This window comes from Piezobacter thermophilus, from assembly GCF_055386745.1.
In genome coordinates this window covers 111,829-333,616 of record NZ_AP042380.1, presented here as the reverse complement: position 1 = coordinate 333,616, position 221,788 = coordinate 111,829, and the positions used below count along the sequence as shown (strand labels likewise).

Annotated in this window: 217 protein-coding genes, 3 tRNA genes, 4 pseudogenes, 1 CRISPR repeat array and 1 riboswitch (2 of these 226 running past the window's edge); of the genes and pseudogenes, 104 read left to right on the top strand and 120 right to left on the bottom strand. The window is 66.1% G+C overall.

The window, feature by feature from the left end:
• Both ACZ5CM_RS01635 and ACZ5CM_RS01630 read right to left on the bottom strand, forming a co-directional pair.
• On the bottom strand, window positions 1-245 hold the 5' end (the start) of the coding sequence (locus ACZ5CM_RS01635; RefSeq protein WP_464640677.1) for a pyridoxal phosphate-dependent decarboxylase family protein. 1,180 nt of this gene lie to the left of the window's left edge; 245 of the gene's 1,425 nt are visible here — the first part of the coding sequence; it begins with the start codon at window positions 243-245; its stop codon lies beyond the left edge, outside the window.
• Entirely contained in the window at window positions 242-1,390 is a 1,149-nt protein-coding gene (locus ACZ5CM_RS01630; RefSeq protein ID WP_464640675.1) for a DUF819 family protein, read from the bottom strand. The genes ACZ5CM_RS01635 and ACZ5CM_RS01630 overlap by 4 nt, the downstream gene beginning before the upstream one ends.
• Before the next feature lie 148 nt (window positions 1,391-1,538).
• On the opposite strand from ACZ5CM_RS01630, the gene ACZ5CM_RS01625 reads away from it, so the two are divergent.
• Both ACZ5CM_RS01625 and ACZ5CM_RS01620 read left to right on the top strand, forming a co-directional pair.
• A complete protein-coding gene (locus ACZ5CM_RS01625; RefSeq protein ID WP_464640673.1) occupies window positions 1,539-2,696 on the top strand; it encodes a GNAT family N-acetyltransferase in 1,158 nt (385 codons plus the stop codon).
• Window positions 2,693-3,898 carry a polysaccharide biosynthesis/export family protein gene (locus ACZ5CM_RS01620; protein WP_464640671.1) on the top strand — a complete coding sequence of 402 codons (1,206 nt, stop codon included), beginning with the start codon at window positions 2,693-2,695 and terminating at the stop codon, window positions 3,896-3,898. Before ACZ5CM_RS01625 ends, ACZ5CM_RS01620 begins: the two co-directional genes overlap by 4 nt.
• An 8-nt stretch (window positions 3,899-3,906) precedes the next feature.
• Here the strand turns inward: ACZ5CM_RS01620 and ACZ5CM_RS01615 are convergent, their stop codons facing one another.
• On the bottom strand, window positions 3,907-5,043 hold the full coding sequence (locus ACZ5CM_RS01615; protein ID WP_464640670.1) for a glycosyltransferase: 1,137 nt from the start codon (window positions 5,041-5,043) through the stop codon (window positions 3,907-3,909).
• A gap of 65 nt (window positions 5,044-5,108) precedes the next feature.
• Here ACZ5CM_RS01615 and ACZ5CM_RS01610 point away from each other — a divergent pair, with 65 nt between their 5' ends.
• Window positions 5,109-5,882, top strand: coding sequence for a hypothetical protein (locus ACZ5CM_RS01610; RefSeq protein ID WP_464640669.1), 774 nt, complete (start codon window positions 5,109-5,111; stop codon window positions 5,880-5,882).
• Between the two features lie 25 nt (window positions 5,883-5,907).
• Here ACZ5CM_RS01610 and murJ read toward each other — a convergent pair whose 3' ends face one another.
• Window positions 5,908-7,617 carry a murein biosynthesis integral membrane protein MurJ gene (murJ, locus tag ACZ5CM_RS01605; RefSeq protein WP_464640668.1) on the bottom strand — a complete coding sequence of 570 codons (1,710 nt, stop codon included), beginning with the start codon at window positions 7,615-7,617 and terminating at the stop codon, window positions 5,908-5,910.
• Window positions 7,618-8,018: 401 nt separating this feature from the next.
• On the opposite strand from murJ, the gene ACZ5CM_RS01600 reads away from it, so the two are divergent.
• From ACZ5CM_RS01600 to ACZ5CM_RS01560, 9 genes are read left to right on the top strand one after another with little or no spacing between them, the layout of a single operon-like run.
• Complete coding sequence (locus ACZ5CM_RS01600; RefSeq protein WP_464640666.1) at window positions 8,019-8,975, top strand: sugar transferase; 957 nt, start codon at window positions 8,019-8,021, stop codon at window positions 8,973-8,975.
• Between the two features lie 58 nt (window positions 8,976-9,033).
• Entirely contained in the window at window positions 9,034-10,419 is a 1,386-nt protein-coding gene (locus ACZ5CM_RS01595) for a YveK family protein (RefSeq protein WP_464640665.1), read from the top strand.
• 6 nt (window positions 10,420-10,425) lie between these two features.
• Entirely contained in the window at window positions 10,426-11,712 is a 1,287-nt protein-coding gene (locus ACZ5CM_RS01590; RefSeq protein ID WP_464640664.1) for a polysaccharide deacetylase family protein, read from the top strand.
• Entirely contained in the window at window positions 11,709-13,094 is a 1,386-nt protein-coding gene (locus ACZ5CM_RS01585) for an O-antigen ligase family protein (protein WP_464640662.1), read from the top strand. The genes ACZ5CM_RS01590 and ACZ5CM_RS01585 overlap by 4 nt, the downstream gene beginning before the upstream one ends.
• A gap of 1 nt (window position 13,095) precedes the next feature.
• A complete protein-coding gene (locus ACZ5CM_RS01580; RefSeq protein ID WP_464640661.1) occupies window positions 13,096-14,316 on the top strand; it encodes a glycosyltransferase family 4 protein in 1,221 nt (406 codons plus the stop codon).
• Window positions 14,313-15,476 carry a glycosyltransferase gene (locus tag ACZ5CM_RS01575; protein WP_464640659.1) on the top strand — a complete coding sequence of 388 codons (1,164 nt, stop codon included), beginning with the start codon at window positions 14,313-14,315 and terminating at the stop codon, window positions 15,474-15,476. Before ACZ5CM_RS01580 ends, ACZ5CM_RS01575 begins: the two co-directional genes overlap by 4 nt.
• Window positions 15,473-16,588 (top strand): lipid II:glycine glycyltransferase FemX, encoded by a 1,116-nt coding sequence (locus tag ACZ5CM_RS01570; RefSeq protein WP_464640657.1) that lies wholly within the window; start codon window positions 15,473-15,475, stop codon window positions 16,586-16,588. Before ACZ5CM_RS01575 ends, ACZ5CM_RS01570 begins: the two co-directional genes overlap by 4 nt.
• Window positions 16,585-17,493: a sulfotransferase family protein gene (locus ACZ5CM_RS01565; protein ID WP_464640656.1), complete on the top strand. Its 909-nt coding sequence runs from the start codon at window positions 16,585-16,587 to the stop codon at window positions 17,491-17,493. Before ACZ5CM_RS01570 ends, ACZ5CM_RS01565 begins: the two co-directional genes overlap by 4 nt.
• Window positions 17,490-18,584, top strand: coding sequence for a GNAT family N-acetyltransferase (locus ACZ5CM_RS01560; protein ID WP_464640654.1), 1,095 nt, complete (start codon window positions 17,490-17,492; stop codon window positions 18,582-18,584). The genes ACZ5CM_RS01565 and ACZ5CM_RS01560 overlap by 4 nt, the downstream gene beginning before the upstream one ends.
• Here the strand turns inward: ACZ5CM_RS01560 and ACZ5CM_RS01555 are convergent.
• From ACZ5CM_RS01555 to thiC, 7 genes are all read right to left on the bottom strand, one after another.
• Entirely contained in the window at window positions 18,577-19,707 is a 1,131-nt protein-coding gene (locus tag ACZ5CM_RS01555; RefSeq protein WP_464640652.1) for a heparin lyase I family protein, read from the bottom strand. The genes ACZ5CM_RS01560 and ACZ5CM_RS01555 overlap by 8 nt on opposite strands.
• A gap of 199 nt (window positions 19,708-19,906) precedes the next feature.
• Window positions 19,907-20,743 carry a hydroxymethylpyrimidine/phosphomethylpyrimidine kinase gene (locus tag ACZ5CM_RS01550; protein WP_464640650.1) on the bottom strand — a complete coding sequence of 279 codons (837 nt, stop codon included), beginning with the start codon at window positions 20,741-20,743 and terminating at the stop codon, window positions 19,907-19,909.
• The gene (locus ACZ5CM_RS01545) at window positions 20,707-21,312 is read right to left on the bottom strand and encodes a thiamine phosphate synthase (RefSeq protein ID WP_464642456.1); all 606 of its coding nucleotides are present in this window, start codon (window positions 21,310-21,312) and stop codon (window positions 20,707-20,709) included. Before ACZ5CM_RS01545 ends, ACZ5CM_RS01550 begins: the two co-directional genes overlap by 37 nt.
• Before the next feature lie 2 nt (window positions 21,313-21,314).
• Window positions 21,315-22,076, bottom strand: coding sequence for a thiazole synthase (locus tag ACZ5CM_RS01540; RefSeq protein WP_464640648.1), 762 nt, complete (start codon window positions 22,074-22,076; stop codon window positions 21,315-21,317).
• Between the two features lies 1 nt (window position 22,077).
• Window positions 22,078-22,275, bottom strand: coding sequence for a sulfur carrier protein ThiS (gene thiS, locus ACZ5CM_RS01535; RefSeq protein ID WP_464640646.1), 198 nt, complete (start codon window positions 22,273-22,275; stop codon window positions 22,078-22,080).
• Window positions 22,272-23,249, bottom strand: coding sequence for a glycine oxidase ThiO (thiO, locus tag ACZ5CM_RS01530; protein ID WP_464640644.1), 978 nt, complete (start codon window positions 23,247-23,249; stop codon window positions 22,272-22,274). Before thiO ends, thiS begins: the two co-directional genes overlap by 4 nt.
• Window positions 23,246-25,048 carry a phosphomethylpyrimidine synthase ThiC gene (thiC, locus tag ACZ5CM_RS01525; RefSeq protein ID WP_464640643.1) on the bottom strand — a complete coding sequence of 601 codons (1,803 nt, stop codon included), beginning with the start codon at window positions 25,046-25,048 and terminating at the stop codon, window positions 23,246-23,248. Before thiC ends, thiO begins: the two co-directional genes overlap by 4 nt.
• 401 nt (window positions 25,049-25,449) lie before the next feature.
• Between thiC and ACZ5CM_RS01520 the strand changes: the two genes are divergently transcribed.
• The 3 genes from ACZ5CM_RS01520 (at window position 25,450) to ACZ5CM_RS01510 (ending at window position 28,057) form a co-directional block, all read left to right on the top strand.
• A complete protein-coding gene (locus tag ACZ5CM_RS01520) occupies window positions 25,450-26,100 on the top strand; it encodes an RNA polymerase sigma factor (protein WP_464640641.1) in 651 nt (216 codons plus the stop codon).
• 607 nt (window positions 26,101-26,707) lie between these two features.
• The gene (locus ACZ5CM_RS01515; RefSeq protein ID WP_464640639.1) at window positions 26,708-27,202 is read left to right on the top strand and encodes a hypothetical protein; all 495 of its coding nucleotides are present in this window, start codon (window positions 26,708-26,710) and stop codon (window positions 27,200-27,202) included.
• Between the two features lie 159 nt (window positions 27,203-27,361).
• Complete coding sequence (locus ACZ5CM_RS01510) at window positions 27,362-28,057, top strand: CBS domain-containing protein (protein ID WP_464640637.1); 696 nt, start codon at window positions 27,362-27,364, stop codon at window positions 28,055-28,057.
• Window positions 28,058-28,120: 63 nt separating this feature from the next.
• On the opposite strand, the gene ACZ5CM_RS01505 is transcribed toward ACZ5CM_RS01510, so the two are convergent.
• Window positions 28,121-28,196 (bottom strand) — tRNA-Lys (locus ACZ5CM_RS01505).
• A 162-nt stretch (window positions 28,197-28,358) separates the two neighbouring features.
• Here ACZ5CM_RS01505 and dapF point away from each other — a divergent pair.
• On the top strand, window positions 28,359-29,204 hold the full coding sequence (gene dapF / locus ACZ5CM_RS01500; protein ID WP_464642454.1) for a diaminopimelate epimerase: 846 nt from the start codon (window positions 28,359-28,361) through the stop codon (window positions 29,202-29,204).
• A complete protein-coding gene (gene mtaB / locus ACZ5CM_RS01495; protein WP_464640635.1) occupies window positions 29,201-30,457 on the top strand; it encodes a tRNA (N(6)-L-threonylcarbamoyladenosine(37)-C(2))-methylthiotransferase MtaB in 1,257 nt (418 codons plus the stop codon). Before dapF ends, mtaB begins: the two co-directional genes overlap by 4 nt.
• 149 nt (window positions 30,458-30,606) lie before the next feature.
• On the opposite strand, the gene ACZ5CM_RS01490 is transcribed toward mtaB, so the two are convergent.
• The 6 genes from ACZ5CM_RS01490 to hslV form a co-directional block, all read right to left on the bottom strand.
• Window positions 30,607-31,395: a cytochrome c1 gene (locus ACZ5CM_RS01490; RefSeq protein ID WP_464640633.1), complete on the bottom strand. Its 789-nt coding sequence runs from the start codon at window positions 31,393-31,395 to the stop codon at window positions 30,607-30,609.
• A gap of 20 nt (window positions 31,396-31,415) precedes the next feature.
• Window positions 31,416-32,735: a cytochrome b gene (petB, locus tag ACZ5CM_RS01485; RefSeq protein WP_464640631.1), complete on the bottom strand. Its 1,320-nt coding sequence runs from the start codon at window positions 32,733-32,735 to the stop codon at window positions 31,416-31,418.
• Window positions 32,736-32,747: 12 nt separating this feature from the next.
• Window positions 32,748-33,308 (bottom strand): ubiquinol-cytochrome c reductase iron-sulfur subunit, encoded by a 561-nt coding sequence (gene petA / locus ACZ5CM_RS01480; protein WP_464640629.1) that lies wholly within the window; start codon window positions 33,306-33,308, stop codon window positions 32,748-32,750.
• A gap of 210 nt (window positions 33,309-33,518) precedes the next feature.
• Window positions 33,519-34,127, bottom strand: a complete 609-nt coding sequence (locus ACZ5CM_RS01475; protein WP_464640627.1) for a glutathione S-transferase — start codon at window positions 34,125-34,127, stop codon at window positions 33,519-33,521.
• Between the two features lie 35 nt (window positions 34,128-34,162).
• A complete protein-coding gene (gene hslU / locus ACZ5CM_RS01470; RefSeq protein ID WP_464640625.1) occupies window positions 34,163-35,470 on the bottom strand; it encodes an ATP-dependent protease ATPase subunit HslU in 1,308 nt (435 codons plus the stop codon).
• Window positions 35,467-36,024, bottom strand: coding sequence for an ATP-dependent protease subunit HslV (gene hslV / locus ACZ5CM_RS01465; protein WP_464640623.1), 558 nt, complete (start codon window positions 36,022-36,024; stop codon window positions 35,467-35,469). The genes hslU and hslV overlap by 4 nt, the downstream gene beginning before the upstream one ends.
• Window positions 36,025-36,267: 243 nt before the next feature.
• Here hslV and ACZ5CM_RS01460 point away from each other — a divergent pair, with 243 nt between their 5' ends.
• The 10 genes from ACZ5CM_RS01460 to ACZ5CM_RS01415 all read left to right on the top strand — a co-directional run bounded on the left by ACZ5CM_RS01460 (window position 36,268) and on the right by ACZ5CM_RS01415 (window position 44,889).
• Window positions 36,268-38,070 (top strand): adenine deaminase, encoded by a 1,803-nt coding sequence (locus ACZ5CM_RS01460; protein WP_464640621.1) that lies wholly within the window; start codon window positions 36,268-36,270, stop codon window positions 38,068-38,070.
• Window positions 38,067-39,530, top strand: coding sequence for an AMP nucleosidase (locus ACZ5CM_RS01455; RefSeq protein WP_464640619.1), 1,464 nt, complete (start codon window positions 38,067-38,069; stop codon window positions 39,528-39,530). The genes ACZ5CM_RS01460 and ACZ5CM_RS01455 overlap by 4 nt, the downstream gene beginning before the upstream one ends.
• 131 nt (window positions 39,531-39,661) lie before the next feature.
• Complete coding sequence (locus ACZ5CM_RS01450; protein WP_464640618.1) at window positions 39,662-39,949, top strand: HU family DNA-binding protein; 288 nt, start codon at window positions 39,662-39,664, stop codon at window positions 39,947-39,949.
• Window positions 39,950-40,107: 158 nt separating this feature from the next.
• Window positions 40,108-40,722, top strand: coding sequence for a ribonuclease D (locus tag ACZ5CM_RS01445; protein WP_464640616.1), 615 nt, complete (start codon window positions 40,108-40,110; stop codon window positions 40,720-40,722).
• On the top strand, window positions 40,719-41,681 hold the full coding sequence (locus ACZ5CM_RS01440; protein WP_464640614.1) for a KpsF/GutQ family sugar-phosphate isomerase: 963 nt from the start codon (window positions 40,719-40,721) through the stop codon (window positions 41,679-41,681). Before ACZ5CM_RS01445 ends, ACZ5CM_RS01440 begins: the two co-directional genes overlap by 4 nt.
• Window positions 41,682-41,698: 17 nt before the next feature.
• Window positions 41,699-42,298 carry a hypothetical protein gene (locus ACZ5CM_RS01435; protein WP_464640612.1) on the top strand — a complete coding sequence of 200 codons (600 nt, stop codon included), beginning with the start codon at window positions 41,699-41,701 and terminating at the stop codon, window positions 42,296-42,298.
• A gap of 3 nt (window positions 42,299-42,301) precedes the next feature.
• Entirely contained in the window at window positions 42,302-42,793 is a 492-nt protein-coding gene (lptA, locus tag ACZ5CM_RS01430) for a lipopolysaccharide transport periplasmic protein LptA (RefSeq protein WP_464640610.1), read from the top strand.
• Window positions 42,793-43,554, top strand: coding sequence for an LPS export ABC transporter ATP-binding protein (lptB, locus tag ACZ5CM_RS01425; protein WP_464640608.1), 762 nt, complete (start codon window positions 42,793-42,795; stop codon window positions 43,552-43,554). The genes lptA and lptB overlap by 1 nt, the downstream gene beginning before the upstream one ends.
• 251 nt (window positions 43,555-43,805) lie before the next feature.
• Window positions 43,806-44,369: a ribosome hibernation-promoting factor, HPF/YfiA family gene (hpf, locus tag ACZ5CM_RS01420; RefSeq protein WP_464640606.1), complete on the top strand. Its 564-nt coding sequence runs from the start codon at window positions 43,806-43,808 to the stop codon at window positions 44,367-44,369.
• A gap of 55 nt (window positions 44,370-44,424) precedes the next feature.
• Window positions 44,425-44,889: a PTS sugar transporter subunit IIA gene (locus ACZ5CM_RS01415; protein ID WP_464640604.1), complete on the top strand. Its 465-nt coding sequence runs from the start codon at window positions 44,425-44,427 to the stop codon at window positions 44,887-44,889.
• A gap of 66 nt (window positions 44,890-44,955) precedes the next feature.
• Here the strand turns inward: ACZ5CM_RS01415 and ACZ5CM_RS01410 are convergent, their stop codons facing one another.
• The 9 genes from ACZ5CM_RS01410 to cysQ all read right to left on the bottom strand — a co-directional run bounded on the left by ACZ5CM_RS01410 (window position 44,956) and on the right by cysQ (window position 55,270).
• A complete protein-coding gene (locus tag ACZ5CM_RS01410; protein ID WP_464640598.1) occupies window positions 44,956-46,401 on the bottom strand; it encodes a sulfotransferase family 2 domain-containing protein in 1,446 nt (481 codons plus the stop codon).
• Between the two features lie 12 nt (window positions 46,402-46,413).
• Window positions 46,414-48,111, bottom strand: a complete 1,698-nt coding sequence (locus tag ACZ5CM_RS01405; protein ID WP_464642452.1) for a DUF5927 domain-containing protein — start codon at window positions 48,109-48,111, stop codon at window positions 46,414-46,416.
• Between the two features lie 20 nt (window positions 48,112-48,131).
• Entirely contained in the window at window positions 48,132-49,142 is a 1,011-nt protein-coding gene (locus tag ACZ5CM_RS01400; RefSeq protein ID WP_464640595.1) for a glycosyltransferase family 2 protein, read from the bottom strand.
• Between the two features lie 46 nt (window positions 49,143-49,188).
• Window positions 49,189-50,439 carry a glycosyltransferase family 4 protein gene (locus tag ACZ5CM_RS01395; protein ID WP_464640594.1) on the bottom strand — a complete coding sequence of 417 codons (1,251 nt, stop codon included), beginning with the start codon at window positions 50,437-50,439 and terminating at the stop codon, window positions 49,189-49,191.
• Window positions 50,399-51,382 (bottom strand): UDP-glucose 4-epimerase GalE, encoded by a 984-nt coding sequence (gene galE / locus ACZ5CM_RS01390; protein ID WP_464640592.1) that lies wholly within the window; start codon window positions 51,380-51,382, stop codon window positions 50,399-50,401. Before galE ends, ACZ5CM_RS01395 begins: the two co-directional genes overlap by 41 nt.
• A gap of 21 nt (window positions 51,383-51,403) precedes the next feature.
• Window positions 51,404-52,297, bottom strand: a complete 894-nt coding sequence (gene galU / locus ACZ5CM_RS01385) for a UTP--glucose-1-phosphate uridylyltransferase GalU (protein WP_464640590.1) — start codon at window positions 52,295-52,297, stop codon at window positions 51,404-51,406.
• 107 nt (window positions 52,298-52,404) lie between these two features.
• The gene (locus ACZ5CM_RS01380) at window positions 52,405-53,676 is read right to left on the bottom strand and encodes a glycosyltransferase family 2 protein (protein ID WP_464640588.1); all 1,272 of its coding nucleotides are present in this window, start codon (window positions 53,674-53,676) and stop codon (window positions 52,405-52,407) included.
• Window positions 53,673-54,473: a 3-deoxy-manno-octulosonate cytidylyltransferase gene (locus ACZ5CM_RS01375; protein WP_464640586.1), complete on the bottom strand. Its 801-nt coding sequence runs from the start codon at window positions 54,471-54,473 to the stop codon at window positions 53,673-53,675. Before ACZ5CM_RS01375 ends, ACZ5CM_RS01380 begins: the two co-directional genes overlap by 4 nt.
• Window positions 54,473-55,270 carry a 3'(2'),5'-bisphosphate nucleotidase CysQ gene (cysQ, locus tag ACZ5CM_RS01370; protein ID WP_464640585.1) on the bottom strand — a complete coding sequence of 266 codons (798 nt, stop codon included), beginning with the start codon at window positions 55,268-55,270 and terminating at the stop codon, window positions 54,473-54,475. Before cysQ ends, ACZ5CM_RS01375 begins: the two co-directional genes overlap by 1 nt.
• 117 nt (window positions 55,271-55,387) lie before the next feature.
• Between cysQ and ACZ5CM_RS01365 the strand changes: the two genes are divergently transcribed.
• Window positions 55,388-56,209 (top strand): ABC transporter permease, encoded by an 822-nt coding sequence (locus tag ACZ5CM_RS01365; protein ID WP_464640583.1) that lies wholly within the window; start codon window positions 55,388-55,390, stop codon window positions 56,207-56,209.
• Between the two features lie 4 nt (window positions 56,210-56,213).
• Here the strand turns inward: ACZ5CM_RS01365 and ACZ5CM_RS01360 are convergent, their stop codons facing one another.
• On the bottom strand, window positions 56,214-56,819 hold the full coding sequence (locus tag ACZ5CM_RS01360; RefSeq protein ID WP_464640581.1) for an alpha-ketoglutarate-dependent dioxygenase AlkB family protein: 606 nt from the start codon (window positions 56,817-56,819) through the stop codon (window positions 56,214-56,216).
• A gap of 211 nt (window positions 56,820-57,030) precedes the next feature.
• On the opposite strand from ACZ5CM_RS01360, the gene dnaK reads away from it, so the two are divergent.
• The 3 genes from dnaK to radC all read left to right on the top strand — a co-directional run bounded on the left by dnaK (window position 57,031) and on the right by radC (window position 61,047).
• Complete coding sequence (gene dnaK / locus ACZ5CM_RS01355; protein WP_464640579.1) at window positions 57,031-58,941, top strand: molecular chaperone DnaK; 1,911 nt, start codon at window positions 57,031-57,033, stop codon at window positions 58,939-58,941.
• A 76-nt stretch (window positions 58,942-59,017) separates the two neighbouring features.
• Window positions 59,018-60,160 carry a molecular chaperone DnaJ gene (gene dnaJ, locus ACZ5CM_RS01350; RefSeq protein ID WP_464640577.1) on the top strand — a complete coding sequence of 381 codons (1,143 nt, stop codon included), beginning with the start codon at window positions 59,018-59,020 and terminating at the stop codon, window positions 60,158-60,160.
• 125 nt (window positions 60,161-60,285) lie between these two features.
• Window positions 60,286-61,047, top strand: coding sequence for a RadC family protein (gene radC, locus ACZ5CM_RS01345; protein WP_464640576.1), 762 nt, complete (start codon window positions 60,286-60,288; stop codon window positions 61,045-61,047).
• A gap of 6 nt (window positions 61,048-61,053) precedes the next feature.
• Here the strand turns inward: radC and ACZ5CM_RS01340 are convergent, their stop codons facing one another.
• The 3 genes from ACZ5CM_RS01340 to secA form a co-directional block, all read right to left on the bottom strand.
• Entirely contained in the window at window positions 61,054-62,616 is a 1,563-nt protein-coding gene (locus tag ACZ5CM_RS01340) for a phosphate ABC transporter substrate-binding/OmpA family protein (RefSeq protein WP_464640574.1), read from the bottom strand.
• A gap of 25 nt (window positions 62,617-62,641) precedes the next feature.
• The gene (locus ACZ5CM_RS01335; protein WP_464640572.1) at window positions 62,642-63,613 is read right to left on the bottom strand and encodes a hypothetical protein; all 972 of its coding nucleotides are present in this window, start codon (window positions 63,611-63,613) and stop codon (window positions 62,642-62,644) included.
• 97 nt (window positions 63,614-63,710) lie between these two features.
• Window positions 63,711-66,473 carry a preprotein translocase subunit SecA gene (secA, locus tag ACZ5CM_RS01330; RefSeq protein WP_464640570.1) on the bottom strand — a complete coding sequence of 921 codons (2,763 nt, stop codon included), beginning with the start codon at window positions 66,471-66,473 and terminating at the stop codon, window positions 63,711-63,713.
• A 178-nt stretch (window positions 66,474-66,651) separates the two neighbouring features.
• On the opposite strand from secA, the gene ACZ5CM_RS01325 reads away from it, so the two are divergent.
• The 4 genes from ACZ5CM_RS01325 (at window position 66,652) to ACZ5CM_RS01310 (ending at window position 69,361) form a co-directional block, all read left to right on the top strand.
• Window positions 66,652-67,503, top strand: coding sequence for a peptidylprolyl isomerase (locus ACZ5CM_RS01325; protein WP_464640568.1), 852 nt, complete (start codon window positions 66,652-66,654; stop codon window positions 67,501-67,503).
• Between the two features lie 3 nt (window positions 67,504-67,506).
• A complete protein-coding gene (argJ, locus tag ACZ5CM_RS01320; protein ID WP_464640566.1) occupies window positions 67,507-68,733 on the top strand; it encodes a bifunctional glutamate N-acetyltransferase/amino-acid acetyltransferase ArgJ in 1,227 nt (408 codons plus the stop codon).
• A complete protein-coding gene (gene mutT / locus ACZ5CM_RS01315; protein WP_464640564.1) occupies window positions 68,730-69,128 on the top strand; it encodes an 8-oxo-dGTP diphosphatase MutT in 399 nt (132 codons plus the stop codon). Before argJ ends, mutT begins: the two co-directional genes overlap by 4 nt.
• A 98-nt stretch (window positions 69,129-69,226) precedes the next feature.
• The gene (locus ACZ5CM_RS01310) at window positions 69,227-69,361 is read left to right on the top strand and encodes a hypothetical protein (RefSeq protein WP_464640562.1); all 135 of its coding nucleotides are present in this window, start codon (window positions 69,227-69,229) and stop codon (window positions 69,359-69,361) included.
• Window positions 69,362-69,440: 79 nt separating this feature from the next.
• Here ACZ5CM_RS01310 and infB read toward each other — a convergent pair whose 3' ends face one another.
• The 9 genes from infB to ACZ5CM_RS01265 all read right to left on the bottom strand — a co-directional run bounded on the left by infB (window position 69,441) and on the right by ACZ5CM_RS01265 (window position 80,624).
• Window positions 69,441-71,936, bottom strand: a complete 2,496-nt coding sequence (infB, locus tag ACZ5CM_RS01305) for a translation initiation factor IF-2 (protein WP_464640560.1) — start codon at window positions 71,934-71,936, stop codon at window positions 69,441-69,443.
• Window positions 71,937-71,944: 8 nt separating this feature from the next.
• The gene (locus ACZ5CM_RS01300) at window positions 71,945-72,562 is read right to left on the bottom strand and encodes an RNA-binding protein (protein WP_464640558.1); all 618 of its coding nucleotides are present in this window, start codon (window positions 72,560-72,562) and stop codon (window positions 71,945-71,947) included.
• A gap of 23 nt (window positions 72,563-72,585) precedes the next feature.
• The gene (gene nusA / locus ACZ5CM_RS01295; RefSeq protein ID WP_464640556.1) at window positions 72,586-74,361 is read right to left on the bottom strand and encodes a transcription termination factor NusA; all 1,776 of its coding nucleotides are present in this window, start codon (window positions 74,359-74,361) and stop codon (window positions 72,586-72,588) included.
• Window positions 74,361-74,960, bottom strand: coding sequence for a ribosome maturation factor RimP (gene rimP, locus ACZ5CM_RS01290; RefSeq protein ID WP_464640554.1), 600 nt, complete (start codon window positions 74,958-74,960; stop codon window positions 74,361-74,363). The genes nusA and rimP overlap by 1 nt, the downstream gene beginning before the upstream one ends.
• Window positions 74,961-75,130: 170 nt before the next feature.
• Entirely contained in the window at window positions 75,131-76,726 is a 1,596-nt protein-coding gene (gene glpD, locus ACZ5CM_RS01285) for a glycerol-3-phosphate dehydrogenase (protein WP_464640552.1), read from the bottom strand.
• Complete coding sequence (locus tag ACZ5CM_RS01280) at window positions 76,719-77,495, bottom strand: DeoR/GlpR family DNA-binding transcription regulator (RefSeq protein WP_464640550.1); 777 nt, start codon at window positions 77,493-77,495, stop codon at window positions 76,719-76,721. Before ACZ5CM_RS01280 ends, glpD begins: the two co-directional genes overlap by 8 nt.
• Before the next feature lie 167 nt (window positions 77,496-77,662).
• The gene (gene tdh, locus ACZ5CM_RS01275) at window positions 77,663-78,688 is read right to left on the bottom strand and encodes an L-threonine 3-dehydrogenase (protein ID WP_464642450.1); all 1,026 of its coding nucleotides are present in this window, start codon (window positions 78,686-78,688) and stop codon (window positions 77,663-77,665) included.
• 8 nt (window positions 78,689-78,696) lie between these two features.
• The gene (locus tag ACZ5CM_RS01270; protein ID WP_464640548.1) at window positions 78,697-79,884 is read right to left on the bottom strand and encodes a glycine C-acetyltransferase; all 1,188 of its coding nucleotides are present in this window, start codon (window positions 79,882-79,884) and stop codon (window positions 78,697-78,699) included.
• Between the two features lie 173 nt (window positions 79,885-80,057).
• Window positions 80,058-80,624: a helix-turn-helix domain-containing protein gene (locus ACZ5CM_RS01265; RefSeq protein WP_464640546.1), complete on the bottom strand. Its 567-nt coding sequence runs from the start codon at window positions 80,622-80,624 to the stop codon at window positions 80,058-80,060.
• 144 nt (window positions 80,625-80,768) lie between these two features.
• On the opposite strand from ACZ5CM_RS01265, the gene ACZ5CM_RS01260 reads away from it, so the two are divergent.
• The 4 genes from ACZ5CM_RS01260 (at window position 80,769) to cas2 (ending at window position 86,854) form a co-directional block, all read left to right on the top strand.
• Window positions 80,769-82,070 (top strand): tyrosine-type recombinase/integrase, encoded by a 1,302-nt coding sequence (locus ACZ5CM_RS01260; protein WP_464640544.1) that lies wholly within the window; start codon window positions 80,769-80,771, stop codon window positions 82,068-82,070.
• 289 nt (window positions 82,071-82,359) lie between these two features.
• Window positions 82,360-85,563, top strand: coding sequence for a type II CRISPR RNA-guided endonuclease Cas9 (gene cas9 / locus ACZ5CM_RS01255; protein WP_464640542.1), 3,204 nt, complete (start codon window positions 82,360-82,362; stop codon window positions 85,561-85,563).
• Between the two features lie 45 nt (window positions 85,564-85,608).
• Window positions 85,609-86,514, top strand: a complete 906-nt coding sequence (gene cas1 / locus ACZ5CM_RS01250; RefSeq protein ID WP_464640541.1) for a type II CRISPR-associated endonuclease Cas1 — start codon at window positions 85,609-85,611, stop codon at window positions 86,512-86,514.
• Window positions 86,507-86,854, top strand: coding sequence for a CRISPR-associated endonuclease Cas2 (gene cas2 / locus ACZ5CM_RS01245; RefSeq protein WP_464640539.1), 348 nt, complete (start codon window positions 86,507-86,509; stop codon window positions 86,852-86,854). The genes cas1 and cas2 overlap by 8 nt, the downstream gene beginning before the upstream one ends.
• 73 nt (window positions 86,855-86,927) lie before the next feature.
• Window positions 86,928-87,690: a CRISPR direct-repeat array (repeat unit 36 nt; unit sequence ATCCTAGCAGAAGAAGCGGCGCGGCCAAACCCGGAC).
• A gap of 4 nt (window positions 87,691-87,694) precedes the next feature.
• Here cas2 and ACZ5CM_RS01240 read toward each other — a convergent pair.
• The 34 genes and pseudogenes from ACZ5CM_RS01240 to ACZ5CM_RS01075 form a co-directional block, all read right to left on the bottom strand.
• Window positions 87,695-88,291 carry an acyl-homoserine-lactone synthase gene (locus ACZ5CM_RS01240; protein ID WP_464640537.1) on the bottom strand — a complete coding sequence of 199 codons (597 nt, stop codon included), beginning with the start codon at window positions 88,289-88,291 and terminating at the stop codon, window positions 87,695-87,697.
• A gap of 4 nt (window positions 88,292-88,295) precedes the next feature.
• Window positions 88,296-88,427 (bottom strand): hypothetical protein, encoded by a 132-nt coding sequence (locus tag ACZ5CM_RS01235; protein ID WP_464640535.1) that lies wholly within the window; start codon window positions 88,425-88,427, stop codon window positions 88,296-88,298.
• A 25-nt stretch (window positions 88,428-88,452) separates the two neighbouring features.
• Window positions 88,453-88,710 (bottom strand): hypothetical protein, encoded by a 258-nt coding sequence (locus tag ACZ5CM_RS01230; protein ID WP_464640533.1) that lies wholly within the window; start codon window positions 88,708-88,710, stop codon window positions 88,453-88,455.
• Window positions 88,707-89,381, bottom strand: coding sequence for a YcbK family protein (locus ACZ5CM_RS01225; protein WP_464640531.1), 675 nt, complete (start codon window positions 89,379-89,381; stop codon window positions 88,707-88,709). The genes ACZ5CM_RS01230 and ACZ5CM_RS01225 overlap by 4 nt, the downstream gene beginning before the upstream one ends.
• 74 nt (window positions 89,382-89,455) lie before the next feature.
• Window positions 89,456-89,914: a DUF6127 family protein gene (locus ACZ5CM_RS01220; protein ID WP_464640529.1), complete on the bottom strand. Its 459-nt coding sequence runs from the start codon at window positions 89,912-89,914 to the stop codon at window positions 89,456-89,458.
• The gene (locus ACZ5CM_RS01215; RefSeq protein WP_464640527.1) at window positions 89,914-90,651 is read right to left on the bottom strand and encodes a DUF2793 domain-containing protein; all 738 of its coding nucleotides are present in this window, start codon (window positions 90,649-90,651) and stop codon (window positions 89,914-89,916) included. The genes ACZ5CM_RS01220 and ACZ5CM_RS01215 overlap by 1 nt, the downstream gene beginning before the upstream one ends.
• Window positions 90,651-92,675 (bottom strand): annotated as a pseudogene (locus tag ACZ5CM_RS01210) (phage tail protein); the annotation flags it as partial. The gene ACZ5CM_RS01215 and the pseudogene ACZ5CM_RS01210, both read right to left, overlap by 1 nt.
• 543 nt (window positions 92,676-93,218) lie before the next feature.
• A pseudogene (locus ACZ5CM_RS01205) lies at window positions 93,219-95,080 on the bottom strand (baseplate multidomain protein megatron); the annotation flags it as partial.
• Window positions 95,081-95,083: 3 nt separating this feature from the next.
• The gene (locus ACZ5CM_RS01200) at window positions 95,084-95,533 is read right to left on the bottom strand and encodes an NlpC/P60 family protein (RefSeq protein WP_464640525.1); all 450 of its coding nucleotides are present in this window, start codon (window positions 95,531-95,533) and stop codon (window positions 95,084-95,086) included.
• A gap of 20 nt (window positions 95,534-95,553) precedes the next feature.
• Window positions 95,554-96,438, bottom strand: a complete 885-nt coding sequence (locus ACZ5CM_RS01195) for a DUF2163 domain-containing protein (RefSeq protein WP_464640523.1) — start codon at window positions 96,436-96,438, stop codon at window positions 95,554-95,556.
• The gene (locus ACZ5CM_RS01190; protein ID WP_464640521.1) at window positions 96,435-97,061 is read right to left on the bottom strand and encodes a phage distal tail protein, Rcc01695 family; all 627 of its coding nucleotides are present in this window, start codon (window positions 97,059-97,061) and stop codon (window positions 96,435-96,437) included. Before ACZ5CM_RS01190 ends, ACZ5CM_RS01195 begins: the two co-directional genes overlap by 4 nt.
• Entirely contained in the window at window positions 97,061-99,022 is a 1,962-nt protein-coding gene (locus ACZ5CM_RS01185) for a phage tail tape measure C-terminal domain-containing protein (protein ID WP_464642448.1), read from the bottom strand. Before ACZ5CM_RS01185 ends, ACZ5CM_RS01190 begins: the two co-directional genes overlap by 1 nt.
• Window positions 98,944-99,228 (bottom strand): DUF7697 family protein, encoded by a 285-nt coding sequence (locus ACZ5CM_RS01180; protein ID WP_464642446.1) that lies wholly within the window; start codon window positions 99,226-99,228, stop codon window positions 98,944-98,946. Before ACZ5CM_RS01180 ends, ACZ5CM_RS01185 begins: the two co-directional genes overlap by 79 nt.
• Before the next feature lie 68 nt (window positions 99,229-99,296).
• Window positions 99,297-99,737, bottom strand: a complete 441-nt coding sequence (locus tag ACZ5CM_RS01175; protein WP_464640519.1) for a hypothetical protein — start codon at window positions 99,735-99,737, stop codon at window positions 99,297-99,299.
• Window positions 99,737-100,678 (bottom strand): phage tail tube protein, encoded by a 942-nt coding sequence (locus ACZ5CM_RS01170; RefSeq protein ID WP_464640517.1) that lies wholly within the window; start codon window positions 100,676-100,678, stop codon window positions 99,737-99,739. The genes ACZ5CM_RS01175 and ACZ5CM_RS01170 overlap by 1 nt, the downstream gene beginning before the upstream one ends.
• Before the next feature lie 24 nt (window positions 100,679-100,702).
• On the bottom strand, window positions 100,703-101,134 hold the full coding sequence (locus tag ACZ5CM_RS01165) for an acyl-CoA transferase (RefSeq protein ID WP_464640515.1): 432 nt from the start codon (window positions 101,132-101,134) through the stop codon (window positions 100,703-100,705).
• An 18-nt stretch (window positions 101,135-101,152) separates the two neighbouring features.
• The gene (locus ACZ5CM_RS01160; RefSeq protein ID WP_464640513.1) at window positions 101,153-102,520 is read right to left on the bottom strand and encodes a KAP family P-loop NTPase fold protein; all 1,368 of its coding nucleotides are present in this window, start codon (window positions 102,518-102,520) and stop codon (window positions 101,153-101,155) included.
• Window positions 102,521-102,656: 136 nt separating this feature from the next.
• On the bottom strand, window positions 102,657-103,301 hold the full coding sequence (locus tag ACZ5CM_RS01155) for a DUF6441 family protein (RefSeq protein WP_464640512.1): 645 nt from the start codon (window positions 103,299-103,301) through the stop codon (window positions 102,657-102,659).
• A complete protein-coding gene (locus ACZ5CM_RS01150; protein ID WP_464640510.1) occupies window positions 103,298-103,615 on the bottom strand; it encodes a head-tail joining protein in 318 nt (105 codons plus the stop codon). Before ACZ5CM_RS01150 ends, ACZ5CM_RS01155 begins: the two co-directional genes overlap by 4 nt.
• Window positions 103,615-103,956, bottom strand: coding sequence for a DUF2190 family protein (locus tag ACZ5CM_RS01145; protein ID WP_464640508.1), 342 nt, complete (start codon window positions 103,954-103,956; stop codon window positions 103,615-103,617). Before ACZ5CM_RS01145 ends, ACZ5CM_RS01150 begins: the two co-directional genes overlap by 1 nt.
• Window positions 103,957-104,084: 128 nt before the next feature.
• On the bottom strand, window positions 104,085-106,157 hold the full coding sequence (locus ACZ5CM_RS01140) for a prohead protease/major capsid protein fusion protein (protein WP_464640506.1): 2,073 nt from the start codon (window positions 106,155-106,157) through the stop codon (window positions 104,085-104,087).
• Window positions 106,158-106,166: 9 nt separating this feature from the next.
• The gene (locus ACZ5CM_RS01135) at window positions 106,167-107,705 is read right to left on the bottom strand and encodes a phage portal protein (RefSeq protein WP_464640504.1); all 1,539 of its coding nucleotides are present in this window, start codon (window positions 107,703-107,705) and stop codon (window positions 106,167-106,169) included.
• Window positions 107,702-107,908: a phage head-tail joining protein gene (locus tag ACZ5CM_RS01130; RefSeq protein WP_464640502.1), complete on the bottom strand. Its 207-nt coding sequence runs from the start codon at window positions 107,906-107,908 to the stop codon at window positions 107,702-107,704. The genes ACZ5CM_RS01135 and ACZ5CM_RS01130 overlap by 4 nt, the downstream gene beginning before the upstream one ends.
• Window positions 107,909-109,891 carry a phage terminase large subunit family protein gene (locus tag ACZ5CM_RS01125; protein ID WP_464640500.1) on the bottom strand — a complete coding sequence of 661 codons (1,983 nt, stop codon included), beginning with the start codon at window positions 109,889-109,891 and terminating at the stop codon, window positions 107,909-107,911.
• A gap of 206 nt (window positions 109,892-110,097) precedes the next feature.
• The gene (locus tag ACZ5CM_RS01120; RefSeq protein ID WP_464640499.1) at window positions 110,098-110,667 is read right to left on the bottom strand and encodes an elements of external origin; all 570 of its coding nucleotides are present in this window, start codon (window positions 110,665-110,667) and stop codon (window positions 110,098-110,100) included.
• Entirely contained in the window at window positions 110,667-110,888 is a 222-nt protein-coding gene (locus ACZ5CM_RS01115) for a DUF7220 family protein (RefSeq protein ID WP_464640497.1), read from the bottom strand. The genes ACZ5CM_RS01120 and ACZ5CM_RS01115 overlap by 1 nt, the downstream gene beginning before the upstream one ends.
• The gene (locus tag ACZ5CM_RS01110; protein ID WP_464640495.1) at window positions 110,885-112,156 is read right to left on the bottom strand and encodes a site-specific DNA-methyltransferase; all 1,272 of its coding nucleotides are present in this window, start codon (window positions 112,154-112,156) and stop codon (window positions 110,885-110,887) included. The genes ACZ5CM_RS01115 and ACZ5CM_RS01110 overlap by 4 nt, the downstream gene beginning before the upstream one ends.
• A 267-nt stretch (window positions 112,157-112,423) precedes the next feature.
• Entirely contained in the window at window positions 112,424-113,266 is an 843-nt protein-coding gene (locus tag ACZ5CM_RS01105) for a DUF6362 family protein (protein WP_464640493.1), read from the bottom strand.
• Window positions 113,251-113,697 carry a hypothetical protein gene (locus tag ACZ5CM_RS01100; protein WP_464640492.1) on the bottom strand — a complete coding sequence of 149 codons (447 nt, stop codon included), beginning with the start codon at window positions 113,695-113,697 and terminating at the stop codon, window positions 113,251-113,253. Before ACZ5CM_RS01100 ends, ACZ5CM_RS01105 begins: the two co-directional genes overlap by 16 nt.
• Complete coding sequence (locus ACZ5CM_RS01095) at window positions 113,694-114,041, bottom strand: DUF1064 domain-containing protein (protein ID WP_464640490.1); 348 nt, start codon at window positions 114,039-114,041, stop codon at window positions 113,694-113,696. Before ACZ5CM_RS01095 ends, ACZ5CM_RS01100 begins: the two co-directional genes overlap by 4 nt.
• Window positions 114,041-114,202 carry a hypothetical protein gene (locus ACZ5CM_RS01090; RefSeq protein ID WP_464640488.1) on the bottom strand — a complete coding sequence of 54 codons (162 nt, stop codon included), beginning with the start codon at window positions 114,200-114,202 and terminating at the stop codon, window positions 114,041-114,043. The genes ACZ5CM_RS01095 and ACZ5CM_RS01090 overlap by 1 nt, the downstream gene beginning before the upstream one ends.
• Before the next feature lie 17 nt (window positions 114,203-114,219).
• Window positions 114,220-114,399: a helix-turn-helix transcriptional regulator gene (locus ACZ5CM_RS01085; RefSeq protein WP_464640486.1), complete on the bottom strand. Its 180-nt coding sequence runs from the start codon at window positions 114,397-114,399 to the stop codon at window positions 114,220-114,222.
• Between the two features lie 260 nt (window positions 114,400-114,659).
• The gene (locus ACZ5CM_RS01080) at window positions 114,660-115,247 is read right to left on the bottom strand and encodes a hypothetical protein (protein ID WP_464640485.1); all 588 of its coding nucleotides are present in this window, start codon (window positions 115,245-115,247) and stop codon (window positions 114,660-114,662) included.
• A gap of 141 nt (window positions 115,248-115,388) precedes the next feature.
• Window positions 115,389-115,601, bottom strand: coding sequence for a hypothetical protein (locus tag ACZ5CM_RS01075; RefSeq protein ID WP_464640483.1), 213 nt, complete (start codon window positions 115,599-115,601; stop codon window positions 115,389-115,391).
• 88 nt (window positions 115,602-115,689) lie between these two features.
• On the opposite strand from ACZ5CM_RS01075, the gene ACZ5CM_RS01070 reads away from it, so the two are divergent.
• The 5 genes from ACZ5CM_RS01070 (at window position 115,690) to ACZ5CM_RS01050 (ending at window position 117,651) form a co-directional block, all read left to right on the top strand.
• Window positions 115,690-116,004 (top strand): helix-turn-helix domain-containing protein, encoded by a 315-nt coding sequence (locus tag ACZ5CM_RS01070; protein ID WP_464640481.1) that lies wholly within the window; start codon window positions 115,690-115,692, stop codon window positions 116,002-116,004.
• A 473-nt stretch (window positions 116,005-116,477) separates the two neighbouring features.
• A complete protein-coding gene (locus ACZ5CM_RS01065) occupies window positions 116,478-116,762 on the top strand; it encodes a hypothetical protein (RefSeq protein WP_464640479.1) in 285 nt (94 codons plus the stop codon).
• Between the two features lie 16 nt (window positions 116,763-116,778).
• Window positions 116,779-117,027 (top strand): hypothetical protein, encoded by a 249-nt coding sequence (locus tag ACZ5CM_RS01060; RefSeq protein WP_464640477.1) that lies wholly within the window; start codon window positions 116,779-116,781, stop codon window positions 117,025-117,027.
• Complete coding sequence (locus tag ACZ5CM_RS01055) at window positions 117,024-117,338, top strand: helix-turn-helix domain-containing protein (protein WP_464640475.1); 315 nt, start codon at window positions 117,024-117,026, stop codon at window positions 117,336-117,338. Before ACZ5CM_RS01060 ends, ACZ5CM_RS01055 begins: the two co-directional genes overlap by 4 nt.
• The gene (locus ACZ5CM_RS01050; RefSeq protein ID WP_464640474.1) at window positions 117,328-117,651 is read left to right on the top strand and encodes a hypothetical protein; all 324 of its coding nucleotides are present in this window, start codon (window positions 117,328-117,330) and stop codon (window positions 117,649-117,651) included. The genes ACZ5CM_RS01055 and ACZ5CM_RS01050 overlap by 11 nt, the downstream gene beginning before the upstream one ends.
• Window positions 117,652-117,700: 49 nt before the next feature.
• Here ACZ5CM_RS01050 and ACZ5CM_RS01045 read toward each other — a convergent pair whose 3' ends face one another.
• Entirely contained in the window at window positions 117,701-118,066 is a 366-nt protein-coding gene (locus ACZ5CM_RS01045) for a helix-turn-helix transcriptional regulator (protein ID WP_464640472.1), read from the bottom strand.
• A gap of 12 nt (window positions 118,067-118,078) precedes the next feature.
• Window positions 118,079-118,315, bottom strand: coding sequence for a type II toxin-antitoxin system RelE family toxin (locus ACZ5CM_RS01040; RefSeq protein ID WP_464640471.1), 237 nt, complete (start codon window positions 118,313-118,315; stop codon window positions 118,079-118,081).
• Between the two features lie 95 nt (window positions 118,316-118,410).
• Between ACZ5CM_RS01040 and ACZ5CM_RS01035 the strand changes: the two genes are divergently transcribed.
• Genes ACZ5CM_RS01035 through ACZ5CM_RS01025 form a run of 3 tightly spaced genes read left to right on the top strand, consistent with a single transcriptional unit; the run spans window position 118,411 to window position 119,227 of the window.
• The gene (locus ACZ5CM_RS01035) at window positions 118,411-118,704 is read left to right on the top strand and encodes a hypothetical protein (RefSeq protein ID WP_464640469.1); all 294 of its coding nucleotides are present in this window, start codon (window positions 118,411-118,413) and stop codon (window positions 118,702-118,704) included.
• On the top strand, window positions 118,701-119,000 hold the full coding sequence (locus ACZ5CM_RS01030) for a hypothetical protein (protein WP_464640467.1): 300 nt from the start codon (window positions 118,701-118,703) through the stop codon (window positions 118,998-119,000). The genes ACZ5CM_RS01035 and ACZ5CM_RS01030 overlap by 4 nt, the downstream gene beginning before the upstream one ends.
• Window positions 118,997-119,227: a helix-turn-helix domain-containing protein gene (locus ACZ5CM_RS01025; protein WP_464640465.1), complete on the top strand. Its 231-nt coding sequence runs from the start codon at window positions 118,997-118,999 to the stop codon at window positions 119,225-119,227. Before ACZ5CM_RS01030 ends, ACZ5CM_RS01025 begins: the two co-directional genes overlap by 4 nt.
• A 34-nt stretch (window positions 119,228-119,261) precedes the next feature.
• Here the strand turns inward: ACZ5CM_RS01025 and ACZ5CM_RS01020 are convergent.
• A tRNA-Leu gene (locus tag ACZ5CM_RS01020) sits at window positions 119,262-119,348 on the bottom strand.
• A 202-nt stretch (window positions 119,349-119,550) separates the two neighbouring features.
• On the opposite strand from ACZ5CM_RS01020, the gene ACZ5CM_RS01015 reads away from it, so the two are divergent.
• Entirely contained in the window at window positions 119,551-120,537 is a 987-nt protein-coding gene (locus ACZ5CM_RS01015; RefSeq protein WP_464640463.1) for a complex I NDUFA9 subunit family protein, read from the top strand.
• A 30-nt stretch (window positions 120,538-120,567) separates the two neighbouring features.
• Here ACZ5CM_RS01015 and ACZ5CM_RS01010 read toward each other — a convergent pair whose 3' ends face one another.
• The gene (locus ACZ5CM_RS01010; RefSeq protein ID WP_464640461.1) at window positions 120,568-121,383 is read right to left on the bottom strand and encodes an undecaprenyl-diphosphate phosphatase; all 816 of its coding nucleotides are present in this window, start codon (window positions 121,381-121,383) and stop codon (window positions 120,568-120,570) included.
• A 232-nt stretch (window positions 121,384-121,615) separates the two neighbouring features.
• On the opposite strand from ACZ5CM_RS01010, the gene ACZ5CM_RS01005 reads away from it, so the two are divergent.
• From ACZ5CM_RS01005 to queG, 5 genes are all read left to right on the top strand, one after another.
• Entirely contained in the window at window positions 121,616-123,052 is a 1,437-nt protein-coding gene (locus ACZ5CM_RS01005; RefSeq protein WP_464640459.1) for an NAD(P)-dependent oxidoreductase, read from the top strand.
• A gap of 114 nt (window positions 123,053-123,166) precedes the next feature.
• Window positions 123,167-127,699 (top strand): glutamate synthase large subunit, encoded by a 4,533-nt coding sequence (gene gltB / locus ACZ5CM_RS01000; protein WP_464640457.1) that lies wholly within the window; start codon window positions 123,167-123,169, stop codon window positions 127,697-127,699.
• A 144-nt stretch (window positions 127,700-127,843) separates the two neighbouring features.
• Window positions 127,844-128,503, top strand: coding sequence for a monofunctional biosynthetic peptidoglycan transglycosylase (gene mtgA / locus ACZ5CM_RS00995; protein WP_464640455.1), 660 nt, complete (start codon window positions 127,844-127,846; stop codon window positions 128,501-128,503).
• Window positions 128,504-128,560: 57 nt separating this feature from the next.
• Window positions 128,561-129,226 (top strand): FtsZ-binding protein FzlA, encoded by a 666-nt coding sequence (gene fzlA, locus ACZ5CM_RS00990; RefSeq protein ID WP_464642444.1) that lies wholly within the window; start codon window positions 128,561-128,563, stop codon window positions 129,224-129,226.
• 80 nt (window positions 129,227-129,306) lie between these two features.
• A complete protein-coding gene (gene queG / locus ACZ5CM_RS00985; protein ID WP_464640453.1) occupies window positions 129,307-130,350 on the top strand; it encodes a tRNA epoxyqueuosine(34) reductase QueG in 1,044 nt (347 codons plus the stop codon).
• Between the two features lie 31 nt (window positions 130,351-130,381).
• On the opposite strand, the gene msrA is transcribed toward queG, so the two are convergent.
• The 4 genes from msrA to aroC form a co-directional block, all read right to left on the bottom strand.
• Window positions 130,382-130,894 carry a peptide-methionine (S)-S-oxide reductase MsrA gene (msrA, locus tag ACZ5CM_RS00980; protein ID WP_464640451.1) on the bottom strand — a complete coding sequence of 171 codons (513 nt, stop codon included), beginning with the start codon at window positions 130,892-130,894 and terminating at the stop codon, window positions 130,382-130,384.
• Window positions 130,891-131,340: a peptide-methionine (R)-S-oxide reductase MsrB gene (msrB, locus tag ACZ5CM_RS00975; RefSeq protein ID WP_464640449.1), complete on the bottom strand. Its 450-nt coding sequence runs from the start codon at window positions 131,338-131,340 to the stop codon at window positions 130,891-130,893. The genes msrA and msrB overlap by 4 nt, the downstream gene beginning before the upstream one ends.
• An 86-nt stretch (window positions 131,341-131,426) precedes the next feature.
• Window positions 131,427-132,371, bottom strand: a complete 945-nt coding sequence (locus ACZ5CM_RS00970; protein ID WP_464640447.1) for an AEC family transporter — start codon at window positions 132,369-132,371, stop codon at window positions 131,427-131,429.
• A 6-nt stretch (window positions 132,372-132,377) separates the two neighbouring features.
• Entirely contained in the window at window positions 132,378-133,493 is a 1,116-nt protein-coding gene (aroC, locus tag ACZ5CM_RS00965; RefSeq protein WP_464640445.1) for a chorismate synthase, read from the bottom strand.
• 157 nt (window positions 133,494-133,650) lie between these two features.
• Window positions 133,651-133,755, top strand: a riboswitch (TPP riboswitch).
• Window positions 133,756-133,790: 35 nt separating this feature from the next.
• On the opposite strand from aroC, the gene thiB reads away from it, so the two are divergent.
• From thiB to ACZ5CM_RS00950, 3 genes are read left to right on the top strand one after another with little or no spacing between them, the layout of a single operon-like run.
• Window positions 133,791-134,771 (top strand): thiamine ABC transporter substrate binding subunit, encoded by a 981-nt coding sequence (gene thiB / locus ACZ5CM_RS00960; protein WP_464640444.1) that lies wholly within the window; start codon window positions 133,791-133,793, stop codon window positions 134,769-134,771.
• Complete coding sequence (locus ACZ5CM_RS00955; protein WP_464640443.1) at window positions 134,747-136,303, top strand: ABC transporter permease family protein; 1,557 nt, start codon at window positions 134,747-134,749, stop codon at window positions 136,301-136,303. The genes thiB and ACZ5CM_RS00955 overlap by 25 nt, the downstream gene beginning before the upstream one ends.
• A complete protein-coding gene (locus ACZ5CM_RS00950; RefSeq protein WP_464640441.1) occupies window positions 136,290-137,003 on the top strand; it encodes a thiamine ABC transporter ATP-binding protein in 714 nt (237 codons plus the stop codon). The genes ACZ5CM_RS00955 and ACZ5CM_RS00950 overlap by 14 nt, the downstream gene beginning before the upstream one ends.
• A gap of 102 nt (window positions 137,004-137,105) precedes the next feature.
• On the opposite strand, the gene ACZ5CM_RS00945 is transcribed toward ACZ5CM_RS00950, so the two are convergent.
• Together ACZ5CM_RS00945 and pip are read right to left on the bottom strand one after the other, a co-directional pair.
• Window positions 137,106-137,957, bottom strand: a complete 852-nt coding sequence (locus tag ACZ5CM_RS00945; RefSeq protein ID WP_464640439.1) for an ABC transporter substrate-binding protein — start codon at window positions 137,955-137,957, stop codon at window positions 137,106-137,108.
• Window position 137,958: 1 nt separating this feature from the next.
• Window positions 137,959-138,936, bottom strand: a complete 978-nt coding sequence (gene pip / locus ACZ5CM_RS00940; RefSeq protein WP_464640437.1) for a prolyl aminopeptidase — start codon at window positions 138,934-138,936, stop codon at window positions 137,959-137,961.
• 49 nt (window positions 138,937-138,985) lie between these two features.
• Here pip and ubiG point away from each other — a divergent pair, with 49 nt between their 5' ends.
• The 5 genes from ubiG (at window position 138,986) to ACZ5CM_RS00915 (ending at window position 142,926) form a co-directional block, all read left to right on the top strand.
• Window positions 138,986-139,729 carry a bifunctional 2-polyprenyl-6-hydroxyphenol methylase/3-demethylubiquinol 3-O-methyltransferase UbiG gene (gene ubiG, locus ACZ5CM_RS00935; protein ID WP_464640436.1) on the top strand — a complete coding sequence of 248 codons (744 nt, stop codon included), beginning with the start codon at window positions 138,986-138,988 and terminating at the stop codon, window positions 139,727-139,729.
• A gap of 135 nt (window positions 139,730-139,864) precedes the next feature.
• Entirely contained in the window at window positions 139,865-141,088 is a 1,224-nt protein-coding gene (locus ACZ5CM_RS00930; RefSeq protein ID WP_464640434.1) for a class I SAM-dependent RNA methyltransferase, read from the top strand.
• 52 nt (window positions 141,089-141,140) lie between these two features.
• Window positions 141,141-141,968, top strand: coding sequence for an ion transporter (locus ACZ5CM_RS00925; RefSeq protein WP_464640432.1), 828 nt, complete (start codon window positions 141,141-141,143; stop codon window positions 141,966-141,968).
• Window positions 141,969-142,047: 79 nt separating this feature from the next.
• Window positions 142,048-142,545, top strand: coding sequence for a L,D-transpeptidase family protein (locus tag ACZ5CM_RS00920; RefSeq protein ID WP_464642667.1), 498 nt, complete (start codon window positions 142,048-142,050; stop codon window positions 142,543-142,545).
• Between the two features lie 198 nt (window positions 142,546-142,743).
• The gene (locus ACZ5CM_RS00915) at window positions 142,744-142,926 is read left to right on the top strand and encodes a hypothetical protein (protein ID WP_464640430.1); all 183 of its coding nucleotides are present in this window, start codon (window positions 142,744-142,746) and stop codon (window positions 142,924-142,926) included.
• 339 nt (window positions 142,927-143,265) lie between these two features.
• Here the strand turns inward: ACZ5CM_RS00915 and hemH are convergent, their stop codons facing one another.
• Window positions 143,266-144,318 (bottom strand): ferrochelatase, encoded by a 1,053-nt coding sequence (hemH, locus tag ACZ5CM_RS00910; RefSeq protein WP_464640428.1) that lies wholly within the window; start codon window positions 144,316-144,318, stop codon window positions 143,266-143,268.
• Between the two features lie 58 nt (window positions 144,319-144,376).
• A complete protein-coding gene (locus ACZ5CM_RS00905; protein WP_464640427.1) occupies window positions 144,377-145,195 on the bottom strand; it encodes a methyltransferase domain-containing protein in 819 nt (272 codons plus the stop codon).
• 41 nt (window positions 145,196-145,236) lie between these two features.
• On the opposite strand from ACZ5CM_RS00905, the gene ACZ5CM_RS00900 reads away from it, so the two are divergent.
• Genes ACZ5CM_RS00900 through ACZ5CM_RS00885 form a run of 4 tightly spaced genes read left to right on the top strand, consistent with a single transcriptional unit; the run spans window position 145,237 to window position 147,516 of the window.
• Complete coding sequence (locus ACZ5CM_RS00900; RefSeq protein ID WP_464640425.1) at window positions 145,237-145,941, top strand: double zinc ribbon domain-containing protein; 705 nt, start codon at window positions 145,237-145,239, stop codon at window positions 145,939-145,941.
• A 37-nt stretch (window positions 145,942-145,978) separates the two neighbouring features.
• Window positions 145,979-146,236 (top strand): glutaredoxin 3, encoded by a 258-nt coding sequence (grxC, locus tag ACZ5CM_RS00895; RefSeq protein WP_464640424.1) that lies wholly within the window; start codon window positions 145,979-145,981, stop codon window positions 146,234-146,236.
• Complete coding sequence (locus ACZ5CM_RS00890; RefSeq protein ID WP_464640422.1) at window positions 146,236-147,069, top strand: carbon-nitrogen hydrolase family protein; 834 nt, start codon at window positions 146,236-146,238, stop codon at window positions 147,067-147,069. Before grxC ends, ACZ5CM_RS00890 begins: the two co-directional genes overlap by 1 nt.
• Before the next feature lie 3 nt (window positions 147,070-147,072).
• A complete protein-coding gene (locus ACZ5CM_RS00885; RefSeq protein ID WP_464640420.1) occupies window positions 147,073-147,516 on the top strand; it encodes a MarR family winged helix-turn-helix transcriptional regulator in 444 nt (147 codons plus the stop codon).
• 76 nt (window positions 147,517-147,592) lie between these two features.
• Here the strand turns inward: ACZ5CM_RS00885 and ACZ5CM_RS00880 are convergent, their stop codons facing one another.
• Genes ACZ5CM_RS00880 through hslO form a run of 3 tightly spaced genes read right to left on the bottom strand, consistent with a single transcriptional unit; the run spans window position 147,593 to window position 150,346 of the window.
• Window positions 147,593-148,759 carry a CCA tRNA nucleotidyltransferase gene (locus ACZ5CM_RS00880; protein ID WP_464640418.1) on the bottom strand — a complete coding sequence of 389 codons (1,167 nt, stop codon included), beginning with the start codon at window positions 148,757-148,759 and terminating at the stop codon, window positions 147,593-147,595.
• Window positions 148,756-149,370: a CoA pyrophosphatase gene (locus ACZ5CM_RS00875; RefSeq protein ID WP_464640417.1), complete on the bottom strand. Its 615-nt coding sequence runs from the start codon at window positions 149,368-149,370 to the stop codon at window positions 148,756-148,758. The genes ACZ5CM_RS00880 and ACZ5CM_RS00875 overlap by 4 nt, the downstream gene beginning before the upstream one ends.
• The gene (gene hslO / locus ACZ5CM_RS00870) at window positions 149,360-150,346 is read right to left on the bottom strand and encodes an Hsp33 family molecular chaperone HslO (RefSeq protein ID WP_464640416.1); all 987 of its coding nucleotides are present in this window, start codon (window positions 150,344-150,346) and stop codon (window positions 149,360-149,362) included. The genes ACZ5CM_RS00875 and hslO overlap by 11 nt, the downstream gene beginning before the upstream one ends.
• A gap of 77 nt (window positions 150,347-150,423) precedes the next feature.
• Here hslO and ACZ5CM_RS00865 point away from each other — a divergent pair, with 77 nt between their 5' ends.
• On the top strand, window positions 150,424-150,867 hold the full coding sequence (locus ACZ5CM_RS00865) for an NUDIX hydrolase (RefSeq protein WP_464640415.1): 444 nt from the start codon (window positions 150,424-150,426) through the stop codon (window positions 150,865-150,867).
• Between the two features lie 63 nt (window positions 150,868-150,930).
• Here the strand turns inward: ACZ5CM_RS00865 and ACZ5CM_RS00860 are convergent, their stop codons facing one another.
• On the bottom strand, window positions 150,931-152,193 hold the full coding sequence (locus ACZ5CM_RS00860) for a PP2C family protein-serine/threonine phosphatase (protein WP_464640413.1): 1,263 nt from the start codon (window positions 152,191-152,193) through the stop codon (window positions 150,931-150,933).
• Between the two features lie 212 nt (window positions 152,194-152,405).
• Here ACZ5CM_RS00860 and ACZ5CM_RS00855 point away from each other — a divergent pair, with 212 nt between their 5' ends.
• Entirely contained in the window at window positions 152,406-152,711 is a 306-nt protein-coding gene (locus tag ACZ5CM_RS00855; protein WP_464640411.1) for an Hpt domain-containing protein, read from the top strand.
• A 37-nt stretch (window positions 152,712-152,748) separates the two neighbouring features.
• Here the strand turns inward: ACZ5CM_RS00855 and ACZ5CM_RS00850 are convergent, their stop codons facing one another.
• The 3 genes and pseudogenes from ACZ5CM_RS00850 to ACZ5CM_RS00840 all read right to left on the bottom strand — a co-directional run bounded on the left by ACZ5CM_RS00850 (window position 152,749) and on the right by ACZ5CM_RS00840 (window position 154,192).
• Window positions 152,749-153,150 (bottom strand): hypothetical protein, encoded by a 402-nt coding sequence (locus ACZ5CM_RS00850; RefSeq protein WP_464642665.1) that lies wholly within the window; start codon window positions 153,148-153,150, stop codon window positions 152,749-152,751.
• Between the two features lie 3 nt (window positions 153,151-153,153).
• Window positions 153,154-153,207: pseudogene (locus ACZ5CM_RS00845) on the bottom strand (hypothetical protein); the annotation flags it as partial.
• Complete coding sequence (locus ACZ5CM_RS00840; protein ID WP_464640409.1) at window positions 153,182-154,192, bottom strand: calcium-binding protein; 1,011 nt, start codon at window positions 154,190-154,192, stop codon at window positions 153,182-153,184. The pseudogene ACZ5CM_RS00845 and the gene ACZ5CM_RS00840, both read right to left, overlap by 26 nt.
• Before the next feature lie 187 nt (window positions 154,193-154,379).
• Here ACZ5CM_RS00840 and ACZ5CM_RS00835 point away from each other — a divergent pair, with 187 nt between their 5' ends.
• The 3 genes and pseudogenes from ACZ5CM_RS00835 to ACZ5CM_RS00825 all read left to right on the top strand — a co-directional run bounded on the left by ACZ5CM_RS00835 (window position 154,380) and on the right by ACZ5CM_RS00825 (window position 156,038).
• On the top strand, window positions 154,380-155,606 hold the full coding sequence (locus ACZ5CM_RS00835; RefSeq protein WP_464640407.1) for an argininosuccinate synthase: 1,227 nt from the start codon (window positions 154,380-154,382) through the stop codon (window positions 155,604-155,606).
• Between the two features lie 5 nt (window positions 155,607-155,611).
• Window positions 155,612-155,776: pseudogene (locus ACZ5CM_RS00830) on the top strand (DUF1810 family protein); the annotation flags it as partial.
• 76 nt (window positions 155,777-155,852) lie between these two features.
• Window positions 155,853-156,038 (top strand): DUF1810 family protein, encoded by a 186-nt coding sequence (locus ACZ5CM_RS00825; RefSeq protein ID WP_464640405.1) that lies wholly within the window; start codon window positions 155,853-155,855, stop codon window positions 156,036-156,038.
• A 71-nt stretch (window positions 156,039-156,109) separates the two neighbouring features.
• On the opposite strand, the gene ACZ5CM_RS00820 is transcribed toward ACZ5CM_RS00825, so the two are convergent.
• Genes ACZ5CM_RS00820 through ACZ5CM_RS00805 form a run of 4 tightly spaced genes read right to left on the bottom strand, consistent with a single transcriptional unit; the run spans window position 156,110 to window position 160,916 of the window.
• Window positions 156,110-156,823, bottom strand: a complete 714-nt coding sequence (locus tag ACZ5CM_RS00820; protein ID WP_464640403.1) for a sulfotransferase-like domain-containing protein — start codon at window positions 156,821-156,823, stop codon at window positions 156,110-156,112.
• A complete protein-coding gene (locus tag ACZ5CM_RS00815) occupies window positions 156,820-157,731 on the bottom strand; it encodes a D-amino acid aminotransferase (RefSeq protein WP_464640401.1) in 912 nt (303 codons plus the stop codon). Before ACZ5CM_RS00815 ends, ACZ5CM_RS00820 begins: the two co-directional genes overlap by 4 nt.
• 41 nt (window positions 157,732-157,772) lie before the next feature.
• Complete coding sequence (locus ACZ5CM_RS00810; protein ID WP_464640400.1) at window positions 157,773-158,648, bottom strand: ribokinase; 876 nt, start codon at window positions 158,646-158,648, stop codon at window positions 157,773-157,775.
• A 12-nt stretch (window positions 158,649-158,660) separates the two neighbouring features.
• Window positions 158,661-160,916, bottom strand: a complete 2,256-nt coding sequence (locus ACZ5CM_RS00805) for an NADP-dependent malic enzyme (RefSeq protein WP_464640398.1) — start codon at window positions 160,914-160,916, stop codon at window positions 158,661-158,663.
• A gap of 104 nt (window positions 160,917-161,020) precedes the next feature.
• Here ACZ5CM_RS00805 and mutS point away from each other — a divergent pair, with 104 nt between their 5' ends.
• Window positions 161,021-163,690 carry a DNA mismatch repair protein MutS gene (gene mutS / locus ACZ5CM_RS00800; protein ID WP_464640396.1) on the top strand — a complete coding sequence of 890 codons (2,670 nt, stop codon included), beginning with the start codon at window positions 161,021-161,023 and terminating at the stop codon, window positions 163,688-163,690.
• Between the two features lie 72 nt (window positions 163,691-163,762).
• On the opposite strand, the gene ACZ5CM_RS00795 is transcribed toward mutS, so the two are convergent.
• Window positions 163,763-164,326 (bottom strand): nucleotide exchange factor GrpE, encoded by a 564-nt coding sequence (locus ACZ5CM_RS00795; protein ID WP_464640394.1) that lies wholly within the window; start codon window positions 164,324-164,326, stop codon window positions 163,763-163,765.
• Window positions 164,327-164,335: 9 nt separating this feature from the next.
• On the bottom strand, window positions 164,336-165,400 hold the full coding sequence (hrcA, locus tag ACZ5CM_RS00790; protein ID WP_464640393.1) for a heat-inducible transcriptional repressor HrcA: 1,065 nt from the start codon (window positions 165,398-165,400) through the stop codon (window positions 164,336-164,338).
• Between the two features lie 113 nt (window positions 165,401-165,513).
• Here hrcA and rph point away from each other — a divergent pair, with 113 nt between their 5' ends.
• From rph to ACZ5CM_RS00770, 4 genes are read left to right on the top strand one after another with little or no spacing between them, the layout of a single operon-like run.
• A complete protein-coding gene (gene rph, locus ACZ5CM_RS00785) occupies window positions 165,514-166,227 on the top strand; it encodes a ribonuclease PH (protein ID WP_464640392.1) in 714 nt (237 codons plus the stop codon).
• Entirely contained in the window at window positions 166,224-166,835 is a 612-nt protein-coding gene (gene rdgB, locus ACZ5CM_RS00780) for an RdgB/HAM1 family non-canonical purine NTP pyrophosphatase (RefSeq protein WP_464640390.1), read from the top strand. The genes rph and rdgB overlap by 4 nt, the downstream gene beginning before the upstream one ends.
• A complete protein-coding gene (gene hemW / locus ACZ5CM_RS00775) occupies window positions 166,819-167,985 on the top strand; it encodes a radical SAM family heme chaperone HemW (RefSeq protein ID WP_464640388.1) in 1,167 nt (388 codons plus the stop codon). The genes rdgB and hemW overlap by 17 nt, the downstream gene beginning before the upstream one ends.
• A gap of 4 nt (window positions 167,986-167,989) precedes the next feature.
• A complete protein-coding gene (locus ACZ5CM_RS00770) occupies window positions 167,990-168,343 on the top strand; it encodes a YbaN family protein (RefSeq protein ID WP_464640386.1) in 354 nt (117 codons plus the stop codon).
• Here the strand turns inward: ACZ5CM_RS00770 and ACZ5CM_RS00765 are convergent.
• The 7 genes from ACZ5CM_RS00765 to hemJ form a co-directional block, all read right to left on the bottom strand.
• The gene (locus tag ACZ5CM_RS00765) at window positions 168,333-169,223 is read right to left on the bottom strand and encodes a ParB/RepB/Spo0J family partition protein (RefSeq protein ID WP_464640385.1); all 891 of its coding nucleotides are present in this window, start codon (window positions 169,221-169,223) and stop codon (window positions 168,333-168,335) included. The genes ACZ5CM_RS00770 and ACZ5CM_RS00765 overlap by 11 nt on opposite strands.
• Window positions 169,224-169,246: 23 nt before the next feature.
• Window positions 169,247-170,056 (bottom strand): ParA family protein, encoded by an 810-nt coding sequence (locus tag ACZ5CM_RS00760; protein ID WP_464640383.1) that lies wholly within the window; start codon window positions 170,054-170,056, stop codon window positions 169,247-169,249.
• On the bottom strand, window positions 170,049-170,672 hold the full coding sequence (gene rsmG / locus ACZ5CM_RS00755; RefSeq protein WP_464640381.1) for a 16S rRNA (guanine(527)-N(7))-methyltransferase RsmG: 624 nt from the start codon (window positions 170,670-170,672) through the stop codon (window positions 170,049-170,051). Before rsmG ends, ACZ5CM_RS00760 begins: the two co-directional genes overlap by 8 nt.
• Window positions 170,669-172,537, bottom strand: a complete 1,869-nt coding sequence (gene mnmG / locus ACZ5CM_RS00750; RefSeq protein WP_464640379.1) for a tRNA uridine-5-carboxymethylaminomethyl(34) synthesis enzyme MnmG — start codon at window positions 172,535-172,537, stop codon at window positions 170,669-170,671. The genes rsmG and mnmG overlap by 4 nt, the downstream gene beginning before the upstream one ends.
• 12 nt (window positions 172,538-172,549) lie before the next feature.
• On the bottom strand, window positions 172,550-173,836 hold the full coding sequence (mnmE, locus tag ACZ5CM_RS00745; protein ID WP_464640377.1) for a tRNA uridine-5-carboxymethylaminomethyl(34) synthesis GTPase MnmE: 1,287 nt from the start codon (window positions 173,834-173,836) through the stop codon (window positions 172,550-172,552).
• A gap of 28 nt (window positions 173,837-173,864) precedes the next feature.
• A complete protein-coding gene (gene rho / locus ACZ5CM_RS00740) occupies window positions 173,865-175,136 on the bottom strand; it encodes a transcription termination factor Rho (protein ID WP_464640375.1) in 1,272 nt (423 codons plus the stop codon).
• A 148-nt stretch (window positions 175,137-175,284) separates the two neighbouring features.
• Window positions 175,285-175,734 (bottom strand): protoporphyrinogen oxidase HemJ, encoded by a 450-nt coding sequence (gene hemJ, locus ACZ5CM_RS00735; RefSeq protein ID WP_464642663.1) that lies wholly within the window; start codon window positions 175,732-175,734, stop codon window positions 175,285-175,287.
• A 396-nt stretch (window positions 175,735-176,130) separates the two neighbouring features.
• Between hemJ and ACZ5CM_RS00730 the strand changes: the two genes are divergently transcribed.
• Genes ACZ5CM_RS00730 through dnaQ form a run of 4 tightly spaced genes read left to right on the top strand, consistent with a single transcriptional unit; the run spans window position 176,131 to window position 178,829 of the window.
• Window positions 176,131-176,730 (top strand): Maf family protein, encoded by a 600-nt coding sequence (locus tag ACZ5CM_RS00730; RefSeq protein ID WP_464640373.1) that lies wholly within the window; start codon window positions 176,131-176,133, stop codon window positions 176,728-176,730.
• Window positions 176,727-177,560 carry a shikimate dehydrogenase gene (locus ACZ5CM_RS00725; RefSeq protein WP_464640371.1) on the top strand — a complete coding sequence of 278 codons (834 nt, stop codon included), beginning with the start codon at window positions 176,727-176,729 and terminating at the stop codon, window positions 177,558-177,560. Before ACZ5CM_RS00730 ends, ACZ5CM_RS00725 begins: the two co-directional genes overlap by 4 nt.
• Window positions 177,557-178,150, top strand: coding sequence for a dephospho-CoA kinase (gene coaE, locus ACZ5CM_RS00720; protein ID WP_464640369.1), 594 nt, complete (start codon window positions 177,557-177,559; stop codon window positions 178,148-178,150). The genes ACZ5CM_RS00725 and coaE overlap by 4 nt, the downstream gene beginning before the upstream one ends.
• On the top strand, window positions 178,143-178,829 hold the full coding sequence (gene dnaQ, locus ACZ5CM_RS00715; protein ID WP_464640367.1) for a DNA polymerase III subunit epsilon: 687 nt from the start codon (window positions 178,143-178,145) through the stop codon (window positions 178,827-178,829). Before coaE ends, dnaQ begins: the two co-directional genes overlap by 8 nt.
• A gap of 49 nt (window positions 178,830-178,878) precedes the next feature.
• On the opposite strand, the gene secB is transcribed toward dnaQ, so the two are convergent.
• A complete protein-coding gene (secB, locus tag ACZ5CM_RS00710; protein ID WP_464640365.1) occupies window positions 178,879-179,400 on the bottom strand; it encodes a protein-export chaperone SecB in 522 nt (173 codons plus the stop codon).
• Between the two features lie 55 nt (window positions 179,401-179,455).
• On the bottom strand, window positions 179,456-179,968 hold the full coding sequence (locus ACZ5CM_RS00705) for an FxsA family protein (RefSeq protein WP_464640363.1): 513 nt from the start codon (window positions 179,966-179,968) through the stop codon (window positions 179,456-179,458).
• Between the two features lie 106 nt (window positions 179,969-180,074).
• On the opposite strand from ACZ5CM_RS00705, the gene ACZ5CM_RS00700 reads away from it, so the two are divergent.
• From ACZ5CM_RS00700 to ACZ5CM_RS00675, 6 genes are all read left to right on the top strand, one after another.
• Window positions 180,075-180,734, top strand: a complete 660-nt coding sequence (locus ACZ5CM_RS00700) for a Tim44/TimA family putative adaptor protein (RefSeq protein ID WP_464640362.1) — start codon at window positions 180,075-180,077, stop codon at window positions 180,732-180,734.
• Window positions 180,731-181,780 carry a murein transglycosylase A gene (gene mltA / locus ACZ5CM_RS00695; RefSeq protein WP_464640361.1) on the top strand — a complete coding sequence of 350 codons (1,050 nt, stop codon included), beginning with the start codon at window positions 180,731-180,733 and terminating at the stop codon, window positions 181,778-181,780. Before ACZ5CM_RS00700 ends, mltA begins: the two co-directional genes overlap by 4 nt.
• A complete protein-coding gene (locus tag ACZ5CM_RS00690) occupies window positions 181,777-182,364 on the top strand; it encodes a Smr/MutS family protein (RefSeq protein ID WP_464640359.1) in 588 nt (195 codons plus the stop codon). Before mltA ends, ACZ5CM_RS00690 begins: the two co-directional genes overlap by 4 nt.
• Window positions 182,365-182,479: 115 nt before the next feature.
• Window positions 182,480-183,751 (top strand): NAD(P)/FAD-dependent oxidoreductase, encoded by a 1,272-nt coding sequence (locus ACZ5CM_RS00685; RefSeq protein ID WP_464640357.1) that lies wholly within the window; start codon window positions 182,480-182,482, stop codon window positions 183,749-183,751.
• A gap of 89 nt (window positions 183,752-183,840) precedes the next feature.
• A tRNA-Met gene (locus ACZ5CM_RS00680) sits at window positions 183,841-183,917 on the top strand.
• A gap of 439 nt (window positions 183,918-184,356) precedes the next feature.
• The gene (locus tag ACZ5CM_RS00675) at window positions 184,357-189,012 is read left to right on the top strand and encodes a DUF3320 domain-containing protein (protein ID WP_464640355.1); all 4,656 of its coding nucleotides are present in this window, start codon (window positions 184,357-184,359) and stop codon (window positions 189,010-189,012) included.
• A gap of 96 nt (window positions 189,013-189,108) precedes the next feature.
• Here ACZ5CM_RS00675 and ACZ5CM_RS00670 read toward each other — a convergent pair.
• A protein-coding gene (locus ACZ5CM_RS00670; RefSeq protein ID WP_464638555.1) for an IS5 family transposase occupies window positions 189,109-189,896 on the bottom strand; the annotation gives its coding sequence in 2 pieces (ribosomal slippage) (window positions 189,109-189,557 and window positions 189,557-189,896; 789 coding nt in all).
• A 484-nt stretch (window positions 189,897-190,380) separates the two neighbouring features.
• Between ACZ5CM_RS00670 and ACZ5CM_RS00665 the strand changes: the two genes are divergently transcribed.
• Genes ACZ5CM_RS00665 through ACZ5CM_RS00655 form a run of 3 tightly spaced genes read left to right on the top strand, consistent with a single transcriptional unit; the run spans window position 190,381 to window position 192,850 of the window.
• Entirely contained in the window at window positions 190,381-191,091 is a 711-nt protein-coding gene (locus ACZ5CM_RS00665) for a GntR family transcriptional regulator (protein WP_464640353.1), read from the top strand.
• The gene (locus ACZ5CM_RS00660; RefSeq protein WP_464640351.1) at window positions 191,088-191,909 is read left to right on the top strand and encodes an alpha/beta fold hydrolase; all 822 of its coding nucleotides are present in this window, start codon (window positions 191,088-191,090) and stop codon (window positions 191,907-191,909) included. The genes ACZ5CM_RS00665 and ACZ5CM_RS00660 overlap by 4 nt, the downstream gene beginning before the upstream one ends.
• Window positions 191,906-192,850 carry a DMT family transporter gene (locus ACZ5CM_RS00655; RefSeq protein ID WP_464640349.1) on the top strand — a complete coding sequence of 315 codons (945 nt, stop codon included), beginning with the start codon at window positions 191,906-191,908 and terminating at the stop codon, window positions 192,848-192,850. The genes ACZ5CM_RS00660 and ACZ5CM_RS00655 overlap by 4 nt, the downstream gene beginning before the upstream one ends.
• An 89-nt stretch (window positions 192,851-192,939) precedes the next feature.
• Here ACZ5CM_RS00655 and ACZ5CM_RS00650 read toward each other — a convergent pair whose 3' ends face one another.
• Together ACZ5CM_RS00650 and ACZ5CM_RS00645 are read right to left on the bottom strand one after the other, a co-directional pair.
• Window positions 192,940-194,304 (bottom strand): ATP-binding protein, encoded by a 1,365-nt coding sequence (locus ACZ5CM_RS00650; protein ID WP_464640347.1) that lies wholly within the window; start codon window positions 194,302-194,304, stop codon window positions 192,940-192,942.
• Complete coding sequence (locus tag ACZ5CM_RS00645) at window positions 194,301-194,960, bottom strand: response regulator transcription factor (protein WP_464640346.1); 660 nt, start codon at window positions 194,958-194,960, stop codon at window positions 194,301-194,303. The genes ACZ5CM_RS00650 and ACZ5CM_RS00645 overlap by 4 nt, the downstream gene beginning before the upstream one ends.
• Before the next feature lie 151 nt (window positions 194,961-195,111).
• Between ACZ5CM_RS00645 and ACZ5CM_RS00640 the strand changes: the two genes are divergently transcribed.
• The 5 genes from ACZ5CM_RS00640 (at window position 195,112) to ACZ5CM_RS00620 (ending at window position 199,948) form a co-directional block, all read left to right on the top strand.
• Window positions 195,112-195,516, top strand: a complete 405-nt coding sequence (locus tag ACZ5CM_RS00640) for a PepSY domain-containing protein (RefSeq protein WP_464640345.1) — start codon at window positions 195,112-195,114, stop codon at window positions 195,514-195,516.
• Window positions 195,513-196,112, top strand: a complete 600-nt coding sequence (locus tag ACZ5CM_RS00635) for a cytochrome b/b6 domain-containing protein (protein WP_464640344.1) — start codon at window positions 195,513-195,515, stop codon at window positions 196,110-196,112. Before ACZ5CM_RS00640 ends, ACZ5CM_RS00635 begins: the two co-directional genes overlap by 4 nt.
• Before the next feature lie 173 nt (window positions 196,113-196,285).
• Window positions 196,286-196,753 carry a DUF2271 domain-containing protein gene (locus ACZ5CM_RS00630; protein ID WP_464640342.1) on the top strand — a complete coding sequence of 156 codons (468 nt, stop codon included), beginning with the start codon at window positions 196,286-196,288 and terminating at the stop codon, window positions 196,751-196,753.
• Between the two features lie 23 nt (window positions 196,754-196,776).
• Window positions 196,777-198,984 carry a PepSY domain-containing protein gene (locus ACZ5CM_RS00625; protein WP_464640341.1) on the top strand — a complete coding sequence of 736 codons (2,208 nt, stop codon included), beginning with the start codon at window positions 196,777-196,779 and terminating at the stop codon, window positions 198,982-198,984.
• Window positions 198,974-199,948, top strand: coding sequence for an FAD:protein FMN transferase (locus ACZ5CM_RS00620; RefSeq protein WP_464642662.1), 975 nt, complete (start codon window positions 198,974-198,976; stop codon window positions 199,946-199,948). The genes ACZ5CM_RS00625 and ACZ5CM_RS00620 overlap by 11 nt, the downstream gene beginning before the upstream one ends.
• Before the next feature lie 108 nt (window positions 199,949-200,056).
• On the opposite strand, the gene ACZ5CM_RS00615 is transcribed toward ACZ5CM_RS00620, so the two are convergent.
• Window positions 200,057-201,031: a LysR family transcriptional regulator gene (locus ACZ5CM_RS00615; protein ID WP_464640339.1), complete on the bottom strand. Its 975-nt coding sequence runs from the start codon at window positions 201,029-201,031 to the stop codon at window positions 200,057-200,059.
• 141 nt (window positions 201,032-201,172) lie between these two features.
• Between ACZ5CM_RS00615 and ACZ5CM_RS00610 the strand changes: the two genes are divergently transcribed.
• The 4 genes from ACZ5CM_RS00610 to ACZ5CM_RS00595 all read left to right on the top strand — a co-directional run bounded on the left by ACZ5CM_RS00610 (window position 201,173) and on the right by ACZ5CM_RS00595 (window position 206,393).
• Complete coding sequence (locus ACZ5CM_RS00610; RefSeq protein WP_464642661.1) at window positions 201,173-202,594, top strand: form I ribulose bisphosphate carboxylase large subunit; 1,422 nt, start codon at window positions 201,173-201,175, stop codon at window positions 202,592-202,594.
• A 31-nt stretch (window positions 202,595-202,625) separates the two neighbouring features.
• Window positions 202,626-202,985, top strand: a complete 360-nt coding sequence (locus tag ACZ5CM_RS00605) for a ribulose bisphosphate carboxylase small subunit (RefSeq protein ID WP_464640337.1) — start codon at window positions 202,626-202,628, stop codon at window positions 202,983-202,985.
• 63 nt (window positions 202,986-203,048) lie between these two features.
• The gene (locus ACZ5CM_RS00600; RefSeq protein WP_464640336.1) at window positions 203,049-203,858 is read left to right on the top strand and encodes a CbbQ/NirQ/NorQ domain-containing protein; all 810 of its coding nucleotides are present in this window, start codon (window positions 203,049-203,051) and stop codon (window positions 203,856-203,858) included.
• A gap of 204 nt (window positions 203,859-204,062) precedes the next feature.
• A complete protein-coding gene (locus tag ACZ5CM_RS00595) occupies window positions 204,063-206,393 on the top strand; it encodes a nitric oxide reductase activation protein NorD (RefSeq protein ID WP_464640334.1) in 2,331 nt (776 codons plus the stop codon).
• A 178-nt stretch (window positions 206,394-206,571) separates the two neighbouring features.
• Here the strand turns inward: ACZ5CM_RS00595 and ACZ5CM_RS00590 are convergent, their stop codons facing one another.
• Entirely contained in the window at window positions 206,572-208,398 is a 1,827-nt protein-coding gene (locus tag ACZ5CM_RS00590) for a sigma-54-dependent Fis family transcriptional regulator (protein WP_464640333.1), read from the bottom strand.
• A gap of 257 nt (window positions 208,399-208,655) precedes the next feature.
• On the opposite strand from ACZ5CM_RS00590, the gene ACZ5CM_RS00585 reads away from it, so the two are divergent.
• The 6 genes from ACZ5CM_RS00585 (at window position 208,656) to ACZ5CM_RS00560 (ending at window position 215,298) form a co-directional block, all read left to right on the top strand.
• Window positions 208,656-209,708 carry an NAD(P)-dependent alcohol dehydrogenase gene (locus ACZ5CM_RS00585; RefSeq protein WP_464640331.1) on the top strand — a complete coding sequence of 351 codons (1,053 nt, stop codon included), beginning with the start codon at window positions 208,656-208,658 and terminating at the stop codon, window positions 209,706-209,708.
• A 33-nt stretch (window positions 209,709-209,741) separates the two neighbouring features.
• Window positions 209,742-211,274, top strand: a complete 1,533-nt coding sequence (locus ACZ5CM_RS00580; RefSeq protein WP_464640329.1) for an ABC transporter substrate-binding protein — start codon at window positions 209,742-209,744, stop codon at window positions 211,272-211,274.
• A gap of 142 nt (window positions 211,275-211,416) precedes the next feature.
• Complete coding sequence (locus tag ACZ5CM_RS00575; protein ID WP_464640327.1) at window positions 211,417-212,283, top strand: carbohydrate ABC transporter permease; 867 nt, start codon at window positions 211,417-211,419, stop codon at window positions 212,281-212,283.
• Between the two features lie 3 nt (window positions 212,284-212,286).
• Window positions 212,287-213,132 (top strand): carbohydrate ABC transporter permease, encoded by an 846-nt coding sequence (locus ACZ5CM_RS00570; RefSeq protein ID WP_464640325.1) that lies wholly within the window; start codon window positions 212,287-212,289, stop codon window positions 213,130-213,132.
• Between the two features lie 4 nt (window positions 213,133-213,136).
• On the top strand, window positions 213,137-214,204 hold the full coding sequence (locus ACZ5CM_RS00565) for an ABC transporter ATP-binding protein (RefSeq protein WP_464640323.1): 1,068 nt from the start codon (window positions 213,137-213,139) through the stop codon (window positions 214,202-214,204).
• The gene (locus ACZ5CM_RS00560) at window positions 214,204-215,298 is read left to right on the top strand and encodes an ABC transporter ATP-binding protein (RefSeq protein ID WP_464640321.1); all 1,095 of its coding nucleotides are present in this window, start codon (window positions 214,204-214,206) and stop codon (window positions 215,296-215,298) included. The genes ACZ5CM_RS00565 and ACZ5CM_RS00560 overlap by 1 nt, the downstream gene beginning before the upstream one ends.
• Before the next feature lie 62 nt (window positions 215,299-215,360).
• Here ACZ5CM_RS00560 and ACZ5CM_RS00555 read toward each other — a convergent pair whose 3' ends face one another.
• From ACZ5CM_RS00555 to ACZ5CM_RS00545, 3 genes are read right to left on the bottom strand one after another with little or no spacing between them, the layout of a single operon-like run.
• Window positions 215,361-215,714, bottom strand: a complete 354-nt coding sequence (locus ACZ5CM_RS00555; protein ID WP_464640319.1) for a DsrE/DsrF/TusD sulfur relay family protein — start codon at window positions 215,712-215,714, stop codon at window positions 215,361-215,363.
• Window positions 215,715-215,728: 14 nt separating this feature from the next.
• Entirely contained in the window at window positions 215,729-216,718 is a 990-nt protein-coding gene (locus tag ACZ5CM_RS00550) for a VTT domain-containing protein (protein WP_464640317.1), read from the bottom strand.
• The gene (locus ACZ5CM_RS00545; protein ID WP_464640316.1) at window positions 216,711-217,559 is read right to left on the bottom strand and encodes a sterol desaturase family protein; all 849 of its coding nucleotides are present in this window, start codon (window positions 217,557-217,559) and stop codon (window positions 216,711-216,713) included. The genes ACZ5CM_RS00550 and ACZ5CM_RS00545 overlap by 8 nt, the downstream gene beginning before the upstream one ends.
• 80 nt (window positions 217,560-217,639) lie before the next feature.
• Between ACZ5CM_RS00545 and ACZ5CM_RS00540 the strand changes: the two genes are divergently transcribed.
• A complete protein-coding gene (locus ACZ5CM_RS00540) occupies window positions 217,640-218,293 on the top strand; it encodes an ArsR/SmtB family transcription factor (protein WP_464640314.1) in 654 nt (217 codons plus the stop codon).
• Window positions 218,294-218,453: 160 nt separating this feature from the next.
• Here ACZ5CM_RS00540 and ACZ5CM_RS00535 read toward each other — a convergent pair whose 3' ends face one another.
• The 4 genes in view from ACZ5CM_RS00535 to ACZ5CM_RS00520 are tightly spaced (each overlapping or abutting the next) and all read right to left on the bottom strand, a layout consistent with a single transcriptional unit that may run on beyond the window.
• Window positions 218,454-219,257, bottom strand: coding sequence for an ATP-binding cassette domain-containing protein (locus ACZ5CM_RS00535; RefSeq protein ID WP_464640312.1), 804 nt, complete (start codon window positions 219,255-219,257; stop codon window positions 218,454-218,456).
• Window positions 219,254-220,123, bottom strand: coding sequence for an ABC transporter ATP-binding protein (locus ACZ5CM_RS00530; protein WP_464640310.1), 870 nt, complete (start codon window positions 220,121-220,123; stop codon window positions 219,254-219,256). Before ACZ5CM_RS00530 ends, ACZ5CM_RS00535 begins: the two co-directional genes overlap by 4 nt.
• A complete protein-coding gene (locus ACZ5CM_RS00525; RefSeq protein WP_464640308.1) occupies window positions 220,120-220,971 on the bottom strand; it encodes an ABC transporter permease in 852 nt (283 codons plus the stop codon). Before ACZ5CM_RS00525 ends, ACZ5CM_RS00530 begins: the two co-directional genes overlap by 4 nt.
• Window positions 220,964-221,788: the 3' portion of an ABC transporter permease gene (locus tag ACZ5CM_RS00520; RefSeq protein ID WP_464640306.1), read on the bottom strand. It continues 186 nt past the right edge of the window; the window shows 825 of its 1,011 coding nt (coding positions 187-1,011); its start codon lies off the right edge, out of view; it ends in the stop codon at window positions 220,964-220,966. Before ACZ5CM_RS00520 ends, ACZ5CM_RS00525 begins: the two co-directional genes overlap by 8 nt.

Below are 221,788 nucleotides of genomic sequence, written 5' to 3'. Positions count from 1 at the left end.
AGCATCGAGACGATCTCGCTTTCCATCCGCTTGAGGCTGGAAAACGCCGCCGGGTTCAACCCGTTGGCCGAGGAATACATCCGCCAGGCGGCGGCCGCGAAATCGTCATGGGCATCGTCGAGGTGATAGACCAGGCTCCAGGTCCGGCCCGCGCGGTAATCGGGATCGCGCGCGGCAAAGGCCTGCAGATCGGCCAGAACCTCGTCCTCGGGACGGCCGGTCTCGGGCAATGTGCGACGGGTCATTGCCCCCCTCCCGCGCGCAGCAGCACCGCCACCGAAATGCCGAGATAGTTGCCGATCGCAAAGCCCAGGATCCCCGTCGTCATGCCCGACATCAGCATGGCCGGATTGCGCAGGCTGCGCACCACCATCGGCACGAAGGCCGGCGACATGATCGCCGCCACCGAGGTGATGATGAAGGTGTCGGTATCGATCCGCGCCAGGCGGCACAGCAGCGCGTGAAGGCCCAGGCTGCCGAAGGTCGCCACGGCAACGAAGACGACGATCGCGGGATCCACCCCGGCCAGCGCCGACAGGTCCAGAGACGCCGCCACCGCCAGCGAGAACACATAGATGAAATACATGCCCAGAAGCGGTGCGGCCCGGTTGGCGCGAAGCCGGGGCACGAAAGAGGCCGCAAGGCCGAATGTGGTCAGCAGCACGATCACCATGATCTGTGGATTCGCCACCCCGACCATCGGCGCCAGCGCCACCGCCAGCCCGACGCAGACCGCCGCCGCCAGCAGCGCCACCGCGACCGAGGGCAGCGCCCCCCGCCGCAGCAGTCCGGCCCAGCTCCCGGTTTCCTCGGTATCGAACGCGTGCCCGCGCAGGCTTTCGGGAAAGGGCGGCAGGAATTTCGCGAACAGCCTCTGCGCCACGCTCAGCACGAACAGCAGATAGAGCGAACCCACCACCGTATCGACAGTTGCGAACACCAGGTAGCGGGCCTCTCCGATGCCCAGCGCCAGCTTGATCGCGCCCAGATTGGCAATGCCGCCGGTATACATGCCCACCGCCATCGCCGCCAGCTCTTCGGGCCGGTCGGTGCCGCGGGCCTGGAACAGGTAGAACAGCAGGCTGGCAAGGAACACCACCGCCACCACCGCAAGCAGCATCGACAGCATCGCCCGCCCGGCCACCCGCCGCCAGGCCGCCACATCCACCGAAAACAGCAGCAGCGGCAAGGCCAGGGCAAGGCTGGCCTCGGTGATCGTGCTCCGCACCGGCACGGCCGACGCCGGCAGCAGCCCCGACAGGCCGATCAGCAGCCCCGCCGCATAGCACAGCACGATCGGACCGACCGCCCGCGCCAGCGCGACCCGGCGGACCAGCACCAGCAGCACGGCCGGAAGGCCGACAAACAGCAATGCGGCAAGAACTGGCAAGTTTCAGCCCCCTCCCCGATCCGGGGCATTATGCGGCCCCCGCCGGCGCGTGCAAGGGCAGACAAACGCCGGCTGTGGACCGAAGGCAATGCGTCGGCTAGCATCGGGTCGGGTTTTCCGTTTGCCTTCGGGCGCTTCCGGTTGGGTCATGCGTATCGAGATCATCACCGATTATCAGGCTCTGGCCGCCCTGCGCCCGGCATGGCGGGAACTGCATGACGTGGCTGGTGGGGGGCCCTTCTCCTCCCACGAATGGATCGAGGCCTGGGCCGAAGCCTTCGGCGCGGGTGGCGATCGGCCCCGGATCGCCTGTGCCTGGCGCGACGGCCTGCTCGTTTCCGCACTTCCGATGGGCGCCGGGAAGCGGCCGGTGGTGCGCAACGGCCCCCGCGTCGCGGGGCTGGGGATGCTGTGCGCCGACCGCGCCGGGTTTCACGACTTCCTGGCCGCGCCGGGGCACGAGGACGCAGCAGGCACATTGTTCCGCGAGGTGCTCGGCGCCCGCGACTGGGCCCTGGCCGACCTGTCCCCGCTGCGCCCCTCACCCGCATGGAACATCGCCGTCAGGGCCGCGCGGGATGCCGGTTTCGTCTGCCGCGAACGCGACGAGATCCGCGCCGCCGTCTGCGACCACCCGGACGGGTGGGAGGCCTACCTCGCCGGGCGCAGCAAGCATTTCCGCAAGGCGCTGAAGGACGACGCCCGCCGCCTGCGCCGGCATGAACACGCGTTCCTCGTGGCAGACCGCCCCGGCGAGGACGCCGACAGGCTGCTGGAGCGGATCCTGGAACTGTCCGCAAGATCGTGGAAGGCTCATCTCGGCACCGATTTCAGGACCGACCCGCGCATGAGCCGGTTCATCCGCGCGTTATGGAAGCGGCTGGCGCCGCAGGGCAGGATGACCCTGCTGCTGCTCGAAATCGATGGATGCGATGCGGCAGGCGCCATTGGTCTCGATTCCGGCGATACCGCATATGGTTTCACGGTGGATTTCGACGAACGCTTCGCGCGGCTTTCCCCGGGCAGAACCGTCGTGATCGAGGCCATGCGCCAGGCCATCGGGCGTGGCAAGCTCCGCTCGAACGCGCTGCGGGCGACGGGGTTCCTGCCGCGTCTGGCCACCCGTTTCGAAACCTGCGCGCGGCTGCGCGTCTGTCGTCGCGCCAGCGCGGTGAACGCGGCACTGGCAGCCCAGGACCTGTTGCGGCCGATCGGCAAGCGGTTTCGCGAGCGGCGCAAACTGAAAACTCGCAAGAGGGGCGCCTTCGTGCGCCGATCCGGATCGCAGGGAGCCGAAACAGGATGACAGCCCGAGACAACCCACTCGTTCTTCTGGCCTTTGCCATTCTGGCCCTGCTGGCCAGCCCCGCTCTGGCGGGGGATCCGTATCGCCTTGCACCGGGAGATACCGTTTCGGTCTCTGTCCTCAATCGCGAGGATCTGACGACCGAACAGACGATTCGCCGCAACGGCACGATTTCCATGCACCTGCTGGGGCGGATCAAGGCCGCCGGCAAGACGACCGAAGAGCTGGAATCCGAGTTGAAAGACCGGATCAACGCCAAGACCGGACTGCCGGTGTCGGTCGTCGTGGACGTGACCGGCTGGCGGCCCGTCCATGTCCTGGGCGACGTGGCAACGCCCGGCGAACAGCGGTTCCGCCCCGGCCTGACGGTCGGCCGGCTGGTCGCCGCGGCGGGGGGGCTTTACCCGCGCGAAAACGACCAGCTCCCGAACGTGGCGATCGGCGCCCAGATCCTGCAGCTTGGCGCCGACATCGCGGTGCGCAAGGCCCGGCTTGCCGGGTTGCACGCGCGGCGGCTCAGACTCGAAGCGCAAGAGAAGGGGCTGGCAAGGATCGAGCCCGATGCCGAGTTCCTGAAGGTGGCCGGCCCCTCGGCCGCAACGCTCGTGGCCGAGGAGGACCGCATCCTTGCCAGCCAGCGCCTTCTGGACGAACAGGCGGCGGAATCGGCGCGGCGACGGGCCGATCTGTCGGCGAACGAGGCCGAGCTTCTGACCCGCCAGCAGGAAATCCTGCGCGAAAACATCGCCGATTCGGCGAAGGAACTGGCAAAGATGGAATCGCTGCTCGAACGCGGGCTGACCAGTTCCGACCGCGTGCGGCAGCTGCGCAGCACCCAGAACGACGACAAGATCGAACTCATGCAGGCCGGCAGCTTCAAGGCCCGCGCCCTCCAGACCCGGCAGGCACTTCTGGATTCGATCGAACAGCAGAAGGTCACGCGGCAGAACCAGACGGTGACAGCCCTCGAACAGGTCCTGTCCGACATCCGCGACGAAGAGGCCGAGATCGCCGCGGCCGAACAGACCATCGCAGAGCTGTCGCGCATCGCTTCGGGCGGGCCGATCCTGCTGCCGCCGGCGTTTCGCATCTTCCGTCCCTCCGGCGACGGGCAAAAGACGATCCCGGCCGATCTGCATACGCCCATCCAGCCCGGTGATCTGCTTGAGGTCCGGCGCGGCGGCTTTGACGAAGAGGAATGACCGCGCCTTTACCGGAAACCGGAGGCCGGGGCCGCCAGCTCCTCCAGCGCGACCTCGAACGCCGCCAGTGCCGCCCCGGTTTCATATGGTTCAACCGCCCGGGCCGCACGATCCAGAATGGCCGGATCGGGCGGCGTGCGCAGATGTCCGGCCAGAGCCGCGGCCAAGGCCTCGGGCTCTCCCGCCGGCACCAGCGTGCCCAGCCTTCCACCTTCCAGCAGGGCGCGCGGGCCGGCGCAGTCCGTTGCCACCACCGGCGTTCGCACGGCCATCGCCTCGGCCACAACATTGCCGAACCCCTCGCGGTGCGAGGCCAGGGCCAGGACCGCCGCCCCGGCAATCTCGTGCAGAAGGCGGTCGGTATGCCCGCGCAGGATCACGGCCCCGGACAGGCCGAGTGCGTCGATCAGCGCCTGCAGGCGGGACCGCTCGGGGCCATCGCCGAAAATGTCGAGCCGCATCTCGGGAAATTCGGTGCAAACCCGTGCTGCGGCGCGGATCAGATCGTCATGCCCCTTCACCTTCTCCAGCCGCCCGGCGGCGACGATCCGGTGCGGATGGCGCCGTGGCGGATCCGCCTGCAGCGCGACGAGTTCTTCCGCCTCGAATACCGGGTTCGGCAGGACAAGGGGGGCCGGGCGGGTCAGCCCCAGTTCGCGCAGCCAGCCGTCGGCAAGGCCGGGCAGCGGCGAGGCCAGCCGGTCGGCCAGCGGGTAAAGCCTGCGCAGCAGCGCCCGGCGCAGCCGGGGCCGGCGCGCCTGAGCAAGATAGTCGCGGGCCGTGGTGTGCTCGGACAGGATCAGCCTCGGGCGGCGACCGCGCGGCATCATCGACAGCGCAAGCGCCGCGGAAAGATTCATCGCGTTGGTCCCGGAATAGACGACGCCAACCCGATCGCGCCGAAACGCAGGCGCCAGCCTGACCGCCCGCCCAACCATCCGGCGGCCACCCAGAGAACGCACCGGGACATCTCCGGCAATGCCGTCCAGAAACGCGCCCTCGGCCCGGTTCAGGATCAGGACCGGTTGCCAGCGCGCGCGATCGAGGCCGTTGACCCAGCTGCGCACCAGTGCCTCGATCCCGCCCACCCGCAGATGCGGAAGGACGAAGGCCACGACCGGCCGGCCGGGCGCGACCACCGTCACGGCCCTGCCCCGCGCTGGCCGGTACGGGCGAATCCGGCTAGGCTGTCGCCGGTCGGCAGCAAGGTATGCCCGAAGTGAACGTTCTGCATGTCATCCGTGCGGGTCTGGCCGCAATCCTCGCCTTCGCGGCGGTGCCGGCGAGCATGGCACAGGCCCCGGCCTGCGACAATGGCGGGCTGTTGACGTCTTTCGACGGGCCCTCGGTCAAGGACGGATTTGCCGCCATCCAGAACCAGGGCGGAGATCTGGGGATCGTCCCCGACCCGCTGGATCCGTCGAACCGGGTCGGGCGGTTCATGGCCGGACCGAAGCGCGGTGGCCGGGTCGGCAAGGCCGACCTGATCCACCGCTTCGCCCCGACCGACAGGGGCGCCGGGTTGCGGATGAGCGCGCGCTTCCTGATCCCCGAAGGCGCCCCCCGCAACAGCGTCATCCTGATGGATCTCGAATGCGCCGGGTGCGGGCTGAAGGGAAACCCCGGTATCCGCCTGTACCTGCGCGATGGCCGGCTGCGGGTGGATCGCTCCAAGATCGGCATTCCCGAGGCCCCGTTTCTTCCCGTCATCGGCACGCGGGTGACGCCCGGCCAATGGCACGAGCTGACATGGGAGGTCGGCCTTGGCGACCGGGCAAGCGGATGGTCACGCGTCACGCTGGACGGGGAACCGGTCATCGACGCCCGCGGCGCCACCGTCATCCTGCAGGATATCGTGTCGCTGTACGAAAACACCCCGGTCCGCGAGGCTGTGGACCGGTTTCAGGTCGGCGTGACCGCCAATTCCAACCCCGTCCCGGCCATCGTGCTCATGGATGATATCGCGTTCTGCCGGCTGCCCTGATTTCCGGCACGCACGCGCCGCGCCTTCACCCCTGCCGGCCGCCCATCCGCCGACGCAACGCATCGCGCACCACCTCGGTCTCGGGCAGGCGCAGGGCGAATGCCACGCCCAGATAGGCGCCAAGCCCGGCGATTGCCGCAACCGCCACCATGACCGCCTGGCCGACACCCCGTTCCGACCACGCACCACCCGACGCCATCACGGCCGTCATCGCCAGTGCCATCACCGCACCCGCCCCGGCAATCGCGAGGAAAGGCGCGATATCTCCCTTTCGCAGCAACCGGCCCGTCCGCCCGGCCAGAGCGCCGTAGATCAGGACCAGCGGCACCAGCGACGACGCCAGAGAAGCGATGGGAACGGCAAGCAGCCCGATGCGGTCGATCAGCGCCAGGTCCAGCCCCGCCCGGACCAGGATGGAACCTGCAAGAGCCGCGCCGAGCACCCGCAGATGGGACATGTGAGGCTCGGCCAGGATGGCCGCGAAAAAGGCGCTGACCAGTGCATTCACGACCACCAGCGGCGCCAGCAGGGAAACGATCCGCGCGGTCATCTGCGCCGCCTCGGGCGCAAAGGCGCCACGGGCGAACAGCACGGCGACAAGATCCTGCGACAGGAAAAACAGCGCCACGCCGACCGGAAGAACCATGAAAACCGTCATCCGCAAGGCCTCGACCAGGTGCCGGCGAAACCGCGCGGAATCCCCGGCCGACAGGGCGCTGGCGAACTCGGTGTAGTAGACGACCATCACGCTGCCGATGGCCGCGCCCGGACCGATGTTCACCAGCCGCTGGGCGAATTCGAGAATCGCGACATTGCCCGGCGCGGTGAGCGATGCAAATCCCATGTCGATCCACGACGATGCCAGCATGTGAACCTGGCCCAGTACCAGCGCCACAAGCCTGCCGCCGCTGACCGGCGCCGGGGTCCTGGCGGTCCGGATCGCTGCGACCGGTCCGGGCGAGGCGAACAGGCGCCTCGAGGCGATCGCGAACACCGCCCCCATGGTGACGACACCGGCAGCAACGGCCCAGGCAACGAGGTTCATGCCCAGCGCAAGCGGGGTAGCCGCCAGAACCCCCAGCGCCGCGAGTGAAAACAGGCGCGGCAGCAACCGTGCCGAAACCGGCAGCACGAACCGTCGCACGGCATTGAACATCGCCCCGGAAAGCGCCGCGTAGGCGGAAATCGGCAAGGTGACCACGAAGACGCGGAAATACAGGACCGCTGCCGCGCGCCGGGCCTCGTCGAACCCCGGCGCGACAAGCCCGACGATCTGCGGCGCCAGCACGAAGGCGGCCGCGACCGCAACCGCGGCAAGCAGAAGCAGCCGCCGGGTATTGCGGGCCAGCATCCGGTGCAGGCCGGCGATGCCCTCCTGTTCGGCAATGCGCACCAGCGGCGGCACCATTACCAGTTGAACCGACCTCTCCAGCACCGCGGCCACGTTCATCACCACCCGCCGGGCAAGAAAGAAGGCATCGGTAACCGAGGTGGCCCCGAAAAGCCCGGCAATGGCGACCGATATGGCAACGCTCAGCGCCACGCCCAGCCCTTTCAGCACGAGAACGGCCAGCACGCTTGCCAACGAGCGCGCCGACGGGCGGGTGGCCCCCTCGTGGCGCGAGGGGCTCGTCACCGGCGAAGCCCGGTACGGGCAGGACCGCAGGGCGTGCATTTCGCCATTTCCGCCAGCGCCGTCATCCCGCTCCTGCCCTGTGGCCGATCGGATCGCCACGTGATCAATGTCAATCTGATACGTTGCACCTTCCTTGACTCGAATCAAACCCCGACCATACGCTTGATGGTAGTATCGGGTATGGAGTGAAGTCCGAAGGGACAATATCTTGAATCGTTCCGGACGCGCCGTCGGGGGAGTGTGTGTACCGGGTTGTGAGTGCGCTGTGTGGGTGGCGAGGAACGATGTCTGGAAGCTGGGTGATCCCGTCGAAAGAACGGGAAAGAGGGGTGTGCACGGTTCCGAAAACTCTTGCGGAGCCGCCAGGGCCGTTCTCCGAGAATACGAGCGTTGCGCGGCTTGATCGCGCCCGGTTGCCCGCATCCCCGGCGCTGCCGCGGCAGAATCGCGGGCTCCTGAGCGGTGCGGCCCTGAAAACCGGGTACGTTCCGCAGAACGAATTGCTGGATCAGGCCGTGAACCGGTCGCTGGCGGCGGTGCTGCTCGTTCTTCTCGGTCCCGTTTTCCTGGTCATCATGGCCCTGCAGAAGCTGACCTCTCCGGGGCCGGTGTTTTACAGCGGCTGGCGTCTGGGCAAGGATCGCAGCCAGTTCCGCATCTTCAAGTTCCGCACCCTTTCGCCCGATGCCGAAAAGATCACGCGAACCTGCACCCTGCCGCGGCGCAACATGACCGAAACGCCGCTGGGCGCCTATCTACGCAAGACGCGGCTGGACGAATTGCCTCAACTCGTCAACATCCTGCGGGGGGAAATGGTCTTCATGGGCCCGCGCCCGGTGCGGCCGGAGATCGAATGGCTCTACAAGGCCGAGGTCGAAGGATACGAAGACCGCTTCCGGGTGCGCCCCGGTCTTGTCGGCCTGTCGCAGGCGCTGATGACCCATGAGACGCCCAAGGCGCTGCGGTCGCGGTTCAACCGCATGTGCTGCCGTGCGCCGGTCCGCTATCATGCCATGCTGGGCCTTGTCGCCTATGTGGGGTTCTGCGTTCTGCGCAAATCGGTAACCTCCGCCGTGGCCGCCCTGCGCGATCGTGCGCGCCTTGTGCCCGAACATGGGTGGCTGCGTTCGGGCTTCAGCCGGCCGAAGGGTTGCCGAGTGGATTTTCTGGCGGGAAACGAACCCGTGACCGGCGCCATCTGCGGGATGTCGGATGAAATCATCCAGTTCGTCTCGACCCGCCCGGTCCGGCCCGGAGACTATGAACTGATCCTGAGCTGCCGGCGCCGGTCGCGCCGCAATTTCCGCCTTTCGGTCATGGCGAATGTGGAAATGTCCGTCCCCCTCGGGCCGGGGCAGAGCGGATTCGTCAATTATGCCACCTATTCGCCCCGGACCCGGGCCGCCCGGCACTTCATCGAACGCTATTTCTTGCAATCCGCGGTGATCCCTGCGTGACTTTCAACAAGGGAGTCGCGTCAGGGGAGGACCAGGGGGGAAGGCCGGACAACCGAGGATGAGATCACATTACCTGCAACTTCTGAGCTACTACAAATACGTAGTGGCCTTCATCATCGTCGCGCTGACATCGGGTGTTGCAGCCTTCAGCGCGGTCCTCCTGTTCGCCGCGCCGCTTTATACGGCAACGGCAACCGTCTCGCTGCTTCCGACCCAGGCAGAGCTGACCTTCAGCCAGGCTTTCGTGCGATCCACCTCGTTCAACCCGGCAAACCTCCTGACGCAGACGCATATCGAGAACCTGATCAGCCGCGAGATCTCGAAGGAGACGATCGACAAGCTGATCGGAAAGGCGGGCAGCGCCCCGCCCGGCGACGAGGACTCGCCCGGAACCACCGGGAACGAATGGATCGACCGGTTTTCGCAGGGTTTCCAGTCCTTCCGGCGCGAGTTCCGCCGCATCTACATGACCCTGAATTCCGGCAAGTTCGTGCCGGCCGATCCCTATACCGACCTCGTCAACGGGCTTCAGGAAGCCATTTCCATCGACATGCTGGAAGGCACCTACATCCTGAGGATCAGCGTCAGCTGGGACGACCCCGAGTTCGCGGCCGCCGCCGCCAACATGCTGTCGGAAACCTATCTCGAACGGGCGCGCGCACAGGCTCGCCAGGCCGCCCTTGCCGCGGAAGAGGCCCTGCGCAAGGAAATGGCCAAGGGCGAAGGCAACGTCGCCGACCTGCAAAGGCAGATCAACGCCCTGCGCCTCGAGCGGGCAGGCAACATCTCCTTCCTGAGGGTAATCGACCCGGCGGTGCCGCCGGTCTATCCCAGCTTTCCCAAGGTCGTCGTCAACACGGTCGCCGCAGGGATCAGCGCCGTCATCCTGTCGATCATCCTGGTGATCGCGGCCGATACCATCTCGAAGACGCTCAAGACCGATGCCGACCTTTCCCGGGTTCTCGGGCCGACGGCACTTGGCCGCATCCGGGCGAAACGCCCCGGGGCGCGACAGCTGAAGGAGATCTCGCGAAGGATAAACCTCCAGTGCCTTGCGGTGCCGGCGCAGGGCGGGGTGATGTCGATGGAGGGCGACGCCGACAGCACCGCCGCCGCCAGGATCATCCAGCGCGCCCTCACCGGGCTGGAAAGCTGGAAGGATCTTCCGGCCGGAGCCCGGCAGACCGCAGAGCCGACATCCAGGCGCGGGCGCATCGCCCCCCAGATCGCGGATCCGACCGACGATGCCGTGGCCGACCTGGGCGGCGCGACGGGGCAGTTTTCGATGGCACGCATCGAACCCGGACAGGGCGCGCGGCCGATCGACTGGGTGGTGATCGCCTTGCGGCCGGGCCGGGTGACCGAAGACGTCCTGCAAAGCACGATTGCCGAACTTCGCGCCCATGGCGCGCGGCAGGTGTTCGGGCTGTATCTGGTGGGGTGAGGGACGATGCCGCCGGATCCGCACGACATTCCGGCCCCTTCCGGCCCCTTCAACCGCAAGGCCGCGCGGCGACAGGCGGTCGCGATCTGGGCGGGCGGGATTGCCGGACTGGGCGCACTGGCCGCTCTGGCGCCCATCACCGGGATTCCGGCGGCGGCACCTCTTGCCGCCTTGCCGCTGTGGCTGTGGCTCGCCGACCGGAAGTGGATGCGGCGCCCGGGCGGAATCCCCTGCCTGACATGGCACAGCGTGAGTCGCGACCCGTCATGGCTGCCCTGGGCGGCAGAAATCTCGGTCACGCCCGAAACGCTCGACCGGCAGCTGCGCTGCCTGTCCGCGATGGGATGCAGGCCGATGGACACGGTGGATTTCGTCCGCCGCCGCCTGTCCGGCGAACCGGTCCCTCCGGAAACGGTTCTGCTGCATTTCGACGACGGCTATCTCGACAACCGGGTTGCCGCCGCGCCGATCCTGCGCCGGCATGGCATGCGCGCAACGCTGTTCGTCTCGCTCGACTTCATCGAACCCGACCGCCTTCCGGTGCCGAGCCTTGACGACACCGACGCCCCTCTGCGGTGGGACGGCTACCTGAACTGGGCCGAACTTGCTGAGCTGGACGGGGGCGGGTTCGACGGGGTCTTCGACGTGCAGCCGCACGGGGTCGATCACGGGCGCGTTCCAACCGGGCCGCGCGTGGTCGATCACCTGACCGAGGGGAACTGGCGGCGGCTGGCCTGGATGCAGTGGGCGGCCATGCCCGGGGCCAAGCATGGCTGGTACCGCGCAACCTCGCCGCCCGCGGTGCCGCTGGGCACGCCGGTGCCGGAAAGCGAGGCCGCGCTGGCCGCACCGGCATGGGACGGGCAGGCAAGCGAAACCGAAGCCGCCTATGCCGAGCGGGTCCGCCGCCACCTGCGGGCCTGCCGCGAGGCATTCCGCAACCATCTGGGCAAGACGCCGGCGCTGTTCTGCTGGCCGCAGAACCGCTGCTCGACCCTCGCGCGGCGCATCGCCGCCGAGGAGGGCTATCTTGCAACGACCGCCGGGCACGGAGCCAACCGCGAAGGCGAGAACCCCGCCATTCTGAGCCGCGTTCACGTGGGCGAGCGCATGGCCGGTTTCCGCTGGCCATGGCTGGACGATCTGGTCTTTCGCGCCATCGTCCGCTGCTTTCAGGGCAACCACTACTGGTATCTCGTCCTCATCGCGGCAAAGCTTCTGAAGGTCGCGCATGCCGGCCCGGTTTCCCGACGCGAACCGCCGCTCCGCCGGCGGATGGAAATGTCGCCATGACCGGGCGTTTCGCATCCGCCATCGCGCTGGCCGGGGCGCTCGGCGTTCTTGCCTTCGCCATGGTGATGCTGAGCCTGTCGTCAATGAAGGCCGCCATCGCCCTTGCACCAGCCCTTTTCGCCGCAAGCCTGATGATCCTGAACCCCATGGCGGGGCTGCTGCTGCTGGTGGTATTCGCGCATCTCGACGCGATCGCGGCGCTTGCCTCGGGGCCGCTTCCGGTTTCGCTCTACAAGCTGCTGACGGCGACGACGATCGTCGGCGTCGTGCTGGCCAGCCGTGACAGACCCCGGCATGAAAGGCTGGGCCCGCCAAGCCCTACCCGCAGCTTCACCCTGCTGTTCCTGCTCTGGATGCTGCTTTCGGCGGTCTGGGCGCGTGACAGCGGCATGTCGCAGGAATTCCTGAAGGGCATCGCCGGCTCGATGGTGCTGCTGTTCCTGATCACGTGGCTGGTGGACACCCCCGCCCGGTTGAAACTCCTGGTCTGGGCACTGGTCTTTACGGGGCTGGTTTCGGCAATCGTGGTGATCCTCGACACCAAGCTTGGCGTGCGCCTGGTCGCCACCGAGGCGGCGGCGACGACCGCCCGGTTCGACGGGGTGGAGCGATCGTCCGGGGCGTCCAACTACAATCCCACCACCGCCTCGCACATGCTGCTGGCAACGACCGTGATCGCCGGGATCCTGTTCGTCGGCTATCCGCGCCATCGCTGGTTCAGCGGCGCGGCGCTCGTCCTCGGCCTTGCGGCGCTGGTGTTCACGCTGGCGCGTTCGGCGGCGCTTGCTCTTCTTGCCACGCTTGCCGTTTTCGCGTGGAACAACCGTCGCCACCCGAAATTCCCCGTCTTTCTGCTGATCGGCCTTGCGGCGATGCTGGTGGCGATTCCGCTGCTTCCCGACATCTTCTGGCAAAGAATGGGTACGATCTTCAACGCGGGCCTCGACCGAACCCTTTTCCGCCGCCTGTCCTACAACCTGATCGGGCTCGACCTGATCCGGCAGCACCCGTTTCTGGGAGTGGGCCCCGGCAACTATCCGCTCTACTATGTCGATGATGTCTATCGCTGGTATCCCGGCCGCAATCCCGAGCCGCGCCAGCTTCACAACAGCTATCTGGAAGTCGCGGCCGAATCCGGCCTGATCGCCCTTGGCCTGTTCCTCGGGGCGATGCTGTCGGCACTGAAGGCGGCGGTGGGGGCAGCCCGCGCGCGGATACCCGAAATCTCGCCCATGGCGCGGGCGCTGGCCTATGGCCTGGGCGCATTTCTCGTGGCCTCGATCTTCATGCCGAACGAGGACACCAAGTTCATGTGGATCCTGCCCGGCCTGTGCGTGGCCGCGGCCGGGCTTGCCCGCAAGACCGGTCCGGGGGGCGGATGACATGCGCCTTGCCGTGATCGTGACCGAATACCCCAAGACCACGGAAACCTTCATCCTGCGCGACGTGCTGAAATTCGTCGAATTCGAGGCCGAGCTGCGCCTGTATCACCTGGCGCCGTTCAACCGGTCCGAAGTGCTGCACGGCTTTGCCGCACCGACGCGGGCACTTGCCCGGCATGTGGGCCTGGCCGGGCCTCGGGTCATCCTGGCCGCCAGCCGCCGGTTCGGGAGGCTTGGCCGGCAGGCGGCAACGATCCTGCACCGGCAATGGCCCGAGCCGGTCCTTGCCACCAAGTCGCTGGTCGTTGCCACTGCCGCCGCCGCAATCGCGCGCGAGCTGGAGGACTGGGGCGCCGATCACGTTCATGCCGAGTTCGCCGGCCACCCCGCCACCGCCGCGTGGACCGTCCACCGGCTGACCGGGCTGCCTTACTCGGTCAGCTGCCGGGCCCATGACATCTTTCGCAGCCAGCGGCTTCTGTCGGAAAAACTCGGTGCCGCGGCATTCGTGCGCACCGTGAGCGAATTCGGGCGCGACTTCCTTCTTCGCCATGTCGAGGGGCTCGACCCCCGCCGCATCGAGGTAATCCACTCCAGCATCGACTGCGACTCGATACCGGCCCTGCCGCCGCCACGGCACGAACCTTTCCGCATTCTCTTCGTGGGATCGCTGCAGGTGCGAAAGGGAGTCGATGTCCTGCTTGATGCGCTCGCCCGGCTTTCGGTTCCGGGCTGGCGATGCGACATCGCCGGGGACGGCCCGGATCGGGCGATGCTGGAAGCTCGGGCGCGCGGCCTCGGCCTGCAAGACCGTGTCCGGTTCCTGGGCAAGCAGGATTTCGAGACAATCTCGCGCCTCTATGCCGGGGCAAGTGTCGTCGCGGTTCCATCCATCATCGGACCCGCAGGACGGACCGAAGGCATCCCCAACGTGGCGATCGAGGCTCTGGCCTTTCAACGCCCGGTCATCGCCACCGACCTGTCCGGCATCCCGGAGCTGATCCGGAACCGCAAAACCGGCCTGCTGATCGAGCCTGGCTCGGCCGAGGCGCTGAGCCGCGCGATCGGGGAAATCCACGCCGACCCGGATGCCGCATTCCGGATGGCCCGGCGCGGCAGGGCGCTGGTCGAGCGCGAATTTTCCCTTGCCGTCAATGCCCGGCGGCAATTCGACCTGTTCGCAGCGCATGGCCGGGCCCCTGACCCGGAGGGCGCGCAATGAGCGTCGCGTTCTGGACACTGTTCGCCATCACGGCCTTTTCCATGGCGGGTTACGGCCTGCTGTGGGCGGGTCTGGCCGCGCTGTTCGGACGGCGGGATGACACCCGTCTTCCCGGGCCGCTGAACGTCACCATGCTGATTGCCGCGCGCAACGAGGAACAGTCGATCGGGCGCAAGCTGCAAACCGTTCTGGCGCAGCAGATCGCGCCGCACCGCCTCGATGTGCTGGTGGTTTCGGACGGGTCCGAGGACGCGACCCTGACGCGTGCCCTGGAAACCGGCGATCCGCGCGTGCGCGCGTTTCAGACCCCGGCCCATGGGGGCAAGGCGGCCGCGCTGAACGCGGGGCTTGCACGTATTCGCCCCGAGACCGAGATCGTGATCTTTTCCGACGCCAACAGCATGCTGGCACCCGGCGCGCTGCGCGCCCTTCTCGCCCCGTTTGCCGACCCCGAGGTCGGCGGCGTCTGCGGCCGGCCCGAGCCCGAACGCGGCCCGCACAAGGGCTGGCTGGGCCGGGTGGAGCGGCTGTTCTGGGCCTATGACAGCGCCTTGAAACGGTCCGAAAGCCGGCTGGGCGGAGCCGTATCGGCGCAAGGCACGCTTTACGCGATGCGCCGCCAGGATCTGCCCGACAAGATCCCCGAAGATGTGGCCGACGATTTCTTCATCTCGGTTCAGGCCCCCGATCGGGGGCACAGGCTGTTCTTCGCTCCCGAGGCCATCGCCCGCGAAGCGGTCACCGACCGCACGGGGGACGAGTTCCGCCGCCGGGTGCGATCGACCGAACGCGGCTGGCGCGGTCTCATGCGCATGGCCCGGCTGATGAACCCCTTTCGCCACGGGCTATATGCGGTGCAACTGTTCTGCCACAAGGCCCTGCGGCGGCTGGTCGCCTTCCTGCTGCCGGCCCTGTTCGGGGTGAACGTGGCCGTGGCCGATCAGGGCTGGTTCCAGGTGGCTTGCCTCGCCGGGCAGATTACCGTCTATGGACTTGGCCTTGGCGCACTTGCATCCCGGCGGGTTGCGGCCCTGCCCGGCGCCGGACTGTGCGCCTTCTTCGTCATGGGCCATGCGGCGATGGCGCTCGGCATCCTGCGGGCAAGCTTGGGGATACGCAGCACCCGCTGGACCCCGGCCAGGGAGGAACGCCGGGAATGACTGACGCACCGGCAGAACGCCCCGCGACCGCACGGCCCGGCATGACGGTGCGCATCGCCTCCGCGCTGGAGGGCGAGGAACTGAGTGCCGCACTCGAATTCCTGCACCGCTGCCCGTCCGGTTCATGGATGCAACGACCCGACTGGCCCGCCCTCTGCCCGCCCCCGCCACGGCACCGATATGCCGTCCTGCGGGCATTTGACGGCAATGATCTCGCCGGGCTCGGCCTTGCAAGGCTGACGCGGATGGCGCCGGGGCGGTATCTCGCCAACATGCGCCGCGGGCCGGTCACCCCGTCGATCGAAGGACTGCGCGACGTTCTTCCCGCCTTTGCCGATGCCCTGCGCAAAGGGGGAAGCTGTTCCTTCGTGTTCAACCCCCGCTGGGCCGGAGCGGCAGAGGTGGACGCCGTCGCGCAGATCGCAACGGGGCTGGGCGCCCGCCGGCTTCCGCTTGCCGAACAGTCGCTGCATTGCGCCACCGCGCTGGTGGACCTGTCGGGCGACGAGGCCACGTTATGGGCGCGAATCAAGCCCCGCGCGCGCCGGCAGATCCGCAAGGGGGCCACCGCCGGACTGCGGATACTGCCGGCCGCAACCCTGGCCGAAGCCCGCCTGTTCGCCCCGATCCTTGCCGCCTTCCTGCACCGGCGCGGGCTGGGTGCGGAGTCGATCCCTCCGGTGGAACGCATGTGGGAGATGTCCTGCGAAAGAGGCGCCTTTCTGCTGGGCCGGCTGCAAGACCGGGTCGTTGCGGGACACGTGGTCATCGGCGACGGGGACAGGGCCTTCTGGCTTGCGATGGCAAGCGACGAGGGGCTGAAGGACATCCCCGCCGGCTACCTGCTGGTATGGGAAGCCCTGAAGACGGCCCAGGCGCAGGGCTTCCGCTGGTACGACATGGCAGGGGCGCCCCCCCGACACCTGTTGGCGGATCGGGAGATACCCGCCGGGATGCGCAACCGCCATCAGTTCAAGACCGCCTTCGCCCCGGTCGAGGTGCCGCTGGTTCCGGCATGGGTGCTGCCCTTGCGCCGTCCCGATCACGACATCCTGTTCGCCCTGCGCCGCATCTACCGGCGCCGGAAGACGCGGCAGAGGGCGCGACCATGACCCACGCAATCTTCGTCCTCGGTCTTCAGCGCAGCGGCACGACGCTGGCCGCGAACCTGCTGGCGGCGCATCCCGACATCGCTGCGGTCACGGCCGAACGCCATCACGGGGTGCATGAAAGCGTGTTCTTTTCCCATTTTGCACGCATCCATGGCGATTGGTCCGACACCGAGGCGCAAGAGCGCATCCTCCGGGATTTCCTGCGCAGCGACTATTTCCGGCTGACCGGGCTGGGCGAGGATCTGGTGCGGGACTGCGCCCGTCAAAGCGCATCGTCCGGCGCCTTCTTCGGCGCGGTCATGGATGCGCTGGCCAGATCGCGCGGGGCGCGCGCATGGGTGGAAAAGTCACCCCACCACACGCTTCTGGCCGACACGATCGCGGCCCAGCTTCCGCGCGCGGTGTTCCTGTGCGTCACGCGCGACACCGAAGGGCTGTTGCGGTCGCGGCTGTGGTCCTACGGCCGGCACCCGCCCCCGTACCCGCGGCGCGCATTGCCGGTGGCGCGTGCCGCCGCATCCAATGTCTTTCACCGCCGGCACATGGCCGCGCTGCCAGACCGCATCGGACCGGATCGGATCTTTCACGTCACGTTCCGCGATCTGCGCGACGACCCCGACCGCGCGCTTGCTCCGCTCCTGAACCGGCTGGGGCTTGCGCGGCCGGACGGGCTGCGTCCCGAATTCGCGCCGAATTCCAGCTTCGCCTCTGATTCGGAACGCGAACGCGCGCTCTCCTCCACCGACCGGAATCTGGCCCGCCTGGTGGAGACCGCCGCCGAGGCCCTGCCACAGGGTATGCTTGCGGCATTGCAGCGGCGTCTCGCGGCCAGGCGTCCCACGCGCTACCCGGCCTGGGTCTGGCCGCCGGATGAAACCGCCCCGGAGGAGAACCACGTGCCATGACCGGCAATCCGAGGATCGAGGTCATCGACCGCCTGGACAGGCTGGACTCCCTGTCGCCGGCACTGGAGGAACTTGCCCGGTCGAACCGCAGGGCGCGCGCCTTCGACCGGCCCGGCTTCCTGCTGCCGCTGGCCCGCGCGGCGGCGACCGAGGGCAGAAAACCGATGTGTCTGGCGGCATGGCGGGGGCGGGATCTGTGCGGTTTCGCGCCGATCTTCGCGCGCCGCTCGGTCCGCGCCCTGTTCGGCTGCCGGCTGGGCCCGCCGCGGTTCGGGGAAACGCCCCAGTTTTCGCTGCTCACGGCACCTGCCGACGCCTCCGACGAGAACGCCGGAGCACTTGCCCGGTACTTGCGACAGCTCCCATGGATTGAACAGAGATTTCCACTGGAATCCACCGATTCCGTTTTCGCGTCGGCCTGGGCGGAGTCCTTCGCCACCCCCGGATTTTCCGTCAGACGCGCGCCGGGGCCGAAGCTCCACATCGCCGGCGGAGCGAAAAGCGGCGACGACTATCTTCGCATGCTGTCTGGAAAGGCGCGCAACCGGGTCCGGCGGTATCGGCGCCGGCTGGAGGAAGGGGGCGGCGAGATCGAGATGCTGACCGGCCCGATCGACGTCGAACCCTGCATCGACGATATCGGGAAGATCGTCAGGCGCAGCTGGAAGGCCACGGCGCGGATGCAGTCCGTCGGGATGCGGCTTCTTGCCGGGCAGATCTGCAATCTCGTGCCCGACGGCACCATGCGCCTGTGGTTCGTCCGCGTCGGCAACCGGCGGGTCGCGGTGAACGTGGAACTGAAGGACGGCGCCGGGCGGCGGTCAGGGTATTTCACCGCGCAGGATCCGGCTGCAAACCGGCTCTATCCCGGCCTCAATCTCGTGGTCACGATCGTACGGCAGGCCTTCGATGAAGGCGCCCGCCAGATCGACTACTGGAACGCACGCAATTACGTCAAACCGCTGGCCACGGGGCAAAGAGAGACGATCACACTTGCGATCACCCGCACGGATGCGGTTTCGCGGCTCCGGCTCGCGGCATGGCGACGCCTGCGCCGGACCGGAACGCGGGAGAGCGACGCCTCTACATGAAATAGAAATCGTCCACGCCAAGATCGGAAAGCGAGACGTTCTTCAGCAGCATGGTCGTCACGCCGTAATGCACCAGAACGCCGTTGCCCTGATCGACCCAGTCGATGCGGGAACTTTCGCTGGCCGGGACCTTGAAGCCGATCCGGTCCTCCCCCGGCGTGAAATCGGCGACCACGTCGTTGCCGCCATTGTTCACGAACACGAACACGTCGCTGCCTGCGCCGCCCTTCATGAAATCGTCGCCGCGGCGGCCGTTCAGGATGTCATCCCCCGCCCGGCCGAACAGCTCGTCATCGAACTTGCCGCCTCTGAGCGTGTTGTCTTTCGCATTCCCCGTCAGGGTCTTGCCGAAATAACCCCAGTCGGGATCGGCGAGTATCGTAGCCGGGTTGGCCTCGGTCCCGCCGCGGTAGATCGTTTCGGCCTCGTTCACGGCTTCGCGCAGGTCCGGCCTGTAAAGCTGCGAGATGCCATTGTCGTCAACGGTGATGGCAACCTTGCGAATGGCGATCGCTGCCGCGCTGTCGAGGTTGGCGTTGGCGGTCAGGCCCACCTGAACCCGGTCGATCTCGCCGCCCTGCAGGGTGTAGCCGGTGCCGGCGACCGCCGCCGGCGTGAGCATCGTCGCGCCGCGCTCATCGACCACAAGCGTCCCGTCAAGGAACACCTTGACCCGACCGGTCGCGGCGTCCCCCGGCGTCATCACGACGCGCAGGCTGTGCCACTGGTCGGTCTGAAGCGGCCCGTCCTGGTCGGCCTGCCAGAACGTCGATTCCCCGATCTTGGCCCGGTCAACGCGAATGACCCCGTCGCGAAGCTGGATCCGGATGCCCGGGTTGGTGCCGATGCTGGCATTGTTGCTTTCAAAATCGGCAATGTAGATCGAGCTTGTCGGACTGCCCGCCGGGATCTTGAAACCCATCTTCAATGTGATCGTCCCGCTTTCATCCACCGGGGCAAACCCGGTGCTGAGCGCCGATTTGGCCACCTGGGTGCCAGCGGCATCGCCACGAAAAAGAGCCACCTTTCCCGATTTCGTCAGATCGATGCGCCCTTCCTGCAACTGCAGGATCGTGTTGAAGGCGGCATTGCCGCCGGTCGGGAAATACCCGGTCCGATACATGCCTGTCCTCCCGCGGGTGCAATTGCTGCATGGTCGATGCCGGTTTCTATCTCAGAGATTCGCGGCAAGATTCAGGCGCCATGCCGGTCAACCGCAATTCCGGCAGCTTCCCGCCGGTTCGGCGAGCTGCACCCGGCGGTCGTTCGCCGGAATCCGCCTGCCAGCCGTCCTTGCGGGGGCTGCCGGGTGCCCCGAGACATCATCCGCCGATACCGGACCCCGAATCATGTCCCTTGTCACGCGCTTTGTCACGCCCCTCCATCGCCACGGCGGCGGCCTCGCCAACCCCCGCCTCTGGGGCCGAGATCCATCGGGCGGTGTAGTCCTTCGCCCTTTCGACCGCCGACGGGAGGTCCATCCCCTGCCCGAGAAAGCATGCAATCGCGGTTGACAGCGTGCAGCCCGTTCCCCGCCGCCCACGGGTCCAGCGGGGCGAAGGGTACCGGGTCGCCCCGCCCCGGTCATGCAGGACATCGATGCAAAGCGGCCCCGATCCATGCCCGCCCTTCACCAGAACCGCCCCGGCACCTGCGCCCAGCAACATGCCGGCGCGCTCGTGCGCTGTCGCCGTCCTGCCTGCGGATCCGGTGAGGCGCTCGAACTCGGGCAGGTTGGGCGTCACGACCCGAACCAGCGGCAACAGGTCTCGTAGCATCACCTCCACCCCCGCCCCGTCCAGCAGTTCGGCACCCGAGGTGCTTTGCAGGACCGGATCGAGCACGACGGGGCAGGCCACCGCCCCGAGGGCATCGGCAACCGCCGCCACGATCCCCGCATTGCCCAGCATCCCGATCTTGATCGCATCGACCGGTCCGCTTTCGAACGCCGCCTCGATCTGGGCCGAAACGATCTGCGGGGAAAGAAGGGCGATGTCCCTCACCCCTGCATCGGTCTGCGCCGTCACGCCGGTGACGGCGAAGGCACATTCAACCCCCAGTTCGAGGGCCACGCGCTGGTCGCGGAACAGCCCGGCACCGGCGCTGCCGTCGGTCCCGGCAATCAGAAGAATCCGCGTCTGCCCGTCGCCCTTATCCATTCCCGAACCCTTTTCTCGGGGTTTTCTGCACAAGCAATATCGGTGACGACGGCCGCACTGTCGGCTCCGGCGGCAAACACGCAGGGCAGGCGGTCGGGCGTCAGCCCGCCGATCGCCACCAGCGGCAGCGCCCCGATGCGTGCCTTCCATTCCCGCAGGCGGCCAGGCCCCTGCGGCGCCCAGGGCATCTTCTTGAGCCGGGTCGGCCAGATCGGGCCAAGCGCCACATAGGCCGGATCGCAGGACAGCGCACGGTCGAGTTCGGCCTCGTCATGGGTGCTGATCCCGATGCGGATGCCGGCGCGCCGCAGGGCGGCCAGGTCGGCACCGTCAAGATCCCCCTGCCCGAGATGGACGAAATCCGCCCCCGCCTCGATGGCCAGCTGCCAGTGATCGTTGACGACCAGTCGCGCCCGATGACGGGCACAGCATTCCATGCCGCGGGCGATGTGGCCGCGCATCTCCTCCGTTGCCATGTCCTTGAGCCGCAGCTGCACCAGGCGCACGCCAAGCGGAACCAGCCTTTCCAGCCAGTCCGCGTCGCCGACGATCAGGTAGAACCGATCCAGCATCACGACAGCTCTGCCAGACCGATCAGCGGGGTCGAGGGAACAGCCATGTCGCGCTGGGGCATCAGCCCGGCGGCATGGGCCTCGTGCCCGGCCTCGACCGCGCGGGCGAAGGCGCGGGCCATCGCCACCGGATCGCCGGCCCCGGCAATGGCGGTGTTCAGCAGCACCGCGTCAAAGCCCAGCTCCATCGCCTGCGCGGCGTGGCTGGGCGCTCCGATCCCCGCGTCAACGATCAACGGCACATCCGCGAAATGCGCCCGCATGGAACGCAGCGCCTCCGGGTTGCGCAAACCCTGCCCCGAGCCGATCGGCGCGCCCCAGGGCATCAACACCCTGCAGCCCGCCGCCAGGAGGCGCTCGCCCACGGAAAGGTCCTCGGTGGTGTAGGGGAACACCTCGAACCCTTCGGCGCAGAGGATCTCTGCCGCCTCGACCAGGGCGAAGACATCCGGTTGCAGGCTGTCGCAATGGCCGATCACCTCGAGCTTGATCCAGCGCGTGCCGAACAGCTCGCGCGCCATGCGGGCGGTGGTGACGGCCTCCTTGACGGAATGACAGCCGGCGGTGTTGGGCAGGATCCGGCAGCCCGTCCGCGCCACCAGCGCATGAAAATCGGCGCCTCCCCCGCCCTCGCGCCGCAACGAGACGGTGACAATCCGCGTGCCCGAGGCAGCGATGGCCTCGGCCAGGATCGCCGGCGAGGGATAGCGTGCCGTCCCCAGAAGCAGGCGCGAGGCGATCTCGGTATCGTAAAGGCGCATCTCACCCTCCCTGCATGGGGGCCAGAACCTCGACCCTGTCGCCGGGGCTCAGTTCTGTCCGGTCGCGCGCGTCACGCGGCACGAATTCTCCGTTCAGCGCCGTGGCCACGCAGGCGGCCTGAAAACCGAATTCCTCGACCAGCGCCGAAAGCGTTGTCGAGCGGGCCTCGCGCGGTCGGCCGTTGATCACCAGTTTCATGCCGAAACACCCTGTATCGCATCGGGGGCGTGGCGGTTGCTGACCTGTCGCGCCAGCCGTTCGGCCATGGCCGGGGCCATCAGGAAACCGTGGCGGTAGAAGCCGTTCACGAAAACGCGGTCCGGGCCGTGATGGATGGCCGGCAGGTTGTCGGGGAAGGCCGGGCGCAGACCTGCGCCGGTTTCGATCACGGCCGCCTCGGCGAAGGCCGGGTGCAGCGTGTGGAGCGCCGAAAGCAGTTCCACCGTCGAGCGGACCGTGATCGGGCCGTCGTCGTCGGATTCGATCATCGTCGCGCCGACCAGAAAGCGCCCCTCGCCGCGCGGCACCACATAGGCGGGAAACCGCGGGTGCAGCAGGCGGACGGTGCGGGTCAGCGCCACGTCCCGCGACCGGACCATCAGCATCTCGCCCCGCACGGCACGCAGGTTCGGCAGGTCGTCACGGGCGGCAAGGCCGCGGCAGTCGATGACCCGCCCGCGCGGCACCGTATCGCAGCCCAGCAGCAGCGGCACGCCACGGGCGCGCAGGTTTTCGGCCAGCGCCTCCATGGCGCGGCGGGGATCGAGGAAAGCCTCTTCGGAGAAGAACAGCGCCGCGTCGAACCGCCCCGCGAGATCGGGTTCGAGCGTGGCGATTGCCTCGCGGTCCAGCCGGCGGTGCCCTTCCGTGCGGGCAGCAAAGCGGGCCAGTTCCGCCCGGTCGCGCGCCGGAGCCACCACCAGCGTGCCGCGGCGCGCCACGCCAGGCACCCGCGCCGCCCACCAGTCCACCGCCCCACGCCCCAGCCGCAGAACCTCGGGCGGGGCGATTTCGGCCTCGCAGAAGGGGGCCAGCATCCCGCCGGCATACCATGATGCGCCGCGCGGGGCAGGATCGGTGTCGATCACCTCGACCTCATGCCCGCGTTCGGCCAGGACCGTCGCACAGCACAGGCCCGCCACGCCCGCGCCCAAAACGGAAAATTCCATCATTCCACCTCCCCGACAGGCAGGTAGAGGGCGCCGGCTTCACGGAACTTCTCGGCCATCGCCTGCATCCCCTCCTTCTGCGCATGCGCGCGGATGTCCTGCGATATCTGCATGGAACAGAATTTCGGCCCGCACATGGAGCAGAAATGGGCCACCTTGTGCGCCGCCTTCGGCAGGGTCTGGTCGTGGAACCGGCGCGCGGTTTCGGGATCGAGGGAAAGGTTGAACTGATCTTCCCAGCGGAACTCGAACCGGGCGCGGCTGAGGGCATCGTCACGCAGTTGCGCGCCGGGGTGCCCCTTGGCAAGGTCGGCGGCATGGGCGGCGATCTTGTAGGTGATCACCCCGGTCTTCACGTCGTCGCGGTCGGGCAGGCCGAGATGCTCCTTGGGGGTGACGTAGCAAAGCATCGCGGTCCCGTACCAGCCGATCATCGCGGCCCCGATGGCGCTGGTGATGTGGTCGTATCCCGGCGCGATGTCGGTGGTCAGCGGCCCCAACGTGTAGAAGGGCGCCTCGCCGCAGGTTTCAAGCTGCTTGTCCATGTTGGCCTTGATCTTGTGCATGGCCACGTGACCGGGCCCCTCGATCATCACCTGGCAATCCTTCGCCCAGGCGATTTCGGTCAGTTCGCCCAGGGTTTCCAGCTCGGCGAACTGGGCCTTGTCGTTGGCATCGGCGACCGAGCCGGGACGCAGCCCGTCACCCAGCGAGAAGCTCACGTCATGGGCACGGGCGATGTCGCAGATTTCCTCGAAATGCTCGTAAAGAAAGCTTTCGCGGTGGTGATGCAGACACCATTTCGCCATGATCGAACCGCCGCGACTGACTATGCCGGTCACCCGATCCACGGTCATCGGGATCATGTGCAACCGCACGCCGGCATGGATTGTGAAATAGTCCACCCCCTGTTCGGCCTGTTCGATCAGGGTGTCGCGGAAGACCTCCCAGTCGAGGTCTTCGACCACGCCCCCGACCTTTTCCAGCGCCTGGTAGAGCGGCACGGTACCGATCGGGACCGGCGCGTTGCGGATGATCCATTCACGGGTGTTGTGGATGTTGCGCCCGGTGGACAGGTCCATCACCGTATCCGCGCCCCAGCGGATGGCCCAGACCATCTTGTCCACCTCTTCCTCCATCGAGGACGTCACCGCCGATGTGCCCATGTTGGCATTGATCTTCACCAGGAAATTTCGCCCGATGATCATCGGTTCGGCCTCGGGGTGGTTGATGTTGGCCGGGATGATGGCGCGGCCGCGGGCGATTTCCTCGCGTACGAACTCGGGCGTCACGTAATCGGGAATGGCCGCGCCCCAGTCCCGGCCGTCGCGGGCCGCCGCCTCGCGCATGGCCTCGCGCCCCAGGTTTTCGCGGATCGCCACGAACTCCATTTCGGGCGTGACGATGCCGGCGCGGGCATAGGCCATCTGGGTCACCGCCTGTCCCTGCCGGGCGCGCAGCGGTTGCCGCCGCAGCGGAAATTCCGGCACCAGCCGCGCCCCTTCGGCAAAGCCGTTGTCCGCCGGTTGCACCGGGCGGCCCGCGTGGGGTTCCACGTCGCCTCGGGCCTCGATCCAGCCCCGGCGCAGCGGGGCCAACCCCTTGCGAATGTCGATTTCCGCCTTCGGATCCGTATAGGGGCCGGAGCTGTCATAGACGATCACCGGCAGCTCTCCGGCGGTTGGATGCAACGCGATCCGGCGCATGGGCACCCGGATATCGGGGTACAGCTTTCCCGGCAGATGGATTTTTTCGGATGCCGGCAGTGCACCGACGGTGACCGAGGGGGAAGGACGATTCATCTGGGTTCTCCTCAAGCGTTCACTCAAAAAGACCCGACGTTGAACGATGAGGCAGAAAGTGGCCCATGTGGCCCGAAGATCGGACTCCGCCAGCGGAGCGCTCTTCGATGTGCTTCCTACGCCAGTATCAACTGGGTCAGGTTCAAAGGGTCGCTTCGCCGCACGGTCGATGCCGCGCCGTCAGCCTCTCAGTCCCCTGGGCGGGACTCCCCTGCGTGAGTGCGAGTCGTAGTTTCCGGCCTGCGCGCTGTCAACATCGGCGGCATCGGCGGCTGCACGCGGTGAACTGCCCCTCGGCCTTGATCTGGGTCATTGTGCGCCACACATCTTCGCGCGAGTGTCCTGCTCTGCCCGTTGGGGGTGAATATCTTCGCACCACGCAATTTTCCGGAGTGCCACGAATGATTTCAGGTTCGGTCGAGGCAGGGCGCGGATCCGGGCGATCCGCCACCCGAGACGGCAACGACGCCACCGATCTTGCGCTGATCGCCAGGCGCGAAGCATTTCTGGGCTTCCTCGCCCGGCGCCTCGGCAACCGCGCCGACGCCGAAGATGTCCTGCAGGAATTCTGCCTGCGCGTCTTGGCGCGCAAGGGCCAGCTGCGCGATGCCCGGAGACTGGAATCCTGGCTCTACTCCATACTTCATTCGGTTCTGAACGACCACTTCCGCAAGATCGGCCGGCACGTCCGGCTGGGCCGGGCCTTCGGCCACGAACTGCAACTCGCCGAGCCGGAACCCGACGCCGCCGAGACGATGGCCCATGTCTGCAACTGCGTGCAGGGACTCGTGCCGCAGCTTCGGGCCTCCGACGCCGAGCTGATCCAGAGGATCGACATGGCCGAGGAAGACCGGGCCAGCGTCGCCGCCGAGCTGGGCCTGTCCCGGGGCGCCCTTGCGGTGCGGCTGCACCGGGCCCGCACCGCGCTGCGCGAACGACTTCTGGCACATTGCGGCAGTTGCTGTTCCGATGGTTTCGACGATTGCTCGTGCACGCCTTCCGGATGCGAAAACCCGGTTTCCGGCAGCCACTGCGATCACACGACCGCCTGAACGATCCAGCCTCCGCAAATCGGCCCCCCGTCGCCCGAACGGCCGACATGAGGGCATCGCGACCCGACGTTCTGTAACGTCTCGGCGCGAGGAGCGTCCCTTGTGACGGGAACATCGGCCGCCCGGACCCGAAGATGCGGAGAACCGCAGCATCGGGGCCGGCCGGGGCCGGTGCCCCTGCGGGCGCGACGGCGAGACGCGGGCGGGCCCGGACATCGATTCCATCAATCGGGTCAGCAGGGCCCGACAGGAGGACAGGAATGAAACTTTTCGGCAACAGGATTCGCATGACTCGGCCGGTCAGGCAGGAAGAACCGACCACCGGCACGACGGAGAACGACGCTCGTGGTAAGGATTGTTGTGGCAGCGGAGCGGCAAGGCGACACTCCGGCGAACATTCGGGGTGTTGTGGCGGCCGGCACAAGGAATCGCCGAAAGACCGCCAGCACGGCTGCTGCGGCGGCCACGGATAGCGACCGGACCGGCACCGGCCTGATTTCCCGCTCTGCGCCCCTGGCCGGAGTCATCCTCCGGCAACCGCAGCCCGACGCCCGAATGGCCGCCGGGCACTGCAAGTCGTTGCAACCGCAGACAAGGAGAAGCCAGGATGTATCCCAACCCGGAAAATGCCCGTGCTGCGGCCCGTTCCATGGGCAATGCGCGGAGCGCTCTGACTTTTGGCCTTCTCGCCGGATTCGCGGGCGGGCTGGCCGAAATCCTGTGGATCACGGCCTATTCGGCGGGAGCGGGGGCCGACGCCGCCCGGGTCGCAAGGGGAGTTGCCGAAGCCGTCGGCGCAGCCGGACGTTACGCCGCCGTGCCGCTGGGCGTAGCCGTCCATATGGCCCTCGCCGGCCTGCTCGGCATTCTCGTGGTGACGGCGGCAAGGCGGCTGCCCATCCGGTTTCGCAGGTGGCACTGGGAATTCGCGGTCATTGTCGGCGCGCTGGCAGCGGTCTGGGCTTTCAATTTCCTCGTGCTGCTTCCCGTGATCAGCCCGGCCTTCGTGACGGCGGTGCCGCTGATCGTCAGCTTCACCTCGAAACTCCTGTTCGGTGTTTCGGCTTTCATCGTGTTCGAAATCGCCCCGATCCGCGGGTGATCCCGGCGCCCGGCATGATGGCGCCGCGGGAAACCGGCCCGATCATGCCCGCCCGGACATGCCGCCATGCGCCCTGCGCCCTTGCGGGCCGGATGGGCACCGACCCGGAAGATGGATGAGAACAATTTGCCAGACCCTGCCAAAGAGAAGGAGTTCACCATGCAAGCCAAGGATATCATGACCACCGCCGTCGTCACCGTCCGGCCGGAAGACACGGTCGAAAAGGCGGTTCGCCTGATGCTCGACCACCATGTCAGCGCCCTGCCCGTGGTGGGCAAGGACGATCTGCTTGTCGGGCTGATCAGCGAAGGCGACCTGATGCGCCGGCTTCGCGACAGCGGCAGCAAGCGCCAAAGCTGGTGGCTGGAATTTCTCGCCGATCTCGATGGCGAAGCCGAGGAATACCTCAAGGCGCGCAGCCATCGCGTCGGCGACGTGATGACCCGCAACGTGGTGACGGTGACGGAAAACACGCCGGTCGGCGAAATCGCCCGGACCCTCGAAAAGCGGCGGATCAAGCGCGTGCCGGTGCTCCGGGACGGAAAGGTTGTCGGTATCGTTTCCCGGGCCAATCTTCTGCAGGCGCTGGCCCATGTCGGCGAGGATGCGCTTCCCCCGTCCTCTCCCTCGGACGAGGAACTGCGGCAGGCGATCGCCGCCGCACTGGCCGAGGTTCCCGGCGCACAGGTCAACCTGGTCAACTACACCGTCGAAAACGGGCAGGTAAGCGTCTGGGGCGTGGCCGACAGCGATTTCGTCGAAAAGGCGGTTCGGGTCGCCATCGAGAACGTGCCCGGTGTGCGCGGGATCGAGATGCACCTGGGCCGGTTTCCGTCCTGGGGCTATGGCATATAGGGACGACCCCGCCCCACGCCATGTGAACTGCGCGGCGGGGCGGTGTTTCCCTTGAAGAAGAAGTGGTGAGCCGTGCAGGATTCGAACCTGCGACCCACTGATTAAAAGTCAGTTGCTCTACCAACTGAGCTAACGGCCCACTTCGCCCGCCCGACCCGTGGAAACAGGCCCCGAACGGAACCGGAGTACCCTGTCCGTGTACCCCGTTTAGGCGGCCTAACTAAGAAAGCCTGCCCAGAGGGTCAAGCCAAAAATGACGAAAAATCGGGCGCGGGTGGATTCGCCCCGGCACCGGCGCTATATGCGCCCCATGACCGCTCAGACGCCCCCAGGACTGTCCTTCATGAAGATGCACGGGCTTGGCAACGATTTCGTCGTTGTGGATGCCCGCGAACGGGCGATTCAGATCACGCCGCGACTGGCCTCGGCCATGGCCGACCGGCATTTCGGGATCGGGTTCGACCAGCTTGCGATCATCTCTGCCGGCTCGGGCGACGCGCACCTGACCTTTTACAACGCCGACGGGTCCAGATCGGCCGCCTGCGGCAACGCCACCCGCTGCATCGCCCGCTTCCTGATGGATGAAACGGGAAAGACCGAGCTGCGCCTTTCCACCGATCATGGCCAGCTTGTGGCGCGCGACGCGGGCAACGGGCTGACAGCGGTCAACATGGGGCCGCCCAAGCTGCGCTGGGACGAAATCCCCCTGTCCGAACCTTTGGATACGCTTGAACTGCCCATTGACGGCGCCCCGACTGCAACCGGCATGGGCAACCCCCATTGCACCTTCTTCGTGGAAGACCCCGAGGCCGTGCCGCTGGAAAGCTTCGGCCCGCGTATCGAAACCCACCCGCTGTTTCCGCAGCGCACCAACGTGCAGGTGGCCCGGATCGTTGGGCACGACCATATCCGCATGCGGGTATGGGAGCGCGGCACGGGCGTTACGCTGGCCTCGGGTTCCTCCTCCTGCGCCACGGCGGTGGCCGCCGCACGCCGCGGCCTGACCGGGCGCAAGGTGCGGGTCGACCTCGACGGGGGAACATTGTGGATCGACTGGCGCGAGGACGGGGTCTGGATGACCGGCCCGACCGCGCATGTCTTCTCCGGTACGCTGACGGCACAGTTCCTGGCCGGGGTCGCCGCATGACTACCGCCCCGCGATTCACCACGCTGGGCTGTCGCCTCAACGCCTATGAAACCGAGGCGATGAAGGCCATGACTGCCGCCGCGGGGCTGGAAGACACCGTGATCGTGAACACCTGCGCGGTCACCGCCGAGGCCGTGCGCAAGGCCCGCCAGGAAATCCGCCGCCTGCGCCGCGAACACCCGACGGCCCGGCTGATCGTCACCGGCTGCGCGGCGCAGACCGAACCCGAAACCTTCGCCAGGATGGACGAGGTCGATGCGGTCATCGGCAATGCCGAAAAGATGCGGCCCGAAACCTGGCGCGACCTGGCCGCCGGCCTCATCGGCGATTGCGAACCGGTGCGCGTGGACGACATCATGTCGGTCTCCGAAACCGCCGGCCACCTGATCGACGGTTTCGGAACCCGCTCGCGCGCCTATGTGCAGGTGCAGAACGGCTGCGACCACCGCTGCACCTTCTGCATCATCCCCTACGGGCGCGGCAATTCCCGCAGCGTGCCGGCCGGGGTGATCGTCGAACAGATCAAGCGCCTGACCGACCGCGGCTACAACGAGGTGGTGCTGACCGGGGTGGACCTGACCAGCTGGGGCGCCGATCTGCCCGCCCGCCCACGGCTGGGAAACCTGGTGCAGCGCATCCTCAGGCTTATCCCCGACCTGCCGCGCCTGCGCATCTCTTCAATCGATTCGATCGAGGCCGATGAAGCCCTGATGCAGGCCATCGCCACCGAACCCCGCCTCATGCCGCACCTGCACCTGTCATTGCAACATGGCGACAACCTGATCCTGAAACGGATGAAACGGCGCCACTCCCGCGAAGACGCGATCCGCTTCACCGAAGAGGCACGAAGGCTGCGCCCCGACATCACCTTCGGCGCCGACCTGATCGCCGGCTTTCCGACCGAAACCGACGCGCATTTCGAGAACACCCTGAAACTGGTCGAGGAATGCAATCTCACCTGGCTGCACGTCTTCCCCTATTCGCCGCGCCAGGGCACCCCCGCCGCCCGGATGCCGCAGGTCGAGGGCAAGACCATCAAGGCCCGCGCTGCCCGCCTGCGCGCCGCCGGCAAGGCCCGCGTGCAAGGCCACCTTGCCGCTCAGATCGGCCGGACTCACCGAGTCCTGATGGAAAGCGATACCATCGGGCGCACCGAACAGTTCGCCGAGGTGGTATTCGCCACCCCGCAACCCCAATCCACGATCGTCACCGCGCGCATCCGCGGGACCGACGGAACCCGCCTCACGGCCTGACCCGCCCCCTTCCTCTTGCCTGAAATACTCCGGGGGTGAGGCCCGCAAGGGCCGAGGGGGCAGCGCCCCCTCCGACGCACGCGCGTGAAAATCCCGCGGCCCGAATGGACCGCGGGGCTTCCTTCAACCGCTACTGACGCCGCGGAAGGTCAGGCGCTCTTCTTCTTCCCCTTGACTGGCGCCCACAGGCGCTTGTTGGTCAGGTAGAGAAGAGACGTGAGAACAACCAGCATCAGCACGCCGACAAAGCCGGCCTGCTTGCGGGCCATCATCTTCGGCTCGGCCGTCCACATCAGGAAGGCGGCGATGTCCTCGGCTTCCTTCTCAAGCTCGTTGGAGCTGCCGTCGGCGAACTCCACGTCCTCCCCGACCAGCGGCGGAGGCATGGCGATCCAGCCGCTGGGGAAGGCCTTGTTCTCGTAGAAGGTCGAACCGGCCACTTCCTTCTCCTCGCCGGTATAGCCGGTGAGAATCGAGTAGATGTATTCCGGCCCGCCCTGCCCCTTGAAGAGCGGGTTGATGAGCAGCCCGTTGGGCCCGGTGAACCCCTTGCGCGCCTTGGCCATCAGGCTCAGGTCGGGCGCGTTGTCCAGCGACGATTCCGGGAAATGGTCGGACGGCTTGGCCGGTCGCGTGTCGTCCAGTTCGCGATCGTAGACCTCGAACTGTTCGGCATAGGCGCGAACCGCCTCCTCGGCGAGGCCGGGACCGCCCTCGTCGCCCAGCGTGCGGATCGGCACGAATTTCAGACCATGGCAGGAGGCGCAGACCTCGGTGTAGATCTGCAGGCCGCGCTGCAGCTGCTGCTGGTCGTAGGTGCCGAACGGACCCTCGAACGAGAAATCGACATCTTCGACCTCGATTTCCGGATTGGCCGATACCCCGGTCCCGGTCAGAACCAGGGCGGCAGCGGCAGTGAGTGCGAGTTTCCTGATCATCTTGAAACCTGTCCTTTCCATCACTCGGCCGCTTCCTGCTTGCCGTAATGGGCGTTGAAGTCTTCCTCGATGGTCGCCGGAATCGGCTCGGGCTTCTCGATGACGCCGAGGATCGGCAGGATCACGAGGAAGTAGGCGAACCAGTAGGCCGAACCGATCAGCGACAGTGCCGGAACGATGCCCTCCGGCGGACGGCTGCCGCACCACATCAGCACGACAAAGTCGATGACCAGCAGGTAGAACCACCACCTGAACATCGGCCGGTACTTGCCCGAACGCACCGACGAGGTGTCAAGCCACGGCACCAGTGCCAGCACCACGATGGCGCCGAACATGGCGATCACGCCGAAGAACTTGGCGTCCACGATGCCCCCGGTGATGAAGGACGCGAACTGGACCACCCAGACATCCGCGGTGAACGCCCGCAGGATCGCGTAGAAGGGCAGGAAGTACCATTCCGGCACGATCTCGGGCGGGGTCATCAGCGGGTTGGCCTCGATGTAGTTGTCGGCCTCGCCCAGGAAGTTCGGCATGAAGCCGACCACCGCCCAGAACACGATCAGCACCACGCCCAGCGCGAACAGGTCCTTGATGACGAAATAGGGCCAGAACGGCAGGGTGTCCTTCTCGGCCTCTTCCTTCGAGCCGCGCCGCACCTCGACCCCGGCGGGGTTGTTGTTGCCGGTGGTGTGGAAGGCCCAGATATGCACCACCACCAGCGCCGCGATGATGAACGGCAGCAGGTAGTGCAACGAGAAGAACCGGTTCAGCGTCGGGTTGCCCACCGCCGGTCCGCCCAGCAGCCAGGTCTGGATCGGCTCGCCGATCAGCGGGATCGCACCGAACAGCCCGGTGATCACCGTGGCGCCCCAGAACGACATCTGCCCCCAGGGCAGCACGTAGCCCATGAAGGCGGTGCCCATCATCACCAGGTAGATCAGCATGCCGATGATCCAGGTCACTTCCCGCGGCGACTTGTAGGACCCGTAGTAGAGGCCGCGGAAGATGTGGACATAGACGGCAAAGAAGAACAGCGACGCGCCGTTGGCATGCACATAGCGCAGCATGTAGCCGCCCCTGACGTTGCGCATGATGTGCTCGACGCTGGCGAAGGCGAGATCCACGTTCGGCGTGTAGTGCATCGCCAGGATCACGCCGGTGACGATCTGCAGCACCAGCGCGAAGGCAAGAACGATACCGAAGATCCACCACCAGTTGAGGTTCTTCGGCGTCGGGATCATGATCGTGTCATAGATGAGGCTCACGATCGGAAGACGTTCGTGAAGCCATTTTTCAAAGCCCGTCCTGGGCTCGTAGTGATCGTGCGGAATACCGGCCATCTCGAGTCCCCCTCAGCCGAGCTTGATCGTGGTTTCATCGACGAACGCGGCAACCGGGATGTCCAGGTTGCGCGGCGCCGGACCCTTGCGGATACGGCCTGCGGTGTCGTAGTGCGACCCGTGACAGGGGCAGAACCAGCCGCCGAAATCGCCGGCACCATCCCCCAGCGGCACGCAGCCCAGGTGGGTGCAGACGCCGATCATCACCAGCCACTCGCCGTCTTCGGTCAGCGCCCGGTTTTCATCCGTGGCCGGGGCGCCGGGCTTGTTGGCATTCTCTGCGTCCGTATCGACCAGATCGTCCAGCGGCGTATTGCGCGCGGCCTCGATCTCTTCGGGGGTGCGGCGGCGGATGAACACCGGCTTGCCGCGCCACTTCACGGTCAGCTGCGTGCCCGGTTCGACACCGCTGACATCGACGCGGATCGACGCGAGCGCCTGAACATCCGCCGAAGGATTCATCTGGTTGATCAGGGGCCAGATGACAGCCCCTGCGGTCACGACACCGGCGCCAGCAGTGGCGTAGTAGAGGAAATCCCTCCGGGTGCCTTCGTGGTCTTCTGCGTGGGACACGAGGTTTTCTCCGTTTCCAGCGCCCGTGGCGGGCAAACATGCGAACGCGCCGCGCTCGGCGCGGCGTCTTCAAGGCGGCTATCTAACGGGACGCGGGCCTTTCGTCCAGCGGTCAAACTCGCGCAGGGTGTCGCAAATGGCCGCGCTTGTGCCCGCCTGGCCACATGCATTCCAACAACAGAATGTGAACGGTTGGCCCGAAGGGCCCCGTCAGGCATCGCCGGGGCGCGTTTCAACCATGCTCGGGCGCGAATCGAATGTCGCGAACCACGCCGCCAGGGCGTCGTTGCCCCGGCGCCAGTTCCGGGCGTCATGCCGGAAATCCAGATAGCCCAGGGCGCATGCAAGCGCGATCTGGCCGGCATCGATCGGGCCGGAAAGGTGATCCATCCAGCCGGCGTTCACATGCGCGACCCCCCGCGCCACCTTTTCCCACTGCGCCCCGACCCATTCCGGCGACTGCCTGTCGGCGGGACGAAGCCGGCCCTCGTAGGTGATCAGCACGGCAGCGTCCATGATACCGTCCGCCAATGCCTCCAGCGTCAGAACGTCCCAGATCCGGTCCTCGGGATAGAGCCCCGCCCCGGCGCGGTGGTCGAGGAACCGGGTGATCACGCGACTGTCGTATATCGCCCGCCCGTCCTCGCGAATCAATGCCGGGATCTTGCCCAGCGGGTTCGCCGCCTGCGCCTGCTGCGCCGTCGCCAAGGGCGAGGTGGTCACTTGCAGCTCTTCCACATCCTGCACCAGCCCGGTTTCGCGCAGCACCACGCGCACCTTGCGCACGAAGGGAGAGGCGGCGGCGGATATCAGCTTCATCGGCAACTGCTCCTGTCAGGGCCCTGCGATCGGAGTCAGAGCATGTAACGGCCAAGGTCCGAGGACCGGGTAAGTTCGCCCAGATTGGCATCCACGAAGGCGGCGTCAACGGTCACCTTCTCGCCGGCGCGGTCGGGAGCGGTGAAGGACAGTTCCTCGAACACCCGTTCCATCACCGTGTAGAGGCGCCGGGCCCCGATGTTTTCCACCGCCCGGTTCACTTCGGCGGCGATGCGCGCCAGCGCCCTGATGCCGTCATCGGTGAAATCGACCGCGACCGATTCGGTGCCCAGCAAGGCCTTGTACTGGCGGGTCAGTGCATTGTCGGTCTCGGTCAGGATGCGCACGAAATCCTCTTCCGTCAGCGCCCGCAGCTCGACCCGGATCGGCAGGCGCCCCTGCAGTTCGGGCAGCAGATCAGAGGGCTTGGCGATGTGGAACGCGCCCGAGGCGATGAACAGGATGTGGTCGGTCTTCACGGGGCCGTATTTGGTGGACACGGTGGTGCCCTCGATCAACGGCAGCAGGTCGCGCTGCACGCCTTCGCGCGAGACATCACCGCCGCGGGTTTCGGCCCGGGCGCAGACCTTGTCGATCTCGTCAAGGAACACGATTCCGTTCTGCTCCACTGCCTCCAGCGCGGTACGGGTCACGGTTTCGTCGTCCAGCAGCTTGTCGGCCTCTTCGCCCACGAGGATGTCGTGGCTTTCGGCCACGGTCATGCGCCGACGCACCGTGCGGCCGCCGAAGGCCTTGCCGAACAGATCGCCCAGGTTCAGCATTCCCATGCTGGCGCCGGGCTGGCCGGGAATGTCGAACATCGGCATCGGGCTGGAACTGTCGGTCACGTCCAGCTCGATCACTGTGTCGTCCAGCTCGCCCGCCTTCAGCTTGCGGCGGAACATCTCGCGCGTGGATTCGCGCGCGTCCTTGCCGGCGATGGCCTCGATCACCCGCTCTTCGGCGGCAGCTTCGGCGCGGGCGCGGACCTCTTCGCGCATCCATTCACGGGTCTGGGCGATGGCGCTATCGGCAAGGTCGCGGATGATCTGCTCCACGTCGCGGCCGACATAGCCCACCTCGGTGAACTTGGTGGCCTCGACCTTGATGAAGGGCGCGCGGGCAAGGCGGGCAAGGCGGCGGCTGATCTCGGTCTTGCCGACGCCGGTGGGGCCGATCATCAGGATGTTCTTGGGGTAGACCTCGTCGCGCAGGTCGTCGGGCAACTGCTTGCGCCGCCAGCGGTTGCGCAGGGCCACCGCGACGGCGCGCTTGGCGTCCTTCTGGCCGATGATGAAGCGGTCGAGCTCGGAGACGATCTCGCGCGGGGTCAGGTCGGTCATCGGGAAATCTTCTCCACCGTCAGGTTGCCATTGGTATAGACGCAGATGTCGGCGGCAATGGCCATGGCGCGGCGGGCGATCTGTTCGGCGTCGCCATGCCCGTTCATCATCGCCCGCGCCGCGGCCAGCGCGTAGTTTCCGCCCGAGCCGATGGCCGCCACGTCATGTTCGGGCTCCAGCACGTCTCCGGCGCCGGTGATGACGAACATGTCGGCGCCGTCGGTGACGATCAGCATCGCCTCCAGATTGCGCAGATACTTGTCGGTTCGCCAGTCCTTGGCCAGTTCGACGCAGGCGCGGGCCAGCTGCCCCGGCGCGGCCTCGAGTCGCGATTCGAGGCGTTCGAGGAGGGTGAAGGCATCTGCCGTCGATCCGGCAAACCCGGCCACGACCTCGTGTCCGCCGGGGTTGAGGCGGCGCACCTTGCGCGCCGAGCCCTTGATGACGGTCTGGCCCAGCGATACCTGGCCGTCACCGGCAACCACCACCTCGCCGCCCTTGCGGACGGCGATGATCGTCGTGCCGTGCCAGCCGGGGAATTCCTCTTTGTTCATGGGCGACCTCCTGTAGCGACACTCGCCTATATGGAGCCGGGGCCGGATGCGCACAAGGCAATCTTCCGCCCGACCCTTCCGGCGGGAACGGAATGCCCGGGGTGGCGGGGGCTCTGCCCCCGTCGCGGCGTGCCGCGACTCCCCCGGAGTATTTGGGGCAAGAGGAAGAGGAAGCCGGGGAAGTGCCGCCGCGTGACGGGAAAAGCCGCTTGCGCCGGGCGCGCATTGGCGCACAATCGGGGCATGAGCATCAAGAGTTTTCCCGACTGGCCCGCCCTCGCCCCACGCCTGATCGCCGTTGCCGCCGGGCGCGAACACGCCGACATGGTGATCTGCGGCGGCGTCTGGGTCAACGTGCACACGCGCGAATGTCTGCCCGGCCACGACATTGCCATTGCCGGCGGGCGTATTGCCTGCGTGGTGCCCGATGCGGGATATTGCATCGGACCCGGAACCAGCATTGTCGAGGCGGGCGGGCGCTACATGATCCCGGGGCTGTGCGATGCCCACATGCATATCGAGTCGGGAATGCTCACCCCGGCCGAGTTCGCCCGCGCCATCATTCCCCACGGCACCACCACGATCTTCACCGACCCGCACGAGATCGCCAATGTGCTGGGGCTGGAGGGCGTGCGGATGATGCATGACGAGGCCGCCCTGCAGCCGATCAACATCTTCACCCAGATGCCCTCCTGCGCGCCGTCGGCGCCGGGGCTGGAAACCACCGGCCACGAGATCACCCCCGAGGACGTGGCCGAGGCGATGGGCTGGCCCGGCATCGTGGGGCTGGGCGAGATGATGAACTTTCCCGGCGTGGCCGCGGCCGATCCGAAGATGCTGGCCGAGATCGCCGCCACCCAGCGCGCCGGCAAGACCGTGGGCGGGCATTATGCCTCGCCCGATCTGGGGCAGCCCTTTGCCGCCTATGTGGCCGGCGGGCCGGCGGACGATCACGAAGGCACCTGCGAGGCCGACGCCATCGCCCGGGCGCGGCTGGGGATGCGGTCGATGATGCGGCTGGGCAGCGCCTGGCATGATGTCGAGTCCCAGATCACCGCGGTGACCCGGAGGGGGCTTGATCCGCGCAATTTCATCCTCTGCACCGATGACTGCCATTCCGGCACGCTGGTGAATGACGGGCACATGAACCGGGTGGTGCGCCACGCCATCGACTGCGGCTGCGACCCGCTGGTGGCGCTGCAGATGGCCACCCTCAACACCGCCACCCATTTCGGGCTGGAGCGCGAGCTGGGCTCGATCGCGCCGGGGCGGCGGGCCGACGTGATCCTGACCTCCGACCTGCGCGAACTGCCGATCGAGGTGGTGATCGCCCGCGGGCAGGTGGTTGCGCAGGACGGCAGGGTGCTGGTGGACTGCCCGCATTACGCCTGGCCCGACCGGGTGCGCAACACGGTGCACCTGGGCCATGCGCTCGGCCCGCGCGATTTCGAGATCCGCGCCCCCGAGGGTGCAAACAGCGTGCGCGCCAACGTGATCGGCGTCATCGAAAACCAGGCGCCGACGAAGGCGCTGAAGGCCGATCTGCCGGTGCGCGACGGGCTGGTCGAGGCGCAGGGCGACATCTGCCAGATCGCGCTGGTCGAGCGCCACCGGGGCACGGGCGGCGTGACCAACGGCTTCGTCTCGGGCTTCGGTTACACGGGGCGCATGGCAATGGCCAGCACGGTCGCCCATGACAGCCACCACATGATCGTGGTGGGCACCGACCGGGCGCAGATGGCGCTGGCCGCGAACCGGCTGGCCGAGGTCGGCGGCGGCGTCACCCTGTGGCGCGACGGGCAGGAGGTGGCCCTGGTGGAGCTGCCCATCGCCGGGCTGATGTCCGATGCACCGGCCGCGCAGGTGGCGGCCAGCGCCGAGCGTCTGGTGCAGGCGATGCGCGAGAGCGGGTGCGAACTCAACAACGCCTACATGCAGCACACGCTGCTGGCGCTGGTGGTGATCCCCGAGCTCAGGATCTCGGACAAGGGCCTGATCGACGTGCGCCGGTTTCGGAAGATCCCCCTGCTGGACCTGCCGGAATGACGGATATCCGAGTTCCCGATACCCCCCCGCCGGAAAGCTTCACCGACCCGGCCGCGGCGGTAGCGCGGCTGGAAGCGCTCTATTCGGCGGCCACCCGGCACCTTTGCGCCGGCTTTTCCCACACCATGCGCGCAGGCCCGCCGCCGGGCCGGATCCGCGCCTTCTACCCCGAGATCCGCCTGACCACCTCGACCTTCGCGCAGGTGGATACGCGGCTGAGCTTCGGTCATGTCTCGGCACCGGGCACCTATGCCACCACCGTCACCCGGCCCGACCTGTTCCGCGGCTACCTGACCGATCAGATCGGACTGCTGATCCGCAATCACGGCCAGCCGGTCACCATCGGCCCCTCGACCACGCCGATGCCCCTGCATTTCGCCGTTGCCGCCCAGCCCGAGCTGGTGGTGCCGCAGGACGGCGCGGCGGGGTTCACCCTGCGCGACGTGTTCGACGTGCCGGACCTGTCCACCATGGACGACGACATCGTCAACGGCACCCACCGGCCTGAAGACGGCTGCGGCCCGCTGGCCCTGTTCACCGCCCAGCGCATCGACTATTCGCTGGCCCGGCTGGCCCACTACACCGCCACCGACCCGGCCCATTTCCAGAATTTCGTGCTGTTCACGAACTACCAGTTCTATGTGGACGAATTCGAGTCCTACGCCCGCGCCGCGCTGGCCGATCCCGATTCCGGCTATACCTCCTTCGTCGGACCCGGCAATGCCGAGATCACCGACCCTGCAGAGGCCCTGCCGGACGGGCAGAAACTTCCGCAGATGCCCAGCTATCACCTCAAGCGGCCCGATGGCGGCGGCATCAGCCTGGTCAATATCGGCGTCGGTCCCTCAAACGCCAAGACCGCCACCGACCACATTGCCGTGCTGCGGCCCCATGCCTGGCTGATGGTCGGCCACTGCGCCGGGCTGCGCAACAGCCAGCGGCTGGGGGATTTCGTCCTGGCCCACGCCTATCTGCGCGAGGATCACGTCCTGGACGACGACCTGCCGGTCTGGACGCCGATCCCGGCGCTGGCAGAGGTCCAGATCGCGCTGGAACAGGCGGTGGCGCAGGTGACCGAACTCGACGGCTACGAGCTCAAGCGCATCATGCGCACCGGCACCGTGGCCACCATCGACAACCGCAACTGGGAGCTGCGCGACCAGTCCGGCCCGGTCAAGCGGCTGTCGCAGTCGCGCGCCATCGCGCTGGACATGGAAAGCGCCACCATCGCCGCCAACGGCTATCGCTTCCGCGTGCCCTACGGCACGCTGCTGTGCGTGTCCGACAAGCCTCTGCATGGCGAGCTGAAGCTGCCCGGAATGGCATCGGAGTTCTACACCACGCAGGTGACCCGCCACCTGCGGATCGGAATCCGCGCCATGGAGACGTTGCGGACCATGCCGCTTGAGCGGCTTCACAGCCGGAAACTGAGGTCGTTCGACGAACCGGCCTTTCTCTGATCGGCAAATTTGGCCCCAAAAGTGCGATTTTCGGCCTTTCGGACCCACAATTCGTTGTGCTACCCCACCAGATACCGTTAAAGTCATGCCGCGAGGCCCAAAAGGTTCGGGCAGATGATGGAGACCAAGAAATGGCAAAACCGATGACCAAGACCCAGTTCGTCGCCGCTCTGGCCGAAGAAATGGGCACCGACAAGAAAGCCGCCGCCGCCGCGCTCGAGGCGATTGCCAATGTCATCACCCGCGAAGTCTCTGCGGGCGGTGCCGTCACCATTCCGGGGGTGGGCAAGATCTACTGCCGCGAACGGCCCGAACGCATGGTCCGCAACCCCGCGACCGGCGAGCAGTTCAAGAAGGAAGCCGACAAGGTGGTCAAGATGACCATCGCCAAGGCCCTCAAGGACAGCGTGAACGGCTGAGTTCGCAATTCGACGCGAATTTCCGAAAAGGGTCGCCCCGGCGGGGCGGCCCTTTTCCGTCAGGGGGCATGGGCGGCCCCGGTTGAGTTCGCAGGCCAAAGAGCCTATTTCGGCGCAGGGCCGCCAACTCGGGCGGCACTGGCGCAAGGACGGACGACGTGGCCAACCACCTCTACAGGAACGACCTGCCCGACGGGCTTGATCTGGGGCCCGTGGTCGCCATCGACTGCGAAACCATGGGGCTCAACCCGCATCGCGACCGGCTGTGCGTGGTGCAGATGTCGGGTGGCGACGGGAATGCCCATATCGTACAGATCGAGAAGGGCCAGACCAGCGCCCCCAATCTGTGCGCGATGCTGGCCGATCCGAAGGTGCTCAAGCTGTTCCATTTCGGGCGCTTCGACATCGCCGCGCTGTATCACGCCTTCGGGGTACTGGCCGCGCCGGTCTATTGCACCAAGATCGCCAGCCGCCTGGTGCGCACCTATACCGACCGGCACGGGCTGAAGAACCTGACCCAAGAGCTGCTGGGCATCGACATCTCGAAACAGCAGCAGATGAGCGACTGGGGCGCCGAGACGCTGAGCCAGGCGCAGCTCGACTATGCGGCGTCGGACGTCCTCTACCTGCACCGGCTGCGCGAGGAACTCGACCGCAGGCTGGCGCGCGAGGGGCGGGCCGAACTGGCGCAGGCCTGTTTCGGCTTCCTGCCGACGCGGGCGCGGCTGGATCTGGAAGGCTGGCCCGACACGGACATCTTCGCCCACTCATGACCGGCAGTTACCAGGATATCGCCCGCCGGGTCATCCGCATCGAGGCCGCCGCGCTGGCGCAGCTGGCCGAGGGGGTGGGTGGCGATTTCGACCGCGCGGTGGAGCTGATGCTGAATGCGCGCGGGCGGGTGATCGTCAGCGGCATGGGCAAGTCCGGCCATGTGGCGCGCAAGATCGCGGCGACGCTGGCCAGCACCGGCACCCCGGCGCAGTTCGTCCACCCGGCCGAGGCCAGCCATGGCGACCTGGGCATGCTCGCCCGCGGGGACGTGGCGCTGGTGCTGTCCAATTCCGGCGAGACGCCCGAACTGGCCGACATCGTGGCCCATACCCGCCGCTTCGGCATCCCGCTGATCGGGGTGGCGGCGCGGGCCGAATCGACCCTGTTGCGGCAATCCGACGTGGCGCTGGTGCTGCCGCGGGCGGAAGAGGCCTGCGGCAACGGCATCGTGCCGACGACCTCGACGACGATGACGCTGGCGCTGGGCGATGCGCTGGCGATTGCGCTGATGGAGCATCGCCGCTTCACCCCCGAAAACTTCCGCGACTTCCACCCCGGCGGCAAGCTGGGCGCGCGGCTGAGCAAGGTCCGCGACCTGATGCATTCCGGCGACGCCCTGCCCCTGGCGCGACCGCAGACGCCCATGGGCGAGGTGCTGATCGAGATCAGCCGCAAGGGTTTCGGCGTCGCCGGCGTGACCGGGAATGACGGCTCCCTGACCGGCATCATCACCGATGGCGACCTGCGCCGGCACATGGCCGGGCTGCTCGATCTGGCGGCCGCCGACGTGATGACCCCGAACCCGACCACGATCGGCCCCGACGCCCTGGCCGAAGAAGCGGTGGCGCTGATGAACCGGCGCAAGATCACCTGCCTGTTCGTCACCCCCGAAGACGGACCGCCCCGGCCACTGGGCCTTCTGCATATCCATGACTGCCTGCGGGCCGGTCTGGGCTGAGGGGGGCACGGGGCGCGGTGGATCGCTACTCCCGCATGGTTGCCCTGCTGAAGGTGCTGCTGCCGCTTGCAGCGCTGGGGATATTGTCAACGCTGTTCCTGCTGTCGCGCAGCGTCGTCCCCACCGCGACCATCCCCTTTTCCGAGAGGGCCGTGGCCGAGCGGGTCGAAAGCCGGCAGATCACCCGGCCCTATTTCTCGGGCACGACGACGGATGGCGGCGATATCGTCGTGCAGGCCGAGCTGCTCCACCCCGGGGGGCCGGACGAACCCTCGGAGGCCGAGGGCGTCTCGGGCCGGATCGTGATGGCCGACGGCGTGCGCCTGCAACTGGAAGCCGACAGGGTTTCGGTCAGCCCCGGGCAGGACCGGGCGCGATTCGCGGGCAACGTGAAAATCGTTACCTCGACCGGAATCAGGGTCTGGACCGAACAGCTGAACGCGCGCATCGACATCGTCGCCGGCGAAACCCCCGGCCCGGTCCGCGCCACCGGGCCGATGGGCGATCTGGAGGCCGGAAAGATGGAATATGCGGCGAAAAAGAGGGGTGACCCGCTGCACATGCTTTTCAAGAATGGCGTCAAGCTGATATATGATCCGGCAAAGAAGAAAGACTAGACTGTGATCCGACTGCGCGCCGCCATTCTGACGATGCTCGTGATCCTGGGCGCGACGGCCCTGCGCGCCGAGGGAACCCGCGTCGCGTTCGGAACCCTCAAGGCAGATCCGACCCTGCCGGTCGAGATCACCTCCGAGCAACTGGACGTCAACCAGGCCGACGGCACAGCGCTGTTTTCGGGCGGCGTCGTGGTGGGACAGGGCGAGATGCGCCTGTCTGCCGACAAGGTGCTGGTGATCTATGCCGAAGAAGGGAACGGGATCGAGCGGCTGGTCGCAACCGGCGACGTGGTTCTGGTCAACGGACCCGACGCGGCCCGTTCGGATCGGGCCGAATACACGGTTGCCTCGGGCGTCATCGTCATGACAGGAAATGTCCTGCTGACACAGGGGCCGAACGCGCTGACCTCCGATCGCATGACGGTCAACCTGACCGATGGCACCGCCAACATGACCGGCGGCGTCAAGACCATCATCAAGCCGGAAGGCGACTGATGGCGCGATCCCCGGAACTCACCGTCGCCGAGGGCTCGGCCGGGCTGCGGATGGACAAGCTGCGCAAGTCCTACCGGCGACGGACCGTGATCCGCGACGTGTCCATGACGCTGAACCGGGGCGAGGTGGTGGCGCTGCTGGGGCCGAACGGGTCGGGCAAGACGACGACCTTCTACGCAGTCGCCGGCCTCGTCTTTCCCGAGGCCGGCCGGGTTACGATCGACGGGCAGAACGTTACCACCCTGCCGATGTACCGCCGGGCGCGGCTGGGAATCGGCTACCTGCCGCAGGAAATGTCGATCTTTCGCGGACTCAGCGTCGAGGACAACATCGCTGCGGTTCTCGACATCACCCAGAGGGACCGGCACAAGCGGCGCGAACGGCTGGAAGAGCTGCTTTCGGAATTTTCGATCGAACATCTGCGCCGCGCCCCGGCCCTTGCCCTGTCGGGCGGCGAACGTCGGCGGGTGGAGATCGCCCGCTGCCTGGCCGCCGAACCGAAATACCTGCTTCTGGACGAACCCTTTGCCGGTGTCGATCCGATCTCGGTCGGGGACATCCGGCACCTTGTCGGCGACCTCAGGACGCGCGGCATCGGCGTGCTGATCACCGACCACAACGTGCGTGAAACGCTCGAGATCGTGGACCGCGCCTACATCCTGCACGATGGTCAGGTGCTGATGTCGGGCACCCCGGAAGAAGTCGTGGACAACGAAAACGTGCGCCGCGTCTATCTCGGCGAGAATTTCCGCATTTCCTGACAGGCATTGCGGCGCGTTGCCGCCGGTGCGGCGGATTTTGCCGAAAACTTGTCCTCATGCGTTGACTCTTCGGGCCGTCCGCGCCTGAATGGAAGCATGGCTGGAAAGCAGGTTGTTGCAGTACGGGGTCAGGCCTTCCGCGAAGGCGAGGATCGAATACAACCTGACACGCGGCCATTTCCCGACACCCGGACCTGACGACCTGCCGGCCCGCCGGCGACAGGACGGGTGCGAATCGCGAAGGAGATCACATGCGTTACCAAATCAGCGGAAAACAGATCGACATCGGCACCGCCCTGCAGGAACACGTGCAGACGGAGCTGAACACGGTGGTCAAGAAATACGCCGAGCGTCCGACAGACGCGAATGTCGTCTTTTCCCGTTCGGCGCATGAATATGTATGCGAGGCCACGGTCCATCTCTCGACCGGTCTGACCGCGCAGGCCAAGGCCTCGGCCGATGAAATCTATGCAGCGTTCGATGCGTGCTGCAACAAGATGGAAAAGCAGCTGCGGCGCTACAAACGCCGCCTGAAGGACCATCACCGGACGCGGACCGAGCCGGTTGAACTTTTCGGCGCGTCCTCGTACATCCTCGCCGCGGACGAATCGCACGAGGAAGAGGAACCCGAAACGCTGCAGCCGATCATCGTTGCCGAGATGGAAACAGCGATTCCGTCCCTGTCGGTGGGCGAAGCGGTCATGCAGATGGAACTTGCCGGGGCCCCCGTGCTGGTTTTCCGCAACGAAGGCAAGAACGAACTCAATGTCGTCTATCGACGCGACGACGGCAATATCGGGTGGATCGATCCCTGAGGATCCGGGACTGACGCCCGCCACCTAGTGACGGGCCAGAACGGAGCACGCACCGATGGAACTTTCCAACATCCTCAAGCCCGAGGCGGTCAAGGTATTGTCCGCCGCATCCAGCAAGAAGCGGCTGTTTCAGGAGATCGGGGATCTGGCCGAGGGCGCCTATGGCCTCGACTCCCAGGAAACGGTCGATGCGCTGCTGGAGCGGGAAAGCCTCGGGCCGACGGGTGTCGGCCACGGGGTCGCGCTTCCGCATGCGCACATGCCCGGCCTTGATCGCGTGGCCGGCGTGTTCCTTCTGCTGGAAAAGCCGATCGATTTCGGCGCGGTGGACCGGCAGCCGGTGGACATCGCGTTTGCGCTGTTCGCGCCCGAAGATGCGGGGGTGGAGCATCTCAAGGCCCTTGCACTGGTATCCCGGACCCTGCGCGATCCGGCCATGTGCGCAAAGCTGCGCGCGAATGCCGATCCCGCCAAGCTGCACGCGCTGCTGACCGCACCGCAACCGGTTCAGGCGGCGTAGAACGGCGCCGCGCGGCATTTTCCGAGATGACGGAACCCGACTCCGGCCCGATGGGCCGGGGTTTTCTTATGCCCCCCCGGGCGTGCCGTCCCACGCGGTGAAACCGAACATCAGATAGTCGCGCTGATAGATCTCGGCGACCTTCGCCTCCAGCGCCTCGTCGTAGATCTCGGCCAGTGCCACTGGCTTCTCCGGCGGAGCGGGTCGTGGCGCGGGCGGATCATCATGGCCCAGACGCCGCGCGAGGTCGGGCAGAAAGTCGTGCAGCTCTGCCTCGCGCAGGACTAAGTCGGGCGGCAGGAAGTCACCGAAATTCGAAAGCGCCTGCGCCTGTGTACACCACTCCGGGTCAACCCGGATCGAGGTCTGCCCGGCCATGCTGGCCCGCGCAAAATCGAGAAAGGCGACAAAGGCGGCGCGGTGCGCGTCAAGCGTGTAATCCTCGCCCGGCCCGTCCTTGGGGATCGGCAGGCGGAACTGGCGACGCAGGGTTTCGCGGATACGGGCGAAGCTGCCCGGGCCGGTGGACAGGATCCGTTCGCAGAACACCGAATGGGCACGGGCGACGGGATGGCGCAGAACGGTGAAGCTGCGGTGCCCGGGGTGGGCGCGTTTCCACTGGCGCAGCTGTTTCTGGGTCATCCGGCCGGGCAGGTCGCCCTCGTCCACGCGATCCAGCGCCGCCAGCCATGCCCGCACCTGCGCGCCGGGCCCGCCCGGCATCGGCATGAACAGAATCGGCGTTTCGGCAGCCGCCACATAGGAAGGCACCGCCGGACCGCGGCGGGGTTCGAAATTCGGCGTGCGCGTCAGGTTGAAACGGTCCAGGCCGGACAGGGCCGCCATCATCTCGTCAGGGTTCGAAACCTTGGAGACGATCGGGCTGGGGTTTTGGCGTTTCAGGCTTTGATCCAGTGCCTCAAGCCGGCCGCGCACCCCCAGCCACTGCGCCAGCCCGTTCATCACCCCGACATCCTGGAGGTCCTCGTAGGCGATGTAGAAGGCGGTCTGCCCGCTTTTCTGCAACCGGTTCAGGATCAGCACCTGGAAGTCCTGCAGGGCCTCGACATGGGCAGCAAACTCGGCGGCATCGAAGCGCGCCTTTGCCTCCTTGCGACGCTTCACGTTGGTCAGCTTCCACTGCCCCGTGGCCTGCGCGATCTTCCACGAAACATAGCTGTCCAGCGGATTGCGCGTGAGGATAATCTTGGCGCAGCGCGGATCGTCCAGGGCGATGTCCAGAACCCGCGGATCGTGGTCATGGAAATAGCGGAACCCGCCCAGCTTGCCGGGCTGGTTCCTGATCGCCGCGATCAGCTTCAGCGGATCGGCGTCGCGTTCTTCCCGGGTGATGCCCAGGATCTCGTCGCGATTGGGGTAGCCGATGAAATGCGGGTTGAAGGCCTCGCCATGGCAGGCCACGTCGCCCAGCGCGTTCAGGTTCGTCTCCAGAAAGTTGGAGCCTGTCCGCATCTCGGCGAACATGATGAAGTAGTCGAAGGGGCTGGTCATGCTGCCCGCCTCCTACCGCACGAGATATGGCCGACGCACCGGGCGGCGGTCGCTCGGGTTGTCATGCGTGATCGGGAAGTCTCCCATCAGGTAGGGGTGCATTCCCTGGTTCTTCAGATTCTGGAGAAACTGCCCGAAACCGGCAAGGTTGACCATCTTCGGCGCCTCGGTCAGCCGCCGCTGGCTGGCCGGAGCGATCTCGTCGATGATGGTCTGGATCGGCTCCATCGGGGCTTCGACGAATTCCGCCATGGTCCAGATGCGGATACGCGCCTTCGACCACTGGTTGCGCAGCACGTCGAGGTGATCGGCCTCGATCTTCTGGAGTTTCGCTGCCAGTTTTCTCAGCTCGGCAAAATTGCGGTTCGACTTGAACAGAGGCACCGCCCAGGCGCCGGTGATGACCGAAATCTGGGCATTGGGATCACGGGCGAAGAAGGGGCCGATCTTCTGATTGTCGCGCGGACCGAACTGAAAGCACTGCCGTTCGCCCCTGGTGTTCCAGATCAGGCTGGTCAGAAAGGCCTGCGGGTTGTAGTCGCGCGTTTTCGCGCTGTCGCACAGCGCGCCGTTCATCATGGTTTCGCCGCCGGCGAATTCGACCCGTTCGGGGGCGTAAAGGTGTCCGTGCACGCGCGCGCCAGTGGCCCGTGCCAGCCAGGTTTCGAAATCCTCGAACAGCTCGGCAAAGCCCTCGAACACCGAATAGGGGCTTGAGGTCAGACCGTTTTCCCAGCCGAAATTCGGAAACCGGCTTTGCATGTACAGACCGGGGCGGCCGCGGGTGCGGCGCTCGACCGCCTTGGCGAAGATGCGGTCCACCTTGCCGGGGTTCGGCTCGGTCCGCTTCATGTCGGCCGCGCCGTCGCCGAGGAAGGCCTGGTAGAGCCGTTCGGCTCGCGGCCAGATCTTGCGCGCGACAAAGCAGTCCGAGCGGCGCAGCAGTTGCAGGTGGTCGTCGTAGAAGATGTGCGGCTTGCCCTGGAAGTCGAACTTGGACAGGGTCAGCGAGCGGCTCTCGATCTTCTCGGAATACAGCCGGGCAAGCGTCTGGAAATAGCTTTCGTCGGGGATCCAGACGCGCCGGAAATAGCGGTCATAGAGCGGCCGGTCAGGATCGGTCAGGATGGCCGAAAGGGTGCGCCGCGTCAGGCACCACCACTGGCTGCCCATATGCGGCACGATGCCGTTGGGGATCCGGCGCCGGAAGCCGATGCGCCTTTGAAGCTCCACATATCCGTCGAACAGGCGGCGGTGCTTCTTCCACGAGAACGGAAACCGCAGGGTAAAGCGTTCCTCGTCCAGCCCGCCCACCGTCCAGGGCACGTCCGAGGTGGTCGCGCTTTCGATGAAGTCGGTGGTCGGGCGTTCGGCAAGGTAGTCGATCAGCTCCTGCACCGGGCGCAGCGGCAGGCAGGAGCCCGAGGCCAGATAGACATGCCGCACCTCGGGAAAGCGGGCAAGCATCAGTTCCGCCGCCGATTGCGTTGCCGCGACGATGCCCCAGGTGCCCCATTCGCATGTGTGCCGGCGGCTGAAATGGATCAGCGGATCGTCCGAGACCGCCTTGCGGAATTCGGCAAAGACCTTGCGGGGCACCTTGCGGTCCACATGGATCACCACCGGGCAGCCCGCGGCCGTCCAGTGCCGGGCGACCTGCTCGGCCCGGTCCAGCGCGGTGTGCACCAGCATGATGATGCCCACCGACATGAAGCCGTCGTCGCGCCGCGTCATGCCCAGTTTCCCTTGGACATCAGCCCCAGAATCTCGAGCTGCCGCCAGTTGATGTATTTCTCGGACCATTTGCACCACAGGTCCGGGTTGTCCTTCAGCTTCTCTGCATAGGCCCTGTATTCGACCGAGGCCGCATAGTGCTGCCGGCGGTTCAACTCTTCCGCGGCCTTGGCGGTGAAGGTATCGAGGAACTTGGCGTGAAGCAGGATGCCGCTGGCCTTTTCCCCGCCCCATTCGTCATAGACGAGGTTCAGCCCCCGCGGCAGCAGCATGTGGGTCGAACTGACATAGGTATAGGCGCGGTTCCACTTGACCAGCGGGATCTTGTTCAGCGCCGGAGCCTTCTCCGGCCTGTCGGGAAAGAACACCCGGCTGCGCGGTCCGCCCTGGATCCAGAGGTTTCCGAACCGCTTGTTCCGCCTGATCGTGTAATTGCCGCTGTCGAACCAGCAGGCAATCTCGATCGGGTTCTGCCCGGCCTCGTAGGGCTGTTCGTCGATCCGGCCCTTGGGATACATGTCCAGCAGCATCGCCGGGAACGACTTGATCGAGGAGGCGTCCAGCCAGTCGGTCAGCGCACGCAGCGGGCGGGTGTCGCAGAACGGGTAGATCAGGAACTCGTCGGGATCCACGGTCAGCGTCCAGTGACCATGCGCGAATTTCCGTTGCAGCCAGTTCAGCCAGTCGACCCCGAAACGCGCCCGCTTGTAACTGGCACGGGTATGCCAGACCGAAACATCCGGCTGTTTCGCCAGATAGTCCAGAGACCCGTCCGTGCTGTCATTGTCCACGAAAAAGAAATGATTGACGCCGAGATCGCGGTAGTAGCGCAGAAAATAGGGCAGGCGCATCTTTTCGTTGCGCTGGGTGCAGAACAGCAGGATGTCATCGGGTCGGATCTGCCCGCTTCGATCGGCAACAAGCTTCAGTTCGCGGCGTTTGCGAAACGCGCGGATCTTCCAGCGCTTGCGCTGGAGCCTCAGGCGGTATGACTGCCATACGCCCACGTTTTCCTGCCCCTTCGTCCCGTGTCGCCCGGCGCGCGTCGGCGCGTCAGGTGACCTTCAAGACAACGTTGAAGTGATTTGCCCAACCTGGCGGGGCGAACTTCCCCCTTGCGATTGCCGGTCTCTCCTGTTGCTGCCTCATGTTTTCGATCTCTTTTCCAAATTGATACCGATCCGTTTCCGGCACGTAAACAGGCATGTCACCCAGCACCTCGCGGATGGCCGGAAGATCCGAGCAGATGACCGGCGTTCCCAGGGCCGCCGCCTCGACCGGGGGCAGGCCGAACCCTTCGGCGCGGCTGGGATGCAGCAGCGCCCGCGCGCCCCGGATCAGCGCCGCGACCTGCGGGTCCGAAAGGCCCGGCATTTCGCGCACGGGGCTGTCCGGGCCCAGCCGGTCGAGGCGGGCGAAAACCGCGTCGTTCATCCACCCCCGCGCCCCGCAGATGAGCAGTTGCGGCGTGTCGGAGCCGGACTCGCTCTGCATTTCGTCCCAGATGTCGAGCAGCAGATCGTGGCCCTTGCGCGGCTCGATCGTGCCGAGCGTGACGAACCACGGCCTTGCCGGATCGAACCCGCCGGGCAGTTTCCCCGGCTGCGCCACGGTGACACCCAGATGCGCCACGACAGCCGGCGGCGCCGGCCCCCAGCGGCGCATCCATGCTTCGGCCCGGCGACGCGTGTCGGCGGTATTGTAGATGACCAGATGCGCATGCGCCCGCACCCGCCTGAGCATGGCGCGGAACGCCTCGGCCGTGCCGGGGCGCTGATATTGCGGGAATTCCAGCGGGATCACGTCATGGATCAGCACAACCACCCGTCCCTTCGCGCCGTGGCGGATGGCTGACAGCACGCGATCGGTCAGGTTGGAATGCCCGACATTCAGATAGGCAAAACCGGGCGGCAGATGCCGGCGCAGCATCTTCGGCAGGCCCGGCGGCAGGCAGCGATCCAGCGCCAGCCGGCGCAGGTCGCTTTCGGCCCGGCGCACCGCTTCGGGCCTGCCCCGCGCCAGGCGCGACAACGCATCTGCCGCCCCCCAGGGCACGCGCCCGTCGAGACGCCCGGCAATGCCCGCCACCCCGTCGGGGTCCAGCAGGATATGGCCCAGAGCGGTGCGGGCCAGGGCGAAAAGGGGTTCGGGGCGGGTGGCGAGGTGGCGCAGATAGGCCGACACCACCCGATCGACGCCCGTGGGCGTCCGTCCCGCCCGGCGGATCAGCCGGGTGATGTCCAGAAGCCGCGCGGGCGGGGGGCTATTTGTCGTAGTGGCCAGTTTGGTGCCATCTCCAGGCATCGGCGATCATGGTGCCCATATTGGACCGGGTGGGCTTCCAACCCAACTCCTTTTCCGCGCGGACCGAGCCCGAGACCAGCCTGGTCGCGTCCCCCGCCCGGCGCGGGCCGATTTCGAAGGGCACCGCGCGGTTGGTGACGGCGCGGGACTGCTCGATCACCTCCATCACCGAGAATCCGGTGCCGGTGCCGAGGTTGAAGACCCGGCTTCCCCTGCCCTCCTGCAGCCATTTCAGGCCCAGCACATGCGCATCCACCAGATCGCAGACATGGACGTAATCGCGGATGCAAGTGCCGTCGGGGGTGTCGTAATCGGTCCCGAACACGGTCAGCGCCGGCCGCTTGCCGTCGATCGCATCCAGCATCAGCGGGATCAGGTGGGTTTCGGGGCGGTGATGTTCGCCGATCTCGCCCTCGGGGTCGGCACCGGCAACGTTGAAATAGCGGAATATCACGTGGCGCAGGCCATGAGCGGCCTCGAAGTCGCGCAGGATGTCCTCGACCGCCCGCTTGGAGGCGCCATAGGCGTTGAGAGGCTCCTGCGGGGTGCTCTCGTTCAGCACCACGTTGTCATGTTCGCCATAGGTCGCGCAGGTCGAGGAAAAGACGAAATCCAGGCATCCGGCCGCAACCGCGGCCTCGATCAGGGTCAGCGACCCGCAGACATTGTTGCGCCAGTAGCGGCCCGGCTCGGACATGGCCTCGCCCACCTGGCTGAGCGCGGCGAAATGCATCACCGCCACCGGGCGGTAGCGGGCGAATACCTCGTCCAGCCGCGCGCGGTCCATCAGATCGCCGCGCTCGAACGGGCCGAACCTGACCGCGTCCTCCCACCCCGTCACGAGATTGTCGTAGGTGACGGGCACGAAGCCCGCCGCCTTCAGCGCCTTGCAGGCGTGCGAGCCGATATAGCCCGCGCCCCCCGTCACCAGAACATGAGTCACGCCTCGCCCCCGCAGTCCGGCCTATTGCGCGGCCTTGTCGACCTGAATGATCTCGTTGAGATACTGCCAGAGTTCCTCGCGCAGATCGTCGCGCGCCAGCGCGAAGGCGACCGTCGCCTGAAGGAAACCCGCCTTGGACCCGCAGTCGAACCGCTGCCCGCGGAAGCGGTATCCGAAGACCGGGTTGCCCGCCTCGATATCCGCGGCAATCGCGTCCGTCAGCTGGATTTCCCCGCCCGCGCCCTGTTTCATCCGGTTCAGGTTCTGCAACACCGAAGGCGTCAGGATATAGCGCCCGATCACCGCGAGGTTCGATGGCGCCTCTTCCGCCTTCGGCTTTTCCACCATGCCCTTGACGGAAACCACCGGCCCCATGTCCTCGGCCACGTCGAGCACCCCGTAGGCGCCGGCCTTTTCGGGCGGAACCTCCATCGCCGCGACGATGTTGCCGCCGGTTTCCTCGTAGGCTTCCACCATCTGCTGCAGGCAGGGCTTTTCGGCCGCGATCACGTCATCGGGCAGGATCACGGCAAAGGGTTCGTTGGCGATCAGCCGCCGGGCGCACCAGACGGCATGCCCCAGGCCCAGCGCCTTGTGCTGCCGGACATAGGCGATCTCGCCGCTGTCCATGTTCGTGGATTTGAGGATCTCCAGAAGCTTCGTCTTTTTCTTCCGGCGCAGCTCCTGTTCGAGCGCCGGCGCGTGATCGAAATAATCCTCCAGCGCGCCCTTGCCGCGCGAGGTGACGAAAATGAATTCCTTGATCCCGGCGGCGCGGGCCTCGTCGATCGCGTACTGGACGAGAGGACGATCCACCAGGGTCATGATTTCCTTGGGCACCGACTTCGTGGCCGGCAGAAACCGCGTGCCCAGACCGGCGACAGGAAAAATTGCCTTGGTGACCTTCTTGCGCATGGAATGACCTCAACCCTCGTTCAAGTTTTCGACCGATAACCGCGGCCTTATACAACTGGAATGGGTTAACATCATGACAAACGCAACAAAGTTTCAACCCATTGTCCTCAAATAGGCAACATGCCGCGCCGCTCGCCCTGAAATTCGTCCAGCCCGCGCACGATGCGGATCCTTTCCGCCTCGGCATGGACGCGGCCGGCGAAAGTCCACAGCCGGAACAGCGGTTGATCGCGCTCGCTGCGGCCGAACACGCCTCCGGTATGTTCCCAGTATCCGTCCCGGGTGAACCGGACCCGGTGAAACAGCGCGCTCAGGGTGAACCGCATCACCGTCACCGTGTTGCCGGCGGCCACTTCCGTGCGGGCGCGCCGGCGCTGGCGGGCGCGGCTCCACAGCCGGCCGGCGATCAGGATGGGGCGGCCCTCATGCCGCGACGGGTAGGGCCGGAACGGTTCGGTCGGGGGGGCCAGCGGCGGCATCGGCAGGGCGGCGCGCTGCAGCCCCTCCGCATATCCCTGCCGCAGCCCGCGCAGCAGCCGGCGCACGTCGCGGGGCTCCAGCGCGCCGGAGACCATGTGGCGCAGCGCCCGCCTTCGTTCTTCTTCCTGCACGCGCCGCCATGCCTGTTCGCGCCGGCCCGCACCGCAATGAGTGGAAAGGAAGACGGCCCAGCTGGCCCCGATTTCGCGCAAGTCCCGCGGCGCGCGATCCGCGCGGCGATGGGGCGCCGGGGCAAAGCCGTGATGGACCTGGGCAAGAGGCGCGATGCCGGTGCTTGCCCCGGTCGCGGCAAGGCGCAGGTTCAGGTCGGTTTCATCCAGGAAGTAACGATAGCGCGGGTCGAACCCGCCCAGCGCCGCAAGCCGGTCGCGGCGCAGCGCCATGTTGGTGCCCTCGGTCCTGACCGCGCCCTCGCGCGGGGGCGGCAGGATCGAAACCCGGTTCGGCGGCACCTCCAGCGGCCGGGTGGCGCCGGTCGGATCGACCACGCGCGCGCGGGACTGCCAGCTGATGCCGTTGCGCCCGCGCACGAATCCGCCCACAGCCGCCACCTGAGGGTCGGCAAAGGGCACGACCAGGAAATCCAGCCAGGTGGGCTCGGGCACCGCGTCGTCGTCGATGAAGGCGATGATCTCGCCCGCGGCCGCGGCAATGCCGGCATTGCGCGCGGCGGATATGTTGGCGTCGTCGAATTCGACGATCTTGACGAAGGCCGCCTGGGGCAGCGCCCTGAGACCCGCGCAGGAGGCATGATCGGCGACGACGACGACCTCGAACCTGGGGTGGAAGAGCTGCGACACCCCGATCAGGCATCGCCGCAGGAAATCCGGCCGATGGCGGCTGACGATCACCACGCTGACCGACAGCGGGGCGGTCATTCCAGCCCCATTTCCGCCATCATGGCCTCGATCCGGGCGACGTCCTCGGGGTTGTTCAGTTCCCAGAACCGCCGCCCGCGCGCCTCGACCTCGACGCACAGGACCTTGCGGCCGTTTTCGAGGAATCGCAGCTGTTCCAGCCCCTCCAGCCGTTCCAGAGGGCCGATGGACCAGCCGGGATAGGCGGCAAGCGCGTCGGGGCGGTAGGCATAGACGCCCACGTGATGAAAGACCGGGGTCGGTTCGTCCCCGGCTGCGGGTTCGGGGGTGAAGGGGATCACCTCCTTGGAGAAATAGAGCGCGCTGCCATCGGCGGCGAAGACGGCGGTGGTGCCACCGACACGGCCATGGCGGCGGTCGTTCAGCAGCCCGGCCAGCGCCGCGCCGTCACAGCGCAGCACCGGGGTCGCCATCCCGGCATCGGACGCCGCACGAAGGCCCTGCACCAGTTCCTCGATGAACCATGGCGGGGTCAGCGGCGCATCGCCTTGAAGGTTGACCACGATGTCGTAACCGCCGCCCAGCGCCGCGTGGGCCTCGGCGCAGCGTTCGGTGCCGTTCCGGCAGGCCGAGGAGGTCATCACCACCTCGGCGCCGAAGCCTTCGGCGGCGGCGCGGATGCGGTCGTCATCGGTGGCCACCACCACCCTGTCCACCCCTTCAACCGATCCGGCGGCCAGCCATGACCGTTCGATCAGGCTGCGCGAGATGCCCGTCGCCCCCCTCAGCGGAACCAGCGGCTTGCCCGGATAGCGGGTCGAGGCGTAACGGGCGGGTATGACGACGAGGACGGTCATCAGGGCGCCTTCAGCTCCACGCCGGGAGCGTAGGCGATGAAGTAGGGGTTGGCATAACCTTCCTTGCCGTAGGTCAGCGGCGTGTGATCGTCGAAGCGCACCACCTTGCCGCCCGCCCCCAGCAGAACCGCGTGCCCGGCAGCGGTGTCCCATTCCATGGTGCGCCCGACACGGGGGTAGAGGTCGGCCTCGCCCGTGGCGACAAGGCAGAATTTCAGCGACGAGCCTGCGCTCTTGAAATCCCGGACCCGGTATCTGGCGATATAGGCGCGGGTTTCGTCGGTCAGGTGGGACTTGGACGCCACCACCATCAGCGCGTCATTGTCCGGGGTGGAGACATGGATGGGGCGGGTCCGGCCGGGGTGGTCGCGGTCGAAGGGGCCCTCCTCTTCCACCGACTGTCCGTCGGGCAGGGTATAGAACATCCGCCCCCTGGCCGGCGCATAGACAACACCGCGGGTCGGCTGGCCCTTTTCGACCAGGGCGATGTTGACGGTGAAATCGCCGCGGCGGTGGATGAATTCCTTGGTGCCGTCCAGCGGATCGACGATCAGGAAGGTATCGCCGGTTGTGGAATGCGATGCGGCCTGCTCCTCGGTGACCAGCATCATCTCCGGAAAGGCCTCGCGCAGCCCGGCCGAGATGATCGCGTCGGCGGCCTCGTCGGCGGCGGTGACGGGGCTGTCGTCCGATTTCACCTTGACCTCGAAATCGTCGGACTCGTAGATCTCCATGATCTTGTCGCCAGCGGCCAGCGCCAGCCTTCGGATCACCGGGATCAGGGCGTCATGGGTCACAAAAATGCTCCATTGCTGTGATTTGTTGATTATCGTTGCGCGGCTTCTTATGCTGCCTGCGTAACGGAACGGCAAGAATTCCGTGCAATCAGGGCAGAGATTTCGGATCGAGGGCAGATGTTCGAATATCGGGTGCAAAGGTCGCGTCTGCACGGCGCCTTCATCTTCGCCGAGGTGGTCTTTCACACCGCCGTTCGCAAGGTGCGCGCCACGCACAGGAATGCCTTCATGGCGATTCTCATCAACCTGTCGCAGGCGCTCATATTCGTCGCGGTCTTCTACCTGATGTTCGCGGTTCTCGGCCTGCGCAAGACGGCAATCCGCGGCGACTTCCTGCTTTACCTGCTGTCGGGCATCTTCATGTACCTGACCCATATCAAGGCCGTGCAGGCGGTTGCCGGGGCCGAGGGGCCGACAAGTCCGCTGATGCTTCACGGTCCCATGAACACGATGGTGTCGGTGGTGTCCGGGGCGCTGGCATCGCTTTACATCCAGGTTCTGACCGTTCTGGCGATTCTTTTCGTGTATCACACGGCCTTCACCCCGATCACCATTGATCAGCCGGTCCCTTCGCTGGGCATGCTGTTGCTGGCATGGTTCACCGGCTGCTGCGTGGGCATGGTGTTCCTGGCGCTCAAGCCGTGGGCGCCATCGCTGGTCAACATCCTGATGATGATCTATCGCCGCGCGAACATGATCGCCTCGGGCAAGATGTTCGTCGCCAACACGCTGCCGGCCTTCATGCTGGCGATGTTCGACTGGAACCCGCTGTTCCATATCATCGACCAGGCACGCGGGTTCATCTTCATCAATTACAACCCGCATTTCAGCACCTGGGAATACGCGTTCTGGGTCGGAATCGTGCTGATGACGGTCGGGTTGATGGGCGAATTCTTCACCCGCCGTCGCATCTCGCGCAGTTGGGCCGCGCGTGGCTGAAACGTCAGTCCACGACCCGAAGCGTGAGGTTGATCCGCCCGCCCTCCAGCAGCAACCGGGACGAACCGAAACGGATCCGGTCGATACCGTGAAAAACCAGGCGGGCGGCGCCCCCGATCACCGCGACATCACCCGATTTCAGCCACACCGATTCAGTGCGACCGCCGCGGGTGGCGGACCCCACCCGGAACAGCGCATCGTCGCCCAGCGAAACCGACAACACGGGCCACGAGAAGTCGGCCTCGTCCCGGTCCTGGTGCATCCCCATCCGCGCCCCTTCGCCGTACCAGTTTATCAGGCAACAGTCGGGTTCGCGTGCAAGGCCGGTAACGGATTTCCAGATCGAAAGCGCCTCGGCCGGGATGGGGGGCCACGGATTTCCCGAAGGGTGACGTGTCACATAGCGATAGCCCCGGCGGTCGGAATACCACCCGTACCGCCCCGCCGAGGTCATCCGCACCGACATGCGCCGGCCCCATGGCGTCTCGGACGAGAAGGCCGGCGCCGCCTGCAGCACCGGCCGAAGGGCGGCAAGCAACCTGGCCTGGGCCCCTTCGTCCAGCCACGATTTCCACAGCTCGACGCCCCGGATCACCAGCTTTTCCGTCATCTCCCGGCATCCCTTGCCAGAGTATTGCCAAATTGCTCACAGATTCGTGAAACCCGTCGATGCGCGACGGTTGCAGCCCTCTTTTCCTGTCCCTATATACGCCGGGACGCGCGGATATGCAGAACCTTCCGCGCACCGCAAATCGGGGCCGGGATGCCGTAACGGGTTCGGGTCTCGGGTAATCGCCTTGAATTGAAAAGGGATCGAACAAATGAGCAAAGTCATCGGAATCGACCTCGGCACCACCAACAGCTGCGTTGCCATCATGGATGGCTCGCAACCGCGGGTGATCGAGAATGCGGAAGGCGCGCGCACGACGCCTTCGATCGTCGCCTTCACCGAAGAAGAGCGGCTGGTCGGCCAGCCGGCCAAGCGCCAGGCCGTCACCAACCCCGAAAACACCATCTTCGGCATCAAGCGCCTGATCGGCCGTCGCATCGACGACCCGGATCTGGCCAAGGACAAGAAGAACCTGCCCTACAAGATCGTCGATGGCGGCAATGGCGATGCCTGGGTCGAAGTGCGCGGCGAGAAGTATTCGCCCTCGCAGATTTCCGCCTTCATCCTGCAGAAGATGAAGGAAACCGCCGAATCCTTCCTGGGCGAGGAAGTGACGCAGGCGGTCATCACCGTGCCCGCCTATTTCAACGACGCCCAGCGCCAGGCCACCAAGGACGCCGGCAAGATCGCCGGCCTGGAAGTGCTGCGGATCATCAACGAGCCGACCGCGGCGGCGCTGGCCTATGGCCTGGACAAGAAGAACTCCGAGACGATCGCGGTCTATGACCTTGGCGGCGGCACCTTCGACATCACCATCCTGGAGATCGACGACGGCCTGTTCGAGGTGAAATCCACCAACGGGGACACCTTCCTCGGCGGTGAGGATTTCGACATGCGGATCGTCAACTACCTGGCCGACGAGTTCAAGAAGGAGCATGGCGTCGATCTGACCAAGGACAAGATGGCCCTGCAGCGCCTGAAGGAGGCCGCTGAAAAGGCCAAGATCGAGCTGTCCAGCTCCAGCCAGACCGAGATCAACCAGCCGTTCATCTCGATGGACCCCAACAGCGGCCAGCCGCTGCACATGGTGATGAAGCTGACCCGGGCCAAGCTGGAATCGCTGGTCTCCGACCTCATCAAGCGCACGCTTGAGCCCTGCAAGGCGGCGCTCAAGGATGCGGGCATCTCGGCCTCGGACGTGGACGAGGTGGTTCTGGTCGGCGGCATGACCCGGATGCCGAAGGTGGTCGAGGAAGTGACCAAGTTCTTCGGCAAGGAGCCGCACAAGGGCGTCAACCCCGACGAGGTGGTGGCCATGGGCGCGGCGATCCAGGCCGGCGTGCTGCAGGGCGACGTGAAGGACGTGGTGCTGCTCGACGTCACCCCGCTTTCGCTGGGCATCGAGACGCTGGGCGGCGTGTTCACCCGGCTGATCGACCGCAATACCACCATCCCGACCAAGAAGAGCCAGATCTTCTCGACCGCCGAGGACAACCAGAGCGCGGTGACGATCCGGGTCTTCCAGGGTGAGCGCGAGATGGCCGCGGACAACAAGCTGCTGGGTCAGTTCAACCTTGAGGACATCCCGCCGGCCCCGCGCGGCATGCCCCAGATCGAGGTGACCTTCGACATCGACGCCAACGGCATCGTCTCGGTGTCGGCCAAGGACAAGGGCACCGGCAAGGAGCAGAAGATCACCATCCAGGCCTCGGGCGGTCTCTCGGACGAAGAGATCGAGAAGATGGTCAAGGATGCCGAGGCCCATGCCGAGGAGGACCGCAAGCGCAAGGAGCTGGTCGAGGCGAAGAACCAGGCCGAAAGCCTCATCCACTCGACCGAGAAATCGATCGAGGAGCATGGCGACAAGGTCGATCCGGCGACGATCGAAGCCATCGAGCTGGCGATTGCCGCTCTCAAGGACGAGATCGAGAAGGACGATGCCGACAAGATCCGCGCCGGCATCCAGAACGTGACCGAAGCAGCCATGAAGCTGGGCGAGGCGATCTACAAGTCCAGCCAGGAGAGCGCCGGCGAAGAGCCCGCTGCGGCCGATGCCGGTCCGAGCGAAGACGACATCGTCGATGCCGAATTCGAGGATCTCGACGATGGCAAGCGTGGCTGAGGCATGAGCCAGACGGGGGCGGGCCGGTCCGGGCGACGGGCCGGCCCGTTTCCTTTGCGGCAAGAAGGGCGAACCGATGTCTAAACGCGACTATTACGACATCCTTGGCGTGAGCAGGGGCGCATCGGCCGACGAAATCAAGAAAGCCTACCGCAGGAAGGCCAAGGAGCTGCACCCGGACCGGAACAAGGACAACCCCGAAGCCGAGGCCCAGTTCAAGGAAGCAAACGAGGCCTACGAGGTTCTCAAGGACGCGGACAAGCGGGCGGCCTATGACCGCTTTGGCCACGCGGCCTTCGAGGGGGGCATGGGCGGCGGCCCGCGTCCCGGCGCCGGTTTCGGCAGCGGCGATTTCTCCAGCGCCTTTTCCGACGTGTTCGACGATCTTTTCGGCGACATCATGGGCGCGCGTGGTGGCGGTCGCCGGCGAGCCATGCGCGGTGCGGATCTGCGCTACAACCTGCGGGTGACGCTGGAAGAGGCCTATTCGGGCATTCAGAAGACCATCAACGTGCCGACATCGGTTTCCTGTTCGGCCTGCAACGGCACCGGTGCCGAAGGCGGGGTCGAACCCACCACCTGCCCGACCTGTTCGGGCATGGGGAAGGTGCGCGCCCAGCAGGGTTTCTTTACCGTCGAGCGGACCTGTCCGACCTGTTCGGGCATGGGTCAGATCATCAAGGATCCGTGCCGCAGCTGCGGCGGTCAGGGCCGCGTCCACAAGGACCGCGCGCTGAGCGTGAACATCCCGGCGGGCGTGGAAACCGGCACCCGCATCCGTCTGGCCGGCGAGGGCGAGGCCGGGATGCGCGGGGGGCCTCCGGGCGACCTGTACATCTTCATCGAGGTCGCGCCGCATGAGCTGTTCGAACGCGACGGGGTGAACCTGTATTGCCGCGTGCCCGTGAGCATGGTGACGGCCGCTCTGGGCGGGGCGATCGAGGTTCCGACCATCGATGGCGGGCGCGGGCGGGTTCAGATCCCGGCCGGCAGCCAGTCGGGCCGGCAGATGCGCCTGCGTGGCAAGGGAATGCCCGCGCTGCGCGGCGGTGGCATGGGAGACATGTTCATCGAGCTTGCGGTTGAGACTCCGGTCAACCTGACCGCGCGGCAGAAGGAGTTGCTGCGCGAGTTCGAGGATCTGAGCGAGGACAACCATCCCGAGTCGAAGTCGTTTTTCTCGACGGTCAAGTCCTTCTGGGACAGCATGAAAAGCTGAGTGAAGGACCGTTCGCCCGGAGATTTTCCGCAGGGGGCTCTGCCCCCCGCACCCCCCGGAGTATTTCCGGCAAGAGTAAGAGGGTGTTAACCTCGTATTCACCCTCCTTGCCACATGATCGGGCCATGTCGCGGAGAGATGCCTTTCGTGAGGTTCAGAAGCCGTTGTTCGACGCCGATGAGGCGCCGGTCACTCCGCTGCCTGCCGGGCGTTTGCCGTCATATATCGCCGACCACAGGCGGCGGCTGCGCGAGAGGTTCATGGCCGGCGGCGCGGCGGCGATGCCGGATTACGAGCTGCTGGAACTGGTTCTGTTTCGCGCCATTCCGAGACGCGATGTCAAACCACTGGCACGGGCGCTTCTGGACGAGTTCGGCGACTTCAATGGCGTCGTTTCCGCTCCGCCCGAACGTCTGTCCCGAGTGAAGGGGGCGGGGGAAGCGGTCGTGATCGAACTCAAGATCGTCGAGGCCACCGCCCATCGGCTGGCCCGCGCCCGGGTCATGGACCGGCATGTCATATCGAGCTGGGATGCGGTTCTGGACTATTGCCGGACCACCATGGCGCATCGGGAGACCGAACAGTTCCGGGTGCTGTATCTCGATCGCAAGAACATGCTGATTGCCGATGAAGAACAGGCGCGCGGGACCGTGGATCACGTCCCCGTCTATCCGCGCGAGGTGGCGAAGCGGGCGCTGGAACTGAACGCCTCGGCGCTGATACTCGTGCACAATCATCCCTCTGGCGACCCGACCCCGTCGCAGGCCGATATCGACATGACCACCCGGATCGAGGCTGCCTGCAGCGCGCTTGGCATCATCCTTCACGATCATCTGATCGTCGGAAAGTCGCGTGAGTTGAGCTTTCGCGCCGAAGGATATCTGTGAATCCCTTCAGCGCAGCCAGATTTCGACCCGGCGGTTGACCTTGCGACCCCAGTCGCTGTCGTCACAAGCCATCGGCAGGGCCTCGCCAAAAGCATCGATCCCGAGCTCGACCCGGTCGGGCGGGATGGTCGTTGCGGCCTTCAGGACCGCATCGCGGACCGCCAGCGCGCGCTTGAGCGCGATACGCCTGTTGGCCGCCGCCGGACCCTGCCCGTCGCTGAAGCCGACGAAGAGCAACGCGCGGGCATCGTATTGCCCGGCTTCGAGCGCCTGCGCCAGCTGTTCGATATTCGCGCGCGACTGCGCATCGGGCCTGGCCGAGCCCGGCTCGAACCGGAAAGAGGTGGTCAGGCGGCTTGCCGCCCGCATCCGCGCAACCATCCGTTGCAGCTCTTCGATGGGGGTTTCCTTTCCGGCGGCGGTGATCGCATTGGCAAGGCGGTCGCCCTGCACCCCCAGCGGGATCGTTTCGGGCGCCCGGTCCACGAACCCGGCGCGCCGGATCACGATCTGCGCCGACGGGCTGCTCAGATAGGAGAGAAAGTCGCGCCCCACCTGCGGCAACCGCCGAGCCGGCAGATACAGGAACATCGGGGCGGTCAGGGGATAGTCCTCGGTCTTGATGGTCGTGCGGCTTGCGTTCAGCCCGAACCCGCAGGGGCCGGTCAAGGTCAGCGCGCGCGCCGGCCCGGCTTCGGCGAAACTTCCAAGCCCCAAGGCAAAGGGATCCCCGGCGACCGCGCGGGCCAGGGTGCTCATGCGTTCGTAACGGATTGCCCGGCCCGACAGGGCGGCGCCGGTGCGGCCCAGCAACTGGTCCTCGACCGCCTGAGCAAAACCCGAACCGTCGGCAGGAAGATGCAGCGAAATCGGCGCATCCGGCCCGCCCAGATCGGACCAGTTGGCAATCTCGCCGGAAAACACCCGCGCCAGTTGTACGGTCGAAATTGCCTGAACCGGGTTTTCCGGCGCCACCAGCGCCACCACCGCATCCAGGGCCAGAACCCGGCTGCGCCCCGGCGCGGTCATGTCGCCAAGACCCGCCTCATAGGCCCGGTCGCGTTCGGCGGGGCGGATTTCGCGCACCGCCATGACGATATCGGCCTCGTTGGTCAGGAGATCGGCGAACCCCTCTTCGGTGTTGCTGACATGAACCGAAAAGCGCGCCGCAGGGGTAGAAGCGCCGGGCCGGGTCAGGACATAGTCGAAATTTGCGTCATCGCGGTCTTCGCGGATGGCACGGTACCCATCGCGCAGGGCAAAGCCCTCGAACAGGGCCGGTAGCAGGATTTCGGCCATCGTCGACGACCCCGAAAGCGCGATCTCGGCCACGAAATCGGTCAGGTTCGGGCAGCCGGGGCCTTCGCATGAGACGCCCGACCCGTCCACGGTCAGCTCTCCGAACTGCGTATCGACGCGATAGAACTGCCCGTCGAAGCCCAGCAGATCGCCTGAAATCGAAACCGCCCCGTCCGGCGAGGTCAGGGTGACGTCCTCGGCGAAAGCCGCGCGCGGCAGGGCGGTTGCAAGAAAAAGTGCGGCGACCGCCGCCGCACGCAGAATGGTCATGTCGAACCCTGGTTGGACCTGCGTATCACCTCGACGCGATCTTCAGGTCTTCGACCAGATTATTCAACACCAGAAAGTCACCCTTGGCGGAACAATCCGGCATCGAGAGGGAAATTTCGCGGGTGCGAAGGCGGGAGCCGCCTCGCAACTCCAGCGACTGGGCAGAGATGTCCCGGCCGCAGTTCAGCGCCGTGATCTCGGCCTCGACGCTCAGCTTCACGGTGCCGGACGCGACCGAGGTTGCGGACGGAAAGGTATAGATGTCAACCTGTTGCGAAGCAGGCATATCCCCCCGGCCCAGGCGGACCAGCCACCCCTTCGACCCCGCCGCCGGACCGCCCGAGCCGAACCAGACATGGCCCGGATCGTCATAGCCCGCGCCGAATTCCAGTGCGTGCAGTTCAAAGCCGCTGTTGTCGCCCCATTGCAGGGCGATCCGATCGACCCCCGCGAGGTCGGGTACCTGCGTCGAGGCCACAGCGCCCCGGCCGCCGGCAAGGGCGGCGATGAAGATGGCGCGCTCGGACAGGGCGGGGATCGAGAGTTCCAGCCGCCCGGCGGCATCGGTTTTCTCGGAGAACATCATGCCGTTGTGGTGGATGGTGACGCGCGCGTTGCGGTCGCATGGTGCCTCGACCACCAGCACCACGGAGGCCTTCGGAGCAGGCCGGACGGTCGCGGTGATCGGACAATCGGTGGTGGCCTGTATCCTCATGTCCCGGCCGCCGACCGAGTCCAGCGCCGGAACGGAAAGGGGGCGGGGCGGCCGGACATCTGGCTGTGCCGAGGTATAGGCGATGGCGTCAAGTTCCAGCGCCGGGTTCTCGTCGGCAATCTCGGCCGGAGTCGGGGCGATGACGGCCTGCTGCGGCAGCTGTTGCCGGGCCCCGGCCTGTACCGACAGGCCCGAGTCGGCTGCGTTCTGCATGAGATAGCCGATCGCCAGCGCACACAGGGCCGTGCCGCCGATGGTCACCACCAAACGCTTTCTCGACATGGGCGCTCTCCGTCACCTTTGGAAACGGGTAACAAATGGCGCGGGAAGGCGGCCAAGATGTGGCCGCCCTGCGGAGTCATTCGGGCAATGGCCGGGTTCAGACCAGGCGGCCGTGGCAGTGCTTGAACTTCTTGCCGCTGCCGCAAGGGCATTTCGCGTTGCGGCTGGGCTTGCCCCAGGTCGATGGATCATCCTCGACGAAACCGGGTGCCGGACCATCGCCCGAAGCCTGCGCCGCCGACGAGGCAGACAGGTCCGCCCCGTTCCCCGACGCGGCCGTCTGACCCTGGGCCTGACCTTGCGCCTGACCCTCCGCCAGCCGCTGCATTTCCGCCTGCTGGGCGGCCATCTGCGCCAGCATCTGCTGCTGCTCTTCCTCGGTCAGCGGCCGCACGTGGGCCAGTTGCTGGGTCACCGTCTCGCGCAGGCTGTCGAGCATGCGCTCGAACAGCTGGAAGGCTTCGCTCTTGTATTCGTTGAGCGGGTCGCGCTGGGCATAGCCGCGGAACCCGACCACCGAGCGCAGATGCTCGAGCTTGAGCAGATGCTCGCGCCAATTGGTGTCGATGGTCTGCAACAGCACCTGCTTTTCGATGTTGCGCATGGTCTCGGGGCCGAAGGCCGCCGCCTTCCTGGCCATGAATTCGTCGCTGGCCTTGATCAGGCGTTCGCGGATTTCCTCGTCATCCACGCCTTCCTCGGCCGCCCATTCCATGACCGGCACGTCGATCCCGAGCTTTTCGATCACCTGGGCATAAAGCCCTTCGGTATCCCATTGGTCGGCATAGGTCTTGGGCGGCATGAAGCGATCGATCAGGTCGTCGATCACCTGTTCGCGCATGTCCTTCACCACCTCGGACAGGTCGTCCGCGGCCATGATCTCGCGCCGCTGCTTGAAGATCACCTTGCGCTGATCGTTCATCACGTCGTCGAACTTCAGCAGGTTCTTGCGCATGTCGAAGTTGCGCGCCTCGACCTTGGCCTGGGCGCGCTCCAGCGACTTGTTGACCCAGGGGTGAACGATCGCCTCGCCTTCCTTTAGCCCCAGCGTCTTGAGCACCCGGTCCAGCCGCTCGGACCCGAAGATGCGCATCAGGTCGTCTTCCAGCGACAGGTAGAAGGCGGTGCGGCCCGGATCGCCCTGCCGGCCCGAGCGGCCGCGCAGCTGGTTGTCGATGCGCCGGCTCTCGTGGCGCTCCGAGCCCATGACGAACAGCCCGCCGGCCTCGATCACCTGTCTGTTTTCCTCGGCGTGGCGGGCCTCCTCGGCGGCGCGCAGCTCGGCCGGGTCGGCATCGGGGTTCTCGGCCAGAAGGCGCATGACCTTCATCTCGATATTGCCGCCCAGCTGGATGTCGGTGCCGCGGCCGGCCATGTTGGTGGCGATGGTCACCGCGCCCAGCCGCCCCGCTTCGGCCACGATCTCGGCCTCCTGCTCGTGGTGGCGGGCGTTCAGCACGTTGTGCTTGATCCCCTCCTTCGTCAGCATGTCGGAAAGCATTTCCGACTTTTCGATCGAGGTGGTGCCGACGAGAACCGGCTGGCCCTTGGCGTGGGCCTCGCGGATGTCCTCGATCATCGCCTTGTATTTTTCTTCCGCGGTCCGATAGACGCGGTCGTCCTCGTCGATCCGGGCGATGGGGCGGTTGGTGGGGATCTCGACCACGCCAAGGCCGTAGATCTCCATGAATTCCTCGGCCTCGGTCATGGCCGTGCCGGTCATGCCGGCCAGCTTTTCATAGAGGCGGAAATAGTTCTGGAAGGTGACGCTGGCGAGCGTCACGTTCTCGGGCTGGATGTCCACGCCTTCCTTGGCCTCGATCGCCTGATGCAGCCCCTCGGACAGGCGCCGCCCGGGCATCATTCGCCCGGTGAATTCGTCGATCAGGATCACCTCGCCATTGCGGACGATGTAATCCTTGTCCTTGTGGAACAGCTTGTGCGCGCGCAGGCCCTGGTTGAGGTGATGCACGATGGTGGTGCTTTCGGGATCATAAAGCGTCTGCCCCTCGGGCAGGATGCCGCGGGCGCGCAGCTGCTCTTCCAGAAACTCGTTGCCCTCGTCGGTGAAGGTCACGACGCGGGTCTTCTCGTCGATCTCGTAATGAGCATCGGTCAGCAGCGGGATGACCTTGTCGATGGTGGTGTAAAGCTCGGTCCGGTCGTCCGCCGGCCCCGAGATGATCAGCGGCGTGCGCGCCTCGTCGATGAGGATCGAATCGACCTCGTCCACGATGGCGTAATAGTGGTGCTTCTGGAACAGCTCGGAGAGCTCCGACTTCATGTTGTCACGCAGATAGTCGAAGCCGAACTCGTTGTTGGTGCCGTAGGTGATGTCGCAGCCATAGGCCTGCATCTTGGCCTCGGCGCCCATGTTCGACCAGATCACGCCGCAGGTCAGGCCGAGGGCCTCGTAGACCTTGCCCATCCATTCCGAATCCCGCTTGGCGAGATATTCGTTGACGGTGACGATATGCACGCCCTTGCCCACCAGCGCGTTCAGATAGGCCGGGAAGGTGGCAACCAGCGTCTTGCCCTCGCCGGTCTTCATCTCGGCGATGTTGCCCTGATGCAGGAAGATGCCGCCCATCAGCTGCACGTCGAAGGCGCGCAGTCCCAGCGCCCGCCTGGCTGCCTCGCGGCAGTTGGCGAAGGCCTCGGGCAGCAGATCGTCCAGGCTCTCGCCCTCGGTCACGCGTTTGCGGAACTGGTCGGTCTTTTCCTTCAGGCCCTCGTCGCTGAGCTTTTCGAACTCGGGTTCCAGCGCGTTGATCCTGTCAATCAGCGGGCGCGTCGCCTTGATCTTGCGGTCGTTCGGCGTGCCGAACACCTTTTTGGCGAGTGTACCGATACCCAGCATGTTCTCTCCCGGAGGTGCCTCAAGATTCCGTGTGACCGGCAGGCTTGCCCGCACCGCACGCAACCCATAGATACGGGGGTGTCAGACGGCCCTGCCGCAAGGCCACAAGGCGATGTAAGGGGCCGGTCCGAGAGTGTCAACGCCGCGCCCCGTCGCGGCCCTCAAATGGGAAGAATCCATGCCTAAAGGCCTCACTTTTCTGCCGTCTCTGGCGCTGGCCGCCATGCTTGCCCTGCCGGTATCGGCCGAGCAGGCGCCAACCGCCGACACGGTGGTGGCCCGCGTCAACGGCGAAGAGATCAAGCTGGGTCATCTGATCGCGGCCCGCGTGTCGCTGCCGCAGCAGTATCAGCAGCTGCCCGATGACGTGCTGTATGACGCGCTTCTGGAACAGCTGATCCAGCAGGTGGTGCTCAAGCAGGCCTTCAAGGGCGAACTTCCGCCACGGGTCACCCTGTCGCTGGAGAACGAGGAAAGATCGCTGATTGCCGGCGAGGTGATCGAGAAGGTGATGGCCGAGGCCGCCGACGACACGGCGATCAGGGCCGCCTATGACGCGAAATACGGCGACGGCTTCGGCGGCGAGGAATTCAACGCCTCCCACATCCTCGTGGAGACGAAGGAAGAGGCCGAGGCCATCCGGGCCGAGCTGGAAAAGGGCGCCGATTTCGCCGAAACCGCCAAGGCGAAATCCACCGGCCCGTCGGGGCCCTCGGGCGGCGCGCTGGGCTGGTTCGGAGAGGGGCGCATGGTCCCCGAATTCGAGGCCGCCGTGAAGACGCTCGAACCGGGCCAGATTTCCCAACCGGTGCAGACCCAGTTCGGCTGGCACGTCATCAAGCTCAACGACAAGCGCAAGGCCAAGGCGCCGGAGCTTGACCAGGTGCGCGGCGAGCTGGCCTCCGAGCTGCAGCGCGCGGCGGTGGAACGCAAGGTGGCCGAGCTGCGCGCGGCGGCGCAGGTGGAAACCCCGGAGGTCGAGGGGCTCGACCCTGCCCTGATCTCGAAGCTGGATCTGCTGGAGAACTGAACCATGGTCGGCGCCCTGCCCGTGTCCCCCTTGGCTCCGGCACGGTTTCCCGATCTTCCGGTGATCGGCGGCGTGCGCTTCGCATCCGCCGAGGCCGGGGTCCGCTATCGCGGCCGGCCCGACCTGATGCTGGCGGTCCTCGATCCGGGCACCGCGATTGCCGGGGTGTTCACGCGCTCGGCCACCCGGGCGGCGCCGGTTCTGGATTGTCAGGCCAAGATCGGCGGCCCCTGCGACGCAGGGGCGGCCATCGTCGTGAATTCGGGCAACGCCAACGCCTTCACCGGCCGCTTCGGGCAAAAGGCGGTGGCCGCCATCACCGCCGCGACGGCGCAGGCGGCGGGCGTGCCGCCAAGGCGGGTCTTTACCTCCTCCACCGGGGTGATCGGCGAGGTGCTGCCGCATGAGCGCATCACCGCACGGCTGGGCGACATGGTGGCGGCGCTGGATCCCGGCGGCGTCGCGGCGGCCGCGCGCGCCATCATGACCACCGACACCTTCCCCAAGGGCGCCGCGGCGCAGGTCGAGATCGCCGGGCGCAAGGTGCACATCGCCGGCATTGCCAAGGGATCGGGCATGATCGCGCCGGACATGGCCACGATGCTGGTCTATCTCTTCACCGATGCCGCCCATGACCAGGCCGCCCTGCAGGCGCTGCTGGCCCGCCTGACCGATCGGACCTTCAACTGCATCACTGTGGACGGGGACACCTCGACCTCGGACAGCCTGCTGCTGTGCGCCACCGGCGCCTCGGGGGTCGATGTCACAGGTGAGGCGGCCTTTGCCGAGGCCCTGCACGGCGTCATGCTTGATCTTGCCCATCAGGTGGTGCGCGACGGCGAGGGCGCCACAAAATTCGTCGAGGTACGAATCACCGGCGCGGCCAGCGATGCCGATGCCCGAACCCATGCCTTTGCGATTGCCAATTCGCCGCTGGTCAAGACCGCGATTGCCGGCGAGGATCCGAACTGGGGCCGCGTGGTCATGGCCATCGGCAAGTCCGGCGCCGCGGCCGACCGCGACCGGCTGCGCATCCGCTTCGGCGACATCCTTGTGGCCGAAAACGGCTGGGTCAGCCCCGGCTATCGCGAAGAGGACGCCGCCCGCTACATGAAACGGCCCGAGCTGCTGATCGCGGTCGATCTGGGGCTGGGCGAGGGCTCGGCCACCGTATGGACCTGCGACCTGACCCATGGCTATATCGAAATCAACGCGGATTACCGGTCGTGAAGACGGTTCTGGTTTCCGCGGTGGCGCTGATCGACATCGACGGGCGGGTGCTGCTGGCCCAGCGACCCGAGGGCAAGTCCATGGCCGGGCTGTGGGAGTTTCCCGGCGGCAAGGTCGAGCCGGGCGAAACCCCCGAAGCCGCCCTGATCCGCGAACTGCACGAAGAGCTGGGCATCGACACCTGGGCCTCGTGCCTGGCGCCGCTGACCTTCGCCAGCCACAGCTATGACGACTTCCACCTGCTCATGCCGCTCTTTGCCTGCCGCAAATGGGAGGGCATCCCCCGTGCCCGCGAGGGCCAGAGGCTGAAATGGGTGCGCGCGGCCGATCTGCGCAGCTATCCGATGCCGCCGGCGGATGTGCCGTTGATACCCGTGCTCAGGGACTGGCTGTAGGGCTGTCGCGGACTGAAACGAAGAGGTGACAAAAGTTTGAATGCTTTCGCCGCCGGTATGGTGTAATCTCGAACTGTCTTTCGTTGGGGGAAAAGACGATGCTTCGGACCATCATCCTGGGCAGTTGCGTGTCTGTTCAGGGTATTTTCGTCAAATGCCTGCCAAATGGCAGGATCGTCGTGCGCGTGGGCAAACAGTATTTCGAAGGCCGGCCGGTGAAAGCCGCCGCCTGAGAACGGGCCACGCGCGAACACGAAACAAGGGGGCAGCCGAGATGGCCACCCCCTTTTCCTGTTTCCAAATTTCGAACAATCAGTCGAGTGTCCGCTCGACCGTTTCGCGTTCGAATATCTCGATGACATCGCCGGGGCGGATATCGTCGTAGTTCTCGAAGGCCATGCCGCATTCCTGACCGGACTGGACCTCGGCCACTTCGTCCTTGAAGCGCTTGAGCGTCTTCAGGGTACCTTCGTGGATCACCACGTTGTCGCGCAGCAGCCGCACCCCGGCCGAACGCCGCGCCACGCCTTCGGTGACCAGACAGCCGGCAACCTTGCCGACGCCGGAGACCTTGAAGACCTCCTTGATCTCGGCATAGCCAATGAAGTTCTCGCGGATCTCGGCCGACAGCAGGCCGCTGGCGGCCTTCTTCACGTCATCCACCAGGTCGTAGATCACCGAGTAATAGCGGATCTCGACCCCCTTCTGGTTGGCGCTGTTGCGGGCCGGCGCGTTGGCGCGGACGTTGAAGCCAAGGATCGGTGCGCCCGAGGCCTCGGCCAAGCCGACATCGGTCTCGGTAATGGCGCCCACGCCCGAATGCAGCACCCGCACGCGGACCTCTTCGTTGCCGACCTTCTCCAGCGCCTGGACGATGGCCTCGGCCGAACCCTGCACGTCGGCCTTGACCACCACCGGCAGCTCCTTGACGTTCTGGTCCGCCTTGGCCTTGGCCAGAAGCTGATCCAGCGTCGCCCCGGCGCCGGCGGCGGCGCGCATTTCCTTGGCCTTCTCCTGGCGATACTCGGCGATCTCGCGCGCCTGGGCCTCGGTCTCGACGACGTTGAGGACATCGCCGGCCTCGGGCGTGGAGTGCAGGCCCAGAACCTCGACCGGAACCGAGGGGCCGGCCTCCTTGATGCGCTGGCCCTTGTCGTTTTCCATCGCCCGGACCTTGCCCCAGGTCTCGCCGACCACGAAGACATCGCCCTGCCGCAGGGTGCCGTTCTGGACCAGAACGGTCGCCACCGGGCCGCGGCCCACATCCAGCTTGGCCTCGATCACCGCGCCGCGGGCGGGGCGGTCGGGGTTGGCCTTGAGTTCGAGGATCTCGGCCTGCAGCGCGATCGCCTCCAGCAACTCGTCCAGCCCCTGCCCGGTGATGGCCGAAACCTCGACATCCTGCACATCGCCCGACAGCTTCTCGACGATCACCTCGTGCTGCAGCAGATCGGTGCGCACCTTGTCGGGGTTGGCCTCGGGCTTGTCGCACTTGTTGATCGCCACGATCATCGGCACCCCGGCGGCCTTGGCATGGTTGATGGCTTCGACCGTCTGCGGCATCACCGCGTCGTCGGCAGCCACCACCAGCACCACGATATCCGTCACCTGCGCCCCGCGCGAGCGCATCGAGGTGAAGGCCGCATGCCCCGGCGTGTCCAGGAAGGTCAGAACCTTCCCGTCCTCGGTCGTGACCTGATAGGCACCGATATGCTGGGTGATGCCCCCGGCCTCGCCCGAGGTGACATTGGTCTTGCGGATCGCGTCGAGAATCGAGGTCTTGCCGTGGTCCACGTGGCCCATCACCGTGATGACCGGCGGGCGCGGCCTGAGATCCTCGGGCCGGTCCTCCTCCTGCTGGATCACGTCCTCGACATCCGAATCGGACACCCGCACCACCTTGTGGCCGAATTCCTCGATGATCAGTTCGGCGGTGTCGGCGTCGATCGACTGGTTCTGCGTGACCATCATGCCCATCTGCATCAGCGCCTTGACCACGTCGGCCACGCGCTCGGCCATGCGGTTGGCCAGCTCCGACACCATGATGGTTTCCGGCAGCTGAACCTCGCGGATGACCTTTTCGCGCTCGACCGGGCCACCCATGGCCTTCTGGCGGGCGCGCTGCTGCTTGCGCTTCATGGCGGCCAGCGACCGGTGACGGCCATCGCCCCCGGTCAGGGCCTGGTTGAGCGTCAGCTTGCCCGAGCGGCGACCGTCGCTGCGCCCGGCCTTGCCGCGGCCGCCACGGTTGTCGCGGTCGCGATCCGACTTGCGCGGCGTCGGTTGCGCCGGCGCCGGACGGGGGGCGGTTGCACGCGCAGGCTCGGGCTCTTTCGGGCGGGCCTTCTCGGCTTCGGCGCGGCGGGCGGCCTCTTCGGCCTCGCGGCGGGCGCGTTCTTCCTCTTCCGCGCGCTTGCGCATCGCCTCTTCGCGTTCGCGCTCTTCGCGTTCGCGGGCCTCGATCTCGGCGCGGCGGCGGGCGCGCTCTTCCTCGCGGGCCTTCTCTTCGGCCGCGCGGCGGGCGGCTTCTTCGGCCTCGCGCGCCTTAGCTGCCTGAAGCGCCTTCAGGCGGCGTTCCAGTTCGGCATCCGAGATGCCCGCAGGGCGGCGTTTCCCGGTATCCGCCGTCTGCTGCTTCTTCGACGGAACCGCAGGCTTGGCCGCGCCGGGTTTCGGCACCACCACGCGCTTGCGCTTGGTTTCCACCACGACATTCTTGGTCCGCCCATGGCTGAAGCTCTGTTTCACGTTCCCCGAACGCGCCCCGCCACGCAGGCCCAATGTCTTCTTGCCGTCACTATCGCTCATAAAGCTCTTTACCTTTCGCGGCCCTTGCCGCCTTCCGTTCCGCGCAACCCGCACAGTCGTTGCGCTTCCTCTACAACACGTTTGCCGAGTCCACCAGAGGCGAGCGCGGCATGTATCACGGATTGACGCCCGAATGCCATGCCCAGCTCGTCCGCGGTCAGGCAGCCGATGTAATGCCCCCGATACGGGGTGCTCAATTTCGACTTGCCCCGGCCCGACCCGTCCAGCGCCTGGATCAGCACCGCAGCCCGGCCCGTGTTCAGCCAGTCCTTCACCTTCTCGTAGCCGCCGACCGCCTCGCCCGATTTCCGGGCCAGGGCGATCAGCTCGACGACCCGACGCGCCAGCTGCCGCTCCACCTCATCGACAAGACCCTCGGGAACCTCGACCGGCTGCTTCAGCCCCCGCGCGAACAGCTTCTTCTTCACCGCCCGCTCCAGCGCGACCCGGTCGGCCGAGACATGAACGCCACGCCCCGGCAGCTTGCCCAGAATATCGGGCACGACCCGGCCGTCAGGCCCGGCAACGAAGCGGATCAGCCCGGATTTCGGGCGCACCTCGCCGGTCGCGATGCACCTGCGCTCGGGCCCGTCCGGCCGCTTCTTCGAGACGCCGCCGCGGCTCATGTCAAACCCCGCGGGGCCTGAGATCAGGCCCCGGCCTCCTCTTGAGTGGCGCTGTCCTCCGCCTCGTCCCCGTCATCGGCGGCAAGATCGGCAGGATCGACCCAGCCAAGCTGGATCCGCGCATTCATCACCAGGTTCTGCGCCTCTTCCAGAGACACGTCGAAAGGTTCCAGCAGACCGTCATCCTTCACCCGCTCGCCATCCACGGTGGTCCAGCCGCCGGCCAGTTCCCAGTCGGCGCAGGTGGCGAAGTCTTCCAGCGTCTTGATGCCGTCCTTTGCCAGCGCCTCGATCATCTGCGGGCTGAGGCCCTCGAATTCGATCAGGCTGTCCTCGACCCCCATCTCGCGGGCGTTTTCCAGCGCCTTGCGCGCCTGCGCGTCCAGATAGTCGCGGGCGCGGGCCTGCAATTCTTCGGCCGTGCCTTCGTCCACGCCCTCGATGGCCAGAAGCTCGTCCAGATCGACATAGGCCACCTCCTCGAGGCTGGAAAAGCCCTCGGACACCAGAAGCTGGGCGAAGAATTCGTCCAGGTCGAGCGTTTCCATGAACAGCTTGGTGCGCTCTTCGAATTCGGCCTGGCGGCGCTTGCTTTCCTCTTCCTCGGTCAGGATGTCGATATCCAGCCCGGTCAACTGACTGGCAAGACGCACGTTCTGGCCGCGCCGGCCGATGGCCAGCGAAAGCTGATCCTCGGGCACCACCACCTCGATCCGCTCGGCCTCTTCGTCGAGGACCACCTTCGACACCTCGGCCGGTTGCAGCGCGTTGACCAGGAAGGTCGGCAGATCCTCGCTCCAGGGGATGATGTCGATCTTTTCGCCCTGAAGCTCGTTCACCACCGCCTGCACGCGCGAGCCGCGCATGCCCACGCAGGCACCCACCGGGTCGATGGAGCCGTCATAGGAGACCACCGCGATCTTGGCGCGCGAGCCGGGGTCGCGGGCCACGGCCTTGATCTCGATGATGCCGTCATAGATTTCCGGCACCTCCATCTTGAACAGCTCGGCCATGAATTCCGGCGCCGTGCGCGACAGGAAGATCTGCGGACCCCGCGTCTCGCGGCGCACGTCCTTGACATAGCAGCGGATGCGGTCGCCGGGACGATAGCTTTCGCGGCCGATCTTCTCGTTGCGGCGCAGGATCGCCTCGCCGGCGCCCACATCGACGATCACGTTGCCGTATTCCTCGCGCTTGACGACGCCGTTGATGATGGTGCCGACGCGGTCCTTGAACTGTTCGTACTGGCGATCACGCTCGGCCTCGCGCACGCGCTGCAGGATCACCTGCTTGGCGCTTTGCGCCGCGATCCGGCCCAGCTCGACCGGGGGGACCTCGGAAACGATCTCGTCGCCGGGGGCGGGTTCGACATCCTGATCGACGCCTTCCATCAGCATCCGGTCGGTGTCAGAGGGCGCGCGCAGCAGGAAGCGGCGGTATTTCTCGGTGCCGGTCTCCTGGCCCTCTTCGTCCAGCACCGGCCGCACGCCGGGCAGCACCACCACGTCGGGGCGTGCGGCGGCCACTTCCTCGCGCGCCTGCTCGGGGGTCATTTCCGCCTGGTAGTTTTCCAGATCCTCGTCCGCGACCACGGTGCGCACGCGGGTGAAGGTGGCCCGCCCCGTGCGGCGGTCGATGGAGACGCGAATGTCCATCTCGCTGCCGTAGCGGCTCTTGGCGGCGCGGGCGAGGCTTTCCTCCATCGCCCGGATCACCAGATCCGGGTCGATCATCTTTTCGCGCGCGACCGCCTCGGCGGTCTGCAGCAGCTCAAGCTGGTTGGCAGAGGTGATGGCCATCAGTTGTCCTCCTTCCCGGGCCCTTCGGTCCGGATTTCGTCGAATTGGTCTTCCTTCAGAACGCCCGCGGACTTCCGCTGGCGCAGCATTTCCCTGATCAGGTCGTCGGTGAGCACCAGCTTGGCATCGCTCAACCAGTCGAATTTCAACCCGATCGTCACGGTTTCGTCGCCCGATCCGCCGGCCGCGACGTTGATCAGCACCTCGTCCCCCTCGATCCCGGCCAGCACGCCGCGGAACCGGCGGCGACCGTCGATCGGCTCGGCCGTTTCCAGTTTCGCCTCGTAGCCCTCGAAGGCCTCGAAATCCCTGAGCCGGGTCAGCGGGCGGTCGATGCCGGGGCTGGACACTTCCAGCGTGTAGGCATCGAGTATGGGATCCTCGACGTCGAGAACCGCGCCGATCGCGTTCGAGATCTCGGCGCAGTCGTCCACCTCGATCCCGCCTTCGGGCCGGTCGGCCATGACCTGCAGGGTGGTCGCCTTGCCGGCCATCAGCCGCACGCGCACCAGCTCGAACCCCATGTCCTCGATGACGGGGGAGATGATCTCGGCAAGGCGCCGGTCCATCGCAGATTTCGCGATCAGGCTGTTCGTCATGTCGTCCAGGCGCAAATGGGGCACAAAAAAACGGGCGCGCGGCCCGTTGCATTACTCCGGTGGGCTTCGGGTTTGGACCCCGAAGCGCCGCTGTCATCGCCCATATAGGGGGTTCGGTCCGCTTTCGCAAGGGATTCCTGCCTTGCGAAAGCGATTGCCCTGCCCGCGGCTTACCGCCCGGCCGCCGCCTGCCGGATGTAGTCGTCCACCGCGCGGGCACCGGCGGCGTCCAGCTTCAGGCCAAGCCGCGTCCGGCGCCACAGGAAATCCTCGCCGCAGCGCACCCATTCGCGGGCGATGGACCAGTCCAGTTCGCGGGCGGTGATGGTGGCACCGAAATCGCGGCCCAGATCCGCCGCCGTCCGGGCCGGGCCGAGCAGCGTGAAGGCCTCGGTTCCATACATGCGCACCAGCCGTTCCGCCCAGCCGCGGTCGAGAAAGGCATAAGCCGCCATCAGCTCTCGCATCAGCCTTTCCACCCCGTCCACGGGAAAATCCCCGCCCGGCAGAGACACCCCGGCCGTCCACGGCCCGCCCGCGCGCGGGAAGAAGGGCTGCAGGCGGGCCAGCGCCGCCTCGGCCAGGCGGCGATAGGTGGTGATCTTGCCGCCGAACACGCTCAAGAGCGGCGCGCCGCCCGCATCGTCAAGCGACAGCACGTAGTCGCGGGTCGCGGCGGTGGCCGAACGCGCCCCGTCGTCGTAGAGGGGGCGCACCCCGGAATAGGTCCAGACGATATCCCTTTCGGTGACCGGTTCGGCAAAGTATTCCGAGGCCCGCCTCAGCAGGTAGTCGCGTTCCTGCGGCGTGCAGACCGGCGCCTCGTCCGGGTCGGCGTGTTCCACGTCGGTGGTGCCGATCAGGGTGAAGTCGCGTTCATACGGAATGGCGAAGATGATCCGCCCATCGGTGCCCTGAAAGAAATAGCACCGGTCGTGATCGTAAAGCCTGCGGGTCACGATGTGGCTGCCACGCACCAGCCGCACCCCTTCGTGCGAGGGGACATGAACGGCCTCCGCAAGCACCTTCGCCACCCAGGGCCCGGCCGCGTTCACCAGCGCCCGTGCCCGCACCATGCGTTCGCGCCCCGAAACCGCATCGCGCAGCGTGACCTGCCACAGCCCGTCCCGCCGCCGGGCCGAGGTGACGCGCGTGCGGGGCCAGATCCGCGCGCCCCTCTGGGCCGCGTCGCGGGCGTTCAGCACCACCAGCCGCGAATCCTGCACCCAACAGTCGGAATATTCATAGGCCTTGCGGAATTTCGGCTTCAGCACCCGCCCCGCCGGGTCAGTCCTCAGATCCAGCGCCCGAGTGCCGGGCAGGATCCTGCGCCCGCCAAGGTGGTCGTAGAGGAACAGTCCCAGCCGGATCAGCCACGCCGGCCGGCGCCCCCTGAGCCACGGCATCACCACCGACAGCAGACGCGAGGTGGGCGTGTCGCTGTCGAAGCGCATGTCCCGATAAAGCGGCAGCACGAACCGCATCGGCCAGGAAATATGCGGCATCGCGCGCAGCAGCACCTCGCGTTCGGCCAGCGCCTCGCGCACAAGGCGGAACTCGAAATACTCGAGGTAACGCAGCCCGCCGTGAAACAGCTTGGTCGAGGCGGACGAGGTGGCCGAGGCCAGATCGCCCATCTCGGCCAGCCCGACCGACAGGCCCCGCCCGGCGGCATCGCGGGCAATGCCGCAGCCGTTCACGCCGCCGCCGATGACGAAGATGTCGAAAATGGTATCCTCGGGACGATCCTGCGCCGGCTCAGCCATCGGCCGGACCCCCGGGCATCACGATTTCGGTCCCGCCGCGCATGGCGGCCCTGCGGAACGGATCGGGGGGCGGCAGATCGGTCACCACATAGTCCAGATCGGCCACCTCGCAGATGCGCACCGGCGCGGTGCGATCGAATTTCGACCTGTCGCAGACAAGGATTCGGGTCCGCGCATTGCGCAGGATCGCCCGCGCGACGGAGACCTCGCGCGCATCGTGATCCATGACCGCCCCGTCGGTATCGAGGGCAGACGCCCCGATCACCGCATAATCGACCTTGTAGCGGGAAATGAACTCCACCGCGTCCTCGCCCACGATCGCCCCGTCGCTCTGCCGGACCGATCCGCCGACCACGATCAGCTCTTTCGACGGCGAACCGGTCATCATGTTGATGATGTTGATGTTGTTGGACAGAACCACGAGATTCCGGTGCCCCAGCAGCGCCCGCGCGACCTGCTCGGTCGTGGTCCCGATATTGATCGTGATCGAGCAGTCATCGGGAATCAGCGCTGCCGCCAGCCGGCCAAGCGCCTCTTTCGCTCCGGCATTCAGCTTGCGCCTCTCGTTGTAATCGCGGTTCGAGGCGGAATGAACCCGCCGCGCCCCGCCATGGGTGCGCGCAACAAGGCCGGCCTCGGCCAGATCGCGCAGATCGGAACGGATCGTCTGGGTCGAGACCCCGAACCGGCGCGCCAGATCCTCGACATGCACCCGGTCCTGAACCCGCAGAAGCGCCAGAATCCGCTCTTTCCGTTCGTGAACGCCCAATTTTTCGCCTCCAGGCCCGCCTTCGTCTTCTCTGACGTCCCGGAGGGAAAACATCAACCCGATATCTTTCGTTTTCGTTTCGATTTATTTCCTTTTGCCAGATATCGGGCGAAACTCGTGGATGATACGAAAGCTGCGCCGGCGCGCAATGCAACGGGCGCGGTCCCTCAGCCCCAATCGAGCACCACCTTTCCGCTCTTTCCCGATTTCATGGCGGCAAAGCCCTTTTCGAATTCATCAGCGGGAAACCGGTGGGTGATGATGCGCGAGATATCCAGCCCGTCTTCGAGCATGGCGATCATCTTGTACCATGTCTCGAAAATCTCGCGCCCATAGACACCCTTGATGGTCAGCGCCTTGAACACGATCCGGCTCCAGTCCACGGACGCCCGGCCCTCGGGGATGCCCAGCATGGCGATCCGCCCGCCCATGACCATCACCTCCACCATCTGGTCGAAGGCTGCCGGGCTGCCCGACATTTCCAGCCCCACATCGAAGCCTTCCTTCATGCCCAGATCGCGCATGACATCGCGCAGCTCCGTGGTCGAGGGATCGACCGGGATCACCTCGGTCACCCGCGCGGCCAGGTCGAGCCGGTCGCGGTTGATGTCGGTGATGACCACGTGGCGTGCGCCCACATGCTGGGCCACCGCCGCCGCCATGATGCCGATCGGACCGGCGCCGGTAATCAGCACGTCCTCGCCCACGAGGTCATAGCTCAGCGCCGTATGCACCGCGTTGCCCAGCGGGTCGAGGATGGCGCCGATCTCGTCGGGAATGGTGTCGGGAAGCGGCACCACGTTGAAGGCGGGCAGCCGCAGGTATTCCGCGAAACAGCCCGGTTCGTTCACGCCGATCCCCCGCGTCTCCGGGTCAAGGTGAAACCGTCCCGACCGGCTTTGCCGCGAGTGGCGGCCGATCAGGTGACCCTCGCCGGAACAGCGCTGACCGATCTCCAGATCATCCACGTGACGCCCGATCTCGACGATCTCGCCCGAGAATTCGTGACCGATGACCAGCCCCACCGGCACGGTTCGCTGCGCCCACGCGTCCCAGTTCCAGATATGAACGTCTGTGCCGCAGATACCGGTCTTGTGCACGCGGATCAGCACGTCGTCGGGGCCGATCTCGGGCACGGGGCGAGTTTCCATCCACAGCCCTTCGCCGGCGCGGGCCTTCACGAGGCATTTCATCGTGCCGGTCATGCCACCACCCCCAGCTCGCGCCCCACCTTGCCGAAGACGTCCAGCGCCCGATCCAGGTCCTCGAGGGTCAGGGCCGCGCTCATCTGCGTGCGGATGCGTGCCTGCCCGCGGGGCACCACCGGATAGAAGAAGCCGGACACGTAAACGCCTTCGTCGAACAGCCGCGCCGCCATCTCCTGCGCAAGGCGCGCCTCGCCCAGCATCACCGGAATGATCGGATGTTCGCCGGGCAGCAGGTCGAAGCCCAGCCGCGTCAGCCCATCGCGCCAGAAACGCGCATTGTCGAACAGGCGGGCACGCAGATCGTCCCCGTCCTCGACCAGCCGCAAGGCCTCGATGCCGGCAGCGACCACCGCGGGCGGCAGCGAGTTGGAAAACAGGTAGGGCCGCGCCCGCTGCCGCAACAGGTCGATCACCGGCTGCGGCCCGGCGATATAGCCCCCGATCGCTCCGCCCAGCGCCTTGCCCAGCGTGCCGGTCAGGATGTCCACCTCAACACCGAAATGATCCGGTGTGCCCGCCCCGCGCGGCCCCATGAACCCGGTGGCGTGGCAGTCGTCCACCATCACCACCGCGTCGTAGCGTTCCGCCAGCGCCCGTATCTCGGGCAGTTTCGCAAGGTAGCCATCCATGCTGAACACCCCGTCGGTGGCGATCATCACGTGCCGCACCCCGTCGGCGCGGGCCTGCTTCAGACGAGCCTCCAGATCGTTCATGTCGCCGTTCAGGTAGCGATAGCGCCGCGCCTTGCACAGCCGGATGCCATCGATGATCGACGCATGGTTCAGAGCGTCCGAAATCACCGCGTCCTCGGGCCCCAGAAGCGGCTCGAACAACCCGCCATTGGCGTCGAAGCAGGCGGCGAACAGGATCGCGTCATCCTTGCCCAGAAAGGCGGCCAGTTTCTGCTCCAGCTCGCGGTGAATGTCCTGGGTGCCGCAGATGAACCGCACGCTGGCCATCCCGAAGCCGCGTTCGTCCATGGCCTGGCGCGCGGCCCGGATCAGCGCGGGATGATCGGCAAGGCCGAGATAGTTGTTGGCGCACAGGTTGATGACCTGTCGGTCCCCGACCGTGATTTCACCCGCCTGCGGCGACGTGATGAGCCTTTCGCGCTTGGTCAGGCCCTCGGCGTCGATCCGGGCAAGCGTTTCCGTGATGCGGGACAGGAATGATTCGGACATGGGCAACTCTCCTTCTGCACGTGTATCTACCATAGCGGAGGAGCTTCCGAAATAGGGGATATTCAAAATGACGGACAAATTTCCGCAAAACAGGATTTTCGCCGCGCTCCGGGCGAGGCACGGCCCGGAGCACCCGGTTTCCCGTTCGGCTGCTGCGCAGGATCCGGCCTGCCTCAGGCGTTCTTGACGATCAGGAACACCCGCGCCGGGCCGGATGGAGCGGCGATGCGGTGCGGCACGTCGGCCGCGTAGCGCGCCGAGTCTCCGACCCCGAGCCGCTCGACCGCGCTGCCCGAACGAACCTCGATTTCTCCCTCGATCACGGTCAGCTGCTCGCTGGCACCGCGGGTGTGCGGCTGGCTGGCCAGCACCCCGCCCGCATCGAATCGCAGGTCATAGACCTCGTGATGTCCGGCCTCTTCGGGCGGCGAAAGGATCCGAATCCGGCAACCCTGCCCCATGTTGTCGATTCGCGGCACCTCTCCGGCGCGCAGAACGTCGATCCGGTCGGCCGTGTCCTCGCCTTCGAGCAGGCCGGCAAAATCGACCTGAAGGGCGCGGGTCAGGTTCCACAGGGTGGCGATGGTGGGGCTGCTTTCGCCGCGCTCGATCTGGCTGACCATGGACCGTGACACGCCGGACAGGTTCGCCACCGCTTCCAGAGACAACCCCTTCGCCCGCCGCGCTTCCTTCAGCCTGGCCGGAAGCCTTGACAGGATATCGTCGGCCTTTTCCACCATGACGGATCTTGTGAAACCCCGCACCGCGTTTGTCAATCGGCATGGGCGGGCCGCGCCGAATTCCCGATCGTTCCGAAAGGCGGAAAGGCATGAACCGAAGATGGTGCCCAGGAGATGCGCCACGGAGCCATCGCATGACGTTGCATGGCGAGCGCCGTCCAGCCTATAGTCCAAGAGAATGAAAGGGTTGCTGTCGCGCGCCGTCGCACCGGCGAAGGCCGCAACGCGGACTCGAATGTGGGACCAATTGTGGGACGGGAACGGAACAGGCTGACGGCCATTCAGGTAAAGAACGCCGGCGACGGGCGGTTCTACGATGGCGGTGGTCTCATGCTGGTCCGCGCAGGAGGTACCGGAAAATGGGTGTGGCGGTATTCGTATCTCGGCCGACGACGCGACATGGGGCTGGGGCCTCAGAGCGCGATCACCCTGGCCGAAGCCCGCAAGATGCGCGACCGCTGGGCGGCGGTGCTGGCCAAAGGCGATGATCCGATTTCCGTCCGCGATGCCGAGCGCGAAGCGGCGCGCCGGGAGATGGACAGGCAGGATCCCACTTTCGAGCGCATGGCGCAGATAGTGTTCGAGGCGAAGCGCGATGCCCTGCGCGGCGGCGGCACTCGTGGCCGGTGGATGAGTCCGATCAGGCTCTACATGATCCCGGCGCTGGGGCGGAAACGCATGAGCTCAATCCACCAGTCCGACATCCATGCGGCACTGAAACCGATCTGGCGGGACAAGCATCCGACGGCAATCAAAGCGCTCAATCGCACGAAGATCATCTTCGAGCAGGCCCGCCTGATGGGTGTCGATTGCGATCCTTTCACGGTCGAGGCTGCGAAGCACATGCTCGGGGCGGTGGAGCACAAGGTCCGCCACCTCGAGGCTATGCCATGGCAGGAGGTGCCCGCGCTGTTCGCCAAGCTGGCCGAGCCCATCGCCGTCAACCTGTGCCTGCGGTGGTGCATCCTGACGCTGGTGCGCAGCCACGGCTGCCGCGGCGCGCGCTTCGAGGAAATCGAAGGCGATATCTGGACGGTGCCGGCTGCGCGCATCAAGGGACGGGCCGCGCATGTGCAGGATTTCCGGGTTCCGCTTTCCGAGGCTGCGCAAGAGATTGTGGCCACGGCGGCCGAGATCTCAGATGACTACCTCTTTCCGGGCCTCACACGCGGTCACGTCTCGGATGTGACGCTGGGAAACGCCCTGAAGCGGGCCGGAGCCGCAGGCACCTTGCACGGCTTCCGAACGTCGTTCCGCACTTGGGTGCAGGATACGGATGCCTGCACATTCGAGGTCGCGGAGACGGTTCTTGGGCACCAGATCGGCGGCGCGGTAGAACGCAGCTATGCCCGGTCGGACCTTTTGGTACGGCGGCGAGTGGTCATGGAGAAATGGGCAGAGTTCGTAACACGGCGCTCTGCCGACGTGGTGAGATGTGCACAGTGACGGAAACCGCTAACACCAGGGCATCGCGCCGACCATAGTCGAGGCAATCTTCGACGGGCGGCAGGGACCGGAGGTGACGCTCGCGCAGTCGCTGGAGCCGTTTCCGGTGGAGTGGGAGGGGCAGCACCAAGGGGTAAATCCCCGTTCCCAAGAATACGGGGCAGGCCGCAGCCTGCCCCGATGGTGTGGATCTTTCGCCTTATCGCGGGAAAGACCACGCCGCTTCTTCTGCTAGGAATTGTATTGTATGCTTTCACGCAAGCCATTTCAAGCATTTACGGAGGGGTTGATGTATCGCTTTGCTTTCGATCTGGGGTCCGGTTCTCTGGGCTGGGCGGTTTTCAAGCTGGATGAGGAAAGGAAACCGACCGAGTTGGTGAAGATGGGCGCGCGGATATTTCCGACGGGGCGCGATCCTCAATCGAAGGAATCGACCGCCGCCGGCCGCCGGCAGCCCCGCCAGCAACGCCGCCAGATCGACCGCCGCAAGAAACGACGCCAGCGGCTCGAAGAGCAGCTTGTGAAGACGGGGCTGATGCCCGCGCGGGATGACGGCACTGGGCGCAAGGCCTTCTTTGACATCGACCCTTATGCCGCCCGCGACCGTGCCGCACGGGAAAAATGCAGCCTGCATGAGCTTGGACGCGCCATCTGGCACATCTCGAAACATCGCGGTTTCAAGAGCAATCGCAAGGCCGACCGATCCAACAAGGATGACAGCGGCAAGATCGCAAGCGCCTCGGCCGCGCTGCGTGATCGGCTGGCGCAGGAAGGCGCGCCCACCTATGGCGCCTGGCTGGCACAACGCCATGCCCGAAAGGAGCCGGTGCGCATTCATCTGGGCAACGACAAGGCCTATGACTTCTACCCCACCCGCCAGATGCTGGAGGACGAATTCGACCATATCTGGCGCCGGCAGGCGGCTCACCACCCGGAGCTGACCGACGCCGCGCGCGAAACCATCCGCGATACGGTCTTCTTCCAGCGCCCGCTCAAACCGGTTCTGCCGGGCCGCTGCACCTTCTTCCCCGAAGAGTTCCGTTTGCCAAAATGGCACCCGCTGGCGCAGGAATTCATCATCCTGCAGCAGCTCAACATGCTGCGGATACTGGACGGGCGGGGGGAACGGACGCTCGATCCGACCGCCCGAAACCTGCTGGCGCAGCACCTGATGGCGGGGCAGAAGCTGACCTGGAAGGGGCTGCGAAAGCTTCTGAAGCTGCCTTCGGATGCCGAGATCAACCTTGAACGCGGCGGGCTCAAGGAACTCGCCCACAACCAGACCGCCGCCCGCATGACCGGCACGAAAAGAAAGCCGGGGCCGCTTGCCGGCAGGTGGGAAAGCTGGGGCGACGACGACAGGCTGCGCCTGCTGACGATCCTCGATCAGGCCGAAAGCCCCGAAGAAGCCGTCCAGCGGCTCATGCAGGAATGCGGGCTTGACCGCGACACGGCCGAAACGGTCGAGAAGATCACCCTGCCGGACGGGCACCTGATGATCGGCGAGCGCGCGGCAAAGGCCATCGTGCAGATCTTCCGTGAGGAAGTTGTCATTTACAACGAAGCAGTAGATCTGGCCAGCAAACGCGAGCTGTTCGGCGAAGGCGTGGTCGTGCATCATTCCGACCTGCGTGCCGCGGACGACCCGGGCCTGCCCCGCCTGCCGCGCTACAACGAACTGCCCGCCCTGCGCCACATGATCGGCACCGGGACGGGCAACCCTGACGACCCGCCCGACATCCGCTTCGGGCGCATCTCCAACCCCACGGTGCATGTGGCGCTCGGCCAGTTCCGCCGCGTGATGAATGCGTTGATCGACCACTACGGCAAGCCGGCCGAGATAGCCATCGAGGCCACCCGCGACATGGCGAAATCGGCACGCGAGCTCAACAAGATCGAGCGCACGATCAAGGCCAATACCAAGCGTAACGACGCCTGGCGCAAGGAACTGGAAGAGGCCGGCATCCTCGACCCCGGCCAGCGCATGGGTGACCGGCTGTTGCGCATGCGCCTGTGGGAGGAACTGGGCAAGACGCCGGCCGACCGGCTCTGTCCCTATTCGGGACAGCCCATAGCGCTGCATCAATTGCATTCGGACGAAGTGGAAATCGACCATATCCTGCCGTTCGAGGACACGTTCGACGACAGCCCCGCCAACAAGACCGTCTGCTTTCGCCAAGCCAACCGCATCAAGGGCAAGCACGCGCCGGGCGATGCCTGGCATGGTCAGGAACTCGAAACCATCATCGCGCGGGTGAAATCCGCCCCCGGCATGCGCAACAAGCTGTGGCGTTTCCTGCCCGGTGCGCTGGAGAAATGGCAACAGGACAAAAACTTCGAAGACCGCCAATTGAGGGCGACCGGCCACCTGGCCCGTGTGGTGCGTGCCTATGCCGAGGCGCTGTTTCCCAGGGACGGCACCTCGAACATCTGGATGCCGGTGGGCCGCATGACCGCGATGATGCGCCGGCGCTGGGGCATCTTCCTGCCCGACCACAACGCCAAGACCCGCGACGACCACCGCCACCACGCGCTGGATGCCGCCGTGATCGGGGTGATCGACCGGCTCATGATCCAGACGCTTCAGCGTTATGCCCGCCAGATCGGGGCCGAAGAACTCGACCGGGTGCTCCCTTCCCCGCCTGAGCCTTTTGCCGGCTTCCGTGACCAGGTGATGAAACAGGTCCGCCGCGTTCAAGCCAGCCACCGGCCTGACCACGCCATTAGCGGCCGCCTGCAGGAGGATACCGCCTATGGTCTGATCCGCGATCTGCCGGAAAACCAGGCGGCGCGGACCATCGGCAATGTGGTGGTGCGCAAGCCGGTCGTCGCGCTCACCGCCAAGGAAATCGGCCAGGTGCGCGACGAGAAGATCCGCGTAGACCTCTTGCGCGCCACCGAGGGACTGCGCGGGGACAAGAAGAAACTGGCGGAGGCGCTGGAACAGTGGAGCGCCCGGACCGGCCACCGCCGCCTGCGCATCATCAAGCCCGTGGCCAATGCCCGCCTGGTCCACGATCAAGAGGGGCGCCCCTGCAAATGGCTCGTGCCCGGCGAGATCGCCTTCATGGACATTCTCGAAGGGCCCGACGGGCGCTGGTTCCACCACGCCACCGACATCTGGGCGGCGCAATCCGAGGGTGAAACCGACTGGCGCACGGCTAATCCCGAAGCGCGTTTCGTCATGCGGCTTTTCAAGAACGACACGATCCAGCTGTTCGACCTGGACAAGGAGGGCCAGCCGATTGCAGGCAGCAACACCGTCAAACGGGTGGTGCGACTTGAGCCCAGCGCAAACCGCATGCGGCTGGTCGGGGTGAACGCGGCCGGCGATTACGAAAAGCGCCATAAAAACGAAGACGACCCCTTCAGCTGGGATCTGGCCACGATCAGCAAGCTGAAAACCCGCCGCGCCCGCCGCGTGCGGATCGACGAACTGGGACGGGTGCGGGTCGTACCGCACGGAAAACTAGGGGGCGGAGGCAGACACTGAAACACAGGCCGACCTGTCGGGCCTCATCATTTGCAGGAGGTCACGATGGTTGGACAGATACTGGAACTTACCCGCACGGGGCTGGCCGTGCACAAGCGGCGCGGCTTTCTGGCGGTCGATGCCGATGGGCAGGAGGCCGGGCGCATCGGCCTTGAAGATATCGAGGCGGTGCTGGCCGCAAGCCCCGGCGTGATGTGGTCGAACACCGCCCTTGCCGAACTGGCGGCGCGCTCGGTGCCGGTGATGATCCTGGGGCAGAACTTCACACCGGTGGCCGTGGTGCTGCCGCTTTCGGGCCACCATGCCCAGGGCGAACGCTTCCGCGCCCAGGCAGATGCGCCCCGGCCACTGCGCAAGCAGGCCTGGGCCGCGATGGTGCGCCACAAGATCTCCGCCCAGGCCGAAGCCCTGGAACGGGTCGGCGCGCCTTCCGAACGTCTGCGCCGGCTGATGGTCGCGGTGCGCTCGGGCGATCCCGACAACCGCGAGGCCCAGGCCGCCCAGGCTTATTGGCCGCTCATGATGGGAAAGGACTTCCGCCGCGACCGCGACGCCCAGGGCGCCAACGCGCTTCTGAACTATGGCTACGCCGTGCTGCGCGCGGCCACCGCCCGGGCCATCGTCGCCGCCGGGATGCATCCCTCGCTCGCGTTGCACCATCGTTCGGGCGGCGATGCGCTGGCGCTGGCCGACGACCTGATGGAGCCCTTCCGCCCGACAATAGACCTCGCCGTGCATCGGCTGGCTGCCAATGGCGTCAGCCGCGTGGAAGACGCCCGCGAAGAGCTGATCGCCTGCCTGAATGCCGATTTTCCCACCCGCAATGGCGCAACGCCGCTCTCGCATGTTCTCCTGCGCCTGGCCCGCAGCCTTGCCGCTTCCTTCCTTGATCGCAAGCTGCGGCTCGATTTCCCCGCCCGGCCTCTGCCTGACGAGACCGACGATGCCTGAGCGTTACAAGCAATTGTCGGGGTATCAGATCATGTGGGTCTGGGTTCTGTTCGATCTTCCCGTGGGCACCAGGGCCGAGCGCAAGCGCGCGACACGGTTTCGCAACGATCTGCTCGATCTCGGTTTCGAGATGGTCCAGTTTTCCGTATACTTGCGCTATGCGTGGAGCCGTGAAAAAGCCGAATCATACGCACGTCGGGTGGGGGAATGCGTGCCCGAATCCGGGCACGTCCAGGTGCTGTTCTTCACCGACAAGCAATATGCGCAGAGCAAGGTCTATCGAGGCTGCGCGCGGCCCGAATCACCCGAGGAAAAACCGCGTCAATTGTTGCTTTTCTGAGCCGATTCGAACCGGATTTTCCCTGCAGCACAGGAGAAAAAACCCCACACAACAATGGGTTGTGTGGGGCTGAATCCTAGCAGAAGAAGCGGCGCGGCCAAACCCGGACAGCGGCTTTATACAACACTTTGCCTCAACAATCCTAGCAGAAGAAGCGGCGCGGCCAAACCCGGACTGCTTCGCAGTAATGATCTCCATGCGGTGCATCCTAGCAGAAGAAGCGGCGCGGCCAAACCCGGACACTCGTCCCCTGCACCTGATCCTCGCCCCAATCCTAGCAGAAGAAGCGGCGCGGCCAAACCCGGACGGGATGATCGACGGCATGGAACGTGATGTGATCCTAGCAGAAGAAGCGGCGCGGCCAAACCCGGACTCGGCGCCGGGCACCACCTTCATCCGGTCTATCCTAGCAGAAGAAGCGGCGCGGCCAAACCCGGACGGCTTGTTGCGTGAAGGAGTTGCTGATCCTATCCTAGCAGAAGAAGCGGCGCGGCCAAACCCGGACGGAACCGCCAATCTGGATGATATCGTCCTTATCCTAGCAGAAGAAGCGGCGCGGCCAAACCCGGACTGCGTGCGGCGCAGCGATCAAATCTGCGGCGATCCTAGCAGAAGAAGCGGCGCGGCCAAACCCGGACACCACGCGATCCATTCACCGCAAAGCGCATATCCTAGCAGAAGAAGCGGCGCGGCCAAACCCGGACAGGAGGATTGAACTGAGCACCCCGGCGGAAATCCTAGCAGAAGAAGCGGCGCGGCCAAACCCGGACACCACGCGATCCATTCACCGCAAAGCGCATATCCTAGCAGAAGAAGCGGCGCGGCCAAACCCGGACCGAATCACGACAATATGCTTGTGTCAAAGCATCCTAGGTGTTTAGTCCCGGCATCTCGAGCAATCTGGCCCTGCTTTCGACCACAGCCCGACGACCAACCCGTCACCGAATTCAGCACCTTCGGCGCCCAACCGGCCCTTTTGTAAACCCGGAGCATGGCGGGGAAGAACACCGCGACAATCGATGTAAACTCCGTGCCAGCGAGCCATTCGAAGCCGGCCTTGAACAGCTGGGCCGACATTTCCCGCCCACCGGAGGTCACGCAGAACCGGGTGATCTCAACGGCCCGGTCCGGATCTGCGATCATGCTCCGGTCGAACAGGCCGGGGAAGGCATCGCAGGTCATGTTCGGCTCGGTGAGCGGGATGAAGCGGCAAGAGGCGACGTGCCGCTCGGCGGCATCCGCCAGGATCAGGTATCGCGCGACCGGCGTGTCGTACTGATCGCGCTCGTGGCCGCGCTCGTCGACGCTGACGTCCCATTTCAGCCGGTCATGGAAGAGCCTGGCCCGCGCCCGGAACATCTGGTCGATCAGGTCGCTGCCGTCGTTGTGGAACACCTGCGGGCGAGCCTGCAGGCGACCGGGACCATGAACGCCCATCGGATCACCCGCACGCGCGCAACTGCTCGCGCAGGACGGCGTAGTCCCGCAGAAGTTCCTCGATCGCCGAGCCCGGCGGCAACAGGGCGAGCTCGTCGGCGGCCCTGGCGCGCAGGTCGGCGCCGTAGGCTGGCACCGGCGGGCAGACGCCCGTCGCCCGCTCAGAAGTCGCCGTCGCGCAGGCGGCGAGCAAGCTCGTCACGAGAGTGGGGCCTGCGAGACGCGGCCTCAAGAACGCGGCGCTGAATGTCATCGGCTTTCTCCATGTGATCGAGGCGCTCGGCCAGCCGACCGGCGCGCTCGGCGGTTCGGCGGAACGAGAGGATGAACAGGGAGATGGTGAGCGCGAGGGCAGCCCACCGGGCGAGGGCGCGCAGCGTGCGGCTGCCGGCAAGGACGCCCGGGAGCCACGCGATCATCGCCGCCCCCTGCGCCAGTCGTCCCACCGGGCGTAGATCGTCAGCGCGATGCCGCCCAGCGCCGCGGCGATGAACAGCCAGCGCAGGGTATCGAGCCAGGGGATCAGCGGCTGGAGGGCGGATTGGGTTTCCGCCAGGGCTCCCCGGGCCGCCTCGAGGCCGCCCGCGCCGATGGTGGCAACTCCGGCAACCCCGCCGCCCTTCATGGTGCGGCTGTCGGCGAGATTCTCGCGCATCCGCGGCGGTTCTTCGGCGAAGCGGCCGGCACGCGGCGGGAAGGGATCGCCCCAGCGGCGCGGACGCCCGGTGTCGATATGCATGAAGTTCCGGCGCGGATAGGTGCCGAAGCCGGTGAAGCCCGCCTCGCGGGCCGCCCGTTCGAACTCCTCCGGGTCGTGGTTGACCATGGAGATATCGAAGGCCGCGCCGGCCATGTGCATCGAGTGCTTCGCGCCGCCCACCTTCCGGTTCCACTCCGGGCTGCGATAGCCGGAGGTCACGATCATCGGCCGGCCCAGCCGGTCGCGCAGGGCCTGCAGCCTGTCCAGGGCTTCCTCGTTGATCCGGATCGAGCCGTCTCCGCGACAGGCGATCTCCTCCGGCGAGAAGTTCTTCCAGCGCCAGTGGCTGGCGGGCACGTCGCGCCAGTGGGCGTAATACGTCGTCGTCATGTTTCCGTCTCCTGAAAAGGAAAAGGCCCGCCTGGTGGCGGGCCGTTGTCCGGGTTTCTCGTCCTGGCGGCGGGCTATCCCCCGAACAGCTTGAGCCGCACCGCCACGCCTGCCAGCAGCGCCAGCAGCAGGGCCGTCACGCAAAGCCTGACGAAGGTCTGGAACGCCGTGCGGCGGGCGTCCCGGATTGCCGCGAGCAGCGTGCGCAGGTCGCGAATGTCGATGGCGGCTTCCGGGCCCTCGAGGCCCACGTCGGCGAGCGCCCGCCGCGCGCCCTGTTCGGCGGCGCGTGCCAGGATTTCCTCGAATTCCGCTTCCGGCATGCGGACGAATTCATCACGTCCGCGCCCCTTCATGGCCCCCTCCACGAATGGAAGGACGACTCCGGTGGTGGCGTCGATCGCCGGCATGCCCATCGGCGGCTCCTCTGCTGGTGCGTCATTTCTCTTTTCCTTCTGGCTATCCCCGTGGCGAGGGCGTTCCACGCTCATCCCTTTGAGGGACTTTTGCGTTCTCAGCGGCTGTCCGGTCATCAGGCAGGGGCCGCGAATGTCAGGGCATGGATGGCGATCTTCACTTCGCCGCCGATGAAATCCGCGCCATTGGCGGTGAGTACGACCGGCGTGTCGGCATAGAAGGCCTGCGGGCCGATGATCCCGATGTTGCTGCTGCCGGCCGCCACGCCAAGGCTCCCGCCGAACTTGGCGAGCTCGCCGGAGATGCCGCAGTCATACGATGTGGCGCCGGTGATCGCGACGGAGGTGCGGGTCGATACGCCGAGGCAGATCGAGCGGTCGGGAATGACGACGGTGGAGGTGACCGTCGGCCCGGACAGGGCGGACAGCGTCTCCTCGATCACCTGCAGCGAGGTCGCCGCGCCCAGCGCGCCCCGGGCCACTTCCACAGCAGGGCCGCGCATCAGCAGGTTCAGGGCGGCATCGAGCGTGAGCCACGCCCCGCCCGCGCGCACCAGCAGCACGCCTTCATCCTCGAGCCAGACCCGCCACCCCTCCTGTGGCGGCAGACGCACCCATGCCCCGCCGGTGAACAGCACCACGTCGCCGTCCCAGCCGGCCCAGGCCCCTGCGCCGCCGGTGGCCACGATGTAGCGGTCGCCGTCGACCGGGCTGGCCGGCGGCGCGGTCAGATCACGGTCCTTCACCGAGAGCTGGACGAGGCCGTCGAGGAGGGCCAGTGCCTCGTTGACGGTGACGTGCTTCTGGGCCTGGGCGGCGGCAAGCAGCGGCAGGGTAAGATTGGGAGTGGTCATCAGACGGTCTCCGTGACGGTGAGGATGGTTGCAAGCGGCACGCCACGGCCCAGCGCGCCGTTCTGGAAGATGCGGACGTCAACGCTGGCGACCGGCCCACCGAAGTCGGCGGTCTGCATGGCGGCGGTGTAGAGGAAGCTCTGTGCAGTCAGGCCGGTGACGGTGCGCACCACGCTGCCTGCGTTCAGGATTTCCAGATCGTAAACCTCACTGGTCTCTGACATCGGCACGTCCGTCAGCACCCAGCTGTCGGCGGAAAGCGCCCGGTCGCGGCGGATCCAGCGGATGGCCAGATCGCCGTTTGCTTCTCGCCGCATTCGGGCCTGCGCCGGGGCGAAGGGCATGAGCCCGCGCCCGTTTGGCGTGAACGAGAGCGCCCGCATGATGGCGTCGGAGGGCGCGGCATTGCCCGGCCCGATGCGCCAGTTCCACGGGATGCCGATATCGGCCTCGGCGATGGACAGCGGCGCAACAGCGTTGTCGAGAATCACCACCCGCGCGCCGATGGGTGTCGGGTTGCCCATGGCATCTTCGGTGCCGCGCTGCCCCCTGAGCAACCGGGTCAACTTGTACCGACCTGTTGCCACGAGTTCCGCATTGCCGAACTGGACGATCTCCCAGGCGCCCGGCGCGCTTTCGATGGCCAGCACGTTGGCGCCGTTCGAGAGCTCGGTATCGGTGACGCTGGCGAGCGTGCCCGATGTGAGGTCCACCAGCAGCTCGCTGCCCGCATCAAACCGCCAGAGCGGCCCAGCGGGAAGATCAGCCGCCAGAACCCCCATGCGAGCAGGCGCGCCGATGGTGTCGAGCAGCTGGAACCCGGATGTGTCGGCACTGCGCCAGACGGCCCCGGTGCCGTACCACGGCCGGGCAAACACCGCCGCGTAAGGGCGATGCGGCGGTACCGTGTCGGCGAGCTGCGGCAGGTTCATCAGCGCCACCTCGGCCGGGCCGAAGACGGTGGGAGATGAGAGCTGTGGCTCCCGTCCCTTGCCGGGCGGAAGGTCGTAGATGACGGCATCGGTGCGGATGGCCTCGATGGCGCGCGGCCCGGCATCGGCCACGCGGGTGATACGGTAGTCCACCTTCCGCCCATCGTGATCAAGGGTGATGACGTCACCCGGATCAAGCCGCAACATTGACGGTGACAGCTTGGCCGTGAGCGTTTCGCGCCCCACCCAGGCCTCCATCAGGGCGCGGCGGCAGCGGCGGTCGGCTTCCTCGAGCGAGACCGCCAGCGGGAAGCTTTCGGAGGACACCCGCGCCGCCTGCACCGTGGTCCGGCGGGCTTCGACGGTGGCCGCGTCGTATTCCTCGTCAGCGCGCACCAGCTGCCACTTCAACGCCTGGGGCAGCTCGGTCTCCTGCCCGCGGGTCAGTTCCATGACTTCACCCTGGCCATTGCCAACCATCTGATCCGGCGCGATGGTCAGAGCCGCCGCCCGGCCGCGCGTGCGAAACACGATCTTGCCGCCGGTCTCGATGGCATCAAAGCCGAAATGCCGCGCAAGCGTGGCAATGGACGCCCGCGGGCTTTCCAGTGCCGAGACGACAAAGCCCGGTACGATGTCGGAGAGTTCGCTCACGTCGATATCGCTGCTTTGCAAACCGGCGGCGCGACACAGTTCCCGCACCAGCGCGCCCAGCGAGACCTGCCCGAGCCGCCCGCCCATCCAGTGCCCCAGCCGCCAGTTGGCGGCGTCCGACCAGACATCGGCGCGCGCCGGGAAATCCGGAAAGGGCCGGGCATCCCAGGTCCAGAGTGCTGCCTCGGCGATCTCGATCATCGATCCGGCATAGATGCTGCTGGTCGGGTTCCTGGCCGCATCGCCCCAATAGCCCAGCGTCGCTTCGACATAGGCCCGCTGGATCGCCTCGTCCTGCCAGCCGCGCGAGAAATACGGCAGGGCGCTCTCCGAGCTCTTCGGGTCAAAGAACACGTTGGGCTGGTTGGTGCCGCGATCGACCGCCGGGCAGCCGAACTCGGTGAAGCGGATCGGCTTGGCCTGCGGCACCCAGCCCGTCGTCGACTTGCCGTAAGGCAATACCTCGACGCCATAGACGATGATGTCGTTGCCCACCGTGGCCGAGCGCGGACCGATGCGAAAGCCGGCCGAGCCCGAAAGCCCCGCCGTGACGTCGAGGGTGATCTTCCACAGGCCCGGCGAGACTTCCGTCTGGCTGGTGGCGTTGATCACGTGCGCGCCGGGCGCAGTGTCCTCCCACCCGCCGATGGCCCCGAAGTAGGAGGCGTGATCGCTGCCTGCGCCCAGCGCGAGATAGAGCGCGAAGTCGCCGGAGGTGCCGGGGGCGACGTAGGCCGTAATCACCACCCGCTCGCCAACCGAGAGCGTCCGATACCCCGGCGTGGCCCCGTGCCAGGTTGCCCCGTCGGAGGCGATGCGAGCCGGGGTCTTGAACGGGCCGAAGGTGCCGGTGGTGGCGGTGATAGCAACCGTCGAAGGGTTCGGGTCAAAGGTCACCGGGTCGGCGGCATTCTGGAAAAACCCGAAGCGCACACCGCCGAGGCGGTCATGGTGGAGGTTCTGCCACCAGTTCCGCATGTCCTTCGGGCGGAACACCCAGGGCTCGTTGTAGAAGCCGTCGCTGATCGGGGTGCGGACCTGCGCCTGCCGTCGGCCTCACTGGCATAGAACCAGTCGTATCCCTCGCCGCCCTCGATATTGGCCCTGAGGTAATCGAGATCGCGGACAGAGGCCCAGCCGGCCTGGGCGTCGAGGTGAGCGGTGCCATCGCGCCAGTCGCTGAGCGGCAGGTAGTTATCGATGCCGACGAAGTCGATCGCCGGGTCGGCCCAGAGCGGGTCGAGGTGGAACAGCGCATCACCTGAGCCGTCCTGCGGCTGGTGGCCGAAATACTCGCTCCAGTCGGCGGCATAGCTGATCTTCGTGCCCGCCCCGAGGATCGACCGCACATCCGCTGCCAGTTGCTTCATGGCCGCAACCGCGGGAAACCCGGTGGCGCTGTCGCGGATGGTGGTGAGCCCGCGCAGCTCGGAGCCGATCAGGAAGGCATCGACACCGCCCACCGCCTTGCAGAGATGCGCATAGTGCAGGATCATCCGCCGGAAGCCCCAGTCATTGCCCCCGGTCCAGGTGACCGTTTCGCCCGAGACCGAGAAATCGGAGATCTGCGCATTGCCAAAGAAGGCCGCCACCTGCGTGGCCGCATCCGCCGTCTTGTCCACGGTGCCGACGTAGCCGGCGGCGGGCGAACAGGTGATGCGCCCACGCCAAGGATGGGCCGGCTGGCCCGGCGTGGCGGCGTTGTCCGAATACGGATTGGGCAATGAATTGCCCTCGGGGATGTCCATCAGCAGGAACGGGTAGAAGGTCACCCTGAGCCCTCTGGCCTTCATCTCCTGAATGGCCTGCACCACAGAGAAGTCGGCGGGCGTGCCGCCGTAGTTGGTCCTGCCCTCTGCATCGAGGCTGATCAGGTGGGCGCCGGCTCGGTCCACGCCGTTGACGGACCAGGTCTTCGGCGTGGTCACCTTGGCGGTGGTCTCGACGCCGGGCATGATCCGGCAGTTGCCGGCGCGCAGGTCGAGGCCGAACCACGAGACCACGAGGCTGACGTTCCCGATGTTGGGCGCCGCCGCCTGCAGGTTGTCGAGCGAGGCCAGGATGTCCGGCTGGCCGCTGGTGTTGTTGACGTTCTCCGAGGCTGTCGAACCGCCAGATCCACGGGTGATCGGCTCGGTGGCATAGACGAACTCGCCGGAGCCCGGGATCATGGTCACCGATCTCACCATCCCCTCGGCGGTATCCGCCTCCACCAGCGGCCGGAACACCTCGAAGGACAGTTGCGGGATTCGGTTGCCGAAGGGTGTCAGGTCGAGTTCCTCGAAGACCACGTAGGCGGTGCCCCGGTAGGCCGGGGCATTGCCGGCGCCCATCCTGACCTCGATGAACGGATCGGGCAGCTGCGTCTCGTCGCCGGTGTAAAGCCGCCAGGTCACCCCCGACAGATCCAGCGGCTTGCCATCGGCCCAGACCCGGCCGATGCCCGAGATCGGCCCTTCGCAGAGCGCCACGGCAAAGGACGCGGTGTAAGTGTAGCTGGTGGTGGTGACCTTCGGCCCGCCGCCCTTGCCGCCACCGGTCGTGCTGGTGCTGACGTGCTCGGTGAAATCCGTTGCCCAGATGATGTTGCCGCCAAGCCGCATGCGACCCCAGACGCGCGGGATCACGGCGCCTTCGGTGGATGTGGTGACGGCGAGGTTTTCCAGCCGCGCGCCTTCTATCCGCTGACCCGGCGTGAGTTGCGACACGATCCAGCTATCGATCAGCGAGCCTGCGAACGAACCCACGGCACCGCCGATGACGGCGGAGGACACGCCGAGAATCCCACCGCCGATGGAGGCGCCCAGCGCGGAGCCGGCGGAGGCAAGAAGGATCGAGGCCATGGGTCAGGTCGTGCGTTTGTCGGGAATGGGAAAGCGGAAGGCGAAGGCGATGCGGCGGCGCCAAGGGGCGGTCAGGGGTTCCTCGATGACCCCGGTGCGTTCATAGGCGTGAATGAAACGGTGAATATTTTGTCGTCCATTCGTGAGAATCCCGGCATGCTTGGCGATGGCACCGGCGCGCATGCGAAACAGCAGGACGTCGCCGGTGCGGGCCTCCGCAACGTCGATTTCGATCATCGCCGCCCGCGCGGCCTCGGCCAGGACTTCATGCGGCCCCGTTTCGCCCCAGTCGCGGGAATAGGGCGGCACCGGCATGGGCTCGGGGCCGACGACTTCGCGCCACACGCCCCGGATGAGCCCAAGGCAGTCGCAGCCGACACCCTTGACCGAGGCTTGGTCGTGATAGGGCGTGCCGAGCCAGCTGCGCGCCGCCCGGACGATCCGGGCTGGCATGATCTTCGCTGCCCCCACGCTCACAACACCGCCCCAGCGTTGTCTTCGCCCTTCGCGGCGTAGCGCACGACGGTGTCCTGGCCGGGGATGTGCGGGAAGCCCCGGAAGTTCGCGGCGTTCGCAAACTTCGCCTTGCAGGTCTCGAATGTCTTGTCGCAGCCTGCCGTGATGTCGAAGGTATCGCCAGCAGTGATCGCCAGAACCGGGGCTTCCAGAAGGGTGACGGTGACGTCCGTCGATCCCACCTCGTGCGTCAGAACCTCGGCCTTGCGGCCCGCGTTGGCGCCGCCGGTCCAACTCACGGTGCCCAGCGCGAACCAGCCGTCGGCGTAGGCGGAAAGACCCGACACCGTGAAGCTCCGGTCGCCCATGACGGTCACCACGGTGCCGGACCCCTTGTAGGTCGGATCGCTCAGGTCCACCCCGCAACGCGCATCGCCCAGCGCCGCATCGCAGATTGCCTGAAACGTCCGCCCTACGGTCTGATTCAGGACGTGCGAAAGCGAGCGCATTTCGGCCACGAACTGCACCCGCCCGCGCCGCACCTGGCCGATGGCGCCCCGGCGCATCAGCACGCGCTGCAAGGTGTCCTCCCAGTTCACACGCCAGATCTCCACTTCGGCGTTGTCCCAGCGCCCGTCGAGAATGTCGGTCTCGGTGATGGTGGTGGAGGTCAGCACGCCCTCGGTGTCCTGCGCGTCCACAGAAAGATCGGAGCCGGTGCGGATCTCGGATGCTGTAAAACCGGACTCAGGCTCAAATGTTGTGCCATCGAAGGACAGCGGCTGGTCATGGTCTGTGAAGCCGAATACTTGCCCGTCCGCGCGGGTCAGGCGCCAGCACCAGGCAAGCGTGGTGGTGCCGGTGTCGAGGTGGGCCTGCATTCCGGTGGGGAGGGCCTTCATCGCCGCACCTCGATGAGCGGAATGGACGTGATGGAGCCGAGGCGCTCGATATCGAGCGTCACGTCGAGCGTGTCGGTATCGAAGCGCACCGGCACGTCGAACTCGAAACCGGCGGTGATGGCGGCACCCGATGCCGGGGCGGAGGTGAAGGTGACCAGCCCGGTGGTGGTGTCGACCGACCAGCCGGTGGTCTGCTCGGCGCCGTCGATGGCCACCAGCACGGTGCCGTCCACGGGCTTCGTGATGGTCCGGGTCCAGGTCTGGGCACCGGACGTGTAAGCTTTGACCAGCTGGAAGTTGGTCGTGGTGCCATCGCCCGTGCCGATGGCCTGATCGGTGGCCGCCAGCGTCTGCGACGGCAGGCATGATTTGTAGTCCGCCCAGTCCTTCCATCGGAAACCATATAGCCGGCCGTTCCGCGCCTCGAAGAACGCCACCACCGCCGCGAGATCGTCGGCTCGGCGGATGCCGTAGGCCGCGTCATAGCGCCGGCGCGAGTTGGCCCAGCTGGCGTTGCGCTCCTCGTCGCCGCTCGCGAGCTCCACGATCTGCGTGCGCCGCTCGGGGCCTCCGCGCGCGCCCCGGCTGATGTCGTCCGGGAACCGGACCTCATGGAAGGCCATTACATCCCCCTCCGACCCATCGCGACCGCGCGGGCGATATCAGCGGCCACTTGCGCGCGGCTTTGACGGAAGCTCTCCGCATCGCGGGCCTGTATGGTGATGTTGACGGGGGCACCACCGACGCCTGCCGCCACCTCGCGACGGCTCAGCACCCGCTCACCGCGTTGCAGGATCGCCGGCACCTCGTCGGGGCGCAGGCCAGCCCATCCACCGGAATGCATGCGCGGCGCGCCGGAAAAGGCCAGCGCCGGAACCGCCCGTGTCGGCCCACCGGCGCCCACGACGCCGCCGGAATGGAGCACGGAGGCCAGCAGCCCGCCGGTGCCGCCAAGCCCGCCCAGCGCGCCGGACAGGACGTTCGCCAGAGGCCCCAACAGGAACCGCCGGGCCGAGAGTTGCGCGAAGTCCGCCAGCATCGAGGTCACCAGCGAACGGAAATCCAGCTTGCCGGTGCGCACGAAATTGCCGATGGCCTGCTCGGCGCTGCGGAAAGCGCCGACAAGGCTGTCACCGATGCCCTTGCCGAGATTGGCGGCCTTTTCGGCATAGGCGGTCAGCGTTTCCTTCGCCGCATCCAGCCCGGTAGCCTGTTCCTCGAGCGCCTTTCTGGTGGCGCGCACCGAAGCGGCGGCGCGGCGCTGTTCGCGGTTCCACGCGGCCAGCGCCTGCTTGTTCCGGGCCACGGCTTCGGCATTGGCCACATAGGCCTCGCGCTGCCTGCGCAACCCTTCCTGCAGGATCGGATCGGCCCCGGTGACGTCGCCCACGCGGGCGTCGAACCGCGCGCCGGCCAGCGCTCTGGCCAGCCCCGTAGGGTCGTCCTTGAATTTCAGGCGGATTTCGCTCTGGCGCAGGGACGAGAGGCTTTGCGCCACCAGCGACATGGCGTTGCCGGCGGCGCGCGCGAGCTCGTCCGCCAATGCCGTCGCCTGCGCCGCCGCGCCGCCCACCGAGTCCGATGCGTCGTCCATGGTCGAGCGGAACCGGATCGTGGCAAGCGCCGCGTCGGTGAGCTGCTTCAGCAGGGTGCGCTGCTCGGCGGTCATGTTCTCAACCCCGCCCAGCGCTGCGGTATAGGACTTGCGCAGGCGCTCGAGCGCCGCCGCCTGTTCTTCGATGCCTTTCGCGTCCCGCAGGTCCGCCATGGCTCCGGCGAGGGCGACCGCATCCTTCATTGTGATGCCCAGCGCGTCTCTCAACTCGTAGACCGGTCCGGTCAGATCGCCCACCGAGATCAGGCTGGTCTGCAGCTCGGAAATCCGGCTCATGATCTCGAGGTTGCGCTGGGCGTTGTCGCCGACATCCAGCCCTTCGCTCACGAGTCGGCGCTGCTCTTGCCGCAGCTGCTCGATTTCGGCGTTGACCATGCCGACTTCGCCGGCGGCCTTTTCGAACTCGGCGCGGGTCAGGCTGCCGATCTCGCCCAACGCATCGCGGGCGGAGGTCATGCCCACGGCGATCTGATCAAGCGCCTCCAGCTTGGCCAGATCGCGCTGCACGACCAGAAGCGCGCGGGCTTCGCCGGCCAACTGACCGTATTTCTTGACCAGATCGCCGGTCGGGGCCTCCGCCGCCCTGGCGCTCGAGGCATAGGCCGACACGGCGGACTCCAGCCCCTTGATGCTGTCGGCCAGCCTGTCGCCGGTCTCCGAGGCCGAAAGCATGTCGGCAATGAACGGCCCGAGCACGCCGGCGACGATACCGATGGCAATGCCGAGGCCACCGAAGCCCAAAAGCAGGTCGGGCATCTGGATGGTCAGCGCGCGGAAATAGTCGCCCGTGACCGCGCCCTGCTGCGCCACCTGGTTCAGCTGCAGGCCCATATTGCGCAGGGCGTTGCGCGATCCGCGCGAGGTGCGGCCGAGCACGCCGAGGCGACGGTTCAGCCCGTCGACTTCGCGCCCGACCATGGCGAAGGACCGCTTGCCCTCGTCGCCGATGCCGCGAAACTCGGCGCGCACCTGCCTGCCGCCGGTGGCGCCGATCCGCACGCTGACGCGCTTTTCAGCCATGGATCAGTCCTCGTTCTTTTCTTCATGGAGCGCACCATCACCGCCTCGATCGCGGGCAGCAGGTGGCCGACCGCCGCGGGATCGACGCCCAGCGCCCCGGCCAGCGCCAGCGCCGCGCCCATGTCCCAGCCGATGACGCCGCCCGCGGGCGCCACACGCAGCTGCCCACCGAGGCGACCCACCAGGTCCCAGACCTGGCAGCCCTCAACGGTTTGCGGTGCATTCAGGTTTCGGGGGCATTCTTCACAGACGCCTTCGCAGGATTCGCAGTATCCGCCGCCCCCGCCGAACTCCCATTCGGCAAGGGCGATGAGACGTTTTTTTCCGATTCCAGCGCATGCAGCGGGGCCAGGTAGAGCGCCCGGAAGGCCAGGTAGACCCAGGGCACGTCCATCAGGGCGTCCACGGTCTCGGGGGTGGATTCGTCCAGCGGGTTGCCTTCCGCGTCCCCGACGCCCTCCCAGGCCACGATCACGCGGCGCGCCCAGGCCTTGGCCTCGAGCACGCCGGCATCCACGTCCGGTTCCTCCTCGAAGGCCCCGGCCTCGGCCATCTCGCGCCAGACCTCGGTGGCAATGGCGCTGACGGGCGGCACCACCTTCACGCGGACGCCGCGCCCGAGGTCGAGCCATTTAGGTTCGGTCGATAGCTCCAGCCTGATCATCAGTATGCCGCCACCTGGTTGTTGAGCACCACCGTGCACATCTGCCCGGCCACGCTGTCATAGGCCGCCTGCCAGTCGAAGCTCGCCTGAATACCCTGCGGGCCCTGAATCTCCACCTTCGGGCGGGGCAGGTAGACGGCATGCGCCGTGATCGTCAGGCTCTGGGTGGCCGAGAGCGTCCAGGAGAACTCCAGCTCGGCGGCGGTGCCGTTCAGCGCCTGATCCATCAGCGTCGTGTCGGCGAACCGCACGTCGATCCGGCCCGTGAGCGCGGCAATCGAGGGATCGGCCCCGTCGATGCGCCCGTCGGAGCGGATGGTCTCGATCCGGTCGAGATTGTTGGCGTAGGTGAGTTCGGCCGAGACCACGTTGCCGAGGCTGACGCCGTTCCGCGTGATCGCCCCGTTGAAATGGCCGAAGCGCTGCAGCGCCCATGTGGTGGGCGTGCCGGCCTGGCTGGCCGCGGCGACGCTCTCGCCTTGGGCCACCAGCCCGACCGTTGCGGTCAGCAGCCCCGCGCGCTCCATGCGGAAGCCGAGCCGGTCGAGCACGCATCCGGAATACATGGCAAAGCGCGGCACCTCGGGCATCCCCACCTCGATCGACATCGAGGGCAGGGACCAGCTGCCCGAGGTGAAGGTATGGGTGTAGTCGGGCGCGGCGCCGGTGGTCACCGGATCGCCAAACGCAGCCTTCAGCCAGAAGCCCAGCGCCTCGAGATCTACGGGAACCTCGATGTCGCCGTCCACCGTCACCGCATCCTTGATCGGGGCCAGCGGGTCGCGCCCGTAGCCCAGAAGCTCGGATTCCAGAAGCGGCTGTTCGGCACCCAGCGATACGGTGGCGAAGGGCATCTGGTAGAAGCCGCTCGCGGGTGCGGTGCCGTAAGAAGTCTCGAACGCGGCCGCAAGCTGCGACCGCGCGCCTTGTGCGCGTGCCATGTGTCAGTCCTTTCGGTTGTCGTTTCAGCTGAGCGGATCGCTCGTCACGTAGTGAAGCGTCACCGCGATCACCGCGGCCTTGAGCGCCTGCGCGCCCTCGACGGGCAGGTCCACGGGCTGGGGCGCGTCGGGTTCCACCCAGTCGCACAATCCGCCCAGCGTGCGATCGGCGGCAATGGCCGCGCCGATGGCGGCGGCGAGCGCGTCAAACGCGGCGTCGCGGGCGGCCTGGGCCTTGCCCTGGACGATCACCTCGACCTCCGCGCGGTGCCGCCAGTGGTATTGCAGGGGCGAGAGCGTCACCTCGGGTTCGCCCGGCTCGCCGTCCCGCAGGATCACCAGCCCGCCCGCCGGTACCCGTTCGGGCAGCACCTCGCCGCGCAGGACGGTGGCGTTGGGGATGGTTTGCAGGGTGGTGAGGAGGGCGGAAAGGATGGTTTCGCGGGGGGTGGGCATGGTCCTGACATCCCCGGATTATGTTTTAACCTGCGCGGGATCGATCAGATGATCGCTTTGGAAAACATCAAGATGCCGTGAAAACAATTCCCGCCGCAGGGAATCAGTATCTTCACCGAATCCCAACTCCGATCTCCATCTAAGATCGTTGCCCTGTGAATAAAGGAACCCTCTCTTCAAGAAAAAGTACCATGCATTAACAATCTCGATTTCGGGTGAGCCAGAATTTTCAGTTATTTCTGAAAAGGAAAAATACTTGGCTACTTTTAGCCAAGTTTCAGGGAGATTTTCACCCTGCCTTATCTCGTCGAGAAGTTGAGGGTTTCCAATTTCGAGAATCAGCAATCCCGCAATTAAAATGTATCTTCCGCGGCTTCTCGGATGATCTGGGAGTGCAGGGGTCAAGACCGCAGCGGAAACCAGCTTCTCCATATTTCGAAGCGTCAAAGGGCAACTTTCGCCCCAGATTTCCAAATAGCAGTCGATCATGCCTTTGTAATGCGCATTGTCCAAAGCCATGGCGTCGGCAACGTGGTTAAAATATGTTCTGGCCTCACTCCCTTGGGGCCCATGGTCGAGCCCGGGTTCCAAACGCATCCGAACATCAATGAATTTCTGGAGATAGGCATTTGTATCCACGCCAGCTCCATACCGGCTCTGTATCGAGTTGCCCAACTCTTCCAAATTGACCCCTAAGACGAAATGAACATTGGGGACCGAGAAGAAATGCTTGATTATTTCCAGAAGAGACAACGCATAGTCCGGCCTGCAACGATCAAGCTCATCGACAATGAAGATGAACTGCCTTTGTTCATCTTCGGCTGTGGCGAGTTCCGTCAGCGCTTTGGCAAAGTTCTCCATTGCCGCCATGCGCCCGGTTTCCGCCTTCCAAAGCTCGTCGAGCAGGGAATTCGCCTGTTCATTCGCCGCACCAACAATCGCAGCAATAATCGGTCCGGATGCTTCCGATACTCCTGCAGTTGCAGCAGCGAGGCCGATGCGTAACAACGGCTTTCCAGCGCTGATCGCCGCATGCTTCAATTTCTCAATTTTTTTGGGGGCGCCGTTTCCGTTGGCAAATCTCTTTTCCAAAGCAAAAGTGAGAGCAAGAAGTGGATCGCTCAGGTAATCGTTCTTGAACGCATCAAAATAAACGACAATGTCTTCAGAATAGCCGAAACCATGGACGTGCGCGCCGCACCAGCATTTCAGGAAGTGAGACTTTCCGCTCCCCCAAGGCCCGTCGAGGGCAACAACAATGGGGGTGTCAATCGAAGACAGTAAGCCCGAAAGTTTTTCCCCCATGTCCTGCCTGCCAAGCTTGCAGTGCGGGGAAAAACCGTCTGTTCCGATATCGATCTGAGGTTCAGGGAGGCGAAGTTTCATGATGGGGGCGTTCCGTCTACATGGATAAGGCTTGTTGGCGCACAATGATGTTGAGCGCCAAGTTACGTTCAAATCTACCATGCGATACCATTGACAGCTATGGGGAAGCCATTGGCGTCTAGCCGGAGAACTGGTTTCATGACTCCCTCCACCTTTCCACAATCATCCCCGGTACCTGCCTCGCAACCCTCTCCGCTTCCCGCGCCAGATCCAGCCACTTGGACAGCTTAACCTGCGGCACCAGCACGAAGATCGGAATCACGACGTTCCTCCGGAACCGCCGCTTGGAGGCGGTCCAGCCAAGCGGGTCGCTGGTCCGCCGCTCCCGCGCCGTGCCGTCGTCCACCAGCAGCGGGAAGCGGCCCTTGCGGTAGACGAAACGCAGTCGCCGACCGGTGCGTTCCTCCCACAGGTGCGGGGTGATGCGGGCGTTGCGCGGCCCGCGCATCCGCTTCGCCACCCGGTCGACCGGGATCGCCAGCCAGAACCCGTCCTTCGAGCGGATCAGCGCCCCGCGCTCGAACGCGCCCACGATTTCCGGGGCCTTCGACCAGATCAGCGCCGCAGCGTCCATGCTGACGGTGCCTTCGGGGTAGCGCCTGGCACGGATGGTGTTGGCCAGCCGGCGCCCGAGCCCGGCCCCGGTGATCTGTCCGCGCCACGCGCGCTTCACGCTGCGACCGGCGCGGTCCATCGCTGCGGTGACGGCCTGCTCGCCCGCGAGATACTCACGATGGAGCTGCGCCTGCAGATCTTCCTCGGTGCGGAAGGTGATCCTCATGCCGGCACCAGCTCCGCCGTCCAGATCAGCCGTTCGGCATCGCGCACCGGCTCGCCCTGCACGACATAGACGGTTCCGTCGAGGTCCAGCTGGTCGCCCTCCGCCAGATCCGGCGCGGCGCTGACCAGCATGTCCACGACGAGGGTCTCGGAGAATACCCGCGCACCGCCGAAGCTGGTAACCTCGTCGGGCAGGCGGGCGATGACACGCACCGGCGTGCCGGCGCCGGCGCCGCCCGGGTAGAGGGTGGCGTCCCTGGCCATGATCGGGTTGGAGAAGATCGCGGCCAGGGCGCCGGGAAGGGCCGCCACCATCAGACGATGCCGTTGAGCCGCACCTTGCCGATGGTGTCGGAGGCGCCGCCGCCCACCGCCTCCCAGGCCGCGCCGATCAGCGCGTTGGCGCCGGCCCCGTCGGAGATGGTGGCATACCAGTTGGTGGCGTCCCAGTAGACCTTGTCGCCGACGGCCCAGGCCTCGGACGGCGCTTTGGGCAGGGAATAGACACCGACCAGCGCGATGGTGCCTTCCTCGCCGGTCTTGATGTCGCCGGTGGCGACGCCGAAGAAAGAGCCGACCACCACGGCCGCGCCCGAGGCGATGTCGGCCCCGGAGGTGAAGGCCAGGTGATGACCCTTGGAGACGTAGTTTTTCATGGGGGTTTCCTTTCAGGAGTTCTGGCCGTGCCGATTTTTTTGCCCTGCCGGGAGGTCGAGAAAACGGGCACGGCCTGGATTGCCATCACCCCGATGTCACGCAAACATCGGGGTGACGTCACGCATCATCAGAGGCCGGCGTTCTTGAACAGCCCGCGCCAGTCGATGGCCTTGGCCGCGAATTCGTGGCGGGCCTTGATCTCGACGCCGTCCACCTCGAAGCCGTAGCGGGTTTCGGTGTAGACGCCTTCCTGACCGTCCAGATAGGCGTATTCCACCGTGTCGATGCGCACCGGATCGGCGGCCAGGAACCACGGATCGACGCCGCCGGCATCGATCAGCCGCGGCTCTTCCACCACCTGCAGCCGACCGGCAAAGGTGTTGACGTCGGCGGTGTTGGAGGGCGTGGTCGCGGTGACCTGCTTGCGCGCCTCGATCGCGCGCGAGCCCGGGGGCACGATGATGAAGCGCGGCAGAATCGAGATCGGCCGCCCCTCGAGCCCCGTCTGCTGGCCGAACAGCCGCCAGGCTTCGCCCAGCGCCGCTTCGGTGATCGCCGCCGCCGTGCCCACGTTGCCGTGCGCCGCGTCGAACAGGGCCGTGCCATCGCCCATCACCGGGTTGCCGGTCAGGATGGAATAGACGATGTCGCTTTCCAGATCGGCAGCCGACGCCCCGAAGGCCATGGGGATGCGGGTGAGCGCATCGAGATCGTCGTTGACGATGGCCTCGCGGGAAATGGCGATGATCTTGCCGTATTTCGACAGGCTGTAGACCTCCTTGCCGTCCGAGACCGCCCCGTAGGTGTACTCGCCATGCTCGGGCACCTTCGCCAGATCCGGCGCGCCGGACAGCTGGGTGCGGCTCACCTCCTTGTAGTCCGGCACGGTGGTGCGCCGCGCCCAGGAGACGAAGCTGCGCGGGGTGGACTCGTAGGCCTGCCGCAGGGTCTTGTTGGCCACGTTGGCCAGAATCGCCGGCAGATCGCTGGTGGTCATCATGCCCGCGCGCCCGGTGAGCGCCTCGGAGACGACGGCCACGTCGCTCATGGCGCCGGTGCTGCGCCCGGAGCGCTCGAGGATGTTGCGCGCGATCTGAGGCAGCTTGAGGCCGCGCAGCTCGCGCGCGCCGGTATCGATGTCGCCCTGCAGGACGCCCGCGCGGTGCATGATCGCCGTGGTGGCGGCGTCGCGATAGGCGGCTTCGGATTCGCCGCTGCTGCGTGCCTGCGCCGGCAGGGCGGTGCGGCCCTCGAACGGGTCGGCCTCGGCCAGATGGTCGAGGATCTCCGCGCGTGCCGCATCCAGAGAGATGCCGCGGCGGATCATGTCCTCGGCGCTGTCGGCCAGCCCGTGCTTGCGGCAGAGCGTCAGGATTTCGCTGACGCGCCGGCGCTCGGCTTCGATCGCGTCGTTCGTATCGGCAACCTGCGGCGCACGGGCTTCCTGCTCGGCGGCCCGAGCATCGACAGCCGCCTCGATCGCGTCAACGGTCTGCACCGCGTCATCGGCGGTGCGGGTGATGGTGTCGGCCTGGCGGCCGGTTTTCGCGGCGCCCTTTGCCGCCCTGGCCTTGCTGCTCATGGTCAGTCCTTTCGATTGATCTTCGGATAAGGGAGTGATGTCGCGCCTCACGATGGCGCATGGGTGGAGCCGTTCCCGCCCGGCGTCTTCCGAACGGATGGACGCTCCCGGATCGGCGGGCATGGCGACCGCCGAAATCTCGTAGGGTTCCCAGTCGACGGCGCGCCACAGCTCGCGTTCGCCGTCGCGTTTTTCGATCTCGTACTTGTGGACGCGGTAGCCCACCGAGACCTTGTTCACCGATCCTTCGAGGATGCGGTGGATGATGGATTCCGCGTCCGGCGCCGAGGTCAGCCGGATCGTCGCCCGGCCCTCGCCGCCCTCGATCTTCACCGAGCCCGGCACCACGTTGCCGAGCACGGAATTCAGCGACCATCCCATGTGCGATTCCAGGAACGGCGCGCCGTCGTTCAGGCGCCCGAGCCGCACGACGTTCGGCGAGACGATCAGCTCCTCGTCATACTCGACGAGACTGTCCCAGCCTTCCCATCGCGCCCGGCGCACCGTGGCGCCGGTGGTCCAGACTACGTCGATGGTCCGGTCCTCCCTGTCGATCGCGTCTGGCACGACGGTGGCCTCCCGCCCGAGCACGGGCAGGTTCAGCATGTCTTTCGGCATGGTGTTCTCCTATTGTTGGGTGTCGTTCTGACCGTCGCCCGGCTGCGTCGGATCGGTGGCCTGCGCAAGGCCCGCCTTGGTCACGCGGCGGGGATCGCTGTCGAACACCAGATCGCGCGCATCCGTCTGGGCGGCGAAGGACGACCATTCCTCGATCACCTCTTCCGGGTCGCGGCCCCGGCGGGCGATCTGCTCGGGCAGCGTCGAGAAACCGGCACGCACCTCCAGCATGTCCGCCTGCACGTCCTGCAGCGGGTTCACGCTTTCGAAGCGCGGCGGTTGCCAGGTGGCCGGGATCTCGCGGTCGGCCGGCAGCAGGCCCGCCACCTGCGCCATCTCCACGAACCAGCGCCACACGGGCTCGCAGAACATCGGGATCACCGTCTGCGTCTGCAGCTGCTCCACCATCCGGCGGAACTCGTTGAGGCCGACCCGCGAGGACGAGAAGTTCGTCTGGCTCAGATCCCCGGTCATCAGCGCGTAGGGCACCCGGAACCCTGCCGCGATGATGTGCAGCTGCACCCGGTGCCATTCGTAGACGCCTGCGGTGCTGCCGGGCTGGTTGAACTTGATGTCCTTGCCGCCGCGGGCATAGGCGATCAGGCCCGGCTCGAACTGTTCGACCAGATTGCCGTCGGCGTCCTGCACCTGCGGGGCGATGGCCAGCTGGTCCTCGTCATTGCCGAAGACGATGCCGACGAGACAGGCCTCCGTCTTCTTGCGGACGAGCTCGGCGCGCTGCCAATCATCCACGTCGCGGATCGAGCGCATCGCTGGCGCGCCCCATGGCACGCCCCGGTTCTGCACCCGCTGGCGCTCGAACAGATGCGCCACCTTCGAGGCCGGCACCCGCACCGGCTTCAGCGTCGTCTGGCCGACCAGCCCGCCCGGATGGTCGCGATACATCCAGTAGGCCACGCGGCGACCGAAACGGTCGTATTCGATGCCCTGGACGACGCGGTTGCCGGCACCCTTCCGGTCGTCCCATGTCTCGGCCAGATGATCCGCCTCGCGCAGCTCGATTCTCAGCGGCACGCCGGCGGGCAGATCATTGCCGTTGCGGCGCAGCACGCGCTTGACCGCGAACACCTCGCCGCCCTCGATCATCTCGCGCACTGCCAGGGTCAGAATCCCCTGGAAGGTCGTGTGCCCGTGGGCGTCCGGCCCCTTCGCCCAGCGCTTCCAGAGCCGGTCGACCTGCTTGTCGAGCTCCGTATCGCCGGTGTTGGCACGCGGCTGGATGCCCTTGCCGACGATGTTGTTGACCAGCACCTGCACGGCCTGGGCGGCGATGGCGTTGTTGCGCACCAGATCCCGCATGCGGTTGCGCAGGAGCGCCCCGGCGGCGGCGATCTCGGCATCGGCCGAGGTGGCCCCGGCCGTCCAGCCGTCGGTGCCGCGCCCGCGCGCCGCCCCCTCGTAGCCACGGCGCAGGTTGTCGATCGCTACCCGGGCGGCATAGCGCTTCGCCGCCCGGCGCGGGGCCACGACGGACAGGGCGGCATCGAGCAGCGTCCAGCGCGTCTGCGGTGGCCTCGCCCTGCTCATCCCGACCTCCGAAACGAGGCGAAGCCGGCCACAGGGCGGGCGGCTCCGGCGCCGGCGGCTATCTCGCCCTCGATCACGCGGATGCGTCGCAAGAGATCGTCGGCGCTGCCGTATTCCACGGTCTTGCCCTCATAGGTGATGCGCAGGATGCCCTGGGCGTAGGCCGCCTTGAGCGCATCCAGCTCGGCTTGCGAATATGCCATCTAGAACCAGTTCCCCCGTCTCTTCGTACCCAGCCAGTCCGAGCGCCGCCGCGCAGCCGGTTTTCTCGTCGTGCGCCCGGGCAGCCCGGCCGGTTCTTCCTCCACCACGCCCGGCGCCAGCTGGGCTTCGAACTCGTCCCAGCGCCTGTCGTCCCAGCGATCCATGCCCATCAGCCAGGCGGCGGCGCGGGCGTAGACCCGGCAGTCGAGCGCCTCGTTGCGCTCGCGCGTCTGTTCCCACACCAGCTTCTGGAACCCCTGCGGGGTCTTCTTCATCACCAGCTGCTCGGCGGTGAGCTGCCTGAACCATTCGGCCGGCACGCCCCTGGCCACATGGATGTATCCCGAGGGCCAGCCCGCGCCTTCCGCCAGATCTTCCTCGGTCGGCTTCGGCAGCCGCAGGAAGCGGTAGGTCTCGGACTTGAACACCGCCACCGCCACCTTCCACAGCTGCACACCGCTTTTCACCCGGCGCCCGGCTTCCGTCTTGTCCGGGAAGGTCGGGCCGTCCACCGGGGTCGAGCGGTCGAACCCCGTCACGCCCTTGACCGCCAGCACCTGCCGGCCGGCCGAGCGCACCCAGCTGTAGACCCTGCTGGTCGTGAGACCGTCGCCGGTGTCGATCGCGAGCCGCGCCAGCGCCACCTCTCGACCGCCCGCATGCGTCCACGTGGCACCGAGAAACTCCGTCATCTCGGCCCACACCGCGTCCTGCGAGGTGTCGCCGTCGAACACCACGTGATCGACCAGCCAGCTTTCAAGGCCGCGCCCCCAGCCCCAGACGTCGACCTCGATGCGGTCGCGCTGCACGTCGGCGCCGGCGGTCAGCACCAGCGCGCCCTCCGGCACCGTTCCGAGCCGCCAGTCCTCGCGACGCTCATAGAGGCGCTCCCAGTCCGGCGCGTCGCCCTTCTCGGCCCAGGTCTCGCCCAGGATCGTGTTCTTGACCGTCTTGAGCGCGGCGTCGTTGCCCACCGCTTCTTCCCATTTGCGCGCGATCTCGGCCCAGCTCAGCCAGCCCAGCGGCGAATAGAGCGCATTGATATGATAGCCCCTGATCCCGGCGGCATCGGCGCGTTCGCGGGTTTCGTCGTCCGCCGTCGGCAGCCAGCAGGCGCCGTTTTCCTCGGCCATCATCTGCGTCTTGAACCGCTCGTCGATCGGTTCCTCGCAGTGCTCGCAGACGTAATGGGCGGTCTCGGGTTTTCCCTTCTCCCAGCGCAGGCGCTCGAAGCGCAGCCATTGCAGGGTGCCGCAATGGGGGCAGGGCACGTGATAGCGGCGCTGGTCGCTCAATTCGAACTCCCGCTCGATACGGCTGGCCCCGGTGATGGTGGGCGTGGACGCCAGGAACAGCTTGGCCCGGTGGCCGAAGCTGGCGCAGCGCGCCTCGGCCAGCGCGATCGGATCGCCCTCGCCGTCAACATCTCCCGGATAGGCGTCGACCTCGTCGAGAAACACCCAGCGTGCCGGCATCGAGCGCAGGCCCACCGCCGAGTTGGCACCGGTCAGCACCAGCTGGCCGCCGGGAAACCGCTTGGCCAGGATCGTGTTGCCGCTGTCCTTCGACCGCGCGGGCGAGATGCGCTCGCGCAGCTCCGGGCTTTCCTCGATCAGCGGCGCGATCCGCTGCTGCGACAGGCGCTTGGCGGTGTCGACCGTCGGCTGCACCAGCAGGAACGGCCCCGGCGCCTGGTGGATGCAGTAGCCCAGCCAGTTGTTGCCGGCCTCTGTCGCGCCCACCTGTGCGGCCTTCATGAACACGATCCGCCGCGTCGGGTCGCTGGGGCTGAGCGCATCCATGATCTCGCGCATGTAGGGTGTGCGCGCCGTGCGGTAGGGCCCGGCCTCGGAGGCCGCCCGCGAGGACAGCACCCGGTGCCGGTCTGCCCATTGCGAAACCGTCAGCGCCGGATCCGGGGCGAGGCCGGCCAGCCATGCGCGGCGGATGTCCTCGGCACCGTCGAAGTCAGCGAGCGGCATGGCCGGGATCTCCGCCTGAATTGTATGGGGGCAGACCGCGCCGATTCCGCCGCTGAATGTCGTTATGGAGCGCATGCACCAGCTCCCGCAGGAGCGCATCCCGACACACCCACCGCCCGCGCCAGAATACGCGCTTCGGTCGACTACTGAGCCGATCTTCCTCACCAGTGAGCGGGCGGGCCTCACCAGTTTCCGGTTTCCACTTGTCAGCGCAGTTCAATCTCGATCTCCGCCAGCTCCGCCATGTGCTTGCGCAGGTGTTTGTCCAGCACCTGTTCCATGGTGTGGGCATCCACCCCGAGTTCGGCCGCCATGTCGGCCGCCACCCGCGGCGGCCAGTTCTGCCAGGCGTCCCGCTCGCGCCGGGCGAGGTCGAACACCAAGGCGGTGGCCTTCTCGCGGTCCACCAGTTCGCCCTTCATCTTGGCCAGCTTCACCTTGGCCGTCTGCGCCTTCAGCACCTCGTTGGCCATGCGGGCGCGCAGATACGAAACCTCGCCGTCGCCCGGCGGCACATCGCCCAGGGTCTCGTCCACCGCCCGTAGCGCCGCCTTCGGTACCGGCTTCGTCTTTACCCGCGTCTTTGCGCCCAGCGCTTGCGCCTGCCGCCCACGCTGCTGGGCCGGGTCGGTCTGGGCGTCCCATTCCCGGTCGGCCTTCTCCGGGTCGATGGTGCCGTCCGCCTCCTGCGTGATGCGCCCCGTCCTGATCGCCTTCCTCACCGCCGTGTGGCTCACCCCGCGGTGGCGGGCGTATGCGCGGATTGAAATCCCCATCAGCCGGACCTCACGCGGATATGCTCGAACAGGCGGCGCAGGGCATAGGAGCGGACCAGCGACACCACCGTGAAGATGCCGCCAAGCGCCAAGTGCGGCCCGGGGCCGATCTCGATGCCGAACAGGGGAAACACCAAAACCTGGGTGCCCAGCGCCACGCCGAAGCCGATGGCGACATTTGTCACCGCTTCGATCAGCGACATGGCCCGGCTCTGCTTCATGCAGCGTCCCGCTCGTCCGCGATCTCGTCGAAGGTGCGACCGTCGCCATCCAGAACTGCCGTTTGTCCGGAGGCTTTCTGCCAGCGCCGGATCGCCACGTCCACGAAGGCCGGCTGCAATTCCATCGCATAGACCTTCCGGCCCAGCGCTTCGCCGGCGACGATCTGGGAGCCCGAGCCCGAGAACGGCTCGAAGCAGATCTCGCCCTTTGTCGTATGCCGGCGCATGGGGATGGCGAACACCTCGAGCGGCTTCTGGGTAGGGTGTTCCGCACCGGCCGGCCGCGCCGCGCCCTCCCAGTCCAGTTCCCAGACGCTGGTCACGTCGTGATCGTTGCCGCCCAGGTGCGGCGGCTTGTGGCCCTGCTGCCAGCCCATCAGGCAGGGCTCGTGCCGCCAGGGGTAGTAGCTGTGGGTCGGGATCGCAGCCGGCTTCACCCAGACGATCTGCTGGTGATTAAGGATTCCGAGTTCGGCCCAGATCGCCTCGATCATCGCGGCGCGCTTGTGGGCATGCCAGCAATACCAGGCGGCATCCTTGCGGGTGACCTTTATGGCATTGCGGAAAACGGCGCGCAGGAAGCCCTCGGCATTCTTGATGTCGACTTCGCGGTAGAGGTCGGACCAGTCCTTCCCCGTGTCATTCGGACGACCGGCGCCGGTGTAGTCAACCAGGTAGGGCGGGTCGGTGGAAAACAGGGCGGCGGTCCGGCCATCCATCAGCCGCTCGACGTCCTTGAGGTTCGTGCTGTCGCCGCACAGCAGGCGGTGGTTGCCGAGCAGCCAGAGATCGCCAACCCGGCTGATCGGGTCTTCGGGCGGGTCCGGCACCGGGGCCGGGGCAAGGTCGCCCGAAGGCTCCTCTTCCTCCAGCCCGTCGAGCAGCTCGTCCAATTCCTCGTCCGAGAACCCCACCAGGTCGAGGTCGAAATCCATCTCCTGCAGGGCGGCCAGTTCTGCCCGCAGCAGTTCCTCGTCCCAACCGGCGTTCTCGGCGATCTTGTTGTCAGCGATCACCAGGGCCCGCCGCTGTGCCTCGGACAGGTGGTCCAGCGTGATGACCGGCACCTTGTCGAGGCCGAGGCGCTGCGCGGCCAGCAGACGGCCGTGGCCTGCGATGATCACGCCTTCGCCATCGGCAAGGATCGGGTTGGTGAAGCCGAATTCCTCGATCGAGGCCGCAATCTGGGCGATCTGCGCATCGGAGTGGGTGCGGGCATTGCCTGCATACGGCTGCAGCCGCCCTGGCGGCGTCATCTTGATCTTCAAGCGTGATCCTCTTGAGAGAAGGGGCCCGCCGGGGTGCGCATTGCCCGCCGTTCGGCAGGCCAGAGGCGTGGCGGGCACGTTCCTGTTTCCGCTGGTGGGGATCGTGTCGCGGGCACTACCCACCGACAGCCTTCCCGCGATGCATCATTGGCGGATTCGCTACGCTGGCTCCGCCTGGCCTCGATAGGACTCGTCGCCGATCGGCGCGGTCTCCTGGTGCCCGGTACCGCAGCTTCCGTTCCGCCGGGCGCGAAACCTCATAACCGATCAGCGGCGTCCGTTCCGGCGCGATGCCGGGCGAGGCTCAGTCTCCGTGTGAAACACCTGCAAAGGCCGAGACGAGCGAACCTCGAAAACCACATCGCCGCAGAACATCCGAGCATGTGGAAACCGGGAACCCGAACGGTGGGAACCCGGAAAAAATCCTTTGTCGCTAGAGGCTTGCTGCGCCGTGCATCCCCGCATACGCATCACGCCCACGGAGGAACCAGGGCAGGGGGGCGGGTGGCAGGCCTCTGCGATCCTGACGATTTTCTGCCACGAATCGCCCGGAAATGTCGCGGTAAAAGTTCGGTTGTTTCCGCGCGTTTCGAGGTCATTTCCGCGCGTTTCGGCGTCGCGAAACGAGGCGTTTTCGTTCCCGGTCAGAGGCTTAGCGATTTCTGCGTTTCTGGCGATTTTTTTTGCAGATTTTTTGCGTCGGCCGGCCTTTCGGCGCCTTTTGCCTGCATCGAGGCGCATTGCGATGGTCTGCAGCGCAGCCACCCAGCGCCGCCACGCCGTCTGCCGGACCAGCCCGGTCTGGATGCAGACATGCCGCCAGCGGTGGCCTTCGGCGCGCAGCCAGATGATCCTGGCGTCAACCGGATCGACGAGGCCGAGCCATTCGAGACATTCCTCCATGCGGACGATGTCGGCGGCCGAGGGCACGATCTTCATCGTCGCTTCGTGCCAGCCATAGGCGTGCTTTGCCTCATGCACGTATTCGGGCCAGGATCGGCCGTAGCCCTTCGGCCCCGAACCGGGCGGGTCCGGCAGCCGTCGCAGGGTGCGGGCTGCATCCTCGAACCGGTCCTCGATCTCCTGGACGCTCATCATCTTGATGCCCATATTCTCCGCCTCCTTGCCCGGCCCATTTCCGCGTCGCGTTTCATCCGCTTCGCCAGTTCCTGCTCACGGAACTGGGAGATGGTGATCGTCTCTTTCCAGCCGCCCCTGTTGTCGCCCCCTTTGCTGCGGGTTCTGGGCGGCAGGCCGAGCATCTTCCTGCGCCTGCTGACGGCGGCGCCGCATGAATACCCGAAGTATGCGGCCATCTCGGTCGACGACACGCCCGCCAGCCACATGCGGCGGAAGGTTTCGTCGTCCGAATTCTTCCGCCGGTTCCGCTCCCGGCTCGGCAGGCCGAGGCTGCGCGCCTTCAGGCTGAGGGCCTGCCGCGTGACGCCGAGCCTAGCTGCAATCACCTCGGTGGGAATGTCATGGCGCATCCAGACCGGCTCGAGCACCTCGCGGGTGATATTGGCGAGCGGGCGGGTCATACCTCGATCACCTCGATGCCTTGCGCCGCCGCCACCGCCCGGCGCACCTCGTAGTCGCGGGTCGGTACGCCCTTGGCGTCCTCGTAGATCGTCCTGCCCGTGCGCAGGTCGGTGTAGGCGAAATCCACGGTCAGCCGCATGCGCCTGCCCGTCCGGGTCAGGAGCGGCCCGTTCCGGCCTTCCAGTTTCAGCACCACCTGCCGGCGCAGATCGGCGATCTCGCCCGCCCGCTCCAGCAGGCACAGCTCGGCCCATCGTTTCGCCTCGCGCTTGGAGTCGAACTGGATCCCTTCCAACACAGTGCGCCGGGCGGAATACTTGTTGCGCCACCTCTTCGTCGCCATCACATCCCCGCCGTCCTGGTCAGGCGGCGCACGATCGCCTCCATGAGGTCGATCCTGCGATCCGCGTCCTGCTGCTTTATCCGCCCGGCGCGAACCCATTTCGGATAGAACCGCCGACGCATATCGAGCTCGCGCTGGGCTTCTTCGATCAGCTCCTTCACTTCGTATTTTCCGGATGTCACTGCTTCCCCCTTTCCTGCCGTTTCAGCCACTCGCGCACCGCCGCCCTTCGATAGAAGACACGCCGCCCGACCCGGACCATCGGTGGACCGATCCTCGCCGTTGCCCACTTGGCCAGCGTCCTGGGGGTTACGCCCAGCTCCCGGGCAAGTTCTTCCCGCCCGATCCATTCCGACATGATGACATTCCCGCCTGCACCCCTTTTCTCTGCAATTGCCGATGCCTTGCCATCGGGCGCGCGGTTTCGGGCGGAGTGCGGAATTATCCTTTTATCTCTTATTGTTTCTTCTCTTTTCATATCAGAGCGGAATCCTTCGGAAGGAATGGCGACAGATTTCCGCGTTCCTTCCGATTTCCTTCCTCATTCTTTCCGATTTCCTTCCGGTTTCTTTCCGCAGTCCTTCCGATTTCTTTCCGCCGGAAAGAATGCGGAAACTTTCACAAGCCCCGATCGAGCGCCTCCATCGCCTCGCGCACGCGGCCCGGCGTCCGGTTGCCGGGACAGTTTTCGAGCAGCCAGGCATCGAGCCGGGCGACATAGTCGGCGCTGTCGGCCAGCCCGCGGTGGCCTCCCGCCTCGATGATATGGCGCTTGAGCGCGATCAGCCGCTTGCGCTCCCGCTCGTGCTCGCGGGCCTCGATCCGGTTGCGCTTGCTCTTGAGCGCGCCCAGCACCTGTTCGGTCACCACCGGGTGCATCAGCCGCACCTTGTCGCCGCAGCGGCAGGGGCGCCAGTTATAGAGCGGCGAGATCTCGCGCGAGCACAGATCCTTCCAGGTCGCGAGGTCGATCATCAGGAGCTTGGCCAGCACCGTGTCGTCTGTGGGCAGCGTGCCGACCGGCGACTGGTTCTGGGCGATGAAGAACAGGTCGAGCCCATAGCCCCGGACCTCGGCGCTGGCGCGCAGGCGGAAATCGCTGTTGAGCCAGCGGTTGAACCAGAAGGGAACGAAATAATGGCCTTCGAGCCGTTCGCCCGGGGCGATAGGGTATTCCGGCAGGTCGGAGGAGTCGCGGATCTGCATCACGGCCGGGTCACCGATCCTCGCGTCATGCCGACCATCCCCCGTGTCCCGAATGGCACAGGCCTTCTGGCAGCAAGATGATTCCGCTTGAGCGAGTCGCGCGTGCCTTCCACCCTGTTCCCCATGCAACCGCTGGCAACATCACGCGACCTTTCCCCCGGTTCTCCAGTTGAAAGCCGAGATCGGGCAGTCCACGCCTTCCCGGTCGCAAAGCTCCTTGAGGGGCCCATACCAGCTGGCCGGAAACCGGCCGCCGCGCGACAGGACGTTCGAGATGGCCGTCTCGCCGACGCCCAGCGCCAGCCTGATACGCTTGCGGCCAATGCGGTTGATGATCATCGCGGCATCACTCATGGAAGAGAGAATATCCACAAATTGTGGAGTCGTCAAACCCGGCCCTCGACCGTTTGTTCACAAATTGTGTAAGGTGTACAGCGAGAGCATGGAACAGTTGGACAAATATCCACACCGAGAGATTGGCGCGCGACTGCGCGCCATCCGGCGGCTGACAGGCCTGTCGGCGAAGGACTTCGCGGCCGAATGCGGCTTTGGCGAAACCCAGTATGCCAACTGGGAGAGCGGCTACCGCCGGCCCTTGCCCGAGAATGCCGCCGTCCTGGTCGACAAGTTCGGCGTGACCATGGACTTTATATATCTCGGCAGGGATACCACGTTGCCGTACAATTTGCGGGTCGCGCTGTCGTCCAGCCCCTCCGACAAAAACAGCAACAAATCAAGGGATACACCGGACTCCTGAGCCGTCCGGATCGCGGCCTCCAACCGCTCATCTTCATTCATTTTTCCGCACCCGAGGAAAACTGTCGCGCCGGATATGGCCGTGTTTCGGGAACAATATTGCGCGAGTATACCAATTTCGACTCCCGCATAACGATAAATTTCCGCAATGGCAAAATCCTGCCGAAGACTGGCCCGGATGTGCCGCTGTTACCGCCCTCGCGCCATCTGTCTCGCCACAAAACGGGGCGTGAATTGCGCCCGCCGCCCGGATTTGCGCCGAATCGCTCCGCCAGGTTCCGGTTGGCCTTCGCGACCCTGACTGGTTTCTCGTCTTTATCGGTTTTCGTGCCTGCCATCTGCCGGGTGATTCGTCTGCTGCAGCCACGCCAGAGGCACGGCGGAAGGGATCGGGGAACACAATATGTGAATTACGAAGATTGACAATCCACATTTTGTGAATATTCTTCCGGCACACGAACCGGGAGATCGCGCATGACCATTCACGCCTTTCCAAAGCTTCCCATGACCGAACGCGAGGCGCGCCAGTTGCTGACCTCGGCCGATGCCGGGCAGTCGTCGCAGCTTCGGCGTCTTGCCTGGGCGACGCTGCGTGCTCTGCGCGCTGGTGGGGCGGCTGGAACCGGCTGGGCGGGTCGACTTGCAGATCTTTCCGTTTCCTGCGGCACGGGGGCGCCTCACCCCGCCGACCACCTGACGGGCGGGCCCGCCACCACTCACGCAACCGGACCCGCCCGTCCTTTTTTGGAAACAAGGTGACAGGAGAAGTGACCAGATGACCAGGATCAAGACCCGGCGGCGGGTGCCCCGAACCGTGATTATCGGCGACCCGGTCATCGCCCAACGCGGGCCCGGCGAGCCCGAATTTTGCGCCCGCGTGCTTGCGCGCAGCTTCGGACGGCAGCGCTTTGATGTGGAAACCGCCGATGGCGAGGTGCTCCAGGGCCTCACCCTGGTGCGGCCGGACGACGAGGCCCAGACGATCGGGTGGGTGGCGCGGGCGCTGGACGGGGGGGCGCGATGACGAACCCGATCGATCTTCATGTGGGGCAGAAGATGCGCAAACGCCGTCTTGAGCTTGCCATGACCCAGCCGGAACTGGCCCGGGCGGTGGGTGTCCGGTTCCAGCAGATCCAGAAATACGAAACCGGCCAGAACCGCATCGCAGCTTCGCGCCTCTGGCGTGCCGCCCGGGCGCTGGGCGTTCCGGTGGAATTCTTCTTTCAAGCGGCGGTCGGCGCATCCATCCGCGCGACCGACGGTCGCCCCGACTGCCCCTGTAACGGACAGATGCCCGTGCGGGCATACATGGAGGTCGTCGGCGATGGCCTATGACTACGACACCGAGGCGCTCGGGCTGCTGGTCGGCAGGATGCTGACCCTCCCGGCGGATCGCCGCCTCGAGACGCTCAAGCGGGCGGTGATCGAGCACGGCGGGCGCTGGGATCTGCCCTCCGAGAAACCGGGCGTCTACAACCCCGTCCTGGTCTCGGCGCAGGTTCTCGGGGTCTGCGCCTTCGCGGAATCCATCGACGAACTGCCCATTAACTGGCTGCGGGCCGCCGAGAACGCGCTCGCGTGGGAGGACCGGGAAGACGCCGGTCGAAAGATGTCGGCGGTCAGAGAGTCCCGGGAGGAATGCGCGTGACCATCGCTCGAGCCTGGCTTGAAGAAATGGGGGACCGGGAATGACCCGCTCACTCCACGATGTCGTCGATCTCGAGGCCCAGCGCCTCGGCCAGGGCCCGCAGCGTCGACAGGCGCGGGTCGAGGCGCCCGTTCTCGATGTCGCTGATGGTCGCCGCCCTGACGCCGGCCCGCTCCGCAAGCTCGGCCTGGCTCAGACCGACCGCCTTGCGCCAGGCCGCCAGCGGGTGGATCTCGCCGTTCGCCGCGGCCAGCGCCAGTTCGGCAGGCATGACCGGTGCGCCGGCGCTCTCGGCCATGGCGGCGCGCGCCAGAGCGATGTCGGCCGCGTCCTCGGCACTGGCCCGCAGCGCATCGTATTCGGCACGGGTCAGGACGACCATTTCTTCGCCGGATGGCGTTGTGGCAAGGTTCATTTCCCGTCTCCCTCAGTCATAGACCTCACGTCGGTGCGCCACGCGCACGACGATCAGGTCTCCGTCGATCTCGAACAGGGCGCGCCACTGCCCGTGACGCAGCCGCAGGAAGGGCGAGCCGGTCAGCGCCTTCACGTCGCCGCTGCCGGTTTCGGCGAAGGCGGTCAGCTTCTCGACCAGTCGGGCGCGGTCGGCAGAAGGCATCTTTCGCAACCCTTTCCGCGCCTTGCTGGTGAAAACGACCTGCACGCCGGCCTCCCTTTGTTCATCGGGATATATATGCGCTTTGGCGCAAGCCGCTTCAAGACAAAATACGCCAAACCGGACGAAAAACGGAGGGTCGAATGACTCAACTCATCACGCGCCTTCGCGCCGCTCAAAACACCACCCTGGGCGTTGGCGCTCTGTGGAACCTCTGCGACGAGGCGGCCGACGACATCGAGTATCTGCTATACGAAAATACGCGCCTCCTGCGCCTGATGGTGAAGGCCCATACGGTCATGCGCCAGACAGGCTGGCAGCTGGCACCGGCATCCGCTGATGCGGAAGACGACGGTGTCCTCGAGCTGGCCGCCGCTGAAATTGAAGGCGAATTCGCTGACGTCCTGTCAGCCGGTCAACTGGAGGCGCGTGAATGATCACTGCACAGAAGGCCGACGCGCTTGATGAGTTCCTCGATCATGTCGGTGGCCAAATCATGGAGGCAATGGCCAGATTCCCGCAGCCGAATCCGACAATCACCACACTGACGGAAAAGGTAGGCGAAGCCGCCCGCGCAGCTTTGCACATCCGTGAGGGCAAGTGCTGGGATTGGAACACCGTCTACAACGAAGCGGTACAGGTGACGGCGATGGTGGCCAAGCTGGCGATCGAAGACGATCCCACCGTCGGAACCACTCCACCCGAAGAAAACCAAGAGGAATGCAGCAGATGACAAACTACCGTACCCGCCACGCCCAGCGCCCGATTTTCGTCCGGGTCAGCCGCAGTCAGGAGCTGTTCGGTGTCCACCGGTCCACGGTCTATCGATGGGCCGAAAAAGGATGGATTCGGATTTACAAGCGCGGCAACGTGTCGGTGGTCCGCTTGGCCGATGTCGAGGCACTGTTCGAGAATGCACCGGAAAACGAATGTGGGACCAGATGTGGGGCTGTCGGCTGACGCCCAAAATTTACTTAATGATTTCAAAGAAAGATGGTGCCCAGGAGAGGACTCGAACCTCCACGTCCATACGGACACTAGCACCTGAAGCTAGCGCGTCTACCAATTCCGCCACCTGGGCTGGGTGTCGTGAGCCGTGCGTTTAAGATCACTTCGCGGACGAGTCAATCGGAATTTCCGCGCCGCGGAGAAGTTTTTCCGCACCGCACGAACCGGCCGCCTTCCATCGGCGGTCCGGGCGGCCGGTCGCGGCGTTTTGTGCCTTGTTTGCAAGGGGGGCAAGCGGTAGATCAGGGCCTGATCGAACAAGCAGGAGCCTTGGGATGTCCAAACTCGTCACGATTTACGGTGGATCGGGGCTCGTCGGCCGTTACATCACGCGCCGCATGGCGGCAGAAGGCTGGCGGGTCCGCGTCGCGGTGCGGCGCCCGAACGAGGCCCTGTTCGTCAAGCCCTATGGCGCCGTGGGCCAGGTCGAGCCGGTGCTGTGCAACATCCGCGACGATGCCTCGGTGGCCGAGGCCATGCGCGGCGCCGATGCGGTGGTCAACTGCGTCGGCCTCCTTGTCGAGACCGGGAAAAACACCTTTCAGGCCGTCCATGTGGACGGCGCCGCCCGCATCGCCCGCATCGCGGCGCAGCAGGGGGTGGGACGGATGGTTCACGTCTCGGCCATCGGGGCGGATCCCGAGTCGGACAGCGATTACGCCCGGACCAAGGCCCTGGGCGAAGCGGCGGTTCTGGAGCACATGCCCGATGCCGTCATCCTGCGCCCCTCGGTCGTGTTCGGCCCCGAGGACCAGTTCTTCAACCGCTTCGCCGCCATGACGCGCTGGGGTCCGTTCCTGCCCATCGCCGGCGCGCGAACGCGATTCCAGCCGGTCTATGTCGACGACGTGGCCGCCGCCGCGGTGAAGGGGATCCTTGGCCAGGCCGCGCCCGGAACCTACGAGCTGGGCGGCCCTGAAATCGCCACACTGCGCGAATGGATGCAGGTGATGCTCGACGTGATCCACCGCCGCCGGATCATCATCGGCCTGCCGTTCTGGATGGCCCGGATCATTGCCTTCGGGCTGGACATGGTCCAGTTCGTTAGCTTCGGCCTTGTCACCAACCGGATCGTCACCCGCGACCAGCTGCGGCTGCTTGCACGCGACAATGTGGTGTCCGAGGGGGCGCGCGGACTGGCCGATCTCGGCATCCAGCCAACCGCCGCCGAGACCGTCCTGCCCGACTATCTGTGGAAGTTCCGCCCCGGCGGCCAGTATGACGAAATCGTCCGCTCGGCCCGGCGGCTGAGACGCAGCTGACCCGGCCGACCGGGGCAACCGCGGGGGCGTTCAGCCCCCGTAGCCCCCATAAGCAATCACCAGCAGCACGATTCCCAGCAACGCGCGATAGACGACATATGGCGTGAAGCTGACGCTGCGCAGCAGCCGCATCATCAGCGTCAGCGCCAGCAGCGCCGAGATGAAGGCCATCCCCGCCGCGATGGCGCTGTCGCGCAGCGCCTGCGGGGTCGCGGTAAAGATCGCCTCGACCCCCAGCAGCATGCCCGAAGCGGCAATGGTCGGAATCGACATCAGCATGGACAGCCGCGCGGCATCGCTGCGTTCGTATCCCAGCCGGCGCGCACCGGTGATGGTGATGCCCGAGCGCGAGGTGCCCGGCACCAGCGCCAGAACCTGCCACAGCCCCATGACCAGCGCATCCCGCACGGTCCAGTCGCCGGCGGTCTTCTCCTGCCCGCCGGTCCGGTCGGCCCAGTAGAGAACGAAACCGAAGATCAGCATCGTCCAGCCAATCACCTTCGCCGATCGCATGGCGTCGCTCAGGCCCGTGAAGTGCAGCAGGGCGCCGACCAGGATCACCGGAATCGTGGCCACGATCAGCCCCAGCGTCAGCCGCGCCCCCGGCGTATCCGCCCGGCCCCGAACAAGGCGCGGAAGGCCGCCGAATCCGGCCCTCACATCGGACCAGAAGAACAGCGTCACCGCCCCCAGCGTGCCGACATGGACCGAAACGTCGATCAGTTGCCCCTGGTCCTGAAGGCCCGTGAGGGTGGGCAGCAGAATCAGGTGACCCGAAGAAGAGACGGGCAGGAACTCGGTCAGCCCCTGAATCACGGCAACGAGGATCAGTTGAAAAAGAGGCATCTCGACCAGCCCCGGACAACAAAGGGAACGCGTGAATGTCGGTATAAGCGCTTGGCCGGGAAAGGAAAGCGGGTATTTAGGTCCGGTTCAATACCTATTAATTGCCCTGACCGCCCTCGCCACGGCCGGTTGCGGCAAAATGGAGCATATTTAGGTCAGCTATTATGACTTTTCATTCGCGCGACCTTGCCCTAGACATGCCCGGCGAGAAAAAGACGAGGGAGTCCGTGCCGTGGCGAAGCAACCGATGCTGAAATTTGTGCAGATCGAACGGGACATGCCGGAGAAGCGCCCTGCCCAGGACCGCGCGCGCGACTTTCACGAGATCTACGCCGAATTCGCCGACGCCAAGGCGGCCGAGCAGGCCAGCCGCTGCAGCCAGTGCGGCGTACCCTATTGCCAGAGCCACTGCCCGCTGCACAACAACATCCCCGACTGGCTGCGGATGACGGCGACCGGGCGGCTGGAAGAGGCCTATCAGCTGGCCCAGGCGACCAACAGCTTCCCCGAGATCTGCGGCCGCATCTGCCCGCAGGACCGCCTGTGCGAAGGCAACTGCGTGATCGAACAGTCGGGCCACGGCACGGTGACCATCGGCGCGGTGGAAAAATACCTCACCGACACCGCGTGGGAGCGCGGCTGGGTCAAGCCGCTGGCGCCGGTTCGCGAACGTCCCGAAAGCGTGGGCATCATCGGTGCCGGCCCCGGCGGGCTGGCCGCCGCCGACATGCTGCGCCGCGCCGGCGTCCAGGTCACCATCTATGACCGGTATGACCGGGCGGGCGGTCTGCTGACCTACGGCATTCCCGGTTTCAAGCTGGAAAAGGACGTGGTCATGCGCCGCATCGAACAGCTTGAACAGGGCGGCGTCGAGTTCGTTCTGAACTGCAATGTCGATGCCGACATCTTCGCCACCATCCGCGGCGAACATGATGCCGTCATCATCGCCACCGGCGTCTACAAGTCGCGCGAGCTGTCCATGCCCGGCAGCGGCGCAAGGGGGATCGTCAGGGCTCTGGACTACCTGACCGCCTCGAACCGCAAGAGTTTCGGCGATGCGGTGGAAGCCTGGGACAGCGGCGAGCTGAACGCCGAGGGCAAGCGGGTCGTGGTCATCGGCGGCGGCGACACCGCGATGGACTGCGTGCGCACCGCCATCCGCCAGGGCGCGACCAGCGTGAAATGCCTCTACCGCCGCGACCGCGCCAACATGCCCGGTTCGCAACGCGAGGTGCTCAACGCCGAGGAGGAAGGCGTGATCTTCGAATGGCTCAGCGCGCCCAAGGGCTTTGTCGATCGCGACGGCCGGGTCAGCGGCGTCATGGTGCAGAAGATGCGCCTTGGCGCGCCCGATGCCAGCGGCCGGCAGGCCCCCGAGGTGATCGAGGGCGCGGACTATGTGGAAGAGGCCGATCTGGTCGTCATGGCGCTGGGGTTCGAGCCCGAAGACCTGCCGACCCTGTTCGGCCAGCCCGACCTGCCAGTGACCGGCTGGGGCACGATCAAGGCCAGCTACGGCAGCGGCAGAACCGAAATGGACAGGGTCTATGCGGTCGGCGACATCGTGCGCGGCGCATCGCTGGTGGTCTGGGCGATCCGTGACGGGCGCGACTGCGCGCAGGCGATCCTGGAAGAATTCGACCGCGCGGCGGGGATCGCCGCCGAATAGGTCGCCGCAGGCCCCGCCGGGGCAAGACGAATGACGATATCAGGCGGCCAGGCCGCCACGGGCGGCGAAGGTGCCCGGCACCGCGCCCGTCCCGACCGGAAAAGGAGAAAGCCGATGACCGAACATGATGCGAACTGGGCCCGCGACGAGGAAACCCGGCGCAAGTGGCTGGCCGAGCACGGCATGTATCGCGAGGAATTCGAGCATGCCTCCTGCGGGGTGGGGCTTGTCGTGTCGATCGACGGCAGCAAAAGCCGCAAGGTGGTCGAAAACGGGATCAACGCGCTCAAGGCCGTGTGGCACCGCGGCGCGGTGGATGCCGACGGCAAGACCGGCGACGGGGCCGGCATCCATATCCAGATCCCGGTGCCGTTCTTCTACGACCAGATCCGTCGCACCGGGCACGAGCCGCATATGGATCAGCTGATCGCCGTGGGCCAGGTCTTCCTGCCGCGCACCGATTTTGCCGCGCAGGAGACCTGCCGCACCATCGTCGAGACCGAAATCCTGCGCATGGGCCACTACATCTACGGCTGGCGGCATGTGCCGGTGAATATCGACGTCCTGGGCGAGAAGGCCAACGCCACCCGGCCCGAGATCGAGCAGATCCTGATCTCGAACGCCAAGGGCATCGACGAAGAGCAGTTCGAGCGCGAGCTCTACGTCATCCGCCGCCGCATCGAGAAGGCCGCCGCCGCGGCCAATATCCCCGGCCTCTACATCGCCTCTCTGTCCTGCCGCTCGATCATCTACAAGGGCATGATGCTGGCCGAGCAGGTGGCCGAATTCTACCCCGACCTTCTGGACGAACGCTTCGAAAGCGCCTTCGCCATCTATCACCAGCGCTATTCCACCAACACCTTCCCGCAATGGTGGCTGGCCCAGCCCTTCCGCATGCTGGCCCACAACGGCGAGATCAACACGCTCAAGGGCAACGTCAACTGGATGAAAAGCCATGAAATCCGCATGGCCTCTTCGGCCTTCGGAGACATGGCCGAGGACATCAAGCCGATCATCGCCCAGGGCTCGTCCGATTCGGCGGCGCTGGACGCGGTGTTCGAGGTGCTGGTGCGCGCCGGGCGCAACGCGCCGATGGCCAAGACCATGCTGATCCCCGAAAGCTGGTCGAAGCAGGCGGTGGAGCTGCCCCAGGCCTGGCGCGACATGTATTCCTACTGCAACAGCGTTATGGAGCCCTGGGACGGCCCGGCGGCGCTTGCCATGACCGACGGGCGCTGGGTCTGCGCGGGGCTCGACCGCAACGGGCTGCGCCCGATGCGCTATGTGGTCACCGGCGACGGGCTGGTAATCGCGGGGTCCGAGGCCGGCATGGTCCCGGTGGACGAATCGGAGGTGGTCGAAAAGGGCGCGCTGGGGCCGGGCCAGATGCTGGCCGTGAACATGGAAGAGGGCCGGCTCTACCACGACACCGAGATCAAGGACCGCCTGGCCGCCGCCCAGCCCTTCGGCGAGTGGGTGAAGAAGATCAACGATCTGGGAGGCGTGCTGGACGGCGTGAGCGAACACCCGCTGTTCGAGGGCGACGAGCTGCGCCGCCGCCAGATCGCCGCCGGCTATACGCTGGAGACGGTCGAACAGATCCTCGCCCCCATGGCCGAGGACGGGAAAGAGCCGGTGGCCTCGATGGGCGATGACACGCCGGCGGCGGTGCTAAGCAAGCAGTACCGCCCGCTCAGCCACTATTTCCGGCAGAATTTCAGCCAGGTCACCAACCCGCCCATCGACAGTCTGCGCGAATACCGGGTGATGAGCCTCAAGACCCGCTTCGGCAATCTCAAGAACGTCCTCGACGAGGACAGCAGCCAGACCGAGATCATCGTGCTGGAAAGCCCCTTCGTCGGCAACGCCCAGTGGCAGAAGCTGGTGGAGGAGTTCAACTCGCCGCTGGTCGAGATCGACTGCAGTTTCGAGCCGGGCGAAAACGCGCTGGCCGAGGGGCTGGAGCGGATCCGGGCCGAGGCCGAGGACGCGGTGCGCTCGGGCGCGGGGCATCTGGTACTGACCGATCACCACTCGGGGCCGGACCGCCTGCCGATGCCGATGATCCTGGCCACCTCGGCCGTGCACAGCCACCTCACCCGCAAGGGGCTGCGGACCTTCTGTTCGCTCAACGTCCGCTCGGCCGAGTGCATCGATCCGCATTATTTCGCGGTGCTGATCGGCTGCGGCGCCACCGTGGTCAACCCCTATCTGGCCGAGGATACGCTGGCCGAGCGCATCCGCCGCGGGCTGCTTGACGGCAGCCTGACCGAGAACATGGCCCGCTATCGCGAGGCCATCGACCAGGGGCTGCTCAAGATCATGTCGAAGATGGGGATTTCGGTGATTTCCTCATATCGCGGCGGGCTGAACTTCGAGGCGGTGGGCCTCTCGCGTGCCATGTGCGCCGAATATTTCCCCGGCATGACCAGCCGCATTTCCGGCATCGGCGTCAGCGGCATCCAGCGCAAGGTCGAGGAAATCCACGCCCGCGGCTGGCTGAGCGGGCAGGACATGCTGCCGGTGGGCGGCTTCTACAAGGCGCGCGCCAGCGGTGAAACCCACGCCTGGACGGCCTCGGCCATGCATCTGATGCAGATGGCCTGCAACCGGGCCTCCTACCAGCTGTGGAAACGGTATTCCGCCGAGATTCAGGCCAACCCGCCGATTCATCTGCGCGACCTGCTGGATTTCAAGCCGCTGGGCAAGCCGGTGCCGCTGGAAGAGGTGGAATCCATCACCGCCATCCGCAAGCGCTTCGTCACGCCGGGGATGAGCCTCGGCGCGCTCAGCCCCGAGGCGCACAAGACGCTGAACATCGCCATGAACCGCATCGGCGCCAAGTCCGACAGCGGCGAGGGCGGCGAGGATCCGGCCCATTTCACCCCCGAGCCCAACGGCGACAACCCCAGCGCCAAGATCAAGCAGGTGGCCTCGGGGCGCTTCGGGGTGACGGCAGAATATCTGAACCACTGCGAAGAGCTTGAGATCAAGGTCGCCCAGGGCGCCAAGCCCGGCGAGGGTGGCCAGCTGCCGGGGCTGAAGGTGACGGAACTCATCGCCCGGCTGCGCCATTCGACGCCGGGGGTGACGCTGATCAGCCCGCCACCGCATCACGACATCTATTCCATCGAGGATCTGGCGCAGCTGATCTATGACCTCAAGCAGATCAACCCGCGCGCCAAGGTGACGGTGAAGCTGGTGGCAAGCTCGGGCGTGGGCACCATCGCCGCGGGCGTGGCCAAGGCCAAGGCCGACGTGATCCTGATCTCGGGGCACAATGGCGGCACCGGGGCCAGCCCGGCGACTTCGATCAAGTTCGCCGGCCTGCCGTGGGAAATGGGCCTGACCGAGGCGCACCAGGTGCTGGCCATGAACAAGCTGCGCGATCGCGTCACGCTGCGTACCGATGGCGGGCTTCGCACCGGGCGCGACATCGTGATGGCCGCCATGATGGGGGCCGAGGAATACGGCATCGGTACCGCGGCCCTCATTGCCATGGGCTGCATCATGGTCCGGCAATGCCAGTCCAACACCTGTCCGGTTGGCGTGTGCACCCAGGATGAGCGCCTGCGCGCCAAATTCACCGGCACCGCCGACAAGGTGGTCAATCTCATCACCTTCTACGCGCAGGAGGTGCGGGAAATCCTCGCCTCCATCGGGGCGCGTTCGCTGGACGAGGTGATCGGGCGGGCCGACCTGCTGGCCCAGGTCAGCCGCGGGGCGGCGCATCTTGATGATCTCGACCTCAACCCGCTGCTGATCACCGTCGATGGCGCGGCCGATATCGTCTATGACCGCTACAAGCCGCGCAATGAGGTGCCCGACACGCTGGATGCCGAGATCGTGCGCGATGCCGCCCGCTTCCTGCGCGACGGCGAGAAGATGCAGCTGTCCTACGCGGTGCAGAACACCCATCGCACCGTGGGCACGCGGGTCTCGAGCCACATCGTCAGCAATTTCGGCATGCGCAACGCCCTGCAGCCCGACCACCTGCATGTGAAGCTGCAGGGCAGCGCCGGGCAGTCCCTGGGCGCCTTTGCCGCGCCGGGGCTGAAGATCGAGGTTTCGGGCGATGCCAACGACTATGTGGGCAAGGGCCTGTCGGGGGGCACCATCGTCGTCCGCCCGCCCATGGCCAGCCCGCTGAAGGCGGACGAAAACACCATCATCGGCAACACCGTCCTCTATGGCGCCACCGGCGGCTACCTGTTCGCGGCCGGCCGGGCGGGCGAACGCTTCGCCGTGCGCAACTCGGGCGCGAAGGTGGTGGTCGAGGGCTGCGGCTCGAACGGCTGCGAATACATGACCGGGGGGGTGGCGGTGATCCTCGGTTCGATCGGCGCCAATTTCGGCGCCGGGATGACCGGGGGCATGGCCTATCTCTACGACCCGCAGGGCACGGCGCGCGAGCTGATGAACATGGAGACGCTGGTGACCTGCCCGGTCAGCGTGGAGCACTGGGAAAACCAGCTCAGATCCCTGATCGAGCGCCACCACGCCGAAACCGGCAGCCGCAAGGCCGGGGACATCCTTCAGCACTGGGAGACCGAGAAAGCCAGCTTCATCCAGGTCTGCCCCAAGGAAATGCTGCAGCATTTGCCGGTGCCGCTGAGCCTTGGGGAATCGGCCGTTCCCGCCGAGTGACGAAACCGGCCGACCTGACCTGTTCCCTGTCGCGGCGTCCTGCTCTATAGCCGTCCCATGGCAGGCAGGCGGTCATCGGCAAAGGGGAAGAGGCGGCGCGGCAGGCGCGTGGCAGGCGGGAAACGCCGGCTCGGGCCGTTGCGCATGGCCCGGCGCATCCTGCTGCGCGGGGCCGCGGCCCTGTGCCTGATGATCGTTGCGCTGGTGCTGCTTTTCGCGGTGGTGAATCCGCCGATCACCTTGACCATCTGGGCCGAACAGCGGCGGCTGGGACAGGTGGAGCGGGAATGGGTGACGCTGGAAGAGATCGCCCCGGTTGTGGCCCGCTCGGTGGTGGCGGCCGAGGATGCCAATTTCTGCCTGCACTGGGGATTTGACGTGAACGCGATCCGCAAGGCGATCGAGACCGGCGCCCGCCGGGGTGCCTCGACCATCACCCAGCAGACGGTGAAGAACGTGTTCCTCTGGCAGGGACGCAGCTGGTTCCGGAAGGCGCTGGAAACCGCGATCACGCCGCTGGTCGAGGCATTCTGGACCAAGCGCAGGATCCTCGAGGTCTATCTGAACGTGGCCGAGATGGGCGACGGGGTGTTCGGGGTCGCTGCGGCGGCGCGGCGCCATTTCGGAGTAAGCCCCGAGGCTCTCACCCCACGCCAGGCGGCCCTGATCGCGGCGGTGCTGCCCGATCCCCGGGGTCGCTCGGCGGCGACGCCTTCGGCCTTTGTCCGGCGACGGGCGGCGGCGATCATGGACGGAGCGGCCACGATCCGCGCGGATGGCCGAAGCGCCTGTTTCGAGGATTGAAAATCCCGCGCGCCCGAGGCAAAGGTGGGAACGCTTCTGCTGAGTTTCAGGATGACAATGGCCCGACTGTTTCACGTCCCCCTTTCACCGTTCTGTCGCAAGGTCCGGCTGGCGCTGGCCGAGAAGAAGATCGAGGTCGAGCTGGTCGAGGAGCGCTACTGGGAGCGGGATCGGGATTTCCTGCGCCGCAATCCGGCGGCCAAGGTGCCGGTGCTCAGGCTGGACGGGCGCGTCATGGCCGAGAGCATGGCAATCTGCGAATATGTCGAGGAGACCCGCCCCGAGCCGCCGCTTCTGCCCCGCGATCCCGCGGCCCGGTTCGAGGCGCGCCGGCTGGTGGGCTGGTTCGACGACAAGTTCCACCACGAGGTGACGTCGAAGCTGCTTTACGAGCGGGTCAACAAGAAGATCACCGGCGAAGGTTATCCCGACAGCCGCAACGTGAAAGCGGGTGCCCGGGCGATCAAGTATCATCTGGATTACATGGCGTGGCTTCTGGATCAGCGGCGGTGGCTCGCGGGCGACGTGATGACGCTGGCCGATTTCGCGGCTGCCGCACATCTGAGCGCGCTTGACTACATTTCCGACGTGGACTGGAACCGGCAGCCGGCGGTGAAGGACTGGTATGCCAAGATCAAGTCGCGCCCCGCCTTCCGGTCGATCCTGGCCGATCAGGTTCCCGGCTTCCCGCCGCCTGCGCATTATGCCGATCTGGATTTCTGAACCGCGGCCGGGGCGGGGGGCTGTCTGCCCCCCATCGCCTGCGGCGATTCCCCCCGAGGATATTTTCGGCCAGAAAAAGAATGGGTGAGGGGCTGAAGGATCGGCTGGTGGCGCGGGCCCTCGAGGAGGGGTTCGTGGCCTGCCGGCTGTGCCGCCCGTGGGATGTGCCGGAGGTGGCGGAGCGGTTGGCCGCTTTCATCGCGGCCGGGTATCACGGGCAGATGCGCTGGATGGCCGAGCGCATGCACTGGCGGGGCAATCCGGCGGCCCTGTGGCCCGAGGCGCGGACGGTGATCATGCTGGCCGAGAGCTATTCCCCGCGGGAGGATCCCATGGCCGCCGTCGGCCGCGCGGATGTGGGCGCGATTTCGGTTTACGCGCGGGGCCGGGATTACCACGACATCGTCAAGAAGCGGCTCAAGAGGCTGGCGCGGTGGCTGATTGCCGAGGCCGGCGGCGAGGTCAAGGTCTTCGTCGATACCGCACCGGTCCCCGAAAAGCCGCTGGGACAGGCGGCGGGGCTGGGCTGGCAGGGCAAGCACACCAACCTGGTCAGCCGGGAATGGGGCAACTGGGCCTTTCTGGGCTGCGTCTTCACCACGCTGGAACTGCCGACCGACGCGCCCGAGCGGGATCACTGCGGGTCGTGCCGGGCCTGTCTTGATGCCTGCCCCACAGAGGCCTTCCCGGCGCCCTACCGGCTGGATGCGCGGCGCTGCATCTCGTATCTCACGATCGAACATGACGGGCCGGTGGACGAGGCGCTGCGCCCCCTTCTGGGCAATCGGATCTATGGCTGCGACGACTGCCTGGCGGCCTGTCCCTGGAACAAGTTTGCGGTGGCCGCCAGCGACATGCGCTATGCCGCCCGCGAGGGGCTGACAGAACCGCCGCTGACCGATCTGGCGGCGCTGGACGATGCCGGTTTCCGGGCCAGGTTTTCCGGCTCTCCGATCAAGCGGATCGGGCGCAACCGGTTCGTGCGCAACGTGCTTTATGCCATCGGCAATTCGGGCGATCCTGCCCTGGTGCCGGTGGCGGCGGGCCTGCGGGATGATGCGGATCCGACGGTGGCGGATGCGGCGCGCTGGGCAGCGGCGCGGCTGGAGCAGCACGCGGGTTGAACCATGGTGGCAGCACTGTCCGCAGGTCGTTTCAGCCGCTCCCGTCGCGTTTCGGCAGCACCCAGTCGGGGCGCGGGAAGTGGCAGGTGTATCCGTTCGGGATGCGCTGGAGATAGTCCTGGTGCTCGGGCTCGGCCTCCCAGAAATCGCCGGCGGGAGCGACCTCGGTCACCACCGGGCCGGGCCACAGCCCCGAAGCCTCGACATCGGCGATGGTGTCCAGCGCCACCTGCCTTTGCCCTTCGTCCAGGTAGAAGATGGCCGAACGATAGCTGGGCCCGACATCGTTGCCCTGCCGGTTCGGCGTGGTCGGGTCGTGGATCTGGAAGAAGTATTCCAGCAGCCGGCGGTAGCTCAGCACGCCGGGGTCGAAGATCACCTCGATCGATTCGGCGTGGTTGCCGTGGTTGCGATAGGTGGCATTGGGCACGTCGCCGCCCGAATAGCCGACCCGGGTCCGCACCACGCCCGGCAGCTTGCGGATGAGCTCCTGCATGCCCCAGAAGCATCCCCCCGCAAGGATGGCGCGCCGGGTCCCGCTCATGCCCTCTCCTCCAGCAGCGGCAGGTACTCGCCATAGCCTTCGGCCTCCATGTCGTCGCGATGGACGAAGCGCAGTGCCGCCGAGTTGATGCAGTAGCGCAGCCCGCCGGCCTCGGGCAGGCCGTCGGGAAAGACGTGGCCCAGGTGGCTGTCGCCATGGGCCGAGCGTACCTCGGTACGGATCATCCCCAGCGAGCGGTCCTCGCGTTCGACGATATGGGCCGGCTCGACCGGGCGGGTGAAGCTGGGCCAGCCGCAGCCGGCGTCGAACTTGTCGGTCGAGGTGAACAGCGGCTCGCCCGAGACGATATCGACATAGATCCCCGGTTCGTTGTTGTGCAGATATTTGCCGCTGCCGGGGGGCTCGGTGCCGTTTTCCTGGGTGACGCGGTAGGATTCGGGAGACAGGGCGGCGATGGTCTCGGGGGATCGGGTGTAGGTTTTCATGGCTTGTTCCCGCGGGTTTCCTGGACCCCGAGTAAACGGGATCGACGCCCCCCTTGCCAAGGGGGAAAATGATCCGCGGCGGGGGCTCAGGCCAGCCACCACAGCAGCACTCCGAGGGTGACGAAGGCGGCCGAGGTGGCCAGCAGCAGCGCGATCGAGGCAATGCCCTCCAGCCCGTAATCCTGCGCCAGCACCGGGTAGATGCCGATCATCGGCATTGCTGCCGAAAGGATCACCGCAACCTGCATCCGGGGCGAAAGCGCCACCACGCCAAGCCAGACGAGCAGCGCGGCGGCAAGCGCCACCAGTGCCGGGTGCAACGCCAGCTTGGCGGTGGCAATCTGGGCCGCGAGGCGGCGGTTGCCGCGCAGGGGAAGCCCGACGAGAGAGCCTCCGATCACCACCAGCGCCACCGCCGAGGCCGAGGCCGCCAGCAGGCGGAAGAAGCGCTCGGCCACCTCGGGCAGCGGGATCTGCAGCAGCGACACCGCCAGCCCCAGCGCAAGGCCGATCACCATCGGGCGGCGCGCGATCCCGGCCAGGATGGCAGTCGCGCGGCGGGGGATGGACAGCCCGGCATGCGGGCGCGAGAGATCCATCAGGATCAGGCCCAGCGGGATCAGCACGGCGTTCTCGACCAGGAAGTTCTGGACCAGGATGGTCCCGGCAAGATCGGGATAGAGCAGCAGCATGACCGGGTAGCCGATGAAACCGTTGTTGGGGCAGGTTGCGCCCATCACCGCCGCCGCACGGCGGGGCCGGTCGGTCCCGGTAACGGTGAACCAGGCGAAGGCAATCGCCGCCGCCGCTAGGCTGCCCAGGAGATAGACCAGCATGTAGCCGGGGCGGATGACCTCGGCGACATTGCGGCTGGCCACCGCGTGAAACAGCAGCGCCGGCAGGGCGATGTCGAGCACATAGCGCCCCAGCACCCGCATGTCGGCGGACGCGAACCAGCCCCGCCGCACCGCCAGCCAGCCGATGCCGATGGTGGCATAGATCGGGAAGGTGATGGCGAGAATCGCGCCCAAGACCGGCTATCCGATGCGGCCGCGGGTCTGGCCGGGCTCGCCGCCCACATGGCCGCGGTGGAGCAGCAGGTGGTCGAGCAGCACGCAGGCCATCATCGCCTCGCCCACCGGCACGGCGCGGATGCCGACGCAGGGATCGTGGCGGCCCCTGGTGACGATCTCGGTGGCCTCGCCGGCGATGGTGATGGTCCGGCGCGGCCTGAGGATGGACGAGGTGGGCTTGACCGCGAAGCGCACGACGATCTCCTGTCCGGTGGAGATGCCGCCGAGAATGCCTCCGGCATGGTTGGAGGAATAGACCGGCCGCCCGTCATTGCCCATGAAGATTTCATCGGCGTTTTCCTCGCCGGTCAGGCGGGCGGCGTTCATGCCCTCGCCGATCTCGACCCCCTTGACGGCGTTGATGCTCATCATCGCGGCGGCCAGCTCGGTGTCGAGCTTGGCATAGACCGGAGCGCCGAGGCCGGCGGGGGCGCCTTTTGCCACGACCTCGACCACGGCGCCGACCGAGTTGCCCGACTTGCGCAGCCCGTCGAGATAGTCGGCCCAGATCCCGGCCGCGCGGGCATCGGGCGACCAGAAGGGGTTGCGCTCGATCTCGTCGGGGTCGAAGCGATCGCGGTCGATGGCGTGCGGTCCGATGCGGGTGAGGTAGCCGCGGATTTCCAGTCCGGGGGCAAGCTCGGCCAGGACCGCGCGGGCGAGGCCTCCGGCAGCGACGCGGGCGGCGGTTTCGCGGGCCGAGGAGCGGCCACCGCCGCGATAGTCCCGGATGCCGTATTTCTGCCAGTATGTGATATCGGCATGGCCGGGGCGGAACTTGTCGCGGATGTCGCTGTAATCCTTCGACCGCTGGTCGGTGTTTTCGATCATCAGCTGTACCGGGCTGCCGGTGGTGCGCCCCTCGAACACACCCGACAGGATGCGCACCGCGTCCGCCTCGCGGCGCTGGGTGGTGAAGCGGCTCTGCCCCGGCTTGCGGCGGTCGAGCCATTTCTGGATCGCCGCCTCGTCGATGGCGATGCCGGGGGGCACCCCGTCCACGGTTGCGCCCAGCGCGGGGCCGTGGCTTTCGCCCCATGTGGTGACGCGGAACAGGTGGCCGAAGCTGTTGAATGACATGGGGGCTCTCCTTTGATGTTTTCGTGATTAGCCGTCGGGAGAGGATTGCTCAAGGTGGCGGGGGCGCTGCCCCCGTCGCCCTGACGGGCGACTCCCCCGGAGTATTTGGGGCAAGAGGAAGAGACGGTTGCCAAGCGTGGCGGGCAGGCATAGGCTGCGCGACACCTCGGGGTGCCCCGTGCGGGGGCTGAGACGCGAAGATCGCGAACCCGTTGAACCTGAACCGGCTAATACCGGCGGAGGGAAGGATATGGACATCCCCGTAGACCTTGCCCTGTCGCCGCAACGGAGGATGCCATGAAACATCTTGCATTTGCAGCGGGCGTGATGATGACGGCGACGGCAGCATTTGCCGAGAAGCCCGAACTGGTCGTCTATACCTATGACAGTTTCGTTTCCGACTGGGGGCCGGGACCCGCGGTGGAGGCGGCGTTCGAGGAGGTTTGCGATTGCGACCTGAAATTCGTCGGTGCCGGTGACGGGGCCGCGCTGCTGGCCCGGATCCGGCTGGAGGGGGCGCGGTCGGATGCGGATGTGGTTCTGGGGCTGGATACCAATCTGACCGCGGCGGCGCGGGCCACCGGGCTGTTCGCCCCGCATGCGGTGGAGGCGGAGTTCGATCTTCCGATCCCGTGGCAGGACGACGTTTTCGTGCCCTACGACTGGGGCTATTTCGCCTTCGTCCACAATGCCGGGCTTGACGCACCCACCAGTTTCCGCGCTCTGGCCGACAGCGATCTGAAGATCGTGATCCAGGATCCCCGTTCATCCACCCCCGGTCTGGGTCTGCTGATGTGGGTGAAGGCCGCCTATGGCGACGAGGCGGCCGGGATCTGGAAGGATCTGGCCGACAATATCGTGACGGTGACCAGGGGCTGGTCCGAGGCCTACGGGCTGTTTCTGGATGGCGAGGCCGACATGGTTCTGAGCTACACCACCTCGCCCGCCTATCACCTGATCGCCGAAAAGGATGCGAGCAAGGCCGCCGCCGCCTTTGACGAGGGCCATTACATGCAGGTCGAGGTGGCGGCGAAGCTGGCCGCCTCCGATCACCCCGAGTTGGCGGACAGGTTTCTGCAATTCATGGTCTCGGACACCTTCCAGTCGATCATTCCCACCACCAACTGGATGTATCCGGCGGTAACCCCCAAGGCCGGCCTGCCCGAGGGCTTCGACGGGCTGATTCAACCGGGCCGGGCCCTTCTGCTGCCCGAAGACGAGGCGGCCGCGCTGCGTGATGCGGCGCTGGCGGAATGGCGCGACGCGCTCAGCCAGTAGGCGCCGGGCCCGGTATCGGCGCGGCGGCCGCGGTCGGCGCGCTGACCCTGGGGTCTCTGGCGGCGGTGTTCCTGCGGGCCGAGGCCGGGCGCGGGCTGGGGCCTGCCGACTGGGCCGCGGTCCGGTTCACCGTCTTGCAGGCCGCATTGTCGGCCGCGATCAGCGTCGGCCTTGCGGTTCCCGTCGCCAGGGCGCTGGCCCGGCGGCGCTTTGCCGGGCGGCGGGTGCTGATCGCGCTGATGGGAGCGCCCTTCATCCTGCCGGTGATCGTTGCCGTTCTGGGGCTTCTGGCCGTGTTCGGACGCAATGGCTGGGTCAGTCAGGCGCTGGGGCTTGCCGGGTTGGGGCCGCTGCAGATCTATGGGCTGCACGGCGTGGTGCTGGCGCATGTCTTCTTCAACCTGCCGCTGGCGACCCGGCTGATCCTGCAGGGCTGGCAGGAAATCCCGGCCGAGCGGTTCCGCCTGGCCGCGCAACTTGGCGCCGGGCCGGGCGAGATCCGGCGGCTGCTTGAGCGGCCGATGCTGGCGCGGGTGGTGCCGGGCGCGCTGGCGGTGGTGTTCGCGATCTGCCTGACCAGCTTTGCCGTGGCACTGACGCTGGGAGGCGGGCCACGGGCCACGACCGTCGAACTGGCCATCTACCAGGCTTTCCGCTTCGATTTCGACCTCGGGCGGGCAGCGATGCTGTCGTCGATCCAGATCCTGCTGACCGGCGCCGCCGCGCTGCTGGCGCTGAGGGCCGCGCGGCACGAGGGGCCGGGCGCGGGGCTGGACCGCCCGGTGCAGAGATGGGACGCAAACGGCGCGGGGCTGGTGGCGCTGGACGCGGTGCTGATCGGCCTCGCCACCCTTTTTCTGGCACTCCCGCTGGCAGCAGTCGTCGCCAGGGGCGTGCCGGGCATCCTTTCGCTTCCGGCCGGGGTGTGGCGCGCGGCGCTGACCTCGGTGACGGTGGCGGCCGGCAGCACCGCGCTGCTGCTGGCGCTGGCCCTTCCCATGGCCGCGGCCGTCGCCACTGGCCGGCGTGCGGGGGTCGAGCTGGCCGGCATGCTGGGGCTGGCCGCCTCGCCCCTGGTGATCGGGACCGGGCTTTTCATCATCATCAACCCGGTGGCCGATCCTCGCGCGCTGGCCTTGCCGGTCACGGCCCTGGTGAACGCGGCGATGGCGCTGCCCTTCGCCCTGCGCATCCTGGTGCCGCGCGCCTGCGAGGTCGTGGCCCGCCACGGGCGGCTGGCGCTGGCGCTGGACATGGGCGGCTGGCCCTTCGCGCGGCGGGTCCTGCTGCCCCGCATGCGCCCCCAGATCGGATTCGCCGCAGGGCTTGCGGCGGCGCTGTCCATGGGAGATCTGGGGGTGATCGCGCTCTTTGCCGACCCGGATCGTGCCACCCTGCCGCTTCAGGTCTGGCGGCTGATGGGTGCCTACCGGATGGAGGCCGCGGCCGGCGCGGCCCTGCTGCTGCTGTGCCTGTCGATGGCCGCATTCTGGCTGCTGGACCGCGGAGGGCGATGGCATGCTGAAGCTTGATGCCACGATCATCGCCAATGGCGATTTCACGACCCGGGCCGATTTCACCATTCGTGCCGGCGAGAAGGTTGCGGTGATCGGCCCGTCGGGGGCGGGAAAGTCCACGCTGGTCGAGGGAATCGCCGGCTTCCTCCCGGTGCCGAAGGGGCGCATCCTCTGGCACGGCCGTGACATCACACGGGAGCCGCCGGGCCAAAGACCGGTGGCAATGCTGTTTCAGGACGGCAACCTGTTTCCGCACCTGACGGTGGAACAGAACGTGGGGCTGGGCGTGCGACCCGACCTGCGGCTGAACGCCGAACAGAAGGCCCGCGTGGCCCGGGCCATCGCACGCACCGGCCTGGCGGGGCTGGAGTCGCGCAAACCCGCGGCACTGTCGGGCGGGCAGCAAAGCCGCACGGCGCTGGCACGGGTGCTGGTGCAGAACCGGCCGCTGCTGCTGCTTGACGAACCCTTTGCGGCGCTGGGGCCGGCGCTGAAGGCCGAAATGCTCGACCTCGTCAGCGAACTGGTACAGGAAACCGGCGCCACGCTGATGATGGTCAGCCACGACCCGAACGACGCGCGGCGCATCGCCGACCAAGTGGTTCTGGTCACCGAAGGGCACGCACACCCGCCCCGGCCCACCGCCGAACTGCTCGACAATCCGCCGCCCGCCCTGCAACGCTATCTCGGCCCGCCCGACAGCCGCACCCGGTGAACGGCCCGGATCCGCCCCGCTCTTGCCATTTCACTTCCGGGCACTCTTTTTCTGGCTGAAAATATCCCGAGGGGGGCAGAGCCCCCGCCGAAACGCCCCTCCTCAGCTCTCGACCAGCCACCAGCGTTCCACCAGACGGCCGTCGTCCAGCGGACCGTTTGCACCGATTCTGCGCGGCACGCCAACATTGGCCCGCGCGGCCAGTTCGACCGATTCGCCAGAGGGGTGAAAGACGAAATCGCCCCGCCCCCGCAACCCGTCGCGCGCGGGCCACGCGGCCACGTCCACGTAGCCGTCGCGCAGGGCTTCGGCGCGCACCTTCGCGTCGGGGATGACCACCACCTCGATTTCATCGACCCAGCCGGCCCTGTCCCGACGATAGTTGTCCACCACCTTGCGGCCAAGGAAATGCCGCCCTTCGCGCAGGCGGACAGCGCGGTACAACCCGGTCCCGTTCATCGCCCCGTCCCGCGCCGCAACCTCACCATCACGGGCAATGAACAGCGCCGGATCGGCAAGGCGCAACGGTAGGTCCGGGTCTCCGCGGGCAAGTTCGATCCGCAGGGCAAGCGGACCGATTGCCTCGATCCGCGCATCCTTCAACACGGCGGCATCATGCGCGGAAAGGGACCGCACGGCGTCTTCGGCGCCAAACACGGCGCCATCATGGAACCGGGCCCCCGCGCGCAGGTCGAACCGCCAGATGCGGGCCTGCGCATCGCCCCGCCAGCTCTCGGCCAGCTCGCCGCGCAGCACGCCATCGGGCGCCACCTCGGTCAGCGTGTCGAAGACCGCGCCACGCACCACCGCCGCCAGGCTGTCGCCGTCACGCGGCACCGCCAGCCGCAACCGGCCGCCAGGCCGGGGCGTCGCCGCCAGCGACACGCCGGTCGCCGCCAGCAGCGCGGCAGCAGCACCCGAGGTGAAAAGTGCGCGGCGGTCGATCCGGGTCATGTCAGGCCATCTCCCGCGCAAGGTCGTTCATGATGCGCACCAGCTCCGAGCTGATCCCCGGCTCGGACAGGGCATGGCCCGCGTTCCGCACCATCCTCAACTGCGCAGCAGGCCAGAGTTCGGACAGCTTCCACGCGCTGCTGGGTGGGCAGATCATGTCGTAACGCCCCTGCACGATCACGCCGGGAATGTGGGAAATCCGCCCAATGTTGGCAAGGATCTGTCCGTCGAATTCCAGAAATCCCCGATTGTGGAAATAGTGATTCTCGAGCCGGGCAAAGGTGCGGGCGTAATCGCCCGGCGTTTCCCCCGCCTGACCGTTGGAGTGGATCGAGGCCAGGGCATTTTCCCAGTCCGACCAGATGCGGCCGTATTTCATTTCCTCGGCCAGGTTGCCGCAGAACAGGCGCCGGTTGTAGGCGGCGATCAGGTCGCCGCGCTCGGCCTCGGGGATCGGGGCGACGAATCGCGCCCACAGCTCGGGCCAGAACCGCCCCGCGCCGCCACCATAGAACCAGTCGAGTTCGGCCTTCGTCATCAGGAACACGCCGCGCAGGACCAGCTGACTGACCCGTTCGGGGTGGCTTTGCGCATAGATCAGCGCCAGCGTCGCCCCCCAGCTGCCGCCAAAGGCGATCCAGCGGTCGATGCCCAGAAGATGGCGGATGCGCTCGATATCCGCCACCAGATGCCAGGTGGTGTTGTGGTCCACGCTGGCATGGGGGCGCGAGCGACCGCAGCCGCGCTGGTCGAACAGGATCACCCGGTAACGATCGGGGTCGAAATAGCGTCGCATGGCCGGGCTGCACCCGCCCCCCGGCCCGCCATGCAGGACGATCACCGGGATGCCGTGCGGGTTACCGCATTGCTCCATGTAGACCCGGTGGCCCTGGCCGACATCGATCATGCGCTGGTCGAAGGGTTCGACCGGCCGATGCAGATATTGAACTGCGCGCTTTTGATCCGGGTACTTGTCCATTAGTGACCTGTATAGCGATACAATGATAAAAGAGCGAACGGAGACCGGAATGCAAGCGCCTCGATCCACCGTGGACCCCGCCGAAATCGCCAAGTTCGAGGCAATGGCCGCCGAATGGTGGGACCCGACTGGCAAGTTCAAGCCGCTGCACATGCTCAACCCCTGCCGGCTGGACTACATCACCACCCAGATTGCCGGCCAGTTCGACCGCGATCTTTCGTCGCAAACGCCGCTTGCCGGCCTGCGGCTTCTCGATATCGGCTGCGGCGGTGGGCTGCTCAGCGAACCGATGGCCCGGCTGGGGGCCGAGGTGGTGGGCGCCGACGCGGCCGAAGGCAATGTGGCGGTGGCGCGCATCCACGCCGAACAGTCGGGGCTGGAGATCGACTATCGCCACACCACCGCCGAGGCCCTGGCCGAGGCCGGAGAATCCTTCGACGTGGTGCTGAACATGGAGGTGGTCGAACATGTCCCCGACCCGCGCGCGTTCCTCGGTGTGTGCCGGCAGCTGTTGAAGCCGGGCGGGCTGCACATCTGCTCGACCATCAACCGCACCGCCAGATCCTTCGCCGCGGCCATCATCGGCGCCGAATACATCATGCGCTGGCTGCCCCGCGGCACCCATGAATGGTCGCGCTTCATCACCCCCGACGAACTCTACGACCTGCTGCGCCAGGCGGGCTTTGACCCGGTGGACCGCAAGGGATTCGTGTTCAACCCGATCAGCTGGCAGTGGCACCTGTCCGATCGCGACCTGTCCGTGAACTACGTCACCGCAAGCACCACGCCCTGAGCGTTCCCGGGGCCGGAGCATGTCTCGCCCTGACCGGCTTCGGTGCGTCGTGCGAGAAGGGCCGCGCAACCGCCCACCCGGCTCCGTCCGTCCACGGGTCTTTTCCGCCGGGGCGGGCGTCGCTATCAGGGCAGCATGAGAGGGCACTTCGACATCCTCCGGCTTGACCGGCACGCGGACGGCATCGCGCAGGGGGGGATCCGCATCCCCCGCACCCTGCCGGGCGAGACGGTCAGCGGCATCCTCGACGGCGCAACCCTGCGCGAGGTGCGAATCGCGCAGCCTTCGCCGGACCGGGTGCGCCCGCCCTGCCGCCATTACGGCGCCTGCGGCGGCTGCCGGCTGCAACATGCGGCCGAGGATTTCACCGCCCGGTGGAAAGTGGAAACCGTGCGGTCGGCCCTGACCGCACAGGGGATCCGGGCCGATTTCCTGCCCGTCCACACCTCGCCCCCGGGATCGCGCCGGCGGGCGGTTCTGTCCGCGCGGCGCACCAGGAAGGGGGCGATTGCCGGGTTTCACGGGCGCGCCTCGGACAGCATCGCCGAGATTTCCGACTGCCGCCTGCTGGCGCCCGAACTGCTGGCGGCATTGCCGGCGGCCGAGGGTCTGGCGCGCACCGGGGCCAGCCGCAAGGGCGAGCTTGCCGTCACTGCCACGCTTTCGCAGGCCGGGCTGGACGTGGCCGTGCGCAAGGGCAAGGCTCTCGACGGGCCGCTGCGCCAGGCCCTGGCGCGGCTGGCCGAGCGACACGACCTTGCCCGCCTGGCCTGGGAGGGCGAGATCATCGCCACCCGGCGGACTCCGTGGCAGAGCTTCGGCCGGGCGCGGGTGGTCCCGCCACCCGGGGCCTTTCTGCAGGCCACCGCCGATGGCGAGACCGCCCTGCTGCAGGCGGTGCGCGCAGCGGTTGGGCAGGCCTCGCGCATCGCCGACCTGTTCGCCGGCTGCGGCACCTTCACCCTGCCGCTGGCCGAAGGCGCCCGCGTGCACGCGGTCGAGGCGGATGCCGGGATGCTGGCAGCGCTGGACCGGGGCTGGCGCCATTGCAGCGGGCTGCGCCCGGTCACGACCGAAGCGCGCGACCTGTTCCGCCGCCCCCTCGACGCCGACGAGCTGACGCGCTTCGACGCGGTGGTGATCGACCCGCCCCGCGCCGGGGCCGAGGCGCAGATTGCCCTGATCGCCCGCGCGCGGGTGCCGGTGGTTGCCCATGTTTCGTGCAACCCGGTCAGCTTTGCCCGCGATGCCCGCATCCTGACCGGGGCAGGCTACCGGATGGGCGCCATTCGGGTGGTGGACCAGTTCCGCTGGTCGGCGCATGTGGAGCTTGTAGCTCCCTTTACCTTGGAGCCGTGAGCCCGCGGCACTATCTCGCCCCAAGGCGCATTTTCAGACGGACGGGAGAACCATGACGGCGGATTTCAGGCAGAGGCTGGGCGACTGGGTGGAAGGCCCGGCGGCGGGGCGCTTCATCACCGGGGTCATCCTTGTCAACGCGGCGCTGCTGGGGATGGAGACGTCGCCCGCGCTGATGGCGCGCGCGGGTACGCTGATCCGGTTGCTGGATGCGCTGTGCCTGGCGATCTTCGTCCTCGAAATCGCGCTGAAGCTGGTGGCGCGCGGCGGGCGGTTCTTCCTGAACGGGTGGAACCTGTTCGATTTCATCATCATCGGCATCGCCCTGATCCCCGGGGGTCAGCAGATCTCGGTCCTGCGGGCGCTGCGGATCCTGCGGGTGCTGCGGCTGATGTCGGTGGCGCCGCGCCTGCGTCGGGTGGTCGAGGGCTTCATTTCCGCGGTGCCGGGCATGGGCAGCGTCTTCGTGCTGATGGCGATCATCTTCTATATCGGCTCGGTCCTGGCCACGGGGCTTTATGGCGAAACCTTCCCCGAATGGTTCGGCAACATGGGCCGGTCGGCCTATTCGCTGTTCCAGATCATGACGCTGGAAAGCTGGTCGATGGGCATCGTCCGCCCGGTGATGGAGGTGCACCCCTATGCCTGGGCCTTCTTCGTGCCCTTCATCATGGTCACCACCTTCGCGGTGGTGAACCTGCTGGTGGGTCTCATCGTCAACTCCATGCAGGAGGCCCACCAGGAGGCCGAAGGCGAACGCACCGACGCCTATCGCGACGAGGTTCTCGCCCGGCTGGAGGCCATCGAAAGGCGGCTGGCCGCTGCCGAACAGCCGCCGGCGCAATCGCGCAGCCGCGCCGGAAGGAACGGAAAATCGTGATGTTCTGCGGGCCTTTCCGTGATAGCATGAGCAAAAAGGCAGGATCGGAACCGGACGAGACAGGCGCGCAGACATGAACATGAAACGGCGGCAATTCGGAGCAGGTGCCCTGGCCACGCTGGCGCTGGCGGGGTGCAGCAAGTTTCGCAGCTATGACGGGCCCGAGGTCACGTCGCTGGTGCTCAACAAAGGGGAACGAAGCCTGTTCCTGCTGCATGGTGACGAGGTGCTGGAATCCTACCGGGTGGCACTGGGCTTTGCCCCGGTCGGCCCGAAACGGGAAAGGGGCGACGGCCGCACGCCCGAGGGCAGCTACATCATCGACCGGCGCAACCCGAAGAGTTCGTTCCACCTCTCGGTGGGCATCTCCTACCCCGATGCCCGCGACATCGAGCTTGCCCGCGCGATGGGCGTCGATCCGGGCGGGGACATCTTCATTCACGGCCAGCCCAACCCCGGCGTGAAGAAGGGCAAGGGGCCGGACTGGACCGCCGGCTGCATCGCGGTGAGGAACCGCGAGATCGAACAGATCTATGCGATGGTGCGGCTCGGCACACCGATCACCATTCGCGCCTGACGGCTGCCTGGAAAATCGGGGGCAGGATCACGAAGATCGGAGCGCAAGTGTTGCCAATTTGACGACATTTCTGCTCTCTGAGTTCGCCCAAAACCAACAAGCATTTGCAATGCACGGGCAATGCTGCTTAGAAAAAGGCACGAGGTATGACTGAGAGCACGGTTCTTTGTTCGAATCGTGCGCATTCTGGAGGTTAACATGAAGAAACTCGTTCTCGCCGCCGCTCTCGCCGCTGCCGCTTCGACTGCTACCGCTGGCACCGTGGTCGAGCCGGTCGTCGAAGCTCCGATGGTCGTGGAAGAAGCTCAGGGCTCGTCCACCGGCTGGGTTCTGCCGCTGGTCCTGCTGGTTCTGGTCGGCGCGGCTGTCGCTTCGAACTGATCCGACGGCAACACGAATTACCAGGAAAGGCGGTGGGGTTCCCACCGCCTTTTTCCTTTCCCGGCCAGGGCGCATCTCTTCGCACCAGAGTGGCCATGTGAAAGGCCGAGGCCGCGCGCGCCCCCGCCCAACCGGCGCGATCCGCACCGCGCCCCCGCCCATACCCTTTCATTTCCGGGCATTCTTTTTCTGGCCCGCAAATATCCCGGGGGGAGAGGCCCGCAGGGCCGAGGGGGGCAGAGCCCCCCTTCCCGGCCCACATCCCCGATCGAACACCCCCCCCGTTCCAGCAGCAGCTTTCCGCCCGGGCAAAGCGAATGCAACGATGCGCGAGGCGCTCTATTCCAGCCAGCCGCCCAGCTCACGCGAGGCAATTCCGGCCAGCGCCGCGATATGCGCATCGTCGTCGTTCAGACAGGGGATGTAGGTAAAACTCTCGCCGCCGGCCGCCATGAAGCTGTGCCGTATCTCGCCATCGATCTCTTCCAGCGTCTCGAGACAATCCGCGGCAAAGGCCGGAGCGATCACGGCAATCCGCCGGCGCCCCGCGCGGGCCAGCCGGGCGACCTCTTCGACGGTATAGGGCTGCAGCCATTCCTCGCGCCCGAACCGCGACTGGAAGGTGGTGACGATCTCCGAGTCATCCCACCCGAGGCGCTCGCGCAGCAGGCGGGTCGTCTTCATGCACTGACAGTAATACGGGTCGCCCTGCGCCAGATATCGCTGCGGCATGCCGTGATAGGAACAGACCAGAACCTCGGGCCGGGCCTCGGCCGCCGCACAGGCGCGCGTCACCGATTGTGCCAGCGCCTCGATATAGGCGGGGTCGTCGTAATAGGCCGGCACGGTGCGGGCGGCGGGCTGCCATGGCTCCTCCATCAGGGCGCGGAAGAACTGGTCGTTGGCGGTGGCGGTGCTGGCCCCGGCATATTGCGGATAAAGCGGAAAGAACAGGATCCGGTCGCAGCCGGCCTCGATCATTTTCCGCAGTTTCGACTTCGTCGAAGGATTGCCATAGCGCATGCAGAAATCGACCATCACCTGGTCGCCGTGGCGTTCGGCCATCACCGCCGCAAGCTTTTCCGTCTGCGCCCTGGTAATGGTCATCAGCGGGCCTTCCCCGGCGTTTTCGTTCCAGATCGACCGATAGGCGGCGCCGCTGGTGAAGGGACGTTTCGACAGGATGACCAGCTGCAGCAGCGGCTGCCACTTCCAGCGCGGGTAGTCGATAACCCTCCGGTCCGAGAGAAACTCATTCAGGTAGCGCCGCATCGACCAGTAGTCGTAGCCGTCCGGCGTGCCCAGATTGGCCAGCAGGATGCCCAGCTTCCGGGGCGGCAGGGCGGGGTGATCGGCGGGCGCGTGGGCCGGGCGGGCGGTGTCGTCGGTCATGGGGTGGGCTCCTGCATATGTCTGCCTGTCATCTCTGTCGGGGCAGCTTCGTGCCCGGTCAATCGGGCAATTTCGTCTCGGTGGTGCCCAGCGCCTCGGCCAGGCTCACCTGCGCGGACCCGGGGCGCAATGGCCTGGGCTGGTTGTCGCTGGGTGCCCAGCCGGTCAGGCAGACCAGTTCGAACGTGGCACTCAGGCGCCCTTCGGGGGCCGGGAAATGTTCCCGGTAGATCTCCTCGGCCCGCGCGAACACGGCCCGGCGGGTCGGCCGGCGCAAGCGGCCGGTCAGCGCGTTGGCCTCGCCCATGTGGCGCAGATCGTGCATGAGGTGGCGCAGGTCGCGATACTCGGCCCGGATCGGCACGCTGTCGGCCACCGGCAGCGCCAGCCCCGCCCGCTGCAGCAGGGCGCCGAGATCGCGGATCTCGCCCATCGGCGCGACCCGGGGCGAGAGCCCGCCGGCAATCTCGATTTCCGCCTGACCCAGCGCCGCGCGCAGCTCGTGCAGGGTTCGCCCGCCCAGGGCCACGACCAGCAACAGCCCGTCTTCGCGCAAGGCCATCCGGCACTGGATCAGCTGCCCCACCGGATCATTGGCCCAGTGCAGCGCCATGGCGTGAATCACCAGATCATGCGCCCCACGCTCCAGCGCCAGCGTTTCCTCATCCGAAACAATCCGGGCACCCGGAAACTTCGGCTCCCAGAGATCGGCGAAGGGCGTCACCACGGCCGGCGCCGTAAACGTCCTGTTAACCATCTGCAGCCGATCCTGCACCTCGTCCATTGCGGCGCGGTGCAGGAACAGGGCTTCGGGGCGCGCGCGGGCGCGATGGGCGGCAAGAGCTGCGCGGTCGAACAGGGGGGCGGGTTGTGTCATGGGCGCAAACTAGGGGCTTGCGGGCCGGGTTTCAAACCGCTGTGTCACTTCTTTATCCGCCGCGCTGCATTGCCTGCGGAGCACTGGTGGAAAGCGATTTCGGCCTTTGCCCGCCATGCTGGCGCGACACGCCGTTCATCGGCGGCACCGTCTGCGAAGCCTGCGGCACGCCGCTTCCGGGAGAGCCGGACGGCTTCCGCATCGAATGCGACGACTGCATGGAGCAGCCCCGCCCCTGGGGCGACGGGCGCGCGGCTCTGATTTATCGCGACGGCGCGCGCGATCTGATCCTCAAGCTCAAGCACGCCGACCGGCCGGAGATTGCCGTGCCGGCCGGGGAATGGATGGCCCGTGCAGGGCGCGAGATCCTCAAGGACGGCCTGCTGGTCGCGCCCGTTCCCCTGCACTGGCGCCGGCTGTTGCGGCGCCGCTACAACCAGTCGGCGCTGCTGGCCCGGTCGCTGGCCCGCGCGACCGGGCTGGAGCTGTGCCCCGATCTGCTGGAGCGCACACGGCCGACGCCGAAACTTGACGGCATGACCGTGGAGGAACGCATTACCGCCCTGTCGCAGGCAATTCGCCCGCACCCGAAACGGCGGCGGCTGATGGCGGGCCGGGCGGTGCTGCTTGTCGATGACGTGATGACCTCGGGCGCCACGCTGGCCGCCTGCACCGCGGCCGCCCTGGCCGGCGGCGCCGCGGAAGTTCACATTCTGACGCTGGCACGCGTTGCAAAGGACGCCTAAATCCCCGACAAAGGCTGCAAAACCCGGGGAAGACCGAATGAAACCTGTCGAAATCTACACCACGCCGCTATGCGGCTTTTGCCACGCCGCGAAACGACTGCTCGACAAGAAGGGGGTCGCCTATAACGAGATCGACGTCGCCGCCGATCCCGGCCGCAGGCCCGAGATGGTCGAGCGCTCGGGCGGTCGCCGGACCGTGCCGCAGATCTTCATCGGCGACACCCATGTGGGCGGCTGCGACGACCTGTTCGAACTGGAAAGCGACGGCGAACTCGACAAGTTGCTGGCTTCGTGATGAAGACCGCGCTGATCCAGCTGAGCTCCGGCGACGATCCTGCCGCCAACCTCGTGCAGACGCGCGAATTCGTGGCGCAGGCCGCTGCTCGCGGGGCACGCTTCGTGCTGACGCCCGAGGTGACGAACTGCGTCTCGACCAGCCGTTCGCATCAGCAACAGGTGCTTTGCCATGAGCGGGACGATCCGACCCTTTCCGCCCTGCGCGCACAGGCGGCCGATCTCGGGCTGTGGCTGCTGATCGGGTCGCTGGCGCTGAAGACCGATGACGACCCCCGCGGGCGCTTTGCCAACCGGTCGTTCCTGATCGGCCCCGATGGCGGCATCAGGGCGCGCTATGACAAGATCCACATGTTCGACGTGCAGGTAACGCCCGAAGAGACCTTCCGCGAATCCGATGCCTTCCGGCCGGGCGCGCGCGCGGTGCTGGCCCGGACCGATTTCGGCCCGGTCGGCATGACCGTCTGCTATGACCTGCGCTTTCCTCATCTGCACCAGGCACTGGCGCGGGCCGGGGCGCGCATCCTGACCGTGCCCGCGGCCTTCTCTCCGGTGACCGGCGCCGCCCATTGGGAGCCGCTCCTGCGTGCCCGCGCGATCGAGAACGGCGCCTGGGTGCTGGCACCGGCCCAGACCGGGCAGCACCCGATCAATCATGGCCGGCCGCGCCGCACATACGGGCACAGCCTTGCTGTCGCGCCCTGGGGCGAGGTGGTGGTGGACGCCGGGACCGATCCGGGCGTCTTCCTGTTCGAGCTTGACGACCGGGCGGTGGACGAGGCCCGCCGCCGGGTGCCCTCGCTGACCCATGTCCGGCCGTTCGAGGGACCATAGGCCATGTCCGACGACGCCCACGCCCTTGCCGTCGCGCTGTTCAGCGAAATTCTCACGGCCGACCAGCTGCTGAGAAACCGCCTCAGCCGCGTCCTGCCCAAGGGCATGGAAATTTCGCATTTTTCCGTTCTCAACCACCTGGCCTCGGTCGCGGACGAGCGCACGCCGGCGCAGCTTGCCGATGTGTTCCACGTCACCCGCGGGGCCATGACCAACACGCTGACCAAGCTGGAATGGGCGGGCTATGTCCACATCCGGCCCGACTGGGACGATGCCCGCCGCAAGATGGTGGCGATCAGCCCCGCCGGACGGCAGGCGCGCGACCAGGCGATTTCCGCCATCGCCCCGGTGATCGACCACGTGGTGGGCGAGCTGGGCACCGACCGGGTGCGGGCGGTCCTGCCGGTGCTGCGTGACCTGCGGATCCGGCTGGAGAGGCGCGACTGAGCGCACGTGGCATATCGCGTTCATTCACATTCACACGACTTGCTCCAACCCCTTGTTTTCGCATGTCCGAGAAGCTCTATCCCCTGCCGGCGCGGTCCAGCAGCTCCTCGCGGCCCAGGCGAAAACCCGAGGCGATCCATTCTGCCTCCAGCTGTTTCAGCCGGGCGCCCAGCGCCGGGCCCTGAAGGCGCGGCATGAGATCGCCGGCCCGGATCGGAAAGCGTGCCCGCGCGCCCTGCGCGGCGCTTTCCAGCGCGTCGCCATCCCATGGCAGCCCGCAGATCGCCGCGCGCAGCAACAGCGCGTCGCGGGCCGCATCGACGCCGAGGCGATATCCAAGTTCGCCCGCCTCGGCCGTCCCCTCCGCCGCATGGCGCAACTGTTCGAGCTGCCGGGCCTGGGCGCGGCTGAGGCGCAGCCTGTCGGCAACATCCTCGCCGCCCAGCGCCGCCAGCCGGCGGATCGGGTCGGGCGCGACCCCCGCGGCCTGCTCAAGATGCACAAGCGGAGCCAGTGCCCGGTCATCCGCCCCCGGCAACAGCCGGGCCAGCACCCCGGTCTGGCGCATCGCCGTCACCGAAGGCGCCGGGTCGGGAGCCGCCAGAAGTTTCAGCATCTCTGCCCCGACCCGTTCGTGCGAGAGCCTGGACAACCCGTCAAGATTGCCGGCAATGGCGGCCAGGGCCTCGGGGTCAAAGCCCTTTTCCGGGTCGCCATACCAGGCGTGAAACCGGAAATAGCGCAGGCTGCGCAGGTAGTCCTCGTGGATGCGGGCGGCGGCATCGCCGATGAAACGCACCCTTTGCGCGCGCAGATCCGCCAGCCCGCCCAGCGGGTCGAGAACGGTGCCGTCAGGGCGCGCGTAAAGCGCGTTCATGGTAAAGTCGCGGCGGGCGGCATCTTCCTCGACCCGGTCGGCAAAGGCGACCACCGCCCGCCGCCCGTCGGTTTCCACGTCGCGGCGAAAGGTGGTAACTTCATGCGCGATGCCGCCGCTGACCAGCGTCACGGTACCGTGGTCGATCCCGGTGGGCACGGCCTTGATTCCGGCGGCGGCGGCCAGCTTGAGCACCCGCTCCGGGCGCGCATCGGTGGCGATGTCGATATCGGAAACCGGCACCCCCAGAAGCGCGTTGCGCACGCAGCCGCCCACGAACAGGGCCTGCGCCCCGCCGGAGATCAGTGCGGCGCAAACCGCCTGCGTCGCCGGATTGGTCAGCCATTCATCGGTAATCCTGATCATGTCTCCATCCGGGCCGCCAATCCGCGCAGCATCCGCGCCGTCGCGCCCCAGATATAGTACGGCCCCCAGGGTGCGGTGAAGTAATACCGCCGCTGCCCGCGCCAGCGCCGCGACTGGACCGAATAGCTGTCGGGGTTCAGGACATGCGACAGGGGAACCGAAAACACCTCGTCCACCTCGCCCGGCTCCGGGAGCGGGTCGAAAGGCGCGCGGATCACCGCGACCACCGGGGTCACGCGGAAACCGGTCACCGTTTCATGGTCGGGCAGGTGGCCGAGGATCTTCACCAACTCCGGCGGCAGGCCGATTTCCTCGCGCGCCTCGCGCAGCGCCGCAGCGTCGGGGCCGGCATCAGTCGCATCGATCTTGCCGCCGGGAAAGGCGACCTGGCCCGGGTGATGCTTTAGCGCCGAGGATCGCCTGGTCAGGATCAGGGACGGCGCACCCGCGGCAGGCGACATGGGGGCCAGCGATATGGGTACCAGCACCGCGGCGGGCCGCAGCCGGCGGCCCTCGGGCAGAACCGCGTCCGGGTTCAGGTCGAAATCCGACGACCCCGCTCCCGGCCGTGCCAGCGCCATGCGCAATCTATCGACAATGTCAGCCTTCATCGCGCTGCCCGGCCTCGAAGCCCAGGGTCTTCGGATCCAGATCGTAATGGGCACCGCAGAACTGGCAATCGGCGGTGACCCGTCCGTTTTCGGTCGTCATCGTCTGGATGTCGCGGGCGGAATAGATCGACAGGCTGCGGCGCACCCGCTCTTCCGAGCAGGTGCAGCCGAAGCGCACGGCCTGGGCATCGAAGACCCGGGGGCCTTCCTCGTGGAACAGCCGGATCAGCAGGTCGGTCGGCGGAACGTCCGGGCCGATCAGCTCGGCCTCCTCCACCGTATCCAGCAGGATGTTGACCCGGTTCCAGTTCTCGCCCGCCTGCGCCTGCACGAGGTCGGCAGCCCGCAGGACGTCTCCCGTCCCGGTGGCGGCCGCCGCGAGGGGCGATGCCGCGGGCATGTGCTGAAGCATGATGCCGCCCGCGCGCCAATGCGTGCCTGCGCCGGGGGCGTCCGACCTGGCATGGCCAAGCGCAAAGCGGGTGGGCAGCTGCTCGGACTGGGCGAAATAGGTCTCGGCACAGGCGGCAAGCGACCCGCCGGCAAGCGGGGTGATGCCCTGATAGGGGGCCATGCCCTGGCCCTGGTCGATCAGGATCGCGAAATAGCCGCGGCCCAGCTGATCGAAGGCAGCACCGCCTGTCAGCCTTTCGCGATCAAAGCCGGCATAGGCACGGATGCGGGCGGCGCGGCCCTCTTCCTCGGGGGCGAAATAGTCGGTGGCGATCATCCGCACCGGCCCGTCGGACTGAACCTGAAGGGACAGCTTCCACCGCAGCTTGATCGTCTGCCCGATCAGCGCCGTCAGCAGCGCCATCTCCGCGACCAGGGCCTCCACCTGCGGGGGGTAGTCGTGCTGCTTCAGGATGCCGTCAAGCGTGCCGTCCAGACGCGCCACGCGTCCGCGGATATCGGAGGCATCCAGCTGAAAGGGCAGGACGGTATCGTCCCACGCGATCTTCGAACCGTAAGTCATGGGGTTTCCTTGCGCGCCACGGATTGGCATACCGCAGCAATATAGGCAGAAACGGCAGGGATGAAAGGGGCGGGACCATGATGCCACGCTTTGGCGAGCGGCCCGATCGAGGGCGGACATATTCCCTTCGCCGGGGCGTCTATGCGCTTCTGCCGCGGGGGCGAAACCTGCTTCTTACCGTGCAGGAAGATCCGCATCCCGACCTGCAGCTGCCGGGAGGAGGGATCGATCCGGGAGAATCGCCGCTGGCGGCATTGCACCGCGAGGTGCGCGAGGAAACCGGCTGGCGGATCGCGCGCCCCCGCCTTGTCGGGGCATTCCGGCGCTTTGCCTACTTGCCGGAATACGACCAGTGGGCGGAAAAGGTCTGCCTGATCTACCTGGCCCACCCGGTCCGGCGCCTTGGTCCGCCAACCGAACCCTTTCACCGGCCGGTGTGGATGCAGGCCGATCATGCCGCCCATGCACTGGGAAATGCCGGCGACAGGCATTTCGCCGCCCTGTTCGCGGCCAGCGCCTGACCCTGCCTCGCCAGATCCCCGCCGGCCCGGAAACCGCAGCTGGCGGAACGTGCACATGCCGGCTCAGACGCCGTCATACTCCAGCAGCACCGCCGACACGTCGTCTTCGAACGAGGCGCCTTCGGGCAATGCCGCCGAAAGTTGCCGATACAGATCGTCGAGCAGCCCGCCGCCCCGACCGGTAGAGACGATCCGGCTCACCATGTCGCGCAACCCCTTCTCGCCCAGCATCCGGCCGCCCCCGAGCCGGCATTCGGTCACACCGTCGGAATAGAGCAGCAACCGGTCGCCCGGCTCAAGTTCGATCGAGATCTCGTCGCAGACCGGATCGTCCAGCAGGCCCAGCGGCATCCCGCCCCGGCCCAGGAATTCGGCCTGCCCGTCCCGCCGTAGCAGAAGCGGGTGCGGATGGCCGCACTGAATCATCTCCACCTTCCCGAGGTAGAGATCGACCGTGCCATAGATCATGGTGAAATATTCGTCCACACCCCTGTCTGCCACAAGCCGCGCATTCAGCGTGCGCGCCACCTCGATCGGGCGTTTCAGCCCGTAGAACGCGTATTGGCGCGCCTCCATCGCCACGTTCTGATCGAAATGCGTGGCCGAAAGGTATCCGGCCAGCCGCGCCGCCAGCAGGGCCGAGGTGATCCCGTGGCCCGACACGTCGATGCTGTAGAACCCGACCCGGTTCAGACCGGGGGAGAATAGCCCCACCAGATCACCGCCGATGTGACCGCATGGCTCGAGAAGCAGATTGAAGCGCGACGCTCCGAAACAGCGCGACCGCTCCGGGACGAGCGATTCCTGGATCTTCCGCGCCTGCTTCAGGTCCTGGTCGATCCGCGCGTGGATCGACTGCAGGTTCTCCAGCGTCTCCCTGATCGCGCGGTTCTTTTCCGCCAGCTCCCGCTGCATGGAGACGATCCGCGCACCTGCCGCAACCCGCGCGCGCAACTCCGCCATGTTGACGGGCTTGGTGAGGAAGTCGTCGGCGCCCGCATCCAGACCCGCGGCCACGTCGCCCTTTTCGCTGCGCGAGGTCAACAGGATGAAATAGCCATAGGCCGGTCCCGCCCGATCCCGAAAGGCACGGCAGAACTCCACCCCCGACATCCCGCCCATCATCCAGTCGCTCAGCACCAGATCGGGCGGCTCGCGCGCGCACTGCTCCAGCGCCTGTTCGCCGCATTCCGCCTCGGTCACCGCAAAGCCCCATTTGCGCAGCGCTCCGGTCAGGATCCGTCGTTGCAGACGGCTGTCGTCAACCACCAGCACGCGCAGGGCCGCCTCGGCCGCGCCTGCCGGTTCGCATGCTGTTTGCGCCAAGGCCTCCACGTCCGCGCCCTTTCCCGTCCTGCCGCCTGCAATCCTTTCCGCGGGCACTGTGACCGACAAAACCTTAAGGCGGGGTGAATGGAAAACATCGCCACGGATTGTGCCGCGATTAACCCGACCTTCACCTGTTGCCGACAGACTCGGGGGCCGGGCGGGCACGAAAACGGGACTGAACCATGCTTGACTGGTCGCGAATCGCGCAGTTGCGCGAGGAAATCGGCACAGAGGATTTCGACGAGGTCGCGGCCCTCTTCCTTGAAGAGGCCGGCGAAGCTGTTGATCGGCTCCGATCCGCGCAACCGTCGGGGGACCTTTCCGACAAACTGCATTTCCTGAAGGGCTGCGCCCTGAATTTTGGCTTCTCGTCCCTTGCCGAGCGTTGCGCCGAAGGCGAAAGGATGGCCACCGATGGCCGTGCCGATGCGGTGGATGTCGCCGCGATCATCGCCCTGTTCGAGCGCTCCCGCGCCCGGTTCCTGGACGGCCTGGACCGGCAGCCCGCCGCCTGAGCGGCCCGCCCGCACCGGGACGCTCATGCCAGGCGGCTCAGAACAGGTCGATCTCGATATCCGCCGCAGGCCCGGTATAGCCGTCCAGGATGATGGAGTGGGTTCCGCCTTCGGCATCGGTGAACCTGACTTCGGTGCCGTCAGGATGCGAAAGGATGTCCACGTTCGAGGCGTCATGGATCTGCAACCTGTCAGCCGATGCCTCGAAATCGGTAATCCTGTCCTCCTGCGTCCTTCTCGAAAACACGAACACATCCTCGCCCTCTCCGCCGGTCAGGGTGTTGAAGCCGCCGTCGCCCTGCAGGTGGTCGCTCCCTTCTTCTCCCCGCAGGAAATCGTCAGCGCCACCTCCGAACAGCGAATCACGGCCGCGCCCACCGTAGATTATGTCCCTGCCGGGACCGCCCCGCAGCTCGTCATCGCCCCGCGCCCCGTTCATTTCATCATCACCGGCGCCGCCAAGAAGCGTATCATTTTCCCCTGCCGCCCCAAAAATAGTCGCTACCATCTCCACCAATGAGCCGGTCATCTCCCGCACCTCCGTCCGGATCATCAGCGCCGCTGCCACCACTGAGCGTGTCGTCCCCGTCGTCTCCCGTCAGCGCGTCATCGCCGGCGTTGCCGTCGATCCGGTCGTCCCCGTCATTGCCACGAAGCACGTCCCTTCCCGTGCCGCCGGAAAGGGTATCGTTTCCACGGCCTCCAACAATGGCATCATCGCCGGAGCCGCCGCGAAGATGGTCATTGCCCGCATTTCCAGAAATCGTGTCGTTTCCCGACCCGCCGACAATTATGTCGCGCCCGCGTCCGCCTGAGAGAACGTCATTGCCGCCCTTGCCGTTCATGCTGTCGTTTCCGTCCCCTCCCCTCATGACATCATGCCCGTCACCACCGCGGAACCGGTCGCCGAACGGAGAACCGACAACCTCTTCGGCGTTCGTGGCCGTGGTTTCTCCCATCTTCCAGCTCACGAACCAGCCGTCAGGCGTCATCCTGTTCACGGCTCGCGAACCCAGTTGGGAGCCATCCACGACATCCCGACCGGTTTCTCCGTCGAACTCGTCGACGCCCTCGCCCACCACGACACGATCATCCCCCGGGCCGCCCCGGAAAGTGTCATTTCCCGGCGTTCCCTCGAAAGTGTTGTTGCCCGGATTCCCCTGCCAGTCCGTGCAGGTGCCTGCCGGAGGCATGAACAGGCTCAGCAGATCATTGTGATTGGCGGCAAGAGTGAGCGCGACCATGGTGATATCCGCGGCAAGAAAGATCGCGCTCCGGTCCAGAGGCTCCTCGAAGACCTCGACGCTTCGGACGCGCCCGGCAGCCTGATCGATGGTCGAGAAACCTGTGCCGTAGATAACCACCGTGATCGTGCCGTTGGTAATTGTCACCACGGTACCGGCATCGTTCACCTTCCGGCTTCCGGTGCCAAGCACCGTCTCCAGGCCCCGGAAAAACGGCGTTTTCCCGACAAACGCCACTTGGGAAATGCTTGTGCAATGCATGGTGCCCCCCCTTTTTCTTCACCCTCCCGAATTTTCACGGCAAGAGTGTATCACAAATGCACCTTTTCCGCATGGGTTCCTTCGCTCCCGCCTGCGGTCGGACCCTTGTGGGGCCACGCCAAACCCGATAATCCCCCGCCTGAACGGATAGACGGAGTTTCCCATGTCTGCGCCCAAGAAAGTCGTCCTGGCCTATTCCGGTGGCCTCGATACCTCGATCATTCTCAAGTGGCTGCAAACCGAATACGGCTGCGAGGTGGTGACCTTCACCGCCGATCTCGGCCAGGGCGAGGAACTTGAGCCCGCCCGGCAAAAGGCCCTGATGCTGGGCATCAAGCCCGAGAACATCCATATCGAGGACATCCGCGAGGAATTCGTCCGCGACTTCGTCTTCCCGATGTTCCGCGCCAACGCGCTGTATGAGGGGCAATACCTGCTTGGCACCTCGATCGCGCGGCCGCTGATCTCCAAGCGGCTGATCGAGATCGCTGCCCAGTGCGGCGCCGACGCCATCGCCCATGGCGCCACCGGCAAGGGCAACGACCAGGTGCGCTTCGAGCTGGCCGCCTACGCGCTCAACCCCGACATCAAGGTGATCGCGCCCTGGCGGGAATGGGACCTGACCAGCCGCACGAAGCTTCTGGAATTTGCCGAGGCGCACCAGATCCCCATCGCCAGGGATAAGCGCGGCGAGGCCCCCTTCTCGGTCGATGCGAACCTCTTGCACACCTCGTCAGAAGGCAAGGTACTCGAAGATCCCGCCGTCGAGGCCCCGCCCTACGTCTATCAGCGCACCAATCACCCGGAAGACGCCCCCGACCGGCCCGAATATGTGGAAATCGGTTTCGAGCGTGGCGATCCGGTTTCCATCAACGGCCAGAAGATGAGCCCGGCCCAGCTGCTGGCCGCGCTGAACGATCTGGGGCGCACGCACGGCATCGGCCGGCTCGACCTGGTCGAAGGGCGTTTCGTCGGCATGAAATCGCGCGGTATCTACGAAACCCCCGGCGGCACGATCCTGCTGGCGGCGCATCGGGGCATCGAATCCATCACCATGGACCGCGGCGCCATGCATCTCAAGGACCAGCTCATGCCGCAATATGCCGAGCTGATCTACAACGGCTTCTGGTTCTCGCCCGAGCGCGAGATGCTCCAGGCCGCCATCGACCACAGCCAGGCGCATGTCACCGGAACGGTTCGGATGAAGCTCTACAAGGGGCTGGCCTCATGCGTCGGTCGCTGGTCCGACCATTCGCTCTACTCCGAGGAACACGTTACCTTCGAGGAGGACGCCGGCGCCTACGACCAGAAGGACGCCGCCGGCTTCATCAAGCTCAACGCTCTACGGCTTCGCCTGCTGGCCATGCGCGACCGCCGCCTCGGCGACTAGGCACGATGTCCCCCGAACGGGCCGCCGAATTCCTGAACGCGCAGGATCGCGTCTGGTCGGCGGTCCGCCGCGAACTCGCCCAAGGCCGAAAGACCAGTCACTGGATCTGGTTCGTCTTTCCGCAACTGGCCGCGCTGGGCCGCTCACCCACGGCCCGCCGCTTCGGCATCCGCGACCTCGACGAGGCCCGCGCCTACCTCGCCGATGACCGCCTGCGCGAACGCCTGGAGGGAGGCTGCCCGCCTCATGCTTGCGCATTCTGGTACCGCCCCGGAAACCATCCTCGGCCCCCTGGACGCGATGAAACTGCGCTCCTCGATGACGCTCTTCTCCCGCGTCCCCGGCGCCAGCCCCGTCTTCCGGCAAGTGCTCGACACGTTCTACAATGGAGCCCCCTGCCCCCTCACGCTGGATGCCCTGAACCGCGCCTGACCCGCAGGGTCTTTTTCTGGCCGCAAATATCCTGGGGTGAATGCGCGGAACGCGCAGAGGGGCAACGCCCCTCAGACCCTTTCCGCCCGCAGCTTCTCGTAGGCAGGCATCGCGGCCTCGGCCAGACGGGCATATTCAGGCTCTAACACGGGCAGTTCGCCCTCTGCCCCGGAAAATCCGACAGACTTGTGAACCGCCCCGTACCAGTGCGCCGCCCAGACCCCGTCCTCGGGCCGCCCGCCCGGCGGCCAGCGCAGCATCCTGTCGGTCCACTCCAGCCCGATTGCCGCACATAACGCCTTCAGGCTGCGTGCAGGGTCGGCGCGAATGTCGTGGCTGTCGATCACCACCGGCCGCTGCCCCAGCGCCTTCACATGATCGAACAGCTCGGCCTGCTGCAGAAAACCCAGATCCGCCAGCACCGGCGCCTCGCGCTTCTTCGCATAGCTCGCCACCACCCGCACCGGATGCCGGATGAGAAAGACGTTGACCATGCCGGCCATCCAGTCCCGCGGGATGCCCGCGACCATGTGATGAGCCATGTGCTTCTGATAGAAATGCGGCAATTCTCCCGGGTTAGAGCCTGTTATCCGCGCCACCACCTCGGCCGGATCGGTGGGCTGGGCGGCAAGGATCTCGTCCCGCATCGGGTGGTCCAGACCGGTTGCCGCGAGGTAGGCAGCATAGAAGGGCTCGTCCACCACCGCGCAGTCGCCGCGCGCGGCAAAGGCATACATCATCGCCGTGGACAGATTCCGCGGCCCCGACCACATGGCGATCCTCATCCCCCGCACTCCCTATTGATCAGCGCCTTGTAAAGCTCGCGGATCCGCACCGTCACCGGCCCCATTTCGCCGCTTCCGATCACCCGCCCATCGATCTCGCCCACCGGGGTCTGGGCACCGAAGGTGCCGGTCAGGAACGCCTCGTCCGCGCCATAGGTATCGACCAGCGAGAAGTTGCGCTCGAACACCGGGATGCCGGCCTCGCGGCACAGCTCGATCACCTTGCACCGGGTGATCCCGTTCATGCAGTAGTCACCGGTGCTGGTCCACACCTCACCACCGCGCACGACGAAGAAATTGCAGGCGTTGGTGGTGTTGACGAAGCCGTGCACGTCCAGCATCAGCGCCTCGTCGGCGCCGGCCTTCTCGGCGGCGATGCCGGCAAGGATGCAGTTCAACTTGGAATGGCTGTTCAGCTTGGGATCCTGGCTCATGGGCAGGCCGCGGATATGGGGCACCGTGGCCAGCCGCACCGGGCGCGGCAGCAGCGGGCGGGAATGCTCCATGATGATGACGAAGGTCGGCCCCGAGCGGCTGAGCGAAGGGTGCTGGAAGGGCCGCGCCTTCACCCCGCGCGTCACCATCAGCCGGGCATGGGCATCGGTGGTCATGCCATTGGCCTCTTGCGTCTCCAACAAGGCCGAAATGACGCCTTCCCGGTCCATGCCGATATCCAGATCAATGGCCCTGGCGGCCTCGAACAGCCGGTCCATGTGCTCGTCGAGAAACGCCCAGCGCCCGTTGTAGAGCCGCAACCCCTCCCACACCCCGTCGCCCAGAAGAAAGCCGCTGTCATAGACGCTGACGGTGGCCTCGGCCCGCGGCAGGAGGCGGCCGTTGACGTGGATCAGGATCCGCTCGTTGCGCGCGTCTTCCTCGGCCTGGTGCGTGGTGATCCTGTCCGCCATCCTGTCCTCCTGCCAATGACGACCGCCCGTGACCGCGGGCTTCAACCAAAGCGCGCCGCCTCGACTTCCGCCAGATCGGGGATCGCGTCGGCGGTGCCCTCGCGCGTGACCATCAGCGCCGCCGCCCGGCCGGCCAGGTCCATGGCCCGATCCATCGGCAGGCCGCGGTCGAGCCCGGCCAGAAGATAGCCGGTGAAGGTATCGCCGGCCCCGGTGCTGTCCACGACCCGCACCGGAAAGGCGGGAAAGTCCCGCGACAGGCCCTTTTCGGTGTCGATATGGCGCGCTCCCCGCGCCCCCAGGGTCACGATCACATGCGCCACGGGCAGGTCTTCGGGGCGCTTGCCGGTCGCCCGCGTCAGCTGTTCGGCCTCGACCTCGTTGAGGATCAGGATATCCAGCCACGGCAGCACCGCGCGCACCGCGGCCGCGTCGAACGGCGCGGCCGCATAGCAGACCTTCAGCCCCATTTCGCGCCCCATCCGCGCGGCCTCGGGCTGCAGGTTCGTCTCGTTCTGCATCAGAAGGGTATCGCCCGCCTGCGCCGCACTCAGCGCCAGGCCGAGGGTGCGGGACGGAATCGCCCGATTGGCGCCGGGATAGATCAGGATGCTGTTCTCGCCCCTCGGATCCACGGCGATGACGGCGTGCCCGGTGGCGCCGGCCACCTCGGCCACATGGTCGGTATCGACACCGTATTGCCGCAGCCTCTCGACCGCCCAGCGACCATCCGCCCCCACCGCGCCCACATGCACGACCCGCGCCCCGGCCCGGGCGGCAGCCACCGACATGTTGGCCCCCTTGCCGCCCAGGAAATAGCGCAGCCCCCGCGCGGCCACGGTCTCTCCCGGCGCCGGCAGACGCGGGACCGGATAGACCATGTCCGCGTTGATCGAGCCGAGAGTCCAGATCGCCATCCCGCCGCGGCCCTACTTGATCCCGCAGGCGGCCAGAACCGCCATGTTGAGGATGTCGTTGGCCGTCGCCACGGTCGAGCAGATCTGGATCGGCTTGTCCACGCCGGCAAGGATCGGTCCGATCACCGTGGCGCCGGCCATTTCCTGCATCAGCTTGGTGGAAATCGAGGCCGAATGCCGCGCCGGGACCACCAGGATGTTGGCCGGCCCGCTCAGGCGCGAGAACGGATAGGCCGCCTGCGCCTGCACGTTCAGCGCCACGTCCACGGTCATCTCGCCCTCATATTCGAAATCCACACCGCGACGGTCCAGAACCTCGGGGGCAAGATGCATCTTCTCGGCCCGCTCGGACACCGGATAGCCGAAGGTCGAGAAGCTGACGAAAGCGACCCGCGGCTCAAGGCCAAGATAACGCGCCACGGTGGCTGCGCGCTCGGCGATATTGGCCAGATCCTCGGGTTCGGGCCACTCATGCACCAGCGTGTCGCCGATCAGCACGATCCGCCCCTTGTGCAAGAGCGCCGTCACCCCGGCGGCGCCATGTTCGGCATCGGCGTCGAAGACGTGGTTGATGCGCTCTAGCACATGGGCCGACTTGCGCGTGGCCCCGGTGACCAGCGCATCGCCATGCCCGTGCGCCAGCATCAGCGCCGAAAAGACATGCCGGTCGCGGGCGGCCAGCCGGTGCACGTCCTTCTGGTCGTATCCCTTGCGCTGAAGCCGGCGGTAGAGGAAATCCTTGTAGGTTTCCAGGTAATCGGTGTTGGCTGCGTTGACCACCTCGATCTCGGCCACCGCGTCGCCCAGACCCGCGGCCTCCAGCTTGGCGGCCACGTCGTCCTGGCGCCCCACCACCAGCGCCTTGCCATAGCCCGAACGCTGATACATCACCGCCGCGCGCAGCACGCGGGGGTCGTCGCCCTCGGCAAAGATCATCCGCGACTGGGCCGAGCGCGCACGCAGATTCAGGCTGCGCAGGATCGAGGCCGTGGGATCGAGCCGCGATTTCAGGCCGACCTCATAGGCCTCCATGTCGATGATCGGCCGCCGCGCGGCGCCGGTGTCCATGCCCGCGCGGGCCACCGCCGGCGGGATGCGGTGGATCAGCCGCGGATCGAAGGGCGTGGGCAGGATGTAGTCGCGGCCGAAGCTGAGCGTCTTGCCATAGGCCAGGGCCACCTCGTCGGGCACGTCCTCGCGGGCCAGCTCGGCCAGCGCCTGGGCGCAGGCGATCTTCATCTCGTCATTGATGGCACGGGCGTGGATGTCCAGCGCTCCGCGAAAGAGATAGGGAAAGCCCAGCACGTTGTTGACCTGATTGGGATAGTCCGACCGGCCGGTGGCGACGATGGCATCGGGGCGTACCGCATGGGCCTCTTCGGGGGTGATTTCGGGATCGGGGTTGGCCATGGCGAAGATCACCGGATTTTCCGCCATGCTTTCGACCATGGCCTGCGTCACCGCCCCCTTGACGGAAACGCCCAGGAACACGTCGGCGCCGACCATGGCCTCTTCCAGCGTGCGCAGATCGGTCTTGACCGCATGGGCCGATTTCCACTGGTTCATGCCCTCCTTGCGGCCCTGCCAGATCACGCCCTTGGTATCGCAGACGATGCAGTTTTCATGCCGCGCGCCCATCCTCTTGAGCAGCTCGATGCAGGCGATCCCGGCCGCGCCCGCGCCGTTGAGCACGATCTTCACCTCCTCGATCTTCTTGCCCGACAGATGCAGCGCGTTGATGAGCCCTGCCGCACAGATCACCGCGGTGCCGTGCTGGTCGTCGTGGAAGACGGGAATGTCCATCTCCTCTTTCAGGCGCTGCTCGATGATGAAGCATTCGGGGGCCTTGATGTCCTCCAGGTTGATGCCCCCGAAGGTCGGGCCCATCAGCTTGACCGCGCAGATGAATTCCTCGGGGTCTTCGGTGTCCAGCTCGATGTCGATGGAGTTGACATCGGCGAACCGCTTGAACAGCACCGCCTTGCCCTCCATCACCGGCTTCGATCCCAGCGCGCCGAGATTGCCCAGACCCAGCACCGCCGTGCCGTTCGAGATCACCGCCACAAGGTTGCCCTTGTTGGTGTAGTCATACACCGTTTCGGGGTTCTTTGCGATCGCCTCGCAGGGCACCGCCACACCGGGGGAATAGGCCAGCGACAGATCGCGCTGGGTGGTCATGGGCACGGTGGCCTGCACCTCCCACTTGCCGGGGGTGGGCTCAAGGTGAAAGGCAAGCGCCTCTTCGGCGGTGATCTTGTTCCTGGTCATGCGATACTTCTTTTTCTGGCTGCGGCGGCGGCGTCTTAGCCTAGGGGCGGTGCGGCCTCAACGGCAAGTCGATTTCGCCTTTCGCCACCCGAAGGGGATTTGTAATGTCGCCGGGCATTCGAAAACCGGGGGACTGCGTGTCGAAAGTCACGCCGATGATGGCGCAATATCTCGAAATCAAGGCGGCGTATCCCGATGCGCTGCTGTTCTATCGCATGGGCGATTTCTACGAGATGTTCTTCGACGACGCGGTGGCGGCATCGCAGGCGCTGGACATCGCCCTGACCAGGCGCGGCAAGCATCAGGGCGCCGACATCCCCATGTGCGGCGTGCCGGTCCACTCGGCCGAAGGCTACCTGCTGACACTGATCCGCAAGGGCTTTCGCGTCGCCGTCTGCGAACAGATGGAAGACCCCGCCCAGGCGAAGAAGCGCGGCTCGAAGGCAGTCGTGAAGCGCGAGGTCGTGCGCCTGGTCACGCCCGGCACGCTGACCGAGGATTCGCTGCTCGAAGCGCGCCGGCACAATTTCCTGGCCGCCTGGTCCGTGGTCCGCGACGAGGCCGCCCTGGCCTGGAGCGACATCTCCACCGGCAGCTTCCACGTCATGCCGCTGAGCCCGGCGCGGCTGAGCCCCGAGCTGGCCCGCCTGGCCCCGTCCGAGCTGATCGTTGCCGAACCGCATGAGGCCGCCCTGCGCGAGATCGCCGCCGATCTGGGCGTGCCGCTGACCCCTCTGGGGCGGGCCAGCTTCGATTCGACCGGCGCCCAAAAGCGGCTTTGCGCGCTGTTCGGGGTGGAGACGCTGGACGCCTTCGGCGCCTTTACGCGGGCCGAGATTTCGGCCATGGGCGCGCTGATCGACTATCTCGACATCACGCAGAAGGGCAAACTGCCGCTCCTGCGCAGGCCGCAGCGCGAGACGCAGGACCGGATCGTCCAGATCGACGCTGCCACGCGGCGCAACCTCGAACTCACCCGGTCGCTGTCGGGGGGGCGCGCGGGATCGCTGCTGGCGGTGATCGACCGCACCGTGACCCCGGGCGGCGCGCGGCTGCTGGAGCAGCGCCTCTCCAGCCCCTCACGGGATCTCGACACGATCCACGCAAGGCTGGATGCAGTTCAGTATTGCGCTGAACAGAGCCGGATTTCCGCCGATCTGCGCGCGGCGCTGCGCAAGACGCCCGACCTTGACCGGGCGCTCTCGCGCCTGTCGCTGGAGCGCGGCGGCCCGCGCGACCTGGCCGCCATCCGCAACGCCCTGGTCCAGGCCGAAACCATCGCCGAAATCTGCGCCGGGGCCGAGCTGCCGCCGCTGCTGGCCCGCGCGGCGCAGGACCTGCTCGGTTTCGACGACCTTTCCGCCCTGCTCGACGCCGCCCTGGTGGCCGACCCGCCGCTCCTGGCCCGCGACGGCGGCTTCATCGCCCCCGGCTTCGACCCCGACCTGGACGAGGCCCGCACCCTGCGCGACGAGGGCCGCTCGGTCATTGCCGGGCTTCAGGGCAAGTATATCGACCTCACCGGCATCCAGTCACTGAAGATCAAGCACAACAACGTGCTGGGCTATTTCGTCGAAACCACCGCCACCCATGCCGGGCGCATGATGTCCCCGCCCCTGTCCGAAACCTTCATCCACCGCCAGACCACCGCCAGCCAGATCCGCTTCACCACCGTCGAACTCAGCGAGCTGGAAACCCGCATCCTGAATGCCGGCAACCGGGCGCTGGAGATCGAAAAAAGGCTCTACCAAAGGCTTTCCGACTCGATTCTCGCCCAAGCCCCGCGCCTGAACGCGGCCGCAAGGGCGTTGGCCGAAATCGACCTCGCCACCGCCCTGGCCGACCTTGCCCGCGACGGCGACTGGTGCCGACCGCAGGTGGACGACAGCCGCGCCTTCCATGTTCTGGGCGGGCGCCACCCGGTTGTCGAAAACGCGCTGAACATCCAGGGGGGTGATCCCTTCATCGCCAACGACTGCGACCTGTCCGCCGAAAGCGGGGCGGCCATCTGGCTGCTCACCGGCCCCAACATGGCCGGCAAATCCACCTTCCTGCGCCAGAACGCCCTGATCGCGCTGCTGGCGCAGATGGGCAGCTTCGTCCCGGCCGAAAGCGCCCATATCGGGCTGATCAGCCAGCTGTTCAGCCGCGTCGGAGCCTCGGATGACCTCGCCCGCGGGCGTTCTACCTTCATGGTCGAAATGGTCGAAACCGCGGCCATCCTCAACCAGGCCGACGACCGCGCCCTGGTCATCCTCGACGAAATCGGCCGCGGCACCGCCACCTGGGACGGGCTGTCCATCGCCTGGGCAACGCTGGAGCACCTCCACGACGTCAACCGCTGCCGCGCCCTGTTCGCCACCCACTATCACGAACTCACCGCCCTTGCCGGCAAACTGGACGGGGTCGAAAACGCCACCGTCACGGTCAAGGAATGGGAAGGCGAGGTGATCTTCCTGCACGAGGTCCGCAAGGGCGCGGCCGACCGCTCCTACGGCGTCCAGGTTGCCCAGCTGGCGGGCCTGCCGAAGGCGGTGGTCGATCGCGCACGATGCGTGCTGGACGCGCTGGAAAAGGGAGAGCGCGAAGGCGCCGCCTCGCCCGCCACCCTGATCGACGACCTGCCGCTGTTCTCGGCCACGACGCAACCGCCCGATCCCGCCCCCCGCAACTCGGCGGTCGAGGAAATGCTGCGCGACATCCACCCCGACGACCTCACCCCCCGCGAGGCCCTGGAGCTTCTCTACAAACTGAAAGAGGCGGCCCGATCCTGACCGCCCCCTTCCTCTTGCCCCAAATACTCCCGCCGGAGGCGCCCGCCCCCTCCACAGGCACAGGCGCGACGATCAGCCTTCCGGCATCGAAGACACCCCCACCTGTGCCGGGCGCAACAGGCGGTCATGCAGCATGAACCCTTCGGCCGATACCTGAATGATCTCGCCGGCCGTCGTCCCCGGCACCGGCGCCTCGAACATCGCCTCGTGCAGCTGCGGATCGAACCGGTCCCCGACCTTCGGCGAAATCACCTCGATCCCGTGCTTGGCAAAGACATTGACCAGCTCCCGCATGGTCAGCTCGACCCCCTCGATCAGGGCTGCCGCAGCGGCCCTCTGTTCGTCGGTCACAGATTCCAGCGCACGCTTGAGATTGTCATAGACCGGCAGCAGATCACGGGCCAGACGCGATCCGCCATACTGCTCGGCTTCGCGGCGGTCCTTCTGAGACCGCTTGCGGACGTTCTCGGCATCGGCGAGCGCGCGAAGAAAACGGTCCTTCAGCTCATCCCGCTCGGCCCGCAGCGCTTCGATCTCTGCGGCCTCGTCCGAGATCTCTTCCGTGTGCGCGGCCAGTTCCTCGGCCTCGGCGGTCTCGATGTCGTCCAGGAATGTTTCGTTCTTCGGCTCTGCCATGTCTCACCTCTATCCCCGATCAGAAAGCAGTTTTCCGACCAGTTGCGCCGTGTAGTCCACGATCGGCACGATCCGCCCGTAATTCAGCCGGGTCGGCCCGATCACGCCGACGGCACCAATGATCTTCCGGTCCGCGTTCATATAGGGAGAAACCACCAGAGAGGAACCCGAAAGTGAGAAAAGTTTGTTCTCGGAGCCGATGAAAATGCGCACGCCCTCGCCCTTTTCCGCCAGTTCCAGGAATTCAGCGATATCCCGCTTGCGCTCCAGGTCGTCGAACAGAACCCGAATGCGCTCGATCTCGTCGCCCTGTTCGGCGCTGTCCAGAAGATTCGACCGCCCGCGCACGATCAGGCGCGCGGAATCCTCGCCATCATTCTCCCATACGGCAAGGCCGCTCTCCACCATCTCGCGGGCGAGCGAATCGATCTCCTGCTGGCGCCGGGCGATTTCCTTGCGGATCACGCCCTGAAGGTCGCGCAAGGTGCGCCCCTCGATCAGGGCGTTGAGGAAATTCGCCGCCTCCCGCATCGAGCTGGGCGTCTGACCCGGCGGCGGGCGGAACAGCCGGTTTTCCACGTGCCCGTCCACGAAAACCAGCACGACCAGAGCCCGGTCGTGGCCGAGCGAGACGAACTCGATATGCCGGATCTCGGCCTCGTGCTTGGGCGTGAGAACAAGCGACGCGCTGTGCGTCACCCCCGAAAGCGCCGATCCGATCCGATCCAGCAACCCTCCCACGTCCGAGGTGTTCGCGTTCGCCGTGGCGTCGATCTTCTCGCGGTCGGCCTCGTCCAGGTCGCGCACCTCCAGCAACCCGTCAACGAACAGGCGCAGGCCCCGTTGCGTGGGCACCCGGCCGGCGCTGACGTGCGGGCTGTCGAGAAGGCCCAGATATTCCAGGTCCTGCATCACGTTGCGGATGGTCGCGGCGCTGATCTTCTCGCTCATGGCGCGGGACAGCGTGCGGCTTCCGACCGGATCGCCGCTGGAGAGGTAATTCTCGACCACCAGCCGAAACACCTCGCGCGTTCGGTCGTTCAGCTGGTCCAGAAGTTTCGTCGTATCGTTCATCTCGGTCATTTTTGCACGGCCCACCGGTAAACACGACCCGAAGAATGAATCGATCAGGGTTGCATCCCGCCCCTGCCCGGCGGTATTCCCGCGCGGACCAGGAAAGGAACCCCATGCGACCGTCTGGAAGAGATTTAAGCGAAATGCGCCCGGTTTCAATTGAAACCGGTGTCAATCGACATGCCGAAGGGTCATGCCTGATCCGAATGGGCGAGACGCATGTGCTGTGTACCGCCACCATCGAGGACCGGGTGCCGCCCTTCATCAAGGGGTCGGGCCTTGGCTGGGTCACGGCTGAATACGGGATGCTGCCGCGGGCCACGAACACCCGGATGCGGCGCGAGGCCGCCGCGGGCAAGCAGGGCGGCCGCACGGTCGAGATCCAGCGCCTGATCGGCCGCGCCCTGCGCGCCGGCGTCGATCGCGTGGCGCTGGGCGAACGCCAGATCACCATCGACTGCGACGTGCTGCAGGCCGATGGCGGTACCCGCTGCGCCGCGATCACCGGTGGCTGGGTGGCGCTGCGGCTGGCGGTGGACAAGCTGCTCAAGGCGGGCATGATCACCACCGATCCGCTGCTGGATCACGTGGCGGCGGTCAGCTGCGGCATCTACGCCGGCCAGCCGGTTCTGGACCTCGACTATCCCGAGGACAGCGAGGCCGGCGTGGACGGCAATTTCATCATGACCGGATCGGGAAACCTGGTCGAGGTCCAGATGTCGGCCGAAGGGGCGCTGTTTTCCCGGGCGCAGATGGACCAGCTGCTGGACCTTGCGCAGAAGGGGGTTGACCAGCTGGTCGCCGCGCAAAGGGCGGCCACCGAATGACCCGCGCACTCGCCGAAGACCGCCTGCTTGTGGCCACCCACAACCGGGGCAAGCTGGAAGAGGTGGAGCACCTCCTGGTGCCCTTCGGCGTGTCCGTCATCGGCGCCGCCGACATGAACCTGCCCGAGCCCGCAGAAACCGAATCCAGCTTTGTCGGCAATGCCCGGATCAAGGCGCACGCGGCGGCGAAGGCAACCGGGCTGCCGGCGCTTGCCGATGATTCCGGGCTTGAGGTCGCAGCTCTTGGCGGCGCCCCCGGCGTGCACACGGCCGACTGGGCGGAAACCGGGCATGGGCGCGATTTTGTCATGGCCATGCGGCGGGTGCATGATGAGCTCGTTGCCTCGGGGGCGCCCGAGCCGCACCGGGCGCGCTTTGTCTGCACGCTGGTGCTGGCCTGGCCCGACGGGCATGACGAGGTGTTCGAGGGCTCGGTTCCCGGCTGCATCGTCTGGCCCATGCGCGGCGCACAGGGGCATGGCTATGACCCGATCTTCCTGCCCGACGGATACGATCAGACCTTCGGCGAAATGGACCGGTGGGAAAAGAACCGCATCAGCCACCGGGGCCGCGCCGTCGCCCGGCTCATCGATGCCTGCTTTGGCTGAGGACTGGACCCGGGCCGGTTTCGGCCTCTACGTTCACTGGCCCTTCTGCGCCGCCAAATGCCCCTATTGTGACTTCAACAGCCATTTGGCCGGCCATATCGACCACGGCCGCTGGGCCCGGGCCCTCGTGTCCGAACTGGACCGGATCGGAGCCCAATTGCCCGGCCGGGTCCTGAATTCGATCTATTTCGGCGGTGGCACGCCCAGCCTGATGCACCCCGACACGGTGGCGCAGGTGATCGAGGCCGCCCGCCGCCAGTGGCGCTTTGCCAACGATATCGAAATCACGCTCGAGGCCAATCCCGGCTCGGTCGAGGCCGGGCGGTTTGCGGACTATCGCGAGGCCGGAGTCAACCGGATCTCGATGGGATTCCAAGCCCTTGACGACCGCGACCTGCGCCGCCTCGGCCGGATCCACAGCGTGGCCGAGGCACGCGCGGCATGGAAGATCGCCACCGGCCTGTTCGAGCGCGTCAGCTTCGACCTGATCCATGGCCGACAGGACCAGAGCCTGGCCGACTGGCGGGCGGAACTGACCGAGGCACTGTCGATGTCGCCCGATCACCTGTCGCTCTACCAGCTCACGATCGAGCCCGGCACCGCCTTCGCCGCCCGCCACGCCGCGGGGGGCTTGCGCGGTCTGCCCGATGACGATCAGTCGGCCGATCTCTACCAGCTGACGCAGGATCTGTGCGACGCCGCCGGCCTGCCCGCCTATGAAATCTCGAACCACGCGCGGCCGGGCAACGAGTCGCGGCACAACCTGATCTACTGGCGTTACGGAGACTGGGCCGGAATCGGGCCGGGCGCGCATGGGCGGCTCACGATTGCCGGGCAGCGCCATGCAACCGAATGCTGGCCCGATCCGAATCTCTGGCTTTCGGCGGCGGAACGGGGCAATGCCGAACGGCTGCGCGAGGTGTTGACTGGACAGGTGCAGGCCGAAGAATATGTCATGTTCGGAATGCGCCTGCGCGAGGGCATCGACTTGACCCGGTTCCAGTCCCTTTCGGGCAAACCCCTTTCTCCATCCGCCATCGAAAGGCTGGGCGAGATGGGCATGGTGTCGCTGCGCGGGCGGCATCTGTCAGCTACCGCACGGGGGCGCCCGGTCCTGAACGCGGTGATCCGGGAATTGCTGGCGGAGTGAAGTGGTGAAATATCTCTGGGCCGGGCTGGGGCTGATCTGCGTGGGGCTTGCGATCATCGGCATCTTCCTGCCCTTGCTGCCCAGCGTTCCCTTCCTTCTGCTGGCCGCGTTCCTGTTCGCGCGATCTTCATCCCGGCTGCATGAGTGGATCCTGTCGCACCGCACATTCGGGCCTATCATCGAGGACTGGAGCCGCTCGGGGGCCATCCGACCACGGGCGAAACGCATGGCCACCCTGTCGATCCTGGCGGTGCCGGGGCTTTCCCTGGCTCTGTCCGTTCCGATAAAAATTCTTTTATTTCAAATAGTTATACTTTCCCTCGTGCTTGCATTCATCTGGAGCCGCCCTAACGCGTGAGGCGGCCGCACAGTTCATCAAGCTGATCGAGCGAGTCATACAAGATCACCACCCGCCCGGATTCTGCACCCGGCTTGTGCTCGATGCTGACCTTCATGCCCAGATTCGCGGCCAGGTCGGCCTCGAGCGCGCGGGTGTCGGCATCCTTTTCCACCGCCTTGCCACGCGTCGGTCCGGCGGCCCCCTGATCCCCGCCCCGGGCCTGTTTCTTGACCAGGGCCTCGGTCGCCCGCACCGACAGCCCGCCCCGAACAACCTTTCTTGCCAGCTCCGAGGGGTTCTCGGCCGTGATCAAGGCGCGGGCATGACCGGCGGACAGCTTGCCCTCGCGCACAAGATCCTGCACATCCTCGGGCAGGGTCAGCAGTCGCAACAGGTTGGCAATATGGCTGCGGCTCTTACCCAGGGCCTGGCTCAGCTTTTCCTGCGTGTGGCCGAAACGGTCCATCAACTGGCGAAAGCCCAGCGCCTCTTCCAGCGGGTTCAGATCGGCGCGCTGGATGTTCTCGATGATCGCGATTTCCAGAACTTCCGAATCGTCCAGATCACGCACCAGAACCGGGACCTCGTGCAGCTGTGCGATCTGCGCGGCGCGCCAGCGGCGCTCACCGGCCACGATCTGGTATTCTCCATCGCCCAGCGGGCGCACGATCAGGGGCTGGATGATCCCCTTTTCGCGGATCGAGGCGGCCAGATCTTCAAGATCCGATTCGTCAAAGGCCCGACGGGGCTGATCGGGGTTGGCGCTCAGCTTCTCGATGGGCACGCGCATGTCGGGCGCCCGGGGCGTGTCCGCGGTTGGAGAAGCCTCGGGCCGAACATCCGCCATCAGCGCCGAAAGCCCCCGGCCAAGTCCGCGCGGCTTTGCCTTGTTATCCATTTCTTCTTCTCCCTCGTAGCCGATCACGCGGCGATTTTTCCATGTTTTTCAAGCACCTCTTCCGCCAGCGCCCGATAGGCCAGGGCACCCTGCGAATTCGGATCATAGGCCAGAACCGGCATCGCGTAGGATGGGGCCTCGCTGACCCGGACATTGCGGGGGATCAAGGTGCGGAACACCAGCTCTCCCAGGTTTTCCCGCGCATCCTGTTCGACCTGGTGCGACAGGTTGTTCCTGCGATCATACATGGTCAGCACGATCCCCTCGATCCGAAGATCCGGGTTGGCCGTCTGACGGACCTCGCGAATGGTCAGCATCAGCTGCGACAGGCCCTCCAGCGCAAAAAACTCGCTTTGCAACGGAACCAGGATGGAATGGGCGGCGACCATCGCGTTGACCGTCAGAAGATTCAACGAGGGCGGGCAGTCGATCAGAATGAAGTCGAACCCGAAACGATCCATCGCCGTCTGGCGCAGCGCATCATGCAGCAGGAAACTGCGTTTCACATTGGAAATCAGTTCAATATCGGCGGAACTGAGATCGACCGTGGAAGGAATGATCGACAAACCCTCAAAGCGCGTGGACTGGATGACCTCCTCTAGGGGCGCATCTTCGATCAACAGATCATAGGTCGTCTTGCGGCGGTCCGGCAGCTCGATTCCCAGACCGGTAGAGGCGTTGCCCTGCGGATCCAGATCGACCACCAGAACCTTTCGGCCCCGTTCGGCCAACGCGGCAGCAAGATTGATTGCCGTCGTCGTCTTGCCAACCCCACCCTTCTGATTTGCAATGGCAATGATTTTTGGGCCGTTCGGTCTGGAAAGATCAGGCACGCGACACTCCTTTGATCTTGAGGATCACTGCTCCGTCCTCTGTCCTGCTTTTAATCGCCTGCACGTCAAAGTGCCACCGCCTTCGGGCGCGCTCAAGCTCGGCCCGCCAGCGTACCCCCTTTGGAAACAGCGCCGTCCCGCCGGGAGAAAGATGCCGCTCTGAAAATTCAAGCAACTTGTCAAGCTCGGCCAAGGCGCGCGCTGAAAGCGTGTCGGCGCCGATCGGTTCGATTTCTTCGATTCTGTGGGCAAGGACCCTGCATTTCACCCCGGTTTCCCGCATGACCGCGCGCAGGAAAGCAGCCTTGCGCTGATCGCTCTCCACCAGAACGGTTTGCATATCGGGCGCGCGTTCGGCCGCGAGAATCGCCACGACAAGCCCCGGAAACCCGCCGCCACTTCCCAGATCGACCCACAGGCGGCCCGGCTTGGCACAATCGAAAACCTGAGCAGAATCAAGAATATGGCGGTTCCACAGATCGTCCAGACTGGCGCGGGAAACAAGATTTATCCGCGTCGTCCATTTGCGAAGAAGCGATTCGAACAGGGCGAACCGATCGAGTGTTTCACGTGAAACATTCAGTTCCCCTCCCTGCCGCGCCAGAGACCCGGTCATGCCGATCTTGCGCCTTGCGAGCGGCGCAGCCGCGACAGGATCAGCGTCAGCGCCGCCGGCGTCATGCCGTCGATTCGCGATGCTTGCGCGAGGTTTTCCGGCCGGCTTTGCAACAGCTTGGCCTTCAGCTCATTGGACAACCCGTCGATCGCGGCATAGTCGAAATCGACTGGGATCTTGTGCCCCTCATCCCGCCGCAGCGCTTCGATGTCCCGCTTTTGCCGCTCGATGTAGTTCGCATACAGCGCATCGTTCTTCAGTTGGCGCCTTATACCCTCTTCCACACCGTCAAGCGTTCCATCGAAGGAAAGGAGATCTTCAAACTTCACATCAGGGAATGCCAGAAGATCCATGCCCGAACGTCTGTTCCCGTCTTGGTTCACCGCAATACCGGCTTGGAGAATCATCGACGGGGTGAGCGACAGGGATTCCAGCCTGCTGCGCGCGTTGGAAAGCTTGTCCATCTTTTCGGAAAATTCGCGCCGCCGCGTCTCGGACACGCAACCCAGCGAGATCGCTAGCGGCGTCAACCGCTGATCGGCATTGTCGGCGCGAAGCGACAAGCGGAATTCGGCCCGCGATGTGAACATCCTGTAGGGTTCGCTCACGCCGCGGGTGACCAGATCGTCAATCATCACGCCGATATAGCTGTCCGCCCGGCCAAAAGTGACGCCCTGCTCTTCCCTGGTGAACAAGGCCGCGTTCAGACCGGCCACGAGTCCTTGTGCGGCCGCCTCTTCATATCCGGTCGTGCCATTGATCTGCCCGGCCAGGAACAGCCCCGGCACATCCTTGACCGCAAGCTGCAAGGTCAGGGATCGGGGGTCAACGTAATCATACTCGATGGCATAGCCCGGCTGGAGAATCCTTGCGGATTCCAGACCCTTGATGGAATGAACATATGCCTCCTGAACCTCCTGCGGCAGCGAGGTCGAAATGCCGTTAGGGTAAACCGTGTGGTCATCAATGCCCTCGGGCTCAAGAAAGATCTGATGCGAATCCTTTTCGGCAAACCGCACGATCTTGTCCTCGATCGAGGGACAATAGCGCGGGCCGACGCCCTCGATATGGCCCCCATACATGGCCGAGCGCGACAGGTTGTTTCGGATGATCTCGTGTGTCCGGGGGTTGGTGTGAGTGATTCCGCAGGCAACCTGGGGGGCGGTCACGCCTTTGGACAGAAAGGAAAACAGCACCGGATCTTCGTCCCCCGGCTGCTTTTCAAGCCCCGACCAATCGATCGTACGCCCGTCCAGCCGTGGCGGAGTCCCGGTCTTCAGCCGCCCCAGCGGCAGGCCGAAAGATTCGATCCGCTCGGCCAGGCGAACCGACGGCCGGTCGCCCATGCGTCCTCCGGGGCGGGAGACGTCGCCAATGTAAATGACCCCGCGCAGAAACGTCCCCGAGGTCAGGATCACCGCGCGGGCCGGAATTTCAGCGCCATCTGCAAGAATCACGCCGGCAACCGATCGGCCCTGCATGAGAAAATCGATGACCTCGCCTTCGATGATCCGCAGATTTTTCCTGTTTTCCGTTTCCGCCAACATCGCCGCACGATAGAGCGCCCGGTCGGCCTGCGCCCGCGGGCCCTGAACCGCCGGCCCCTTGCGCCGGTTCAACAGACGAAACTGAATCCCGGCACGGTCGGTAACCCGGCCCATGACACCGTCCATGGCATCGATTTCACGCACCAGATGCCCCTTACCCAGCCCTCCAATGGCCGGATTGCAGGACATGACGCCGATATCGGCGCGCCGCAGCGTCACGAGGGCAACCCTGGCCCCCATCCGCGCCGCGCCATGGGCGGCCTCGGTCCCTGCATGACCGCCCCCGACGACAACGACATCAAATCCCGAATGTTTCACGTGAAACACTCCTCACTTGCCAAGGCAAAAGCTGGCAAAGATTTCATCCAGCAGATTTTCCACATCGATACGCCCGACCAGGGATTCAAGCGCACGAATCGCGCTGCGGATTTCTTCTGCCGCCTTATCATAATCATCCGGACCCCGCGCCAAAACCTGTCGCGCCGCCTTGATCGCGCCCAGCGCCCGATTCATCGCCGCGCGATGACGTTCCCTGGTTGCGATCCCAGCACCGGTCGTTCGCCGGGAAAGCTCGGCCGAGATCTTCTCGACAAGATCGTCCAGCCCCTGCCCCGTCACTCCGGAAACCGCGCCTTCCGGCGACTCGCGCAGATCTGCCTTGGGAAGAACGCGAATATCCCCCGGCCGCATCTTCACGTCCAGCTGTTCCCCTTCTTCGACAAGAAACACGCGCAGATCCGCCGTTTCCGCCCGTTCGCGTGCCAGGGCAACGCCGATTTCCTCGATTTCGTCCTGCGCCTCGCGCAGACCGGCGGTATCCAGCAATGTCACCGGCAGGCCGGCCAGGTCCATTCGCACCTCGATCACGTCCCGCGTGGTGCCCGCATGGGCAGAGGTAATCGCCGCCTTGCGCCCGGACAAGGCATTCAGAAGCGTGGATTTGCCCACATTCGGTGCACCGACAATCGCAACCTCAAAGCCGGAGCGGATCCGCTCGGTGATCGAAACTCCTTCGCATTGGCGCCGCAGATCGGTTTCCACGCGGTCAAGGCATTGAATGACCTCGGGGGTCACATCCACCGGCACCTCTTCGTCGGCGAAATCCAGAACCGCCTCGATCAAGGCGGCGGCACGGATCAGGTCGCTCCGCCATCCTTCGGCCAGCGCGCCAAGTTCGCCCTCAAGCAGCGCCTGAGCCTGCCGCCGCTGCGCCTCGGTTTCCGCGTCGATCAGGTCGGCCAACCCTTCGACCTGCGCCAAGTCCAGCTTGCCGTTTTCAAGCGCGCGACGGGTAAATTCCCCCGGCTCCGCCGGCCGAAGCCCGTCGATCCGGGCCAGGCGGTCGAGAATGGCCGAAACCACCGCAACGCTGCCGTGAACCTGAAACTCGACCACATCTTCGCCCGTGAAACTGGATGGAGCCGAAAAGGTCAGAACCACCGCGCTGTCCAGAATCTGCCCCGGTGCGTCACGCAGGCTGCGAACGGCCATGCCTCGGCGCGCAAGCCCCTCGCCCGCCAGAGCCGCAGCTGTCCGATGCGCCTGTGGGCCGGAAACCCGGATGACCGCGACCCCGGCCTTGCCCGAGGCGCTGGCCAAGGCGAAAATCGTATCCATCTGGCAACCTCGTGGCTGGGGACCACGCTCAGGCGTTCATGGAGTCGAAGAACTCGGCGTTGGTCTTGGTCTGTTTCAGCTTGGACAGCAGGAACTCGATCGCATCCGTCGTACCCATCGGGTTGAGGATCCGGCGCAGCACATACATCTTCTGCAGATCCTTCGGATTGACCAGAAGATCCTCTTTCCGGGTGCCGGATTTGAGGATGTCGATGGCCGGGAAGACCCGCTTGTCGGCAATCTTTCGATCCAGGACGATCTCGGAGTTGCCGGTGCCCTTGAACTCTTCGAAGATCACCTCGTCCATGCGGCTGCCGGTGTCGATCAGCGCCGTGGCGATGATGGTCAGCGAGCCTCCCTCCTCGATATTGCGCGCCGCTCCGAAGAAGCGTTTGGGCCGTTGCAGCGCATTCGCATCCACGCCGCCGGTCAGAACCTTGCCCGAAGACGGAACAACTGTATTGTAAGCTCTACCAAGTCTTGTGATCGAATCGAGAAGTATCACAACATCTCGTTTGTGTTCGACCAAGCGCTTGGCCTTCTCGATCACCATTTCCGCCACGGCCACATGGCGCGAGGCCGGCTCGTCGAAGGTCGAGGAGACCACCTCGCCCTTCACCGAGCGCTGCATGTCCGTGACTTCCTCGGGGCGCTCGTCGATCAGCAGGACGATCAAATAGCATTCGGGGTGATTTTTCTCGATCGAATGGGCGATGTTCTGCAGGATCACCGTCTTGCCGGTGCGCGGCGGCGCCACGATCAGGCAGCGCTGCCCCTTCCCGATCGGCGACACCAGGTCGATCACGCGGGCCGACTTGTCCTTGATGGTGGGATCCTCGATCTCCATCTTCAGGCGCTCGTCGGGGTAAAGCGGCGTGAGGTTGTCGAAGGCGATCTTGTGGCGCGCGCGCTCGGGATCCTCGAAATTGATCTTTCGCACCCCGGTCAGCGCGAAATAGCGCTCGTTGTCCTCGGGCGCCTTCATCGGCCCCGACACCGTGTCGCCCGTGCGCAGGGAATACTGGCGGATCATGTCGGGCGAGACATAGATGTCGTCCGGTCCCGGCAGATAGTTGGCCTCGGGCGAGCGCAGGAAGCCGAACCCGTCCTGGAGCACCTCCAGCACGCCGTCGCCGCCGATTTCCCATCCTTCTTCCGCGCGTTCGCGCAGGATCTGGAACATCATGTCGCCCTTGCGCATGGTCGAGGCGTTCTCGATCTCGAGCTCCTCGGCCATGGAGAGCAGGTCCTTGGGGCTTTTCGCCTTGAGGTCGGACAGATTCAGGCTTTGCTGTGTCATGGGATTTATGGCCCTTGCACGTCGCATGGGCGACGCAAGCTGGAATATATGACGGAAGACACGTCGCCCGGATGGGCGCGTTGCCCCCAGATAGTCGCGACAGAGGCCCGAGTCAAACCCCCATCGCGCCACGGGGTGCGGATCTGCCTCAGAACTTCACGATCACCGCAATGACGATCACCGCCATCAGCACGGTGGGCACCTCGTTCATCATCCGGAATTGCCGGCCGCTCAGTCGGTTGCGATCGGCCAGGAAATCGCGCCGCCGCGCGGCCAGCCAGAAGTGAAACCAGGTCATGGCCAGCACCGAGGCGCCCTTGACCCACGGCCATGGCAGCGTCCAGTCCACCACCCCCGGCGTGGCGGCCAGAAGCAGGCCGAAAACCCATGCCGCAATCATGGCCGGACGCATGATGAAGTCGAGAAGCTTCCGCTCCATCACCTCGAAGATCGCCGTTGCGCCGTCGATCTCCTGCGCCCGTTCCACGTGATAGACGAACAGGCGCGGCAGGTAGAACAGACCTGCCATCCAGGAAATCACCGCCATGACGTGCAGCGCCTTGATCCACGGATAAAGGTCGAAAAGGAGGTTCACCATGATTTCCCCGGCCATGCGTTCATGCCTTCCTAGATAAAGAATGAAAAAGAAGAAAGATTGTTGGTTTTGTAGGACAGCCCGGAGTTGTGGATCTTTTTGTCGCTCACCGGTTTGACCACATGTGGGCATGACCGGCGGAAAATATCCACAGGATGTGAAAAATGAAAGATTCATGTGTGATTACAACTGGTTGATGTAATTCAGGCGGGGGAAACGGGTTGCGGAAGATCTGTTGACAGGCGGTTTTTCCACGATCTCGCGGTTATCCTTTTCCAGACGGGAGATGTCCCGGGCATTCCGATGACAGGACATGCGGGATGCGCGGGGTTGCGGTGGAATGTGGAGTTCGGGCAAATCTGTTCCCACCCCCTGTCGATCTGCAAAGGGTTTATCCACATGACTGCCCCCATCATCCTGGCGTCGGGTTCGGCCATTCGCGCGCAACTGTTGCGCAATGCCGCGGTGCCCTTCGAAGTGGTCGTGCCGCGCGTGGACGAGGAAGCGATGAAATCCGCCCTTCTGGCCGAAGGCGCGCCGCCGCGCGACATCGCGGACGCTCTGGCCGAGATGAAGGCCAGGAAGGTCAGTTCGCGGATGCCCGGCCCGCTGGTTCTTGGATGCGACCAGGTTCTGGATTTCCGCGGCAAACTGATTTCCAAGCCCGTCAGCCGGGACGCGGCATTCGAGCTGCTGCGCCAGATGCGGGGGGATCGTCATGCGCTGCTTTCGGCTGCCGTCATCTGCCGCGGCGGGGAACCGATCTGGCGCCATGTTGGAAAGGTGCGTCTGAAGATGCACGATATGTCCGACGACTATCTGCGCGCCTATGTAGCGCGCAACTGGGACAGCATCCGCCACAGCGTCGGTGCCTACAAGCTCGAGGAAGAGGGCGTCCGGCTGTTCAGCGCCATTGACGGCGACTATTTTAACGTTTTGGGTATGCCACTGATGGAGCTTCTTGATTATCTGATGCTGAAAGGGGTGATCGAGCAATGACCGACACGCAAATTCCCCTTGCCGGTGTGATCGGGTCTCCGATTGCGCATTCGCGTTCGCCCCGGCTGCATCGTCACTGGCTCAAGACCTACGGGATCGAAGGCTACTACATCCCGATGGACGTGGCGGCCGGCGATCTCGAACAGGTATTGCGCACCCTGCCCAAGGCCGGTTTCGTCGGTGTCAATGTCACCATCCCGCACAAGGAGGCGGCGTTGCAGCTGGCCGATCAGGTCACCGATCGCGCCACGCTGATCGGCGCTGCCAACACGTTGATATTCCGTCCCGACGGACGGATCATCGCCGACAACACCGACGGTTACGGCTTTCTCGAAAACCTGCGCAGTGGCGCGCCCGACTGGCATCCGAAATCGGGTCCGGCGGTGGTCTTCGGCGCCGGGGGCGCGGCACGGGCGGTGGTCGCCTCTCTGATCGAGGCGGGCGTTCCCGAGATCCTGGTCACCAACCGCACCCGCGCCCGCGCCGAGCGCCTGCACGAGGATTTCGGCAAGCGGGTCCGCGTCGTGGACTGGGTGCAGGCCGGAAATATCGTCGAAGAGGCCCGCCTGCTGGTCAATACGACCTCTCTGGGCATGATCGGAAAACCGGAATTGCGGGTACCGCTTGACGGGTTGCAAAGGGGAACGGTGGTGACCGACCTGGTCTATACGCCGCTCAAGACGCATCTGCTTCAGGTGGCGGAAGAGGCCGGATGCATCACCGTGGATGGTCTGGGGATGCTGCTCTACCAGGCGGTTCCCGGTTTCGAACGCTGGTTCGGCACCCGACCCGTCGTTGACAACGCAACCCGCGCGGCGGCGCTGAGATGAGCTTCCGCCTCGGGTTGACCGGATCCATCGGCATGGGAAAGTCCACCACCGCGCGCCTCTTTGCCGATGAGGGATGCGCGGTATGGGATGCCGACGCCGCCGTGCACCGCCTTTATGCACCGGGGGGTGCGGCGGTCCGACCGCTGGGGCGGATCTTTCCCGAAGCGATCGTCGATGGCGGGGTCAGCCGCGAGGCCCTGCGCGCGATCATCGCCCGCGACCCCGGCGCGCTGGCCCGGATCGAGGCCATCGTTCACCCGCTGGTGGCCGAGGACCGGGCGAATTTCCGCGATCGCGCCGAGGCCGATATCATCGTCTTCGACATCCCTCTGCTGTATGAAACCGGGGGCGAGGCCGAGATGGACGCCGTTGCCGTGGTCAGCGCCCCGCCCGAGGTGCAAAGGCAAAGGGTGCTGGCGCGCGGAACCATGAGCGAAGAGGAATTCGAGGCCATTCTTGCCAAGCAGATGCCCGACGCGGAAAAGCGCGCGCGCGCCGATTTCGTGATCGTGACCGACACGCTGGACCACGCCCGGCAGCAGGTGCGAGAGATTGTTCGCAAGATAAGGTCGGAAATCGCCCATGCGTGAAATTGTCCTTGATACGGAAACGACCGGCTTCGATCCCGAGGCCGGCGACCGAATCGTCGAAATCGGCGCGGTTGAGCTGTGGAACCATGTGCCCACGGGTGAAACCTATCACCAGTACATCAACCCCCAGCGTGACATGCCGCAGGACGCGTTCGAGGTTCACGGTCTGAGCACCGAGTTCCTCAGCGACAAGCCGATCTTCGCCGAGATCGGTCGGACGTTCCTCGATTTTCTGGGCGATGCAAAGCTGGTCATTCACAATGCCGCCTTCGACATGAAGTTCCTCAATGCCGAGCTGGCCCGCATCGACCTGCCTCCGATCCCGTGGGAACGGGCCATCGACACGCTGGCCATCGCCCGACAGAAGTTTCCCGGCTCGCCGGCCTCGCTCGATGCGCTGTGCCGGCGGTTCGGGATCGACAACTCGGCCCGGACGCTGCACGGCGCGCTGCTGGACTCGGAGATTCTGGCCGAGGTCTATCTGGAACTGATCGGCGGCCGGCAGCCGGATTTCGGACTGATGGTCAGCGCCGGTGGCGAGGGTGGAGAATCTGCCGGGAACTGGCGCCCGCGCCCGCGCCCGTCCCCCCTGCCCCCGCGCCTGACCGAGGCCGAGCGCGCAGCGCATGAGGCCTTTGTCGAGGCGCTGGGCGAAGGTGCGCTGTGGAAACGCGGCTGACCGAACGCCCGGCACGGGGCCGGGCGCGTCTGCGCTGACGGGATCGCGTTCAGGCGTTGGCGGTCTGCCCGCCCTTCTCGGCCGCCTGCCGACGGGCAAGCTCGGCGCGATAAAGCGCGACGAAATCGATCGGATCCATGTTCAGCGGCGGGAAGCCGCCATCGCGGGTGACATCGCTGACGATCCGCCGCAGATAGGGGAACAGCATCCGCGGACACTCGATCAGCAGGAAGGCGTGAAGTTGTTCGTCGGGCACGCCGTCGATGAAGAAGAACCCGCCATAGTCGATCTCCAGCAGGAAAAGAACATTTTCCGTGCCCTTGGCCCTGGATTCGATGTTCAGCTTGACGCTGACCTCGAACTGCTTCTCCTGGCCTTCGCGGCGCCTGGCGTCGAGGTTGACCTGCACGTTGACATCCGGCTGGATGTCGCTGTTGGCAACCGGTTTCTGTACCAGCACGTTCTCGAAGGACAGGTCGCGGATGAACTGTCCCAGGATCCGCATCTGGATTTCCGGCAACTGCTGCTGATTGCCTGCTGCGGCTGCGCCGTTCTCACCATTCTCGGCCATCGTCACTCTCCTGGATACGCGGTCGGGGACTGCTTAGCAGGTCGGTCGGGCCACCTCAATGCCGGTCGTTTTCGATCCATCCCGACGGCCCCCGGCGGGGCCGCTGGCGCGGGCGAATTTCCTCGAACTCGCCGTCGATCACGTCTCCACCCTCGGGGCCGCGGCCGAGGTCGTCGCCATATGCGCGCCACGTCCCCTCAGGCCCCATCCGGAAGCCGGTGACGACCATCCGTGCCCGGATGTGGCGGAACACGGCCGACCGGAATGCCGGAACCAGCAGCGCAAAGCCGATGGCATCGGTAAAGAACCCCGGGGTGAGCAGAAGCACGCCGGCAATCAGGATCATCGCGCCATGGGCCAGCGGTTCGGTCGGGTCGTCGAGCTCGGCGAAAGACCGGCGCAGCTGCCCGATCGCAATCAGCCCCTGCGTGCGCACCAGCCAGGTGCCAAGGATTGCCGTCAGCACCACGATGCCCAGCGTCGGCCACAGGCCGATCGCCCCGCCAACCTGGATGAACAGGGCGATCTCGATCAGAGGCACGAGCAGAAACGCCAGAAACAACACCATATGGGAGGTCCTTTCGATTGCGCTTGCGGTGGACTTGGCCCCGCACGTCACCTACATAGGGGCGGACAGGCCCTTATACAAAGCCCGCCGCGAAAACGAGGACCGAATGAATTCTTCTCTGATCCAGCTTCTGGTGCTTGCCGGAATCGCCGTGTTCCTGATCCTCCGGCTGCGCAGCGTTCTCGGTACCCGGGAAGGCTTCGAAAAGCCGCCCCTGCCCGAAGATGCACCCGACCGCGGCGCGCGTCGCGATTTCGAGGTCATCGAAGGTGGACCCGACCGCGACATCACCGATCATGTGCCCGAGGACAGCCCCATCGCGGCCGAACTGGCGGCAATGAAGCGGATCGAGCCGGAATTTTCCGTGAACGATTTCGTCCAGGGCGCCCGCGGCGCCTACGAGATGATCGTCATGGCGTTCGAGCGCGGCAATATCGAAGAGGTCCGCCCGTTTCTCGCGGACGAGGTCTATGACGCCTTTGCCGAGGCGATCCGGCTGCGCGAAGAGCAGGGCCTGACCGTCGAGGCCGAATTCATCGGCGTGCGCGAGGTGACGATCGTCGACGCCCGGTTCGACAAGGACACGAACGAGGCCGACATCACCGTCCGCCTCGTGGGCGAACTGACCTCGGTGGTGCGCAACAGCAACGGCGAAGTGGTGGAAGGAAGCCCGACGGCCGTCAAGCGCCAGAAGGACACCTGGGTCTTTTCGCGCGTCATGGGCTCGCCCGATCCGAACTGGCGGCTTGTTGCCACGGACGCATGATCGGGGCGCTGCGCGCGATCCTGTTGGCGGGGGCCGCCGCAACCGTGACCGGGATCGGGGCCAGAGCGGAAGTCACCTACGAGATCCTTCGCTTCGATCAGCTCGACGGGTGGGAAAAGGACGACCACGCAGCGGCACTGCGAGCCTTCCTTGTCACCTGCCCGGATCTCGACGCGCCCGACTGGCAGACCATATGCGCCCTGGCCCAGCAGATCGAGCCGGACGCGGCACAGCAGTTCTTTGAACTGTTCTTTCGCCCGGTCTTGGTCCGCGACGGCGCCGAGACCCTGTTCACCGGGTATTACGAGCCCGAGCTGAACGGGTCGCGCACCCGCACCGAGCGGTTCCGCTATCCTCTTTACCGGATGCCGCCCGAGGCGCGGAAATCCAACCCGTGGCTGAGCCGCCGCCAGATCGTGGAAAGCGGCGTCCTGGAGGGCAGGGGGCTCGAGATCGCATGGGTGGACGATCCGGTCGAGCTGTTCTTCCTCCAGATCCAGGGTTCGGGGCGCATCCGGTTGCAGGACGGCACCACGATCCGCGTGGGCTATGGCGGGTCGAACGGTCATCCCTATCGGTCGATCGGGGTCGAGATGGTCCGGCGCGGGATCTACAAGCCCCATCAGGTCAGCGCGCAGGTGATCCGCAACTGGGTTCGCCGCAACCCCGAGGCCGGGCGCGAGTTGCTGCTGTTCAACCCCGGTTTCGTCTTTTTCCGGATCATCCGCGAGATCGGCGAAGGCGAAGGTCCGCTTGGCGCGATGAACCAGCCGCTCACGCCGTTGCGCTCGATCGCGGTGGATCCCGAATTCGTCCCCCTCGGCGCGCCGGTGTGGATCGAGAAGGATGGCGCCGGAAGGATGCACCGGCTGATGATCGCGCAGGATACCGGATCGGCCATACGCGGCGCGCAGCGGGCGGATATCTTTTTCGGCACCGGCGACGCGGCCGGTCAGGCGGCCGGCCGGCTTCGGGACAGGGGGCGCATGGCCGTTCTGCTGCCGATACAGAGGGCCTGGGCGATGATACCGGAGGATCTCCAATGACGCGCCGCCGCCCGACCACGGACGAGATGGAGCTGTGGCAGCGCGTTGTGCGCAAGGCCGAAAGGCTGCACCCGCCGGGCCGGCAGCCCGCGCAGACGGTGCCGCTGCCGGGGCGCAAGCCGAAAAAGCCGGCGCCACCGCCGATCGAGCCCTTCGCCCTGGGCCAGTCGGCCGCAACGCCGCCGCCCGCCCATGATCTGAAGCCCGCCCTGCGCGATCACCTGGCCCGCGCGCCGCTTGCCATGAACCGCAAGACATTCGCCCGCATGGTCCGCGGCAAGCTGAAGCCCGATGCCCGGATCGACCTGCACGGCCGGCGGCTTGACGAGGCGCATACCGCGCTGGTGCGGTTCATCCTGACCTCGCAGGCCTCGGGGCGGCGGCTGGTCCTGGTCATCACCGGCAAGGGCAGATCGGGGCGCGACGAAGGCCCGATCCCCACCCCTCGTGGCGTGCTGCGCCACCAGGTGCCGCAATGGCTGGCAATGCCGCCGCTGTCGCAGGCGGTTCTGCAGGTCACCCCCGCCCATGCCAGCCATGGCGGCGAGGGGGCATATTACGTCTACCTGCGCCGCCCCCGCTGAGCCCGCCGCGATTGCCCGACAGATGATCCGAAGGTGGACAGGCGCCGGGTTCTCCGGCAAATCTCGGGGCGTGCGCGGCACGAGCGCCGACTCGCCCGGCAGAGAAAGAGAACCCGTGACCGACGAAACACCGATTTCCCTGTGGGACCGGACTTCTGCCGAACCGGACCATGACGAGACTCTGGACAGCGATGCCACGACCGATGTCGCCATTGTCGGCGGCGGTTACACCGGCCTGGCGACCGCGCTGTTCTGTGCCGAGCGGGGCCTCGGCGTGCATGTGCTGGAATCGCACCGGATCGGGCATGGCGGATCGGGGCGCAATGTGGGGCTGGTCAATGCGGGGCTGTGGCTGCCCCCGCAGGACGTGCGGGCGCGCCTGGGCGAGGAAAGGGGCACCGCGCTGATCCGCGAACTGGGCGAGATGCCGGCGCGGGTGTTCGAGCTGATCGAGAAACACCGCATTCGCTGCGAGGCCGTCCGCAAGGGCACGATCCACGCCGCGCATTCGCGCCGTGGACTCGCCGACCTGGCCCGCCGTGCCGAGGGCTGGCGCGAAATGGGGGTTCGGGTGGATCTTCTGAGCGCCGACGAGGTGGCTGAGCGCACCGGCACCACGCGATTTTACGGCGGTTTGCTGGACCATCGCGCCGGAACCGTGAACCCGATGGGCTATGCCCGGGGTCTGGCGCAGGCGGCGCGGGCGGCGGGGGCGCGGATCTCGACCCGGACACGGGTGCGGCGGATCGAAAGGCGGGGCGGGCAGTGGGCGCTGGCGACCGATCGGGGCACGGTCACCGCGCGCCGGGTGGTGTTGTGCACCAATGCGTATACGGATGATCCGTGGCCGGAGCTGCGCCGCGCCGTTACGATAATTCATTTCTTCCAGCTGGCCACACCGCCGCTGGGGGATCGTGCCAGCAGCATCCTGGCGGGCGGGCAGGGGCTGTGGGACACTGCGCCGATCATGTTCAGCCTGCGCAAGGATGCAGAGGGGCGGCTGGTGATCGGGTCGATGGGGGCGGTCATGGGTGGCACTGGCGGGGTATCCCGGCGCTGGGCGGAACGCCGTCTGCGCCGCCTGTTTCCCGAGCTTGGCGACGTGACCTTCGAGGCCGCGTGGCACGGCCGCATCGCCATGACGCCCGATCACCTGTTCCGGATCCACCGGCTTGGCGACGGGTTCTACGCGCCCATCGGCTACAACGGGCGCGGGATCACCACCGGCACCATGTTCGGCCGGGCTCTGGCCGATCTTTTCACTGGCGCGGATGCGCAGGCCCTGCCGGTTCCGTTGAGCGAACCGCGTCCCGTCCCGTTCCGCTTCCTGCAGACCGGGGTCTATCACGCGGCCTTTGCCGCCCGGCAGATCATGGGCGGTATCTGACGGGCCCGAACGAGGAGACGCGATTTCGCGCCGACGCGAAGATTGCTCTTGACCCGGCGAAGGGACTCTCTTACATCGCGCCACGTCGTGGCGGAGTAGCTCAGCTGGTTAGAGCAGCGGAATCATAATCCGCGTGTCGGGGGTTCAAGTCCCTCCTCCGCTACCAGAACTCTTGGAGAACCCGAGCGATCGCATGTGCCAAGGGGCTTTGTTGTGCAAAGACGTGCGGGTTTGTTGCGGTGAATCCGGCATGACCGTCAGAGGATGTGAGCAGTCGGCCCCCTGCGAAGCCCGAGATCACGAACCGGTCAGTTTGCCATGAGGCGATGAAGCGACGCAGGCCGTCAACAATTTTCTACGATTCCGAGATGACGTGACGATTGCGCGAAACGTTCGCCGCAGTGCCTCGTGGCTCTGGCCGGAGGTTGCGAAATTCGGGTCCGCATCGCCGATCTCAACTGCTACACTGTTCTTGGCATTCCTGTCACAGAGGCCGCAGGACAAGCCTGTCCGGGAAGGGAAGGCCGGGTATCTGTTGATTTGCGCAACAAAGCCGGTCTGAATGAGCAAAAAGAGTAATTTATCAATTCTTTGGAAAATACGAGATGCAAGATCAACCCCGCTCCGCCAACCTCTCCGGCCTGCTCGAGGGCGCCCGGCGCCGGCTTGTGGAGACGGGGACCAGAAACCGCCTCATCCATGTCAACCGGTCCGCAAAACGCACCAATGTGCTCGACGTCATCGAGGAACGGAGCGCGGACGTGTTCGACCTGCTGAAAACGCAGGGCAGGAAGATGCGTTTCCAGCCCCGCGACGAGGAGGAGGATGAACCCGAGGAGGATGCGCTTCTCCTGGCGCCGGCCAGTGATCCGGAGGATCGCGAAGCCCGTTATCGAGACCTGCTGCTCGAGACCCGACTCGGCCCCGAGGCTCTGCAGCGTCGCCTCCTGCGCCTGTTCACCAGTGCGCGAACCGCGGAAGAGGAGCAAGGCGTCAACATCCTTTACCTCGCGATGGGGTTCCTGCGCTGGTATGAGAGCGACAGCTCGGATGTCATGCGCGAGTCTCCCTTGATTCTGCTTCCCGTCGAACTTGTCCGGGACGACAGGCGCGCCACCTTCAACCTACGTGCCCGCGATACCGAGATTTCCACCAACCTGCCGCTTCAGGAACGATTGCGCTCGGATTTCGGGTTCGAACTGCCGGAAATCGTCGATGACGATGGCTTCAGCCCCGAGGCGTATTTCGATGAGCTTTCCGACAGGATCGCGGGGCGCGCGCGCTGGTCGATCGACCGGGACGGGATGCAGCTGGGATTCTTTTCGTTCTCGAAGCTGCTGATGATGCGCGACCTTGAGCCTGAACACTGGCCCGAGGGCACCTTCGAAGATCATCCGGTTCTGGCCGGGCTGCTTGACGGCGGGTTCGAACAGTCGGAGCCACTCTTCGGCCCGCAGGAAAAGCTCGATAAACGGCTGGATCCTGGAAACCTTCTGCACGTGGTTCCGGCGGATGCCTCACAGACGCGGGTGATCGAAGAGGTACGCGCCGGGCGCAACCTCGTCGTGCAGGGTCCGCCCGGGACAGGAAAGTCTCAGACGATCGCGAACATCATTGCCGCGGCAGCCCATGACGGGAAGAGGATCCTCTTCGTGGCAGAGAAGATGGCCGCTCTCTCCGTCGTACATGATCGGTTGCGCAAGGTGGGGCTCGGGGACCTCTGCCTCGAGATCCACTCGCGCGCCGCCAACAAGCGGGCGTTTCTGGACGAGTTGGCGCGTACGCTGGCCGCCGGCGCGTCGCCCCCCGAGATGCCGGGCCCGCCCGACGCGCTGCGCGAGGCACGCGACCGCCTGAACAAGGTGGCGGATCTGCTGCATGAGCCGGTTCCGGGATACGGGTTCACCCCGTTCCGGGTGATGGCCGAGATCGTCCGTTTCGTTGGCAAAGACGCTCCCCCACCACAGATCCCGCTCGACGGGCTGGCCGAGATGGACGAGGCGACGCGCCGGGACCGGGCAGAACGGATCGGGGTCTATGCGGAACTGCTCTCCCGGACCGGTCCCCGCGCGGAGCACCCGTTCTTCGGGGTGGGGGCGACCACGCTTCAGCCTACGGACCTCCAGCGGCTTGCACCCGAACTTGCCCAAGCGAACGAGGCGGTCGCGGCCCTGCGCGAGACCGCGGCCCGGGTCGCGGAGGCGGCCGGACGACCCGCACCGGAACGCCTTGAGCAATGCGAGACCCTCCATGCTCTCCTGATCGCGGCCGGGGACCGGCCCGAGGAGGCCCGCGCGGCGACCAGCGCGCTCCTCTCCCGCGCCGGGGACAAGCGGCTTGGCGAGGCACTCGAGGCCGGATCCGCCTGGGCCGCGGCGCGCAACCAGGCCGGCGCGACCTTCACCGAGGCCGCCTTCGATCTGGACCCGACCCAGTTGCGGGCCCGGCTCGCGCCAGGTGTAGGCTCTTTCTGGTCCCGCCTCTTCGGTCCTTATCGCGGGGCGAGTCGGGAACTCGCGACCCTGCTGTCCGGGGCGCTCCCGAAATCGCCCGCCGACCGGCTGAGGCTCATCGACACGCTGATCACAGTCCGCGGACTCCGCAAGACCCTCTCCGAGGAGGAGGGGTTCCTTTCCTCGCTGCTCGGGCCGCACTGGCGCGGGGAACGCACCCCTTTCGCCGCGCTGCAGGCGCAGGCCGCCTGGCTCGTCCGCCTCACCGCTATCGCACCGATCGAGACGTCCGAATCGCTGGACCGGGTCTGCGCGACGGCGGGGGCCGCAGCAGAGCTCGCCTCCACGCTAGAGGCGGCACATACGGCGCTGGATGCGCTTGAGACGCGGCTCACCTTGAGCTGGGAGGGGCTGACGCTTGCCGAGATCGAAACCCGTATCACCGCCATGCAGGAGGGGATCGGACGTTATGGGGAATGGTCCCGTCTTTCCGCCCTGTCGGCCCGGATCGAAGCAGACGGGCTCTCGCCGCTCCTTGATCTTCTGGACAAGGGGGTGATTACCCCGGATCAGGCGGTGGACGAGTTCCTCTATGCCAGCGCCGAGGCCCGCTGGGAGGCGGCGCGCGCCGCGCTCCAAGACCTCGACGGGTTGGCCCACCTCGACCGGCATGCGCTCGTAGAGACATTTCGCGGACTCGAGGAGGCCCGGATGGAGGAGACGCGGCGGCTCGTGCGCGCAAAGCACCTCGCCCAGCTGCCCACCGGCGCGGCGGGCCAGATGGGGTTTCTGCGCGGCGAGATGGCCAAACAGCGCCGCCACAAGCCGATTCGACAGATCATGCGCGCGGCAGGCCAGATGGTGCAACGGATCAAGCCGGTCCTCCTGATGAGCCCGATCTCCATCGCGCAGTACCTCCCGCCCGGCTCGGCCGAGTTCGACCTGCTGCTGATCGACGAGGCCAGCCAGGTACGGCCCGAGGACGCGCTCGGCGCGATCGTCCGCTGCCGCCAGATCGTCGTGGTAGGAGACCAGAAGCAGCTCCCGCCTACCAGCTTCTTCGACCGGGTCGCCGGAGGCGAGGACGACGAGGATGAGGGGGAGGAGGAGATCAGGGCCGCCTCGGCCACCGAAATGGAGAGCGTGCTGACGCTGTGCGAGGCGCGTGGGCTCAATCCGTTCATGCTGGAGTGGCATTACCGGTCCCGCGACCCGTCCCTGATCACCGTAAACAACGCCGAGTTCTATGAGCACCGGCTGATCCTGCCTCCCTCTCCGGTCCAAAACGATCCAGATTACGGCCTCGCTTTCCGCCGGGTGCCGGGTGTTTATTCCAGCCGATCACGCGGCGGCGGACGCCCCGGCACGAACCGGATCGAGGCCGAGGCGGTGGCCCGCGCCGTGGCGGAGCACGCCCGGACCCGCCCGGACCTGTCCTTGGGGGTGGTCGCCTTTTCCAAGGCGCAATCGGACATGCTGACGGAGGTGCTGGAAGTCGCCCGACGCGAGGACGAGATCCTTGACGCCTTCCTGCGCGAGGGCCGCGCCGAGGATGTTTTCGTCAAGAACATCGAGAACGTCCAGGGGGACGAGCGGGACGTGATCCTGATCTCCGTCGGCTACGGGCCCTCCGAGCCGAACGGTCGACTCGCCTCCATGTCCTTCGGCCCGGTTAACAGTGAGGGGGGCGAGCGGCGGCTCAACGTGCTCTTCTCCCGCGCACGGACGCGTTGCATTGTCTTCTGTTCCTTCGACCCGAACGACATCGACACATCCAGGACCAGCCGCGACGGGCCGCGGGTGCTCAAGCGGTTCCTCGAATACGCCCGGTCCGGCCAGCTGGCCCAACCCGAGGCCAGCGGGGCGCCGGCCGACAGCCCTTTCGAGCAGGACGTCGCCAGCGTGATCCGAAACATGGGCTATCCCTGCGATCACCAGGTGGGTGCAGCAGGGTTCCGAATCGACCTGGGGGTGAGGCACCCCGATCAACCTGGCCGCTATATCCTCGCGGTCGAATGCGACGGGGCCGCCTACCACTCCGCACTCTGGGCGCGGGAGCGGGACAGGCTTCGCCAGGATGTCCTCGAGGGGCTCGGCTGGCGGTTCCACCGGATCTGGAGCACGGACTGGTTCCATCGCCGCCATGCCGAGATCGACCGACTTCGGGCCGCGCTCGAGGAGGCCGCTCATGCCGATGGGCCCCATTACACGGGGGCGAACCGGGAAGGGCTGCAGCGCGTTGATGAGGATACCCAAGCAGTCCCGCCTCCCGAAACCGTGCTGCCCCCGCCGCCCGAGCTTGCTGCCCCAGCCTACAAGGTCCTCAGGTGCTCCGTGAAGACAAGTCTTGAACCGCATGAGGTGCCGCTGGACAAGCTTTCGGATCTGGTGACGTGGATCATTCAGGCTGAGGGGCCGATCCATCGCGACCTGATCGCCCGCAGGGTGGCCGAGGCGTTCGGCAAGGCGCGGACCGGAAGACGCATCCGGGAGGCGACGGAGCGCGCGCTCGCGCACGCAATGCATTCGGACAGGATCGTTGCGGAAGGGGAGTTCGTGATGACCGGGGAGCAGCAGGATAACCCGCCCGTGCGTGACCGGTCCGCACCCGGCGCGCCCGGAACCGCAAGGCACCTGCCGCCCGTCGAGATCCAGGCAGCTGCGGCGCGGGTGGTTGCGGAAAGCGGGGAAATGCCCCGGGAGGAACTGATCGTGGCGACCGCCCGACTCCTCGGATTTGCTCGTGTCGGGGCGGAACTGCGCGGGGTGATTGACGGGGCGCTCTCCAGACCCGCAGGATGTGTGTGATCTGCGCGGATCGTTTCAATATGGCTGGCGGCACGGAAAGCCTGCCATGGAGCGGTGAATTCGATGCTTTCAGGCGTTTCTCGCTCCTTTCCTAGGTCATGTTGACAAAAGGCGAAGCCAAAGTCGGATTGACGTGATGTCTATGAAACCCAGGAAGCTTTCGGCGGTCTTGTCGTAGCGTGTGGCGACGCGCCGGGCATTTTTGAGCTTGTTGAAACACCGCTCGACAAGATTGCGCAGGGCATACAGAGAGTGATCGACGCCGACGCGCATCTTGCGGGACTTGCGCATGGGAATTTGGGTCAGAACATCACGCGCATTCATCTTTTCCCGAATGCTGTCAGCATCATAGCCCCTGTCCGCCAGCAGAACCCTCGGCTCGGGCAGGTTGTCGGCCATGACCAGGTCGAACCCGAGGTAATCGGATGTCTGACCCGGAGTAATCTCGGTTCTCATGGGCAGGCCTGCCGCCTTGACGCGGAGGTGGATCTTGGTCGTGAAGCCACCTCTTGAGCGGCCAAAACCCTGTCGCGGAGTCCCCCTTTAGCGCCCGCTGCCTGATGATGGGCGCGAACCACGGTGCTGTCGATCATCTGCAGCGCGTCTGGAACGGCACCGCTCTCGTTCAAAGCATCCATGATCTGCTCCCACAACCCGGCCAGCGTCCAACGTCGGAACTGGCGGTAAACGCTGGACCATTTGCCGAACTCTTCGGGCAGGTCACGCCATGGGGCTCCGGTTCGCGTGATCCAGAAAATCCCATCAAGAACAAGGCGATGGTTGGTGGGTTTGCGCCCGTTGGGGGCGCGGATCGCATGAATGAAATGTTCAAAGAACGCCCATTCCTCGTCCGACATCAGGTCTCGTGCCAAGCTGACCTCCATTGAAGATACCAGCTTGAATCACGTCTACAGCTCCGTGTGAATCCTTTTGTCAACACGGCCTAACAGGCTGCCGAAAAGTCAACCTTGCGGTGGTTTTGCGAACATGATTCACCTTCGGCGGGAAATCGCCGGGGAACGTGATGCGTGGGACGGCCGAGGCGAGCGGGTCGCTTTTCAGCTATGTCGATCTGGGGGAGCACATCCCGTCGCACCACCAGCTGCGCAAGAACCGTCAGTGCGCTGATCGCCTCGCTGACCGGGCTGCTTCTGACCGCGCGGGTGGAATCTGGCGCAGGTGAGTTCCTACATGCAGATGGTTCTTCTGGGCGCACTGCTGATCCTTGCGGTGCTCTTCGACCAGATCCGCTATCGCATCATCCTGAGCGGGCGATGACGGGAGTGGAGCATCCGCCCGGGCGCGGTGCTGTTGACCCGGCGTCCGGTGTCCATTACTGAATTCGGAATTCAGAATACGGAAGAGGCGATGAAACCCCTGCACCCGGAACCTGCGCTGACCGACCGCGTACGCGACGCGATCGTGGACGCGATCCTCGACGGCTCGTTGCAGCCGGGAGACCGGCTGGCACAGGAACACCTGGCCGAACGGCTTGGTGTTTCGCGGCAGCCGGTCAGCCATGCGCTGAGGCTGCTCAGAGAGCAGGGGATCCTCGTCGCCCTGGGCCGCAAGGGGCTGACCGTGGCCCCGATGGACCCGGCGCTGGTGGGGCAGCTCTACCAGGTGCGCGCGGCGCTGGACGCCCTTGCCGCGCGGCTGAGCGCCGAGCGTTTTGCTGCGGGAGAACTCGTCGGCCATGACCTGCGGGATCTCGATGCGCTGGTTCGCCGCTTTGCGCCCGGCGCGGGGGCAGAGCGGGATGGCCCGTCCGGTCTGGCCCGGCGCATCAATGGCGACATGGCCTTTCATACCGGGCTCTACCGGCTGTCCGGAAACCCGCAGATCGAGGTGATGACGCGTCCGCACTGGGTGCATTTCCGCCGCTCGATGCGCGCCGTCCTGACCAACCCGGACGCGCCGCCGCCGGCCTGGGACGAACATCGCGCGATCCTGGATGCCGTGCGCCGCGGCGATGCGCGGGCGGCCGAGCAGCTGGCTCTGGAGCATTGCCGCAGCGCGGCGGAGAAGGCCTGCGCCAGCATCATCACCATCCCCGGGCTTGAAGGAGATGCCGCATGAACACGCTCGTGCTGTCCGAAGGCAATGCGCTGCGATTCGTTCACGAACCGCCATCGCGACCCGGAGCGCCGACCTTCGTTTTCGTCAATGCGCTGACCGGCAGCATCGACGCGTGGGAGGCGGAGGTCGCTCCGGCGCTTCGGGCGGAGGGCTTTGGCACGCTGTGCTACAATTTCCGGGGGCAGGAGGGATCGCCATTCCGCCCCGGGACCGAACTCACCCCGAAGCTGATCGTCGATGATCTGCTGCGGCTGCTCGGGTCCGAGAACCCGGTCCGGCCGATCCTTGTCGGCCTGTCCATCGGCGGTATCTTTGCCGCCCACGCGGTGCTGCGCGGGGCGCCCGCGCGCGGGCTGGTGATGCTCAATACCCTGCGCGAGATCGGACCGCGCATCGCCTGGGTCAATGACGCCATGCCGGTGATCGTGGGCGCGGGCGGGGTCAACCTGTTTCTCGACGCGCTGTTTCCGCTGCTGGTGAACCAGGACTTTGCCGCCGCGGCCCGGCCGAAGTTCCTGAAGGGCGACTATGCGCCGCTCGACCCCGAGCATGGCCACATGAACCTGATGCGCAACGCCGCGGACACCGACTGGGACATCGCGTGGGAGGATCTGACCCTGCCCGCGCTGGTGATTACCGGCCATCAGGACCGGGTGTTCCTCGACCCCGAGGTGGTGGACCGCCTGTTCGCCCGCCTGCCCGATGCGCGACGGGAGGATTGGGTCGATGCCGGCCACCTGTTGCCGGCGGAGCGGCCCGCGCGGCTGGCTGAAAGCCTTGCCCGCTTCGGGCGTGCGATCGAGGAGGGGCGGCCATGAACATCCCGGCCCGTTTCGCCACCATCGCCGTGTTTGTCGGGGTCCTGGGGCATGCCTCGTCGGAATTCGTGGCCGCAGGTTCCGGCGTCGCCGGGCCCGAGCTTTCGGTCTGGCGCTATCTTCTTGGGGGGGCGGGGCTGGTGGTTCTGGCCTTGCTCATCAACGGGCCGCGAGCACTTCTGGCGCCGTTGAGAACCCATGCATGGGACATGGTCTGGCTGTCCGTGGTAGGGGTGTCGGGGGCTTATCTTGCGTTTCACTGGGCGCTCGATTTCGCCTCGCCCGTGCAGGTGGCGACGCTGGTTACGACCATCCCGATCTTCGTCGGGCTGGCCAGCCTGATCGTCAACGGTCAGCCGCTGTCGGCGGTCAAGATCATCACCGGGGTTTTCGCCTTTGCCGGGCTGGCGCTGCTGATCACCGACGGGCTGATCGACAAGCTGATCGCCGGGCGCGACTCGATCTGGGGGGTGCTGCTGACGCTGCTCTGCGCGGTCCTGGGGGCCTTCTACGCGGTGCGGGTGCGGCCGCTGGTGGTGCGTTACGGGGCGCTCAACGTCACGGCGCTGTCGATGATGATCGGCGGGATCGGTCTGTGGATCGGCGTCGGACTGGCCTTTGGCGTCCGGGTCAATCCGCTGACCCTGTTCGAGCGCCCCGGCACCGAGTCGGCCTGGATCCTGGTGCTGGCCCTGTGGAACACCACCATCACCCAGTTCCTGTGGATCGGAGGGCTTGCGGCGGCGGCGGACATCACCCGTGCGAGCTATCTTTTCTTTCTCAAGCCGGTCATCGCCGCGGCCCTTGCCGTCACCTTTCTGGGGACGTCGCTGTCGCTGTTGCAGGTTTTCGCCATCGTCGTCGTGACCGGGTCGGTGCTGGTCGAGATCTACTGGCCCCGCCTCGCCCGGCACCGGCAGGGCGTGGAGGCCGGAAGGTGAGCGCGTATCCGCTTTCTCGGCGGATGACACGCGCGGGCTGAGGGGCGCGTCTCGACAGCATACAAGAAGGTTGAGAATACGGTTCAGGATCAACGACCGGGGGCGAACCGTTCGGCCTCGCCCTGGGCACGCGGCGGATGCAGCACCGCCTCGAAACCATCCGTGCGCCCTGTTGCGGGAGAGCGGAGCTCAAGGCGTCCCCCCGTTCCCTCGGCGATGACCTGAACGATCGCCAGACCCAGCCCGCAGCCTTCGGCACTCCTGTCGCGGCGGGCAAACCTCCGGGTCAGCGATTGCAGGTCATCCGCAGCCACGACGGAACCACCGTTGACGACCCTCAGCGTTCCGTCCCCGTGCAGGCTGACAATGACCGGCTGGTGCGCGTCCCCATGGCGCAGGGCATTTTCCAGCAGGTTGCGCAATGCAATGGCGAAGGCGTCCGGGTCGACCCGCGACATGACCGGATGATCGGGCAGGTCCAGTACAAGGCGGCTGTCGCGGTCGGCATGGGCCATGTCGTCGACCACCATTCTTGCGATCTGCACCAGGTCATGCGGTGTATCCGCAAGCAGGCTTGCTCCTTCGGCGCGGGCCATCTGCATCAGCTTTTCCGACAGACGGTTGAGCCGCTTCAACGATGCCTCTATGTCGGTGATCCGGTCGCGTGCCCGATCCCCGGTGGTTTCCGCCTGAAGGCGCTGCAGTTGCGCCAGTGCACCGGCAACGGGGGTGCGCAACTCATGCGCGGCATTGGCGGCAAAGCTGCGCTCGGCCTCCAGCATGCGCTGCAACCGCTCCAGCAGAGCATTTACCGCCTCGGCCACCGGCATGATTTCATCCGGCAATCCGTCGGTCTCCACGGGCGTCAGGTCGTGCCCGTCACGGGCGGCCAGCTGGACGCGGAGCCCTCGCAGGGGACCCAGCGTGAGGCGCACCAGAAACCAGATCCCGCCAAGGGTCAGCGGCAGCAGGACAAACAGGGGCAGGCTCAGCGCCATCAGGGTTTCGCGCGCCGCATTGGCGCGATGGGCCAGCGGTTCCGCGATTGCAATGGTGAATTCTCCGCCAAGGGCTGCGTCATAGTACAGGATATGGGTGTCGGTGCGGGCGAAGCCGGTTTCCCGGAAAGGCGGAAAATCCCGGATATCGGCATCATGCGAACGCAGCAATATTTTCCCGTTCCGGTCGCGCACGACATAGGTCAGGAATTCGTCATGTGCGCGCAGGGTGCTGATCAGTTGCGCGGTGCCGTCGCCCTCGTTTTCGAACAGTTCCTGAACGGCCAGCGGAAGGATGCGTTGGGCCGTTTCTTCAAGGGCGCTGTCGAACACCTCGTTCATCCTTTCGCGAACCGCGGCAGCAGTAATCAGCGCACTGATGATCCATACCAGCGCCACGCCTGATCCGATCGCCAGGGCAAGGCGGCCCTGCAGGCTGCGCAGGAGCCGCGTCATTTCTCGCCCAGCCGATAGCCCATGCCGCGCACGGTTTCGATCTTTTCGCGGCCCAGCTTCTTGCGCAGGCGGCTGACATGCACCTCGATGGCGTTGCTGTCCACGCCGGAATCGAAGGCATAGAGCCGTTCTTCAAGCTGTGCCCTGGACAGTATCTGTCCCGGATGTTGCAAAAACCCCTCGAACAGCACCCATTCGCGTGCGGTCAGCGGAACGAGCTTACCCTGACGGCGCACGGTCCTGGCTGCCAGGTCAACCTCGAGGTCGCCGATTTCGATCAGAGGGTTGGGATTGCCCGCATACCGTCGCGCCACGGCCGCCAGGCGCGCCGAAAGCTCTGCCAGGTCGAAGGGCTTGACCATGTAGTCGTCGGCGCCTGCGTTCAGCCCGTCGATCCGGTCGCTGATCTGGTCGAGGGCGGTCAGGATGATTACCGGCGTGACATCCCCGCGTTTGCGCATCTCGCGCAGAAAGGACAGGCCGCGCCCGTCGGGCAGCATCAGGTCGAGCAGCACCAGATCATAGACGGCGGCGGCCAGGTAGTCCCGCGCCTCGTCCAGCCGGGAAACCCAGTCGACCGAATGGCCGTCGGCCCGGATCTGGTCGCGCACCGCCGCGCCCAGAACGCCGTCGTCCTCAATCAGCAATACCCGCATGTTCCTTGCCTCTGCCGTCGTTTGCCCCCCGCCCATGAATGGCCCGGAAAGCTTACAGCCACCTGAAGCGGAACAGAACCGGTTGTTCAGCCTGGCGTCAGGAAACGCGGTCATGAAGGAAGCAAGCTGAACCAGAACGGGAAACGATCCGATGAAAAAAACCATCCTGGCAAGTGCCGTGATCGCCTTGTCCGCCATAACCCTCGCAGTGCCCGCATTTGCAGATGATGATTGCACTGTACCCATGTCCCAGTGGCAATCACGGGATGCCGTACGCGACTGGGCGGAAAGGCAGGGCTGGAACGTGCGCCGCATCAAGATTGATGATGGTTGCTATGAAATCAGAGGCCGCGATCAGTCGGGCCGCGAGATCGAGGTCAAGGTCGATCCGGCCAGTTTCGCGATCGTGAAGTTCGAATATGAAGATGACGACGATGACGACGATTATCGCCGCAACCGGGCGAACACCCCTCCGGCCGGCCCCGTCGCGCCGGTCAACCCGCCCGATAACGGCCTGTTCGCGCCGGGAAGCAAACCCGAGGTGATCGTGAAATGATCAGGGGGCCGCTCACTGCAATCAAGGTCTTTCACTGGAGCCTTGCCTTCTCGGTCGCCTTTTCCTGGCTTGCAGCTGACGAGCTGGGGCTGTGGCATGAATATGCCGGCTATCTTGCCCTCGCCCTGATTGCGGCCCGGCTTGTCTGGGCCGTGGTCGGGCCGAAATCGGCCAGTCTGAGCCGCCATGTGCGATCGGCGAAAAGAGCGCTCGCCTGGTGCCGGGACGTTGTGCTGGGGCGCGGCCCCCGACCGGTGAGGGCATACCCGTTCATCGGCCTCTCGGTTGTCGTGCTTCTTGTCACGATCACGGCAACGGGCGTGTCGGGCTGGCTGGCGGCCGAGCCCGCACGCCTTGCGCTGCTGCCCGATCTGCCCGCCATCGCCGCACCGGCATATGCAGATGGCTATGAGGATGACGATGACGAATACGGCGAAATCGAAGGTGGCTTCGGCGCAGAGGCAATGGAGGAAATCCACGAATTCCTGGCCAATTTCCTGTTGCTGGTCATTTTCGTCCATGTCGCGCTCGTGCTTTACATGAATTCATCCACGCAACGTCAGCGCCCGGACCCGGCCCCCGGCAGCGGCGGATAGCACCGGCCCGATATCCAGACATCCCACTGGCCCCGCCCCGCCAATTCGGAGGCGGGGCCATTTCTTCGCACGGGGAAGCTGACGGCAACCTTAAGCGGCTTTCGCGGGACATTCAGGCCGGGGTCAGGTGAACCCCCTAAACCCCCATCAGACGCAATTCGGAGACCCACGCAATGAAATCGATTCTCGCAACTCTCGCCCTGACAACCGCCCTTGTCGTGCCCGGCGCCCTGGCGGCCAGGCCCGTCACCCTGACCACCACGCTCAAGAATTACCGAGGTCCGGGCGCCTATCTCGTGATCTATGTCACCGACTCGCAAGGTGCCTACAAGGGCACATTGTGGATGGCGGGCACCAAGTCGAAATACTACAAGAATCTGAGCGGCTGGTATCGCGCCACGGGCGGCGACCCGGCCCAGATCAGGGGGATCACCGGCGCCAGCGTCGGCGCAGGCCGTGCACTGGAGCTGACCTTCGATCTGTCCGATGCGCTGTTCGATGCGGGCTATCAGCTGCATGTTGATGCCGCGGTCGAAGATTTCCGCGACAGCCCGAACGACGTCGTCATTCCTCTGACCTCGAACAATGCCGGCAAACCGGTTTCGGGGCGGCGCTATGTCGCCAGATTCACCTTTCAGTAATCCAGCCGGGCGGAGATCCTGTCATGACACGTGCATTGCACAAGTATTTCGGCCTGCCTGCGGCTCTGCTGTTGCTGGTTCTGTCACTCAGCGGAGCGGCGCTGTCGGTCATCCCTGCCCTGGAAAAGGCGCAGGCCCCGGCCCTGACGCAGCCGCAGATGAGCGTGGCGGAACTGGCCGCGCGGGTGGCTGAAAACTACCCCGGGGTCGAACAGATCAGACGCGCGCCCTCGGGCCGGATCGTCGCCTATCATTTCACGAATGACGAACCCGGCGCTGTTGTTGTCGATCCGGCAACGGGTCGGGGCGTTGGCGATTACGAGGTTTCGTCAACCCTGCTCTGGCTGAAAGAGCTGCACCGGTCCCTTTTTCTGGGCGACGGCGGCCGCCTGACCGCCGCGGTCGGGGCGCTGGCGATGCTGGTGCTTTCGGTTTCCGGTCTGCTTCTGGTGGCCCGGCGGATGGGCGGGTGGCGGCGTTTCTTCGCGCGGGCACGCGGCACGCCGTCTGCACGGCTGCACGTGGATATTGGCCGCTTCGCCGCAGCCGGGCTGATCATCGCCCCCGTCACTGCCATTTACATGGCCTTCGGCACGTTTGACATCCTGCCCCATAAAACCGCCAACCCGCCGTTTCCGGCCCAGGTCAGCGGCCAGACGGGGATGAGCCCGGCCGCCATGACGGCCCTTGCCGAAATCCCCGTCAGCCAGTTGCGCAGCCTGGCCTTTCCCTATGCCGGAGACCCGACCGATGTGTTCACCCTGACCACGGAGCGGGGCAAGGGCTATATCGATCAGGGGACCGGCGTGATGCTGTCCTGGCAGGATGCGGGCACATGGCAGAAGGTGAATGAATTCATCTACATGCTGCATACCGGTCAGGGCGCATGGGCCTGGGGCCTGATCCTGGGGCTGATGGTGCTGGGAGGGGCGGCTCTTGTCGTCACCGGCCTGATCCTGTGGCTGGCTGCCCGCCGCGCCCGCCGTTCCCTGCCCGGAGGCGTGTCTGCGGGTCGCGCCGATACGGTGATCCTTGTCGGTTCGGAAGGCGGCACGACCTGGGGTTTTGCCGCAACGCTGATGGAGGCGTTGATGACGCATGGCCACAAGGTTCATGCCGCCCCGATGTCGCGCTTCGAACCGCAGAAATACACCCGGGCCGGGCAGATCATCGTGCTGGCGGCCACCCATGGCGATGGCGAGGCGCCCGCCTCGGCCCGAGGGTTCCTCGACAAGCTGGCGACAATGGTGCGCCCTCCTGCCGCAAGGCTGGCCGTGCTGGGCTTTGGCGACCGCCAGTTCCCCGCCTATTGCGCATTCGCCAAACAGGTGGCGGCGCTGGCGTCGGCAAAGGGCTGGGAGACGCTTCTGGAATTCGACACGGTGGACCGCCAGTCGCCGCAGGATTTCGCCCGCTGGGGCCTCGCCCTGGGCAGGGCACTGGGCCATGAACTGGAACTGGCTCATGTTCCGGTACAGCCGCGCACTCATCGCTTGAAGCTGATCTCGCGTCGCGACTACGGCCGGGAAGTGCAGGCCCCCACGGCAATCCTGCGCTTTGCCCTGCCACGCACCAGCCTGCTGGAGCGCCTTCGCGGGCACGGCTGGCGACGGTTCAAGGCCGGCGACCTGCTGGGCGTCGTGCCCGAGGGGTCGAATGTCGCGCGCCTGTATTCCCTGGCCAGCAACAGCCGCGACGGCTTTGTGGAGATCTGCGTGCGCAAGCACCCGCATGGCCTGTGTTCGGGGCAGTTGTTCGAACTGGAAATCGGCGATGAAATCGAAGCCTTCATCCGCCCCAATCCCGAATTCCGCCCGGCCGGAAACCGCAAGCCGGTGATCCTGATCGGTGCCGGCACCGGTATCGGACCGCTGGCCGGCTTCGTCCGAGCCAACCGGGGTCGCCCGATGCACCTGTATTTCGGCATCCGCCACCCGGACTCCGATTTCCTGTATGACCGGGAAATCCGCGACTGGCAGAGCAGGAGCAAGCTGAGCGGGGTCAGGATCGCCGCTTCGCGCATCCAGAGGGCCGCCCATGTCCAGGATCTTCTGCGCCAGGATGGCGCCCGGCTGGCCGAACTTGTCCGCAACGGCGCCCAGATCCTGGTCTGTGGCGGGCGCGACATGGCCGCCGGTGTTGCACAGGCATTGCAGGAGGTTCTGACGCCCCACGGTCTGGAGCCGGCGCTGCTGAAAGCCGAAGGAAGGTATCTTGAAGATGTCTACTGATCTGGAACGAGCAGTGCTTTCCGGCCCGACCATGGGCACCCGCTGGAGCGCCGAACTGGGCGTTCCGGCGGGCTCCGACCTTGCCGCCCTGGAAGCCGCCCTGGCGGCAGCCGTGGCGCAGGTGGATGCGCAGATGTCCACCTGGAAGCCCGAGAGCGACCTGATGCGCCTGAACGCGGCGCCGGTCGGCGAATGGGTCTCGATCCCGCCCGAGCTGATGACGGTTCTTCTGCGCGGGCTGGAAATCGGACGGCTTTCGCATGGCGCCTTCGATATCGGATTGGGCGATCTGGTTCGCGCCTGGGGGTTCAATGCCCGCCCCCCGGACGAAGCGGCCATCCGCGCCGCCCTTGGCCGGCCGCGCAAGCCCGCCCATGAGCGGTTGGAACTGGACCCGGCCGGCCTGCGCGCCCGTCGGTTGGAGGCGATCACGCTTGATCTCTCGGGTATCGGCAAGGGCTATGGCGTGGACCGGATGATGCAGGTTTGCGAGGATTTCGCCATTCCGTCGGCGCTGGTTGCTCTGGATGGAGAGCTGCGCGCCAGAGGACGGCAGCCCGATGGCAGGCCATGGGCCGTGGCCGTGGAGAAACCCGATCACGGCGAACGTGGCGCCACCCTTGCGATCGTGGAACTTCGGGATGCCGCCATTGCCACTTCGGGCGATTACCGCCACTGGGTCCGGGTGGGCCGGGCCCGGCTTTCCCATACCATGGATCGCCACAAGGGCGGCCCCGTGCAGCCCGGCATTGCCTCGGTCTCGGTGGTTGCTGCCGACTGCATGACGGCGGACGCCATGGCAACGGCCATGATGGTTCTGGGGCGGCAAAAGGGCATTGATCTTGCCAACATGCTGAAGGTCGATTGCCTGATTCTCAAACGGGGGGCCGGGGGCATCACGCGACATGGGACCGGGCCGATCTTCGGCGATGCTTGCAGTCCCGGTGGCAGCGCCGACGAATAGCCGACCCGGCTTTGCGCGGGCCGGTCCTGTTGCAGGGGGCTCTGCCCCCTCCGGGCCTTTCGGCCCGTTCACCCCCGGAGTATTTTCCGGCAAGAGGAAGGAGCGTGCCTATTCCTGCCGGGCGGGGGCGGTACCGGTTGCGGCCTCTGACCCGGGCGCCAGAATCCGGTCGCCCTCGGCCAGGATGAAATCCAGGAAGGTGCGCGCAACCAGCGACAGCTCTTTCCCTTTCAGGTGCACCGCGTACCAGCGCCTGCGAATGGGAAAGCCCCGCATGTCCAGCACCGCGATGCGCCCGGCAGCCAGTTCCTGCCCGATATTGCGCCGCGACAGCACCGAAACCCCAAGCCCCGCCATCACCCCCTGCTTGATCGCCTCGGCCGAGCCGAGCTCCATATAGGGCCGCAGCGTCACCCCGGCGTCGGCGAACAGCTTCTCGGCCGCCTTGCGGGTGCCCGAGCCCGGCTCGCGCACAAGGAACTTTTCCCCCTGCAGGCGTTCAAGGGCAACCGCCCTCTGCCCGGCCAGAGGATGGTCGGGCCGGGCGACCACGACGATTTCATTGTCGATGAAATCATGCGCCTCGACCGGGATCTCATGGGGCACCTGGCCCATGATCAGCAGGTCGTCCTCGTTCGCGCGCAACCGCCGCAGCACGTCGCGGCGGTTGTTGACCGCCAGCTGCGGCGTGACCCCCCGGTGGCGCTCGACGAAGACGCCCAGAAGCCGCGGCATGAAGTAGATCGCCGACGTGATCACCGCAAGACGCAACTGGCCCTGGACCACGCCGCGTGTCATCGAGACATAGTCGTTCAGCTGCGACATGCGCGCCAGAACCTCGATCGCGGTGCGATAGACCGCACGCCCGGCTTCGGTCGGCTGGGCGGTGCCGGCCACATGTTCGATCAGCGGCAGCCGCATGGTGTCGGACAGCTTGCGAACCTGCATGGAGACCGTCGGCTGGGTCAGGTTCAACGCTTCGGCCGCGCGGGTGAACCCACCCAGACGGACCACGGTTTCAAAGATCTGCAACTGCCGCAGCGTGATGCCCTGGACGAACAGGTTGATGGCCGGATCTGTCATAGTGAACCGTCTATGTTCGATATAATCATTATCGATTTCTGTAGATACAGAATAGTCGCCATACTGTCCATGGCGTTGCCCGGTCACGGGCTGCGACCTGTCCCAACGGGATCAGTCAGAACAGGATCGGATCAGGAAGGAATCATGGCCAAATCATACAAGGCGGGCGTGAAGGAATACCGCGATACATACTGGGAACCGGATTACGCACCGAAGGAAAGCGACATCCTCGCCTGCTTCAAGATCACCCCGCAGCCGGGTGTCCCGCGCGAGGAGGCCGCGGCGGCCGTGGCCGCCGAAAGCTCCACCGGCACCTGGACGACGGTCTGGACCGACCTTCTGACCGATCTCGACTACTACAAGGGCCGCGCCTACGCGATCGAGGACGTGCCCGGCGACGACGATGCCTTCTATGCCTTCATTGCCTATCCGATGGGGCTGTTCGAGGAAGGCTCGGTCGTCAACGTGTTCACCTCGCTGGTGGGCAACGTGTTCGGCTTCAAGGCGGTGCGCGGGCTCAGGCTGGAGGATGTGCGTTTCCCGCTGTGGTTCGTGGCCACCTGCCATGGTCCCCCGCACGGCATCTTCGTGGAGCGCGACCTTCTGGACAAGTACGGCCGGCCGCTTCTGGGCTGCACCATCAAGCCCAAGCTGGGCCTTTCGGCCAAGAACTACGGCCGGGCGGTCTATGAATGCCTGCGCGGCGGGCTCGACTTCACCAAGGACGACGAGAACGTGAACTCGCAGCCCTTCATGCGCTGGCGCGACCGCTTCCTCTTCTGTCAGGAGGCCATCGACAAGGCCGAGGCCGAAACCGGCGAGAAGAAGGGCCACTACATGAACGTCACTGCGCCGGACGTGGAAGAGATGTACAAGCGCGCCGAGTTCGCCAAGGAGGTCGGATCGCGCATCATCATGTCCGACTATCTGACCCTGGGCTGGGCGGCGCACAACTCGCTGTCCAAATGGTGCCGCGACAATGGGCTGCTGCTGCATGTGCACCGCGCCATGCATGCGGTGATCGACCGCAACCCCAATCACGGCATCAACTTCCGCGTGCTGACCAAGCTGCTGCGCCTTCTGGGTGGCGACCACCTGCATTCGGGCACCGTGGTGGGCAAGCTGGAAGGCGACCGCGCCGCGACGCTGGGCTGGATCGACCTCATGCGCGACAAATACGTGAAGGAGGACCGTTCGCGCGGGATCTTCTTCGACCAGGACTGGGGCCAGATGCCGGGCGTCTTTCCGGTGGCCTCGGGCGGCATCCACGTGTGGCACATGCCGGCGCTGGTCTCGATCTTCGGCGACAACTCGGTGCTGCAGTTCGGCGGCGGCACGCTGGGCCACCCCTGGGGCAACGCCGCCGGAGCCGCGGCCAACCGCGTGGCGCTGGAGGCCTGCGTCAAGGCCCGCAACGAGGGCCGCGAGCTGGAGAAGGAAGGCAAGGACATCCTCACCAAGGCCGCCGAGCACAGCCCCGAGCTGAAGATCGCCATGGAAACCTGGAAAGAGATCAAGTTCGAGTTCGACACCGTCGACAAGCTCGACGTTCAGCACCGCTGATCCGAAACGCCCGAGAAAGGACTGAAAGACAATGAGCGACGTTCAAGACTATCCCTCCCGCCTGTCGGATCCCAATTCGCGTAAGCTGGGCACCTTTTCCTATCTGCCGGCGATGGACGACGACGAGATCCGCCGCCAGGTCGAATACATCGTCTCGAAGGGCTGGAACCCGGCCATCGAGCATTCCGAGCCCGAGAATGCCGGCATGAGCTACTGGTATATGTGGAAGCTGCCGATGTTCGGCGAAACCGATGTGGACGCGATCCTGCGCGAGGTGCAGCTGTGCCGTGAGACCAACCCCGGCAACCACATCCGCCTGATCGGCTACGACAACTACAACCAGACCCAGGGCACCGCGATGCTGGTGCACCGCGCCGAGATCAGGGTCTGATCCTTGCGGGGCGCCTCTACTCACAGCGGCGCCCCGACCGGACATTCAACCGACGAGGCCGAGATGAGCACCCCCGCCCGCGAAGACTTCATGGTGAAGACCGAGCCCTACTACCGCCCCGTCGCCGACGAGGTGGAGCGTTATGAGGCCGCCTATGGCGTGCGCATGCCGGTGATGCTCAAGGGGCCCACGGGCTGCGGCAAATCACGTTTCGTGGAATACATGGCCTGGAAGCTGGGCCGGCCGCTGATCACCGTGGCCTGCAACGAGGACATGACCGCCGCCGATCTGATCGGGCGCTTCCTTCTGGATATAAACGGCACGAAATGGCAGGACGGCCCGCTGACCGTGGCCGCGCGCATCGGCGCGATCTGCTACCTCGACGAGGTGGTCGAGGCGCGCCAGGACACCACCGTCGTCATCCACCCGCTGACCGATCACCGCCGGGTGCTGCCGCTCGACAAGAAGGGCGAGCTGGTCGAGGCGCACCCCGATTTCCAGATCGTGATCTCCTACAACCCCGGCTACCAGTCGATGATGAAGGACCTCAAGCAATCCACCAAGCAGCGCTTCGGCGCCATGAGCTTCGACTACCCCGAGGCGAAGGTGGAGGCCGAGATCGTGGCCCATGAATCGGGCGTGGCGCCCGAGCTGGCGGCGAAGCTGGTGCAGGTGGCGCAAAGCTCGCGCAATCTCAAGGGCCACGGGCTGGACGAGGGCATGTCCACCCGGCTGCTGATCTATGCCGGTCAGCTGATCGAGAAGGGCATCCCCGCCACGGCGGCCTGCCGCATGGCACTGGTCGAGCCGATCACCGATGACGCGGACATGCGCGAGACGCTGGACGCGGCCGTCACCACGTTTTTCGGGTAACAGGATGATCCCCCAGCGGCCATACGCCCGACACAGGGTATGCGGCCGCCCGAGGGGGGCGCAGAATGCGCCCGCCTGGGGGGCGGGCGGGCGCATACCCGGGCCGCTGCGCGCCCCGGGTGGGAACACCGGCTTCCCGTCCCGTCTTTCGCACGCTCGGAACAAGCCGCCCAGGCAGGCCCCGCCCCTTCGTTGGACAACCCCATGACCGTCAACCTCGACGACTACCGCGACGAGCTGATCGCCGCCGCCCCGGAGCTGGCCGACACGCTGGAGGCCTGCGTCGCCGAGGCCGCCCGCGTCATGTCGCCCGCCGCCCTCAAGGACTGGCTGGACGGCGCCCGCGGCATCGTCACCCTGCGCAAGGGCCCCGAGCTGCTGCTGACCTGGCTCGACGAAATGCCGCTGGTGGTCAAGGATTGCGGCGAAGACATCATCCGCGACGTGGCCGAAGCCGTCTTCCGCCTTTCCTCGATGATCTCGGGCCAGGTGCTGGAACGGATGATCGCCACGCTTCCGGCGGTTTCGGCCCGGCTGGGCGACCCGGACCTGCTGCGCGCCTATCTGCAGCTGCTGCACCGGCTTTCGGCGCGCGCGCCCCGGGGCCTGCGCCCCATGTTCCGGGTGATCGACGAGCTGCTGGGCAAGCTCACGCTCACCGGGCTGCGCCGCTGGGCCGATTTCGGCGCCGAGGCCTACCGGCGCGATCTGCCCCGCCAGGCGGCCTATTTCGGGCTGGAGACCGAGGACAGCCGCGCGGTGCTCAAGCGCGAACGCAAGGGCACGCTGTTCATCGACAGCCAGCGGCGGCTGAACTTCTACCTGCGCGCCTTCTGGGGGCGCGATTTCTTCCTGCGCCCCGCCGCCGCCGACAGCGCCGGCTTCCGCCCCTTCATCGAGGAGGGCGCGCTGCACCTTGCCGATGCGGTGGACGGGATCGGCAATGTTCCCGGCATCGACCTCTACCGCGCCATGGCCGCCCACATGGCCGCCCATGTGTCCTATACCGACATGCCGCAATCGGCCGGCACGCTGGCCCCGGCCGAGAAATTCATGATCGGACTGATGGAAGACGCCCGCGTGGAATGGTGCGCGGCGCGCGACTTTCCGGGCCTGCGCCGGCTGTGGCTTTCGCTGGCCGAAGCAGCACCCGCGGCGGATTACGAGCACGAAAGCATGGCGCTGCTGGAGCGCACCGCGCTGGCGCTGCTCGACCCCGCGCGCAGGATCGGCGACGGCCCGCTCGACGATCTGGCCGCCCGCTTCCACGCTCATGTGGAAAGCCACGCCCGTGACGGCGCCTTCACCGCCGATCTGGGGCGCGAGCTTTACGGCCATTTCAGCCATCGCCGCGCCCTGCCCTCCCTGCGCATCCTCGAAAGCCTTGCCCTGCCCTGGCGCGACGACAACCGCTTCGTCTGGAACCTTGAAGAATTCGACTGGGTGCAGGACACGGCCTATATCCCGGCCTCGCAAAGGCAGGTCCGCAAGCATGTCAGCCTGATGGAATTCGTCAACGAGGTCGAGGTGGAAACCGCCGGCGACGATGCGCAGGAAATCTGGGTGCTGGGCACGGAGCTGTTTCCTTACGAGGACGAAGGCATCTCATACAACGAGATGGAGGGAAAAGAGCCCGTCATCGGCCCCTTCCACTATCCCGAATGGGACTACCGCGTGCAGCTTGAACGCCCGGCCTGGGCAACCGTCTACGAACGCCGCCAGGGGCGCGGCGATCCCGAAAGCATCGACAGGGTGCTGAGCGAACACAAGGGGGTTTCGCACCGCATCCGCCAGATCATCGACCGGCTGCGCCCCCAGGGGATGATGCGCCAGCGCAAGCTCGAAGACGGTGACGAGCTTGACCTCAACGCCGCGGTGGATGCCATGGTGATGCTGCGCCTCGGTCTGCAACCCGACATGCGCATCACCATGCGCAGCGTCATCAACCGGCGCGATTTGGCGGTGGTGGTGCTGCTGGACCTGTCGGAAAGCACCAACGAAACCGTGCGCGGCACCGACAGGACGGTGCTGGAGCTCACCCGCGAGGCGGCGGCGCTGGTGGCCGCGGCGATCGCCGGCATCGGCGATGCGTTCGCCATTCACGGCTTTGCCTCGGACGGGCGGCACGACGTGCAGTATTACCGCTTCAAGGATTTCGACCAGCCTCTCGACGCCGAGGCGAAAAGCCGCCTGGCGGGAATGAAGGGCGGGCTGTCCACCCGCATGGGCGCGGCCATGCGCCATGCCGGGCGGCACCTGATGATGCGCCCCGAGCGCCACAAGCTGCTGATCGTGGTCACCGATGGCGAACCCGCCGACATCGACGAGCGCGACCCGCGCTACCTGCGCGAGGATACCCGCAAGGCGGTGCAGCAGCTGCACAAGGATGGCGTGCACAGCTACTGCCTGACCCTCGACCCCGAGGCCGACCGTTACGTGGCGCGCATCTTCGGCGAAAACGCCTATACGATCCTCGACCGGGTCGAGCGCCTGCCCGAAAAGCTGCCCCGCCTGTTCGCCGCGCTGACCGGCTGAATGCGCCGCGATGGAGAGTGGCTCCAAGCCAGCAAGGGACCGGCCACGCCCGAGCATGTCGCGCAAACCCAGCGTTATAGCATGTCGCGTTCATTCACATTCACACGACATGCTCTCTCCTCTTGTTCCCGCATGTCCGAGAAGCTCAAAACCGGTTCCCACTTTTGAGCGACATGCTCTATCCGTTCAGGTGGGCATAGACCGTGGTTCGCGAAATTCCGAGTTGCCGGGCGACAAGGCTGACATTGCCACCGCTTTCATGCAGCAGCTTGCGGATCTTGCGGCATCGCTGTTCGTGCAGTGTCTTGCCCCTGCACCGCGGGCAGGCTGAAATCTCGTCTCCCGGCAGGGCCTGAAGACATTGCAGGTCTTCCTTGCGCAGAACCGGGTGCTTCGCATTTGCGACCACGAGTTGCAGCGCACGTTTCAGGTCACGGATGTTGCCCGGCCAGGACCGTTGCCCCAGCTGATCGATCGCCTGCTTCGAGAGCACATGCCGGGACGAAATGCCGGTCAGGATCGACTGGCAGATCTTGGCGAAATCGGAACGCTCCTCAAGCCGCGGCAAGGTGAATCGATATCCGGAAATGCGTTGAACAAAATCCCTTTCCAGCCAGCCCTCCGCCTCGAGCGCATCGGCCGACCGGGAGGTCGTGAAGACGACCGCACGACAGCCGGCGGCGGTGGGCCGGTCATGGCGCAGCGACAGGTCGTCAAGAAAACGCCCGAGCGCGAAATGCACCTGGGCGGGCAGCCGGGAAATCTCATCGAAATGAAGCGTGCCGCCCGATTCCAGGAACTGGCGGATGGCATCCGCCGGGGATCCATGACCCGCCGGAATGGTCCGAAAACCGGGCATGTCGGTCGGGAAGTTGTCGAAATCGGCAGCCGACAATGCGGCGCAGTCGATCGGAAGAAACGGCGCGCGCGGATGGACGAGCGCGTGAATCTCCTGCGCCACGGTGCGTTTCCCGGTGCCGCTTTCACCCTCGATGAGCACCGGCAGACCTGCCCGCGCGGCGTTGCATGCCAGCCTGATCTGGCGGCGAAGAAGCTGGTCTTCAAGAACCGGCGCTTCCCGCGTGGCGGGTTCGGCACGGGCCTGCGCCCTGCCCGGTGACAAGGCGGTACCCTGGTGGATGCGCCTGACCAGGTCCCCGCGGCGCGCCAGGTTTCCCGCGGCGAAAACGGTAGAGCCGAGCCAGTCCTCGAGCTGAACGGTCCTGCCATCGACAAGCTGATGGATGAGCTCACCGAAGGAGTTGCGGAAGATGTCGGAAAACCGGCTGTTTTCCGCGAGGTTGATGCCGTTGAGCATGGCCACGGCCCGCGAGTTGGAGCCGGTAAGGTTGCCTTCCAGATCGAATGCCAGAAGCCCGACGCTCATCGTGCTGAGATATTCCTGGCGCGGATGGAAGGAGAGGGTGATCGAGGACTTGTGATCCTCGAGGAAAAGCCGGTTCTCGATATTCGTGGCGGCCAGTTTCACCAGGGCCAGCGTGTGATGCTGGCGTGCGGTGATGTCCGAGGAGGCGTCGATCAGCCCGACAATGCGGCCCCGGCTGTCGAAAATGGGTGCGGCAAGGCAGGATACGGTGGCGTGTTCGCGGAAGAAATGTTCCTGCCCGATCACCTTGGCGGGCTTGCGCGTGGCCAGCGCCAGGCCCAGGGCATTGGTGCCACGATGTTCCTCCTTCCATACCGATCCGGGAACGATGGTTCGGCCCGTGGGGGTGCTCTTGAAATCCGGGTCGGCGATGGTATCGAGCAGCACCCCGTCGGCATCGGCGAAGGCGACCATGAAATTGGTGCCGGCGATCTGGGAAAACAGCAGCTCCAGCTCGGGCCGGGCAAGCTGCGAGATGCGCCGGTTGCGGGCCCGGCGTTCGTTCAGTTCGGGCAGGGAGACGGCCGCATCGGTGGGCGGCGCCAGCGGATCCAGCCCGGCCTTGAGGCTGCGCCGCCAGCTGTTCTCGATGTCGCCGGGCACAAGCCCGGGCGGCACGTGACCGTGGGTTTCAAGCTGGCGCCGGGCAATATGAAACTCGGTTGACAATTTCCCGCGATCCCCCCTATCAGACGGCGATTCCGTGCCCAGTCTGGGGCCAGCATAGCAAACCATGCAAACGGCAATCCACGAACTGTTCAGTTTCTGAACACACTAACCCCCTGACCTGATCTTTTCTGAACACTGTTTTCCGTCGCCCGATGCGGGGCGGTGATTATGCTTGGGCTGGTATTTACAGGCTGTGGGAGCACATCATGAAAGCCCAGGTATTGCACGAATATGACGAGGACCTTTCGGCGCCGTCGTGGGTGACGCTCGAGGAGGTTCCCGATCCGAAGATCGAGAAGTCCACCGACGTGATCGTGCGCATCGGCGGGGCCGGGGTCTGCCGCACGGACCTGCATATCATCGAGGGCATCTGGCGCCCGCACATGGACCCCACGGGCGATGCCCTGCTGCCGCTGATCATGGGGCATGAAAATGCCGGCTGGATCGAGGAGATCGGTCCGGAGGTCGAACACCTCAAGGTCGGCGATCCGGTGATCGTGCATCCCAAGATCTCGGACGGGACCTGCCTGGCCTGCCGGCGTGGCGAGGACATGCATGGCGACGGCCCCTTCCCGGGGCTCGACAGCGACGGCGGCTATGCCGAGTATCTCAAGACCTCGATGCGCAACATCGTCACCCTGCCGAAGACGCTGGCGCCGAAGGACGTGGCGCCCTATTCGGATGCCGGGCTGACGGCCTATCGGGCGGCCAAGAAGGCGTCGCGCCATCTGCTGCCGGGCGAGAAATGCGTGGTCATCGGGGCCGGGGGTCTGGGCCATATCGGCATCCAGGTGCTGCGCGCGATGTGCGCGGCCGACATCATCGTGGTGGACGTGTCCGACACCTCGCTGGAGCTTGCCCGGGAATGCGGCGCCCATCACCTGGTCAAGGCCGACGGCAACGAGGTCGAGGCGGTGCTGGAGCTGACCGGCGGCAACGGCGCCGAGGCGGTGCTGGACTTCGTCGGTGAGAAGGGCACCACTCACAAGGGTCTGGCCATGACCCGGGCGATGGGGAACTATTACATCATCGGCTATGGCGAGGACATCCAGGTGCCGGCCGTGGACATGATCATCACCGAACGCAACATAATCGGCAATCTGGTCGGCACCTGGGCCGAACTGACCGAGCTGATGGAGCTGGCGCATCGCGGCATGGTCAACCTGTCCATCCGGGAATACGCGCTGGCCGATGCCAACCAGGCGCTCAGGGATCTGCGCGACGGGAAGATCAGAGGGCGCGCAGTTCTGATACCCTGAGAACGGGACGACAAATCAAACTGGGAGGAAAAGATGAAACCGATCAAGATGGCGCTGCTTCTGTCGAGCAGCATCGCGCTGGCGGGGCAGGGTGCCCTGGCGCAAGGGGACTATTCGCGGTTCGGCATCAAGGAGGACCTGCCCGGCACCTGCAGCTATGCCAATATCGACAAGAAGGATTACAGCGGCAAGACGCTCAACATCATCACCCATGCGATCCCGGTGATGGGTGAGCCCACGGCGCTGCACGCCAAGCAGTTCAGCGAGCTGACCGGCGCCAAGGTCAATGTCGTGCACGTGCCCTTCGGCGACCTGTTCCAGCGCATCATGATCCCGTTCCAGACCGGCCAGAACGCCTATGACGTGATGTTCTACGGCTCGCTCTGGATCGGCGACCTCAACCCCTTCCTCGAACCGGTGCCCGAGTTCTACCGCAACTCCACCGGCATGAAGGACGTGACGCCCAACTATATCGGCGTGGCCTCGTGGGGCGACCAGATGGTGCAGTACCCGGTGGACGGCGACCGCCACTACCTGAAATACCGCACCGACGTCTTCGACAACCCCGAGCTTCAGGCCAAGTACAAGGAGGCCACCGGCAAGGATCTGAAGGTGCCGGCAACCTGGGAGGAATACAACGAGGTTGCCGCCTTCTTCACCAACTGGGACTGGGATGGCGACGGCGAGAAGAACTACGGCTCGGCCGAGGTGGTCAAGCGCGACGACCTGATGTTCTCGGCCTTCATCAGCCGGGTGGCGCCCTTTGCCAAGCATCCCGACGTCAAGGGTGGGTTCTTCTTCGATCTCGAAACCATGGAGCCGCTGGTCAACACGCCGGGCTGGGTGCGCGGGCTGGAGCTGTTCGTCGAGGCGCAGAAGACCTTCCCGCCGGGCGGCAACAACTTCGGACTGGGCGACGAGATCTTCTCGTTCGGCGGCGGGCAGACGCTGATGAGCTACAGCTGGGATGACGCCTACATCCAGGCCATGCAGCCCGACAGCCGCATCCGCAACAAGGTGGCCGCGGCGCCATTGCCCGGCTCGTACGAGGTGTGGAACCGCAAGACCGGCAAGTGGGACAGGTTCGACGAGCCCAACCGCGCGCCCTACATCACCTGGGGCTGGACCTCGGCGGTGTCGAAAAGCTCGCAGGTCAAGGACGTGGCCTTCGACTTCCTGTGCTTCTTCTCGAACGAGGCCAACACGCTGCACGACCTGCAGATCGGCCGCTTCGGGGTCAACCCCTATCGCAAGTCGCATTTCACGCTGGACCTGTGGCAAGGCAAGCTGGGCTGGAGCGAGAAATCCGCCCAGACCTATATCGACACGCTTTCGGGGATGGACCTGAGCAAGAACCGCGTGTTCGACCTGCGGGTGCCGGGCGTGAACCAGTTCATGTCGGCGCTGGCCGTCGGCGTGTCCGAGGCGCTGGCCGGGCAGAAGACGCCACAGGAGGCGCTTGACGGCGTGGCCGAGCAGTGGCGCGCCATAGTGGACCGGATCGGCAAGGACCGGGTGCGCGAGGCCTATGCGAAAGTTGTTGCATTGGAAGACAACTTGCAATGAACTTCGGGCCGGGAGGGTCATTGCCCTCCCGGCTGCCCGTAACGATACAAGCCCGTAACGACGGACAAGACAAGGCAGACAGCAGGCCGGAAACCGGAGAATACCGGAACGACGGCATCCGCGGGGGGGAGATCAGGCGACGATGTACCGGGACAAGTATTTCTTCCTGCTGCCGGGGCTTGTCGTCCTGATCGCGATCATCATCTTCCCGCTGCTGTTCACGATCAGGGTCAGCTTCTCCAGCTGGGACGTGTTCCAGCCGGGGCTTGACTATATCGGGGGCAGGAACTTCGCACGGGTGTTCGAGGATACCCGCTTCTGGGAGAGCCTGCTGCGGCTTTCGGTGCTGTCCGTCTCGTCGGTGCTGCTGCAATACGTGCTCGGCTTCGCCCTGGCGCTGGCGGTGTGGCGCGAGATCCGCTTCCGCCGGTTCTTCCGGGTGCTGTTTCTGGTGCCGATGATGACCACGCCGGTGGTGATGTCGGTGATCTGGCGCACCATCTTCCACGAAAGCCTCGGGCCCGCGAACGACATCCTTCAGGCAATCGGGCTGGGCACGGTGCCGTGGCTGTCCACCGGCACGGCGGCCTTCATATCTGTGCTGATCGTCGAGGTCTGGCAGTGGACGCCGTTCATGTTCCTGCTGCTGCTGGCGGGGTTGGTCTCGCTCCCGCGCGAGCCCTACCTCGCCGCGGCGATCGACGGCGCCGGCCCTATCCGCACCTTCCTGCAGGTCACCTTTCCGCTGATGGCGCCGATCACCATCGGCGCACTGATCATCCGCCTGATAGAGGCCTCCAAGATCATGGAAACCGTCTATGTGATGACATCGGGCGGGCCGGGCACGGCCACCGAGACCTCCAGCTACTACATCTACATCCGCGGCCTGCGCGATTTCCAGATCGGCTATTCGGCGGCGCTGTCGCTGACCTATCTGGTGATCATGATCGTCAGCCTCACGATCATCGCCAAGGTGCTGGCGCGGATGCTGCTGCCGAGGGAGGGCTGAGCCATGCGCACCCTCTACCTGGCGATCAAGTATCTGGCCCTGCTTTTGTGGTCGAGCTTCATCGTCTTCCCCTTCCTGTGGGCGCTGTCCACCTCGTTCAAGGACGCCAACGCCATCACCAGCGGCGCCACCTACATCCCGTGGTTGCAGTTCAAGCCCTCGACCCAGGGCTGGGCCTCGCTGTTTTCCGACGGCTCGACGGGCATCAACATCGTCGATCCCTACATCAACAGCGCCATCGTCACCATCTCGGCCAGCCTCATCTCGATCGCGCTGGGCACGCTGGCCGCCTACGGGCTGTCGCGCTTCGAATTCCGCGCGGGCTTCATCAAGAACAACGACATCACCTTCTTCTTCATCTCGCAGCGGATCATGCCGCCGATCGTGCTGGCCATCCCCTTCTTCCTGATGCTCAAGACGCTGGGGCTGCTCGATACCGTCTATGGGCTGATCCTGGTCTATGTGGCGTTGCTGCTGCCCATTGCCGTGTGGGTGATGATCGACTTCTTCGGCAACATTCCCAAGGAGCTGGACGAGCTGGCGATGATCGACGGCTGCCGCCCCATTGGCGCCTTCTTCCGGGTGATCCTGCCCAATTCGATCCCCGGGCTGGTGGTGGCGGGCATGTTCTGCCTGATCTTCGGCTGGAACGACTTCTTCTTCGCCTTCACCCTGACCTTCACCAAGGTGCAGCTGCTGCCGGTGGCGATCGTGTCGCTGAATTCCTCGGTCACCCCGTGGTGGAGCCTCTCGGCCTTTGCGCTGATCTCGGTGGCGCCGCTGGTGCTGATCGCCTTCCTCGTCGAAAACTTCCTGTCCAAGGGCAGCCTTGCCGGAGCAATCAGGTAGCCTCATGCTGGAGATGCGCGACGTCAGCAGAACCGTGGATGGCGAGGTCCACCTCGCCGATATCAGCTTCACCTTCGAGGCGGGGCGGTTCTACACCATCCTGGGGCGCACGGGTGCCGGCAAGACCTCGCTGATGCGCGCGCTCATGGGGCTGATGCCGCTGGATGGCGGGCAGGTGCTGCTGGACGGGACGGACATCACCGCCGTGCCGGTGTGGGAACGCAAGATGGCCATGGTCTATCAGCAGTTCATCAACTACCCGCATCTCGATGTGCTCGACAACGTGGCCTTTCCGCTGCGCCGGCAGGGGGTGGGGAAGGCCGAGGCCCGCCACCGGGCCCGCGAGTTCATCGAGCTGGTCGGCCTCGGGGATCTCGTGGACAGGCGCCCGGCGCAGCTGTCGGGCGGCCAGCAGCAGCGCGTGGCGCTGGCGCGCGCGCTGGCCAAGGAAGCCCGCACCCTGATGCTGGACGAACCTCTGGTCAATCTCGACTACAAGCTGCGTGAACAGCTGCGCGAGCAGTTCCCGAAAATCATCGAGCGCAACCGGAACAGCATCATCCTCTATGCCACCACCGAGCCGCGCGAGGCGATGCAGCTGGGCGACGAGATCATCGTCATGCACGAGGGCCGGATCATCGCCGCCGGTCGCCCCGACGAGATGTTCCTGCGCCCGCGCAACATCACCGTGGCCGAACTGATGGGCGAGCCGCCGATCAGCTCTTTTCGCGGCGAGGTCCGTGACGGCGCGGTTCACCTCGCGGGCGGGCTGTGGATCGAGGGCGCCGGCCGGGCTCTGCCGGGGCCGGGCGAATACCTGATCGGCATCCGCCCGGAGGACGTGCATGTCGGCGGCACACTCGCGGCCCGGGTTTCGATGTCGGAAATCAGCGGTTCGGAAACCATCACCCACCTGATCCTTCCCTTCGGAGATCTGCTGATGCTGTCGCAGGGGGTTTCCGTCCATGAGCCAGACGACCGGATGAACATCGGCTTTGCCGCCACCGATCTGTTCTTCTTCGATCTTGACGGAAACCTCGTCTCGGCACCCGACAGGGAGGCGCGGGACTGATGGCCAGGATCGAGCTGATGAACGTGGCCCATTCCTATGACGGCGGCACGGAATATGCGCTCAAGCCCCTCGACATGGTCTGGGAGGACGGCCGCACCTACGCCCTTCTGGGGCCGTCGGGCTGCGGCAAGACGACGATGCTCAACATCATCTCGGGGCTTGTGAAACCTTCCGAGGGGCGGCTGCTGATCGACGGCGTCGATGTCACCGACAGCAACACCGCCGGGCGCAACATCGCCCAAGTGTTCCAGTTTCCGGTCATCTATTCCACCATGACCGTGGCCCAGAACCTGGCCTTCCCGCTGGTCTGCCGCGGCTATCCCGATCACGAGATCAGGCGCCGGGTGGACAACGTGGCCGGGCTGCTGGGGCTGAGCGACAAGATGCAGATGCCGGCCCGCCGCCTGACCGCGGATCTCAAGCAGCTGGTGTCCATGGGCCGCGGGCTGGTGCGCGAGGACGTGAGCGCGATCCTGCTGGACGAGCCGCTGACGGTGATCGATCCGCAAATGAAGTTCGAGCTGCGCCGCAAGCTCAAGCAGATCAACCGCGAATTCGGCATCACCATGGTCTTCGTCACCCACGACCAGAACGAGGCCATGACATTCGCCGAAGAGGTGGTGGTGATGAAGGATGGCGAGATCATGCAGCGTGGCTCGCCGCAGGATCTGTTCGAGCGCCCCGACAACACCTTCGTCGGCTATTTCATCGGCTCGCCGCCGATGAACTTCCTCGATGCCCGGATGGAAGGAGATGTCCTGGTCTGCGAGGGGCTGAACTTCCGCGAGCATCTGCCCGACGTGCCCGCCGGGGCGCGGATGCAGTTGGGTTTTCGTCCCGAATTCGTGAGGTTCGGCGGCGTGGCCGATGCGACCTGGAGAGGGCGGGCGAAGGTGGAGCACGTGGACAATCTCGGCATCGAGATCGTGGTAACGCTTTCGCTTGCCGACGGGCAGATCCTGCGCGCCAAGAGGCAGGCACGGATGAAGGCGGCCGAAGGTGAAATGCTGGACATCGGCCTGGATGCCGGCAACCTGCAGATCTATTGCAACGGTCGGCGCCTGGAGCGCGATCCGGGGCGTGATCTGAACTGATCGCGGAAACCCCGGTTGCCGGCCCGATCACGAGAAAGTGGCGGGGCGATCCTGTTTCGACCCTAGAATACCAGCACCTTGTCCGCTTCCAGCGTCAGCCGCGAGAGTTCGGGCATCGTGCTGCGTTCGGCGCCCGGCAAGACGTCGGCGTCGGTCAGGCCGCGCGCGTCCATGCAGGTCCCGCAAAGCAGTACGCGGTTCTTGCCCAGCACCAGGCGTTTCAGCATCCGCTCCAGGTTGTAGTACCCGTCCGGTGTTTTCTGGCCGGCCCGGGCGGCCACGACCGCGTCGGCCATCAGGAAGACGGTGACCTCCGCTTCCGGCGCCTCTTTCAGCAGCCCATGCGCCAGCCGCAGGGCGTTGAAGCACTTTTCGCTGCCATAGGGCGCGTCGTTCAGAACAAGCAGGATCTTCATCGGTTTTCCTTTCTTCAGGCTGCGGTGTTCACGCCGTGAACCTCAAGCCCACGTGCGGTCCACTCGACCATTCCGCCCTTGAGAACACTGACGTTCTCCAGCCCTGCCTCCTGCAACAGCCGCGCGGCGTCTGCGGATCTCCGGTCGGTTCGGCAGACCGCGATGACCTCGCCCTTCAGGCGGGGGGCAAGGTCTTCGAGCCGCTCCTCCAACTCGTCCAGCGGCATGTTCAGCGCGCCGGGGATGTGTCCGTGGGGTCCCTCGAACTCGTCCGCGCCGCGAACGTCGAGAATGGTCACGTCCACGCGCTCTGCCAGTCGCGCGGCCGTCGCGGGCGCGCCGATCCACGCGATATCGCTGCTTCTTACCCTCCTGACGATCCTTGGAACGAAGGCGATGGCGGCCAGCAGGCCCAAGGCAAGCAGGCCATAGCGAATGGCCGAGGCATTGCCCCCCAGCGCTTCGCGTCCGGCGTATCCAAGCCAGGTGTAGGCAAGTGCGCCCGGAGTCATCGCGACAAGGGACGTGACGACATAGGGAACGAACCGAACCCGCGTCAGTCCGAAGGCATAGTTGCTGAGGTTGAACGGGAACACCGGCACCAGGCGCACGAACGCGACGAATCTCCAGCCCTCGTTCTCGATGCCGGCGATGATCCGTTTCAGGCGGCCACCGGCCTTTTCCGCAACCCAGTCTCCGGCCACGTAGCGCGCGATCAGAAAGGCGGCGCCAGCGCCCAGCGTTGCCCCCGCCAGGTTCAGGATCGTCCCCAGCACCGGGCCGAACATCGCACCGCCCACCAGCGAGAACACCGAACCGGGAGCAAACGCCACCGTGCCAAGCGCGTAGATCAGCACGTAGACGGCCGGCGCCCGGTAGCCATAGCCGGACAGCCAGATGTCCAGCGCCTCGGGATCCAGCCGGTCGCGGTTCACCGCAACGGCCGCGATTGCCGAGGCGATCAATGCGACCACGACCAGGCGCAAGAGAAGGGCTCTATTCATCGGTTGCGGTTCCCTGGTCTTTCGGATCGGGACCGTTGGCGGGTCCGAGCAGGGGCTGGATCAGCATCCGGTCGAGCCACTGGTCGCGCCGGGTACGGAACTGTTCGATGCCGATGGTCATGCCCTCGTGCCCCTTTTGCGGCTGCGCAATGTAGGTTCCGAACAGGCGGTCCCACCATGGCAGGTTGAAGCCGTAATTGCTGTCGGTTTCCCGCCGGATGATCGAATGGTGGACGCGGTGCATGTCGGGGGTGACGACGAACAGGCGCAGGATGCGATCCACCGCCGGGGGTATCCGGATGTTGGAGTGGTTGAACATGGCGGTGCCGTTGAGCAGCACCTCGAAGATCAGAACCGCCACGGCCGGCGGGCCCAGCGCCAGGACGGCGGCCAGCTTGATCCCCATGGACAGCAGGATCTCGATCGGGTGGAACCGCAACCCGGTGGTCACGTCGATGGCCTGATCGGCGTGGTGCATCCGGTGCAGCCGCCACAGCACGGGGACTGCGTGGAACAGGACGTGCTGCAGGTAGATCACGAAATCGAGGATCACGACCGAGGCGACGATCGCCACCCATTCCGGGACCTGGAAGATGTTGAAAAGGCCCCAGCCCCTGTCTTGCGCCACCAGGGCCAGGCCGACGGCCACCACCGGAAAGGTCAGCCGCACCAGGATCGTGTCGAGCACCACGACGCCCAGGTTGTTGGTCCAGCGGATCAGGCGGGGGATTTCTATCCGGCGGCGCGGGGCGGCGACCTCCCAGATTGCCATGACGATCAGGATGCCCAGGAATACCGCCAGCCGAAGCGGGCCTTCGTTTGACAAGAGCAGGTCGGTCATGCTGATGGTCCTTGCAGGGTGTCGGTACGGATAGTACATTCAATAGATCTATTGAATGATATAATATATGGTGGGATCTCATGTCAACCAGCCCGAAGCTGAAGCTTTACGAAGAGTTTGCCGCGATTGCGCGGGCGCTCGGAAACGCGCACCGCATCGATATTCTCGAACACCTTGGCCAGGGCGAGCGCGGCGTGGATGCGCTGGCTGCCAAGGTGGGGCTTTCGACCGCAAACACGTCGCAGCATCTGCAGCATCTCAAGCGGGCCGGGCTGGTCGATTCGCGTCGCGAAGGGAAATACATTCTCTACCGTCTCAAGGACGACAACGTGCTGGCGCTTCTCGGCGCGCTGTTCGATGTCGGCGAGAAGAACCTTGCCGAAGTGGACAAGGTCCTGCGCGACTACTTCCATCAGCGCGACGACATGGAGCCCGTCAGCCATCAGGAGTTGCTGGAGCGCAGCCGCGCGGGGCTTGTCACGGTGCTCGACGTCCGTCCGAAGGACGAGTACGAAATGGAGCACTTGCCGGGGGCGAAGAACATTCCGCTCGAGGAACTGGAAAGCCGGCTGTCGGAAATCGCCGATGCGCAGGAGGTGATTGCCTATTGCCGCGGTCCCTATTGCGTTCTGTCCTACGAAGCCGTTGCAGCCCTGCGCAAAAGGGGCATCAGGGCAAGGAGGCTGGAAGACGGCCTGCCCGAATGGCGCGCGGCGGGCCTGCCGCTTGATTGACCGGCGATCCCCGGCGCGCCGGAAGCAAGGATCCGTTGCGCGGAGTCCCCGCGCCGACCCGCCGCCGAACTGCGGCGACAATCAGCCCGACGAACCCGGCCAGGCGCGCGCGCCTTGATCGGCCCGATCCGCCGCTTGCGACCGTTCGCGGCGCCGTCCGTCACGCCCAGGCCTGGTTCGGATCGGGCAGGGGGATCGCCTCGATCAGTTCGCGGGTACAGGTGGCCTTCGGCGCCCGGAAGACCGCCGCCGTGTCTCCGGTTTCGACGATTTCACCCCGATGCAGGACGATCACGCGCTTGCACAGCCGCCGGACCACCGACAGGTCGTGGCTGATGAAGGCAAGGGTGAGGCCCAGCTCTCGCACCAGCGTTTCCAGGAGGTTGAGCACCTGGGCCTGCGACGACACGTCCAGCCCCGACACGATCTCGTCGGCGAGGATGAAGTCGGGTTCCAGCGCGATGGCGCGGGCGATTCCGACCCGCTGACGCTGACCGCCGGAGAGCTCGTGCGGGTAGCGGTGGCGCATCGCCTCGGGCAGGCCGACATGATCCAGCGCGCGCCCGACCCGTCGGCCGAGCTCGTCGAACCCGTGCAGCTTCAGCGGGCCGGCAATGATCGTGCCCACCGTGAGCCGCGGGTTGAGCGAAGACATCGGGTCCTGGAAGATCATCTGGAACTTGCGGCGCAGCGGGCGGAGAGCGGATTCCGGCAGATGGGTGATGTCCCTGCCTTCGAACAGGATCGAACCGTGCGAGGGCTCCAGCAACCGCAACATGGTGCGGCCCAGGGTGGACTTGCCCGACCCCGAACCGCCGACGATTCCCACCACGTCGCCACGGGGAATGTCGAAGCCGAGGCCCTTCAGCACCTCGATCCGGAGCGCCGGGCCGAACAGGGGCTTGCGGGTCATGTCCGGGAAGCTCAGGCGAAGATCGCGTATGCGATAGATCATGTCGCTCATTGCCGCCGGGCCCTGTCGAAGGCGTCGAGCCGGGCATTCACCGCGTCGAGCACCGGCTGCGGCACCGGGGTCAGGCTGCCGTGGGGGTCGGTGTATTTCGGCGTGGCCGCAAGCAGCGCCGCCGAGTAGGGGTGGCCCGGAGCCGCGAAGAATTCCTCGGTGGTGGTATCCTCCAGCACCAGCCCGCCGTAAAGCACGGTCAGCGTCTGGCATATCTTCGACACCACGCCCAGATCGTGGGTCACGAACAGCAGCGCGGTCCCGTGGCGGGCCTGCATGTCCCGGATCAGGCGCAGGATCTGTTTCTGCACGGTCACGTCCAGCGCGGTCGTCGGCTCGTCGGCGACGATCAGCCGGGGTTCGGCCGCAAAGGCCGAGGCGATCAGGATGCGCTGGCGCATGCCACCCGAGAGCTCGTGCGGGTAGGCGCGCATGACCCTTTCCGGATCGACGATCCGCACTTCGTCGAGAAGCTCGAGCGCGCGCGATTGCGCCGCTCGCCTGGGCCAGCCGAGGATGTCCACCAGCCGGTCGGTGATCTGCGGCCCGATGCGGCGCGCCGGGTTCAGTGCGGTCAGCGGATCCTGCGGGATCAGCGCCGCCCTGGCCCCGATCAGCCGCCGGCGGTCGCGCGGACGCATCCGTTGCAGGTCTTCGCCGTCAAGAAGGATCCGGCCGGATTCGATCCGCAGCGCCCTTGGCAGCGTGCCGAGGATCGCCTTGCCGATCATGCTCTTGCCGGCGCCGCTTTCGCCGACGAGGCCGCGCACCTCGCCCGCATGCACCGTCAGGTCCACCGACCGCAGGATTGGCAGCACGCCGCTCAGCGACACGTTCAGCCCCTCGATGGTCAGAAACGCGCTCATCGCAGTACCGGATCGAAACGGTCCTTCAGCCCCTCGCCCAGCTGGCTGAAGCTGAGGACGGTCAGGAACAGGGCGACCAGGGGAAACACCAGGACCCACCACGCCTGATAGATCGACAGCCGCCCTTCGGCGATCATGCCGCCCCAGGTCGGCTGATCGGTCGAGATCGACAGGTTGACGAAGCTCAGGATCGCCTCGACGATCACCGCGATGCCCATTTCCAGCGTCAGCAGCACGAGGATCGTCGGCAGCACGTTGGGGAGGATTTCCCGCAACATCGTTCCTGCCCGGCTTCGCCCGGCCACCTGGGCCGAGGCCACGTAATCCATCGCCGCCTGGCTCATTGCCTCGGCCCGGACCACGCGGGCAAAGCGGGTCCAGTCGATGACCACGATGGCGATGATGATCGAACTCAACCCCGTGCCCAGCACGGCGATCAGCAGGATCGCGAAGAGGACCGGGGGGAAGGCCATCCAGATGTCCACCAGCCGCGAGATGACCAGATCCGGCCAGCCGCCGAAATAGCCCGCGACCAGCCCCAGGGTGGCGCCGATCAGGCAGGTGAGCGTGCCCGCGGTTACCGCCACGATCAGCGCCACCCGGGCGCCGTAGATGATCCGGCTGAGCACATCGCGCCCCAGGCTGTCGGATCCCAGCGGAAAGCCGGCCTCGGCCCCGGCCTGCCAGAACGGCGGCAGGCGGGCGGCGAACAGATCCTGCGCCAGCGGATCGTGCGGGCTGACGAATGGTGCGAGCACCGCGGCCAGCGTCAGCAGCGCAAGCCACCCGCCCGAAAGCCACAGCCGCAGGCCGGCGCGGCGGGTAACGAATGTGCGCGCATCAGCCATGGCGCAACCTCGGGTTCAGGGCCGCATAGGTCAGATCGACCAGCAGATTGACCATGGTGAAGATCAGCGCGAACAGGATCACGATTCCCTGGATCAGCGGCAGGTCGCGGTTTATCACCGCGTCGATGGCCATGTTGCCCAGCCCCTCGTATGAAAACAGCCGTTCGATGATGACCGTGCCGCCTATCAGGAAGGTGAACTGCACGCCGACCAGCGTCAGCGTCGGCAGGATCGCGTTGGGCAGCGCCTCGCGGATGATGACGTGGTTTTCGCCATAGCCCTTGGTACGGGCAAGCGTCACATAGTCCAGGTGCATGGTTTCCTTCAGCGACTGCTTGAGCAGTTGTGCAATGATGGCGGCCAGCGGGATCGCAAGCGCCAGCGCCGGCATGAACATGTGGCTGACCAGATCTGCCCAGATGTCGAAACGCAGCCGCAGCACGCTTTCGAACAGGTAGAACCTGGTCGAGAAGGGAAGGTCGATATTCGGCGACACCCGCCCCGTGATCTGAAACACCGGCCAGAGCACGCCGAAGAGCAGGATCAACACCAGCCCCCACAGGAAATCGGGCACCGACAGGGCCATGCCGTTGGCCACGTCGATCCCCGCCTCGACCCGGCCGCCGCGCAGCCGGGTACCTGTCAGGGCCAGTACCCCGCCGGCAACGACGGCGATGACCAGGGCCATGACCGACAGCTCCAGCGTCGCCGGCAGGCGCGACAGGACCAGCTCCAGCACCGGCTGGCGGGTGGTGATCGAGGTGCCGAAATCGCCCTGCACCACGCCGCCCAGCCAGATCAGGAACTGTTCGGGGAT

What these genes read in the sequence shown, in the direction of transcription:
- ACZ5CM_RS01075 (WP_464640483.1), bottom strand. Translation starts at nt 115,601, where the DNA reads ATGAGTGATGCCGCGATGATCATCAACCGCATTGGCCGCAAGCGTATC.
- ACZ5CM_RS00930 (WP_464640434.1), top strand. Translation starts at nt 139,865, where the DNA reads ATGAGAGGGCACTTCGACATCCTCCGGCTTGACCGGCACGCGGACGGC.
- nusA (WP_464640556.1), bottom strand. Translation starts at nt 74,361, where the DNA reads ATGGCCATCACCTCTGCCAACCAGCTTGAGCTGCTGCAGACCGCCGAG.
- ACZ5CM_RS01560 (WP_464640654.1), top strand. Translation starts at nt 17,490, where the DNA reads ATGACCGGCAATCCGAGGATCGAGGTCATCGACCGCCTGGACAGGCTG.
- ACZ5CM_RS01450 (WP_464640618.1), top strand. Translation starts at nt 39,662, where the DNA reads ATGGCAAAACCGATGACCAAGACCCAGTTCGTCGCCGCTCTGGCCGAA.
- ACZ5CM_RS01415 (WP_464640604.1), top strand. Translation starts at nt 44,425, where the DNA reads ATGGAACTTTCCAACATCCTCAAGCCCGAGGCGGTCAAGGTATTGTCC.
- msrA (WP_464640451.1), bottom strand. Translation starts at nt 130,894, where the DNA reads ATGAGCGGGACCCGGCGCGCCATCCTTGCGGGGGGATGCTTCTGGGGC.
- ACZ5CM_RS00660 (WP_464640351.1), top strand. Translation starts at nt 191,088, where the DNA reads ATGAACACGCTCGTGCTGTCCGAAGGCAATGCGCTGCGATTCGTTCAC.
- mtaB (WP_464640635.1), top strand. Translation starts at nt 29,201, where the DNA reads ATGACTACCGCCCCGCGATTCACCACGCTGGGCTGTCGCCTCAACGCC.
- hslO (WP_464640416.1), bottom strand. Translation starts at nt 150,346, where the DNA reads ATGACTTACGGTTCGAAGATCGCGTGGGACGATACCGTCCTGCCCTTT.
- ACZ5CM_RS01365 (WP_464640583.1), top strand. Translation starts at nt 55,388, where the DNA reads ATGTTCGAATATCGGGTGCAAAGGTCGCGTCTGCACGGCGCCTTCATC.
- secA (WP_464640570.1), bottom strand. Translation starts at nt 66,473, where the DNA reads ATGCTGGGTATCGGTACACTCGCCAAAAAGGTGTTCGGCACGCCGAAC.
- ACZ5CM_RS01265 (WP_464640546.1), bottom strand. Translation starts at nt 80,624, where the DNA reads ATGGTGGAAAAGGCCGACGATATCCTGTCAAGGCTTCCGGCCAGGCTG.
- ACZ5CM_RS01590 (WP_464640664.1), top strand. Translation starts at nt 10,426, where the DNA reads ATGCCGCCGGATCCGCACGACATTCCGGCCCCTTCCGGCCCCTTCAAC.
- ACZ5CM_RS01120 (WP_464640499.1), bottom strand. Translation starts at nt 110,667, where the DNA reads ATGGGGATTTCAATCCGCGCATACGCCCGCCACCGCGGGGTGAGCCAC.
- ACZ5CM_RS01150 (WP_464640510.1), bottom strand. Translation starts at nt 103,615, where the DNA reads ATGGTGGCGGCCCTTCCCGGCGCCCTGGCCGCGATCTTCTCCAACCCG.
- ACZ5CM_RS01620 (WP_464640671.1), top strand. Translation starts at nt 2,693, where the DNA reads ATGACAGCCCGAGACAACCCACTCGTTCTTCTGGCCTTTGCCATTCTG.
- ACZ5CM_RS01440 (WP_464640614.1), top strand. Translation starts at nt 40,719, where the DNA reads ATGACCGGCAGTTACCAGGATATCGCCCGCCGGGTCATCCGCATCGAG.
- cas2 (WP_464640539.1), top strand. Translation starts at nt 86,507, where the DNA reads ATGCCTGAGCGTTACAAGCAATTGTCGGGGTATCAGATCATGTGGGTC.
- ACZ5CM_RS01335 (WP_464640572.1), bottom strand. Translation starts at nt 63,613, where the DNA reads ATGTCGAGAAAGCGTTTGGTGGTGACCATCGGCGGCACGGCCCTGTGT.
- ACZ5CM_RS00730 (WP_464640373.1), top strand. Translation starts at nt 176,131, where the DNA reads ATGACTGCCCCCATCATCCTGGCGTCGGGTTCGGCCATTCGCGCGCAA.
- ACZ5CM_RS00945 (WP_464640439.1), bottom strand. Translation starts at nt 137,957, where the DNA reads ATGACCCGGATCGACCGCCGCGCACTTTTCACCTCGGGTGCTGCTGCC.
- ACZ5CM_RS01475 (WP_464640627.1), bottom strand. Translation starts at nt 34,127, where the DNA reads ATGAAGCTGATATCCGCCGCCGCCTCTCCCTTCGTGCGCAAGGTGCGC.
- ACZ5CM_RS00585 (WP_464640331.1), top strand. Translation starts at nt 208,656, where the DNA reads ATGAAAGCCCAGGTATTGCACGAATATGACGAGGACCTTTCGGCGCCG.
- ACZ5CM_RS01380 (WP_464640588.1), bottom strand. Translation starts at nt 53,676, where the DNA reads ATGACCGCCCCGCTGTCGGTCAGCGTGGTGATCGTCAGCCGCCATCGG.
- ACZ5CM_RS01195 (WP_464640523.1), bottom strand. Translation starts at nt 96,438, where the DNA reads ATGAAGGCCCTCCCCACCGGAATGCAGGCCCACCTCGACACCGGCACC.
- ACZ5CM_RS00835 (WP_464640407.1), top strand. Translation starts at nt 154,380, where the DNA reads ATGTCTGCGCCCAAGAAAGTCGTCCTGGCCTATTCCGGTGGCCTCGAT.
- ACZ5CM_RS01610 (WP_464640669.1), top strand. Translation starts at nt 5,109, where the DNA reads ATGCCCGAAGTGAACGTTCTGCATGTCATCCGTGCGGGTCTGGCCGCA.
- ACZ5CM_RS01070 (WP_464640481.1), top strand. Translation starts at nt 115,690, where the DNA reads ATGGAACAGTTGGACAAATATCCACACCGAGAGATTGGCGCGCGACTG.
- ACZ5CM_RS01515 (WP_464640639.1), top strand. Translation starts at nt 26,708, where the DNA reads ATGTATCCCAACCCGGAAAATGCCCGTGCTGCGGCCCGTTCCATGGGC.
- ACZ5CM_RS00865 (WP_464640415.1), top strand. Translation starts at nt 150,424, where the DNA reads ATGATGCCACGCTTTGGCGAGCGGCCCGATCGAGGGCGGACATATTCC.
- ACZ5CM_RS01510 (WP_464640637.1), top strand. Translation starts at nt 27,362, where the DNA reads ATGCAAGCCAAGGATATCATGACCACCGCCGTCGTCACCGTCCGGCCG.
- rho (WP_464640375.1), bottom strand. Translation starts at nt 175,136, where the DNA reads ATGACACAGCAAAGCCTGAATCTGTCCGACCTCAAGGCGAAAAGCCCC.
- ACZ5CM_RS01155 (WP_464640512.1), bottom strand. Translation starts at nt 103,301, where the DNA reads ATGAGGATCACCTTCCGCACCGAGGAAGATCTGCAGGCGCAGCTCCAT.
- ACZ5CM_RS00950 (WP_464640441.1), top strand. Translation starts at nt 136,290, where the DNA reads ATGCTGAAGCTTGATGCCACGATCATCGCCAATGGCGATTTCACGACC.
- ACZ5CM_RS00705 (WP_464640363.1), bottom strand. Translation starts at nt 179,968, where the DNA reads ATGGTGTTGTTTCTGGCGTTTCTGCTCGTGCCTCTGATCGAGATCGCC.
- ACZ5CM_RS00690 (WP_464640359.1), top strand. Translation starts at nt 181,777, where the DNA reads ATGACGCGCCGCCGCCCGACCACGGACGAGATGGAGCTGTGGCAGCGC.
- hpf (WP_464640606.1), top strand. Translation starts at nt 43,806, where the DNA reads ATGCGTTACCAAATCAGCGGAAAACAGATCGACATCGGCACCGCCCTG.
- petB (WP_464640631.1), bottom strand. Translation starts at nt 32,735, where the DNA reads ATGGCCGGTATTCCGCACGATCACTACGAGCCCAGGACGGGCTTTGAA.
- ACZ5CM_RS00630 (WP_464640342.1), top strand. Translation starts at nt 196,286, where the DNA reads ATGAAATCGATTCTCGCAACTCTCGCCCTGACAACCGCCCTTGTCGTG.
- ubiG (WP_464640436.1), top strand. Translation starts at nt 138,986, where the DNA reads ATGCAAGCGCCTCGATCCACCGTGGACCCCGCCGAAATCGCCAAGTTC.
- ACZ5CM_RS00570 (WP_464640325.1), top strand. Translation starts at nt 212,287, where the DNA reads ATGCGCACCCTCTACCTGGCGATCAAGTATCTGGCCCTGCTTTTGTGG.
- ACZ5CM_RS01065 (WP_464640479.1), top strand. Translation starts at nt 116,478, where the DNA reads ATGACCATTCACGCCTTTCCAAAGCTTCCCATGACCGAACGCGAGGCG.
- ACZ5CM_RS01550 (WP_464640650.1), bottom strand. Translation starts at nt 20,743, where the DNA reads ATGGATAAGGGCGACGGGCAGACGCGGATTCTTCTGATTGCCGGGACC.
- ACZ5CM_RS01175 (WP_464640519.1), bottom strand. Translation starts at nt 99,737, where the DNA reads ATGATCAGGCTGGAGCTATCGACCGAACCTAAATGGCTCGACCTCGGG.
- secB (WP_464640365.1), bottom strand. Translation starts at nt 179,400, where the DNA reads ATGGCCGAGAATGGTGAGAACGGCGCAGCCGCAGCAGGCAATCAGCAG.
- ACZ5CM_RS01045 (WP_464640472.1), bottom strand. Translation starts at nt 118,066, where the DNA reads ATGAACCTTGCCACAACGCCATCCGGCGAAGAAATGGTCGTCCTGACC.
- lptB (WP_464640608.1), top strand. Translation starts at nt 42,793, where the DNA reads ATGGCGCGATCCCCGGAACTCACCGTCGCCGAGGGCTCGGCCGGGCTG.
- ACZ5CM_RS01460 (WP_464640621.1), top strand. Translation starts at nt 36,268, where the DNA reads ATGAGCATCAAGAGTTTTCCCGACTGGCCCGCCCTCGCCCCACGCCTG.
- aroC (WP_464640445.1), bottom strand. Translation starts at nt 133,493, where the DNA reads ATGTCATTCAACAGCTTCGGCCACCTGTTCCGCGTCACCACATGGGGC.
- ACZ5CM_RS01095 (WP_464640490.1), bottom strand. Translation starts at nt 114,041, where the DNA reads ATGGCGACGAAGAGGTGGCGCAACAAGTATTCCGCCCGGCGCACTGTG.
- ACZ5CM_RS01300 (WP_464640558.1), bottom strand. Translation starts at nt 72,562, where the DNA reads ATGAGCCGCGGCGGCGTCTCGAAGAAGCGGCCGGACGGGCCCGAGCGC.
- ACZ5CM_RS00815 (WP_464640401.1), bottom strand. Translation starts at nt 157,731, where the DNA reads ATGGCGGACAGGATCACCACGCACCAGGCCGAGGAAGACGCGCGCAAC.
- ACZ5CM_RS01105 (WP_464640493.1), bottom strand. Translation starts at nt 113,266, where the DNA reads ATGGGCATCAAGATGATGAGCGTCCAGGAGATCGAGGACCGGTTCGAG.
- hemH (WP_464640428.1), bottom strand. Translation starts at nt 144,318, where the DNA reads ATGACCGACGACACCGCCCGCCCGGCCCACGCGCCCGCCGATCACCCC.
- ACZ5CM_RS01200 (WP_464640525.1), bottom strand. Translation starts at nt 95,533, where the DNA reads ATGCCAGCCCGGATCGTCCGGGCGGCGCGCAGCTGGCTCGGCACGCCC.
- ACZ5CM_RS01215 (WP_464640527.1), bottom strand. Translation starts at nt 90,651, where the DNA reads ATGACCACTCCCAATCTTACCCTGCCGCTGCTTGCCGCCGCCCAGGCC.
- coaE (WP_464640369.1), top strand. Translation starts at nt 177,557, where the DNA reads ATGAGCTTCCGCCTCGGGTTGACCGGATCCATCGGCATGGGAAAGTCC.
- ACZ5CM_RS01375 (WP_464640586.1), bottom strand. Translation starts at nt 54,473, where the DNA reads ATGACCGTCCTCGTCGTCATACCCGCCCGTTACGCCTCGACCCGCTAT.
- ACZ5CM_RS01575 (WP_464640659.1), top strand. Translation starts at nt 14,313, where the DNA reads ATGAGCGTCGCGTTCTGGACACTGTTCGCCATCACGGCCTTTTCCATG.
- ACZ5CM_RS01165 (WP_464640515.1), bottom strand. Translation starts at nt 101,134, where the DNA reads ATGCCCACCCCCCGCGAAACCATCCTTTCCGCCCTCCTCACCACCCTG.
- thiS (WP_464640646.1), bottom strand. Translation starts at nt 22,275, where the DNA reads ATGAAACTGGTGATCAACGGCCGACCGCGCGAGGCCCGCTCGACAACG.
- ACZ5CM_RS00825 (WP_464640405.1), top strand. Translation starts at nt 155,853, where the DNA reads ATGCTTGCGCATTCTGGTACCGCCCCGGAAACCATCCTCGGCCCCCTG.
- glpD (WP_464640552.1), bottom strand. Translation starts at nt 76,726, where the DNA reads ATGGCTGAGCCGGCGCAGGATCGTCCCGAGGATACCATTTTCGACATC.
- ACZ5CM_RS00565 (WP_464640323.1), top strand. Translation starts at nt 213,137, where the DNA reads ATGCTGGAGATGCGCGACGTCAGCAGAACCGTGGATGGCGAGGTCCAC.
- ACZ5CM_RS01170 (WP_464640517.1), bottom strand. Translation starts at nt 100,678, where the DNA reads ATGGCACGCGCACAAGGCGCGCGGTCGCAGCTTGCGGCCGCGTTCGAG.
- ACZ5CM_RS01240 (WP_464640537.1), bottom strand. Translation starts at nt 88,291, where the DNA reads ATGGGCGTTCATGGTCCCGGTCGCCTGCAGGCTCGCCCGCAGGTGTTC.
- fzlA (WP_464642444.1), top strand. Translation starts at nt 128,561, where the DNA reads ATGGCCCGACTGTTTCACGTCCCCCTTTCACCGTTCTGTCGCAAGGTC.
- ACZ5CM_RS00820 (WP_464640403.1), bottom strand. Translation starts at nt 156,823, where the DNA reads ATGAGGATCGCCATGTGGTCGGGGCCGCGGAATCTGTCCACGGCGATG.
- ACZ5CM_RS01625 (WP_464640673.1), top strand. Translation starts at nt 1,539, where the DNA reads ATGCGTATCGAGATCATCACCGATTATCAGGCTCTGGCCGCCCTGCGC.
- ACZ5CM_RS01220 (WP_464640529.1), bottom strand. Translation starts at nt 89,914, where the DNA reads ATGACCGGACAGCCGCTGAGAACGCAAAAGTCCCTCAAAGGGATGAGC.
- pip (WP_464640437.1), bottom strand. Translation starts at nt 138,936, where the DNA reads ATGGACAAGTACCCGGATCAAAAGCGCGCAGTTCAATATCTGCATCGG.
- ACZ5CM_RS00595 (WP_464640334.1), top strand. Translation starts at nt 204,063, where the DNA reads ATGACCGTCAACCTCGACGACTACCGCGACGAGCTGATCGCCGCCGCC.
- ACZ5CM_RS01100 (WP_464640492.1), bottom strand. Translation starts at nt 113,697, where the DNA reads ATGACCCGCCCGCTCGCCAATATCACCCGCGAGGTGCTCGAGCCGGTC.
- ACZ5CM_RS01325 (WP_464640568.1), top strand. Translation starts at nt 66,652, where the DNA reads ATGCCTAAAGGCCTCACTTTTCTGCCGTCTCTGGCGCTGGCCGCCATG.
- cas9 (WP_464640542.1), top strand. Translation starts at nt 82,360, where the DNA reads ATGTATCGCTTTGCTTTCGATCTGGGGTCCGGTTCTCTGGGCTGGGCG.
- ACZ5CM_RS00805 (WP_464640398.1), bottom strand. Translation starts at nt 160,916, where the DNA reads ATGACCAGGAACAAGATCACCGCCGAAGAGGCGCTTGCCTTTCACCTT.
- ACZ5CM_RS00560 (WP_464640321.1), top strand. Translation starts at nt 214,204, where the DNA reads ATGGCCAGGATCGAGCTGATGAACGTGGCCCATTCCTATGACGGCGGC.
- dnaJ (WP_464640577.1), top strand. Translation starts at nt 59,018, where the DNA reads ATGTCTAAACGCGACTATTACGACATCCTTGGCGTGAGCAGGGGCGCA.
- ACZ5CM_RS01395 (WP_464640594.1), bottom strand. Translation starts at nt 50,439, where the DNA reads ATGCCTGGAGATGGCACCAAACTGGCCACTACGACAAATAGCCCCCCG.
- ACZ5CM_RS00665 (WP_464640353.1), top strand. Translation starts at nt 190,381, where the DNA reads ATGAAACCCCTGCACCCGGAACCTGCGCTGACCGACCGCGTACGCGAC.
- ACZ5CM_RS01125 (WP_464640500.1), bottom strand. Translation starts at nt 109,891, where the DNA reads ATGCCGCTCGCTGACTTCGACGGTGCCGAGGACATCCGCCGCGCATGG.
- ACZ5CM_RS00635 (WP_464640344.1), top strand. Translation starts at nt 195,513, where the DNA reads ATGATCAGGGGGCCGCTCACTGCAATCAAGGTCTTTCACTGGAGCCTT.
- ACZ5CM_RS00535 (WP_464640312.1), bottom strand. Translation starts at nt 219,257, where the DNA reads ATGAGCGACATGATCTATCGCATACGCGATCTTCGCCTGAGCTTCCCG.
- ACZ5CM_RS01080 (WP_464640485.1), bottom strand. Translation starts at nt 115,247, where the DNA reads ATGCAGATCCGCGACTCCTCCGACCTGCCGGAATACCCTATCGCCCCG.
- ACZ5CM_RS01410 (WP_464640598.1), bottom strand. Translation starts at nt 46,401, where the DNA reads ATGACCAGCCCCTTCGACTACTTCATCATGTTCGCCGAGATGCGGACA.
- ACZ5CM_RS01060 (WP_464640477.1), top strand. Translation starts at nt 116,779, where the DNA reads ATGACCAGGATCAAGACCCGGCGGCGGGTGCCCCGAACCGTGATTATC.
- rimP (WP_464640554.1), bottom strand. Translation starts at nt 74,960, where the DNA reads ATGACGAACAGCCTGATCGCGAAATCTGCGATGGACCGGCGCCTTGCC.
- rph (WP_464640392.1), top strand. Translation starts at nt 165,514, where the DNA reads ATGCGACCGTCTGGAAGAGATTTAAGCGAAATGCGCCCGGTTTCAATT.
- ACZ5CM_RS00555 (WP_464640319.1), bottom strand. Translation starts at nt 215,714, where the DNA reads ATGAAGATCCTGCTTGTTCTGAACGACGCGCCCTATGGCAGCGAAAAG.
- ACZ5CM_RS01130 (WP_464640502.1), bottom strand. Translation starts at nt 107,908, where the DNA reads ATGGCATATTCGCAAGCCGAGCTGGATGCGCTCAAGGCGGCCTACGCC.
- queG (WP_464640453.1), top strand. Translation starts at nt 129,307, where the DNA reads ATGGGTGAGGGGCTGAAGGATCGGCTGGTGGCGCGGGCCCTCGAGGAG.
- ACZ5CM_RS01230 (WP_464640533.1), bottom strand. Translation starts at nt 88,710, where the DNA reads ATGATCGCGTGGCTCCCGGGCGTCCTTGCCGGCAGCCGCACGCTGCGC.
- ACZ5CM_RS00575 (WP_464640327.1), top strand. Translation starts at nt 211,417, where the DNA reads ATGTACCGGGACAAGTATTTCTTCCTGCTGCCGGGGCTTGTCGTCCTG.
- ACZ5CM_RS00880 (WP_464640418.1), bottom strand. Translation starts at nt 148,759, where the DNA reads ATGATCAGGATTACCGATGAATGGCTGACCAATCCGGCGACGCAGGCG.
- thiO (WP_464640644.1), bottom strand. Translation starts at nt 23,249, where the DNA reads ATGATGGAATTTTCCGTTTTGGGCGCGGGCGTGGCGGGCCTGTGCTGT.
- ACZ5CM_RS01555 (WP_464640652.1), bottom strand. Translation starts at nt 19,707, where the DNA reads ATGTATCGGACCGGGTATTTCCCGACCGGCGGCAATGCCGCCTTCAAC.
- hemW (WP_464640388.1), top strand. Translation starts at nt 166,819, where the DNA reads ATGCCTGCTTTGGCTGAGGACTGGACCCGGGCCGGTTTCGGCCTCTAC.
- ACZ5CM_RS00550 (WP_464640317.1), bottom strand. Translation starts at nt 216,718, where the DNA reads ATGAATAGAGCCCTTCTCTTGCGCCTGGTCGTGGTCGCATTGATCGCC.
- ACZ5CM_RS00700 (WP_464640362.1), top strand. Translation starts at nt 180,075, where the DNA reads ATGAATTCTTCTCTGATCCAGCTTCTGGTGCTTGCCGGAATCGCCGTG.
- rdgB (WP_464640390.1), top strand. Translation starts at nt 166,224, where the DNA reads ATGACCCGCGCACTCGCCGAAGACCGCCTGCTTGTGGCCACCCACAAC.
- ACZ5CM_RS01160 (WP_464640513.1), bottom strand. Translation starts at nt 102,520, where the DNA reads ATGAAACTTCGCCTCCCTGAACCTCAGATCGATATCGGAACAGACGGT.
- ACZ5CM_RS00925 (WP_464640432.1), top strand. Translation starts at nt 141,141, where the DNA reads ATGACGGCGGATTTCAGGCAGAGGCTGGGCGACTGGGTGGAAGGCCCG.
- ACZ5CM_RS00890 (WP_464640422.1), top strand. Translation starts at nt 146,236, where the DNA reads ATGAAGACCGCGCTGATCCAGCTGAGCTCCGGCGACGATCCTGCCGCC.
- ACZ5CM_RS01015 (WP_464640463.1), top strand. Translation starts at nt 119,551, where the DNA reads ATGTCCAAACTCGTCACGATTTACGGTGGATCGGGGCTCGTCGGCCGT.
- ACZ5CM_RS00640 (WP_464640345.1), top strand. Translation starts at nt 195,112, where the DNA reads ATGAAAAAAACCATCCTGGCAAGTGCCGTGATCGCCTTGTCCGCCATA.
- ACZ5CM_RS01570 (WP_464640657.1), top strand. Translation starts at nt 15,473, where the DNA reads ATGACTGACGCACCGGCAGAACGCCCCGCGACCGCACGGCCCGGCATG.
- gltB (WP_464640457.1), top strand. Translation starts at nt 123,167, where the DNA reads ATGACCGAACATGATGCGAACTGGGCCCGCGACGAGGAAACCCGGCGC.
- mnmE (WP_464640377.1), bottom strand. Translation starts at nt 173,836, where the DNA reads ATGGATACGATTTTCGCCTTGGCCAGCGCCTCGGGCAAGGCCGGGGTC.
- ACZ5CM_RS00580 (WP_464640329.1), top strand. Translation starts at nt 209,742, where the DNA reads ATGAAACCGATCAAGATGGCGCTGCTTCTGTCGAGCAGCATCGCGCTG.
- dnaQ (WP_464640367.1), top strand. Translation starts at nt 178,143, where the DNA reads ATGCGTGAAATTGTCCTTGATACGGAAACGACCGGCTTCGATCCCGAG.
- thiC (WP_464640643.1), bottom strand. Translation starts at nt 25,048, where the DNA reads ATGAATCGTCCTTCCCCCTCGGTCACCGTCGGTGCACTGCCGGCATCC.
- ACZ5CM_RS00530 (WP_464640310.1), bottom strand. Translation starts at nt 220,123, where the DNA reads ATGAGCGCGTTTCTGACCATCGAGGGGCTGAACGTGTCGCTGAGCGGC.
- hrcA (WP_464640393.1), bottom strand. Translation starts at nt 165,400, where the DNA reads ATGAACGATACGACGAAACTTCTGGACCAGCTGAACGACCGAACGCGC.
- hslV (WP_464640623.1), bottom strand. Translation starts at nt 36,024, where the DNA reads ATGAACAAAGAGGAATTCCCCGGCTGGCACGGCACGACGATCATCGCC.
- ACZ5CM_RS01360 (WP_464640581.1), bottom strand. Translation starts at nt 56,819, where the DNA reads ATGACGGAAAAGCTGGTGATCCGGGGCGTCGAGCTGTGGAAATCGTGG.
- ACZ5CM_RS01050 (WP_464640474.1), top strand. Translation starts at nt 117,328, where the DNA reads ATGGCCTATGACTACGACACCGAGGCGCTCGGGCTGCTGGTCGGCAGG.
- ACZ5CM_RS01115 (WP_464640497.1), bottom strand. Translation starts at nt 110,888, where the DNA reads ATGAAGCAGAGCCGGGCCATGTCGCTGATCGAAGCGGTGACAAATGTC.
- mtgA (WP_464640455.1), top strand. Translation starts at nt 127,844, where the DNA reads ATGGCCCGGCGCATCCTGCTGCGCGGGGCCGCGGCCCTGTGCCTGATG.
- mltA (WP_464640361.1), top strand. Translation starts at nt 180,731, where the DNA reads ATGATCGGGGCGCTGCGCGCGATCCTGTTGGCGGGGGCCGCCGCAACC.
- ACZ5CM_RS01225 (WP_464640531.1), bottom strand. Translation starts at nt 89,381, where the DNA reads ATGACGACGACGTATTACGCCCACTGGCGCGACGTGCCCGCCAGCCAC.
- ACZ5CM_RS00645 (WP_464640346.1), bottom strand. Translation starts at nt 194,960, where the DNA reads ATGCGGGTATTGCTGATTGAGGACGACGGCGTTCTGGGCGCGGCGGTG.
- galU (WP_464640590.1), bottom strand. Translation starts at nt 52,297, where the DNA reads ATGCGCAAGAAGGTCACCAAGGCAATTTTTCCTGTCGCCGGTCTGGGC.
- ACZ5CM_RS01595 (WP_464640665.1), top strand. Translation starts at nt 9,034, where the DNA reads ATGAGATCACATTACCTGCAACTTCTGAGCTACTACAAATACGTAGTG.
- ACZ5CM_RS00905 (WP_464640427.1), bottom strand. Translation starts at nt 145,195, where the DNA reads ATGACACAACCCGCCCCCCTGTTCGACCGCGCAGCTCTTGCCGCCCAT.
- ACZ5CM_RS01520 (WP_464640641.1), top strand. Translation starts at nt 25,450, where the DNA reads ATGATTTCAGGTTCGGTCGAGGCAGGGCGCGGATCCGGGCGATCCGCC.
- ACZ5CM_RS00615 (WP_464640339.1), bottom strand. Translation starts at nt 201,031, where the DNA reads ATGACAGATCCGGCCATCAACCTGTTCGTCCAGGGCATCACGCTGCGG.
- ACZ5CM_RS01405 (WP_464642452.1), bottom strand. Translation starts at nt 48,111, where the DNA reads ATGTCGGTGGGCATCATCATGCTGGTGCACACCGCGCTGGACCGGGCC.
- ACZ5CM_RS01140 (WP_464640506.1), bottom strand. Translation starts at nt 106,157, where the DNA reads ATGCCGAAAGACATGCTGAACCTGCCCGTGCTCGGGCGGGAGGCCACC.
- ACZ5CM_RS01085 (WP_464640486.1), bottom strand. Translation starts at nt 114,399, where the DNA reads ATGTCGGAATGGATCGGGCGGGAAGAACTTGCCCGGGAGCTGGGCGTA.
- ACZ5CM_RS00920 (WP_464642667.1), top strand. Translation starts at nt 142,048, where the DNA reads ATGAAACGGCGGCAATTCGGAGCAGGTGCCCTGGCCACGCTGGCGCTG.
- ACZ5CM_RS01310 (WP_464640562.1), top strand. Translation starts at nt 69,227, where the DNA reads ATGCTTCGGACCATCATCCTGGGCAGTTGCGTGTCTGTTCAGGGTATT.
- msrB (WP_464640449.1), bottom strand. Translation starts at nt 131,340, where the DNA reads ATGAAAACCTACACCCGATCCCCCGAGACCATCGCCGCCCTGTCTCCC.
- ACZ5CM_RS01135 (WP_464640504.1), bottom strand. Translation starts at nt 107,705, where the DNA reads ATGAGCAGGGCGAGGCCACCGCAGACGCGCTGGACGCTGCTCGATGCC.
- ACZ5CM_RS00795 (WP_464640394.1), bottom strand. Translation starts at nt 164,326, where the DNA reads ATGGCAGAGCCGAAGAACGAAACATTCCTGGACGACATCGAGACCGCC.
- ACZ5CM_RS00655 (WP_464640349.1), top strand. Translation starts at nt 191,906, where the DNA reads ATGAACATCCCGGCCCGTTTCGCCACCATCGCCGTGTTTGTCGGGGTC.
- ACZ5CM_RS01035 (WP_464640469.1), top strand. Translation starts at nt 118,411, where the DNA reads ATGACTCAACTCATCACGCGCCTTCGCGCCGCTCAAAACACCACCCTG.
- ACZ5CM_RS01055 (WP_464640475.1), top strand. Translation starts at nt 117,024, where the DNA reads ATGACGAACCCGATCGATCTTCATGTGGGGCAGAAGATGCGCAAACGC.
- ACZ5CM_RS00955 (WP_464640443.1), top strand. Translation starts at nt 134,747, where the DNA reads ATGGCGCGACGCGCTCAGCCAGTAGGCGCCGGGCCCGGTATCGGCGCG.
- grxC (WP_464640424.1), top strand. Translation starts at nt 145,979, where the DNA reads ATGAAACCTGTCGAAATCTACACCACGCCGCTATGCGGCTTTTGCCAC.
- infB (WP_464640560.1), bottom strand. Translation starts at nt 71,936, where the DNA reads ATGAGCGATAGTGACGGCAAGAAGACATTGGGCCTGCGTGGCGGGGCG.
- ACZ5CM_RS00765 (WP_464640385.1), bottom strand. Translation starts at nt 169,223, where the DNA reads ATGGATAACAAGGCAAAGCCGCGCGGACTTGGCCGGGGGCTTTCGGCG.
- argJ (WP_464640566.1), top strand. Translation starts at nt 67,507, where the DNA reads ATGGTCGGCGCCCTGCCCGTGTCCCCCTTGGCTCCGGCACGGTTTCCC.
- ACZ5CM_RS00675 (WP_464640355.1), top strand. Translation starts at nt 184,357, where the DNA reads ATGCAAGATCAACCCCGCTCCGCCAACCTCTCCGGCCTGCTCGAGGGC.
- ACZ5CM_RS01270 (WP_464640548.1), bottom strand. Translation starts at nt 79,884, where the DNA reads ATGTCCGAATCATTCCTGTCCCGCATCACGGAAACGCTTGCCCGGATC.
- ACZ5CM_RS01585 (WP_464640662.1), top strand. Translation starts at nt 11,709, where the DNA reads ATGACCGGGCGTTTCGCATCCGCCATCGCGCTGGCCGGGGCGCTCGGC.
- ACZ5CM_RS00620 (WP_464642662.1), top strand. Translation starts at nt 198,974, where the DNA reads ATGTCTACTGATCTGGAACGAGCAGTGCTTTCCGGCCCGACCATGGGC.
- ACZ5CM_RS00545 (WP_464640316.1), bottom strand. Translation starts at nt 217,559, where the DNA reads ATGACCGACCTGCTCTTGTCAAACGAAGGCCCGCTTCGGCTGGCGGTA.
- ACZ5CM_RS01025 (WP_464640465.1), top strand. Translation starts at nt 118,997, where the DNA reads ATGACAAACTACCGTACCCGCCACGCCCAGCGCCCGATTTTCGTCCGG.
- ACZ5CM_RS00810 (WP_464640400.1), bottom strand. Translation starts at nt 158,648, where the DNA reads ATGGCGATCTGGACTCTCGGCTCGATCAACGCGGACATGGTCTATCCG.
- ACZ5CM_RS01260 (WP_464640544.1), top strand. Translation starts at nt 80,769, where the DNA reads ATGGCGAGCGCCGTCCAGCCTATAGTCCAAGAGAATGAAAGGGTTGCT.
- thiB (WP_464640444.1), top strand. Translation starts at nt 133,791, where the DNA reads ATGAAACATCTTGCATTTGCAGCGGGCGTGATGATGACGGCGACGGCA.
- dnaK (WP_464640579.1), top strand. Translation starts at nt 57,031, where the DNA reads ATGAGCAAAGTCATCGGAATCGACCTCGGCACCACCAACAGCTGCGTT.
- ACZ5CM_RS00605 (WP_464640337.1), top strand. Translation starts at nt 202,626, where the DNA reads ATGAGCGACGTTCAAGACTATCCCTCCCGCCTGTCGGATCCCAATTCG.
- hslU (WP_464640625.1), bottom strand. Translation starts at nt 35,470, where the DNA reads ATGACCGACCTGACCCCGCGCGAGATCGTCTCCGAGCTCGACCGCTTC.
- ACZ5CM_RS01565 (WP_464640656.1), top strand. Translation starts at nt 16,585, where the DNA reads ATGACCCACGCAATCTTCGTCCTCGGTCTTCAGCGCAGCGGCACGACG.
- ACZ5CM_RS01030 (WP_464640467.1), top strand. Translation starts at nt 118,701, where the DNA reads ATGATCACTGCACAGAAGGCCGACGCGCTTGATGAGTTCCTCGATCAT.
- ACZ5CM_RS01145 (WP_464640508.1), bottom strand. Translation starts at nt 103,956, where the DNA reads ATGAAAAACTACGTCTCCAAGGGTCATCACCTGGCCTTCACCTCCGGG.
- ACZ5CM_RS01190 (WP_464640521.1), bottom strand. Translation starts at nt 97,061, where the DNA reads ATGGCCTTCCATGAGGTCCGGTTCCCGGACGACATCAGCCGGGGCGCG.
- ACZ5CM_RS00625 (WP_464640341.1), top strand. Translation starts at nt 196,777, where the DNA reads ATGACACGTGCATTGCACAAGTATTTCGGCCTGCCTGCGGCTCTGCTG.
- ACZ5CM_RS00540 (WP_464640314.1), top strand. Translation starts at nt 217,640, where the DNA reads ATGTCAACCAGCCCGAAGCTGAAGCTTTACGAAGAGTTTGCCGCGATT.
- ACZ5CM_RS01540 (WP_464640648.1), bottom strand. Translation starts at nt 22,076, where the DNA reads ATGCGCCTTTACGATACCGAGATCGCCTCGCGCCTGCTTCTGGGGACG.
- ACZ5CM_RS00915 (WP_464640430.1), top strand. Translation starts at nt 142,744, where the DNA reads ATGAAGAAACTCGTTCTCGCCGCCGCTCTCGCCGCTGCCGCTTCGACT.
- cas1 (WP_464640541.1), top strand. Translation starts at nt 85,609, where the DNA reads ATGGTTGGACAGATACTGGAACTTACCCGCACGGGGCTGGCCGTGCAC.
- mutS (WP_464640396.1), top strand. Translation starts at nt 161,021, where the DNA reads ATGTCGCCGGGCATTCGAAAACCGGGGGACTGCGTGTCGAAAGTCACG.
- dapF (WP_464642454.1), top strand. Translation starts at nt 28,359, where the DNA reads ATGCGCCCCATGACCGCTCAGACGCCCCCAGGACTGTCCTTCATGAAG.
- ACZ5CM_RS01010 (WP_464640461.1), bottom strand. Translation starts at nt 121,383, where the DNA reads ATGCCTCTTTTTCAACTGATCCTCGTTGCCGTGATTCAGGGGCTGACC.
- ACZ5CM_RS01340 (WP_464640574.1), bottom strand. Translation starts at nt 62,616, where the DNA reads ATGACCATTCTGCGTGCGGCGGCGGTCGCCGCACTTTTTCTTGCAACC.
- ACZ5CM_RS00850 (WP_464642665.1), bottom strand. Translation starts at nt 153,150, where the DNA reads ATGAACGGGGCGCGGGGCGATGACGAGCTGCGGGGCGGTCCCGGCAGG.
- ACZ5CM_RS00875 (WP_464640417.1), bottom strand. Translation starts at nt 149,370, where the DNA reads ATGAAGGCTGACATTGTCGATAGATTGCGCATGGCGCTGGCACGGCCG.
- ACZ5CM_RS00725 (WP_464640371.1), top strand. Translation starts at nt 176,727, where the DNA reads ATGACCGACACGCAAATTCCCCTTGCCGGTGTGATCGGGTCTCCGATT.
- ACZ5CM_RS00885 (WP_464640420.1), top strand. Translation starts at nt 147,073, where the DNA reads ATGTCCGACGACGCCCACGCCCTTGCCGTCGCGCTGTTCAGCGAAATT.
- ACZ5CM_RS00600 (WP_464640336.1), top strand. Translation starts at nt 203,049, where the DNA reads ATGAGCACCCCCGCCCGCGAAGACTTCATGGTGAAGACCGAGCCCTAC.
- tdh (WP_464642450.1), bottom strand. Translation starts at nt 78,688, where the DNA reads ATGAAATGCCTCGTGAAGGCCCGCGCCGGCGAAGGGCTGTGGATGGAA.
- radC (WP_464640576.1), top strand. Translation starts at nt 60,286, where the DNA reads ATGTCGCGGAGAGATGCCTTTCGTGAGGTTCAGAAGCCGTTGTTCGAC.
- ACZ5CM_RS01580 (WP_464640661.1), top strand. Translation starts at nt 13,096, where the DNA reads ATGCGCCTTGCCGTGATCGTGACCGAATACCCCAAGACCACGGAAACC.
- hemJ (WP_464642663.1), bottom strand. Translation starts at nt 175,734, where the DNA reads ATGGTGAACCTCCTTTTCGACCTTTATCCGTGGATCAAGGCGCTGCAC.
- ACZ5CM_RS00525 (WP_464640308.1), bottom strand. Translation starts at nt 220,971, where the DNA reads ATGGCTGATGCGCGCACATTCGTTACCCGCCGCGCCGGCCTGCGGCTG.
- ACZ5CM_RS01490 (WP_464640633.1), bottom strand. Translation starts at nt 31,395, where the DNA reads ATGATCAGGAAACTCGCACTCACTGCCGCTGCCGCCCTGGTTCTGACC.
- ACZ5CM_RS01455 (WP_464640619.1), top strand. Translation starts at nt 38,067, where the DNA reads ATGACGGATATCCGAGTTCCCGATACCCCCCCGCCGGAAAGCTTCACC.
- ACZ5CM_RS00650 (WP_464640347.1), bottom strand. Translation starts at nt 194,304, where the DNA reads ATGACGCGGCTCCTGCGCAGCCTGCAGGGCCGCCTTGCCCTGGCGATC.
- rsmG (WP_464640381.1), bottom strand. Translation starts at nt 170,672, where the DNA reads ATGACCGGGTCTCTGGCGCGGCAGGGAGGGGAACTGAATGTTTCACGT.